Consider the following 196,705-nt stretch of genomic DNA (forward strand, 5'->3'; position numbering starts at 1 on the left):
CCACCTGGTCGACGACAAGATCCACGCTCGTTCGACCGGCCCGTACTCCATGATCACCCAGCAGCCGCTCGGCGGTAAGGCCCAGTTCGGCGGCCAGCGCTTCGGTGAGATGGAGGTCTGGGCACTGGAGGCCTACGGCGCCGCCTACGCCCTCCAGGAGCTGCTGACCATCAAGTCCGACGACGTCCTCGGCCGCGTGAAGGTCTACGAGGCCATCGTCAAGGGCGAGAACATCCCCGAGCCCGGCATTCCCGAGTCCTTCAAGGTGCTCATCAAGGAGATGCAGTCGCTGTGCCTCAACGTCGAGGTGCTCTCCAGCGACGGCATGTCCATCGAGATGCGCGACACCGACGAGGACGTCTTCCGCGCCGCGGAGGAGCTCGGCATCGACCTCTCCCGCCGCCCGAACGAGGGCGCGATGAGCGTCGACGAGGTCTGAGAACTCAAGGGGAAAACAGTTGCTTGACGTCAACTTCTTCGACGAGCTTCGCATCGGTCTGGCGACCGCCGACGACATCCGCCAGTGGTCGCACGGCGAGGTGAAGAAGCCGGAGACGATCAACTACCGGACCCTCAAGCCGGAGAAGGACGGGCTCTTCTGCGAGAAGATCTTCGGTCCTACCCGCGACTGGGAGTGCTACTGCGGTAAGTACAAGCGCGTCCGGTTCAAGGGCATCATCTGCGAGCGCTGCGGCGTCGAGGTGACCCGCGCCAAGGTGCGCCGTGAGCGGATGGGCCACATCGAGCTGGCCGCGCCCGTCACGCACATCTGGTACTTCAAGGGCGTCCCGTCCCGGCTCGGCTACCTGCTGGACCTGGCCCCGAAGGATCTCGAGAAGATCATCTACTTCGCGGCCTACATGATCACCAGCGTGGACGCCGAGCGGCGCGACCGCGACCTGCCGACGCTGGAGGCCCACATCTCCGTGGAGCGCCAGCAGATCGAGCAGGCCCGCGACGCGCAGGTCGAGGCCCGCCAGCAGAAGCTGGAGGGCGACCTGGCGGAGCTGGAGGAGGCCGGCGCGAAGGCCGACCAGAAGCGCAAGGTGCGCGACGGCGCCGAGCGGGAGATGAAGCAGCTGCGCGACCGCGCGCAGCGCGAACTCGACCGCCTCGACGAGGTCTGGAGCCGCTTCAAGAACCTCAAGGTCCAGGACCTCGAGGGCGACGAGCTGCTCTACCGCGAGATGCGCGACCGGTTCGGCAAGTACTTCGAGGGCGGCATGGGCGCCGCGGCCATCCAGGCGCGGCTGCAGAACTTCGACCTCGACGCCGAGGCCGAGAAGCTGCGCGACATCATCCGCACCGGCAAGGGCCAGAAGAAGGCCCGCGCCCTCAAGCGGCTGAAGGTCGTCTCGGCGTTCCTCAACACCCGCAACAGCCCGCTCGGCATGGTGCTGGACTGCATCCCGGTCATCCCGCCGGACCTGCGTCCCATGGTCCAGCTGGACGGCGGCCGGTTCGCCACGTCCGACCTGAACGACCTGTACCGCCGGGTGATCAACCGCAACAACCGGCTCAAGCGCCTGCTCGACCTCGGCGCTCCCGAGATCATCGTCAACAACGAGAAGCGGATGCTGCAGGAGGCCGTCGACGCGCTGTTCGACAACGGCCGCCGCGGCCGCCCGGTCACCGGGCCCGGCAACCGTCCGCTGAAGTCGCTGTCCGACATGCTCAAGGGCAAGCAGGGCCGGTTCCGGCAGAACCTGCTGGGCAAGCGCGTCGACTACTCCGGCCGTTCGGTCATCGTCGTCGGCCCGCAGCTGAAGCTGCACCAGTGCGGCCTGCCCAAGCAGATGGCGCTGGAGCTGTTCAAGCCGTTCGTCATGAAGCGGCTGGTCGACCTCAACCACGCGCAGAACATCAAGTCCGCCAAGCGGATGGTCGAGCGGGCCCGCCCGGTCGTGTGGGACGTGCTGGAAGAGGTCATCACCGAGCACCCGGTGCTGCTGAACCGGGCGCCGACCCTGCACCGGCTCGGCATCCAGGCGTTCGAGCCGCAGCTGGTCGAGGGCAAGGCCATCCAGATCCACCCGCTCGTCTGCACCGCGTTCAACGCGGACTTCGACGGCGACCAGATGGCGGTGCACCTGCCGCTGTCCGCCGAGGCGCAGGCCGAGGCGCGGATCCTGATGCTGTCGACCAACAACATCCTGAAGCCGTCGGACGGCAAGCCCGTCACCATGCCCACCCAGGACATGGTCATCGGCCTGTACTGGCTGACGACGCAGAAGGACGGGGCGGTGGGCGAGGGCCGTGCGTTCGGCTCGATCGGCGAGGCCATCATGGCCTACGACCGGCACGAGCTGGACCTGCAGGCCCGGATCCAGATCCGGCTCAAGGACGTCCCGCCGCCGCGCGGCTGGAAGGCGCCCGAGGGCTACGAGCCCGGCCGGCCCTACCGGCTGGAGACGACGCTCGGCCGCGCGATGTTCAACGAGACGCTGCCGGACGACTTCCCGTTCGTGGACGACGAGATCGGCAAGAAGCAGCTCTCGGCGATCGTCAACGAGCTGGCGGAGACCTACCCGAAGGTGGCCGTCGCCAACGCGCTGGACGCGCTGAAGAGCACCGGGTTCCACTGGGCGACCAGGTCCGGCGTCACGATCGCGATCGACGACGTCATCACGCCGCCCAACAAGGCGGAGATCCTGGGCGGCTACGAGGCGCGCGCCGAGAAGGTGCAGCGGGAGTTCAACCGCGGCCTGATCACCGACGACGAGCGCAAGCAGGAGCTCATCGAGATCTGGAACAAGGCCACCGCGGACGTCGCGGTGGACATGGAGAAGGCGTTCCCGAAGGCCAACCCGATCTGGATGATGATCCAGTCGGGCGCCCGCGGCAACCCGCTGCAGCTCCGCCAGATCGCCGGTATGCGCGGCCTGGTCTCCAACCCCAAGGGCGAGACCATCCCGCGTCCGATCAAGTCGTCCTTCCGCGAGGGCCTGTCGGTCGTCGAGTACTTCATCTCGACGCACGGCGCCCGCAAGGGCCTGGCCGACACCGCGCTGCGCACCGCCGACTCGGGTTACCTGACCCGGCGCCTGGTGGACGTCGCGCAGGACGTCATCGTCCGCGAGGAGGACTGCGGCACCGACCGCACGATCCCCTTCGAGGTCGCCGACCGCCTGCAGGACGGCACCCTGGTCAAGCTCGCCACCTCGGAGACGAGCCTGGTCGGCCGCACCATCGCCGAGGACGTCGTCGTCGACGGGACGGTCATCTTCCCCGCCGACACCGACCTGTCCGACGCGGTCGTGTCGCGCCTGGTCGAGGCGGGCGTGGAGAAGGTCCGCACCCGCAGCGCCCTGGTCTGCGAGGCCAAGATCGGTGTCTGCGCCGCCTGCTACGGCCGCTCGCTGGCCACCGGCAAGCGGGTGGACGTCGGTGAGGCCGTCGGCATCATCGCCGCGCAGTCCATCGGCGAGCCCGGCACGCAGCTGACGATGCGCACCTTCCACACCGGTGGTGTGGCGGGCGGCGACATCACGCACGGTCTGCCGCGTGTCCAGGAGCTGTTCGAGGCCCGCATCCCCAAGGGTGTGGCCCCGATCAGCGAGGTCGCCGGCCGCGTCAAGATCGACGAGACGGAGAAGGCCCGCAAGGTCGTCATCGTCCCGGACGACGGCTCCGACGAGATCGCCTACCCGGTGCCGATGCGGTCCCGCCTCCTGGTCAAGGAGGGCGAGTCCGTGGGCGTCGGCCAGCAGCTCATCGCGGGTGCGATCAACCCGCACGAGGTGCTGCGCATCCTCGGCCCGCGCGCCGTGCAGCTCCACCTCGTCCAGGAGGTGCAGGAGGTGTACCGGTCGCAGGGCGTGTCGATCCACGACAAGCACATCGAGATCATCGTTCGCCAGATGCTGAAGCGGGTGAACATCCTGGAGTCGGGCGACACCGACCTGCTCCCGGGTGATCTGGTCGAGCGTCCGATCTTCGAGGAGACGAACCGGAACGTCGTGGCCGAGGGCGGGGTCCCCGCCGCCGGCCGTCCCGTCCTGATGGGCATCACCAAGGCCTCGCTCGCGACCGAGTCGTGGCTGTCGGCGGCGTCCTTCCAGGAGACGACCCGGGTGCTCACCGAGGCCGCGATGCACGCCAAGAGCGACCCGCTGCTCGGCCTCAAGGAGAACGTCATCATCGGCAAGCTCATCCCGGCCGGTACCGGCATGCCGCAGTACCGCAACGTCCGGGTCGAGCCGACCGAGGAGGCGAAGGCGGCGGTGTACTCCGTCGGCTCCTACGACGACGGCGCCGAGTACGCCTTCGGGCAGGGCTCCGGCGAGGCCGTCCCGCTGGAGGAGTACGACTTCGGTCAGTACAACCGCTGAGTCGGCCGACACGCACCGACGAGGCACAAGGCGAGGCCCCTTCCGGGTTCCGGAAGGGGCCTCGCCCTTTTCCGGTCCGGCAGGTCTTCGATGCCGCATGCCGCATGCCGCATGCCGCATGCCGCATGCCGCATGCCGCATGCCGCATGCCGCACCCGCGGGCCCGGCCTGATCGATGCGGTCCTGCCCGAACGGACCGCTTTCGCGGGTGGTGACGTGTGTGCGGGCAGGCGCCGACTGGCGTTCCCCTCTCCTTCCTGGACGGTCTCTGGTAAGCAGTCCCGCTTTCGGGACCCAATCGAAACACCAGAGGGAGAAAGTCTTGCCCCACACCCACATCGTGCGTATGAGCGGCGACCCCAGGGCGGCCGCGCGGCAGGCGCTGATCGAGGCCGCCACCCGCAGCCAATCGGTGGAGCTGTGCTTCACCGGCACCCTCGACGACGTCTTCGAAGGCGACCACCACCAGGACCTGACCGTCCGGGTCAACCTCCGCGAGTCGGTGGAAACGGTCGTGGCCAGGATGCGCGAGGAGGCCCAGAACCAGCAGCGGTGACCTGATCACCGTCTTTCGTGAAGCGGGTCCGGCCACGCCGGGCCCGCTTCCTCTGTGCCGGGGGACGAGAGCACGCCGCGCCGATGCCCGGGTCAGCGTCCCGCCGACCGCGTCCGGCACTCGAAAGGACGCTCCGCGCCCCCGCAGCGCCTGAGCGCGCTCAACTTCAAGTGGGCTCTATCACATATATCGGAAAGACCGAAATACGTGCCTCCCTGTCTCGATCGCGGACGGTCTCACCTGTCCCTGCTGATCAGGCGGCAGGGTCGACCACGGTCGCACAAAACCGAGCAACGGAGCTTACCTATGTCCGGAAACGGCAACGGCAACAACAACAGCGGCAACAACAACGGTGGCAACGACGGCAACGGCACCGGCGGATCCGCCGGGTCCGGGCCGTCCCTCCAGGAGACCCTGGAGACGACCACCGGGCTGCTGGAGGCCAACCTGCAGGCGGGCGTGCCCGCCACGGAGGCCCTGGAGAACTCGCGCCCGCGGAACTGGAACAGCTGACGGTTCCCGCGCTCGCAACACCTTTCGCCCCCCGCACTCTGTGCGGGGGGCACTTCTCTGTGCTGACGCCGCCCGCGCCGCACCGACCGGTGAAGACCGCCGACCACCTGGTCGGCGTCCAGTTCGCCCCGGAGCCGCTACCGGGGCCGGCGGTGTACGCGGACGGCGAGGGTGAGGCGGAGGGCGGCCAGCACGGTTCCGGCGCACGCGGTGGCGCATGCGGCGACGAAGGCGTCGGGTGCCCAGGTCAGCAGCGGACGCAGTTGGCCCACACCACCCAGGGCCACGAGGGCGAGCAGGGGAGACGCGCCGACCACCGTCCACGCGGCGGTCGCCGCGATGCGAGGCGGCGCCGAGGCGGGACGGCGCAGGAGCAGGACCGACCGGCCGGCCGCCACGACCAGCGCGAGGCCCACCGCGGTGAGGCCCCAGACGGCCAGGAGGTATCCGGACGCGGACGGGGCGTCGCCCGGCTCCGCGCCGGCGAGCATCCGCGCGGCACCGAACCCGACCTGCATGATCGCCGCGTCCTGCGTGAGCCCGTACAGGTTCTGCTGCAGGACGAGGGCGACGTTCTGCCGCGGCAGCAGGAACAGCATCGCCGAGTAGCCGGGAGTCGCCCCCGTGTGCCAGACGGCCGTGTCGAGCGGCGCGTCCAGCCCGCCGACCCGCCAGCCCAGCCCGTAGCCCGTCCCGGCGCCGCCTTGGACTCGGCCCTCCTGGCGCATGAGCCGCGCCGACTCGGCGGTCAGGACGGGCGAGCCCGCCCGGAGCTGGAGGGACGCGAAGGCGGCCAGGTCGTCGAGGTCTCCGCCCAGGTACCCGTAGCCGGCGCCGTGCTCGTCGAACCCGTCGGCGGTCGCCGCGGGGACGCCCCAGAAGAACTGGTGCCCCGGCGGCAGCTTCCGCCTCCCGACGGATTCCGCGTCGGCGACGGTGCCGTCCATGCCCGCCGGGCCGAACACGGCCTGCCTCAGGTGGTCGGCGAAGGGGCGCCCGGTGACCGACTCGACCACGGCGGTGAGGACCAGGTAGTTCGCGCTGGTGTAGGCGTACTTCGTGCCCGGAGGGCCCAGCGGTTCGACGCCGTCCAAAGCGCCGAGACGTCCGGCGGCCCCGGGGCAGCCGGAACCGTGGCAGTCGGTGACCCTGGACGTGGCCGACGCGGGGATCCCGGCGGTCTGCTCCAGTAGGTGGCGGATCGTCACCTTGGCGGCGTGAGCCGGGCCGCCGAACCGGAAACCGGGCAGACGGTCGGTGACGGGGTCGTCCAGGCGCAGCCGCCCGGACTGGACGAGCGTCATGACGGCGGTCGCCGTGACGGGCTTGGCGATGGAGCCCCACAGGAAGGGTGTGCGCGGGGTGACGCGCTCGCCGCGTCCGTCCGTCCCCCAGGTCCGTTGGTGAAGCGGCCCGTCGCGGCCGACCACCGCGTAGCTGAGACCGGGCGAGTGCGTGGCCCTCATGCGGTCACGGACATAGGCGTCGATCTCGGCATACGGGCCGGCCGTCGCGGAGGCGGGGACCGGGGGGACGCAGAGCAGGAGGGTGAGCAGCGCGAGCAGGACCGCGGATCGAGAGTGCATGCGACGTCCTCGGAGTGAATAACCGTATGGTCGTACGGTTTTACCGTACGGCGATATGGTTATCAAGTGCCGAGGACCGCCGACCACGAGCAGCGCCGCCGCCAGATCGCCCTGGCGGTCTGCGCGCTCGTCTCCGAGCAGGGGATCGACGCCGTCACCGTCGCCCGCACGGCCGCCGCCGCGGGTATCTCGGTCGGGCTCGTGCAGCACTACTTCCGCACCAAGGACGACATGCTGCTGCACGCGTTCGCCCACGTCAGCGCGTCCATTCGCGGCCGGGTCGACGCGCGGATCCGGGCCGGGACCGAGCACCGCAGGCCCATCGCCCGGATCCTCGCCGAGGCGATGGCCGAGTTCCTGCCCCTGGACGAGACGCGCCGGACCGAGTTCCGCGTCGCCACGGCGTTCGCCGGGCGGGCCCTCGACGCCCCGGCCCTCGCCGAGGTCGACGTCGCGACCGCCCGCGCCCTGCGGGCCGACATCGCCCAGGCCGTCCACAACGGCAAGGAGTGCGGGGAGGTCGAGCCCGGCCTGGACCCGGTGCCCGCCGCCGTCCGGCTCGCCGCCGTCACGGAAGGACTCGGGATGCAGGTCTACCGAGACCCGGAGGTGCTGAACGGCGTCCCCACCGCGGACCTCGCGACCTCGGTCATCGACGCCGAACTGGCCGCCGTCTTCACCGGCGAGTGCCGCCAGTACCTGGATCGCTGATCTGCGCGCCCGCCTTGGACCAGAGACTGCCCGCAGCGCTCGTCCCGCCCATCATCGGACCGCCGGTCCTAGGGAGAACGGTCCGTTACTAAGCCGCCGGAATCAAGGCAGGCTCATGGGGCGGCCATCGAGGGCCGGCCTTGACGAGGAAGAGCGGTGATCACGCGATGAAGGCGGTGCGGTTCCACGAGTACGGCGGGATCGATGTCCTGCGAGTGGAGGAGGTGGAGCGGCCGGTGCCCGGCCCCGGGCAGGTGCTGGTGGAGGTCCGCGCGGCGGGGATCCAGCCCGGCGAGGCGCACATCCGGGAGGGCGGGCTGCACAGGCGCTGGCCGGCGACGTTCCCCTCCGGGCAGGGCACCGACCTGGCCGGTGTCGTGGTCGAGCTCGGCCCGGAAGTGCGCGGCTTCGCGGTGGGGGACGAGGTCCTCGGCTTCACCCATGACAGGGCGAGCCACGCGGAGTTCGTCGCGGTCGACGACGTCCGGCTGACGCCGCGCCCGGCAGGGCTTTCCTGGGACGTGGCCGGGTCGCTGCAGGTGGCGGGCGCGACCGCCTGGGCCTGCGTGTTCGCGGTCGACCTCGGACCGTCCGACACGGTCGTGGTCTCCGGCGCCGCGGGCGGTGTCGGGTCCCTCGCCGTGCAGCTCGCGCGGCGGCACGGCGCCACGGTGATCGGGCTGGCGAGCGAACCGAACCATGCCTGGCTGAAGGAGCACGGCGTCATCCCGGTCGAGTACGGGGACGGCGTGGCCGACCGGATCAGGGAGGCGTCCGGCGGGACCGTCGACGCGTTCATCGACACGTTCGGCACCGGCTACGTCGATCTGGCGGTGGAGCTGGGAGTGCGGCCCCAGCGGATCAACACGATCCGCGACTGGGGGACCGCGGCCAAGGTCGGCGCCCAGACCGCCGGGGAGAGCACGGCGTCGTGCGCGGCCGTCCTCGGTGAGCTGGCCCGCCTCGTCGCGCGCGGGGAGCTGGAAGTGACGATCGCCCGCGCCTACCCGCTGGCCCAGGTGCAGGACGCCTTCCGTGAACTGGAACAGCGCCACACCCACGGCAAGATCGTCCTCCGGCCCTGACCTGGAGGTGGGCATGAGCGACGAAGCGCCCCGAACCGGTGGACCCGAGGAATTGTCGGAGCGGCTGTCCGGCGCGGAGCCCAAGGTTCGTGAGCTGGCGGCCGCACGGCTCGGGGATCTGCTCATCAGTGCGTGCAGGGGCGGCTTGGACACGTCCCCGATCGTGCGGCCCCTCGTGGAGGCGCTCGCGCGAGAGGCCGACCCGGTGGTCCAGGAGGAGATCGCCCACTCCCTGGGACATCTCGTCGAGTACGGCACCGTCCCCGAGTCCATCGTGGAGCCTCTCCGGGAGTGCATGCCGCGCCTGTACCCGGAGGCCGCCGCCCACGTCACCGACGTCCTCGAAGCCGCCCGCTGGGAAGCCTGACCCGAGCAGCCGACCTTGGCCACGGCATCAGCGTCACCGCATGCGTGCAGGTAGCCGCGGTGGCGGTCACATGAACTCGGGCGCGTGGTCTGCGGCCCAGCTCGCGAAGGTGTCGGGCGGGCGGCCGGTGAGGCGCTCAATGTGGTCGGTGGTGCGGTCCGACCCGGGGCGCCGCACCGAGGCGGCGATCAGCGCTTCCACCAGTGGCTCGGGGCGGCCGTCCGCGAGCATCTGTGATCGTGCGAGGTCGGCGGGGACCGGCTGGAAGCGCAGGCGGCGCCGGAGGGCGGCACCGAGAAGGGCGACCTGATCGGTGCGGCTGAGGACCTCGGGGCCCGTCAGCACGTGCAGCCGCTGGTCTGGTTCGTGATGCGCGAGGAGTACGGCTGCGGCCGCATCGGCGACGTCGCGCTCGTCCACGACGGCCGTGCGCGCTATGTCGAGGCCTGACACCACGTCACCCGTCCGCAGTTGCGGTGCCCAGCCTCGGGTGTTGGAGGCCAACGTGTCACTGCGCAGCACAACGGGGTGCAAACCGGCTGCGTGGAGCAGGGCTTCCATGTCCGCGTGCACTTGGGCGATGGGATCGGACTGGCGGGCGGCTTCGTCGTCTATGGCGGTCGTGGACAGGTAGACGACACGGGGTGCCGCCGCGCTCAGATCCTCAATCAGGTCGTGGGCGGCGGCGGAATCGAGCATCGGCCACAGGAGGAGAACAGCGTCGATGCCCGTGAGCGCCTCACGGACGGAAGCAGGATCTGTGAGGTCGCCGACCACCGACTCGACTCCGGCGCGTGGAGCGGACTGGCGGCGCACGAGGATGCGCACGCGTGCTCCATCCGCTTGGAGACGGGCGACGACCTCTCGGCCGAGGTTGCCGGTCGCGCCGGTGACCAGGATCGATGGACGGGGGCGCGGGCCCCCGGGACGGGTGTCATCAGGCATGATCGGGACGTTAGGGGTTCAGGTCGGCATGAAGGCAAGGCGCGCGTGGTGAAGACGATCGGAGAAGCGGCCGCGGAACTCGGGATCGAAGCCCACGTCCTCCGGCACTGGGAGGACGCCGGGGCGCTCACGGTGCGGCGCGATGGCAACGGTTACCGCGTCTACGACGACGGCGCTCTGGAGCAAGCACGCACCGTGCTGAAACTGCGGCGGGTCGGGCTCTCGCTGCCCGAGGTCGTGGCGGCCATGGCACCGACCAGGTCGGCGGCACAGGCGGTCGTGAGGGCGAAGATCGGCGCACTCGAAGGCGAGATCGTCCACCGGCAGCAGGCGATCACCTTCCTGCGGCACACGGTCGAGTGCCGGCACCGGTATCTCGACGACTGCCCGGACTGTGCGGCTTTTGCGCGTGAAGCCTGAGCCCGCCCCTGTTAGGGAGTTCCAGAGTGTTTGCCGGGGCCGCACCCGTTCGGTTATGGCCTAACATCCCCGGATGACCGAACGGCTCCTATGGCGCTGCTTGGGTGCTCTCGCACCCGTCCTCGTCGGACTCTGCGTCCTCGGGTTCTGGGGCATGTCCGCTCTCGAGGCACGCGCCGACCGGGCCCGGGAGTTCGCCTGCGTCCATGACCGGGCCGCCGCGCACTGGAGCCACGGGTACGGGGCCTGGCTCCCCGTCGGCGTTCTCGCCGCCGCCGTACTGGCCCTCGTCCTCGCCGTCGCCGTCCTCGCGGCCGGCGCCCGCTCCCCCCTCTGGGCCCGCCTCCTCTGCTTCCCGACGGCACTGATCGCCGCCTTCGCCCTCGTCCTGGCCGCCGTCGTGACCCACGACCACTTCGCGTTCCCCGGCGGCGACATCTCCACCGTCAACAGCGCACCCTGCGGTGTCGGCTGACCATCTCCGGCAGGTCCGTCCGCGCCCCATCGGCGATGGGGCAGCCGCCTGCTCCTGAGTCTGCGCAGGACCGGAGCGGAGCAGTGCTGGCGGCCGGCCCGAGCGATAGCGTCGTCGGATGACGAAGGACGAGGCCGGAACGGGTGCCGGAAGGCAGGGGCGTGACCGTGGCGCCGACGTACGGGACGTGGTGGCGTCCCACATGCCCGGCTACGGCATCGACTCCGTGGTGCTGCTGGGAGAGGGCGAGGACAACATCGCCTTCTCGGTCAACGACGAGCTGATCGTCCGTTTCGGTAAGGAGCCCGACCCCGAAAGCCGGGCGGCGCAGGTTCGCGGTGAGGCCCGCCTGCTCGCCGCCGTCGCCGACGTGTCACCGGTGGCCGTGCCCGAGCCGAGCTTCACGGTGGCGGAGCGGGGCTGCCTGGCCTACTTCAGAATCCCCGGTCTCCCGCTGATCGATGCCGATCCGGCGCAGCGGTCGGCCCATGGCGGTTCCGTCGCCGTCGCGCTCGGGGAGCTCCTCGGCGCGCTGCATGCCGTTCCCGGCGGCGAGATGGCGGGCCTGGTGGGGACCGATGACGAGCCGATGACCGTGTGGGCGGAGGAGTCCGCGCAGATCTACGGCACGATCATCGGGGCGGTGCCGCCGCCACACCGTCCCGCCGTGGAGGCGTTCCTCGGCGCCGCGCCGCCGGCGGACCCGCGCGACCTGGTGTTCTCGCACAACGATCTGGGGATCGAACACGTCCTCGTCGACCCGGACGCCTGGACCGTGACCGGGGTCATCGACTGGAGCGACGCCGCGATCACTGATCCGGCCCGGGACTTCGGCCTGCTCTACCGCGACCTCGGCCCCGACGCCCTCGACCTCGCCCTGAGCGCATACCGGGCCGACGCCGAAGATGTCAGAGCGCGCGCGGGCTTCTACGCCAGGTGCGGTGTCCTGGAGGACATGGCCTACGGGCTCGGAACCGGGCACCGCAAGTACCTCGACAAGTCTCTCGCCGCACTGGAATGGCTTTTCCCTGTGGACGGCGGCTAGAAGCGCGACGTCCAGGCGAGAACCGGGGCTCAGGCAAGCCACGGCCGTCGCGCATCAGTTCGCGGCCCTTCAGCTCGTTCTCCTCGCGCCATGCCTGGATGCGGCGCGGGGTGATACGGAACCAGCAGTACGGCGCGGCCAGGGGACGCGGGTCGAAATCGGCGCGGGCCTTCGGCCACGCTAGCCGCAGGGCCGTGACCTGTGCTTCTTGATTCCTGATCAGCCCGGCCGGAGGAGTGCGTCCGGCCTGGTGCGGGACAATGGGGGTGTGGGTCGGTGGGTCCTGCATGTGGACTTGGACCAGTTCATCGCCGCCGTCGAGGTGCTCCGGCATCCGGAGCTCCGCGGGCGGCCGGTCGTCGTGGGCGGGGACGGCGATCCGAGCAAGCGCGGCGTGGTGAGCACGGCCTCCTACGAGGCGCGCGAGTTCGGCGTCCATTCGGGCCTGCCGCTGCGGACGGCGCTGCGGCGATGCCCGGACGCCGTGTTCCTGCCCGTCGACAGGGAGCTGTACGAGTCCGTCTCGGAGCAGGTCATGGCCGCGCTGCGCAGCCTTGGCGTCGTGGTGGAGGTGCTCGGGTGGGACGAGGCGTTCCTGGCCGTGGACGGCGATGACCCGGAGGCGACGGCCCGGGAGATCCGTGACCGGGTGCGGGCGGCGACAGGGCTCGAATGCACCGTGGGCATCGGGGAGAACAAGCTCCAGGCGAAGCTGGCGACCGGGTTCGGCAAACCCGCCGGGGTCTTCCGGCTCACCGGGGAGACCTGGTTCGCGGTGCTCGGCGACCGGCCGACCGACGCGCTGTGGGGGATAGGGGCCAAGACGGCCAAGCGGCTGAGGGGGCTCGGCATCGCCACGGTGGGCGACCTCGCGGCCGCGGATCCCGGCGCCCTGGCGAGGGAGGTCGGTCCCATGACCGGTCCCTGGCTGGTGCGGCTCGCCCAGGGGCGGGACGGTTCCCCGGTGAGCGACGCGCCGTACGTCCCGCGCTCGTGCGGCCGGGAGACCACCTTCCAGCGCGACCTGGACGACTGGGAGGACGTGCGCCGCGAGGTCGTCCGGCTGGCGCGGCGGGTCGCCGAGGACGTGGCCGCGGACGATAGGGACGTCGTCCGCGTCGTCGTCAAGGTCAGGTACGTGCCGTTCACCACCCGCACCCACGGCCGGGCGCTGGAGGCGCCGTCGAGCGAGCCGGCCCGGATCGAGGAGGCCGCCCTCGCCGCGCTCGACCGGTTCACCGGGCGGCGTCCGGTGCGGCTGCTGGGCGTCCGCGCCGAGTTCGCTCGATGACCTGCGAAGATGCCCGGACGATAGCCGGGAGGTGGCCGTCGGTTTTTTGACTCTTTGGTGCGTTTTGGCGTTTTCGGCGGCGGGGATGATGGCGGTCGTTGCTCGACGTACGCGACGGGGGAGAGAGCAGATGAAGAGGGTCATGACCGGGGCACTGATCGCCGCCGTGGTCGGGATCGGCGGAGTGGGCGGCGCGGCCGCCGCCCAGGCGTCCGACCCCGGCGAGCAGCCCGCGCGCCAGGACTGCCGCACCTACTCCAGCGTCAAGGAGTGCGGCCAGCCCAAGCTGAACGACAAGCAGCGCGCGTGCGTGACCTCGTCGGTCCAGCAGGGCATGACCGAACGCCGCGCCACGGTGGAGTGCTCCGCCTTCGCGTAGGACGCTGCTTGCGAAAGGGGCCCGCTCCGGGGGAGCGGGCCCCTTCGCCGTGGCCGGGAGAGTCAGCGCGGCGGTTGCGCGTTGGTCCACTCGGTGATCTGGAAGGCCCGGTAGGAGGCGACCTCGCCGGGCTTGTGGAACCGGTCGGGCATGTCCTTCGCCCTCAGCGCGCGCGGCCGGCCGTTGTCACCGGGAGGTAGCGGCCGGCTTCCGTGCGGCGGCTTCGCCACGAGGTCGCGGATGGCCAGCAGAGATCCGGTGCCAGGGTCGACGATGAACTGGCGCCGGTAGGTGCCGAGCTGCTTGGGGGCGGTGAACATGCCGAGGGGCGTGGTGGTCTTCAGCGGCAGCGACACCACCGTTCCGACGCGGCCGAGCGGATCCGTCGTCCGGCCCTCGGGCTTGACGCCGGGCATGTCGGAGAGCATCCGGAAGACCGCCGCCCGCACCTTGGGCGGCGCCGGTTCGGTGGACAGCAGTTCCCCGGCGACATCGCTGAGAGCCCGTATACGCTCCTGCCCCCGCAAGGCGCGGATCGGCTCCTCCTTCTCACCGTCCGTTGAGACCGCGTGCCAGTGCCCCTTGAGGCCCAGCAGGACCTTCTTCAGCGCCTCCGGTTCCGTGGGCAGCGCGGCGATCTGTCCCGGTGTCATGCCGTAGAACCGTTCGACGTACGGCGGCCACGGGGCTCCCCTGCCCGTCTTCGGGGACATGTCCAGGTTCACCTGTCCGCCTCCCCCTTCGGGATTCGGGGCGTGGACCCAGGACGGCGACCCCGCCGCCTGCCACTTCTGCTTGTCCTGCGGGGTGACGGGGAGACCCTGGAGGTCGAAGTGGGTGCCGCGGCTCAGACCGGTCCGGTCCGTCCACGTCTCGATCGCCTGCCTCGAATCGACCTTGTAGTGGTTCTCGGCGCTCTTGCCGACCGCGTAGATCTCGCCCATGACGGTCTTGATGTGCCAGTACTTCCCCGCCGGCGCCTTCGCGGCATTGGCCGCGGCCACCAGGAGCACGTTCCCGTTCAGGGGGACGGTGTTCTCCGCGCGGGGCTTGCCGGCCGGGTCGCCGTCCCCCGTGGAGACCAAGACGGCCACGGTCCCGGCGGCGACCGCGGCCGTGGCGGCCACGCTCAGCAACTGGATCCGCATACGGCCCGGATGGCGGGGGCGGGGCCGGGGACGCGCTCCGCCGCCGTCCCGCCAGTCGATGCGCTGGGCGAGCCGCTCCGGAGGCTCCTCCACGGCGAGCCCCGTGCGCATCTGCCGCAGGGCTTCGATGTCGTCCATGCTTCACTCCTCGGAGAGGGCCTTGCGTAGCTTGGCCCGGCTTCTGTGGATCTTGGCCTTGACGGTGCCGACCGGCAGGCCGAGCGTCTCCGCGATCTCGGCGTAGGACATCTCGCCCCACGCCAGCAGCAGGACGGCGTTGCGGTCCTGCGCGCCCAGCGAGGCCAGCGCCCGCGCCAGACCGGGACCGCACGCCGCGGCGGAGGCGCGCTCGCTGGCCCTGTCGGCGACCCCGTCCTCGGCGGGGTCGGTGCCGGTGCGGGCGAACGCCCGGTACATGCGGGTCTCCTGGCGGTGGTGCTTGGCGATCAGGTTGCTGGCGATGCCCCACAACCAGGCGCCGAACTCGGCGCGTCCGTCGAACCTGTCGCGCCGCCGGAAAGCGGTCGCGAACGCCTCCGCGACCACGTCGTCGGCGAGAGAACCGCCGAGGCGCCGCTTGACGTAGGCGTGCAGCCGCGGCGCGTGCCTGCGGAACAGCTCGCCGAAGGCTTCGGGGTCGTCGAGGGAGGCGGCGACGATCCGCGAATCGTCCAGCTCGTCCCTGGCATGGCTCACCATGGCCATAGGCGTCTCTTCATGGAGTGCGGTCTCCGTGTCCGGGGGGAGTACTGACACTCCCTCTATCCCGAACCCCATGCCCCAGTTGCGACTATTCGTCGGCCGCCTGCCACCCGGTCGGGGACCGGGACAGCGCGTTCGAGGACGGCTAGGAGGTCAGCCGGATGTGGGCGAGCTGCGAAGAGTCCGCGCTGAGCAGGCAGAACCCCGACCCCACATGGGTATCGTCACCGTCCAGCGGAGCGAATCTGGCCACGGCGACACTCCTCTCGCCAGCTCTCGCTGGCGACGTTACGCCCGCCGAAGGCGATCGAGAATGCCTGCCCCACACCGATGGCTTCAATGGGGCATCAGGAGAGGACCGCGCGGGACCGGTCGGCCGCGGCGTGGTGGCCGCCATCGGGAGGGTGCTCGCCGCTCGACCCGCGGCGTCTCGGAGCACCGCGCGGAAGCTGAGGCGTGCACTCCGGCTTGCCGGGACGGAGGGCGTGAGGACTGTCCCCACTGCGAGAAGCAAACAAGATCGGGCGGCGCCGTCTCGACGGCCGCGTCGCCCCTGCCCATAGGAGCTCCCATGAGCTACCCGCAACCCGCCCTTACGATTCCCCGCGTCACCGGCGACAACGCAGCCGAGCTCGACGCGGAGATCGAACGTTACGCGCGCGCGTTCTTCGGCACGGACGCCGAGCTGGCGTTCCCCGACCGGTACCACGCGAAGCTGACGAACGAGAATTTCAGCGACTCGAAGCTGTACGCGGTCGAGGGAGTGACCGTTCGGCGTGACTGGCCCAACCGGCGGAACACCGTGGAACGCCGGGTCGACCTTCCGACCGTCCGCGGCGGCGGCATCGCCGAGATCGAGGCCGAGATCAAGCGCCTCACGACCGAGTTCTTCGGTTCGGAGACCCGCATCACGCCGCAGGACGGGGAGTGCAAGGTGGTGCTCGTACCGGACGCGGAGGACGACAAGAAGTACGAGGTGAAGGGCGTGAGCGTCAAGCAGTCGGGCAAGTGGCCGACGGCGGCGTGACGTCCGCGCCGTGAACCCCATCAGGCCGTCATCACTTCGGTGACGGCCCCCTACCAGTGGCCCCTCGCATGCGCGAGGGGCCACTCTGCCGTGAGTCCGGCTCCAGGACGGGGGTGGCGGGTCCTGGCCGCAGGAGGGTGTCAGGGCAGGGGCAGCGGGCGGCGGGGGACCGGGGACGACTGGAGGATGGACGTCGTCGTCTTCGCGTACGGGGTGAAGCGGTCGAGGATCGGTTCGAGTTCCTCGACGGCGCGCAGGTGCGCGATGAAGTAGAAGCAGTCGTCGCCCGTGATGCGGTGGCACTCGACGATCTGCGGGACCTCGTCGGCGATCTTGGGGATGCGGCTCAGCTCGCGCGGGCCCGGGCTCACCCGGACCAGGACGGCGATCGGGAAGCCGAGCGCGACCGGATCGACGGTGGCGTGGTAGCCGGTGATGACGCCGGTGTCCTCCAGGCGCTGGACGCGCTCGGCGACGGCCGGGGCGGACAGCCCGACGCGGCGGCCCAGCTCGGCGATGGACGCCCGGCCGTCCCGCTGGAGCTCGGTGAGGATCCGTAGGTCGATCGGGTCGAGCGGCTTGGGTTCGTAGGCGCGGCCCGGTCGGCCCCTGCGGTTCGCCATTCCCCCAACTTACGGACAGGCCGACCATACGACCATGTCGTTTCCGCCGTGGTCGTACTTTGTCGGAAGTGCGGTCTTCCACTACCTGGGGCCCTCGTTCGCCGTGCTGTTGTTCCCCCGTGTCGGGCCCCTGGGCGTGGCGGGGATACGTATCTGGAGCGCCGCCGCCGTCTTCGCGGTCTGGCGCAGGCTATGGCGGACGTCCAGAGGCAGGAACCGGCGGACGGTTCTGGTGTGGGGCGCCGTGCTCGCGGCGATGAACGTGTCCTTCTATATGGCGATCGCGCGATTGCCCCTGGCGACGGTGGCGGCGATCGAGTTCTTGCCCGTCATCCTCCTGGCCGCCCTAGGGGTCAGGACAGGACGCAACATCGTCGCGCTCGGTGCGGCCGTTGGGGGCGTGTACGTCCTGACGGAGGTACGGATCGGAGGAGAGCCGCTCGGGTTCGTCTTCGCGTTCGCCAACGCCGCACTGTTCGCGCTGTACATCGTCGTCGCCCACAAGGCCGCGCGGTCCGACGCCGGGGGCATCGACGGGCTGGCCATGGCGATGGCCGCCGCGAGCGTGTTCGTCCTTCCCGTCGGCGGCGTGCAGGCCGTGCCGGCGCTGGCCGATCCGGTCGCGCTCGTCGCGGGGATCGGCGTCGGGATCTCCTCGTCCGTCATCCCGTACGTGTGCGACCAGTTCGCCATGGCGCGCCTCGGCCGTGCCACCTACGCGCTGATGGTGTCGCTGCTCCCGGCGACCGCGACCGTGACCGGGCTCGTGGTGCTGCGGCAGGTGCCGACGCCGGCGGAGATCGCCGGCGTGGGGTTGGTGGTCGCCGGGGTGGCGGTGCACCGTGGAGAAGTTGAGAAACGCGGAGAACCCTGAGAGGAGAGGTCATGGAACAGGTGCGGCTCGGGAAGACCGGGATGAAGGTGTCGCGGATCTGCCTCGGCATGATGAGTTACGGCGACCCGGCGGTGCGGCCGTGGGCCTTGGACGAGGACGCGGCGGAGCCGATCGTCCGGCGGGCCGTGGAGGGCGGCGTCACGTTCTTCGACACCGCCGACGTGTACTCCGTGGGCGTCAGCGAGGAGATAACCGGACGTCTCCTGCCGAAGTTCTTCTCCCGCAGGGACGATTACGTGCTGGCGACCAAGGTGTGCCTCCCCATGGGAGACGGCCCGAACGACCAGGGCCTGTCGCGCAAGCACATCATGGCGGGCATCGACGCCTCCCTCAGGCGTCTCGGAGCCGACTACGTCGACCTGTACCAGATTCACCGCTGGGATTACGGGACGCCCATCGAGGAGACCATGGAGGCCCTGCACGACGTGGTGAAGTCGGGCAAGGCCAGGTACATCGGGGCGTCCAGCATGTACGCCTGGCAGTTCGCCAAGGCGCAGCACGTCGCCGACCGGCAAGGCTGGACGAAGTTCGTGGCGATGCAGAACCACTACAACCTTGTCTACCGAGAGGAGGAGCGGGAGATGATTCCGCTCTGCCTCGACCAGGGGGTGGGCGTCATTCCGTGGAGCCCGCTCGCGCGGGGGATGCTCGCGGGCAACAGGGAGAGGGGCGGCGAGCGCAAGACCGTCCGGTCCCAGAACGACTCTTTCGGCGACAGCCTCTACGGGGAAGCGGACTTCGACGTCGTGGACGCCGTGCGCGAGGTCGCGGCGGAGCGGGGCGTCCCGGCGGCGCAGGTGGCGCTCGCGTGGCTGCTCGCCAAGCCGGGGGTGACGGCGCCGATCGTGGGAGCGACGAAGCTCACTCACATGGACGACGCGGTCGCCGCCGCGGACCTCCAGCTGGAGGACAAGGAGATCGAGCGGATGCAGGCCCCGTACCGGCCCCACACGGTCATCGGGCATTCCTGACGGATCCGACGGAGGACGCCTCCGGGGCGGAACGCTCCGGAGGCGTCCCGCGTCTATCAGGGGTGGTGATTTGCGATACCACCGGCGATCGGGGCAGGCTGGTGGCGAGAACGCCCACGCATGGCAAGCCCGCCAGGTGGGGACATGGGTGACAAGGTTCGGAGGCCGCGTTATGCGCCGCGCGTCTCCGGACTTCCGGGAGCTGAGGAGCCCCGGGACGACGGCGCTGAAGGAGCCCGACGATGACCGAGAACGACGGCACGCAGGGACCGCAGCGGCCGATGCCGGAGGATGAGGGGCACCCCAGGCCGCCGGAGGGCCAGGAGCCCCCCGCCCGGCCGCTGGGTGACCGCACCGTGGTGTTCGGTGCTCCGCAGTTGGGCGGCCAGTCCCCGGCACCGCCGGCGCAGCCCCGCGACGAGGAGCGGCAGGCGCCGCCCCCGCCGCCCCCCACGATGGTCGAGCAGCCGATGCAGCAGTTCGGCGAGCAGCCCCCGCCCCCGCCCCCCTACGGCGCCCCGCAGGACCAGCAGCCCCAGTACGGGCAGCCGCCCGCCGGGCAGATGCCCTACGGCACGCCTCCCGGGCCGGGCGGATTCCCGCCCCCGCAGGAGCAGCAGCCGCCCCCGCAGTACGAGCCGCCCCAGCAGTACGGCCAGCAGCAGTACGGTCAGCAGCCGGAGCAGTCCCCGTACGGGCAGCAGCCTGAGCAGCCGTACGGGCAGCAGCCTCCGCAGCAGCAGTCCGGGTACCCGCAGCAGCCGATGCACGGCGCGCCCCGGGACCAGCGGCCGCAGTACGGCCAGCAGCAGTACGGCGAGCAGCCGCGGCCCGAGCAGCCGCAGGAGTCCGGCACCGACCGGACGCTGATCGTCCCGGGTCCGGCGGGAGCGCCGGAGCAGCCGCAGCGGCCCGTGGTGGACGACCAGGCGACGCTGCACTGGTCGCCCGGCACCGACATCCCGGTCGCCACCGGCCCCGAGCGCAGGCAGGAGCCCCCGGCCGAGCCGTGGCAGGCCCCGGCCCCGACCCCGCCGTCCACGCCAGAGCCGTGGTCGCCGGAGTCGTCCCAGCCCGGCGGTCAGCAGGGGCAGTCCGACCACGAGCGGACGATGATGGTCCCGCCGCCCGACTCCGGCTACGGCGCCGGGTCGCAGCAGACCGGCCCCTCGGTGGACGACCTGTACCGCCCGCCCGGCGAGGGCAACGTGGAGGACGCGCGCCCGACCGAGGCGTTCGACCCGTCCGCCGCCTCCCAGGGCAGGCACGCCGCCGACTCGTCCGGCATGGCCGAGCACACCCGGCTCGACATCGGCCAGCAGCAGTGGGGCCAGCAGCAGCCGCAGCAGCAGCAGCAGGGCTACGGCCAGCAGCAGTACGCCCAGGGCGGCGAGCAGCAGGGTTACGGTCAGCAGCAGTACGGCGAGCAGCAGTACGGCGGCCAGCAGGGCGAGCAGCAGCAACAGCAGTTCGGCCAGCAGGGCCAGTACGGCCAGCAGCAGGGCTACGGCGAGCAGCAGGGTTACGGTCAGCAGCAGTACGGCCCGCCCGGCGGCGAGCAGCAGCAGGGCCAGCAGTTCGGCCAGCAGCAGTACGGGCAGCAAGGCCAGCAAGGCCAGCAGCAGTACGGGCAGCAGGCTCAGTACGGCCAGCCGTCCACCTACGGTGGCGAAGAGGGCGGCAAGGGCAACAAGAACACGCTCCTGCTGGTCGGCGGCGGCGTCGCGGTCGTGGTGATCCTCGTCGTCCTGGTGGTCGCCTTCGTCCTGTAGGACGCGAAACTCCCAGAACGCGAGACGGCCGGGGACGCAAAAACTGCTCCACGACTTTCCCAAACACGGGAACGTGGGTAACAATGCAGCAGAGGCGACCCCGGCCGTCGACGACCCGGGCCCCGCGATCGCGTGCGAAGCCAGATTCGAGCTTGCGAGAACCTGATCGCGCAGCGAGCCGCAAGGCGAGACGGAGCGATGCCAGCGATCGCCCGCGTTTCTCGACGATGGAGGGCCGCCAGGCCCGAAGGAGGAGAGAGGCGCAGTAGGCACAGCCCCCTCGCTTTGCACTTTGGCTGAGTGGTCGGTAACCTCTTCACTTGTGCCCGCTGTGTGCGGGCCGCTATGCGTGCGCGTCGGCGAGGCCGGTTGGCCGGCCCCAGCGTGCCGCATCTACTCCCCGGCTTGATTCGGCCCAGTTAGGGCCGGGCGGTCTGTGTCGGTTTCGCGCGGTTGTATTTCCGTGGGGCGGCGACACGCCCGACCGCGTGGGTCGGAGAGGTCGGGAAACCGGCAGGTCACAGCCTCACCTGAGGTGGTGATTGCAGCAATAGGACTTACCGGCTCGGTACGAGGAAGACGGAGACGCGGTGCCCACGATCCAGCAGCTGGTCCGCAAGGGCCGCCAGGACAAGGTGACCAAGAACAAGACGCCCGCGCTCAAGGGCAGCCCCCAGCGCCGGGGCGTCTGCACGCGCGTCTACACCACGACGCCAAAGAAGCCGAACTCCGCGCTCCGGAAGGTCGCCCGTGTCCGGCTGACCAGCGGGATCGAGGTCACGGCCTACATCCCCGGCGTCGGCCACAACCTGCAGGAGCACTCGATCGTGCTCGTGCGCGGCGGCCGTGTGAAGGACCTCCCCGGCGTTCGGTACAAGATCATTCGCGGCTCCCTCGACACCCAGGGCGTCCGGAACCGCAAGCAAGGGCGCAGCCACTACGGCGCGAAGAAGGAGAAGAGCTGATGCCGCGCAAGGGCCCCGCTGGCAAGCGCCAGCTGATCGCTGACCCGGTGTACAACTCGCCGCTGGTCACCGCGCTCATCAACAAGGTTCTGCTGGACGGCAAGCGCTCCATCGCGCAGAGCATCGTGTACGACGCCCTGGAGGGCGCCCGCGAGAAGACCGGCAACGACCCGGTCGTCACGCTCAAGCGCGCGCTCGACAACGTCAAGCCCACCCTGGAGGTGCGCAGCCGCCGCGTCGGTGGCGCGACCTACCAGGTCCCCGTCGAGGTCCGGCCGGCTCGCAGCACCACCCTCGCGCTGCGCTGGCTGGTGCTCTACGCCCGGCAGCGGCGTGAGAAGACGATGATGGAGCGGCTGATGAACGAGCTGCTCGACGCGAGCAACGGTCTCGGCGCGTCTGTCAAGAAGCGCGAGGACACGCACAAGATGGCGGAGTCCAACAAGGCCTTCGCCCACTACCGCTGGTAATCCCGGCGGATCTGCAACGACGAGAGACGACGCGAGGACGGCAGTGGCTACCAAAACCGGTGTAGACCTGGCCAAGGTCCGCAACATCGGGATCATGGCCCATATCGACGCGGGCAAGACCACCACGACCGAGCGCATCCTGTACTACACGGGGATGAGCTACAAGATCGGTGAAGTGCACGACGGCGCCGCCACCATGGACTGGATGGAGCAGGAGCAGGAGCGGGGGATCACCATCACCTCCGCCGCCACCACCTGCGAGTGGCCCGTCGACGACGTCAAGCACACGATCAACATCATCGACACCCCCGGCCACGTCGACTTCACCATCGAGGTGGAGCGCAACCTGCGGGTGCTCGACGGCGCGGTCGCGGTGTTCGACGGGGTCGCCGGCGTGGAGCCCCAGTCCGAGACGGTGTGGCGCCAGGCCGACCGGTACGGCGTGCCGCGCATGTGCTTCGTCAACAAGCTCGACCGGGTCGGCGCGGAGTTCCACCGCTGCGTCGACATGATCGAGAACCGGCTGAGCGCGACGCCGCTGGTGCTGCAGCTGCCGATCGGCGCCGAGTCCGACTTCAAGGGCGTCGTCGACCTCGTCCGGATGAAGGCCCTCGTGTGGAACGAGGAGGCCAAGCTCGGCGAGATGTACGACACGATCGACATCCCCGAGTCGCACGCCGAGACGGCCCGCGAGTGGCACGACAAGCTCGTCGAGACCCTCGCGGAGAACGACGACGAGATCATGGAGCTGTACCTGGAGGGCAACGAGCCCACCGTGGAGCAGCTGCACGACGGCATCCGGCGCGCGACGATCGCCGCGAAGCTCACCCCGGTGACCTGCGGCACGGCCTTCAAGAACAAGGGCGTGCAGCCGCTGCTGGACGCGATCGTCCGCTACCTGCCCTCGCCGCTGGACGTGGAGGCCATCGAGGGCCACGCCGTCCGCGACGAGGAGAAGGTCCTCGTCCGCAAGCCGAGCGAGGACGAGCCGTTCTCCGCGCTGGCGTTCAAGATCGCGAGCGACCCGCACCTGGGCAAGCTCACCTTCGTGCGCGTCTACTCCGGCGTGCTGGAGTCCGGCGCGAACGTGATGAACTCCGTCAAGGAGCGCAAGGAGCGCATCGGCAAGATCTACCGGATGCACGCCAACAAGCGCACCGAGATCGAGCGCGCGGGCGCCGGCGACATCGTCGCGGTGATGGGTCTCAAGCAGACCACCACCGGCGAGACGCTGTCGGACGACAAGAACCCGATCGTGCTGGAGTCGATGAACTTCCCGGCGCCGGTCATCCACGTCGCGATCGAGCCGAAGACCAAGGCCGACCAGCAGAAGCTGGGCACCGCGATCCAGCGGCTGGCCGAGGAGGACCCCTCCTTCCAGGTCCGGACGGAGGAGGACACCGGCCAGACCGTCATCTCGGGCATGGGCGAGCTCCACCTGGAGATCCTCGTCGACCGGATGAAGCGGGAGTTCAAGGTCGACGCCAACGTCGGCAAGCCGCAGGTCGCCTACCGCGAGACGATCACTCGCAAGGTCGAGAAGGTCGAGTACACCCACAAGAAGCAGACGGGTGGCTCCGGCCAGTTCGGCCGCGTGATCATCGACCTGGAGCCGCTCGGCGGCGGGTCCGACGGTTACGAGTTCGAGAACAAGGTCACCGGCGGCCGCATCCCGCGGGAGTACATCCCGTCGGTCGACACGGGCTGCCAGGAGGCCGCGGAGTTCGGGGTCCTCGCCGGCTACCCGATGGTGGGCGTCAAGGTCACCCTGCGGGACGGCGCCTACCACGAGGTCGACTCCTCGGAGATGGCGTTCAAGGTCGCCGGTTCCATGGCGTTCAAGGAGGCCGCCCGCAAGGCGTCCCCCACGCTGCTGGAGCCGATGATGTCCGTCGAGGTCACCACGCCCGAGGACAACATGGGCGATGTGATCGGCGACCTCAACAGCCGTCGAGGTCAGGTCCAGTCCATGGACGAGCGGCACGGCATGCGCGTCATCAAGGCGCTCGTGCCTCTGTCCGAGATGTTCGGCTACGTGGGTGATCTGCGCAGCAAGACCCAGGGCCGGGCTGTCTTCACCATGCAGTTCGACTCCTACGCCGAGGTTCCCGGGAACGTCGCGCAGGAGATCATCGCCAAGGCGCGGGGCGAGTAAGCACCCGGGCCTGCCCACAGATCACCAAGACGTAAACGAAGCGGTCGTCTAGGCGGCCGAGGATCGCAACAAGGAGCAACCAGTGGCGAAGGCCAAGTTCGAGCGGACGAAGCCGCACGTGAACATCGGCACCATTGGACACATCGACCACGGTAAGACCACGCTTACCGCGGCGATCACCAAGGTGCTCCACGACAAGTACCCGGACCTCAACCCCTTCACGCCGTTCGAGGACATCGACAAGGCGCCGGAGGAGCGCGAGCGCGGCATCACGATCTCGATCGCGCACGTCGAGTACCAGACCGAGGCGCGGCACTACGCGCACGTGGACTGCCCGGGTCACGCGGACTACATCAAGAACATGATCACCGGTGCGGCGCAGATGGACGGCGCCATCCTCGTGGTCGCCGCGACCGACGGCCCGATGCCGCAGACCAAGGAGCACGTGCTCCTGGCCCGCCAGGTCGGCGTCCCCTACATCGTCGTCGCCCTGAACAAGTGCGACATGGTGGACGACGAGGAGATCCTGGAGCTCGTCGAGCTCGAGGTCCGCGAGCTGCTGTCGGAGTACGAGTTCCCGGGCGACGACGTCCCGGTCGTGCGCGTCTCCGCCTTCCAGGCGCTGCAGGGCGACGAGAAGTGGTCCGCCTCGATCGTCGAGCTGATGGACGCGGTCGACGAGAACGTGCCGGAGCCGGTGCGTGACACCGAGAAGCCGTTCCTGATGCCGATCGAGGACGTCTTCTCGATCACCGGCCGCGGCACCGTCGTGACCGGCCGCATCGAGCGCGGTGTCGTCAACGTCAACGAGACCGTCGACATCATCGGCATCAAGCCGGAGTCCACCTCGACCACCGTCACCGGTGTCGAGATGTTCCGCAAGCTGCTCGACCAGGGCCAGGCGGGCGACAACGTCGGCCTGCTCCTGCGCGGCATCAAGCGCGAGGACGTCGAGCGCGGCCAGTGCGTCATCAAGCCGGGCACGAACACCCCGCACACCGAGTTCGAGGCGCAGGTCTACATCCTGTCCAAGGACGAGGGCGGCCGCCACACGCCGTTCTTCAACAACTACCGTCCGCAGTTCTACTTCCGGACCACGGACGTCACCGGCGTGGTGAACCTCCCCGAGGGCACCGAGATGGTCATGCCGGGCGACAACACCGAAATGCGCGTCGATCTGATCCAGCCCGTCGCCATGGAGGAGGGCCTGAAGTTCGCCATCCGTGAGGGTGGCCGGACGGTCGGCGCCGGTCGCGTCACCAAGGTCATCAAGTAACACCTCTCGTCACGCGGCGGCCCGGTCGTCGGGCTCCCTGCTTTGGCGGGGGTCCGGGGGTCGCCCCCCGGAAGCAGACACTGCCGGGCCGCCGCGTCACGACCAGTGAAGTAACCAGCGGCACTACAGCAAAGGACACCGAGGCCACCATGGCGGGACAGAAGATCCGCATCCGGCTCAAGGCCTACGACCACGAGGTCATCGACACCTCCGCGAAGAAGATCGTTGAGACGGTGACGCGGACGGGCGCCAAGGTCGCGGGCCCGGTGCCGCTGCCGACCGAGAAGAACGTGTACTGCGTCATCCGTTCGCCGCACAAGTACAAGGACAGCCGCGAGCACTTCGAGATGCGCACGCACAAGCGGTTGATCGACATCATCGACCCGACGCCCAAGACGGTCGACTCGCTGATGCGACTCGACCTTCCGGCCGGCGTTGACATCGAGATCAAGCTCTAAGGGACGCACCGAGAGATGAGTACGCAGAGGAAGGGCGTCCTGGGCGAGAAGCTCGGCATGACCCAGGTCTTCGACGATGAGGGCCGGATCGTTCCGGTGACCGTCGTCCAGGCCGGGCCGTGTGTCGTCACCCAGCTCAAGAGCCAGGAGAAGGACGGCTACACCGCCGTTCAGATCGGGTTCGGGCAGATCGACCCGCGCAAGGTGAACAAGCCGAGCACGGGTCACTTCGAGAAGGCCGGCGTCACGCCGCGCCGCTACCTCGTCGAACTGCGGGCAGACGACACCACCGAGTTCGAACTCGGCCAGGAGATCACCGCCAGCGTCTTCGAGGCCGGCCAGAAGATCGACGTTACCGGCACGAGCAAGGGCAAGGGCACCGCCGGTGTCATGAAGCGCCACGGCTTCAAGGGCCTCGGCGCCTCGCACGGCACCCAGCGCAAGCACCGCTCGCCGGGTTCGATCGGCGGCTGCGCGACCCCGGGTCGCGTCTTCAAGGGCCTCCGCATGGCGGGACGGCACGGCAACGCCCGTACCACCGTGCAGAACCTGACCGTCCACGCCATCGACGCGGAGAAGAACCTGCTGCTCATCAAGGGCGCGGTTCCCGGTCCCAACGGCGGCGTGGTGCTGGTCCGCGACGCAGTGAAGGGAGCGGGCAAGTGACTTCGAAGCTCGACATCGACCTGCCCGCCGAGGTCTTCGACGCGAAGACCAGCGTGCCGCTGATCCACCAGGTCGTGGTGGCGCAGCTGGCCGCGGCGCGCCAGGGCACGCACGCCACCAAGACCCGGGGCGAGGTCTCCGGCGGTGGCAAGAAGCCGTACCGGCAGAAGGGCACCGGTCGCGCCCGCCAGGGTTCGACCCGCGCGCCCCAGTTCGCCGGCGGCGGCGTCGTGCACGGCCCGCAGCCGCGGGACTACTCGCAGCGGACGCCCAAGAAGATGAAGGCCGCCGCGCTGCGCGGCGCGCTGTCCGACCGCGCCCGGTTCGGCCGGGTGCACGTGGTCGACAACCTCATCGAGGGCGACACCCCGAAGACGAAGACGGCGCTGAAGGCGCTGCGCGACGTCACCGGGGCCAAGCGCGTCCTGCTGGTCCTGGACCGCGAGGACGACGTGACCTGGAAGAGCCTGCGCAACGAGCCGAGCGTGCACGTGATCGTCTCCGACCAGCTCAACACGTATGACGTGCTGGTGAACGACGACGTCGTCTTCACGAAGGCGGCGTACGACGAGTTCGTCTCGCGCGCGAAGAAGAAGTGAGGAGGGTCGCACATGAACAAGATCGCTGACCCCCGCGACATCATCATCGCGCCGGTCGTCTCGGAGAAGAGCTACGGGCTGCTGGACGAGAACAAGTACACCTTCGTCGTCCGCCCGGACGCCAACAAGACGCAGATCAAGCAGGCCGTCGAGTCGGTGTTCGGTGTCAAGGTGACGAACGTGAACACGATCAACCGGCAGGGCAAGCGCAAGCGCACGCGGTTCGGCTACGGCAAGCGCAAGGACACCAAGCGCGCCATCGTCAGCCTGGCCGAGGGCGAGCGGATCGACATCTTCGGCGGTCCGGCCTAAGCAGGCCGGTCCGTCCCGAAGACAGACAAGGGATGAACGAAAAAGATGGGCATCCGTAATTACAAGCCGACGACTCCCGGTCGTCGCGGCTCCAGCGTGGCCGACTTCGTCGAGGTCACGCGCCGCGAGCCGGAGAAGTCGCTGCTGCGTCCGCTCCCCAAGAAGGGCGGCCGCAACAACCACGGCCGCATCACGACCCGGCACCAGGGCGGCGGTCACAAGCGCGCGTACCGCGTGATCGACTTCCGCCGGCACGACAAGGACGGCGTCCCGGCCAAGGTCGCGCACATCGAGTACGACCCGAACCGCACCGCGCGGATCGCGCTGCTGCACTACGCGGACGGCGAGAAGCGCTACATCCTCGCCCCGCGCGGCCTGCGCCAGAACGACCGGGTGGAGAACGGGCCGGGCGCGGACATCAAGCCGGGCAACTGCCTTCCGCTGCGCAACATCCCGACCGGTACGGTCGTGCACGCCATCGAGCTTCGCCCCGGCGGCGGCGCCAAGATCGCCCGCAGTGCGGGCGCCGGCGTCCAGCTGCTGGCCAAGGAGGGCAAGTACGCCACGCTGCGCATGCCCTCCGGCGAGATGCGGATGGTGGACGTGCGCTGCCGCGCGACGGTCGGCGAGGTCGGCAACGCCGAGCAGTCGAACATCAACTGGGGCAAGGCCGGCCGCATGCGGTGGAAGGGCAAGCGCCCGACCGTCCGCGGCGTGGCCATGAACCCGATCGACCACCCGCACGGTGGTGGTGAGGGCAAGACCTCCGGTGGCCGGCACCCGGTGAACCCGGCCGGTAAGAAGGAAGGCCGCACTCGCCAGGCGAACAAGTCGAGCGACCGGCTGATCGTCCGTCGTCGCAGCAAGAAGAAGCGGTAGGAGTCGCTCGTCATGCCACGTAGCCTGAAGAAGGGCCCGTTCGTGGACGACCACCTGATCAAGAAGGTGGACGTGCAGAACGAGAAGGGCACCAAGAACGTCATCAAGACGTGGTCGCGGCGCTCCATGATCGTGCCGGACATGATCGGTCACACGATCGCCGTGCACGACGGCCGCAAGCACGTCCCGGTGTTCATCACCGACTCGATGGTGGGACACAAGCTCGGCGAGTTCGCGCCGACGCGGACGTTCCGCAGCCACGTCAAGGAAGACCGCCGCAGCCGCCGAGGCTGAGCAGGCAGAGCAGTTAGCACGTAGGAGAGAGGGAACAGCGATGGAAGCCAGGGCCCAGGCGCGGTTCATCCGCGTCACGCCCAGGAAGGCCCGCCGCGTGGTGGACCTCATCCGCGGCCTGCCTGCCGCGGAGGCTCAGGCGGTGCTGCGGTTCGCCCCCCAGGCAGCGAGTGAGCCTGTGGGCAAGGTGCTGGCGAGTGCCATCGCCAACGCCGAGCACAACTTCAAGCTCGACTCGGGGACGCTCGTCGTCAGTCGCGCGTGGGTGGACGAGGGGCCGACGCTCAAGCGTTTCCGCCCCCGCGCCCAGGGCCGGGCTTACCGCATCAACAAGCGCACGAGCCACATCACCGTGGTCGTGGAGTCGCGAGACGACGCTGTGGCCGCGTCCGGCGGCGGTAAGAAGACGAGGAGGGCCCGGTAGTGGGTCAGAAGATCAACCCGCACGGGTTCCGGCTCGGCATCACCACCGACCACAAGTCCGTGTGGTTCGCCGACAAGCTCTACAAGGACTACGTCAAGGAAGACGTCCAGATCCGGCGCATGCTGCAGAAGGGCATGGACCGGGCGGGCATCTCCAAGGTGGAGATCGAGCGGACCCGTGACCGCGTCGAGGTCAACATCCACACCGCCCGGCCGGGCATCGTCATCGGCCGCCGCGGCGCGGAGGCCGAGCGCCTGCGCGGCGACCTGGAGAAGCTGACCGGCAAGCAGGTCCGGCTGAACATCCTCGAGGTCAAGAACCCCGAGATCGACGCGCAGCTCGTCGCGCAGGGCGTGGCCGAGCAGCTGTCCAGCCGCGTCGCGTTCCGCCGCGCCATGCGCAAGGCGATCCAGTCCGCGATGAAGTCCGGCGCCAAGGGCATCAAGGTCCAGTGCGGCGGCCGTCTCGGCGGCGCCGAGATGTCGCGGTCGGAGTTCTACCGCGAGGGCCAGGTCCCGCTGCACACGCTGCGCGCCGACATCGACTACGGGTTCTACGAGGCCCGGACGACGTTCGGCCGCATCGGCGTCAAGGTGTGGATCTACAAGGGCGAGGCCGCGCAGACGCGCGCCGAGCGCGAGCAGCAGGCCGCGCAGCAGCGCGCCGCGGGCGGCGGCGGTGGCCGCGAGCGCCGCGGTGAGCGTCGCGGCGGCGGCCGTGGCGGCCGTGGCGGACGCGGCGGTGCCGGCGGTGCCGGTGGCGGCGGCGGCCGTGGCGGCGAGCAGAAGCAGCAGCAGGGTTCCGAGCAGCCGGCGCCGACCGCCGAGGCTGCTCCGCAGGGTGAGGGGAGCTGAGTAACCGATGCTGATCCCTCGCAAGGTCAAGCACCGCAAGCAGCACCACCCGAAGCGCCGCGGCATGGCCAAGGGCGGCACGAGGGTGACGTTCGGCGAGTACGGCATCCAGGCCGTCGAGAGCGCGTACGTGACCAACCGGCAGATCGAGGCCGCGCGTATCGCCATGACCCGCCACATCAAGCGCGGCGGCAAGGTCTGGATCAACATCTTCCCGGACCGTCCGCTGACCAAGAAGCCCGCCGAGACCCGCATGGGCTCCGGCAAGGGCTCCGTGGAGTGGTGGGTGGCCAACGTCAAGCCGGGTCGCGTCCTGTTCGAGATCTCCTACCCGAACGAGGACGTCGCCCGGGAGGCGCTCACCCGCGCGATCCACAAGCTCCCCATGAAGTGCAAGATCGTGAAGCGAGAGGTGGGTGAGTCCTGATGGCCAAGGGTCTTACCGCCGACGAGCTGCGGACCGAGCCCGAGGACGTCCTGGTCACCAAGCTCAAGGAGGCCAAGGAGGAGCTGTTCAACCTCCGCTTCCAGGCCGCCACCGGCCAGCTTGAGAGCCACGGGCGGCTGCGCACCGTCAAGCGCGAGATCGCCCGCATCTACACCGTGATGCGGGAGCGCGAGCTCGGCATCGTGACGGTCGAGGACGCCGCGGAGGGCAACGAATGACCGAGCAGACGACCGAGCAGCGGAGCAGCCGCAAGATCCTTGAGGGTCTCGTGGTCAGCGACAAGATGGACAAGACCGTGGTCGTGTCCGTCGAGGACCGTGTGAAGCACCCCAAGTACCACAAGGTGATCCGCCGCACGAAGAACTACAAGGCGCACGACGAGGCCAACGAGTGCGGCGTCGGCGACCGCGTCCGTCTCATGGAGACCCGCCCGCTGTCGGCCACCAAGCGGTGGCGCGTGGTGGAGATCCTCGAGAAGGCCAAGTAGGGCCGCAGGCCCGCGGGACCCCGTCCCGCTATTGACCACAGTCTGGTTCCACCAGGCTCGGCGCCCGCGAAGGGGGCGCCGAGAACCGGTGTGACGAACAGGAGTTAGACGTGATCCAGCAGGAGTCGCGACTCAAGGTCGCCGACAACACGGGTGCGAAGGAGATCCTTTGCATCCGCGTTCTCGGCGGCTCGGGTCGGCGCTACGCGGGAGTCGGCGACATCATCGTCGCGACGGTGAAGGACGCCCTTCCCGGCGCCGGCGTGAAGAAGGGTGACGTCGTCAAGGCGGTCGTCGTGCGCACCCGCAAGGAGCGCCGGCGCCCGGACGGCTCCTACATCCGCTTCGACGAGAACGCCGCCGTCCTCATCAAGGACGGCGGCGACCCCCGCGGCACCCGTATCTTCGGCCCGGTGGGCCGCGAACTGCGCGAGAAGAAGTTCATGCGCATCATCTCGCTCGCGCCGGAGGTGCTCTGATGAAGATCCGTAAGGGCGACGAGGTCATCGTCATCGCCGGCAAGGACAAGGGCGCGACGGGCAAGGTCCTGCGCGTCATCCCGCGCGAGGAGCGCGTCGTCGTCGAGGGCGTCAACCTCATCACCAAGAACATCAAGGCCGACCAGCAGCGTGCCGGCAAGGAGAGCGGTCGCGTCACGGTCGAGGCGCCGCTGCACGTCAGCAACGTCGCGATCGTCGAGGACGGCAAGCCGGCCCGGGTCGGTTACCGCACCAACGACGACGGCACGAAGGTCCGGATCTCGCGCCGTAGCGGTAAGGAGATCTGAGACCGATGACCGAGACCGTTACCGAGCGTCCCGTGCCGACGCCGAGGCTGAAGGTGCGCTACCGCGAGGAGATCGCGGGCCAGATGCGCGAGCAGTTCGGCTACGCCAACGTCATGCAGGTCCCCTCGCTGACCAAGATCGTGGTCAACATGGGGGTCGGCGACGCGGCCAAGGACGCCAAGCTGATCGAGGGCGCGATCCGCGACCTGGCGGCGATCACCGGGCAGAAGCCCGCGGTGAACCGGGCCCGCAAGTCCATCGCGCAGTTCAAGCTGCGCGAGGGCATGCCGATCGGCGCGCACGCCACGCTGCGCGGCGACCGGATGTGGGAGTTCCTGGACCGCCTGCTCGCCACGGCGCTGCCCCGTATCCGTGACTTCCGCGGGCTGTCGCCGAAGCAGTTCGACGGCAACGGCAACTACACCTTCGGGCTGACCGAGCAGGTCATGTTCCACGAGGTCGACCCCGACAAGATCGACCGCTCGCGGGGCATGGACATCACGGTCGTGACGTCCGCGAAGACCGACGACGAGGGCCGGGCGCTGCTCAAGCTCCTGGGCTTCCCCTTCAAGGAGAACTGAGCATGGCGAAGAAGTCGCTGATCGCCAAGGCGGGGCGGAAGCCGAAGTTCGGCGTGCGCTCCTACACTCGGTGCTCGCGCTGCGGGCGTCCGCGCTCCGTCTACCGGAAGTTCGGCCTGTGCCGAGTCTGCTTCCGGGAGATGGCCCACCGCGGCGAGCTGCCTGGCATCACGAAGTCCAGCTGGTGACCGCGTCCCCGGAGCGCGCTCCGGGGACGGCGGGAGCCGGCCTGTAATGACCAACCGGGCGCCTGAGAAGGCGCCCACGACCGCGCCAAAGGTCCACGGGCCGCATCAACCCGAGGAAACCGTGGCGAGGGAGGGCCAGTAGGCCATGACGATGACCGACCCGATCGCAGACATGCTGACGCGTCTGCGCAACGCGAATTCGGCGTACCACGACTCCGTGGCGATGCCGTACTCGAAGATCAAGGCGCACATCGCCGAGATCCTCCAGCAGGAGGGCTACATCTCGGGCTGGACCGTGGAGGACGCCGAGGTCGGCAAGAAGCTCCTGATCGAGCTGAAGTTCGGCCCGACCCGCGAGCGTTCGATCGCCGGCATCAAGCGCGTCTCGAAGCCGGGTCTGCGCGTGTACGCGAAGAAGGACAACCTGCCGAAGGTCCTGGGCGGGCTGGGCGTCGCGATCATCTCGACGTCCTCGGGCCTGATGACGGACCGTCAGGCCGGCAAGCGCGGAGTGGGCGGGGAAGTCCTCGCCTACGTTTGGTGAGGGGAGGGCACAACAAATGTCTCGTATCGGACGTCTCCCCATCAGCGTGCCGAGCGGCGTCGAGGTGAAGCTCGACGGCCGCAAGGTCACCGTCAAGGGCCCAAAGGGCACGCTCTCGCACACCGTCGCCGACCCCATCGAGGTCACGCAGGAGGACGGCCGCCTGGTCGTCTCCCGGCCGAACGACGTCAACAAGGTGCGCGGTCTGCACGGGCTCACCCGGACGCTGATCAACAACATGGTCGTCGGTGTCACCGACGGCTACAAGAAGACCCTGGTCATCCAGGGCGTCGGCTACCGGGTGGTGGCCAAGGGCAAGAACGTGGAGTTCTCGCTCGGCTACAGCCACCCGATCCCGTTCGAGGCGCCGGAGGGCATCACCTTCACGGTGGAGAGGCCGACGCAGCTCGTCGTCGAGGGCATCGACAAGCAGCTCGTCGGTGAGATCGCCGCCCGCATCCGCAAGCTGCGCAAGCCCGACCCGTACAAGGGCAAGGGCGTGCGCTACGAGGGCGAGCAGATCCGCCGCAAGGTCGGAAAGGCTGGTAAGTAGTCATGGCAGGCACCAAGACCCTGGCCGGCAAGGCCACGAGCGGTCGCCAGCTTGCTCGCAAGCGCCGGCACCTGCGGGTCCGCAAGAAGGTCGTGGGCACCGCCGCGCGGCCGCGCCTGGTCGTGACCCGCTCCAGCCGGCACGTGTTCGTCCAGGTCATCGACGACGACAAGGGCCACACGGTGGCCAGCGCGTCGACGATGGAGGCGGACCTGCGCGCCGACTCCGGCGACAAGACGGCCAAGTCCCGCAAGGTCGGCGAGCTCGTTGCCGAGCGGGCCAAGCAGGCCGGCGTCCACGCGGTCGTGTTCGACCGCGGCGGCAACAAGTACCACGGCCGCATCGCCGCTGTCGCGGACGGTGCCCGTGAGGGGGGCCTGGAGCTGTGAAGGCCCTTTACAAGGCGAACGAGAGGAACCACTGATGGCAGCGCAGAGGCGTGGTGGCGGTCAGGGTGGCGACCGTCGCGACCGCCGCGACGACCGCCGCGGTGGCGCCGACAAGGGCCAGTCGTACATCGAGAAGGTCGTGGCGATCAACCGTGTCGCCAAGGTCGTGAAGGGCGGTCGTCGCTTCAGCTTCACCGCCCTGGTGATCGTCGGTGACGGCAACGGCACCGTCGGCGTCGGCTACGGCAAGGCCAAGGAGGTGCCCGCGGCGATCGCCAAGGGCGTCGAGGAGGCCAAGAAGCACTTCTTCAAGGTGCCGCGGATCCAGGGCACGATCCCGCACCTGGTGCAGGCGCGCGACGCGGCGGGCGAGGTCCTGCTCCGTCCGGCCAGCCCCGGTACCGGCGTCATCGCCGGTGGCCCGGTGCGCGCGGTCCTGGAGTGCGCCGGCATCCACGACGTGCTGAGCAAGTCGCTGGGCAGCGACAACGCGATCAACATCGTGCACGCCACGATCGCGGGTCTGAAGTCGCTGAAGCGTCCCGAGGAGATCGCGGCCAAGCGCGGCCTGCCGATCGAGGACGTCGCCCCGGCGGCCATGCTGCGCGCGCGCGCCGCCGGCAGCGAGCCGAGGGCGGAGGTCGCGTCGTCGTGAGCAACCTGAAGATCACGCAGACCAAGTCCGTGATCAGCGAGAAGCAGAACCAGCGTGACACGCTGCGCACCCTGGGCCTGAAGAAGATCGGGCAGAGCGTGGTCCGCGAGGACCGCCCCGAGGTGCTCGGCATGATCCGGACGGTGGCGCACCTGGTCACCGTCGAGGAGGTCGACTGACATGGCGGCTGATCTCGGTAAGGACTCCGCCGCGGAGACCGAGGGCACCCCGCTCAAGGTGCACGACCTGCGTCCGGCCCCCGGCGCCAACAAGGCCAAGACCCGCAAGGGCCGCGGCGAGGCGTCCAAGGGCAAGACAGCCGGTCGCGGCACCAAGGGCACCAAGGCCCGCAACACCGTCCCCGTCGGTTTCGAGGGCGGCCAGATGCCCCTGATCCGCCGGCTGCCGAAGCTCAAGGGCTTCAAGAACCCGAACCGGGTCGAGTTCCAGGTCGTGAACCTGGACAAGCTCGCCGCGCTCTACCCCGAGGGCGGCGAGGTCACGGCAGAGGACCTGGCGACCAAGGGCGCGGTGCGCCGCGGCCGTCCGGTCAAGATCCTCGGCACGGGCGACATCTCCGTCGCGGTCCAGGTGAAGGCGCACGCCTTCTCCGGCGCCGCCAAGGAGAAGATCGCCGCCGCCGGCGGATCCGCCGACGAGCTGTAAGAAGGAACACCTTCGATGCCGGGGCCGTGCCCGCAGGAGGCCCGGGGCCGTGAGGCCACCGGGTCCGGCGGGGCGGCCCCGGTGTCATCTGCTGTTAGAGTCACACGAGCGAAGGTACTCGGCGTGAGATTGCGCACTCTGCCGTCACACGGGGTATTCTCCGCCCGAACTCATGGACCTGAAACCGCCCCCTCGGCGGCCATGAACCCGCCAGTCGCGCAGGAGGAATGGTGCTGACCGCGTTCGCTCGGGCTTTCCGTACGCCTGACCTGCGTAAGAAAATCCTCTTCACGTTGTTCATGATCGTGGTGTTCAGGATCGGTTCGATCCTGCCGACGCCCAACGTGAACGTGAAGGTGCTGAAGGAGACCGCGGACGCGGCCAAGGACAGCAACCAGCTCTACGGCCTGGTCGACCTGTTCAGCGGCGGCGCGCTGTTGAAGCTGTCGGTCTTCGCGCTCGGCATCATGCCGTACATCACGGCCAGCATCATCTTGCAGCTGCTGACGGTGGTGATCCCGCGGCTGGAGGCCCTCAAGAAGGAGGGCCAGGCCGGCACGACCAAGATCACCCAGTACACCCGGTACCTGACGGTCGGGCTGGCGATTTTGCAGGCGACCGGCATCGTCGCGATGGCGAGCACCGGTCAGTTGTTCCAGGGCATCTCCGGCAGCGGCGACATCCTGTACGACAAGGGCATCTTCCCGATCGTCACCATGGTGATCATCATGGTGTCCGGCACGACCGTCATCATGTGGCTGGGCGAGCTGGTCACCGACCGTGGCGTCGGCAACGGCATGTCGATCCTGATCTTCACCCAGGTGGTGGCGGTCTTCCCCGCCCAGTTCTGGAGCATCTACAAGACCAAGAACGGGTTCGTCTTCGCGATCGTGATCCTGGTGGGTCTGGCGATCATGGCCGGGGTGGTGTTCGTCGAGCAGGCGCAGCGGCGCATCCCCGTCCAGTACGCCAAGCGGATGGTGGGACGCCGCATGTACGGCGGCACCTCGACCTACATCCCGCTGAAGGTCAACCAGGCCGGCATCATCCCGATCATCTTCGCGTCCTCGCTGCTCTACCTGCCGGTTCTGGCCACCCAGTTGTGGCCCAACACCAAGTGGCTGCAGAAGGTGCAGCCCTATCTCCAGCAGGACAACGCCTGGCACATGGGGATCTTCTTCGTCTTCATCATCTTCTTCACGTACTTCTATGTGGCGATCACCTTCAACCCCACTGAAGTCGCCGACAACATGAAGAAGTATGGTGGATTCATCCCAGGTATCCGTCCTGGTCGGCCGACCGCCGAGTACCTCGACTTCGTGCTGACCCGGATCACCACACCCGGTGCGCTCTACCTGGGGCTCGTGTCCCTCATCCCGATGGTCGCCTTCGCACTCATGAAGGCGAGCTCGGACTTCCCGTTCGGCGGCACGAGCATCCTCATCGTCGTCGGCGTCGGACTGGATACCGTGAAGCAGATCGAGAGTCAGCTCCAGCAGCGCAACTACGAGGGCTTCCTCCGGTAGTGCGTATCGTCCTGGTGGGCCCCCCGGGTGCGGGCAAGGGGACGCAGGCCCAGTTCATCGCATCTCATCTGTCGGTCCCGAAGATCTCGACAGGTGACATCTTCCGCGCGAACGTCAGCGGCGGGACGCCGCTCGGCCGGCAGGCCAAGCAGTACATGGACCGCGGCGACCTCGTCCCCGACGAGGTCACGATCGCGATGGTCCGCGACCGGCTCGGCGAGGACGACGCCCGCGACGGGTTCCTGCTGGACGGGTTCCCGCGCAACGTCCCGCAGGCCGAGACGCTGAAGAAGATCCTCGCCGAGTGGGACACCCGCCTCGACATCGTGCTGGAGCTCGTCGTCGACGAGGACGAGGTCGTCCGGCGGCTGTCGGGGCGGCGCACCTGCGACAAGTGCGGCCGGATCTGGCACGTCGACTTCGACGACAAGCAGGACGACATCTGCGACGACTGCGGCGGTCACCTGTTCCAGCGGGACGACGACAAGGAAGAGGTCGTCATGCACCGCCTGGAGGTGTACCGGCACGACACGTCGCCGCTGGTGCAGTTCTACGCCGACGAGAACATCCTCGTCGGCATCGACGCCACGGGACCGGTCGAAGAGGTCACCAAGCGCGCCCTCACCGCGCTGCGCCCGCTGGAGAAGTGACGGGCCCGCAGGAGAAGTGACGGGCCCGTCGTGGAGCCGTCGGCGCGGACGCGGTGCTCCCGCGTCCGCGCGGCCGTTCCGGCGCGAGAACCGGGGCAAGGGGAGAGATGTTCAAACGGCGTAGGCTCATGATCCAGATGAAGACCCCGGAGCAGGTCGAGCTGATGCGCGCGGCGGGGCTGCTCGTCGGGCGGACGCTGGAGCTGCTGCGCGAGGCCGCCAAGCCCGGCATGAGCACCCTGGACCTGGACGCGCTCGCCGAGGAGCACATCCGCGACAACGGCGGCGTCCCGTCGTTCAAGGGCTACCACGGCTTCACCGGGACGATCTGCGCGTCGGTCAACGAGGAGATCGTGCACGGCATCCCGCGGAGCGACAAGATCCTGCGCGCGGGCGACGTGCTGTCCATCGACTGCGGCGCGATCGTCGAGGGCTGGCACGGCGACGCGGCGATCACGGTTCCGCTGGGCGAGGTCACCGACGAGCAGCGGCGGCTGCTGGAGGTCACGGAGGAGTCCCTGTGGCACGGCCTCGCGGCCGGACGCGCCGGCGCCCGCCTCACGGACATCTCTCATGCGATCGAGGCCCACATCCGCTCTCAGGGCCCCTACGGCATCGTGGAGGGCTACGGCGGTCACGGCATCGGGACCGAGATGCACATGGACCCGCTGATCCCCAACCACGGGGCGCCCGGGCACGGGCCCGTCCTGGAGCCGGGGATGTGCTTCGCGGTGGAGCCGATGGTGAACCTCGGCACGAAGGAGACCGCCGAGCTCGACGACGGCTGGACGGTCGTGACGACCGACGGGCGCACCTCGGCGCACTTCGAGCACACCTTCGCGGTCACGGCGGACGGCCCCCGCGTCCTGACGGCGCTCGACGAGGGCCGGGACCGGTTCGCGAACCTCGGATCCGCGCCGCAGAATGGATAGGGAAGGCAGGTCCTGAGGAGCGGAGGAACGATGGCGCCGAACCCTGACATCCGGGCGTCGGACGCCGACCGCGATCGGGTGGCGGCGAGTCTGCGCGAGCACTGCGCGGAGGGCCGGATCACGATGGACGAGCTGCAGGAGCGGCTCGACGCGGTCTACGGGGCGAAGACGGTCGGGCAGCTCCAGGAGGTCACCTCCGACCTGCCGGAAGAGGATCTGTACCAGCTCCCGGTCCCCGCGAAGCAGGCCAAGGGCACCGCGTCGCCGGCGCGGCGGCCGTCCGGCGACCTCGCGACGCAGCGGATGCTGGCTATGTGGGGCGCGTGGGCGACGGTCAGCGCGATCAACCTGACAGTGTGGCTGATCATCCTGGTGACGTCGGGCGCGGTCTACCCCTGGTGGATCTGGGTGGCCGGACCCTGGGGCGCCGTCCTGCTGATGCGCACGATCTTCGGCGGGCGCCAGGACGACCGCTGACGCGCCCGCCCGGCAGGGCCCCGGGCGGCGTGCCCGGCGCGGTTCACTCCACGTCCATCAGGGGCCGGTAGTTCCCGGTCGGGGCGAAGTGGGTGGTGGCGGTGCCGTCCTCGCCGACGAGGTGGAGGGCGAACCCGGCGGGCTCCCCGGTGACGGCCGCGCGGCCCCGCTGGGTGAGATCGAGGAACAGCTGCCGGTAGGTGCTCGGGCAGGTGGTGCAGACCCGTCCCGCCAGGGAGCCGACCGTCGCGCGGTGCGCGTGCCCGGAGATCACCCGCACGACCTGCGGATGCCGGGAGATCACGGCCGCGAAGCCGGCGGGGTCGACGAACCGCAGGTCGTCGATGAACCGCATCCCGATCGGATACGGCGGGTGGTGGGTGGCGATGACGGTCGGGACACCGGGCGCGGCGGCGAGCGTCTCCTCCAGCCAGGCGAGCCTCTCCTCGCTCATGTGGCCGTGGGGATGGCCGTCGACGGTGGTGTCGCAGCAGATCAGGCGCACGCCGGCCACGTCGACGGCGTACTGGACGGGCGCGCCGGGGCCGGTCCCCGTCGCGGCGACCGCCGGGTGGTCGGCGAACATGCGGCGCATCTCGTCGCGGTCGTCGTGGTTGCCGCACATCGGGTAGACCGCCATCGGCAGCGGCGACAGCAGCGCGTGCAGCCGGGCGTACTCGGAGGGCAGCCCGCGGTCGGCGAGGTCGCCGGTGAGGACGACGGCGTCGGGCCGCGCGGGCAGCGACAGCAGGCTCGACACCGCCGACCGCAGCGCGCGGACCGGTCCGGAGTCGTCGTCCATCCGGCCGTCGCGTCCGGCCGCCAGATGGATGTCGCTCAGCTGCGCGATGATCGCCATCGATCCCCTCCCCGTTGCCCCAAGCACATCACGGAACCCCACGCCCCGGGCAGCCCGGGCGAGCGGGCGCCGAGACGATCTTCGCGTCCGCGCGGCGGCACTGTCGACTCGCCCCCGGGTGCCGCGGGCTCAGGGAGCGCTCAGGTGGCGCTCAGTCGGGGCTCAGACGACGCTCAGGCAGACCTTTGGTGGGAGCCGACCCCCGCGCTCCGGCAGCCGGCCGGGCGGCGCTCAGGCGACGTGCGGGATCACCAGGGACAGGGCCGAGGTGACCTCTTCGGGAGCGGGGGCGATGTCGGGGACGACGTCGCGGAGGGCGAGCCAGCCGTTGATGGCCTGGACGGTCGGCTTGGCCTCGATGAGCTGGGGGTCGTCCAGCCCGTACCAGGCGGCGACCTTGGACCACCGCCACAGGCGGTGACCGGCGGTGGACATCTCCGAGGACGGGAAGCCGGTGGCGCCGCGCGCCCCGGTGATCGCGTGCCGGACCGAGTCCAGGGACCGGCCCACCCGCTCGGCGATGTCGCGGATGGTCAGCAGCGGGTCGGCCTCCACCCGCAGGACGTGCAGGCCGGGCGCGCTCTCCTCGACGTGCCCGACCACCTCCATGATCGCCGCGGCGAGGGTGGCGCCCGGCCAGCTGCACGAGGCGTTGCCAAGTCGATCTGCCGAGCGGAGCTCGTCGTTCGAATGGTGGCGGGCGGGGGCTGGAGGACGGGCTGCCGAGCGGAGCTCGTCGGTCGAATGGTGGCGGTCGGCGTGCTGCGGCTCGCTCATGATCGACACCGTGACGGCGCCGTACGTGCGGTCGAACAGCGGGTCGAGCTCGTCCTCGTAGAGGGGTCGGCTGAGGATCAGCGCGAAGTCATAGCTCGGCATGCTGACCCTCCTCGAACGTCGCTCTCCTGGAAAGGTACAACGCGCAGGCGATGTATGCTTGACTCGGGAGCAGTCTCCGGGCACGTATCATGCGTCGATTTCGCATTGCACGGCCGGTTGGCGTAGACTCCCTTGTCGGTCCGTCGACGGCCGCCCGATTCCCCTTCCTGGCGCATCCGCGCCGCGGTGCGGGTTGCGGCCGATTCTCCCCTGGAGAGCCGGGCCGCGTCCAATGAGCCGATCAGCGAAGCGCGGAGGACATGCCCAAGAAAGAAGGGGCCATCGAGATCGAGGGCACCGTCATCGAGTCGCTGCCGAACGCCATGTTCAGGGTGGAGCTCGACAACGGGCACAAGGTGCTCGCCCACATCAGCGGCAAGATGCGGATGCACTACATCCGGATCCTGCCGGACGACCGCGTTGTTGTGGAGCTGAGCCCCTACGACCTCACGCGCGGTCGGATCGTCTACCGCTACAAGTAAATCCCACTGGGGTTGCCTTCCCCGTGCGTGGCGGCGCGGGGGTGACCCTTATCTCTAGGAGACCCAGTGAAGGTCAAGCCGAGCGTCAAGAAGATCTGCAACAAGTGCCGCGTCATCCGCCGGCACGGCCGGGTCATGGTCATCTGCTCCGACCCGCGCCACAAGCAGCGTCAGGGCTGACGCTCACCACCAGCAAGCGCACCGCAGCCTTCACACGGCCGTACGTGCAGGTCCCGGAAACCCGGGGCCGAGCACGTACGGCAGTGGTGTGTGAAGGAGCACCCCCGGAACTTCGGAGGCCGGGGCCGCCACCCGGGCAGGGTGTTCGCGGAGGCGGTGCGTCCATACCTCCGGACGAATGAAGGGAACTGCCCACGATGGCACGCCTCCTCGGCGTCGACCTCCCGCGCGAAAAGCGCCTCGAGGTCGCTCTCACCTACATCTTCGGCATCGGCCGGACGCGGGCGCTGGAGACCCTCTCGGGCACCGGCGTCAGCGGCGACCTGCGCGTGCACCAGCTCGGCGACGACGAGCTGGTCAAGCTCCGCGACTGGATCGAGGCGAACTACAAGATCGAGGGTGATCTTCGCCGCGAGGTCCAGGCGGACATCCGCCGCAAGATCGAGATCGGGTGCTACCAGGGCATCCGGCACCGCCGCGGGCTTCCGGTGCACGGTCAGCGCACGCAGACCAACGCGCGCACCCGCAAGGGCAAGAAGAAGACCGTGGCCGGCAAGAAGAAGGCCGGCAAGAAGTAGTCCGGAGTCGGTCCTCCGGATCGATGACCTCAAGAGTAGAGAGAGCACATGCCTCCTAAGAGCCGTGTCGGCGCCAAGAAGGTGCGCCGCAAGGAAAAGAAGAACGTCGCTCACGGGCACGCCCACATCAAGAGCACGTTCAACAACACGATCGTTTCGATCACCGACCCCAACGGCAACGTGATCTCCTGGGCCTCCTCGGGCCACGTCGGGTTCAAGGGCTCGCGCAAGTCCACCCCGTTCGCCGCGCAGCAGGCCGCCGAGGCCGCCGCCCGGCGCGCGATGGAGCACGGCATGCGCAAGGTCGACGTCTTCGTGAAGGGCCCGGGCTCGGGCCGCGAGACCGCCATCCGGTCGCTGCAGGCGACCGGCCTCGAGGTGGGCTCGATCCAGGACGTCACGCCCGTTCCGCACAACGGCTGCCGCCCGCCGAAGCGTCGCCGGGTCTGAGGCAGGGGAGATCTAGAACAATGGCTCGTTACACCGGTGCGGACTGCAAGCTCTGCCGCCGCGAGAAGATGAAGCTGTTCCTCAAGGGCAGCAAGTGCGAGGGCCCGAAGTGCCCGATCGAGATCCGTCCCTACCCGCCGGGTGAGCACGGTCGCGGTCGGCCCAAGGAGACCGAGTACCTGCTGCAGCTTCGTGAGAAGCAGAAGGCGCGGCGCATCTACGGCGTGCTGGAGCGGCAGTTCCACAACTACTACGTCGAGGCGACCCGCCAGCAGGGCAAGACGGGTGACAACCTGCTCACGCTGCTGGAGCGCCGGCTCGACAACGTCGTCTACCGGGCCGGCTTCGCCAAGTCCCGCGACATGGCCCGCCAGCTCATCCGGCACGGCCACATCCGGGTCAACGGCAAGAAGGTCAACATCCCGTCGGCCCTCGTCGGCGAGGCCGACATCGTCGACGTCAAGGCCAAGTCGATGGAGATGACGCCGTTCCAGGTCGCCAAGGCCGAGGTCGGCGAGCGTCAGGTCCCGGCGTGGCTCGGGGTCGACGGCGAGAAGATGCGGATCCTCGTGCACTCGCTGCCCGTCCGGCAGCAGATCGACGCTCCCGTCCAGGAGCAGCTGATCGTCGAGCTCTACTCCAAGTAGCGGCTCAACGCCCGCCGGGGTCCCGGGTGGGACCCCGGCGGATCGGGGAAGAATCCAGAACGCGGTAGTCAAATAGCGGGCACCGCGGAAAGAAGGCACCACCATGCTCATCGCTCAGCGTCCGACTCTCACCGAAGAGCAGGTCGACGAGTTCCGGTCGCGGTTCACCATCGAGCCGCTGGAGCCGGGCTTCGGCTACACGATCGGCAACTCGCTCCGGCGTACCCTGCTCTCCTCCATTCCCGGTGCGGCCGTCACCAGCATCCGGATCGAGGGCGTCCTGCACGAGTTCTCGACCGTGCCCGGGGTGAAGGAGGACGTCACCGACATCATCCTGAACCTCAAGGAGCTCGTCGTCTCCTCCGAGCACGACGAGCCCGTGGTCATGTACCTGCGCAAGCAGGGCCCGGGCGAGGTGACCGCGGCCGACATCGCGCCGCCGGCGGGCGTCGAGGTCCACAACCCGGACCTGCACATCGCCACGCTGAACAACAAGGCCAAGCTGGAGATGGAGCTGACGGTCGAGCGCGGCCGCGGCTACGTCTCGGCCGCACAGAACAAGCAGCCGGGCCAGGAGATCGGCCGGATTCCGATCGACTCCATCTACTCGCCCGTGCTCAAGGTCACCTACAAGGTCGAGGCCACCCGAGTCGAGCAGCGCACCGACTTCGACCGCCTCATCCTGGACGTGGAGACCAAGCAGGCGATGCTGCCGCGCGACGCGGTCGCCTCCGCCGGCAAGACCCTCGTCGAGCTGTTCGGGCTGGCCCGGGAGCTCAACGTCGAGGCCGAGGGCATCGACATGGGCCCGTCCCCGACGGACGCCGCGCTCGCCGCGGACCTGGCCCTGCCGATCGAGGAGCTGAACCTCACGGTCCGCTCCTACAACTGCCTGAAGCGCGAGGGCATCCACTCGGTGGGCGAGCTCGTCGCCCGCAGCGAGCAGGACCTGCTCGACATCCGCAACTTCGGCGCCAAGTCGATCGAAGAGGTCAAGCAGAAGCTCAACGACATGGGCCTGTCGCTGAAGGACTCCCCGCCCGGGTTCGACCCGAGCGCGGCGGCCGACAACTACGGCGACGACGACCAGGGCTACGCCGAGACCGAGCAGTACTAGGAACCCGAGTCCGGCGGCCGGGGACCCGCGGTCCCCGGCCGGTCCGGAACCAGCTGACACCGGTACCTGACACGGCCGGTGCAGGAAGGAAACGACATGCCCCAGCCCACCAAGGGCGCCCGCCTCGGCGGCGGTGCCGCGCACCAGCGCCTGATCCTGGCGAACCTGGCCACGGCGCTGTTCGAGCACGGCCGCATCACCACCACCGAGGCCAAGGCCCGGCGGGTGCGTCCGCTGGCGGAGAAGCTGATCACCAAGGCGAAGAAGGGCGACCTGCACAACCGTCGCCTGGTCGCCAAGACGATCCGCGACAAGGGCGTGCTGCACGAGCTCTTCACCGAGATCGCGCCGCGCTTCGAGACCCGTCCCGGCGGCTACACCCGCATCACCAAGATCGGGCCGCGCAAGGGCGACAACGCCCCGATGGCCGTGATCGAGCTGGTGCAGGAGCAGCTGGCGGCGTCCGGCGGCACGGCCGCTCCGGCCGCCCCGGCGCCGAAGGCGGAGGAGCCCGAGGCCAAGACGGAGGCCGACGACACGGCCGCCGTGGACGCCAAGGACGAGGCCGCCGGCGACGCCGAAGCCAAGGACGAGGGCGAGAAGGAGTAATCCGCCGCTTGAACTGGGCGAGCGTTTGCTCGAAGTTCGTGAGGGCCCGCCGTTTCCATCGGGACGGCGGGCCCGAACTTTGCCAGACTTGATCGCATGGTCATGGCAGGAGGGCGACGGTTTTCCGGGGAGCGCGTCAGGGGGGTGCCCGACGAACGCGGGCTGCCCGGAGGGAAGAACGGACGTTGGAGAAGGACGACTCGGCTGACATGACCGCACTGGTACGACTCCGGCTCGACATCTCCTACGACGGGTCGGACTTCGCGGGCTGGGCGAGGCAGCCGAACCAGCGGACCGTCCAGGGCGTCATCGAGGACGCGCTGGCCCGGATGCTGCGCCTGGACCCGCCGCCCATGCTCACCGTCGCCGGCCGCACCGACGCCGGCGTCCACGCCCGCGGGCAGGTCGCCCACCTCGTCGTCCCGGTCGCGGCCTACTCGGCGATCAACGGGACGATGCCGCGGCGCCTCGCCGGGCTGCTGCCCCCGGACGTGCGGGTGTGGCGCGTGTCGATCGCCCCGGAGGGGTTCGACGCGCGGTTCTCCGCGCTGTCGCGCCGCTACGTGTACCGGGTGTGCGACAACTCCTTCGGGGTGGAGCCGCTGCGCCGCCACGACGTGCTGTGGCATCCCCGTCCCCTGAACCTCGGCCGGATGAACGAGGCCGCCCGCAGGCTGGTCGGCGAGAACGACTTCGCCGCGTACTGCCGCAAGCGGGAGGGTGCGACGACGATCCGCGAACTGCTGCGCTACGAGTGGGCGCGCGACGACCGCGACCCGCACCTGGCGCTCGCCACCGTGGAGGCCGACGCGTTCTGCCACTCGATGGTCCGCGCGCTCGTCGGCGCGCTGCTGATGGTGGGGGACGGGCGGCGCGAGGTCGAGTGGCCCGGGCAGGTGCTCGCGGCGCGCGTCCGCGACTCCGGCGTGAACGTGGCGCCCGCGCACGGCCTGTCGCTGGAGGAGATCCGCTACCCCGAGGACGAGAGCCTGGCCAGGCGCGCTCAGGAGACCCGCCGCGTCCGGACGCTGAACGCGACGGCCGCCGCGGCCGCCGACCAGCCCGCCCCGCCCGGCGGCGCGCCCCGGCAGGGCGGCTGACCCGGCGGTCCGGGGGGCGGGCCCCAGGGCCTCAGCCCCGGGAGCGGGCGATGACCGGGCGCAGGTCGTAGTCCAGGAACAGCTGCGCGGCCTTCTTGATCGTCGGGTCGCCGGGCTTGGCCTTCTTGCCGTTCGCCCACTGGACGTAGGCGTAGGCGACGTACCGGCCGCGGACGGTCGCGGCCGCGTACCCGCCGGCCCGGTCGATGTCGGGGGACCGCTTGCCCGCCATGCCGCGGAACCACTCGTAGCGGGCGGGGTCGCCCGCCTTGCTCACGGCGATCGCGGCCGCCTTCGTCGGCAGCACCGCGATCCCGGAGGTGACGGCGAGCTTGCTCTCCGGGTCGATGTAGGTCGCGCGGACGATCTTGCGGCACTGCTGCTTGCGCAGCGCGGCGAGCATGGAGCCGCGGGCCGCGTAGGTGACGTCCCGGTTGAGCGACCAGCGGTCACGGAGGTAGGTCCGGTCGCCGAACCGGATGTTCTCGGTCGGGAAGACGTCGCGGAACGACAGGTCGGCGGTGTCGGTCTTCTCGTTGGTGATGTCGACGGGAGCCGCGGGCGTGGCGGACGGGGTGACCGCGGGCGTCGTCCGCGCCGCCGCGGGGGCCTCGGGGGTCTTTCCGGACTTGTCGTCCTTGCTGTCCGATCCCGTTCCGCCGATGAGGAACAGGGCGCCGACCGCGGCGAGGATGACCGCGGCGACGCCGCCGATCAGCACCGAGCGCCCCTTGGCGCCGCCCCGGCCGGTGGCGGGCATGCCCTGCGGCGGACGTCCGGGCGGCGGGCCGCCGGCCGGGGGCCCGCCCTCGCCGTGGTAGGTCGGCGCGCCCGCCGGGGGCTGTTCGGCGCCCGCCGCGCCCACCGCTGCCGGATCGGCGTGCGGGAACGGGCCGCTTCCGGTGGGCGGGACGACGCCGGGCGGGAGGATGGCGTCCGGGACGAGCACGGGCGCGAGGGACGCGGCGTCCTCCGCCTCCTTGGCCTTCTCGAACGCCGAGAGCGACGCGGGGATGTCCGTCGCGGTGTCGGTCACGGCGGGGTTGTCCACGGTGGCCTCGGTCTCTGGTGTGACGGCCCCCGCGCCCTCGCCTCGCGGCGCCGCGTCCCGGGATCCGCCCTGCGCGGGCGGGACGGGCGGGAAGCCTTCGGGGTCGGTGTCGTCGGGGGAGATCGGGGGCTTGACGATCGGCTCGGCGGGGACGGCGCCGCGGGAGTCGACGCGCGGGACGCCCTTCCCGGCGACGAGCGTCCCGGGCGCTGCCGGGGCGGCCCCGAACGCGGCGGGGGGCTCGGGGAGGAGGGGGGTCTCGGAGGCGGAGACGTCCGCCTCGTCCTCGACCTCCTCGACCACGGGCGCCGACAGCATCTCCGGCGCCGCGGGCGCCTGCCCGGCCGGCGGGGCGGCGGCGTCCGCGGACTCCGCCGCCCACCAGGGGGCCTCCAGCCCGAAGGCGGGGAGCTTGAGGGGAGCGGCCTCGCCGGCCGGCTCGCCGTGCTCCCGTGCGTCTCTAGGTCCAGACATAAGCAGTGAGGGTATTCATGGGGGTCACTTCTGGAGGGGCTTGCCTTCGGTCTCCCGGTAGTGCAGCGCCAGTGCCAGGTTGCTGCCCTTGACCAGCTGGGTGCCGAAGACTTGGACGGCGGCATGGTACTTGCTCGAGATCTTCTTGCCGTCCGGCCTCTGCACCCACGTCATGATGACGTAGTGGCCGCGCGCCTGCGAGGTGCCGAGCGCCTCGCCCTTGCCGTTGTTCTTGGTGACGCCCTTGCCGGGCAGCGCCACCAGGAACGCGTCCTTGGCGGCGGCGGCCTTGACGGCCTTCTTGGCCGCGGCCTCGGTCTGGAGGTTGAACACGCCGACCGTGCCGATGAGAGAGCCGTTGCTGAGCGCGTAGGTGGCCCGGAGCGACTGCGTGCAGCGCCCCTTCTTGAGGGCCTTCGCCAGGGACACGCCGCCGACGACGCCGGTGCAGCCCTTCTTCCCTGTGACGGCCGTCCGCACGTACTTGTGGCTGCCCGCCTTGAAAGTCGCCTTGCCGAAGACCTCCTTGAGGGTCAGCGGCGCGGGGTCGGTCGTACGGCTCTGCAGCTTCACCGGGGTGAGGACGGGCTGCGTGGGGCTCGGCGTGGCCTGCGGCTGCTGGGACGCGGCCTGCTTCGGCTTCGGCTTCGGCTTGGAGTCGCCCTTGAGCATGGACGACAGCCCGACGCCGCCGCCGATGAGGAGGATCCCGGCGACCGCGGCGCCGCCGATGATCAGCGGCAGGTTGCGGCGCTTCTCGGGGCGCTCGGGCGCGGCGGACGGCCCGGGCGGCATGCCCTCGTAGGAGCCGAAGCCGCCCTCGCCCGGGGGGTTCTCGCCGTAGGCGCCGCCGGCGACGGGTTCGTCGCCCCACGCGGGCGGCTGGTCGGACCAGGCCGCGGTCTGCTCGCCGGGCGCCTCGCCCTTGGGCGCGCCGCCGGGGGCGCCGCCGGGGGCACCGCCGCCGTAGGGGGCGCCGCCGAACCCGTCGTTGCCGAACCTGTCTTGGCCGAAGCTGTCACTGCCGAACGGCGGCGTGCCGGACCCCTCTTCACGTGGTGCGAAAGGGGATTCGTCGTTGTCGTGGCCGTACGGCGGCGCTTCGGCTCCGGGTCCGTACGGCGCGTGCGGCGACTGCCGGGGAGGCCAGTCGCCGGGTTTGCCTTGATCGCCCGGATAACCCATGGGTTGGACCTTACCGTTCCTCATTCAGGGCTCTGGACCTTCGCGACACCCACCATGACATGGGGGCGAACCGGACGCCGGTGATTTGCCGAAGGTCATGTCCCCGCCGATGGGGGGCGGTCATTTCCAGCCGAAGTCCTGCGTCCACAGGGGCCCGCCGGACCCCGAGGCCATGCCGACGCCGATGGCGCGCAGTCCGCAGTTCAGGATGTTGGCCCGGTGGCCGGGGCTGTCCATCCAGCCCTTCACGACGGCCGAGGCGGTCGGGTAGCCCTTGGCGATGTTCTCCGCGCCGGGGCTGCTGTATCCGGCGTCCTCCATCCGCTTCCAGGGGCTGTCGCCGTTGCGCGACGTGTGGTCGAAGTAGTTGTTGGCCGCCATGTCCGCCGAGTGCTTGCGCGCCGCGGTGGCGAGCCGCGCGTCGTTGCGCAGCGCCGGGCATCCGTGCTTGGCGCGTTCGGCGTTGGTGAGCGACACCACGCTCGCCTCGGGACCGGACGAGCCGCCGGAACCGCCGCCCGGGGTCGTGCTCCCGCCCGGTGTCGAGGGGGCGTCGGGCACGGCGGACCTCTTGGGCGTGGAGGGCTTGGCCGACGTGCTCTTCTTCGGCGGGTGGATCGCCTTCAGCGGCGGCGTCTGCTCCTCGGCGGCCGGCGCGGGGGAGGCGCTGGTCCGGCCGCCGCCCGCGCCCGTCCCGGAACCGGAGCCCGAGCCGGAGCCCTTGCCGGTCGCGGCGAGCGGGTCGCTCTGCGGTCCGGCCGGGACCTCGACGGACGGGCTGCGCTCCGCCCCGGAGGCGGACGTGTTCTCCGACCGGAACTGGGGCAGGACGAGCCGGTCGATCACGACTCCGGTGCCGATGGCGAGGGCGGACGCGGTGGCGGCCACGACGATCCCCCTCGCGCCCTTCCTCCCGGAGCGCTTCCCGCGCGGCGGGCGGCTGTTCCAGAACGCGTCGCCGTCGCTCGGCGACCGCTCCGCGCGCGGGGGTTCCCGGCGGGCGCGCCGCGGACCGCTGGCGACGAGTTCGTCCCGGTAGGGAGGGGCGGGCCGCGACGGGACGTCGCGCGGCGCGGAGGCGCCGTGCCGCGCGGGGCCGGGGCGCCCGGCGTCGCCGGGCCGGCGGCCTCCGGCGGGATCGGCTGGTCTGCGGGGAGTAGTCAGCGGGGGCTCCCGGGTGCGGGCCGGCGTGAGCCGGCGTGGACCGGTCGCCCGGCACCATATCCCGATATGGACCCTCTGTTACCAAAATGAATCCAGAAAGGGCCAAAACGCTACAAGGTGTGATCGTCACGGTGCTGAACGTCCACTCCCGGGCATCGCGGGGCGTACGGCATACTGGAGGCGCGGCCGGAAGCGCCACGGCGCCTCGTTTTGACCCGTGTGCGCGCGGCCGAGTATCCTGCGTGTTTGTTGTGTGCGTCGGCGCCTGCTCGTTGCAGGCGAGAGGCGCGACGACCTGTCGGTGCGTCCCCATCATGTGCGTCCTCGTGGCCGCGTGCGGGCCCCCGGCATCCCGGAGCGCCGGGTCGGATGATCCTCTGATCGGCGCGAGCAGGATTCCGCTGCCAGGTGGCACCCGTCCACGCGGACGGGTGGAGGATCGAAACCGCTGAGAGTCGACGAGAAACGAAGGCTTACGACCGTGCGCACGTACACCCCTAAGCCCGCTGACGTCCAGCGTCAGTGGTACGTCATCGACGCGACCGATGTCGTGCTGGGCCGTCTCGCCAGTCAGGTCGCACAGCTGCTCCGGGGTAAGCACAAGCCGATCTACGCCCCGCACCTCGACACCGGTGACTTCGTCGTCATCGTGAACGCCGACAAGGTGGCGCTGTCGGGCAACAAGCTGGAGCAGAAGCGGGCCTACCGGCACTCCGGCTACCCGGGCGGTCTGCGCTCGGTGAGCTACGGTGACCTGCTGGCCAAGCACCCCGAGCGGGCCGTCGAGAAGGCGATCAAGGGCATGCTGCCCAAGAACTCCCTCGGCCGGAAGATGTTCGGCAAGGTGAAGGTCTACGCCGGGCCGGACCACCCGCACCAGGCGCAGAAGCCGGTCCCGTTCGAGATCACCCAGATCAGCCAGATCAAGAAGTGACGCCCGCGCACGAGCCGATCGTGCGCGACCCGGAAGCAGAGGCCGCCGGGGCACCCGCCTGACGGGCCAGCCGCCCTGGCTAGAACATCCCGAGGAGAACCGTGGACGACACCACCGGCGCCGAGCAGGCCGCCGAGCTCGACTCGTACGAGGAAACGCCCTCCGAGTACAGCACCGAGACCCCCGAGGCCGCCGGCGAGGGCTTCCTCGGCCAGCCGGTCGCGACCGGCCCCGCGGCCGGCACCGGCCGCCGCAAGCAGGCCATCGCGCGGGTCCGCATCGTTCCCGGCAGCGGCCAGTGGAAGATCAACGGCCGCACCCTGGACCAGTACTTCCCGAACAAGGTGCACCAGCAGATCGTGAACGAGCCGTTCGTGCTGCTGGGCCTGGAGGGCCAGTTCGACGTGCTCGCGCGCGTGAACGGCGGCGGCACCACCGGCCAGGCCGGCGCGCTGCGCCTCGGCATCTCCCGCGCGCTGCAGTTCGCCAACATCGAGCACCGCCCGGCGCTGAAGAAGGCCGGCTTCCTCACCCGCGACGCGCGGGTGCCCGAGCGGAAGAAGGCCGGTCTCAAGAAGGCCCGCAAGGCTCCGCAGTACAGCAAGCGTTGATCGACGGCACGAGCCGTCGCACCCCGTGGCTTCTCCGCAGCCGGCCCGCAGGGCCGGCGCACCCGGGTGCGGCGGCTCGTCCGCTTTTCCGGGTGGCCTCTCCCTCTTTTCCGGAATCCTCTCTCTGATCGGGAGTTGAACTGTGGCTCGTCTGTTCGGGACCGACGGCGTGCGCGGACTCGCCAACCGCGATCTGACCGCCCCGCTCGCCATGGATCTGTCCGTCGCGGCGGCGCGGGTGCTGGGGGAGCAGGGCGCGTTCAAGGGACACCGCCCGGTCGCGGTGGTCGGCCGCGACCCCCGCGCCTCGGGAGAGTTCCTGGAGGCCGCCGTCGTGGCGGGCCTCGCGAGCGCCGGGGTGGACGTGCTGCGTCTCGGTGTCCTGCCGACGCCCGCGGTGGCGCACCTGACCCACGCGCTGGACGCCGACCTCGGCGTGATGCTGTCGGCCTCGCACAACCCGGCCCCCGACAACGGGATCAAGTTCTTCGACCGCAGCGGCTACAAGCTCCCCGACGACCTGGAGGACCGCGTCGAGGCGCGGCTCGGCGATGCGTGGGAGCCGCCGACCGGCGCGGGCGTCGGCCGCGTCCGGGAGGCGCACGGCGCGGTCGAGCAGTACGTCGCGCACCTGCTGACCACGGTCCCGGTGTCGCTGGACGGCCTGCGCGTCGTCATCGACTGCGCCAACGGCGCCTCCAGCGACGTCGCCCCTGAGGCGCTGCGCCGCGCGGGCGCCGAGGTCATCACGATCGGCACGGCTCCCGACGGGCTCAACATCAACTCGGGCTGCGGCTCCACGCACCTGGAGGCGCTGCAGAAGGCCGTCCGCGAGCACGGCGCGGACGCCGGCATCGCCAACGACGGCGACGCCGACCGGTGCCTGGCGGTGACCGCGGGCGGCGAGGTCGTCGACGGCGACCAGATCATGGCGATCCTGGCCCTGGACCTGCGGGAGGCCGGCGCGCTCGCCGCCGACACCGTCGTCGCGACCGTGATGTCGAACCTCGGCTTCAAGCTGGCCATGCGGGAGGCGGGCATCACCGTCGTGGAGACCGCGGTCGGCGACCGGTACGTCCTGGAGGCGATGAAGGAGGGCGGCTTCGGCTTCGGCGGCGAGCAGTCCGGTCACGTCATCATGCTGGACCACGCGACGACCGGGGACGGCGTCCTCACCGGCCTGCACCTGCTCGCCGCGATGGTCCGCCGCGGGCGGCCGCTGGACGAGCTGGCCAAGGTGATGACGCGGCTGCCGCAGGTCCTCATCAACGTCAAGGACGTCGACAAGGACCGCGCCAAGACGTCCCCCGAACTCGCCGCGGCCGTCTCCGTCGCCGAGGAGGGCCTCGGCGAGACCGGCCGCGTCCTGATCCGCCCGAGCGGCACCGAGCCGATGGTGCGCGTGATGGTGGAGGCGGCGTCCGAGGCGCAGGCCCAGTCGGTGGCCGAGCACCTCGCCGGCGTGGTCCGCACGACCCTCGGCTAGCCGGCGGGCGCGGCCGGGCGGGCGCCGCCCGCCCGCCCGGCTAGCGCTCGTCGATCTCCAGCCGGCCGACCTTCAGATGCGCGATCTCGACGGTCCCGGCCTGGAGGTGGCCGACGACCGCCCGCTTCACGACGAGCTTGCCGATCGCGACCGCGCCGACCGCGACCGCGCCGAGGGCCATGGCCCCGAGCGCCAGCGACCCGAGCCCGTTCCCGGCCCGCAGCGTCAGCCCGGTCGCGGACGCGCCGGTCACCTCCGCGCCGGTCGCCCGGGCCCCCACGCCCCGCTCCGTCCGCACCCGCGGCCGTTCCCGCTCGGTGCTCTCCATGTCCTTGCCGGCGTCCTCGCCGCGGGATTCGCTCATGGGGACGAGCCTACGGCGGGTCAGCAGCGGGCGAGGAAGTCCTGCAGCGCGTCGTGGTCGGAGCGCGTCACCGGGAGCGAGTACTCCTTCGCGACCGCGACGTACTTGACCGCGTAGACGCACTGGAATCCCTTTTGGGGCTTCCACTCGCCGGGGCCCGAGTCGCTCTTCTCCCGGTTGGGCACGCCCCAGACGGCGAGCAGGTTGTCGTGGTCGTTGGCGAACTGCTCGCGCCTGTCCTCGCTCCAGCGGGAGGCGCCCATCCGCCAGGCGAGGGCGAGCGGGTAGACGTGGTCGATCTGCACCTCGGCGGCGTCCTTCTTCTCGAAGGTGATCTGCTTGCCGCTGTAGGGGTCGTCCAGCCTTCCGGCGAGCACGATGCAGCGGCCCTTCTTCTCGACCTTCGTCAGGTCGCGGGCGAGGACGTCGTTGCGCTGGTCGCAGCCGTTGTGGTCGGTGTCCTTCCAGCGGGTGCCGAACTTGTCGCGCCGGTAGCCGCCGTCCGTAGCCGACGCGATCCGCAGCCCCGACAGGTTCTTGCGCGCCTTGGCCTCGTCGCCGGAGGCGGGCTTGGTCGAGCCGGACGAGGGCGATCCCGTCTGCGAGAGGCCCACGTCGCCCTCGCAGCCCGCCGTCGCCAGCGGGACGGCGAGCGCGAGGCCCGCCGCGGCCGTCCGCGCGGCCTTCAGTAGCACCGGAGGCTGTGTCATGACTTCACCGTCCTGGGGGGAGTTTCTTGGCGTTTTTGCCATCTTTCAGGCAAATAATCGATCAAACATTGTGGCCTGGTCTTCCTCCGGACGCGCTCGTGACACAGCACCGCGACGCATACGGCACGATTGGCCCGTGTTGCATCTCAGAGCGATCGTTCCGGCCGAGCGCACGGAAGCGGTCTGCAAGGAGCTCGCGGCCTGCGCGGGCGCCACCAACGTCGTCGTGATCGAGGGCGCCGCCCGCGCCCCGCGCGGCGACCTCGTCACCGCCGACATCGCGCGCGAGTCGGCCAACGAGGTGCTGGACGCGCTGCGCGCCCTCGACGTCGACCGGGACGGGTCGATCGCCCTCGACAAGGTCGACCTGACGCTGTCGGACCGCGCCGAAACGGCCAAGGATCTGGCTCCGGGGCACGGCGACGACGCCGTCGTCTGGGAGGAACTGGACCGGCAGGTCAGCGAGGGCACCGCGCTGACCTGGTCGTTCGTGGCGTTCCTCGTGCTGGCCACGCAGCTCGCCGCGATCGCGGCGCTGATCGACTCACCGGTGCTGGTGGTCGGCGCCATGGTCCTCGGACCGGAGTTCGCGGCCATCGCGGCGATCTGCTACGGGCTGGTCCGGCTCCAGCCCGGACGCATCGTGCAGGCGGTGCGGGCGCTGGCCGTCGGGTTCGCCGTGGCGATCGCGGTCACCTACGTGTGCGCGCTGGCCGCCCGGTGGACCGGCGTGATCGAGCTGGACCGCCTGCCGGACGACCGCCCCCTCACCGCGTTCATCTACAGCCCGGACCGCTGGTCGTTCATCGTCGCGCTGCTCGCCGGCGCCGCGGGCGTCCTGTCGCTCACCGCGGGCAAGTCGTCGGCGCTGGTCGGGGTCTTCATCTCGGTCACCACCGTGCCCGCGGCCGGCAACCTCGCGGTCGCGATGGCGCTCAAGCACGGCAGCGAGATCAACGGATCGCTGCTCCAGCTGGGCGTCAACGTCGCCGGGATGATCATCGCGGGCACGCTGACGCTGCTCCTCCAGCGGGCCGTGTGGGCCGTCGTGCTGCGCCAGCGCGGCCGAAGGAACGCGATGCGGGGAACTTAGGTCGCTTCGGCATCGGACCAAAGGCTCCCCCTGATCGCCCTTCAGGGTGACGTGCCACGCCGGGCCAGCCGCTAGGTTCGACGGTATGCCCATCATCGCCACCCAGGGCCTGACGATGAGGTTCCCCCGGGTGACCGCCTTGGACGACCTCTCCGTGGCCGTCGAGCCCGGAGTCGTCGGCCTGGTCGGCGCCAACGGCGCCGGCAAGTCGACGCTCATCAAGATCCTCCTCGGGCTGCTGCCGCCCACCTCCGGGACCGCGACCGTGCTCGGCCTCGACATCGCGCGCGAAGGCCTGCGGATCCGGGAGAGCGTCGGCTTCATGCCCGAGTACGACTGCCTGCCGCCGGACGTGTCCGCGACCGAGTTCGTCGTGCACATGGCGCGGATGTGCGGGCTGCCGCCGACCGCGGCCCGCGAGCGCGCCGCCGACACCCTGCGGCACGTCGGCCTGTACGAGGAGCGCTACCGTCCCATCGGCGGCTACTCGACGGGGATGCGCCAGCGGGTGAAGCTCGCGCAGGCCCTCGTCCACGACCCGAAGCTCGTCTTCCTGGACGAGCCCACCAACGGCCTCGACCCGGCCGGACGCGACGAGATGCTCGACCTGATCCGCCGGATCGGCACCGAGTTCGGGATCAGCGTCCTCGTCACCTCGCACCTGCTGGGCGAGCTGGAGCGGGTCTGCGAGCACGTCGTCATCGTCGACGGCGGGAAGCTGCTGCGCTCCCAGGCGGTCGAGGCGTACACGGCCGAGAGCGGCGTCCTCACCGTCGAGGTGGACGAGGAGCGTGACGCGCTCGGACGGCACCTGTACGACCAGGGCGTGGCCGTCCGTCCGGAGGGCCGGTTCCTCGTCGTCGACATCGCCGGCGAGCAGACCTACGACCTGGTCCGCGACGGCGTCGCCGAGCTCGGGCTCCGGCTGATCCGGATGGAGCAGCGCCGGCACCACATCGAAGAGGTCTTCCAGACGCCGCCCGCGCCGCCGCCCCCGGCCGGAGGCGTGCGGCCCGGCGACGTGCAGGAGGGGGCGCCGCGATGAGCACCAGCACCATCCACGACATCGGCTACCGGCACTACGAGGGGCGCCGCAACGGCCGGGCGTACGTGCTGCGGTCGCTGTACGTGCACAACCTGCGCGCCGCCTACGGCCTCGGCCGCCCCGCGCGGGCGAAGGTGATGCCGTTCCTGCTCGCGGCGATCATGCTGCTGCCGGCGGCCGGGTCGGTCGCGGCGTTCGCGTTCACCAAGCAGGAGGACGCGCTGTTCCGCTACGCCTCCTACGCCAACATCATGCAGGTCATCGTGGCGATCTTCCTGGCCACGCAGGCGCCGGTGCTGGCCTCGCGGGAGGTGCGCTTCCACGTCATCCCGCTGTACTTCTCGCGCCCGGTCGGCCATCTCGACTTCGTGCTGGCGAAGGCCGCCGCGATGGCGACCGCCCTGTTCGCGCTGATGGCGGTGCCCGTCACCGTCCTGTACGTCGGCGGCCTGATCTCCAAGATGCCGGACTCGGGCGAGCAGCTGCTGAAGTACCTCGGCGCGCTCGTCGGCTGCGTCCTGTTCGCGCTCGTCCTGGCCGCCATCGGGATGGTGGTCGCGGCGTTCACCCCGCGGCGCGGGTTCGGGGTCGCGGCGGTGATCGCCGTCTACATGATCAGCGCGGCGTTCGTCGGCGCCGTGCAGGGGATCGCGGAGGCGCAGACGAACTTCACGCTCCAGGGCTGGGCGGGGCTGTTCACGCCGTTCAACCTGGTCGACATCGTCCAGGTGCGGCTGCTCGGCGCCCAGTCGTCGTCGGCCGGGGTGCCGTCCGGCGTCGCGGGCGGCGTGGTCGCGCTCGCGGTGTGCGCCCTGATCGTCGTCGGTTCGGTCGCGGTGCTGTATCGCAGGTTCCGGAAGGCGGGCCTCTCCTGATGAGCGAAGCGAACCGGGGGGTGTGGGGGGTCGCCCCCCCACTTGGGAGGAAGATATGAGCGAGCTCATCTTGGAGAACGTGTCCCGGTGGTACGGGAACGTCGTCGCCGTCAACGGCGTGACGATGAAGGTCGGGCCGGGCGTCACCGGGCTCCTCGGCCCGAACGGGGCGGGCAAGTCGACGCTCATCCACATGATGGGCGGGTTCCTCGCGCCGTCGTCCGGGTCCGTCACGCTGGACGGGACGCCGATCTGGCGGAACCCGGGCGTCTACCGCAGCCTCGGGCTCGTGCCCGAGCGGGAGTCGGCGTACGACTTCCTCACCGGCGAGCAGTTCATCCTCGCGATGGCCAAGCTGCACAAGCTGCCCGATCCGCGGGCCGCCGCCCGCCGCGCCATCGGCCTGGTGGAGATGGACTACGCGGCCGGGCGCCCCATCGGCAACTACTCCAAGGGCATGAAGCAGCGCATCAAGATGGCGTCGGCGCTGGTGCACGACCCGCCGGTGCTGCTGCTGGACGAGCCGTTCAACGGCATGGACCCGCGGCAGCGGCTCCAGCTGATGGACCTCATCCAGCGGATGGCCGCCGAGGGACGCACGATCCTGTTCTCCTCGCACATCCTGGAGGAGGTGGAGCGGCTCGCCAGCCACATCGAGGTGATCGTGGCGGGGCGGCACGCGGCGTCCGGCGACTTCCGCAAGATCCGGCGGCTGATGACCGACCGGCCGCACATCTTCCTCGTCCGCTCGTCCGACGACCGGCGCCTGGCCGCCGCCGTCATCGCCGACGGGTCGGCCCGCAGCGTCCAGCTCACCGACAAGGGCCTGCAGGTCGAGGCGGTCGACTTCCAGCGCTTCACCTGGCTGCTCCCGCAGGTCTCCCGGGACGCCGGCGTGCGCCTGTGGGAGGTCTCCCCGGCCGACGAGTCCCTCGAAAGCGTCTTCTCCTACCTGGTGGCCCGATGAATGGCACGATCGCGATGATCACGTTCCGGGCGATGCTCGGACGCAAGCGCGCGCTGCTCCTGCTGGGGCTGCCGCTGCTCCTGCTGGTGCTGGCGGCGGCGCTGAAGGTGACCGGCAACGACGACCTGGACGTGTCGGCGAACGTCCTGCAGAAGTTCGGCCTGGCGACGCTGCTGCCGCTGCTCGCGCTGATCGCCGGGACGGGCGTGATCGGCCCGGAGATCGACGACGGCCAGATCATGTACGTGCTGACCAAGCCGATCCCGCGCGAGGTGATCGTGCTGACGAAGCTGGTCGTGGCGATCGTCCTGGTGACGGCGTTCGCCGCGGTGCCGACGCTGCTGGCGGGGCTGATCCTCACGGGGACGACCGCGCAGCTGACGCCGGCGTTCGCGATCGGCGTGCTGATCGGCGGCGTCGTCTACAGCGCGGTGTTCGTCGCTCTGGCCGTCGCCAGCCGCAACGCGGTCACGATCGGCCTGCTGTACGCGCTGGTGTGGGAGTCGCTGCTCGGCAACTTCGCGCCGGGCGCCAAGTCGGCGTCCATCCAGCAGTGGTGCCTGTCGGTGACGGACGCGCTCACCGGCGCCTCGCCGGTGAGGTCGACCGTGGACCTTCCCGTGGCGATCGGGCTGCTGGTCGCGGTGACGCTCGTCGGGGCCTTCCTCGCCACCTTCCGGCTCCGCTCCCTGCCGGTCGCCAGCGCCGACTAGCGGGCGAGGAGGCCGCGGTCCATGGCGACGACGACGGCGTGCGTGCGGTCGCCGACGTCCAGTTTCGCGAAGACGCGGAGCAGGTGGGTCTTGACGGTCGCCTCCGTGATGACGAGCCGCCGCCCGATCTCGGCGTTGGACAGGCCGTCGGCGACCGCCCGGAGCACCTCGATCTCCCGGGCGGTCAGCGCGGCCGGTTCGGGGCGGCGCATCCGGGCGACGAGCTTCTCGGCCACCCGGGGCGCGAGGACGGTTTCGCCGCGCGCCGCCGCGCGCACGGCGTCGACCAGCTGGTCGCGGGTGGTGTCCTTGAGCAGGTAGCCGATGGCCCCGGCCTCGATCGCGCGCTCGATCTCGGCGTCGGTGTCGTAGGTGGTGAGGACGAGGACGCGGGTGCCGAGCCGGCCGAGCTCGGCGGTGGCCGCGACGCCGTCCAGCACGGGCATCCGCAGGTCGAGCAGCGCGACGTCGGGACGGAGCCGCTCGGCCAGGGCGATCGCCTCGCGGCCGTCGCCGGCCTCGCCGACGATCTCGATGCCGGGCTCGGCGGCCAGCAGCGCGACGACGCCCGCGCGCATGACCGTGTGGTCGTCCACCACGATGATCCTGAGTTTCGCGGTCATCTCACGCCCTCGCGGGGATCATGGCGAGGATCCGGGTGCCCTCGCCGGGGGAGCTGGTCACGGTGAGCTCGCCGCCCAGTTCGGCGAGGCGGCGGCGCATGCCGTCGAGGCCGAAGCCGCGCGAGGCGGCCACCGCGAACCCGCGCCCGTCGTCGGTGATCTCCAGCTCGACGCCGTGCGGGTGCCGTTCGAGGACGACGCCGACCGTCGACGCGGCGGCGTGCTTGCGGACGTTGGCGAGCGACTCCTGCGTGCAGCGCAGCAGCGCGATCCGGGTCGTCTGGTCGCATTCGACGTCGGGCAGTTCGGCGTGCACGGTGAGCCCGGTGTCCTCGGCGAACCGGTCGAGGGTGCGGCGCAGCGTCCGGGCGACCGACGCGGGGGCGACGCTGCCCTGCGACGCCGCTCCGACGAGGACGCGCGCCTCCGCGAGGTTCTCCCGCGCCGTCTGCTCGATCGACACGAGCTGGCGGCCGCTGCGGTCCGGGTCGGAGCGCAGGCCGTCGCGGGCCGCCTCCGCCAGGACGACGATGGACGCGAACCCCTGCGCGAGCGTGTCGTGGATCTCGCGGGCGATCCGCTCGCGCTCGTCGGCGGCGCCCTGCCGGCGCTGCGCCTCGGCGAGGCGGCGCTCGGCGTCGGCCAGGTCGGCTTCGAGGCCCCGGGCGCGCTCGTCGTACTGCCGCACCACCCGGTGCATCCACAGCCCGAACAGGACGCCCGTCGCGTACCCGATGAGCGCGGCGATCGAGTTGCCGGTGAGCGGCTCCCCGTCCGGGGCGTTGTGGAGGGCGCCGCCGGCGACGGCGGCCGCGGTGGCGGCGCCGCTGAGCAGCACCGCGCGCCGCGGGCTCCCCGCGAGGATCCAGAAGTGCGGGAGGGACGTGATGAGCAGGGACGCGGCGCCGCCCATGAGGAAGGAGACGGCGCCGATCCCCGCGATCAGCGTGCCCAGGAACGTGTTCCGGCGCAGGGCGGGGTTCCCGGGGAACGTCTCCGTGATCGGGTAGCAGAGCCCGAGCACGGAGAGCAGCGCCAGCGTCGGGGCCCTGGTGGAGTCCGGCTGGTCCGCCACCGCCAGGGCGGGCGGGATCAGCCCGAACAGGACCCAGGCGGCCGCGTACCACCTGCGGAGCGCCCGCACCTGAGGACGTTCACCGGGCTGCACCATGCCGGTCAGCCTATGTTCTGCGGCACGGACCCGGTCGCGCGGGCAGCCGCCTGTCGGGGGCCGCGCCGATGCGGCCGTCCGGGCCACCAGCACCGGTCGCCGAGCAGCAGCATCAGCGCGGGCAGGACCGTGATGCGGATGACGGCGGCGTCCAGGAGCACCGCCACCGCCAGCGCGAAGCCCATCTGCTTCAGCTCCATGATGTGGACGGTGGCGAACCCGGCGAACACCGTGACCATGACGAACGCGGCGCTGGTCACCACGCTCGCCGAGCCGCCGACCCCGTCCAGGACCGCCTGCCGGGTCGGGACGCCGCGCAGCGCCGCCTCCCGGATCCGGCTGATCACGAACACCTGGTAGTCCATCGACAGCCCGAACAGGATCACCAGGAGGAACAGCGGGACGCGGGAGCCGACCGAGCCGGTGGAGGTGAAGCCGAGGAGCCCCTCCGCCCACGTCCCCTGGAACACCAGGGTGAGCAGGCCGAGCGAGGCGCCGGCCGACAGCAGGTTCAGCACCACGCCGATCAGCCCGAGGACCACCGAGCGGAACGCCCACACGGTCATCGCGAACGTCACCAGCAGCAGCGCCCCGATGACGAACGGCAGCTTGCCCTCCTGGTGCGCGGGGTAGTCGGCGTAGCGTGCCACGTCCCCGGTCACGGCGGTCTCCACGCCGAGCCTCCCGACGGTCTCCGGGACGTACTCGCCGCGGACCCGCTCCAGGGAGCGCCGCGCGGCGCCGGTGCTCACGTGGTGGGGCACCGCGAGTTCGAGCAGGCTGATCCGCCCGTCCGGCGAGGTCCGCAGCTCGGACGTCCCGGCGAGCAGGGGGTCGCCCTCGGCTCGCTCCGCCAGGGCGCGCAGGGACGCGGTCACCTCGTCCGCGCGTCCGGCGTCGGCCCTGACGACGATCTGGTGCATGGCCTTCAGCTCGGGGAACGCCGCGTTCAACCGGTCGTAGGTCCGCATCGCCGGGATCTCGCGCGGGTGGCTGTCGCGGCCCATGTCGGTGAGGTCGATGCTCAGCAGCGGCGCGGTCAGGGCCAGCATCGCGGTCACGGTCACGGCGAGCGTCGCGGCGGGGTGCCTTCCGGTCGGACGCAGCATCGCCCGGGTGATCCGGCCGCCGCCCGTCCGCGGCGGCTTCGGCGTCCGGCCGCGCCGGACGGCCCGCCGCTCCGCCCACCCGCCGAGCTTCGCCAGGACCGCCGGGAGGACGGTCAGCGAGCTGACGACCGCGATCAGCGTGACGACGATCGCCGCGGTCGCGATCGAGGAGAAGATCACGTCGTCGGCCAGGTAGAGGGTCGCGCTGGACGCGGCGACCGCCAGCCCGGACACCACCACCGAGCGCCCCGACGTCGCCGCGGCGGTCTCCACGGCCGCCCGCGCGTCCAGCCTGCCGCCCGAGCGGGCCCGCTCCTCCCGTTCCCGCTTGAGGTAGGAGAGGGTGTAGTCGACGCCGACCGCCATGCCGATCAGCAGGATCACGCTGGCGCCGACCCCGGCGTCCGGGAAGACGTGCGAGGCGAGCATCGACAGGCCGATCGCCGCCGCGATCGAGGTGAGTGCGAGCACCACCGGCACGACCGCCACCGCGAACGACCCGAACACCAGCAGCAGCGTGACCAGCGTGATCGGCAACGCGATCATCTCGGTGCGGGCGAGGTCGTCGTCGCGCAGCTCCCCGACGCCCTTGCTGATCGACGGGGCGCCCGTCTCCTCCACCCGCACGCCCGGGTGCGCGGCCTGGACGGCGGCGGTCTGGGCCCGCAAAGGCTCGACGTGCTCCTTGCCCTGGAGTTCGGAGCCCTTCAGCGTCACGTCGACGCGGACCGCCGAGCCGTCCTTCGACCGCACGGGCGCGGACACCGACGCGACCTCGGGCAGCCGCCCCATCCGCGCGGCGGCGTCCCGCGCCGCCGCGTCGGCGGCCGCGCCCCTGCCGGTGACCAGGACGTGCTCGACGGGCCGCTGCTGGAGCCCGCCCTCGGCCGCGATGGCCTCCCCCCGGCCGGCCTCGCCGATCCGGAAGTCCTCGGTCGTGGCGGCGTGCCCGCCGGCCGCGACGCCGATCCCGAGGCACAGCACCACGAACAGCAGCCAGGCCGCCATGCCGCGCCAGGGGTGCCCGGCGCTCCACCGGGCCATGCGTACGAGTAGATCCGTCATACCGGAAATGCTGGCCGGGGCACCCCTGCGCGCATGAGCCTCGACCGGTGGAACCCGCCGTCCACCGATCGGTGGACGGCGGGTCCCCGTCAGGCGGTCAGGCGGGCCAGCTCGGCGAGCATCTCGGACGCGGTGACCGGGTCGAGCGCGCCGAACGGATGCGCCTTTCCGGAGTAGCGGCCGGTCATCAGCATGACGCGCTCGATCGTCTGCTCCGCGAACTCCTCCGGGTTCAGGACGCGGATGCCGGGCTCGAACGCGACCATCACGTGCCGCTCGTCCGGGGTGATCAGGTTGACCTGGCGGCGGAATCCGCCGGTCTCCTTGTCGCCCAGCTCCCAGCCCCGAGACGTCATGCCCATGAACCTGCCGAAATGGGCGGTGGCGCCTTCGAAGCGGGTCAGCCGGGTGGCCTCGCGCTCGCCGTCCTCCAGCTCGTGGACGGGACGCCCGAGCTGCGGGAACGGCTGGAGGATCTCGTAGTCCCCGAAGACCGAGGCCCAGGCCGCCACGGTGTCCGCCCCGAGAAGGACCGGGTGCGGGAGCGTCACGCGGGCGTCCTGGGGGAGGACGAACTCGTCGTCGTGGACGTCGGCGAGCGTGCCGTCCTCGGCGACCCGGAACGCGGTCCCGCCCGCCGACCACACCAGCCGGCGCGCGATGTGGCGCATCAGCGGGTGCCCCGCGAAGACCGAGCGGAACTCCTCGGGCGTCCAGGAGCGCCCGGCGACCATCGCCTTCTCCAGCCGCTTGATCTGGTCGGCGGCGACCGCGCGGGCCTCCTTCTTGAGGTCGGCGAACCGCTGGTGGGCGAGCGGCGCGAGCTGATCGTCGTCCTTGACGCCCGGCTTCGGCAGCGTCTTGCGGGGCTTGCCGTCCCCGTCGGTCACGAAGGGCTTGAGCTGCTCGTCGAAGCCGACGACGAACCGGCGCGGGCCGTAGTCGAGCGTCATCGAGCCCTCGGCGTCCAGGCCGAGGTCGGGGACGAGCAGGTCCGCCAGCTGCTCGGAGGTCAGGCCGCGCTTCCGCGCGGCGGTGTTCAGCAGGCCCTGTGCGCGGGGGCGCAGGTGCTTGGTGTCGGCCCCGCGGCGGACGATGCGGTCCAGATGGCGCAGCCTGTCGTCGGCGGGCATGTCGATCGCCATGAGGACGTCGAGCGCCGTCCACCCCTTGAACGTCCAGGTGTAGTAGTTGTCCCAGCGCACCATCCGGTCGGCCAGCCGGGCGGCAGCGGCGGCGTCGCCGAAGCGTCGCAGGGCGTACTGCACGCCCTGCGACGCCCACAGCCCGCTGCCACGGTCGTGGACGCTGAGAGCCCATGCGAATTCGGCCAGGGAGGCCGGGTCGCACAGCTCGATGACCTGCTCGCAGCCCGGGTACGGGTCCTCCGGTGTGGAGATCAGCAGCATCGTCACGAAGTGCTGGACCGCCTTCACCGGCAGCGCCTGCTCGCGGCCGCGCAGCAGGAGCCGCGGGAGCTTGCCGACGGTCTCGGCGTCCCATTCCGGCAGTTCGTCGGGGAACTGGTCCAGCGGGTCGGTGCGCAGCGCCTCGATCGCCGCGACCGCCTCCTCGCCGTACCCCCGCGCCGCGTCCACGAGGCAGCCGCTGCCGTGCTCGCGGGCGATCAGCATGAGGCCCTGCTCGGCCTTCGTGCGCTTGGGGCCGGGCTTGCGCAGCGCGTCCGGGACGACGAACGGGGCCGCGCCGGCGCCGTGCCAGGTGAACCAGAGCCGCGCGGCCTCGTCGACCTGGTGGCGGCCGAGCGCGCCGATCACGATCTGCGCGGTGGCGTCGTCCAGGAACGGGACGAGCGCCGCCGCGCAGGAGATGTGCCCCTTCGCCGCGTGGAGCAGCAGCCGGTGGGCGGCGAGGCCGCGACGCGCGGCGAAGTGCTTCAGCGGGACCACGTTCACGTAGCTGTCCCAGTCGCCGTAGTAGCGCTCGTCGGCGAGAAGCTCGTCGGCGAGGTCGTCAGGACCTTGCATCAACAGCCAGTAGTAGCCGCGGCGCCGGTCCCCGCCCCGCGGGTCCTTCAGCATCTCGCCGCTGCGGAACCGCTCGGCCAGCGCCTTCCAGTCGGGCTCCTCGGGGAAGGGTTCGTGCGCCTTCGGGAACATGTGGGGGGTCTTCAGCCACTCGTCCCGCACCCCGGGCGGCCAGGACTCCACAGCGGGCGTCTTCGAACGTTTCAGGCCCTTCAGGACGATCGGCTCGGCATTCGCGCGCCTCCGGCGCGTCCACGGCGGATCGACGAGCAGGCGGGGCAGGGCGCTCTCGGGGGCGTCCTCGACGGCGGGAATGTCGGTCATCGCTCCAGTTTCACGACAGGCACGGACAGTATCGACCGTCAGACGCACGCCCGCGACGCGCGGTTCGGCCGGTTCACGGGCCGGGCCGGTTCACAATCAATGTGACGCGTGTTACAACGGGCGAGGGGATCTTGTAACGATCCATCAGGGAGTGTGCTCATGACAGTTACGCGCCGCCAGCTCCTCGCCAGGACGGGTGCGGTGGGGGCCGGGATCGCCTTCACCGGAGCCGTGGAGCAGTTGTTCGCAGGAAGCGCGTCCGCCGCCCCGACCGGCGGCCACGACGGGTACGGGCCCCTCGTGCCCGACCCGAAGGGCCTGCTGGACCTGCCGCGCGGCTTCCGCTACACCGTCCTGTCCCGCGAGGGCGACCCGCTGCGCTCGGGGGAGGGGGCGGTGCCGAGCCACTGCGACGGGATGTCGGCCTTCCCCGGGCGCCGGGGCCGGACGTGGCTCGTCCGCAACCACGAGAACCGGCCGGACGCCGCGCACCGGGTCCCGGCGGTCGACGGCGTCACCTACGATCCGGGCGGCCTCGGCGGCTGCACCTCGCTGGAGGTCGACGCGGCCGGGCGCGTGCACACCGAGCGCGTCGCGATCGCCGGGACGGCCGTCAACTGCGCGGGCGGACCCACCCCGTGGAACACGTGGCTGACCTGCGAGGAGACCGAGGACAAGGCGGGCACCGGGAACTACACCAAGGACCACGGGTTCATCTTCGAGGTCGACCCGTACGACCAGGGCCGCACCGTCCCCGAGCCGCTGACCGCGATGGGGCGGTTCCAGCACGAGGCGATCGCCGTCGACCCGCGTGACGGCACCGTCTACGAGACCGAAGACGCCTTCGACAAGCCGTTCGGGCTGTTCTACCGGTTCCAGCCGAAGCGGCCGCGCGGCGGGTTCGGCAGCCTGCGGGCCGGCGGCCGGCTGGAGGCGCTGTGCGTCCCCGGCGTCCCGGACCTGTCGGTCGTGCAGGAGCCCGGCACCGTGTTCGAGCACGCCGAGTGGAAGAAGGTGCCGGACCCGCTCGCGGCGCAGACCCCGATCCGGTTCCAGGACTTCGGGTCCGGCGGCATCACCCACGCCCAGAAGCTGGAGGGCTGCTACTGGGGCGGCGACCGCGTCTACTTCGTGTCGAGCTTCGCGAAGAAGAAGGACGGCTCCCAGGCCGACCACTTCGGGCAGGTGTGGTCCTACGAGCCGCGCCACCGCCGGCTCACCCTCGTCATCGTGTTCGGCCCGGACACCGACGTCGAGAAGCCCGGCGAGTCGCCCGACAACATCTGCCTGGCGCCGCAGGGCGGCCTGATGGTGTGCGAGGACGGCAACGGGGCCCAGCACGTCTTCGGCGTCTCCCGCCGCCGCACGGTCTACCCCATGGCCCGCAACCGCCAGAACATCGGCACCGAGACCGAACCCGAGTGGGGCGAGTTCGCGGGAGTCACGTTCTCCCCCGACAACCGCACGATGTACGTCAACGCCTACACCCCGGGCACGACCTTCGCCGTAACAGGCCCCTGGACCCGCTGACCCGGTTCAGATCCGGCGCAGTCTGACTCGCTGTACCGAGTGGTTGCGGTCTTTGTGGAGGACGAGGGTGGCGCGGGCGCGGGTGGGGAGGATGTTGGAGACGAGGTTGATCTCGTTGACGTCCCGCCACACGCGCTGGGCGAACGCGGCGGTCTCGTCCTCGTCCAGTTCGCGGGCGTACTTGTGGAAGTAGGAGCGCGGGTCGGTGAACGCGGTGCGGCGCAGCGCGAAGAGCCGGTCGATGTACCACTGCCGGATGTCCTCGACCCGCGCATCCACATAGATGGAGAAGTCGAAGAAGTCGGATACGCCCAGGGCGCCGGGCGGGGGCGCCTGCAGCACGTTCAGGCCCTCGACGATCAGGATGTCGGGGCGGCGGACGGTCTGCGCCGCGTTCGGGACGATGTCGTACTCCAGGTGCGAGTACACCGGGATCGACGCCTCCGCCGCGCCCGACTTGATCGCCGACACGAACCGGACGAGGGCGCGGCGGTCGTAGGACTCGGGGAACCCCTTGCGGTCCATGATCCCGCGTTCGGCCAGGACGGCGTTCGGGTGCAGGAAGCTGTCGGTCGTGACCAGTTCCACGCTCGGGTGCTCCGGCCACCGCGCGAGGAGCGTACGCAGCAGCCGGGACGTGGTGGACTTGCCGACCGCGACGCTCCCCGCCACGCCGACGATGAACGGGGTGGGCCGCACCTCGCCGCCGAGGAAGTCGCTGACGGTGTCGCGCAGCCGCCCGTCCGACAGGAAGAACAGGTTGAGCAGCCGGGACAGCGGCAGGTACACCTCCTCGACCTCGGTGATGTCGATCGGGTCGCGCAGGCCCCGCAGGGCGTCCAGCTCACCGGGGGTGAGCGGGAGCGGGGTGTTCTCGCGCAGGCCGCGCCAGGCCTCACGGGAGAGTTCCACGTAGGGGCTCGGCACGGTGTCCCATCCGCTCGTCATGGCTGAACAGTAACCGGGCTGGGTTCCGGTCACCGGGTTTCCACCGGTCGTCCACGCTAGCGTCATGCTTGGGAGGCCCTCGCAGGTAGGTCCGGTGCGCGGCACCGAATAGAGTTGCCGCCATGTGCGGAATCGTGGGGTACGTAGGCGGCCGGTCCGCCCTCGACGTGGTCGTCGACGGCCTGGCGCGGCTGGAGTACCGCGGCTACGACTCGGCCGGAGTGGCCGTGCTGGCCGACGGGAAGCTGGCGACGGCCAAGCGCGCGGGCAAGCTGGTGAACCTGCGCGGCGCCCTGGAGGAGGAGCCCCCGCCCGCCGGGACGCTCGGCATGGGGCACACCCGGTGGGCGACGCACGGCGCGCCGAACGACCGCAACGCCCACCCGCACGTCGACTGCACCGGCTCCGTCGCGGTGATCCACAACGGGATCATCGAGAACTTCGCGGAGCTGCGGGCCGAACTGGAGGAGGGCGGTCACGGGCTCGGGTCCGACACCGACACCGAGGCCGTCGCCCACCTGCTGGAGGACGAGCTGAAGGGCGGCGGCGACCTCGCCGACGCCATGCGCCGCGTCTGCGGCCGGCTGGAGGGCGCGTTCACGCTGGTCGCGACGCACACCGGGTCGCCGGGCCTGGTCGTCGGGGCGCGCCGCAACTCCCCGCTGGTCGTCGGCGTCGGGGACGGCGAGAACTTCCTGGCCAGCGACGTGGCCGCGTTCATCGAGCACACCCGCGACGCGATCGAGCTGGGCCAGGACCAGATCGTCGAGCTGCGCGCCGAGGGCGTGCGGGTCACCGACTTCGACGGGCGTCCCGCCGAGGTGAAGGAGTACCACGTCGACTGGGACGTGTCCGCCGCGGAAAAAGGCGGCTACGACTACTTCATGCTCAAGGAGATCGCCGAGCAGCCGCGCGCCGTCGCCGACACGCTGCTCGGCCGGATCGGCGCCGACGGGCGCCTGCACCTGGACGAGATGCGCATCCCGGACCAGGAGCTGCGCGAGGTCGACAAGATCATCATCGTGGCGTGCGGGACGTCTTACCACGCCGGTCTGATCGCCAAGTACGCGATCGAGCACTGGGCGGGGCTGCCCTGCGAGGTCGAGCTGGCCAGCGAGTTCCGCTACCGCGACCCGATCCTGTCCCCGACGACGCTGGTCATCGCGATCTCCCAGTCGGGCGAGACGATGGACGCGCTGATGGCCGTCCGGCACGCCCGCGAGCAGAAGGCCAAGCTGCTCGGCATCTGCAACGTCAACGGCTCCACGCTGCCCCGCGAGTGCGACGGCGTCCTCTACACGCACGCCGGGCCCGAGATCGCGGTCGCGTCCACCAAGGCGTTCCTCACCCAGCTCGTCGCCGTCTACCTCATCGCCCTCTACATCGCGCAGGTGCGCGGCACCAAGTGGGGCGACGAGGTCTTCGCCATGGTCCAGCTCCTCGAACGGATGCCGGAGAAGGTGGAGAAGGTCCTGGAGACCATGGAGCCGGTGCGGGAGCTGGCCCGCTCGCTGGCCGGCGAGCGGTGCGTGCTGTTCCTCGGCCGCCACGTGGGCTTCCCGGTCGCGCTGGAGGGCGCGCTCAAGCTCAAGGAACTGGCGTACATGCACGCCGAGGGCTTCGCCGCCGGCGAGCTGAAGCACGGCCCGATCGCGCTGATCGAGAAGGACCTGCCCGTCGTGGTCGTCGTGCCGCCGCGGGCGCGGGACGTCCTGCACGACAAGATCGTGTCGAACATCCAGGAGATCAGGGCCCGCGGCGCCCGGACGATCGTGATCGCCGAGGAGGGCGACGCGTCGGTCGAGCCGTACGCGGACACGCTGATCAGCGTCCCGGCCGTCCCGACGCTGCTGCAGCCGCTGGTCACGACCGTCCCGCTGCAGGTCTTCGCGTGCGAGCTGGCCACCGCCAAGGGCCACGACGTCGACCAGCCGCGCAACCTCGCCAAGTCCGTCACCGTCGAATAGCGGGCGGTTCGGGCGGGCAGCCCGAAATCGACTGAACCCTCCGGCGCCGGGCCGCGTCCCATCGACATCGGGACCGGCCCGGCGTCGGAGGTGACGGGTGGCAGGAGACGGTGGCCTCGCGATCGAGGCGCGCGGGGTGGTGCGGCGCTTCGGGCCGGTGGAGGCGCTGCGCGGCCTCGACATCACCGTCCCGTACGGGCAGGTCACGGCGCTCGTCGGGGCCAACGGCGCGGGCAAGACGACGCTGCTGCTGATCCTGGCGACCCTCCTCGCGCCCGACGCGGGCACGGTGCGGATCGCGGGCCACGACGCGCTCGCCCGGCCCGTGCGGGCGCGCGAGGCGCTCGGCTGGATGCCGGACACGTTCGGCGTGTACGACCAGCTCACGGTGGACGAGTACCTGGCGTTCTTCGCGGACGCCTACGGGCTGTCCAAGCAGGAGCGCCCGCGCCGGATCAGGGCGCTGCTCAGCCTCGTCCACCTGGAGGACCGTCTCGGGCAGCCCGTCCACGCCCTCTCGCGCGGGCAGAAGCAGCGCCTCGGGATGGCGCGGGCCCTCGTGCACCGGCCGCGCGTGCTGCTGCTGGACGAGCCCGCGTCCGGCCTCGACCCGCGCTCCCGCATCGAACTGCGCGACCTGCTGCGCTCCCTCGCGGCGGACGGGGTCGCGGTGCTCGTGTCGAGCCACATCCTCAGCGAGCTGGAGGAGATCGCCGACCGGGTCGTCCTGGTCGACCACGGACGCACGGCCGGGGACCACGCGATGACGGAGATCGCCGGTGCGGCGGCCCGGGTCCGGTGGCGGATCCGTTCGCTCGACCTGGAGCCGCTGGCGGCGGCGCTGGACCGCGAGCCCGGCCTGGCGTGGAAGGCGGCGGGCGACGCGGCGGGGGGCGCCGAGGTCGGGCCGCTGACCGAGGACGAGGCGGCCGGGCTGCTGGCCAGGCTCGTCACCGCAGGCGTGCCCGTCAGCGGCCTGGCGCCCGCCGGCAGCGCGCTCGAATCGGCCTACCTGGCGATGACCGAGGACCGGAGGTGAGTGCCGTGACCGCGCGCGGAATCGGCCTGGTGGCGCGGCAGGAGATCAGGACGCGGCTGCGGACCGGCCGCTGGAAGATCCTGCTCGCGGCCTGGTTCCTGACCGTCAACGGGCTCGGGCTGCTGTTCCGGGTGGCGCTGGAGTACGGCGACAGCTCCTCCTACGGCGAGCCCGGCGTGCCCATGTTCGGCGGGGTCCTGCTCGGGGTGCTGGTGCTGACGCTGCTCGTCACCCCGGCGCTCGGCGGGCAGTCGGTCAACGGCGACCGGGAGCGCGGGACGCTCGCGACGCTGCAGGTCACCCGGCTCACCCCGGGCGAGATCGCGCTCGGCAAGCTCGCCGCCGCCTGGGGGACCGGCCTGGTCGCGCTGCTGCTGACGCTGCCGAGCCTGCTGCTGCCGGTCGCCGAGGGCGCCATCGGCGCGGGCCGGGCCCTCGTCGTCCTGCTCGTGACGGCGGTGATGATCGGCGTGGTCTGCGCGATCTCGCAGGCCTGGTCGGCGGTCCTTGCCCGCAGCGTCACCTCGATCCTGCTGTCGTACCTGACCGTGTTCGGCCTGCTCGTCGGGACGCCGCTGCTGTTCACGCTGGCGGTGCCGCTCACGTCCGAGCACGTCGACGGCGCCTACGGCGAGTACGACCGGGAGCACACCGAGCGGATCTGGTGGCTGCTGGCCCCGAACCCGGTCGTCGCGCTCGCGGACGCGGCGCCGCGCCTGCCCGAGCGCCGGATCCTCGTCGGCGACCAGGTGATCACACGCTCGGCGTCGTCCGACCCGCTGGGGCAGATCAGCCGAAGCGTGCGCGAGGTCCGGGCGGGAGACGACCGGTACGGGTCGTCCCGCGAGGGTGGAGCCGCGGTGTGGCCGTGGGGGCTGGCCTTCGATCTCGCCCTCGCGGGAGGCGCGGTGGTGATCACGGCCTCTCGCCTGCGCACGCCTCTCCACCGGGTTCCCCGGGGCGTTCGCGTGGCGTGAGCGCGCCCCCAATGGGATCAACTTCTGGGAAATGCGGTCAGCGGGAGCGAGGGGCCGCGGAAAAACATGTGGCATATCCTGCGCTGGCGCGCATCCGCTCCCGCTGATCGCAATTCTCCGGCCGGTTGGAAATCTCTCCGGCGATGCAAGTTGCAGTGACTATTTCAGCGGGTGGTCGAAACGGCCGCCTTTGGCCTCCTCCGTGAACCTGCGCCATTCGTCGGGCCGGAACGACAGGATCGTCGCGGTGTCCTCGGTGTCGCGTACGGATATGGCGTCCCCGCCGCGCCGTGCGACCTCGACGCAGCCGTTGCTGGCGCCGCATCGAGCGCTCTTTCTCCATCGGGCGGGCGGTGTCCCCTGGAAACTCATTCCGGCTCCCTGCATTGAAAGTTGCATTGCCCGCGGCCGCGCTGCCGGTGCTCAAGCACACGGTAACAAGATCGCAAAAAACGCCTGATCACGTCCGGGTGGCGCGGTACCCGTGTGACAGGCGTGGCGAGGTAGTTGCAGAGTGCCGGGTGGGAGGGCGACGAGCCGGGTCAGCGGTGGACCCGGCCCCTGCGTCGTGGCCCCGCGCCGCCCTGTGCGGACGGGGCCGGACGGCGCGTCGGCGCCGGGTCAGCAACCCAGGTCGAAATCACCCTTCTTTGCCCGCTTGAGAAATTCCCGCCATTCCGACTGGGAGAAGGACAGGACCGGGCTCTGCGTGCCGTACTTCGCGTCTCGCGCCCCGATAAAACGGGATGAATCGACCAGTGTGGCGATCTCGACGCAGGTGTTGCTCGCCCCGCAGTAGGCGCTTTTCCTCCATTGAGGTACAGGAGTGACAAAAGAGGACACTCGGTGCCTTTCACAAGGATTGAGCCCCTTGGCGGACCGTCACCACGCCTCTTTGACCTCGGCTATGCGCCGCCGCGATTCCGCGGCGTCCAGCGCCTGCCGGGACAGACTCGAATAGGCGAGCCGGTACATATAGGTGACGGCTTCATCCGCGAAGTGGCTGATCGTCAGGGATTCCGTGTGAACGATATCAGGAAAGGTGATGTCGTGCACCGAAGAGAATTCTAGAAGGATAAACGATTCAGCCAACACCGAGTGTGCTATGTCCAACGGCAAGATCTGTACGTTCACGTTCGGCCGCTCGGTCATCTGGTACAGATGTTCGAGCTGCTCGCGCATCACCTTGTGATCGCCGATGCGGCGCCGCAGAACCGCCTCGTCGATAATCGCCGACAGTTCCAGCGGAGTGGGCCCGTCCAGCAGTTCGCGCCGCCGCATTCGCACGTCCAGCCGGCGTTCGAGTTCCTGCGGAGGCAGGGTGGCCAGGTCACTCCAGCCACCGATCACATTTCGGGCGTAGCTCTCCGACTGCAGGAGCCCGGGAATGACCGTGCTGCCCCATTCCCGGGCGGCGGTGGCCTCGGACTCCAGCGCGATGAAGTTCGCGAGTGGGCTCGGGAGGTCGCGGTAGTCCTCCCACCAGCCCCGCTGGGCGGCGTCGTGCGCCAGGGCGATCAGGTCGTCGTGCCGCGCGCCGTCGATCTCGTACAGATCGAGCAGCCGCCGCACATCGCCGATCTTCGCGCCGGTCCGCGCGTTCTCGATCCGGCTGACCTTGGCTGTGGACCAGGCGAGCCGTTCGGCGACCTCGTCTCCGGTCAGGCCTCTGCGCTCGCGCAGTCTCCGGAGCTCGGCGGCCAGCCGCCGCTGCCGGACGGAGGGACCTCGGGAAGTGCTCATTGCTCGGGCCTCTCCAGTCCCGGCGGACTGATCTGGGCGCATTCTGCCGCACCGGGGGGTCGCGGCGCGAATACATCGGACCGGTGGACCAAGATTCTACGGCTGATGATTCTTTTACGCACATGACACCGAAACTTGCGGTGCAACTTGTGATCACCTCCGCCGGAGGTTGCGGACGGTCCCCACGTGGCACTCTAAGTGTGTGATCGACTTGGGGAGCGGCGGATGAGGTACGCGCACGAGGTCGGCAAGGTCCGGGCGGCCGAGCGGGCCCTCATGGCCCGGCTCCCGGACGGCGCCCTGATGCAGCGCGCCGCCGCCGGGCTGGCCTCGGTCTGCGCGCACCTCCTGCCCGCCGTGTACGGCGCCCGCGTCGTCCTGCTGGTCGGCGGTGGCGACAACGGCGGGGACGCCCTGTACGCCGGGGCCCGCCTCGCCCGGCGCGGCGCCCGCGTCCGGGCCGTCCAGGCCGGGTCCACGATCCATCCGGGCGGGCTGGCCGACCTGCGCGCCGCCGGCGGCCGCCTGCTGGACTCCGGCGCCGAGGCCGCGATCGCCGGCGCCGACCTGATCATCGACGGCCTGACCGGCATCGGCGGCACCGGCGGCCTCCGCGAGCCGCACGCCCGGTACGCCGCGCTCGCCTCCGAGTCCGCCGGGCTCGTGGTCGCCTGCGACGTCCCGAGCGGGGTGGACGCGAGCACGGGGCGCGTCGAGGGCGCGGCCGTGCACGCCGACGTCACCGTCACCTTCGGCACGCACAAGCCGGGCCTGCTCATCGACCCGGGCGCGGCCCGCTGCGGCGTGGTCGAGCTGGTCGACATCGGGCTCGGCCCCGACCTGCCCGACCCCGACGTCGTCGCGGCCCGGCCCGCCGACATCGCCCCGCCCGAGCCCCGCCCCGAGTCCGACAAGTACCGCCGCGGAGTCGTCGGCATCCTCGCCGGAGGCGACCAGTTCACCGGCGCCGCCGTCCTCAGCGCCGGCGGCGCCGTCCGCGGCGGCGCCGGAATGGTCCGCTTCGCCTCGGTGGCCCGCCCGGTCGAGCTCGTCCGGCAGCGCTGGCCCGAAGTGGTCACCACCGTCATCGAGCCGGGTCGCCACGACGCGCGGGTCCTGGAGCGCATCGGACGCGTCCAGGCCTGGGTCGCCGGCCCCGGCCTCGGCACCGGCGACGCCGCCGAGGCGCTGCTGGAGGCCGTCCTCACCACCGACCTGCCCGTGCTGGTGGACGCCGACGGCCTCACCGTCCTGGCCCGCCGCCGCGATCTGCTGCGCCGCGCCGCCCCGACCGTCCTCACCCCGCACGCGGGCGAGCTGTCCCGCCTCGTCGCCGCCGCCCGCGAGGACATCGAGGCCGCCCGCCTCGACCACGTCCGCCGCGCCGCCGCCGAACTCTCCGCGACCGTCCTGCTCAAGGGCTCCACGACCCTGGTCGCCGAGCAGGACCGCCCCGTCCGCGTGAACCCGACCGGCACCCCCCGCCTGGCCGCCGCCGGCACGGGCGACGTCCTGTCCGGCCTGATCGGCGCCCTCCTCGCCGGCGGTATGCCCGCCCTCGACGCGGCCGCCGCCGGCGCCTACCTCCACGGCCTCGCCGCCCGCCTGGCCTCGGCCCCGGCCCCCGGCCCCGAGGCCCCCATCAGCGCCCAGGACGTGATCGAAGCCCTTCCCGCCGCCTTCAGGGCGGTGTCCGCCCAGGGCTAGCGCCCCCTGCGACCCGTGCGGTCGAACCTGGGATCGGGCATTTGCGTCTTATAGGACACAGGGGCGCCCGGGGGCGCTCTTGAGGGGGCGTTCTGGCCGTGACCTGGGGGATGAGGCGCGGGCAGGGCGTCGGGGACGGCAGACTGGGTGACCATGAGGGTTCCTGCGGAGGCACGGGTCGATCTCGGTGCCATCGGCCACAACGTCTCGGTGCTGCGCGAGCGCGCGGGGGGCGCCGAGGTGATGGCCATGGTGAAGGCCGAGGCTTACGGGCACGGGCTGGTGGAGGCCGCCCGGGCCGCGCTCGCCGGCGGGGCGTCCTGGCTGGGCGTCGCGAAGCTGGCCGAGGCGCTGCGTCTGCGGGACGAGGGCGTCTCCGTTCGGACGCTGGTCTGCCTGGGGGTTCCCGGGGAGCCCTACGAGGAGGCCGTCGCGCGGAACGTGGACCTGACCGTCGGGGCGGTCTGGCTGCTGGACGAGGTCGTCCGGGCGGCGGAGCGGGCCGGGCGCGAGGCGCGGATCCACCTCAAGGCAGACACGGGCATGTCGCGCGGGGGCGCGCGGGGCGACGACTGGGAGGCGCTGGTCGAGGCGGCGCTCAAGGCGGAGGCCACGGGGCACGTGCGGGTGGCGGGGGTCATGTCGCACTTCGCCTGCGCGGACGAGCCCGGCCATCCCTCGATCGCGGCGCAGCTCGGCGCGTTCACCGAGATGGTCGCGCACGCGGAGAAGGCGGGGGCGCGGTTCGAGGTGCGGCACATCGCGAACTCGGCGGCGGCGCTGACGCTGCCGGAGGCGCGGTTCGACCTCGTCCGGCCCGGCATCGCGACGTACGGGCTGACCCCCGTGCCGGCGCTCGGCGGGTTCGGCCTGCGGCCCGCTATGACGCTCGTGGCGGACGCGGCGCTGGTCAAGCGGGTTCCGGCCGGTAGCGGAGTGTCGTACGGTCACACCTACCGCACCGAGCGGGAGACCACCCTGGCCGTGGTGCCCGTGGGGTACGGGGACGGGATCCCGCGGCACGGGTCCAACGTGCTGGAGGTCCTCGCGGGCGGGCGCCGCAGGACGATCGCCGGGCGGGTCTGCATGGACCAGTTCGTCGTCGACCTCGGCGACGACCCGCTCGCGGCGGGAGACGAGATCATCCTGTTCGGCCCGGGCGACCGGGGCGAGCCGACCGCGCAGGAGTGGGCGGACGCGCTGGGGACGATCTCGTATGAGATCGTCACCCGCATCGGAGCCCGGGTACCGAGGGCGTACCCGGGAGGGGGGCTGTAGGGGGCGCGGTCATGGACAGCAGGAACAGGCGCAGGATCGGTGTCGCCGGCGTCGTCGCGGGCGTGGGCGCCGCGGGGGTGGGCGCGGCGGTCGGGCTGCGGCGCTTCGCCGTCGGCCGGGTGCGGCTGCGCCCGGACCCCGACGCGGCCGAGCCCTTCGGGGAGCTGCGCGGGCGGGAGATGTCCGTCCGGGCGGACGACGGCGTCCCGCTGCACGTGGAGGTCGACGGGCCCGACGACGCCGCCCTCACCGTCGTGTTCTGCCACGGCTACACCCTGAACCAGGACTCCTGGCACTACCAGCGCCGCGACCTGCGGGGTTCGCTGCGGCTGGTGTTCTGGGACCAGCGCGCCCACGGCCGTTCGGGACGCGGCGGGCCCGGGGACGCGACGATCGAGCAGACCGGCGACGACCTGCGCGCGGTGCTGGAGGCGGCCGTCCCGCCGGATCGTCCGGTCGTCCTCGTGGGGCACTCCATGGGCGGCATGTCGATCATGGCGCTGGCGGACCGGCATCCCGAGCTGTTCGGGTCGCGGGTCGTGGGCGTGGCGCTGGTGAACACCTCCTGCGGCGACATGGGGGAGATGACGCTGGGGCTGCCCCTGGTGCTGGCCAAGGCCGTCCGGCCGCTCGCCCCGGGGACGCTGCGCGGCCTCGGCCGCCGCGCGGAGCTGGTCGAGAAGGCCCGCGGGCTGGGCGCCGACCTGGCGTTCGTCGTCACGCGGAAGATGGCGTTCGCCGACAAGTACGTCAGCCCGTCCGTGGTGGGCTTCCTGGAGCAGATGATCAGGGAGACGCCGATCGACGTGATCGCGGAGTACTACCCGGCGCTGATGGCGCACGACAAGATCGGGTGCCTGGACGTGCTCGGCGGGGTGCCGATGCTCGTCCTGGCGGGCGGCCGCGACCGGCTGACCCCCGCGGAGCACGCCCGCCGGATCGCCGCGGCGCTGCCGGACGCGGAACTGGTCGAGGTGGAGGAGGCCGGGCACGTGCTGCCTCTGGAGTACCCGGGCGTGGTGACCGGGGGGCTGCGCCGGTTGGTCGAGCGGGTCCGTCCCGCCTACGAGGAAGAGGAAGAGGAGCGCACCGCGTGAACGCCGTCACCGTCACCGTCCCGACCGCCGAGGACATGCGCGAGCTCGGGCTGCGCCTGGCCGGGCTGCTGCGGGCGGGCGACCTGCTCGTGATGACGGGCCACCTCGGCGCGGGCAAGACGACCCTCACGCAGGGCATCGGCGAGGGGCTGAAGGTGCGGGGCCCGATCACCTCGCCCACGTTCGTCATCGCGCGGGTGCATCCGTCGCTGGCGGGCGGCCCGTCGCTGGTGCACGTGGACGCCTACCGGCTGGGCGGTTTCGCGGAGCTCGACGATCTCGATCTGGACGCGTCGATCGCGGAATCGGTGACGATCGTGGAATGGGGAGAAGGGCTCGCCGAAGGCCTCGCCGAGGACCGGCTGGAAGTGATCATTTCTCGCGGGGACGGGCCGGGAGAGGGGCGCGAGGTAAGGATCGTCGGGGTCGGTGATCGCTGGTCCGACCTGGCGCTCGGCCCTGAATGATCTTGGACTGGCAACTTCTACGGTTTTTGCCTGGCTGGTTGGTCCATTTTACGGCTTGATGTCGTACTCTTTGCCGGAACGAACCTCACCTTCGCGACATATCAATCCGAACGGGAGTGGGGCCGGTGAGTGGCAGCCATCGCAGCGGGAATTACCGCGACAGCTATCGCGCGTCGGGCGGTGGCCAGGGATCAGGCGGCGGTTACCGGCCGGACGGCGGTGGATACGGCGCGGGCGAGGACCCGTACGGGCGCTACTCGTCGGGCCGGCCGGGCAGCGGCCCGTACCAGCGGGAGACCGGCCCGTACGAGACCGGTACCGGCCAGGGGGCCGGCAGCGCCGACTACCGCACCGAGAGCGGCGGATACCGGACGGGGAGCGGCACCCACCGCGGCGGCGCCGGCTACCGCAGCGGCAGCCACCGGGTGGCGCGCGAGCGCCGCACCGGGCGGCGCTGGGCCGTCGTCCTCGGCGGCGCGGTCGTCGGCGTCGCCGTCTGCGGGCTCGCGGCGTTCGCCGTCCTGACCGGCGTCGGCGCGAGCGGCGACAAGAGCGCCGGCCAGGTCGTCGGCAGCGGCGCCACGGACAACGCCCCGGCGGCCAAGGGCGAGCGCACCGCCGTCCCCGACTCCTGCACGATCGTCGGCGACGACCTGATCGGCCGGCTGGCGCCCGAGTCCGAGCGCACCGACGCCGACAACTACCAGGGCGACGACCAGCAGAACCAGTGCGTGTGGGGCGCCTACGCGGGCGAGAAGAGGCGGCAGCTCACGATCGAGCTGCGCGCGATCGCGGCCGGGGCCGCGGCCTCCCCGACGGACGCCGCCCGCAAGACGTTCGCGACCGAGCGGACCGCCGACGAGTCCGGCAAGGCGCTGCTGGCCGGGCAGAAGCTCACCGACAAGATCCGGCTGACCGGCGTCGGCGACGAGGGCTACATCGTCTACAGCGTCGACGACAACCAGGGCTCCGGCGAGGCCGTCGGCAACGTCCGGGTCGCCAACGTCCTGGTCACCGTGCACTACTCGGGCTCGGACAAGGGCGATCCGCTGTCGTCGGACGCCGCCACCGGCGGCGCCACCGATGTCACCAAGGCCGTCGTCACCGCCCTGAGCCGCTCCTGAGCCGGCCGAGCCGCTCCTGAGCCGGGGCGAGCCCGCCTGGGCGAGAGCCGGACCAGTCCGCGCCCGTGGCCGGTAGGCTTACAACCCGTGCTGGTCTTGGCTTTCGATACCGCGACCGCCGCGATCACCGTGGCGCTGTACGAGTGGACCCCGGGAGAGGGCGCGGTGCCGCGCGGCCTGGCGGAGGCCGTCGACCGGCGGCGCCACACCGAGCTGCTCACCCCGTCCATCGCGGAAGTGATGGCGGAGGCGGGGGCGGCCCCCGACGATCTCAGTGCGATCGCCGTCGGCGTCGGGCCGGGGCCCTACACGGGCCTGCGGGTCGGGCTGGTCACCGCCCGCGCGATGGGCGAGGCCCTCAGCGTTCCCGTGCACGGCGTCTGCACGCTCGACATCATGGCCTGGGCCACGAAGCGCGAAGGGCCGTTCGCCGTCGCCACCGATGCCCGCCGCAAGGAGGTCTACTGGGCGCGTTACGACTCGGCGCGGTTCCGCGCCACCGAGCCCGCCGTGGGCCCGGCGGCGGACGTGCTGAAGGGCGCGCCCGAGGGGCTGCCCGTCGTGGGCGAGGGCGCGGCCCTGTACCCGGAGGTCCTCGGAGGCTCCGGGCACGAGCCGCTGCTGCCCACCGCGAGCGCCCTGGCGGAGCTCGCCGTCGCTCGGCTGTCGGGCCTGAAGGGGCCCGAGCTGCTGCCGCCGGAGCCCCTCTACCTGCGCCGGCCCGACGCGAAGGAGCCGGGCCCCCGCAAGAAGGTGACGCCGGCGTGAGCGACGTCGTCCTGCGGCCCATGACCGGTGCGGACCTTCCGGCCGTCCACCGCCTCGACCGGGTGCTGTTCCCGGAGGACACCTGGAGCGAGGAGATGCTCGCCGGCGAGCTCGCCGACCAGCCGCGCACCCGGTACTACGTCGTCGCGGAGACGCCCGGCGGCGAGATCGTCGGCTACGCGGGGCTGGCCGCGGCGGGCGGGCAGGCCGACGTGCAGACCATCGGTGTGCGCGCGGACCGCCGCAAGGGCGGCATCGGCGCGGTGCTGCTCACCGCCCTGCTGGAGGAGGCCGTCCGGCGCGGCAGCGAGTCGGTGTTCCTGGAGGTCCGGGCCGACAACGACGCCGCCCACCGCCTCTACGAGCGGTTCGGTTTCGAGCGGGTCGGCATCCGCAAGCGCTACTACCAGCCCTCGGACGTGGACGCGATCGTCATGTGCCGCAAGCTCCGCGAACGTCCGCCCATGGGCTTCACCAGGCCCGACTGAGCCGGAGCGGAACAAGGAGCCCTGGGGACGGACGGGAAGACAGGGCGAACGGGGAGACAGGGAGACTCACGTGATTCGGGACGAGCCACTGGTGCTCGGCATCGAGACGTCCTGCGACGAGACCGGGGTCGGGATCGTGCGCGGGCACACGCTGCTGGCGGACGCGATCGCCTCCAGCGTGGACCAGCACGCCCGGTTCGGCGGCGTCGTGCCGGAGGTCGCGTCGCGCGCGCACCTGGAGGCGATGGGGCCGACCGTCGAACGCGCGCTCGCGGACGCCGGGGTGGCGTTCACCGACGTGGACGCGTTCGCGGTGACCGCGGGCCCGGGGCTGCCGGGCGCGCTGATGGTCGGCGTCGCCGCCGCCAAGGCGTACGCGCTGTCGCTCGGCAAGCCGCTCTACGGCGTCAACCACCTGGCCGCGCACGTGTGCGTCGACCAGCTCGAACACGGCCCGCTGCCGAAGCCGTGCGTGGCGATGCTGGTCTCGGGCGGCCACTCGTCCCTGCTGCTGGTCCCGGACGTGGCGGGCGACGTCCGGCCCCTGGGCAGCACGGTGGACGACGCGGCGGGCGAGGCGTTCGACAAGGTCGCCCGGGTCCTCGACCTCGGGTTCCCGGGCGGGCCCGTCATCGATCGCATGGCCCGCGAGGGCGACCCGGCCGCGATCGCGTTCCCGCGCGGCAAGTACAACGACGGCACCTACGACTTCTCGTTCTCCGGCCTGAAGACGGCCGTGGCGCGCTGGGTCGAGGCGAAGGAGCGCGCGGGCGAGCCCGTCCCGGTCGCCGACGTCGCCGCGTCCTTCCAGGAGGCCGTCGTGGACGTCCTGACGCAGAAGGCGCTGAAGGTCTGCAAGGACAACGGCGTCGACCACCTGCTGATCGGCGGCGGCGTCGCGGCCAACTCGCGGCTGCGCGCCCTCGCCGCGGAACGGTGCGCGGCGGCCGGGGTCCACCTGCGGGTCCCGCGGCCGAAGCTGTGCACCGACAACGGCGCCATGGTCGCCGCCCTGGGCTCGGAGCTGGTGGCCTCCGGGATCGGCCCGTCCGACCTGGAACTGCCCGCCGACTCCAGCCTCCCGATCGAGGCCGTCCTCGTGCCCTGAACGCGCGCGCCGCCGCGCCTCAGCACTGGGCGAGGAGCCTGTCGAGGTAGTCCTCGTAGAGGGGGACCTGGGGCTCGTCGACCAGGCGGGCGTCGTCTTCGGGGAGCAGGTCGAGGAGCGCGCGGACGTCCCAGTACGGGTCGTGCGCGTGGCCGCCGGAGACCTGGTCGAACGAGCACAGGAAGCGGTCGGCGACGGACGCGCCGTAGCGCAGCGCCAGGCCGCGGCGCATGCAGGCGATGTCGACGGAGATGGGGCCGGACGAGGCGTCCGACCAGTCGACGATGCCGGTGAGCCCGCCGTAGGACCACAGCGTGTTGTCGGCGTCGTAGTCGCGGTGGATGAACCGGGCGGGCGCCTCCGGGGCGGGCCGGGCGGCGACCTCGAAGGCGCGTTCCCACAGGTCGGGGCGGAGCGCGTGCTTGGGCGGGAGCCGCACGTCGAGGCGGTTGTGCGGGACGTACGGCGGCATCGTGGACGCGCCGTTCAGCTCGTGCACCGACAGCAGCGCGGCGGCCAGCTGGATCAGGTACTCGGGCAGGTCGTCGGGGGACGGGCGCGGCGGATGGCCCCGGAGCCGGGTGATGAGCAGGGCGGGAACGTCGCAGTAGGCGCCCGACGGGTCGGCGGCGACCAGGGACGGTGCGGGGACCTCGCAGCCGGCGAGCAGCGCGAGCGCCGCGATCTCCCGCTCGGGGGAGAACTCGGCGTCGCCGTAGCAGTGGCGGGGGGCGGCCTCTCGGGTGGTCCAGCGGCGCAGGACGAGGTGATGGGCCTCGCCGGAGCGGCTCTCGACGAGGAGGGCGTGGTTGGCGTGGGCGGAGCCGCCGGCGAGGGGCCGCACCATGCGGACCTCGGCGCCCTTGCCGAGGCACTCCTCCACCCATCGCAGGGTGGTGTGCCCGGGCGGGACGCCGGTCGGCAGGCAGGGAGCCGGAAGGTGGGTCACCTGATCCATGAAAACGGATTCCGAAGGGTATTGGGAGTGATTTTGCGAAGACGGAAAGTAACAAAACGCACGTCATCGGGGTGACATGAAGGAAGCATCTTCGGTCGTCCCGGCGGTTCGCGGGACGAATGCCGCGGATACCGGGAGGGATCTGGATGCCGGGTGGGGCCCGCGCCGGCCCCACCCGGACGCTCGTCAGTCCTTGGCCTCGCGGCGGGGACGCAGCAGCGCCTCGGCGAGCGCGAGCATCGTCTCCTCCAGGGTGGACAGCCGCTTCAGCACGTCCTCGTGCACCGCGTTGACCTGCTTGGACACATCGTCGTGGACACCGTCCATCTTCCGGCCGACCTCGTCCTCGACGTGGGAGAAGCGCTTGACGAAGTCGGCCGCCGCCGCGTCGGCGCGGCGCGCGGCCTCGTCCTGCATGGTCTCCACCTTCCGCGCGAATTCGGCCTGGACGCCGCCGACCTGGCGCGCGACGTCCTCCTGCATGGTCCCGACCTGCTTGGCGACGTCGTCGTGGATGCTGCCGACCTGGCGCGTGACGTCCTCGTGGATGTCGCCGATCCGCTTGCCGAAGTCGTGGTGGACGCCGCTGACCTGCCGCGACACCTCGCTGTGCACGGACTCCACCTGCTTGGCGACGTCGGCGTGCACCGACTCGACCCGGCGGGAGACGATGTCGACCTGGGTGGTGAACTCCTCCAGCGCTCCGTCGACCCGCTTGGTGACCTCCTCGTGGATGGTCTCGATGCGCTTGCGGACGTCGTCGTGCACGTCCTCGAACCTGCGGGAGAACTCGTCCATGCGCTTGGCGACGTCGCTGTAGGCGGTCTCGGCGATCTGCGACATGGTGGCCTTGACCTCGTCGCGGTCCGGCCGGGCGCGCAGCTCCTCGATCAGCGGGTCGACGGCCTCGGCCAGGTGCTTCTCCAGCGCGTCGAACCGGTCGCCGTACTCGGCCGCCGGGCGCTGCGCGAGCTCGGCCAGCAGCCGGTGCACCTCGGCGATCTCCAGGGTGGCGGGCAGCCGGTTGATCCGCTCGCCGAGCCCGTCGAGGCGTCCGTCGACGCTCTCGAACCGGCCGTCCAGCCCGCCGAGCTTGCCCGACACCCCTTCGAGGCGGCCGTCGACGCCGTCCAGCCGCCCGTCGAGGCCGTCGAGGCGGCCGCCGACGCCCTCGACCCGGCCGTTGACCGCCTCGAGGCCCTGCTCCATCCGCTCGGCCATCTCGCCGAGCGCCTGGTCGACCCGTGACGTGACCCCGTTGACCGAGTGTTCGAGCCGCTCGGACCGGTGACCGAGCTCGGCGAGCGACTTGTCGAGCCGGTTGAAGCGGACGGACGCGGCCTCCATGCTGCCCTGGAGCTTGTCCAGCCGCTTGGTCATCTCGTCCATGCGCTGCGACGCCTGCTGCGTGGCGTCGGTGATCTGCTGCGCGGAGTCGAGGACGGCCTGGATGCGGGTCAGGCCCTCGTCGACGTTCTCGGCCACCACGCCGACGTCGGCCCACAGCGCGGGCAGTTCGGCGACGGGCTTGACCCGCTCGCCGAACGCCTCGATGTGCTCGGCCAGGCCCTCGGCCCATTCAGGGGGCTTGCCGGACAGGTCGTCGACCTGACCTCGGACGCTCTCGATCTGTCCGGTCAGCCCGGTGAGCTCCCGCTCCCGGACCTCGCGGAGAAGCCACTCCATGCCTTCAAGGCGCTGGCGGATCTCGTCCAGGACCTGCCCCTGTGAGCGCTGTTCGTAGACGTGGTCCTGCGCCGCACGGGCGAGCAACTCCCGCATCCGATCCGAGACCGGTTGACCCCCCGTCTGCAGGAAGTTGTGATTCGTTTCCACCCGATGCTCCTTCGTGTGCCGGCGCGACGAAATGACGCACGGCAAATGAATCTCTGGAGTGGCCACTGTAGTGCGTGTAGAGCGCGGCTAAAACGGGTAGCAGAGAAGATTGCGAGTTCTGCGGAATGCGCCTGTTATCCGACTAGGTGGAATAGTGAGATACCGCCGAATGCATGGCGAGTTACGCGCTTTGCGGTCATTGCCCTTCTTGGGGGGATAGAGGGGGTGGACGCCGGCGGGCGGTGCGGGACGGGTCCGGCGTTCCGGGTGCCGTTCTGTCCGTACATCTCGTCCAACATCGGCAGTTCCCGAACCGCGCGGGCGGCTACGGCGGCCCGACGCGTGTGCGGCGGACGTCATGCGGCGGGGCGCGTTCCCGGCCTTTTCGGGAGGGCTTTTGGGGAGCCGGTGGCCCGCCCGGTGAACCTGTCTTGGTGTTCTCGCGCCGGTTGATCTCGCCGCGCCGATTTTCGCGCCGCGCCGCGCCCTTGCCGGGCGGCCGCAATCCCTGGTGCGCGCAATGCCGGAATGCGGCGATGATTTGCACCGCCGTGGCGCGTCGCCCCCTCCCGCTTGGCGTTGCGGCGCCGAGTGGAAGATCTTTGGGCAGGGTTGCCGGACGGCGCCCGTTCCGGGCGGGTCAGGCCCCGCCGGCCGGCCGGTCAGCTCCCGGGGACGGCGTGCGTCAGAAGGGCGACGGGGTCCCGTCCCACGCGCGTCACCACGAGGGTCAGCTCCCGGGCGCCGCGTCCCGCGCGGCGCCCCCCGAAGCCGAGGTCGCGGCGGAGCCGGTCGACGTCGACGGCGGAGCCGCGCTTCTTGACGGTCAGCACGCCGATCTCGCGGCGGCGCAGCTCGGCGCGCAGCCGCTTCACGGAGAACGGCATCACGTCTTCCACCTCGTAGGCGGAGGCGAAGGGCGTCGGGCGCAGCTCGTCGGACGTGACGTAGGCGATGTGGGGGTCGGCCAGGCCGCCGTCGACCAAATCCGCGACTTCGCCGACCAAGTGGGCCCGGATCACGGCGCCGTCAGGCTCGTACAGGTAACGGCCCCACGCCCGTACGTCTGGGACGTCCGGCCCCTGAGGAGTCAGGGTCCACACCTGGGGCCCTCTATCCGAGAGGTGGGTGTCGGACGAGAGGAGGGTGGCTCGCCGCCGCACGTCGCCGGCCAGCCCGCCCAGCCAGAGGGCCGCCTCCTTGACGTCACCCCCGACCGAGACCCACTCGGCCTCTGCGTCGTCCGGGACGGCCTCATGCGGGATGCCCGGCGCGACCTTCACGCAGGCCGCGGGCGCCTGGCCGGCCATGGCCAGGACGACGTCGAACGGCGGCTCATAAGAGCGGGGATCGAAGACGCGGCCCCGTGTGGTGCGACGTCCAGGGTCGGCGAAAACCGCGTCGAATCCGGACGGATCCTCCTTGGTGGCGTCCCCGACCCGTACGGAGGCCAGGCCGTCCAGCCCGAAGACCGCCACGTTGGCGCGGGCCACCTCAGCGGTCAACGGGTCCAGTTCCACGCCCACTCCGGCCAGGCCCGCGCGCGCTCGGGCGATGAGGTCGGCGCCTATCCCGCATCCCAGCTCCAGCACGCGCCCGGCGGGCAGCCGGTCGGCGAACCGTCCGGCGCGGTAGGCCGCCACGCTCGCGCGGGTCGACTGCTCAAGCCCCGCCTGCGTGAAGTACATGCGGTCGGCCTCGGCGCCGAACTTGGCCCGGGCCCTTCTCCGCAACCGGACCTGCGTCAGCGCGGCGGCCACGAGCGGCGGATCGTGCCGCTCGCGCAGCCGCGACGCCGTGGCGAGCAGGCCGTCCTCGCTCACGTCCGCCTCGGCCGCCTCCTGGAGGAGCGCCTGGCCGGAGGGAGTGTGCAGGGCCCGGAACGCCGCGATGTCCATAGGGTGGAAGTTAGCGGCAGGGCCGGTGGCCGGCCGCCGGTGAACGTCCGGAGACGGCCGCGGGGCGGGCTCGTGTCCGTGTTGACGGGCCAACGGGCACGGAATAGTCTCGCGGTTGGCACTCTCAAGGGTAGAGTGCCAACTACAGCGACGAAGGTCGGTCTGGCACCCGCGACGGCAGGCCGGTCCAGGGTCGCCTCTTCTGTCACATGTGCTGGTCGGTCATCCATGGCCGGCCGAGGACCAATCGAAGGGGAGGTCAGATCGTGACGACCGCCACCAAGGTTGTTCTCAAGCCGCTTGAGGACCGCATCGTCGTCCAGCCGCTTGAGGCCGAGACCACCACCGCGTCGGGCCTGGTGATCCCGGACACCGCCAAGGAGAAGCCCCAGGAGGGCACCGTCCTTGCCGTTGGTCCGGGTCGCGTCGACGACAAGGGCGAGCGCGTCCCCGTCGACGTCAAGGTCGGCGAGGTCGTGCTCTACAGCAAGTACGGCGGCACCGAGGTCAAGTACAACGGCGAGGAGTACCTCGTCCTCTCGGCCCGCGACGTGCTCGCGGTCATCGAGAAGTAATCACCGAGACGTGATGCACCCGCCCCGGTCGGCGCCGCCTTCGGGCGGCCCGCCGGGGCGGATCGCGTGAAAGAGGAGTATCCGCATGGCGAAGATCCTGGAGTTCGAGGAGGACGCTCGCCGGGCTCTTGAGCGCGGCGTCAACGCTCTCGCGGACGCCGTCAAGGTGACGATCGGCCCGCGCGGCCGCAACGTCGTCATCGACAAGAAGTTCGGCGCGCCGACGATCACCAACGACGGCGTCACCATCGCCCGCGAGGTGGAGCTGGAGGACCCCTACGAGAACCTCGGGGCCCAGCTCGCCAAGGAAGTGGCGACCAAGACCAACGACATCGCGGGCGACGGCACCACCACGGCGACCGTCCTCGCGCAGGCGCTGGTCCGCGAAGGGACCCGCAACGTGGCGGCCGGCGCCTCGCCGCTCGCCCTCAAGCGCGGCATCGACGCGGCCGCCCAGTACGTCTCCGACCAGCTGCTGAAGACGGCGCGCGAGGTCGAGGAGAAGGGCGAGATCGCGCACGTCGCGACCATCTCCGCGCAGGACCCGCAGATCGGCGAGCTGATCGCCGAGGCGTTCGAGAAGGTCGGCAAGGACGGCGTCATCACCGTCGAGGAGGCCCACACGATGGGCCTCGAGCTGGAGTTCACCGAGGGCCTCCAGTTCGACAAGGGCTACCTGTCGCCGCACATGGTGACCGACCACGAGCGCATGGAGGCCGTCCTGGAGGACGCCTACGTGCTGATCGTGGACGGCAAGATCTCCAACGTGCAGGAGTTCCTGCCGCTGGCCGAGAAGGTCGCCCAGACCAAGAAGCCGCTGCTCGTGGTGGCCGAGGACGTCGAGGGCGAGGCCCTGGCGCTGCTGGTGGCCAACAAGATCCGCGGCACCTTCCTGTCCGTCGCGGTGAAGGCCCCCGGCTTCGGCGACCGCCGCAAGGCGATGCTCGGCGACATGGCCACCCTGACCGGCGGCCAGGTCGTCAGCGAGGCCATCGGCCTCAAGCTCGACTCGATCGGGCTGGAGGACCTCGGCCGCGCCCGCCGGATCACCGTCACCAAGGACGCCACCACCGTCGTCGACGGCGAGGGTGCGGCGGACGAGGTCTCCGCCCGGATCAACCAGATCAAGGTGGAGATCGAGAACAGCGACTCCGACTGGGACCGCGAGAAGCTGCAGGAGCGCCTGGCCAAGCTGGCCGGCGGCGTCTGCGTGCTGCGCGTCGGCGCCGCCACCGAGGTGGAGCTGAAGGAGAAGAAGCACCGCCTGGAGGACGCCATCTCGGCGACCCGCGCGGCCATCGAGGAGGGCATCGTCTCCGGCGGCGGCAGCGCCCTGGTGCACGTCGCCAAGGAGGGCTTCGGCGCCCTCGGCCTGTCCGGCGACGAGGCCACCGGCGCCGAGGCGGTCCGCCGCGCGCTGCCCGAGCCGCTGCGCTGGATCTCCGAGAACGCCGGCCAGGAGGGCTACGTCGTCGTCTCCAAGGTGGAGGAGCTGCAGGCCGGGCACGGCTACAACGCCGCCACCGGCGAGTACGGCGACCTGATCGCCCAGGGCGTCATCGACCCGGTGAAGGTCACCCGCTCGGCGGTCACCAACGCCGCCTCCATCGCGGGCATGCTGCTCACCACCGAGGCGCTCGTCGTCGACAAGCCGGAGGAGGCCGAGGAGGCCGCCGGCGGCGGTCACGGCCACGGCCACGGTCACGGCCACTGAGATCGGCCGACCCGGCGGGCCCGTCCCGCCGGGAGAGCGTAGGCGAGACCCCCGTCCGTCCGGGCGGGGGTCTCGCCGCGTCCGGGGTCCCGCCATGGAAAAGTCCGCCACGCCCGGCAGCGCGATGACCACGACGCGTAGTAACTCCAGGTTCGCTCCCGCACTGTGACCATTCCGTTGTAGAGGACAGTGGAGACACGCCCGGGGGTGCTGGGCATCATGCTTGACGTGACCGAGGGATGCTTCGCCGGGACCGTGACCGCGCGCGCCGCCGCCCCCTCGAACGGGCCCGCCCCTCCCTCGCCTCGCGACCCCGCCCGTTCGGCGCGGGCGCTGCGTGCCGCGGACTCCGGCGACGGCGACCTCAGGGAGCTGACCCATCTCGCCGTGCAGGGCGATCCGGGCGCCATCGAGGTCCTCATCGCCGAGGTGCGCCCCATGATCGTGCGGTACTGCCGGGCCCGGCTCGGCCGGGTCTCCGGGCAGTACCACATCGCCGACGACGTGGCGCAGGAGGTCTGCATCGCCGTCCTGTCGGCCCTTCCCCGCTACCGGGACATGGGCCGGCCGTTCGCGTCCTTCGTCTTCGGCATCGCCGCGCACAAGATCGCGGACGCGCTGCGCAGCGCGGTCCGCGCCGCCGTGCCCACCGAGGACCTGCCGGACGGTCCGGACGACCGCCCGGGCCCCGAGGAGACGGTGGTCCGCTACATCGAGGCGCAGCGCGCCCGCGACCTGCTCACCCGGCTTCCCGAGCACCAGCGCGAGCTGGTGCTGCTGCGGGTCGTCGCGGGCCTGTCGGCGGAGGAGACCGGTAATGTGCTGGGCATGTCCGCGGGGGCGGTACGGGTCGCGCAGCACCGGGCCCTGGCCCGGCTCCGTGCGATGGCCAGAGAGGAGTCGATCGCTTGACGGAGCGCGGCCCCCTCACCGGCCTGCGGGGCGCCCCGGATCCGGACGAGCCCGCCCGCTCCGGCGACGCTCCGGCGCAGGCTCCGCCGTCCCGCCCGCCCGCCGTCCCGCCCGTGGACCTGTCCGCCGTGCGCCGTACCGACGCGCTCTTCGAGGCGCTGGCGGCGCGGGACGCTGCCGGTTCCGCGGGCCCCGCTGAAGGTCCCGCCGCCGGCCCCGCGGAGGCGCCCGCCGGGGCCCGCCCCGCCGCCCCGCCGGACGACGACCGCGACCCCGCGGTGCGGCTCCTGCGCGCCCTGATCGTCGACGTCGACGAGCAGGCCTGCGACGCCCCCGGCCCGCCCGCCCCCTCGGGCCCCGGCCCGCGCCGCCGCGGGCCGCGCACCATCGTGGCCCTGGGCGTGGCCGGCGCCGTCCTCGCCAGCAGCGGCGTCGCGGCCGCGGGAGGCGGCGTCACCGAACGCACCACCGCCTCCCCGGCGCCGAGCGCCTCCGGCGTGGTGGAGGAGGCGGACCGCGCGGCCGACACGGCCGCCGGCATCCGCCGGAGGCCGCGGCCGCCCGCGCGCCCGGCCCCGGAGGCGGGACGTCCCGCGGCGCGCACGCCGTCCGGCGACCCTGAGCGCGGGGAGAACCGGCAGCTCAGGCGGCGCCCGGAGGGGCCCTCCCCCCGGCACCTGCCGCGCCGTCCTCCCCTCAGGCAGGAGGCCCCGACGATGTTCGCGGAGCCGGTGGAGAGTCCCGAGGCGCGGCCGACGGCCGACCCGAGGCCCCGCCTCGACGACCTGCGCCGGATCGCCCGCAAGCGCGCCCTCGAGTACCAGAACCGTCCGACCGGCGACTGACGGCCGCGGCGTGCGCGCCCGCCGCGTCAGGCCGGGTGCGCGCCCGCGCGGTCAGTTCTCGTCGCGGCCCTCTTCGCTGTCGATCACGCCGTCAACGTAGCCGCGGGCGTACTCCCAGCTGACGTAGTCGACCGGATCGGGGGACAGCGCGGGCTCGTGCACGCGGGGGAGGCCCTCGTCCAGCAGGTGGCGCAGGTTGCCGTGCAGCAGCTCCCAGTCGATGTAGTGCATCTTGCCGCAGTCGCCGCAGTCGACCGTGAGGCCCCGCACCCCGAGCGGCTCCAGCAGGGCCCGGAAGACCTCCAGGTCGGCGAGGTCGGCCAGCACGTCCTCCCGCTCCGTCACACTGAGCGGAGCGGTCTCGTCGCCCGGGTCGCCGAGCGCCGCCGCCGGATCCTCCGGATCTCCGGCGAACGGGTCGAGCGGAGCATCGTCGTGCACGTACCCACGCTACTGCGCGAGGCCCCGGGAGGTGCACCCCCCGGCCTCCTCCGTGCGCGAACGGGCGCGAAGCGTGCGGGCACGGAGGGGAACGCGGAGGGGAATGCGGAGGACCGCCCGGCGTGTTGGCAGATGTCATCAACACCACGTGACCGCCGCCAGCAAAGCCCGCCCGGCCGCGGGCTCAGCCCCTACCATGGGGACAGGGTCGCTCGTGACCTGGCCCGATGCCGCCACCACCACGGGAAGGTTGTCATGAACCCCGCCGCCGAGCCCGACAAGTTCCTCCCGCAGGGCCTGACCTTCGACGACGTGCTCCTGCTGCCGGGCTACTCCGACCTGCAGCCCGGCGAGGCCGACACCACGACCCGGCTGACCCGCGAGATCTCGCTGCGGATCCCGCTCGTCTCGGCGGCGATGGACACCGTGACCGAGGCCCGCACCGCGGTCGCGATGGCGCGCCAGGGCGGCATCGGCGTGCTGCACCGCAACATGTCGATCGAGGAGCAGGCCGCTGAGGCCGACCGGGTGAAGCGCTCCGAGGCCGGGATGATCACCAATCCGGTGACCTGCCTGCCGGACGCCACGCTCGCCGACGTCGAGGCGCTGTGCGCCCGCTACCGGATCTCCGGGGTGCCGGTCACCGACGTGCGCGGCGTGCTGGTCGGCATCGTGACCAACCGCGACATGCGCTTCGAGACCGACCTGTCGCGCTCCGTCCGCGAGGTCATGACGGCGATGCCGCTCATCACCGCCCCGGTGGACGTCTCGCGCGAGGAGGCGTTCCGCCTGCTCGCGGGCAACAAGGTGGAGAAGCTCCCGCTCGTCGACGGCGAGGGCCGGCTCAAGGGCCTGATCACCACCAAGGACTTCACCAAGAGCGAGCAGTACCCCGACTCCACCAAGGACGCCGACGGCCGCCTGCTCGTCGCCGCGGCCGTGGGCGTCGGCGAGGACGCCCTGCGCCGCGCCCGCGCCCTCATCGAGGCCGGCACCGACGTGATCATCGTGGACACGGCGCACGGCCACTCCAAGGGCGTCGCCGACACGATCGCCGCGATCAAGGGCAACTCGTCCGTCCAGGTCGTCGGCGGGAACGTCGCCACCGAGGCGGGCGCCCAGGTGCTGGTGGACGCGGGCGCCGACGCGATCAAGGTCGGCGTGGGCCCCGGCTCCATCTGCACCACCCGCATCGTCGCCGGGGTCGGCGTGCCGCAGATCACCGCGATCTTCGAGGCGGCCCGCGCGGCGAAGGCGGCGGGCGTCCCGGTGATCGGGGACGGCGGCCTGCAGTACTCCGGCGACATCGCCAAGGCCCTCGTCGCGGGCGCCGACACCGTGATGCTCGGCAGCCTGCTCGCGGGCGTCGAGGAGTCCCCGGGCGAGCTGATCTTCGTCCACGGCAAGCAGTACAAGTCCTACCGGGGCATGGGCTCGCTCGGCGCGATGCGCAACCGCGAGCGCGGCGCCTCCTACTCCAAGGACCGCTACGCCCAGGCCGACGTCAACGCCGAGGAGAAGCTGATCCCCGAGGGCGTCGAGGGCCAGGTCCCCTACCGGGGGCCCCTCGCCAACGTCGCGCACCAGCTCGTCGGCGGGCTCCACCAGTCGATGTGGTACGCGGGCACCCGCACCGTCCCCGAGCTCCAGGAGCGCGGCAAGCTCATGCGCATCAGCGTCGCGGGCCTGCGCGAGAGCCACCCGCACGACATCCAGATGACGGTGGAGGCCCCCAACTACCAGGGCCGCTGACTGACGTAAGCTCTTCCGGGGCTCGATCCCGCGCCCGCGGGAAGACCGGATCACGTGGAGGAAGCGCGCAGTGGCTGCTGAGGTGGAGATCGGCCGTGGCAAGAGCGGCCGCCGGGCGTACGCCTTCGACGACATCGGCATCGTGCCGTCCCGCCGGACGCGTGATCCCGAGGAGGTCAGCGTCGCCTGGCAGATCGACGCCTACCGGTTCGAGATGCCCCTGGTCGTGGCGCCGATGGACAGCGTCGTCAGCCCCGCGATCGCGATCGCGGTCGGGCGGCTCGGCGGGCTGGCCGTGCTCGACCTCGAAGGGCTCTGGACGCGCTACGACGACCCCGGGCCGCTGCTCGCCGAGATCGCCTCGCTGGACGACGTCCGCGCCACCCAGCGGCTCCAGGAGATCTACTCCGAGCCGATCAAGGAGGAGCTGATCGGCCGCCGGATCCAGGAGGTCCGCGAGGCGGGCGTCACCGTCGCGGCGCGGCTGTCGCCGCAGCGCACCGCCCAGTTCCACAAGGCCGTGATCGACGCCGGCGTCGACCTGTTCGTGATCCGCGGCACCACCGTGTCCGCCGAGCACGTGTCGGGGCGCGCCGAGCCGCTGAACCTCAAGCAGTTCATCTACGACCTCGACGTCCCCGTGATCGTCGGCGGCTGCTCCACCTACACCGCGGCGCTGCACCTGATGCGCACCGGCGCGGCCGGCGTGCTGGTCGGGTTCGGCGGCGGCTCCGGGCACACGACGCGCACGGTCCTCGGCGTCGCCGTCCCGATGGCGACCGCGGTCGCCGACGTGGCCGCGGCCCGCCGCGACTACATGGACGAGTCCGGCGGCCGCTACGTGCACGTGATCGCCGACGGCGGCATGGTCAACAGCGGCGACCTCGCGAAGGCGTTCGCCTGCGGCTCCGACGCGGTGATGGTCGGCTCCCCGTTCGCCCGCTCCACCGAGGCGCCGGGGCGCGGCTACCACTGGGGCAGCGAGGCCCACCACGGCGACGTCCCCCGCGGCACCCGCATCGAGATCGGGACGATCGGGACGATGGAGCAGATCCTGCACGGCCCGTCCCATGTCGCGGACGGCTCCATGAACCTCATCGGGGCGCTGCGCCGCTCGATGGCCACCGCGGGGTACACGGAGCTGAAGGAGTTCCAGCGGGTCCAGGTCGTCGTGGCCCCCGGCCAGTCCACCGACTGAGAGCCACCCCACGTCCGTTCATTCGCATCTCGGTGTGAACCGGTCCTTACTCTTGGGTAAGAACCGTTCGGAAACCGAACCGCTGTGGGGGGATGCGCGATGACGGGATCACCGGTGACCGGCCTTGGGAGCTCGCGGCTCGGCCCGGCCGAGCGCGCCGCAGCGCTCGACCGCATGGCCCGCGAGGAGTTCGACGTGGTCGTGGTCGGCGGCGGCATCGTCGGCGCGGGCGCGGCGCTGGACGCGGCCACCCGGGGCCTGTCGGTGGCGGTGGTCGAGGCCCGCGACTTCGCGTCCGGCACGTCGTCGCGGTCGTCCAAGCTGATCCACGGCGGCCTGCGGTACCTGGAGCAGTACAACTTCGACCTGGTCCGGGAGGCGCTGACCGAGCGCGCGCTGCTGCTCCAGCAGATCGCGCCGCACCTGGTGCAGCCCGTCCCCTTCATGCTGCCGACCACGCACCGCGTGTGGGAACGCGCGTACTTCGGGGCGGGCGTGGCCCTCTACGACCTCCTCGCCTTCCAGATGGGCAGCACCCGCGGCGTCCCGCACCACCGGCACCTGACGCGCCGCGGGGCGCTGCGCCTCGCGCCGTCCCTGCGCAAGGACGCCTTCACCGGCGCGATCCAGTACTGGGACGCGATGGTCGACGACGCCCGCTACGTGATGACCGCGCTGCGGACGGCCGCGGAGTACGGCGCCCAGATCGCCTCGCGCACCCAGTGCCTGGGTTTCCTGCGCGAGGGGGAGCGCGTCACCGGCCTGCGCATCCGCGACCTCGAGGGCAACACGACCAGCGAGGTCCGCGCCAAGCAGGTCGTCAACGCCACCGGCGTGTGGTCGGACGACATCCAGGAGCTCGTCGGCGGCCGCGGCCAGATCCACGTGAAGGCGTCCAAGGGCATCCACCTGGTCGTGCCGAAGGACCGCATCCACTCCGCCACGGGGATCATCCTGCGCACCGAGAAGTCGGTGCTCTTCGTGATCCCCTGGGGCCGCCACTGGATCATCGGCACCACCGACACCGCCTGGGACCTCGACAGGGCCCACCCAGCCGCGTCCAAGGCCGACATCGACTACGTCCTGGACCACGTCAACTCCGTCCTCGCCACCCCGCTCACCCATGACGACGTGGAGGGCGTCTACGCGGGCCTGCGCCCCCTCCTCACCGGCGAGACCGAGGAGACGTCGAAGCTCTCCCGCGAGCACGTGGTCGCGCACCCCGTCCCGGGCCTCGTCCTGGTGGCGGGCGGCAAGTACACCACCTACCGCGTCATGGCCAAGGACGCCATCGACGCCGTCGCGCACGGCCTCGACGGCAAGGTCGCCGAGTCCTGCACCGACCGCATCCCGCTCGTCGGGGGCGACGGGTTCCAGGCCATGTGGAACGCCCGGCACCGCCTCGCCTCGCGCTCGGGGCTGCACGTCGCCCGGATCGAGCACCTCCTGCGCCGCTACGGGACGCTCCTGGACGACCTGCTCGAACTGATCGCCGACAAGCCCGACCTCGCCAAGCCGCTGAGCGGCGCCGACGACTACCTGCGCGCCGAGGTCGTCTACGCCGCCACCCACGAGGGCGCCCGCCACCTCAACGACGTCCTCGCCCGCCGCACCCGCATCTCCATCGAGACCTGGGACCGGGGCGTCGGCGTCGCCCAGGAGGCCGCCGACCTCCTCGCGCCCGTCCTCGGCTGGTCCAAGAAGCAGCGCGACCGCGAGATCGAGTACTACCGCAAGCGCGTCGAGGCCGAGCGCGCCTCGCAGACCCAGGAGGACGACCAGGAGGCCGACGCCCACCGCAGGGGCGCCCCCGACATCGTCCCCATCGCCACCCCCTGACCGGTACGCCGGTGGTTCAGGGCCGGGGGCGGCCCTGAACCAGGGTCTTGCCGGTGCTGTACAGGTCGGCGGGGACCCGGACGGGGTCGAGGAGGTGCTGGAAGGCCAGGCCGAAGTCGAGGGCCATGGTCAGGGTGGCGCGGTCGCACGCGGCGAGCCCGCCGGGCGCGGGACCGTCGGCCGGCTCCAGTTCCCGGGCCAGCTGGGCGCGGCGCTCGGCGTACCAGTCGGCGATGCGCCAGCCGGCGGCGTAGTCGCGCATGCCGTAGAGCCAGAACTCGACCAGGAGCAGGGCCAGGCGGCGGGGGGCCTCGTCGGTGTCGCGGCGGGACGGGCGGCCCGTGGGGTCGGCGTCCTCGGCGGCGGCGCGGAGCTCGTCGCAGACGTCGGTCCGGGTGCGGGCGCTGGTGATGCGCTCCATCAGGGCGAGCAGCAGGTCGGTCTTGCCGGCGAAGTTGGAGTAGACGGCGCCCTTGGTGAGGCCCGCGGCCGCCGCTATGTCGTCGAGCGAGGCGCCGTGGATGCCGCGTTCGGCCCACAGGCGCTCGGCGGCGGCGAGCAGGGCGGCGCGGGTCTGCTCGCGCCGGTCCCGGCGCGCCGCGGGCCGGCCGGCGCCGTTCTCGGGCCCGTGGCCGCGGGCGTCCGTCATCGCTGTCCCCTCCCCTGGGCAGCGCCGCCCCCCGACGGCGCTGAGATTCTCCTCCTGCTTTCGGGATACACCGGGCGGGGGCGGTCAGTCTTCGACTTGCACAACTCCACCTGGCTTGGAACGGTCCGTTCGGCGGGGTTTGTCAGTCGCAGGCGAAGAGGGCGCGAGCGCGGCGGAGATACCAGCCCCCAGTGGGGCATATCACTGCAAGTAGCGCGTTACTTGCGGGTAGCCAAAATGGGCGGGTGGTCATACCCTGCCTGCATGGCATCCCCGACGGTTCCGGCCGAAGGCGCGGCAGACCCGGCCGACGGCGCGACGAGCACAGCCGAAGACGCGGCGAGCACTGCCGAGGGCGCGGCAGGGCACACGCTTCCCCAGACCCTGATCGACCGGCTGGTCTCGCACGTCGCCACGGACGGCGCCGGGACCGCGACGATCGCGAGCCCCTTCACCGGTGAGCCCCTCGCGACCGTTCCGCTGTCGAGCCCCGAGGATGTCCGGGCCGCCTACGAGCGGGCGCGCGAGGCGCAGCGGGCCTGGGCGGCGCTGCCGGCGGGGGAGCGGGCCAAACCCTTCCTGCGGCTCGCGGACGCCCTGGTCGACCGGCGCGCGGAGATCCTCGACATCATCCAGCTGGAGACCGGCAAGGCGCGCCGCCACGCGATGGAGGAGTTCCTCGACGTCGCGCTGTGCTCGCTCTACTACGCCCGGCGGGCCCCGCGGCTGCTGAAGCCCCGCCGCCGCAAGGGCATGATGCCGGGACTGACCCGCGTCCAGGAACTGCGGCACCCGAAGGGCGTCGTGGCGCTCATCGCGCCGTGGAACTACCCGTTCGCGCTCGGCGCCAGCGACATCGCGCCCGCGCTGATGGCGGGCAACGCGGTGATCCACAAGCCCGACACGCAGACGTGCCTGTCCAGCCTGTGGGTGCTGGACCTGCTGGTCTCGCTCGGGCTGCCCCGGGACCTCTGGCAGATCGTCGTCGGGGAGCCGGCCGAGATCGGCGACCCGCTGGTAGAGAACGCCGACTACGTCTCGTTCACCGGCTCGACGCGCGGGGGCAGGGCGATCGCGGAGAAGGTCGCGCCGCGGCTGGTCGCCTACTCGCTGGAGCTCGGCGGCAAGAACCCGATGATCGTCATGCCGGACGCCGATGTCGAGCGCGCCGCGCGCGGCGCCGTCCGCGCTTGCTTCACCAACGCCGGGCAGCTGTGCATCTCGATCGAGCGGATGTACGTGCACGAGGACGTCTACGACCGGTTCGTGCCGCGGTTCGTCGAGCTCGTCAAGGGCATGCGGCTCGGCGCCGGCCTGGACTTCGACGCCGAGATGGGCTCGCTGACCCACAGGCGCCAGCTGGACGCGGTGACGGCGCACGTCGACCAGGCCGTCGAGAAGGGCGCGACCGTCCTGGCCGGCGGGAAGGCCCGTCCCGACGTCGGTCCGCTGTTCTACGAGCCGACGGTCCTCGCGGACGTGGACGGCGACATGGACCTGTGCGCGAACGAGACGTTCGGCCCCGTCGTCGCGGTCTACAAGTACCGGGACGAGGACGAGGTCGTCGCCCGCGCCAACGACACGCCCTACGGGCTGAACGCGTCGGTGTGGACGAAGAACCCCGCGCGGGGCCGCCGCCTCGCCGCCCGCATCCAGGCGGGGACGGTCAACATCAACGACGGCTACGGGGCCGCCTACGCCTCCTACGACTCCCCGATGGGCGGGATGAAGCAGTCCGGTGTGGGACGCCGCCACGGGTCCGAGGGGCTGCTGAAGTTCACCGAGGTCCAGACCGTCGCGAGCCAGCACATCATGGACCTGGAGCCGCCCGGCGCCATCGGCTACGACACGTTCGCCGACTACATGGCCACGGGCATCAAGCTCATGAAGAAGCTGCGGATCAAGTAGGGATCGCCTGTGAAGCATGACTTCGACGTGCTCGTCGTCGGGTCGGGGTTCGGCGGCAGCGTCTCGGCGCTGCGGCTGACCGAGAAGGGCTACCGGGTCGGCGTCATCGAGGCCGGGCGCCGCTTCGACACCGATCCGGGCGGCGCACCGGGGTCCCGGTATCCGGAGCTGCCGAAGACGAACTGGCGCATCGCCCGCTACCTGTGGGCGCCCGCGCTCGGCCTGACCGGCATGCAGCGGATGCACCTCGTCCGCGGCGCGAAGTCGAGCCGCGTGATGGTGCTGGCGGGCGCGGGCGTCGGCGGCGGCTCCCTCAACTACGCCAACACGCTGTACGTGCCGCCGGAGCCGTTCTTCAAGGACCGGCAGTGGGCGCACATCACCGACTGGCGGGACGAGCTGGCGCCCTACTACGAGCAGGCGAAGCGCATGCTCGGCGTCGTCCAGAACCCGACGACGACCGCGGCCGACAAGGTCCTGAAGCGGGTCGCCGACCGGATGGGCAAGGGCGAGACGTTCGTCAGGACGCCGGTCGGCGTCTACTTCGGGAAGGGAGCGGGGGTCGAGAGCGCCGACCCCTACTTCGGCGGGGCGGGCCCGCGCCGGCGGGGCTGCCTGGAGTGCGGCGAGTGCATGGTGGGCTGCCGCCACGGTGCGAAGAACATGCTGACGGAGAACTACCTGTACCTGGCCGAGAAGGCGGGCGCCCGGGTGATGCCGCTCAGCCGCGTCACCTCGGTGCGGCCGCGCGCGGGGGGCGGGTACGAGGTCGAGATCGTCCGTACCGGCTCGTTCGGCCGCAACCGCAAGACGCTCACCGCCGAGCAGGTCGTCTTCGCCGCCGGCACCTACGGGACGCAGAAGCTTCTGCACAAGCTCAAGTCGACCGGGCTGCTGCCGCGCCTGTCCGACCGGCTCGGCGCGCTGACCCGCACCAACTCCGAGGCGATCCTCGGCGGCGGGCGGCGGGCCGGCAGGCCGGGCCCGGACTTCTCCGAGGGCGTCGCGATCACGTCGTCGTTCCATCCGACGCCGGACACCCACGTCGAGCCCGTCCGGTACGGCCGGGGCTCGAACCTGCTCGCCTCCCTGCAGACCCTCCTGGTGGACGGCGACCGGCCGGGCGAGCCGCACACGCCCCGGATCCGCAAGTTCGCCCGCGAGGTGCTGCGCCGGCCGGGCGACCTCCTCCAGCTCCTCGACGTCCGGCACTGGTCGGAGCGGACGGTCATCGCCCTGGTCATGCAGACCCGCGACAACTCGATCACGCTGAGCCCGAAGAAGGGCCCGTTCGGCTGGGACGTCCGCGCGGGCGCCGGGCACGGTGAGCCGAACCCGACCTGGATCCCCGAGGGGCACGAGGCGACCCGCCGGATCGCCGAGGAGATCGGCGGCATCCCGGGCGGCGCCTGGGGCGACCTGTTCGACATCCCGATGACCGCGCACTTCCTCGGCGGCTGCGCCATCGGCGACTCCGCCGAGACCGGGGTGATCGACCCCTACCACCGCGTCTACGGCCACCCCGGCCTGCACGTCGTGGACGGCTCCGCCGTCTCGGCCAACCTGGGCGTCAACCCGTCCCTGACCATCACGGCGCAGGCCGAGCGCGCCATGGCGTTCTGGCCGAACCGCTCGGAGGAGGACCGGCGGCCCGCCCTCGGCGACGCCTACCGCCGCCTGGCCCCCGTCGCCCCGGAGAACCCGGTCGTCCCGGCCGGTGCCCCCGCGGCCCTGAAGCTCCCGATCGTCGACATCACCTGACGGCGCGCGAGCCCGGCGCGGAGCGGTGATCCGCCCCGGCGCCGGGCGTCGGGCTCAGGCGAAGGGTGCCGGTGTCAGGCGCGGTAGGCGGCCCACTGGTTCTGCATGCGCGTGGACTGGCCCGGCGTGAACTCGTACATGCACGAGTCGTAGCTGTAGTCCATGAAGTTGTGGATGGGGTCGGCGCCGGCCGTGGAGCAGGTGTCGCGGCCGGTCGGGCAGCCCGAGGCCGGGCTCTGCTCGGCGGGCGTGTCGGAGACGCTGTCGCCGGTGCCGCCGCACCCGCCCTGGAACGTGTGGTAGAGCCCCATCCAGTGGCCCACCTCGTGGGTTCCGGTGTCGCCCTCGTTGTAGTTGCCGAGCGAGCCGCCCGGCAGGCTCTGGTAGTGGATGACGACGCCGTCCATCTTCGGCTGGGAGCGGTAGCCGCTCGGGAACGTCGCCCAGCCGAGGAGGCTGCTGCCGAGGTCGGCGGTGTAGAAGTTGAGGTCCTGCGCGTTGCCGGTGTGCAGGGCCGACTTCATCTGGGACTCGTAGCCCTCGGGGTCGGAGAACCAGGAGGCGTTCTTGGTCCGCCTGATCTCGGCCAGGGTGAACGTGACGCCGCTGCCGGCGTAGGCGTTGTTGAGGACGGTGAGCTGCTTGTTCAGGACCGAGTCGGACACGTTGCCCGCGCTGCCGTAGACGACCTGGAAGTGCACGCGGACGGTGATGGCCGCCGCCGTGCTCGCCTTCCTCAGCTTGCCGAGGCGGTTCTGGAAGTCCTTCTCCATGGCGGCGACCTTGGCCGCTCCGGGCTGGTTCCGCTCGGTGGCGTGGGCCCCGGCCCGGACGCGGGCCTGGGCGGGCTGGTCGGCGCACACCGTGGGCGAGGCGGTCGGGGCGGCCAGCGTGGCGGGGGCGGCGGGGGCGTAGGCGGTGAAGGCGGCGGCCATGCCGAGGACGGCGGCGATTCCGGCGCGTTTCATGGAACTCCTTGGGGGTGCGGCGCGGGCGGGGGAGCGCGCGCGTGGGGAGCGGAGTCATCGCTGGAACCAGGGTGGATGCGAATAAACAGAACGTCTTTAGCAAAGGTGGACGAACAGGGGTGAGTAAGACTGAATACGGCACCGTAGCGCGGCGGCGTAGCGTGTCCCCCGTGGATGTGGAGGGCGAGGCGGCGCGGATCCTGGCCGAGCTGAGGGCGCAGGCGGACCCGGTGCGCGCCGAAGGAGAGAAACGCTATCTGAAGAGCGATTTCGTCCATATCGGCGTGCCTGTCCCCGCGGTGCGCAAGGTCGCGGTGGCGGCGGTCAGGACCAGGCCGGAACGGGAGGAACTCGTCGCACTGGCCGGGACGCTCTGGGACGTCACCGACGAAGGCCGCCCGGTGCACGAGGCCCGCATGGCCGCCATCGAGGTCCTCATGAAGCGGGCGGCGCTGCTGGAGCCGCGCGACGTGGGCCTCGCCGAGCGGCTCGTCCGCGACTCGGCGAGCTGGGTGTACGTCGACCAGCTCGCGGAGAAGGTCGTCGGCGCGCTGGTCGTCCGCCACCCGGACCTGGCGACGGTACTGGACGCGTGGGTCGCCGACCCCTACATGTGGGTGAGGCGCACGGCCATGCTGGCGCTCCTGGCAGGCGTGCGGGCCGGTGACCCCGATCTCGACCGCATCGACCGCTACGGGGACGCGCTCATAGGCGAGCGCGAGTTCTTCATCCGCAAGGCCCTCGGATGGGTGCTTCGCGAGCTGTCCAAGAAAGACCCCGAGTGGGTGGTCGCCTGGGTCGAGCCCCGCATGGACACCATCTCGGGCGTGACGCTACGCGAGGCCCTCCGCCGCCTCCCACCCGAAGACGCCGCCCGCCTCAAGGCCGCTTCCCAGCGAAAGCCCGTGGGCGGGAGGAGCCGCTAGGCGCGGTAGGCCGTCCACACGTTGTGGATACGGGCGCCCTGGCCGGGGGTGAAGGACGTCATGCAGGTGTCGTAGCTGTAGTCCATGTAGTTGTGCACCGGGTCTTCCCCGGAAGCGGGGCAGGTGTCCTTGTAGGGCGGGCAGCCGTTCGTGGGGTCGCGCTCGGCGGGGGTGTCGGCGACACGGTCGCCCTGGCCGCTGCAACCGTCCTGAAACGTGTGGTACAGCCCCAGCCAGTGCCCGACCTCATGGGTCGCGCTGAACCCCTTGTTGAAGTTCTCGATGGATCCGCCCGGGATGCTGGCGTAGTGGATGGTCACACCGTCCATCTGGGGGTCGGACTTGTACTTCCAGGGGAACGTCGACCAGCCGAGCAGGTCGCCGCCGATGTAGGTGCTGTAGAGGTTCAGCGTGGACTTGCCGCCCTTGTGCAGCCGCGGCTTGTAGGTGCCCTCGTAGCGTTCCGGATCGCCGAACCATGCCGCGTTGTCGGTGCGGCTCACGGCCTTGAGCGTGAAGGAGACGTGCGCGTCCGCGCCTCCGTTGCCCCCGCCGTAGGACGTGTTCAGCGTGCTGATCTGGCGCTGGATCATCGCGTTGGACAGGTTGCCCTTCGCGCCGGCGTGGATCACGTGGAAGTAGACCGGGATGGTGATCGGTGCGGCCCTGCGCAGGTTCGCGCTTTTCGAGGCACCGTGCCCGCCCTGGAGGAGACCGTCCAGGATCCGGTTCAGGCGCGCCTCCACGAGGGCGGCCTCGGCGGGGCTCAGGTCCATGCGGTCCCGGGCATGGCCGTCTGTCCGGTGGCGCGCCTCGGGGGCCGCAGCGGGGTGCGCGCAGTCGTCGCCCCGGCGTTCGGGCCCCTTGCCCGTGGACGGTTCTGTGCTCGCGGACTGCCCGTGTGGCGCGGCGGGGACGAGGGCGGCGAGCAGAGCGGCGGCGGCGAGCAGCTTCACGGCACTCCTAGGGACGGCGTTCCGGCGAGCACGGCGTCCCGAGAAACGACGCTTCGCCGAATACAGGGCGTGATCAACTGATATCAGACCGCAGTCATCCTGCACGTGTGATCAAGGTAAATGGAAGCTGACCGTTATCGGCCAGTCGCGGACTGTAACGATCACGTCCGGGGTGCGGCGCATCGGCGCAGGCAGCGGCCCGTAGACTGGGAGACCCTTCCGGCCGTGCGAAAGGCGTAGTTGGTGGCCGCAGACCAATCCTTTGACACCGTCCTCGTCGTGGACTTCGGCGCGCAGTACGCGCAGCTGATCGCGCGGCGGGTCCGCGAGTGCCATGTGTTCAGCGAGATCGTCCCCTCCACCATGCCGGCGGCGGAGATGCTCGCCCGGCGGCCGAAGGCGATCATCCTGTCGGGCGGCCCGGCGTCGGTGTACGCCGAGGGCGCCCCGGTCGCACCGGAGGGCCTGTTCGACATCGGCGTCCCCACGCTCGGCATCTGCTATGGCCACCAGGTCATGGCGCAGGCCCTCGGCGGGACGGTCGAGAACTCCGACGTCGCCGAGTACGGCGGCGCGACCGTCGCCGTCGCCTCTCCCGGCATGCTGTTCGCGGGCCTGCCGCACGAGCAGGCGGTGTGGATGTCCCACCGCGACTTCGTGAGCAGCGCCCCGTCGGGCTTCACCGTGACCGCCAGTACGGACGTCACCCCGGTCGCGGGCATGGAGGATCTGGAGCGCGGCTTCTTCGGCGTCCAGTTCCACCCCGAGGTCCTGCACACCGAGCACGGCATGGAGATCCTGCGGCGCTTCCTCTACGAGGGCGCCGGGTGCCGGCCGAACTGGACGATGGTGAACATCGCGGACGAGTCGATCGAGGCCGTCCGGGAGCAGGTCGGGGAGAAGCGGGTGATCTGCGCGCTGTCGGGCGGCGTGGACTCCGCCGTCGCCGCCGCGCTCGTCCAGCGCGCCATCGGCGACCAGCTGACCTGCGTGTTCGTCGACCACGGCCTGCTGCGCAAGGGCGAGCCCGAGCAGGTCGAGAAGGACTTCGTCGCCGCCACCGGGGTGAACCTGCACGTCGTGGACGCCCAGGAGCGCTTCCTGTCCGCCCTCGACGGCGTCACCGACCCGGAGCGGAAGCGGAAGATCATCGGCCGCGAGTTCATCCGGGTGTTCGAGGAGGCGGCCCGCGAGATCGTGCACGGCGGGGCGGCGGCCGGAGACCCGGCCGAACCCGTCGAGTTCCTCGTCCAGGGAACCCTCTACCCGGACGTGGTCGAATCGGGCGGCGGCACCGGCGCGGCCAACATCAAGTCGCACCACAACGTCGGCGGCCTCCCCGAAGACCTCCAGTTCGAGCTGGTCGAGCCGCTGCGGACGCTGTTCAAGGACGAGGTCCGCGCGCTCGGCGAGCAGCTCGGCCTGCCGGCCGAGATCGTCTGGCGGCAGCCGTTCCCCGGCCCCGGCCTCGGCATCCGCATCATCGGCGCCGTCACGCGCGACCGCCTGGACATCCTCCGCGACGCCGACGCCATCGCCCGCGAGGAGCTGACCCGCGCCGGCCTCGACCGCGACATCTGGCAGTTCCCGGTCGTCCTGCTGGCGGACGTGCGGTCGGTGGGCGTGCAGGGCGACAGCCGCACCTACGGCCACCCGATCGTCCTGCGCCCGGTGACCAGCGAGGACGCGATGACGGCCGACTGGGCGAAGCTGCCCTACGACGTCCTGCAGCGCATCTCCACCCGCATCACCAACGAGGTCCGCGAGATCAACCGCGTCACCGTCGACATCACCTCCAAGCCCCCGGGCACCATCGAGTGGGAGTAGGGGGCCGGTAGGCACGGCGAAGGCCCGGACGGATCTCCGTCCGGGCCTTCGCCGTGCCCGCCGTCAGACCGTGGCGGGGGCCAGCGCGGCCTCCGCGTCCAGGGTCGCGGCGGTCGCGTTCACCACGGCGGCGATCCGCAGCACCTCCTGGACGAGCTCGCGCGACAGGCCGGCCTCGCGGACGACCTTCTCGTGCGACTCCAGGCAGCGCCCGCAGCCGTTGATCGCCGACACGGCGAGGCACCACAGCTCGAAGTCGGCCTTCTCCACGCCGGGCCTGCCGATGATCGACATCCGCAGCCGGGCCGGGAGGGTCGCGTACGCCTCGTCCCCGATGAGGTGGGTGGCGCGGTAGTACACGTTGTTCATCGCCATGATCGACGCGGCGCCCTTGGCCGCCTCGAACGCCTCGGCGGACAGGTTGTCGCCCGCCTCCTCGGCCAGCTCCCGGATGACGACGGCGCTCCGCGTGGCGAGGGCGCAGGCCAGGACCGTCCCCCACAGCTGCTGGTCGGTGAGCTGGGAGGTCGAGGTCAGCGAGCCCAGGTTGAGCTTGGTGTCCTTGGCGTAGCCCGGGAGGGCGCCCTTCAGCGCGTCAACGCTCATGATCATGCGTCCTTTCGTGCGGACGGCCGGCCGCGGGTCGCGCGGCCGGCCGCCTTCGGTCCGTGCCCGTCCTCCGCCGGGTCCGTGCCCGGCGGGAGGCTCAGGCCCCGGCGAGCAGCTTGGCCGCGTCGAGCGTGTCCTCGCCCTTGTTCCAGTTGCAGGGGCACAGCTCGTCGCTCTGCAGGGCGTCCAGGACCCGCAGGACCTCCTTGACGTTCCGGCCGACGGAACCGGCGGTCACCATGGCGAACTGGATCTCGTTGTTCGGGTCGACGATGAACGTCGCGCGCTGCGCGACGCCGTCCTCGGTGAGGATGCCGAGCGACTCCGAGAGCTCGCGCCTGAGGTCGGACAGCATCGGGAACGGGATCTCCCGCAGGTCCGGGTGGTCCTTGCGCCACGCGTAGTGGACGAACTCGTTGTCGACGGACGCGCCGAGCACCTGCGCGTCGCGGTCGGCGAAGTCCTCGTTGAGGCGGCCGAACTCCGCGATCTCGGTCGGACAGACGAACGTGAAGTCCTTGGGCCAGAAGAACACCACGCGCCACTTGCCCTCGTAGGACTTGTGGTTGATCGTCTCGAACGCGTTGTCGGCGTCCAGCGAGACGCAGGCGGTGAGCTCGTACTCGGGGAACTTGTCACCGACAGTAAGCACGCATGCTCCTTCATCATGAGAAAGGGGTCGCCTCCGCACGGGGAGGCGCGAGAGGGCCGCGGGCTCTTCGCCTCGGCGGCCGATGTCACTCACAGTGCCCCGACTCGATCAAAAAGAGAAATCGATGGATCCCTCAAGCCTGATAGGCACGTCTTATCAATGGGCTGGACGGCGCGCTGACCGGCGGAGAGAGAGTGGCCGGCCCGCCGTCCGGCCGCCCGGTAGACATAGATCACACAGATAGGCCCCATATCGGGTCTAACTCTGCGTAGCGCGCAAGTGTAGGGCGCTGCGCTCTCTCCGGACAACAGGTGACATCGGTGACAGGCGTCGCTCCCTCACCGCCGGCTGTCCCAGGTCCCGCTACTGTCCGTCATGGCCGGGTCGGTGCGGTTCCGGGGTCGAGGGCCGCCGTGAGGACGTCCCGGAGCGGCGTCGGAGGGCGGTTCAGCAGGCGGCCGAGGGCGGGATCGACGTGCGAGAACTCGCTTCGGCGAGCCGCGGCGAACATGGCCGTGAGGATGTCCGCCCCATGCTCGGGCACGCCGTGCGCGACCAGGCCGGACCGGTAGTCGGCGTCCGGCACGACCACGTGCCTGATCGGCCGTCCGGTGATGTCGGAGGCGAGGGCCGCCACCCCGGCCATGTCGACCGCCTCGCCGCCCGTCAGGGCCGGGGTGGCGCCGTCGAACACCTCCTCGGCCAGCGTGGCCGCGGCGGCTTCGGCGAGATCGTCGTGGGAGGTCCAGGAGACCGGCCCGTCCTCCGGCACCGCCAGCTCGCCGGTCCGCAGGGCGGCGTCGAGGAGCACCGCCGTCGTGGACGCGTAGAAGCCATTGCGCAGTGACGTGAAGGGGACGCCCGAGGCCCGCAGCGCCTCCTCGGTGGCGGCGTGGTCCCGCATCGGCGGGAAGAGGGAAGACGGGCTCGTGCCCATGTGGCCGGTGTAGACGATCCTGCCGGTGCCCGCCTTCACGGCCGCGTCGATCGCGGTGCGGTGCAGGCGCAGCGCCGCCTCGCCGGTCGTGTCGGCGGACACGATCAGGACCTGCGACGCGCCCTCGAACGCGTGGGCGAGGCTCGCGGGATCGGCGAAATGGCCCCGGCGGACGCGGACGCCGCGGGCCCGGAGGTCTCCCGCCTTCTCCGGATCCCGGACGCTGACCCCGATCCGCCCGGCGGGGACGCGTCCGAGCAGGCGCTCGACGGTCGTCCGGCCGAGCCTCCCGGTGGCTCCGGTGATGATGATCATTAAGTTCCACTCCTTCGATATCAGCGCTAACACGTTCACGGTAACACTGATATTTAAACAGTGCTAACCAGTTTCTGTTATCGTCGTTAGCATGCAGGGAGGACGAGCGGGCGACGGACCGCGGGAGCGGATCCTCGCCGCCACCGCCGAGCTCCTCGCCGAGGGCGGGCGCGAGGCCGTCTCGACGCGCGCGGTGGGGGTCGCGGCCGGGGTGCAGGCGCCGACCATCTACCGGCTCTTCGGGGACAAGCGCGGCCTGCTCGACGCGGTCGCCGCCGAGGGCTTCGCGGCCTACCTGGACGCCAAGGCCGACCCGCGGCCCGACGCCGACCCGGTGGACGACCTGCGCGCCGGATGGGACGAGCACGTCGAGTTCGGCCTGGCCAATCCGGCCCTCTACATGCTCATGTGCGAGCCCCGTCCCGGGACGGCGCCGGCGCCGGCGGCGGTCGCCGGGATCGAGATCCTCTCCGCCCGCATCCGGCGGATCGCCGAGGCCGGGCGGCTGCGCGTCGCCGAGGAGCGCGCCGTCCGGCTCGTCCACGCGGCCGGCTCCGGCACGACCATCGCACTGATCGCCATGCCCGAGGAGGGCCGCGACCCGGGGCTGTCCGCCATGGCGCGCGAGGCGGTCATCGCGGCGATCGCGACCGACGCTCCCGCGCCGGCGACGCCCGGCCCGGTCGGCGCCGCCATCGCCCTGCGCGCCGCTCTTCCCCAGGTCGCGGCCCTGACCGAACCGGAGCGGGGCCTGATGCGGGAATGGCTCGACCGCATCGCCGGCCGATCCCGCTGACGCTCGCCGCCGACGGCCGGCCTTGCCTGAGAGCGGCCGTCGACCGGGGCGGGGGACGGCTCAGCGGGGGCGGGCGGCGGCGTGCGTGGCGAGGGCTTCGGCGGCGTCGGCGAACATGTCGGCCAGACCGGACAGGGTGGTCTGGAGCTCCCCGTCCAGCCAGGCGATGAGGTTCTCGTTCCATCCGGCGACCAGCATCGTGGCGACGAAGTGCACGCGCGCGTCGGCGTCCGGCGGGATGTCGGAGAACGTGCGGGCGTACTCGATGACCCGGCGCGTGTAGTCGCGGCGGGCGGCGTGCTGGCGCGCCCGCAGGACGGGGCTGGCGGTCGCCTCGACCAGCATCACGCGGATCTTGCGGGGATCGGCGCGGCCCGTGTCCAGGGCGGCCATGGCGGCGGAGCGGACGGTCGCGCGCAGGCCGGCGTCCGGCCCGGCGGCGGCGACGCCCCGGGCGGCGGCCTCGGCGATCTCCGCGACGATCCGGTCGTGGACCTCGGTGAGCAGGGCGTCCAGGTCGGTGAAGCTCTCGTAGAAGTAGCGCGGGTTGAGGCCGGCGCGCGCGCAGACCGCGCGCAGGGACGTCCCCCGGACGCCGTCCTCCGCGAGCAGGTCGAGGGCCGCGTCCAGGAGCGCGGCGCGGCGGTCGGCGCGGCGGCGGTCGGCGGTGACGCCGCCGTACGGGCGAGGGCTCACCGCACAATCTTGACACAGCCGTTGCCAGAATCTACCTTTCTGGCAACAGGCGTAGCCAGATGGGGAGGCCCCCGTGCCCCGTTCCAGCGACACCGAGCCCCGGTCCGGCGCGACCGCGGCCTCCACGGACATGGCGCGCGTGTTCGCGCCGCTCATGCGCGAGCACGACTACGCCGTCGACCAGATCGACGGGGAGCTCCCGCCCGGCCTCACCGGCACGCTGTACCGGATCGGCCCGGGCAAGTGGGAGGTCGGGCGCACGCTGATGCACCACCTCTTCGACGGCGACGGGATGGTCTCGCAGTTCGCCTTCGACGGGCGGTCCGTGCGGTTCCGCAACCGGTACGTGCGGACGCCGCAGTTCAGGCACGGCCTGGTCTCCGGCGGTCCCGTCCGCCCGGGCGTCGGGACGCCGCTCCCCGGCGGCTTCTGGGCCAACTTCGTGAAGGGGAAGGGCCCGGCCAATCCCGCCAACACCGGCATCGCGCTGCACGCCGACCGGCTGCTGGCCCTGTGGGAGGGCGGCCCGCCGCACCGCCTCGACCCCGACACCCTGGAGACGCTCGGCACGTACGACTTCGGCGGACGGCTGCGCGGCGCGCTCAAGGCGTTCTCCGCCCACCCGAAGTGGGATCCGGTCACGGGCGAGATGTTCAACTTCGGTCAGGACTTCAGCCCGCTGCCCGCCCTGAACTGCTGGAAGGTCGACCGGCGCGGCCGGCTGCGGCGGCTCGCCCGGGTCCGGATGGCGAACATGCCGTGGAACCACGACGTGGCGCTGACGACCGACCACATGGTGTTCGTCCTGGACCCGTACATGTTCGACCTGCGCACGATGTTCGGCGGCGGCGCGTCGGTGTTCGACGCGATACGGCACCGTCCCGAGAAGGGGACGCGGTTCGTGCTGGTGCCGCGCGACGGCGGTCCGGCCCGGGTCGTGGAGCACGAGGCGCTCGTGCACGTCCACGTGGCGAACGCCTTCGAGGACGGTTCCGACACCGTCGTCGACCTGGTGCTCTTCGACGACTTCGAAGCGATCAGGCGCGACCTGTCCGACTTCCGCACGCGCTTCACCGACCTGCCGTCCAGCAGGCTCACGCGCTACCGGATCACCCCGGCGGGCCGTGTGATCGAGACGCCGCTGTCGGACCGGCCCGGCGAGTTCCCCCAGTACGACTGGCGCCGTTCCACGCGCAGGCACCGCTACACCTACATGACGGGACGGACTGGCCCGAGCGGCGAGTACGACACCGTCCTGAAAGTCGACAACGACACCGGCCACACGCAGGCGCACGAGGCGGGCCCGCACACCTACGTGGGCGAGCCCATCTTCGTGCCCCGCGCGCCGGATTCCGCCGAGGACGACGGGTGGCTCCTAGCCGTGGTGTATCTCGCCGCAGAGCACCGCTCGCGGCTCACCATCCTGGACGCACGTGACCTCGCCCCGGTCGCGGACCTTCACCTCCCGCACCACATCCCGTTCGGCTTCCACGGCACGTTCACCACCCGCGTCGCCGATCCCGGCGCACCGATCCCGCACCCCGACCGCCTCCCCGTCCGCTGACCGGCCGCCGCGCCGCCGGCTGTGGTGAATCCCACCCCGCCGCGACCTGGGACTGGTCACGTTGCGTGACCGTCCTTGGGTAATGTCTGCGTCAGGATGGGGATCAGCAGACCGACGGTGGCCCAGTTGCGGGCGTTCCTGGCATTGGCGGAGTACCTGCATTTCCGTGACGCCGCCGCCGCTCTGCGCATGAGCCAGCCCGCCTTGTCCGGGGCTGTGGCGGCGCTCGAGGAGGGCCTCGGAACGCGGCTCGTCGAGCGGACGACGCGCAGGGTCCTGCTGACGCCGGCGGGGGAGCGGGTCGCGCGGCGGGCCGAGACCGTCCTCGCGGAACTCGACCGGCTGGTCGAGGAGGTCCAGGCCGTCCGGGGGATGCTCGTGGGGCCGCTCCGGGTGGGGGTCATCCCGACCGTCGCGCCGTACCTGCTGCCCATCGTCCTGCCGAGGCTCGCCAAGGAGTTCCCCGACCTGGAACTGTCCGTCCACGAGGAGCAGACCGGCCACATCGTCGCTGAACTGCTCGCCGGGCGCCTGGACGTGGTGCTGCTGGCGCTTCCCGCGCCGGCGACGGGCGTGACGGAACTGCCGCTGTACGACGAGGACTTCGTGCTCGTCGCGCCCGCCGGGTTCGACCTGGGCGCCACCGGGGTCGCGCGGGAGGCGCTGAACGACCTCGACGTCATCCTGCTGAACGAGGGTCACTGCCTGCGCGACCAGGCACTGGACGTCTGCCGGGAGGTGGGGGCGCGCGCGGCCGCGGCCACGTACGCCACTAGCCTGGCGACGCTGGTCCAGCTGGTGTCGGGCGGGCTGGGGGTGACGCTCGTCCCCGAGACGGCGCTGCCCGTGGAGACCCGCCGGGCACCGAACCTCGGCTGCCACCGGTTCGCGGCACCGGCGCCCTTCCGCCGCATCGGCCTCGGCTTCCGGTCGACGTCCCCGCGCGCGGACGAGTTCGAGGCGCTCGCGGCGAGCGTCCGCGCCGCACTCTCCGAATCGGGCATCGCGGAGTCGGGCGTGACCCCCGGGGTCCGCACCGCCTGATCTGCGGGATTCCTGGCCCCGTGGGTTAACGCCCAGGTCAAGTGGCGGCCAGGCGGGGTCAAGTCTGCGTCAGGGGACGGCCTCGCAATCGCGATGCGCGTTCGTGCGGTGGCTTAGGGTGACCATGCTCGTGGGGCGAGGAGGAGGCCCCATGTCCCCGAAGCTCAGCGTGGTCGTGCCGTTCCACAACACCGAGGAGTATCTCCAGGAGTGCCTGGAATCGCTGGCGGGCCAGACGCTGGGCGACCTGGAAGTGATCATGGTGGACGACGGGTCCACCGACAACGGCGCCGTGATCGCCAAGGACATGTGCGGCCGCGATCCGCGGTTCCGCCTCCTCACACGGGAGAACGAGGGGCCCGGGCCCGCCCGCAACGCGGGCGTGCGGCAGGCGCGGGGCGAGTACCTGGCGTTCGCCGACGCCGACGACGTCGTGGAGCGCGAGGCGTACGCGCGGCTGGTCGCGTCCCTTGAACGGACCGGGTCGGACCTGGCCTGCGGGAACGTCCAGCGGATGGACGACGACCGCACCTGGCAGTCGCACCTGCACGACGGCGTCTTCACCGATCCCCGTTCGAAGACGCATGTGTCGTCCATGCCGATGCTCATGCGCGACCGGACGCCGTGGAACAAGGTGTACCGGCGCGCGTTCTGGACTCGGACCGGTCTGGAGTTCCCTACCGGCTACTACGAGGACCCGCCTGTCACGGCGCGCGCGCACGCCCTGGCCCGTTCCGTGGACGTCCTGAGCGACACGGTCTACTTCTGGCGCAGGCGCCCTGGGTCCATCACAGAGGACCGCTACGACTGGGACAACTTCAGGCAGCGCATGCGTTCCGCGCGGTCCGTACGGGACGGTCTGGCCGACTACGCGCCGCAGCTCCTGAACGCCTACGACGAGCACGTCCTGATCCCCATCGAGCTTCGCGTCCTGTTCGAGGCCCTTCCCAGGACGCAGGACGAGAACCGCGGAGAACTCGTCGCCATGGGGGCGGCCCTGGCCCGGCAGGTGAGCGCTCGCGTCGTGAAGCGGCAGCCCGCGATGACGCGCCTGCAACTGCACCTGCTGTGCCGGCGGATGCTGCCGGAACTGCTGGAGGTGCTGCGCTTCGCCCAGCTGCGCATGGCGGCGGACGCGCCGCGCGTGCGCCGCGGCCTGCGCCACCGCTGGTACGCCGAGTACCCGTTCTTCGAGGACGAGGACCGGGGCGTCCCGGCGCACGTGTACGACGTGACCGACGAACTCAGACCGGTCGCCGCGATCGACCGGGCCACCTGGTCGGACGGCCGGCTCCGCCTGGAGGGCCACGCCTACGTCCGGCATCTGGACGCCTCCAGCGAGGACGGGTCCCGGATCCGGATCTGGCTGGTGGCGGCCAACAGGCGGGGCCTCATGCGCGTCCCGGTCAGGCGGGTCCGCAGGCCGGACGTGACCGCCGGGTCGCGGCAGTCGAACGTCTCCTACGACTGGTCCGGGTTCGTCGCGGAGATCGACCCGTCCGCGCTGCGGATGTTCGGGCGCTGGCGGGACGTCGACTGGGTGCCGTGCGTCGAGATCGTCAACCGGGGGCTGCGGCGCCGGTCGACGTTCATGGGGCCGCGCCTCACCGGGCGGCAGTGGCCGCGGGACCGGGAGTGCGCGCCGGGCGTGCTCGTCCAGGGAGTCACGGGCCGGAACCGGTTCGTGATCCAGGTGCGCCGCACGCCGGCGGCCGTCGTCGGCTGCCACCTGGAGGGCGGCGAGCTGTGGCTGGACGGCTGGAGCCGCGTCCCGTTCGGGGACGAGCCGCGCGTCACGGCCGTCCCGAGGGTGGGGCGTGCGACGGTGCTCGGGCCGGTCGAGCCGGTCGGCGCCGACGGGTTCCGGGCGCGGCTGCCGGTCGCCGGGCTGGCCCGGCGGCAGGGCGACTGGGAGATCACCCTCTCGGAGGGGGTCCGCCCGTACCTGGACGAGGACCCGGCGGGCGCGGCCTTCCCCATCCCCGGCGGGGAACTGGAGATCGCCAGGACGCGGCGCGGCACCCTGCGGATCGTCTCCCGCGGCCTCGTCCTCGCCGTCGACGAGGTGTCGTGGTCGTCCGAGGGCGCCCTCCGCCTGGCGGGCACGTGCTCGGACCGGATCGGGCGGCCGGACTCGCTGGTCCTGAGGCGGCGGCGGTCGAGCGAGGAACACGCCGTCAGGCTGCACTGGGAGGACGACCGGTTCACGGCGGTGTTCTCGCCCGCGCGCATGCCGGTGCTCGGTCTGTCGCGCCCGCTGGTCTCGGGCCGCTGGGACGTCCTCGCCACGGTCGGAGGGCAGGAGCAGCCGGTGGTCGTCCGCCGCCATACGCTCCGCGACCTGCCCGAGCCGTTCGAGGCGGGCCTGCACCGGATCACCGTCCGGGCCCAGAAGACCGACCACTTGCAGCTGCGCGTCGAGACGGCCTTGGACGACGACGAGCGCGGCGCCTACGCGCAGAGCCGCATACGGTCCGGGCACTACCGGCGCCACCTGAACCTGCCCGTCCGTGAACTCGCCGTGTTCGACGCGTACAAGGGGCGCCAGTACTCGTGCAACCCGCGCGGCATCTACGACGAGCTGCGGCGCCGCGAAACCGACCTGGAATGCGTGTGGGTCACCGAGAACGGGCAGTTCGGCAAGCCTTCTGGTGCCCGCACCGTCCTCGCCGGGACGCGGGAGCACTACGAGGCGCTCGCCCGCGCGCGCTACATCTTCGGCAACTGGTCGCAGCAGGAATGGTTCACCAAGCGCGAGGACCAGACCTACGTCCAGTGCTGGCACGGGACGCCGCTCAAGAAGCTCGGATACGACGTCAAGCAGATGCCCTTCAAGCGCACCGAGGGCGTGGACTGGATGGAGTACGACGTCCCCCAATGGGACCTCCTGCTCGCCCAGAACGCGTTCTCCGTGCCGCTGTTCCGGCGCGCGTTCGGCTACTCCGGGGACGTCCTCGAAAGCGGCTACCCCCGCAACGACGTGCTGAGCAGCCCGCACCGCGACGAGATCGCCGCGGCGGTGCGGCGGCGCCTCGGCATCCCTGAGGGCAAGCGGGTCGTGCTGTACGCGCCGACGTGGCGGGACGACTTCCACCACGCGATCGGCAAGCGCGCTTTCCGCCTCGAATTCGAGATCGACAGGTTCCGGGCCGCGCTGGGCCGCGACCACGTCCTGCTCCTGCGGACGCACTACCTCGTCACCGACCGTCCGAGGCTGCGGCCGGGCGACTGCGTCATGGACGTCTCGGTCTACCCCGACATCTCGGAGCTCTTCCTCATCAGCGACGTGCTCGTCACCGACTACTCGTCGTCCATGTTCGACTTCGCCGTCACCGGCCGGCCGATGGTGTTCTTCACCTACGACCTGGAGCGGTACCGCGACCACGTGCGCGGCTTCTACTTCGACTTCGACGCCGAGGCGCCGGGGCCGCTGCTCGCCACCACGCAGGACGTCGTCGAGGCGCTGCGCGAGCCCGCCGCGCTGGAGACCGGGTTCCGGGATGCGCGCGCCGCGTTCGCCGCCCGGTACTGCCCGCACGACGACGGCCACGCCGGCGCGCGCGTGCTCGACCGGGTCCTGCGCTGAGCCGCCCGACCTGCTGAAGACCACCCGACCCGCCGAAACCCACGAATCCCCGAAAGCCCAGTACGGAGCCGCTCGTGTCCCCGCAGATCAGCATCGTCGTCCCCATCCGCAACACCGGCGGCCGCCTGGCGGAGTGCCTGGAGTCGATCGCCGGGCAGACGCTGCGCGACATCCAGGTGCTCATGGTGGAGGACGGCCTGGCCGCCGGCGGTGCCGCCAGGGACGCAACCGTCGCCAAGGAGTTCGCAGGCCGCGACGACCGTTTCGCCCTCGTGCAGCCCGCCCCCGGAACGACGGCGGCCGACGCGGGCGTCGAGCAGGCCAAGGGCCGCTACCTCGCCTTCGCCGACGGCGAGGACGCGGTGCCGCCCTACGCCTACGAACTGCTGGTCGGGACGCTGGACGACACCGGTTCGGACCTCGCGGGCGGGAACGTCATGTGCCTGGACGAGGAACAGGCGTGGCAGTCGCCGCTCCACAGCGACCCCTACGCGGAGACCATGCTGTCGACGCACGTGACCCGCCACCCCGCCCTCCTGCAAGACAGGACGGTGTGGAACAAGGTCTACCGGCGCTCGTTCTGGGACGCGTACGGCCTGGAGTTCGGGACCGGTGGCGACCTCCTCATCGCTGTGCGGAGCCACGTGCTGGCCTCCGCCGTGGACGTGTTGGATGCGACCGTCTACTTCTGGCGGGACCGTCCCGGATCGGCCTTGCGCACACGCCCCGACCCGGCCGACATCACCGAACGCATGACGACCCTCGCGAGGACGCGGGAGTTCGTCCGCAAGCAGGCGCCGGACCTTCTGGCCTTCCACGACATGTACGCGCTCGACCTGGACGTGCGCGAACTGATGCTCGCCCTGCCCACGGCCACCTGGGAGGAGCGCGAACACCTCGTCGAGCTCGGCGCGGAGGTCGTCGCCGGCGCCGGGCGCCGGGCCGCCGCCGGCCTTGAGGCGATCAGGCGGCTGGAGACGTACCTGCTCGGCGAGTGCATGCTGCCCGAACTGCTGGAGGTGCTGCGCTTCGAGGAGGGCGGCCTGCGGGACGTGCCGCTGGTGCCGCGCGGCCGTCTCCGGCAGCGCTGGTACGCCCGCTACCCCTTCTTCGACGACTCCGGCCGGGGCGTCCCGGAGGACGTGTACGACGTCACCGACGAGCTGGCGCTGTGGGCGGACGTCGACCGCGTGGAGTGGGACGTCGACACCCTCATCGTCGAGGGGCACGCCTACTTCGACCGGTTCGCGGTGGCGGCGGTGGCCGATTCCCGGATCCGCGTCTGGATGCGCGACGTGCGGACCGGCAAGGAGATCCGGCTCCCGGTGGAGCGCCGCTACGTCCCGGAGGTCACGGTGCGCTCCGGGCACGCGAACGTCTCCCTCGACTGGTCGGGCTTCACGGTGCGGGTGGAGCCGGAGTACCTGCTGGACAACGACGAGTGGCGGACGGCCACCTACGAGCTGTTCGCCGAGGTGTCGACGGCCGGGCGCAGGGCGGTGCAGCGGCTGACCGCGATGGCTCCGGCCGTCCGGTGGACGTCGCCGCGGCAGGTGGACGAGCACGTGGCCGTCCAGCCGGCGGCAGGCGACGACGACGTGTTCGTCGTCCACGTCAAGCGGGCCAAGGCCGTGCTGACCAGGATCAGCCTCGACGGCGACGTGCTGGTGCTGTCCGGCTGGACGCGGCGCGCGCTCGGCGCCGGAGCCGCGATGGTCGCGGTTCGCAGGTACGGGGGAGACGAGGTCCGCGGCGAGGTGACGCTGCGGCAGGCGGCCGTCCTGCGGATGGCGGAGGGCACCGGGTTCGACTTCACGGCGAGGCTGCCGCTGAAGTTCCTGGCGTCCGTGCCGGACGGCGGACCGAACGGAGCGCAGTACGGTGCGCACCTGCGCGACGCCATCGACTGGGACATCCGGTTGACGGGTGAGGGCGGCCCTCTGCGGCTCACCGTCGCGAGCAACGTCAAGCCCGCCCGCTTCGCCCTGCCGGAGAGCGCGGGGCGCGGCCGGGAGTTCGCCGTCAGCCGCACCGCGTTCGGGAACCTGCGGGGGGTCGAGCGCAGCTGCCGTCCGGTCGTCACGGGCGCCGAGTGGGACGCCAACGGATTGCTCGCGCTGACGGGCGATCTCGCCGACCCGGACCACCGTCCCGACCATTTCGTCCTGCGGCGGCGCCGGTCCGGCGATGAGCACCGGGTCCCCGTCAGCTGGGAGGGGAGCCGGTTCACGGCCCCCTTCGCCCCCGCGACGATGTCGGTGTTCGGGACGGACCTGCCGCTGAGCAGCGGGACCTGGGACCTGCTGGCGCGCACGCGTGCAGGAGAGGTGGCCGTCGTCGTCGAACGCGAGGCCATCCCCAACCTGCCCGACCGGCACCGCGCGGGCACCCACGAGTTCGAGATCGGCGTCCACCAGATCGACGCGCTGATGCTGCACAGCCGTGTGTCCCTGGAGGACGACGAGCGCAGCGGGCATGCGCAGACCCTTCTCCAGCAGAGGGACTATTCCGTCTACCTGCGCAGCCCCCTGGCCGACATGGTGGTGTTCAGCAGCTACAACGGCTCCCAGTACAGCTGCAGCCCGAGGGCCGTCTATGAGGAACTCATCCGCCGCGACACCGACCTGGAATGCGTGTGGGTCTCCCAGGACGACCAGTTCGCGGTGGACGGAAAGGCCACGACCGTCTTGGCCGGCAGCCGCGAGCACTACCGCGCGCTCGCGCACGCTCGGTATCTCGTCGCCAACCACGCGCTGCCGCAATGGTTCTTCAAGCGGACAGGCCAGATCTACCTCCAGACCTGGCACGGCACCCCGTTGAAGCGCCTCGCCTACGACCTGCAAGACATGCCGTACCAGCGCACCGAGCGGCTGGACTGGATGGAGGAGGAGGTCCCCCGATGGGATCTCCTGCTGTCCTCCAGCCCGTACGCCACCCAGGTCATGCGGCGGGCCTTCCGGTACGAGGGCGAGGTCCTGGAGACCGGGTTCCCGCGCAACGACATCCTCAGCACGCCCGAGTGGGAACGCATCGGGACCCACATTCGCAAGCGCCTGGGGATACCGCAGGGCAAGAAAGTCGTCCTCTACGCGCCGACCTGGCGGGACGACCGGCATCACGCAGAAGGCAGGCAGGGCTTCTCACTGGAACTGGACCTGGAGACCATGCGCCAGGCCCTGGGGGACGACTACGTCCTCCTCCTGCGGACGCACCACCTCATCACCGACCGAGACCGGATCGCCGCGAACCAGCTCGCGGAGTACGACTCTGGCCCGTTCGTCATCGACGTGTCCCGGTACCCGGACATCGCCGAGCTGTACATGGCGGCCGACGTGCTCGTCACGGACTACTCGTCCGCCATGTTCGACTACGCGATCCTGGGCCGTCCCATCGTCCTGTTCACCTATGACCTGGACTGGTACCGCGACCACGTGCGCGGCTTCTACTTCGACCTGGAGGCCGAGGCGCCCGGTCCGGTCGTGCGGACGTCCGCGGAGGTCGCCGAAGCGGTCAGGGCGGCGCCCGCGGGCGAGCATCGCTACGCGGACGCCTACGACCGCTTCTTCGTGAAGTACTGCCCGCATGACGACGGCCAGGCCGCGTCCCGGGTGGTCGACCGCGTCTTCGGCAAGGCCTGAACGCCGGGCCTGAACGCGCGGGCCCGCCGTCAGCCTGGGCGGCGGGCCCGCGCGAACAGCCACACGCCAGGCCACGAGGCGACCGGCAGGCGCCGCTCCAGCGCGGCGGACATCCGCAGCGCCTCGTTGACGAGCGGATGCAGCGGAGCCAGATCCTCGCGCCGCACCGTCCGGTTCCTGAGCAGACGCAGGAGCGGACGATGCATGACGCCCCTGCTCCACACGCGCTCCAGCACCAGGCCCGCATCCTCCAGCAGTTCGACCAGCCTGCGGCGGGAGTAACGGCGGACGCGTCCGAGAGCCACGTCATGGGCCGACCACAGAGCCATGTCGCAAGGAACGGACACCAGCACCGTCCCACCTGGCCGCAACACCCGCGCGACCTCTGCGGCCGCTCGCTCGTCGTCCTCCACATGCTCAAGCACGTCCAACGCCAGCGCCAGGTCGTACTCGCATGCCGGAAGCGGCAGGTAACGCGCGTCGCCCTCGTAGGCCTCGACACCGTAGGCGCGGGCCAGCGCGACGGCGTCCGGGCTCAGGTCGATCGCCGTGGCGCTCCACCCGTGGCCGGCCAGCACGCGGCAGGACGCCCCGGACGCGGCGCCGATGTCGACGGCCGTCCCTGGCACGCTGAACCGCAGCAGTTCAGCGGACAGGATCTCGCGGCGTTCGCGGTACCACCAGTTGTCGTTCTCGATCCGCGCGATCCGCTGGAGCTCGATGGTGTCCACCGGGCAAGCCGACCGCACCGGACGCGGCGCGTTCCATCGACGCCGCCGCCCGCGCACGGATCGTTGACGCCGCCTTGACCCCGCCCCGGATGAGCGCGCCGTCAGCGCTGCCGACGGTCAGCGCCTCTTGCGGCGGCGCACGAGGAAGCGGACGGCCAGGAGGACGGCGACCAGGCCGCCGACCGCGGGAACGGCCCGCTTGGCGATCGACGGGCCCACGAACTCCAGCAGGTCGATCGCGTCGTCCTTCTCCTCCACGCGCCGCGCGTGCCCGCCTTCGTCGAGCCCGCCCGCGACGTGCAGCGACGGGCGTTCCCCGGGCTCCGCCTCGACGGGGCCGGGCTTGTCGGCGGGCTTCTCCGGTGCCGCGGGCGCCACGCCGGTCTCCGCCTCCGACTCCGGTTCCGCGGCCTTCTCCGGGCTCTCCGGGGCCGCGGCGGGCTCTTCCGCGGGCGCCACGGCGGCGGCCGCCGGCGTATCGGGAGCCGCCTCGGCGGGCTTGCCGGCCGGAGCGGCCGGGGCCTGCGCGGCGGCCTCGCCGGGCGCCTCCAGCTCGGCGGCCAGCTGCTTGGCGAACCTTGCGATGATCTTGGAGCCGACCTCGGACAGGATGTTGCGGCCGAACTGCGCCGGACGGCCCGTCACGTTCAGCTTGGTGTGGACGGACACGCGGGTGACGCCGTCCTCCTCGTGCAGTCTCGCCTGCACGGTCGCCGCCGCGGTCCCCGACCCGCGGGCCTCCTTGGCGGACGCCTCCATCGTGACGACGCGGGACGACTCGTCCGCCGAGACGATCCGCGCGGTGCCGCGGTAGGTGATGGTCATCGCGCCCACCTTCACCTTCATCCGGCCCGCGTACTCCCCGCCGTCGACCGAGTCGAGCGTCGCGCCCGGCATGCAGGCCGCGACGCGCTCCACGTCGAGCAGCACCGACCAGGCCTGATCCACCGGCACGGGGACGGTGAAATCGTGGTCGAGCTCCATGATCAGTGTCCTTATCGTCCGGAGACCTCGCCCCGACCCTACGGCGGCGGCCCGTCGCGTCGCCAGTGGGGCCCCGGGCACCTCGCCACACCTCACCCATTGCGCTACCCCGCCCCGCGGTGAACATGCGGAGCGGCGCGCACGCGGCCGGGCGCCGGGGCGACGGGACCCGGCCGCGTGTGCACGCCGTGCGGGTCAGCCCGCGGCGGCCGCCAGCGCGCGTGCCGTCAGCACCGTCGCCAGATGCGCCCGGTACTCCGACGACCCGTGCAGGTCCGTGGGCGGCTCCGTGCCCGCCGCGGCCTGCGCGGCGGCGGTCCGGAAGGCGTCCCGCGACGCCGGCCCCCCTCGGACGGCGGTCTCGACCGCGCTCGCCCTGACCGGGGCCGGGCCCATGTTGGTCAGCGCGACGCGCGCCTCCTCGACGCCGTCACCGTCGCGGTGGACGGCGCACGCCACCCCGACGATCGCCCAGGCCTGCGCCGTCCGGTGGAACTTCTCGTAGTGCACGCCCCAGCCCGCACCCAGTTTCGGCACGCGCACGCCCACGAGCAGCTCGTCCGGTTCCATCGCCGACGTCATCCAGTCGACGAAGAACTCCGACGCGGGGATCTCCCGCTCGCCGCGCGCGGACCGGACGAGGAGCACCGCGTCCAGCGCGAGCGCGACGGCGGGCAGGTCGCCCGCCGGGTCCGCGTGGGCGAGCGACCCGCCGAAGGTGCCGCGGTGCCGGACCGCCGGGTCGGCGACGGTCTCCGTGGCCTGCACGATCAGCGGGACGTGCTCGCGCACCAGCGGATCGCGCATCACCTGGTGGTGCGTGGCCATGGCGCCGATGAGCAGCGAGTCGCCCTCGTCGCGGATCTCCCGGAGCGCGCCGAGCCCGCCCAGGTCGATCAGCGCGTCCGGGTAGGCGAGCCGCAGCCGCAGCAGCGGCATCAGGCTCTGCCCTCCCGCCAGCACCTTGGCGTCCTCGCCCGCGTCGGCCAGCGCCCGGAGGGCGTCGTCCACCGAGGCGGGACGGACGTAGTCGAACGTCGCGGGGATCACTGGTCACCTCCGGCCGAACCGAGCCCGCCGCCCGCGCCCGGTTCCGCGGCCGCCGGCTTCTCCTCCGCGCGCATCGCGCGCCACACGCGTTCGGGCGTGCACGGCATCGGCACGTCGTGCACGCCATAGGGGCGCAGCGCGTCCACGATCGCGTTGACGACCGCCGGGGTCGAGGCGATCGTGCCGGCCTCGCCGACGCCCTTCACGCCCATCGGGTTGGACGTCGCGGGCGTCTCGGTGCGGTCGGTCGTGAACGTCGGCAGGTCCGCGGCCGACGGGACCAGGTAGTCGGCCATCGTCGTGGTCGTCAGGTTGCCGTCCGCGTCGTACACGGCCTCCTCGTAGAGGGCCTGCGCGATGCCCTGCGCGAGCCCGCCGTGGACCTGGCCCTCCACGATGAGCGGGTTGACGACCTTGCCCACGTCGTCCACCGCCACGTACTTGCGGAGCTTCACCATCCCGGTCTCGGTGTCGACCTCCGCCGCGCACAGGTGCGTGCCGTGCGGGAAGGAGAAGTTCTCCGGGTCGAACGTGGCGTCGGAGTCCAGGGACGGTTCGATGCCGTCCGGCAGGTCGTGCGCGGCGAACGCGGCCAGCGCGACCTCCTGGATCGTCTTGCCCTCCTCCTGGACGCCGCGGACGCTGAACCGTCCGCCGGAGAACTCCAGGTCCTGCTCGGACGCCTCCAGCAGATGAGCGGCCACCTTCCGGGCCTTGTCCACCACCTTCTCGCAGGCGGAGAACAGCGCGACGCCTCCCACGGCCAGGGAACGGGACCCGTAGGTGTCCATTCCCTTGGGCGAGATGGCGGTGTCGCCGTGCAGGACCTTCACGTCCTCGAACGGTACGCCGAGCCGGTCGGCGGCGATCTGCGCCCACGCCGTCGCGTGGCCCTGCCCGTGCGGGGACGAACCGGTGACCACCTCGACCTTGCCGGACGGCAGCACCCGCACCGACGCGTGCTCCCAGCCGCCGGCCCCGTACGACAGCGACCCGAGGACCCTTGACGGGGCGAGACCGCACATCTCCGTGAACGTGGACACCCCGATGCCCAGCTGCACGGGATCGCGCCGTTCCCGCCGGTCCGCCTGCTCCGCGCGGAGCTTGTCGTACTGGAAAAGCTCCAGCGCCTTGTCGGTCGCCGCCTCGTAGTTGCCGGTGTCGTAGGTGAGGCCAGCGATCGTCTCGTACGGGAACTCATCGTGCGCGATCCAGTTGCGGCGCCGTACCTCGATGGGGTCGACACCCAGCTCGTCGGCCAGCTCGTCCATCATCCGCTCGATGGCGTAGGTGGCCTCTGGGCGGCCCGCGCCCCGGTAGGCGTCCGTGGGCGTCTTGGTGGTGAAGACCCCCGTGCAGGTGAACGACAGCGCGTCCATCTTGTAGATGCCGTTGAACATGAACGCGCCCAGCAGCGGGATGCCGGGAGTGACCAGCATCAGGTACGCGCCCATGTCGGCCAGCAGTTCGACCTTCAGGCCGCGGATCCGGCCGTCGCGCTCGGCGGCGAGCGTGAGCCGCTGGATCTGGTCGCGGCCGTGGTGGACGGTCATGTTGCCCTCGCTGCGGGTCTCCGTCCACTTGACCGGACGGCCGAGCCTGCGGGCGAGCAGCAGCGCGAGCACCTCCTCCCCGTACACCTGGAGCTTGGAGCCGAACCCGCCGCCGACGTCCGGGGCGACGACCCGGATCCGGTGCTCGGGGATCTCGGTGACCGTGGCCAGCATCAACCGCAGGATGTGCGGGATCTGCGTGGCCGAGTACAGCGTGAACTCGTCCCCCTCGGGGACGCACAGCACCGACCGGGGCTCCATGGCCGTCGGGATGAGCCTCTGCTGGACGTAGCGGCGCTCCAGCACGACCGGCGCGTCCCGCATCGCGGCGTCGAGATCCCCGTTCTCGAACACCCACGTGTAGGACTTGTTCGTGCCGAGGTCCTCGTGCACCAGATCGGCGCCGTCGGCTATGGCCGCCTCCATGTCCACCACGGCGGACAGCGGCTCGTAGTCGACGTCAATCTCTTCCAAGGCGTCGATGGCCGCGGCCTTGTCGCGGGCCACGACGCATGCGACGGGCTCGCCGACGTAGCGGACCTCGTCCACCGCCATGGGCGGATGGGCCGGATGCTTCATGTCCTCGGTCACGACCCACGCGCAGGGCAGCGAACCCTGTTCCGCGGCGAAGTCCTGGCCGCTGAACACGGCGACGACTCCGGGACGCTCCTTCGCCGGCGCCGTGTCGACGCCGGTGATCCGGGCGTGCGCGAACGGGCTGCGCAGGAACGCCACGTGCAGCGTCCCCGCCGGCGTCATGTTGTCGGTCCACCGCGTCCGGCCCGTGATGAGCCGCGCGTCCTCCGACCGCTTGCGCGGGGTTCCTACCTCCTGCACGGTCACGGCGTCACCTCCTGGCGACCGGGCTCGCGCATGTCGCTCGCCGCCCGCCGCACGGCCTTGACGATGTTCTGGTAACCGGTGCACCTGCACAGGTTCCCTTCCAGCCCCTCCCGGACCTCGTCCTCGGACGGGTCGGGGTTCTCCCTCAGCAGGTCGAGCGACGCCATGATCATGCCGGGTGTGCAGTAACCGCACTGCAGCGCGTGCTCCTCGTGGAAGGCCCGCTGCATCGGGTGCGTGTCGCCGTCGACGCCGAGCCCCTCGACGGTCGTCACGTCTAGGCCGTCAGCCTGGACGGCGAGCACGGAGCAGCTCTTCACGCTCATCCCGTCCATCAGGACGGTGCAGGCTCCGCAGTTGCTGGTGTCGCACCCGACCGGGGTCCCGACCTTTCCCAGCCGTTCGCGCAGATAGTGGACGAGAAGGAGGCGCGGCTCGACGTCGTCTTCGTACGTCGCTCCGTCGACCTCCACACGGATACGTGGCATGCGGTTTCTCCCAGGGACGTCTCGGGTGGACTGTGCGAGGCGTCCCTGGGAGGAGCGCGCTGATCCGGCCACGTCATCGGGGCCACCTCCGTGGAAGGCGACCCTCCGAACCTATGCCGGGGTTGAATGCCGTACTAGTCCTCAGAGTCGCTTATTTACCGACGTCTGGGGGACTGATGGCCGCTAGTGCACGCGGAGCAGAACCGGCCAGGTCTTCGGCCCGACGATCCCGTCGTCGTCGACGCCGCCCCACCGCTGCATGGCCTTCACGGCCGTCTCGGTCGTGTCGTCGAACTTCCCGGTCATGCTCACCTCGGGGTGGCTGCGCGCCAGGAGCAGTCCCTGCAGGGTCTCCACGTGCTCCCCGGAGTCGCCCTTGTTCAGCTCGGGCAGCTTCTTCACCATGTCCTCCGTCCAGTTGCCCCCGCCGTAGGCGGGCCGTCCGTAACCAGCGATGACACTGGAGTTCCTCACGCGGCGCCTGACCGAGTCGCTCGTGTTGCCCTCGATCGTCTGCAGCCGCCCGCCGCCGAGGACCTTCTCGACGACGCCGACGTGGTCGATCGCGCCGATGCTGTTGGTGGCGCCCCAGTCGAAGAACACGATGTCGCCGGGCTTCGCGGCGTTGACGCTCGCGGTCGTCCCGCTGTGCCAGCGTCCGGCCTTCTGGAAGTCCTGCGCGTGCCACACGGTGTAGGCGCGGTCCCCGCCTGGCAGGACGGCGCTCGCGTTGCCGCTGTGCCGCGCCCAGTAGGTGATGGCCATGTCGCACCAGGACGCGCTGAGGAACTCGTCTCCGTGCCTGGAGGCGTACTCCCGGGTGATGGTGTTCGGGCGCCCCGCCATTCCGAGCGACTTGCGGGCCTCGGCGATCATCCCCGCGGCGCTCATGCCGGGCCCTCCTGCCCGGTGCCGTCCTGCTCGGTGCCGTCCAGGAGGGTCTCGCCCTGCCCGCGGAAGATCCCGTCGGTGCCGGGCTCGCCGTACAGCTCCCGCAGGACCTGCTCCTCGTCGGGTTCGGTGGCCCGGTGGACGCCGGGGTTCACGTCCACCTCGTCCATGTGATCCGCTTCCGCGATGTCTGTTTCGGTCTGGGGGGTCACGTTGCTTCTCCGCAGCGTCGGACTGTCCGATCGGTCGGGAGCCTCCTGCCGTTCCGTGCGCGGCTCCGGGCCGACCGTAATGGGAACAACCCCACTTTCTCCGGATTTTGCGCTAAAACACTTGTTTGCTGGTTTTCTGCCGTTCACCAGCGGAGACGGCCGATCGGCCGAGGCGTGCCTCCGGCGCCCGATCCCCCGGCGGGGGAGGCCGTGGCGCCTCCCGATGCCTGTCGGAAACGTTCCAAGTCGGGGGGCGAGAGCGCGGAGCGGGTCAGGGGAAAAGGGGGTTCCCGGGGGCGGCCCATGGCGCTCTGAGCAGGGGATTTCTGCCGTTTCCGGGGTAGGGGCCGCCTATGTTCTTCTTCGCCTCTTCCCGGCTGGGTTGCCTGGGGTCATTGCTCGTGACCCTGGTGCTCACCTGGGTCGTCTACGTGTTCCTCAGCCGCTGAGCCCGCCGCGCGGGGCGAGGGCCCGCCGGGGGTGGCCGCATCCCCGCCGGGGGGATTCCGGTCGACTCTGGGTGATCGGCTTGACAAGGTTCGGTTACCGAGTGTCTCCTTGTGTGCGTGACGAACCGCGCGCAGACCGACTGCCCCGTGGCCCTGGGCCGCGTGGCCAGCGCGCTGTGTCCTTCGTGTTGTCGCTGATCCCCGTATCGGGCGATCGCCGCTCTCGCTGACGATCCCCTTCCAGCCGGCACACGTACGAAGGACTTCCCGTGGACCTCTCCGTGGTTCCCGATCTCACCATGCGCGGCCAGGACGACCCGCACGGCCGCGCGGCCGCCGCCCGTCCCGCGACCGTCGGGCAGCTCGCCGCCCGGGTCGGCGACCTCGCCGGACGCCCCGCCGAGTGGTGGCGGCTCGTCCGGTTCGACGCCACCGGGCCGGTGCACGTCCCGCTGGGCGGCCCGACCTGGCTGACCACCTGGCCGCCCGGCCACGGCGGGACCATCCGCGCCCAGGTCAGCACCCTGATCGCGGGCGAGCTGGCGGAGGTGGTGATCACCTCGCGCGGCGTCACCGAGCGTCCGCTGCGGGCCAACCGGGTCCGGGTGCACGGCGGCGCGCCCGCCCTCCCGCAGGGCGGCCCCCGCGACGGGACGCACGCGCTGACGAACCCGGGTCCGGCCTTCGCGGTCAGCCTGCACGCCGCCGAAGGACGTCCTTGGGACCTCCCGTCCACGTGACCACCAGCTTCCCCGAGCGCAGGGCGGCCCGTCCGTCGGTCCGGTCGCGGGAGCCGTTCGCGCAGCTCAGCTTGATCCGGCCCTGCGCGTCCACGGTGCCGGTGCAGAACCCCGGAGCGTTCAGGGCGGCGGCGCCCCGGTAGAGGAAGAGGGCCACGCGCCGCGAGCCGGAGCCCGCCGTCCATGTGCCGTCCAGCTGGGACTTCTTCTCCGCGCCGGGCCGCACCCCGTTCAGCACCGGCGGCGCCGTCCGCGCCGCCGGCGCGGACGGCGACGGCTCGGACCCGGGCTCGCCCGAACCGCTGCAGCCGGCCAGCGAGGCGGCGAGCAGCACGGCAAGCGGCAGGTGCGGCGCGGTGAGGGACGGGCGCAGGGCGGGCACGGCCGGCCGCATGGTTCCTCCAGGGAAAGAGAGCGCGCGGCGGGCCCCGGGGGATTAGGCCCGCCGCGCGCGCACCGGGGGTCGGCGCGGGACGGACGGGGCGGCCCGGACGACCCACGCAAGATCCACACCAATAGAAACCCGTGCGTTTTTCACGTCAAGGGAGACGGCGCCGACCGGCCGCATCCGGTCAGCCGGGGTCGCCGGCCAGGTAGGGGGAGGCGGCCTCGCGGCCGACGAGGGGGAGCAGCGCGAAATAGGTGAGGGACGGCAGCAGCGACGGCAGCTCCTCCGCCTCGCCCGTCTCCATCTGGACGTGGATCGCGCTGTAGATCCCGCCCACGATCGCGTCCACCACCGAGACCGGGACGGGCGGCAGGGACGGGTCGGCGAAGAAGACGCGGAACCGCAGGAGGTTGTCGATGCGCGCCTGCCTGACCTGCTGCCCGGCCGCGTTCACCTCCACCAGCGACGCCCGCGCGAACCGCGGTTCCCGAGCGAGGGCGGCCAGCAGCGTGCGCAGCCCCGCGTGGATCCCGTCCGGCCAGGACGGCGCGGCCTCGTAGGCCTCCGTCATACGGCGGAGCAGGATGTCCATGCCGCGCTGGTAGGCGGCGAGGAAGCATTCGTCCAGGTCGGAGAAGTGCGCGTAGAACGTCTTCTTCGTGACGCCCGCGCCCTCGGTGACCCCGCTGATCGTCGTGTGCGCGAAGCCCCGCTCCGAGACGACCTGGACGAACGCGTCGATCAGCCGCTCGCGCTGGATCCCGGCGACGGTCTCCGGGGAGAGCCCGTGCCGGCCCGGTTTGATGGCGCGGTTCGGGTCGAGCGCGGACCGCGAGCCGGGCAGCGCGTCCGCGCACCCCGTCTCCGGTGTCCCGGTCTTCCCCGCCATCGGCCCTCGATCCGTCACCTGCCGTCGAGGTCACATTACTTGGCGTTCCCCGCGCGGAGGGAAGCCCCGGGCCGTGCGGCGCGGGTCACAGCGGGCCCGCGGGGACCGCTGCGTCAGCGCAGGTTGCGGCGTCGCGAGCGGGTCAGGACCCGGACGGTCCCGACGAGCCCGAGACCGATCAGCACGACCGGGACCATCGCCGCGACGGGCAGGACGTCCCCGTCCGTCAGGCCGTCGGCGAGGAACAGGCCGGCCAGGAGGAGGAAGAACAGCCCCGTCACGGGCCCCGCCGGATCGAACCGGAACCGCTTCTCGCCCGCCGCCTTCTTACCGGCCATCTTCCCGCCCGCCCTCACTCGCTCGAACCGTCTCGTCGCGTTCCGTCCCACGGGCCTGCCCACGCTCAGACACGGTGCACGTCCACGTCTCCGAGCTTCCCGCGGATCCGCAGGACGATCACCGGCGGGTTCGCGGCGGCCGCGCCCTCCGGCTCCAGGGTCCGCACGACCCTGGCGGCGGGCCCGCTCGTCGTCCGGTGGTCGACGCGCACGTCGCCGAGCCCGATCCGCGCGTCCACCAGCACGCGGGCGGTGGGCGGCACCGTGACCTGCAGCCCCCCGACGCCGACCTCGGCGTTGATCGTGACCCGCTGTCCGGCCGCGATCGGCAGGGCGGTGAGGTCGAGGTCGCCCTGGCCGACGCCCACCTTGAACACCCGGCCGATCTGCGAGGTGTCGGTGGGCCGCCAGTCGATCTCCCCGTACTCGGCGTTGCGCGGGACGTCGCCCGCGACCGCGGTGGTCAGCATGGCGAGGGTGAGCAGGGTCCCGGCCGCCGCGAGGCCGCGCGTCCGGAACCAGCCGCCGACGACGAGGCCGAGCCCGAGGACGGCGAGCGCGGGCGCCATGACGATCAGCCAGGAGTCCGGGGCGGGGTAGGACCGGGCCACCGGGATCAGCGCCGCGCCGGCGCCCATGGCCGCGAGCAGCGTGATCGCCGCCACCGGCGACGTCCCGCCGCCGCACCCCTCCCGGGCGGGCGCCGCGGACGCGGTGCCCGAGGGCGCCGCGGCGCCGGGCGCGTCCGTCCAGGCGGCCGAGTACGCGGCGAGATCGATCATGCCTTCGGGCAGCCCGCCCGCCCCCGGCCGGGACGGGCCGCCGTCGTCGAGGGGCCCGCCGGCGCGCGCGTCCTTGCCGAGGGAGACGCCCGCGGTGGACGCGGTCTCCGCCGACGTCCACGTCGCGGCGGGCTCCGGGGCGTGCCCGGTGATCCGTTCGGGGACGGTCCGCGCCACGGACACGAGGTCCACGCCCCGCGAGTGCGCGACCGCCAGCACCAGACCGAACACCACCAGCGGCGCGACGGCGTCGGTGGGGACCCCGCCGAACAGGCTGAACGCGACGCCCACGCACAGCAGCGCGCCGAGGATCGTCAGGACGGCCTGCCCGTCGAACCACCGCTTGAGCCACTGCTCGGCGAGCGAGGACTCTCCCGGGCTCGCCGGCATCAGCAGCGCCGCCACGATGTAGAGGAAGATCCCCTGCCCGTGCGCGAGGGCGAGGACCGCGAACCCGACGCGGAACACGACCGGGTCGATGCCGGTGTAGCGGGCGAGGCCCGTGCACACGCCGGCGAGCACCTTCCGCTCGGAATCCCGCGCGAGCCGCCGGTAGCCGCCCGCCGCCCGCTCGCCGGGGCCGTGCCCGCCGAGGTCGTGCTCGCCGGCGGCGGGCCCGTCGCCGGTGCTCCCGCGCAGGTCCTCGTTCCGGTCCTCTTTCTCGCCCATGCCAGCCATGGTCGCCTGTCGCGCGTGGCGCGCGGTATAGGGGACGTCCCTGATTCCGACCCTGAGACCGGTCCGGGGTGGGTCCCTGATGCGAATCATGTCCGGGCGTGTGACGATCGATGACGTGGGAGAACCTAGGGAAGGGCGGCGGTGAGCCAGGAGACGGCGGGACGGGCCGCGCCGCCACCGGGACCGGTGGGCGCGACGTCCCTCGGGCCCGCCCGGCTGGAACGGGCCGCCGAGGGGCGGCTGGTCGCCGGGGTGTGCCGGGGCCTCGCCGTGCACCTCGGCGTGGACGTGTTCCTCGTGCGAGGCGCATGCGTCCTGCTCACGATGGCGAGCGGGCTCGGCGTCGCCGCCTATGCCGCGTTCTGGATCCTCGTCCCCGCCCGGGAGAGGACCCCGGCCGAGAAGGCCGGGCGGCGGCGCGGCCGGGACTGGGGCCAGCTTCTCGCCTACGCGACCGTCGCGTTCGGGCTCGCGACACTGCCGTGGGGCGCGGCGGGGGTCGTCCGGTGGGCGCTGTGGCCGTTCGTCGTCGGCGGCGTCGGCGCCGCGATCCTGTGGCAGCAGGCCGACCGTGACCAGCGGCAGCGCTGGACGCTGCCGCTGCGCGAGCGGTGGCTGCGCAGCCTGCTCGGCCTGCTCCTCGTCGTCGGCGGCATCGGCGGTTTCGTGGCGCAGAAGGTGGAGGCCGACCAGGCGCGCTCCGTCGTGATCGCCATGCTGATCATCCTCACCGGCGTCGCGGTGATCGTGACGCCGTGGGTCGTGCGGCTCTGGCAGGACCTCGACGCCGAGCGGCACGAGCGCATCCGGTCCCAGGAGCGCGCCGAGCTGGCCGCGCACATCCACGACTCGGTGCTGCACACGCTGACCCTCATCCAGCGGAACGCGCACGACACCCGCGAGGTGCAGCGGCTCGCCCGCTCCCAGGAGCGGACGCTGCGGTCCTGGCTCTACCAGCCGCGCGCCGATCCCGACCAGACGTTCGCCGCCGCGATCAGGGAGGCGGCCGGCGAGGTCGAGGACGACCACAACGTCCCGATCGAGGTCGTCTGCGTGGGCGACACGGCGCTGGACGAGCGGCTCGGCTCCGCGCTGCAGGCCGCGCGGGAGGCGATGGTGAACGCCGCCAAGTACGCCGAGGCGCCGTCGGTGTCGGTGTACGCGGAGGTGGAGGGCGACGAGATCGCGATCTTCGTCCGCGACCGGGGCAAGGGATTCGTTCTCGACCAGGTCCCGGAGGACCGGATGGGCGTGCGAGGGTCCATCATCGGACGTATGGAGCGCAACGGCGGCAAGGCCACCGTCCGCACCGCGCCGGGCGAGGGCACCGAAGTCCGCCTGGAGATCAAGAAGTCGTAGCGCGGCTTCCCGGGGGACGACCCGGGGGGCGGGACATGGGCGGGACGTTGACATGAGCGAGGCGTTGAAGAGGGTCGTGCTGGTCGACGACCACCAGATGTTCCGGACCGGCGTGAAGGCGGAGCTGGGCGGCGGCGTCGAGATCGTCGGGGAGGCCGGCGACGTCGACGAGGCGGTCGCGGTGATCCGCGGGACGGCGCCGGACGTGGTGCTGCTGGACGTCCACCTGCCCGGCGGCGGCGGGATCGAGGTGCTGCGGCGGCTGCACGGCGCCGTCTCGTCCAAGTTCCTCGCGCTGTCGGTGTCGGACGCGGCGGAGGACGTGATCGGCGTGGTCCGGGGCGGGGCGCGCGGCTACGTCACCAAGACGATCTCCGGGCCCGAGCTGACGGACGCGATCGGCCGGGTCGCCGACGGGGACGCGGTGTTCTCGCCGCGCCTCGCCGGGTTCGTCCTGGACGCGTTCGCCGCCACGGACGCCCCGGCGGTCGACCCGGAGCTGGACCAGATCACCCAGCGGGAGCGCGACGTGCTGCGGCTGATCGCGCGCGGCTACGCCTACAAGGAGATCGCCAAGGAGCTGTTCATCTCGGTGAAGACGGTGGAGACGCACGTGAGCAGCGTCCTGCGGAAACTCCAGCTGTCGAACCGGCACGAGCTGTCGCGCTGGGCCGCCGCCCGCCGCCTCGTCTAGCGAGCGATCTTCTTTCCCTGGCGGGGCCTGGAGTAAACGTTTTCACTACAGTCGTGAGCGAATCGTAATCCGCGGTGGCCGTGCCTCATGATCACGGCCGCCCTCCGGTGTGGAACAGTCGCTCGTCATGACCTATCCCCCACCCGGGCCCGGGCAGCCGGGCCCCCAGGCCCCCTATCCGCCCCCGCCCCCGCCGATGCCGGGCGACCACGGTCCCGGCTCCCCGTACGGATCCGGCGCCGAGAAGACCAACGGGCTGGCGATCGCCGCGTTCGTGACCGGCCTCCTCGGATGCCTCGGTGTCGTCGGCCTCGTCCTCGGAGCCGTCGCCCTCAGCCAGATCTCCAAGAAGGGCGGCAAGGGCCGCGGCCTCGCGATCGCCGGGATCGTGCTGTCCTGCCTGTGGATCGTGGGCGGCATCGCCGCCTTCGCGCTGAGCGGTGACGGCTCGTCCGGCGGCGCCGGGGCGACCCCCAAGGTCACCCAGACCAAGCCCAAGGAGGTGGACGCCAAGAAGATGAAGGTCGGTGACTGCATCAACGACAACTCGGGCGCCACCAGCACCGCGACCGAGGAGCCGGTCGAGGTGGAGAGCGTCAAGATCGTCCCCTGTGCGGGGCCGCACGACGGCGAGGTGACGGCCGTCTTCCGGCTGAAGGGGTTCGTGATACCGCCCGAGGCGCGGCTCCAGCAGCTCGCCTCGAACGGCTGCAAGCTCCGCACGCAGGCCCGGATCAACCGCGACCCGGCCGCGCGGGGCATCGCGAACTCCTACTACTACCCGACGGCCGACTCGTGGAAGTCCGGCGACCGCGTCGTGACCTGCGTCGCCGTGGCCGCCGCCGACGGCAAGAAGCTCACCCGGCCCCTGCACCGCTGACGTTCCCGGCGTACGCTGGGCGGCCGGCCCGCCGCCCGGTCCGGAGCCACGGCTCCCCGGTCCTCCCGATTTCTTGCGCCCGCCTCTTCGCGCACCGGTTTCTCCGAGCCAGAGGCCCTCTCCAGGCGCCCTTCCCGAACCCGCTCGCGGCCGTCACGCGCGCAATCCGTCGACGACCATGTCGGCGACGTGTTCGACGGTGGACACCCCGGTCTCCATCGTCGGGTTGCCTGCGCTGCACACCGCGATGAGGAAGTCGTGGTCGTGCCCGCTGACGCGGCCGATGCTGTTGATCGACCAGCCGTGCCCCTGGAAGCGGAGCGGCACCCACCCGTTCTTCAGCGCCACCCTCTCTCCCGGACGCGCCGCCGCGCTGACGCCCCACGCCTGCTCGTCCAGCACGGAACCCATCAGGCCGAGGACGTACCGGCGGCCGCGCGCCTTCAACGGGCCGCCGTCCGACACCAGGTTCGTCAGCAGGCGCACCTGGTCGCTCGGGCTCGTGAGGGACGACCCCCACGAGGTGGGGAACGGCTTGGTGTGCCTCAACCCGAAGGCCCTGTTCGCCTCGGCGACACCGGGGCCGTACCCGGCCCTGGAGTACAGGGCGCTCGCCGCCGCGTTGTCGCTTTCCCGGATCATCGTCCCGGCCAGCGCCCGCTCCGCGCCGGTCAGCCCCCGGCCGTCGCGCTGCCGCTGCAGAAGGAGGCTCGCCAGGATGTCGACCTTCATGATGCTGGCGGTGACGAACCGGCCGTCCGCGTTCTCGCCGAACGACCTCCCCGTCCGCAGGTCCGTCACCATCACCCCCGCCCTCCCCGGACGTTTCCCGAGATAGGTGCGCACGGAGCGGCGCAGCGCCCCGGAGTCGAACGGGCGGAGCGCCAGCCGGACCGTGGACACCTCCCGCCCCGCCGCCGCGGACTCTCCGGCTCTCGCGACGACCACGCCCGCGCGCGGCTCCCCGTCCGCCTTGAACCAGTAGGCGGCCGAACCCGCCCCGGTGCCCGCCACGAGAGCGAGCACGATGAGATGACGCCGCATCGATTCCCCCGAATGTCATGCGACCGAAACCAACGTCCAAATCGACATAAAGCGCCTAAAACAGCACAATGGCCACCCGGGTCATGCAGGCCGTCGCCCACCACCCGGCCGGCGTTCACCACCGGGCGGGCGTCCGATGAGCCGAAGGCCCCGCGTGACCTACTGGCCGTGCATGACCCGTTGGTCGTGCATGTGCACTGCCTTGTGGGCGTACGCGTCCCCCTGGGCGGCGTGGATGCCCAGGTACGGGCGGGGCACTAGAGCCCGTCTCGAAGCGGCCTTGGCCACGCACGCGAACGCGTGACCTGCCCGGTGGAGCGAAGCCGGAGGCGAGCGGAACCGGGCAGATCGCGAAGCGATGCCGCGTTCGCCCAGGCCTGGTCACGTAGCGAGCCGCTAGGCGAGCGAAGTGGGCCGGGACGTGGAAACACAGCCGCTAGGCGAGCTACGTGGGCCGGGACTTCGAAAACACCGCCTAGAGGGCGCCCGGCAGGCGGGCCGGGCAGCCCGGCTCGCAGCGCTCGGAGTGCCGCGCCACGCGGTGCGCGTAGGCGTCGAGACGGCGGCGCAGGACGGCGCTCGTGAGCGGACCGGTGCCAGGGAAGCCGTCCACCTCGCCGCGCCAGCGGATCAGCGTGCCCGCGAAGTGCGGCTCCAGCGTGATGTCCGCGCGAAGGCGCCGCTCAGGATGGCCGGCCAGCGCGATGTACCCGTAGTGCCGCGGCGGATCCCAGGCCACGACCTCCTCGCGCCACGACCGGACGTACCGGACGGCGCCGAGCCCGTTCGGGTGCTCCTGACCGGCGGACTCCCGCCGCACCCTGGTCCAGAAACCGCCCCACTCGTCCCAGGCCTCAGGCACGCACAGGTGCTTGAAGATCACCTCAGGCGCGGCGGCGGATGTGGCGGTGGCCTCGATCTCACGCGGCATGACGACCCCCCGAGTTCTGTCACAAGGGGTACATGCCCGCTCGGAGGCTGATTACGGCTTGTAAGAGGTTGTATTTGCTAAGTGACCGAGACTTGAGCGGCCTGACCGCTTCGGTGAGCCTTTGGGAGGGCGCCGCATTGCCCGGCGCGGCGGGCCTTCGCGCGGGTCGAGGCTCAGGCGGTGTCGATGACCTGGAACGACTCGGCAAGGTGTCCTTCGGGCAGCCCCGCGGCGGCGGCGTTGCTTCCGAGCCAGCCGCGCAGCATCTCCGGCAGGCCGTCCCCCATGTGCCCGGTCTGGCTGGCGTGCGCCCGCAGCGCGTTCACCTTCCGGTCGAACTGGTCGGTGATGTCCACGTAGTGGTCGGCGACGGGGCCGCCGGACAGCCACACCTCGCGCGCCGTCCACGCCTCCAGCCCCTCGTCGGAGAGCAGCTCCGGGAACGCGTAGGGGTTGCGGGCGTCGGGGTAGACGGCGTCGAGCGCGGCCGCCCCGACCGCGCGGTGGTCGGGGTGGCTCGGGTAGATCCGCTCGTAGTTGCGCTCCGGGCTCGGCATCAGCACCCGGTCCGGGCGCACCTGCCGGATCACGCGGGAGATGTCGCGGCGCAGGTCGAAGCTCACCTCGACCCGCCCGTCCGGGTAGCCGAGGAACCGGACGTCGCTCACCCCGACGCACTTGGCCGCCGCGCGCTGCTCCTCGCGGCGCAGCGCGGCCATCTCCTCGCGGGTGACGCCGTCGTCGAAGCCGCCCGCGTCGCCGTCGGTGACCATGAGGTAGACGACCTCGATGCCGCGGTCCGTCCAGCCCGCGACCGTCCCCGCCGCGCCGAAGTCGACGTCGTCGGGGTGCGCCATCACGGCGAGGATCCGCTGCAGCTCGCTGTCGTCCAGAACGTTGGTCACATCTTCAACAATAAGGTCGGCCAACGGTTCCGGCATACCCGGATATCGCTGCTTTCAGCGAACGTTCCGGGTGCGCCGGGTGGCCCGCGCGTCGGCACCGGAAGGCCGGCGGGACGTACGCCCTGCTCAGAACGCCATGAGGGCCGACAGCAGGCGCTCCTGGAACTTCGCCACGTTGCTGCTCACGGCCACCTTCACCGGACGGCGGGCGTCGTCGGCGGGCAGCGAGCGGGCGTCCCACACGGTCGTGCCCCGCGTCAGCTCGCCCCGCAGCTCCACCCGTACCGGACGATGGGCGTACTTTCCGAGCTCCGGGTCGACGATCAGCATCGCGGCGAGGGCGTCGTGGATGACGGCGCCCCGGCGCTTCAGGGTGGGCGTGTAGGCGTCCGCGTAGAACTCCAGGATGTCCGCGGCGAACCGGGAGACCGGGGTGCCGTGCGCGGCCAGCCGGTCCAGCCAGTCGTCGTGGACGGCGGTCGGGTGGGTGGCGTCCAGCGGCACCAGGACGATCGGCCAGTCCGCCGCGAACACCAGGTCGGCGGCCTCGGGGTCGTGCCAGATGTTCGCCTCGGCGTGCGTGGTGATGTTGCCGGGGTGGTCGAACGCGCCGCCCATCACCACGACCTCGCGGATCAGCGACGGCAGCTCGCCGTCCAGCAGCAGCGCCGCGCCGAGGTTGGTCAGCGGGCCGGTCGCGAGCAGGGTCAGCTCGCCGGGCGTCGCGCGGGCCAGCCGGACGATCTGCGCGGCGGCGGGCTCGGCGGTCGGGCGTCCCGCGGGCTCGGGGAGACGGGTGTCGCCGAGACCGTCGGTGCCGTGCCAGTCCACCGCGTAGTGCACGTCCTGCGCCATCGGGCGGGCGGCGCCGACCGCGACCGGCACCACCGGGCCGCCCGCGGCCTCCAGGACGCGCAGCGTGTTCAGCGCCCCGGTCATCGGGTCGATGTTGCCGTGGACGGTGCCGACCGCCGCCAGCTCGGCCTCGCCCGCCTGGACCAGCGAGGCCAGGTAGAGCAGCGTCATCGCGTCGTCGATGCCGGTGTCGCAGTCGTAGAGGATCTTCGGTGGCTTCGTCACGGAGGCAACCTACGCGCACGCGGACCGTCCGGGCACCCCCCGGAATCTCATGATCGGCGATTGGGCCTGGGACGGGGCTCCTCGCCGGGGTAGAGCTGAGACATGCGCAAACTCATCAACGCCCCGGCGGACGTGGTGTCCGACGCCCTGCGCGGAATGGCCGCCGCGCACCCGTCGCTGAAGGTCGACCCCGCGAACGGGACCGTCATACGGGGGGACGCCCCCCGTACCGGCAAGGTCGCCCTGGTCTCGGGCGGCGGATCCGGCCACGAGCCGCTGCACGCCGGATTCGTCGGCCACGGGATGCTGGACGCGGCCTGCTGCGGCGAGGTCTTCACCTCGCCCGTCCCCGACCAGATCATCGCCGCGACGATGGCGGTGGACGGCGGAGCCGGTGTCCTGCACCTGGTGAAGAACTACACCGGCGACGTCATGAACTTCCAGATGGCCGCCGAGCTCGCCGAGGACGAGGACATCGAGGTCGTGTCCGTCGTCGTCGACGACGACGTCGCGGTGGAGGACAGCACGTTCACCGCCGGGCGGCGCGGCACCGGCGCCACGCTGTTCGCCGAGAAGATCGCCGGGGCGCTCGCCGAGGAGGGCGCGCCCCTCGCGGACGTGGCGGCCGCGGCCCGGGAGGTGAACGAGCGCAGCCGCTCGTTCGGCGTGGCGCTGTCGTCCTGCACGGTCCCGGCGGCGGGGACGCCGACGTTCGAGCTGGGCGAGGACGAGATGGAGCTCGGCATCGGCATCCACGGCGAGCCCGGCCGCGAACGCGTCCGGGTCGGCACCGCCGAGCAGATCGTGGACGCCGCGCTCAGCGCGATCGACGCGGACATGCCACTGTCGGGTTCGGAGGTGCTCGTGCTGGTCAACGGCATGGGCGGCACCCCGCTGATCGAGCAGTACGTCGCCTACGCGGCGGCGGCGCGGTGGCTGGAGGGGCACGGCGCGACCGTCGTCCGCAGCCTGGTCGGGCCGTACGTGACCAGCCTGGAGATGGCGGGCTGCATGATCAGCGTGTGCCGGGTGACGCCCGAGCTGACCCGCCTGTGGGACGCGCCCGTCGAGACGCCGGGGCTGCGGTGGGGCCGATGAGCGCGGGTTCGACGGACACCGGTTCGACGGGTACCGGTTCGATGGACGCGGGGGACTTCGCGGCCTGGATCAGGAGGACGGCCGGGCGGGTGTCCGCCGACGCCGAGCGGCTGACCCGGCTGGACGCGGCGATCGGCGACGGCGACCACGGCCTCAACCTCGACCGGGGTTTCCGCGCGGCCGTGGAGGCGCTCCCCGAGGACGTCCCGCCGGGCAAGGTGCTGATCGCCGCCGGCCGGGCCATCGTGTCGAAGACCGGCGGCGCGTCCGGCCCCCTCTACGGGACGGTGCTGCGCAGAGCGGGCAAGTCCTTCGGCGACGCCGCCGGCGTGGACGCCGCCGCGCTCGGCGCCGCGCTCAGGGCCGCCCTTGAGGGCGTCCAGGATCTCGGGAAGGCCGCCGAGGGCGACAAGACGATGGTCGACGCGCTGGCTCCGGCCGTCGCGGCGTACGAGGCGGCCCTGGCGGGCGGCTCCGACCTCGCCGGATGCGCGCGCGCCGCCGCCGAGGCGGCTTCGAAGGGCGCCGACGGCACCGTTCCGATGCGGGCGCGCAAGGGCCGGGCGAGCTACCTGGGCGAGCGCAGCGAGGGGCACATGGACCCCGGCGCCTCGTCCACCGCCCTGCTGCTCGAAGCCCTCGCCGACACCGCGGGGGAGGGGTGACATGGTCGGGATCGTCATCATCTCCCACAGCCGGACGCTCGCCGAAGGCGTCGCCGAGGTCGCCCGCGCGATGGGCGTCGGCAAGGCCGTCGTCGAACCCGCCGGCGGCGACTCCGAGGGCCGCCTCGGGACGAGCATCGACCTCGTCGAGCAGGCGGTGGCCGCGGCGGACGGCGGCGACGGGGTCGTGCTGCTCGCCGACCTCGGCAGCTCCGTGCTGACCGCCAAGATGCTCATCGAGGACGCCGAAGGAGACGACGTGGTGCTCGCGGACGCCCCGCTGGTCGAGGGCGCGGTCGCCGCCGCGTCCATGGCGGCGACCGGCGCGGACCTCGCCGCCGTCCACGCCGCGGCCGAATCCGCCCGCGACCACCGCAAGACGAGCTGATCCCCGGGGTGCGGTCAGGGGGTGGCGTCGGGGCCTTCGAGGAGGGTGCCCAGGACGGACGCGACCCCCGCGGTCGGGTCGCCGCGTATCTCGTAGACGCGCGGCTCGCCGGCCGCCCCGTACTCCTCCGCCCCGTCCCCGGACACCGTGATCCGGTACGCGGGCAGGTCGGCGCCGATCTCGCCGGGCTCGCCGCGGGCGTGCGCGGCGGCGAGCGCGTCCACCGCCTCGCGGACGCGTCCCGCCTGCCCGGCGGGGAGGGCCGCGGTGTCGTACCGCGCGACGACCGTGCTGTGGCCGCTGAAACCGCCGGTGCTCTCGATCGTCACGCGCATGCCCGCGCACCTCCCCGTCGACTCGCCTGCTCCCTGCTCGTTACCCGCTCGCCGCGGGTCGCCACCTCCCGAACGGTGTCACTTGCCGAACGGTGTCACTTGCCGAACGGGTGCTACTTGCCGAACGCGCTGCGCAGCTCGTCCAGCTGGGCGCGGAGGATGTCGTCGTCCTCCAGCGACCCGCCCTGGGCCAGCTTCTCCGCGGGGACGGCCTGGTACTCGGGCATCTGCATCGTCCCGCAGCAGCGCGACCTGTCCTGGGCGGCCAGCAGGCTCGCCGAGTTCTCGTCGTGCGCCTCGACCTCGGTGACGTCCTGCCCGTCCCCGGTGTACGCGGCCTCGGTCATCGCCATCTGCCCGCTCATGAGGTCGCGCAGCGGCGTCGCCGCCGTCGTGATCTCCCGGACGGCGAACCGGTTGCGGATGAACGTCCGGTAGACGGCCGGGTCGCCGCGGTTCGCCGAGGCCTGCAGCATCTTGTTCGCCACGTCCACGTAGCGGGCGTTCGTCGCGGGGGACGCGACGATCGCGTCGAACACGAGCCCGCACAGCGCGGACGCCGTCTCGATCAGCACGATCGCCGCGTCCTTCGTGCGCTGCTGCCGGCTCAGCTCGAAGGTGTACACGTCGGCGAGGATGTCGTAGATCGCGCCGGTGAACACCTGCGAGATCGCGTGCACCTCGTTGCCGACCTCGCTGAGCTTGAGGTCGTTGTCGGCGTTGCGGAGCCCGGACGGCATGCCGAGCGCCTTGCCGAACTGCTCGGCCAGGTCCGCCAGGAACGACCTGTCGTGCAGGTTCGCCTTGGTGAGCGAGACGAGGGCGTCCGCCTGGTCCGGTTGCGCCAGGGCCAGGAAGATCGCCGTGATGTCGCCGAACGACTCGTGCAGCCCGCCGGTCTGCGGCGGGGCGTCCGCCGCCAGCCAGCCGGGCTTGAGGCCGTCCAGGACGGCGTGGCCCGTCTCGTGCGCGACGATGTCAAGGGACTGGCACGTGAACAGCACGTTCGACGGTGGCTGCCCCTTCGGCGTGAAGAACAGGAATTTCAACGCCTTGGCCGTCCGCGTGTAGAACGCGTTCGCGCCCTCGCCGGCGTGCGGGAACACGGTGATGCGTTCGGTGTTGCCCCCGACGTTCCAGGCGAACGGGATCGGAACGCCGCCGTTGTGCCGCTCGTACATGGCCATCGTCTCCCGGACGACGGCGAACGCGTGCGCGCAGTCGAACTGCGGGGTTCCGGGGGTGAACACGAAGTCGCCGTTGATGTTGCGCGCGACCGGGGTGACGCCCTGCAACTCGGTCTGGACGCGCACGTCCATGGGGCCGTTCAGCACCACGGTCGGGATGAAGGTCAGACGCGCGCCCAGTTCGGTGACCGACGGGTCCTGCTTGTAGATCAGGAACCTGTGGCCGGGCTGCGCCGGAACCGGTACCGGCACCGGCCGCGGGACGGCGCGCGCGAGCGGCGGTGCCGCCGCCTGGGTCGCCCTTCCCGACCACTGCGCGGGTACCACGATCTCGGTGTCGAGCTGTGTCTGGAGTTCCTGTTGGTGGGTCATCAAAGCCACCTCCCCTGTGACAGTGCGCGAGTCCCTGATGACTCTGCGCCGCTGTGCGCGGACATGCGGGGATGCAATACGGGTCTTGCACTCCGGGTCCGGGCCGGGGGCCCGGCCGGTGTCCGCTCCATCTCCAACGTCTGCCGGGACGTGAGATCGAGTCAACCCACCGTGTCCAAATGGCGCCCCATCTGTCCACATGCTGCCGCCGGGCCCCTGATCAAGGTCACCGGGGGTATCGGCCGGGCGGAGGCGGGGGCGTCCGGGGCGCGGGCGGAGCGGGGCCGGGACACCCCGGCTCGGCCGGACGCGCCGAAAACGTCCGCGCGGCGCCGTAGACTCGCACGTGATGTCGAAGACCGAAGCTCACCCCTTGCTTGACGGCCTCAACCCGCAGCAGCGCGCCGCCGTCGTGCACTCCGGCAGCCCCCTGCTGATCGTCGCCGGCGCCGGCTCGGGCAAGACCCGGGTGCTCACCCACCGCATCGCCCACCTGCTCGGCGAGCGGGAGGTGCACCCCGGCCAGATCCTCGCGATCACCTTCACCAACAAGGCCGCCGCCGAGATGAAGGAGCGGGTGGACGCCCTCGTCGGGCCGCGCTCGCGGGCCATGTGGGTGATGACGTTCCACTCCGCGTGCGTCCGGATCCTGCGCCGCGAGGCCAGGCGCCTCGGCTTCCCCACGAGCTTCTCGATCTACGACCAGGCCGACGCGAACCGGCTGATGGCGCTCGTCTGCCGCGAGCTCGACCTCGACCCCAAGCGCTACCCGCCGAAGTCGTTCAGCGCCCAGGTCTCCAACCTGAAGAACGAGCTGATCGACTACGAGACGTTCAAGGCGCGGGCGTCCACGCACATGGAGCAGACGCTCGCCGAGGCCTACGAGATGTACCAGGCGCGGCTCCAGCAGGCCGGCGCCATGGACTTCGACGACCTGATCATGATGACGGTCAACCTGCTGCAGGTGTTCCCGGAGGCCGCCGAGCACTACCGGCGCCGCTTCCGGCACGTCCTGGTCGACGAGTACCAGGACACCAACCACGCGCAGTACGAGCTCGTCCGCGAGCTGACCGCGCCCGTGGAGGGGGTCGGGGCCGCCGAGCTGTGCGTCGTCGGCGACGCCGACCAGTCGATCTACGCGTTCCGCGGCGCGACCATCCGCAACATCCTGGAGTTCGAGCGCGACTACACCGACGCGACCACGATCCTGCTGGAGCAGAACTACCGCTCCACGCAGACGATCCTGTCCGCGGCCAACGCCGTCATCGAGCGCAACGCCGACCGCAAGCCCAAGAAGCTCTGGTCCGACCAGGGCGAGGGCCACAAGATCATCGGCTATGTGGCCGACAACGAGCACGACGAGGCCGCGTTCGTCGCCCGCGAGGTCGACCGGCTCACCGACGACGGCGAGGCCCGCCCCGGCGACGTCGCCATCTTCTACCGCACCAACGCGCAGTCCCGTGTCTTCGAAGAGGTCTTCATCCGGGTCGGGCTGCCGTACAAGGTCGTCGGCGGCGTCCGGTTCTACGAGCGCAAGGAGATCCGCGACGCGCTCGCCTACCTGCGCTGCCTCGCCAACCCCGAGGACACCGTCTCCCTGCGCCGCATCCTGAACGTCCCCAAGCGGGGCATCGGAGACCGCGCCGAGGCCTGCGTCGAGGCGTACGCGTCCCGCGAGCGCATCTCGTTCTGGCAGGCCCTCCGGACGCCCGAGGACGTCCCCGGCATGGCGACCCGCTCGCTCAACGCCGTCCGCGACTTCGTCGCCCTGCTGGACGAGCTGCGCGCCGCCGCCGAGTCGCTCGCCCCCGCCGACCTGGTCGCCGAGGTGCTGAAGGCCAGCGGCTACCTCGCCGAGCTCCAGGCGTCCAAGGACCCGCAGGACGAGACCCGCATCGAGAACCTCCAGGAGCTCGAAGCCGTCGCCCGCGAGTTCGAGGAGCGCCTCGACGGCGAGCCCGCCGAGGGTCGCCTCCCCGAGTTCCTGGAACAGGTCGCCCTGGTCGCCGACGCCGACTCCATCCCCGGGGGCGCGAAGGGCGGGCCCGTCCCGCCGGGAGAGCAGCCCGAGGAGAGCGACCACGGTGTCGTCACCCTGATGACGCTGCACACCGCGAAGGGCCTCGAATTCCCCGTCGTGTTCCTCACCGGCATGGAGGACGGCGTCTTCCCGCACCTGCGCGCCATGAGCAACCCCAAGGAGCTCGAAGAGGAGCGCCGCCTCGCCTACGTCGGCATCACGCGCGCCCGGCAGCGCCTCTACGTCTCCCGGGCCACGATGCGCAGCTCGTGGGGAGCGCCGCAGGTCAATCCGCCGTCCCGTTTCCTCGGCGAGGTTCCGAAATCCCTCGTCGAGTGGGAACGCGAGGCGTCCTCCACGTCCGGCTCCGCCATGTCGCGGATGGCGGAGCGCCCGGGGACCCGCTCGCCGGGCAACCGCCCCGTCCCGTCCCTGTCTCCAGGCGACAAGGTCACCCACGACGCCTTCGGGCTGGGCACCGTCGTCTCCGTCTACGACAAGGGCGAGAAGGCCAGCGTCGACTTCGGCGGCGACTACGGCGTCCGCACCCTGGTCCTCCGCTTCGCCACCATCGAGAAGCTCTGACCCCTCACCGCCAGCGCGGGCTTGGACGCATCGCTTCAGGGGGGGCAGTCCGACCGAGCCGTGAGGACGTCTACGGGCGGGCATCGGTCGCGCGGGTGTACCGGGCGGCGAGGATGCGCAGGCGGTCGGCGAGTTCGGGGTTCGCGGTCTCGTCGATCTGGAAGTCGGCGTCCAGCATGCCGAGGTAGACGGTGAGCATGGACGGGTCGTCGGAGCCGACCTCCACGACGCAGGTGTCGTCCCCGGCGGGTTCCACGGTGATGCCGGCGGGCACCCGAGCCGCGATCTCGGCGGCCGGCGCGTTCACCACCACCCGCGCCCTGTAGGCCCACATCGCCTGGGCGAGGCCGGAGGAGATGCGGGCCGCGACGTCCTCGTCCGGCATGTCCCGAGGCGTGAACCGGGGCCCGGCGGGCGGGCGCGGGACGATGCGGTCGACGCGGAAGGTCCGCCAGTCGTCCCGCTCCAGGTCCCAGGCCAGGAGGTACCAGCGGCGGCCGGAGGCGACGAGGCGGTGGGGTTCGGTCACGCGGTGCCCCTCCGCGCCGCCGTGCGTGCGGTAGCCGAAGCGCAGGCGTTCGTGATCGCGGCAGGCGGCGGCGAGCATGGTCAGCACGGACGCGTCCACGGACGGCCCGGAGCCGGGCAGCGCGACCGTCGTCGACGCGAGCGTGCCGATCCGGTGGCGCAGCCGCGACGGCAGGAGGCGCTCCAGCTTCGCGAGCGCGCGGACCGAGGCCTCCTCGATGCCGGAGACCGCGCCGGTCGCAGCCGTGCGGAGCCCGATCGCCACCGCGACCGCCTCCTCGTCGTCGAACAGGAGAGGCGGCAGCACGGCGGCCGTGCCGAGGCTGTAGCCACCGCCGACGCCCGGGGCCGCGTCCACCGGATATCCGAGCTCGCGCAGTCGCTCGACGTCGTTGCGGACGGTCCGGGTGGTGACGTCGAGGCGCTCCGCCAGCTCGGGCCCGGTCCAGTCGCGCCTGGCCTGGAGGAGGGACAGCAGCCGGAGCAGCCGGACCGAGGTTCGCATCATTCCTCCATGATGCCGCGAATCGCGGAACGATCTGTTCCGCATTGCCCTCTAGTGTTCACGTCATGACGAACGAGATCCGTCCCTTCCGCATCGACGTCCCGGCGGCCGAGATCGAGGGCCTGCGCGCCCGCGTCTCCGCGACGCGCTGGCCGGCGACCGCGGGACCGGACGACTGGAGCCGCGGCGTTCCCGCCGGATACCTGAGAGAACTCGCCGCGTACTGGGCCGACGGTTTCGACTGGCGTGCCGAGGAGGCGGCCCTGAACGAGATCCCGCAGTTCCGGACGGAGATCGACGGTCAGACGGTCCACTTCTTCCACGCGCGGTCGCCGGAGCCGGATGCGCTGCCGATCGTCCTCACGCACGGCTGGCCCAGCTCGCCGGTCGAGTTCATGAAGGTCGTCGGGCCGCTGACCGATCCCCGTTCCCACGGCGGCGATCCCGCCGACGCCTTCCACGTCGTCCTGCCCTCGCTGCCGGGCTACGGATTCTCCAACCCGATCGGCGAGGCGGGCTTCAACCTGTTCGGCGTCGCGCGGATGTGGGCGGAGCTGATGCGCCGCCTCGGATACGAGCGGTACGTCGCCCAGGGGACCGACGTCGGGTCGGGGGTGGCGGGCATGCTGCCCATGGTCGCCCCGGAGCGTGTCGCCGGCGTCCACCTTTCGGGGACGGGCGCGGCCCCGCCGTTCGGGCCCGCCCTTGAGCCGGATCTGTTCACCGGAGCCGATCGGGACCGGGCGCGGAAGTTCAACAGGTTCAGGGAGGAGGGGACCGGCTACCTGGCTCTCCAGTCGACCCGCCCGCAGACCCTGGCGTACTCCCTCAACGACTCGCCGGTCGGCCAGCTGGCCTGGATCGTGGAGAAGATCCACGAGTGGACGGACCCGGCGGTCGGCCTCCCCGACGCGGCGGTGGACCGGGACCAGCTCCTCGCCAACGTGAGCCTCTACTGGTTCACGGGCTCCGGGGCGTCCTCGGCGCACGCCGTCTACGAGGGCATGCAGGCGTGGAAGGCCTTCGCGGCGCAGCAGAGCGGGCCCTCGCCGAAGCCGGCTGCGCCGGTGGGGGTCGCCGTCTTCGCCGCGGACACCACGATCCGCTCTCTCATGGACCCGGACGGCGCCATCGAGCACTGGTCGGAGTACGCGCGGGGCGGCCATTTCGCCGCCATGGAGGTGCCGGAGCTTCTGGTGGAGGACGTCCGGCTCTTCAGCCGTTCCCTGCGGCGCCGATGAGTTCCGGTGGCGGCGCCGGTCTCCATTCGTGAGCACCATGGCCGACACGCTGTTCAAGGAGCCCCAGCATGCGGAAGATCACCGCAGGGTTGTTCATCTCGCTCGACGGAGTCGTCGAGGACCCGCAGGACTGGCATTTCCCGTACTTCAACGAGGAGATGGGCCAGGCCGTCGACGCCCAGATGGGGTCGGCCGACACCCTCCTGCTCGGCCGCAGGACCTACGACAGCTTCGCGGGGGCGTGGCCGGACCGCGAGAAGGCCGGCGGTGAGGACGCCGACTTCGCCAGGAAGCTCGGGGACGCCCGCAAGATCGTGGTGACCGGCCAGGACCTCGACTTCACCTGGCGCAACTCCGAACGGCTCCGGGGCGACCTCGTCGAGGCCGTGACCGCGCTGAAGAAGGAGCCGTCCACGTCGGACATCGCGATGAGCGGTTCGGTCTCGGTCGTCCGGCGGCTTCTGGAGGCGGGCCTCCTCGACGAGCTGCACCTGCTCGTCCACCCGATCGCCGTGCGCAAGGGGATGCGGCTGTTCGAGGACGCCGACGCGCCGCTGCCGTTGAAGCTCGTCTCCTCGGAGACGTTCAGAACCGGTGTGGTCCACCTCGTCTACCGCCTGGACGACGCGCCTCCGACCGGTGACTACGAGACGGCCAGGGCCGACCTTCCCCAGTCCGGCGACGCTTAGGGCGAGTCGAGCCGGCGGGGCGCGGCGCGGAAGGTGCGGCGGTAGGCGCCCGGCGTCGTGCCCAGGGTGTTGAGGAAACGCCTGCGGAGGTTGGTGGCCGAGGAGAGGCCGACGCGCCGGGCGATGGCGTCCAGGGGGAGGTCGGAGGACTCCAGCAGGTCCCGCGCCGCGGTGATCCTCCGGGTGAGCAGCCATTGCCCCGGGCTGGTGCCGAGCTGCCCGGCGAACCGGCGGGCGAGGGTGCGCGTGGAGACGCCCGCGTGCGCGGCCATGCCCTCGACGGTCACCGGTTCGCCGAGCCGCCCGGCGATCCAGTCCAGCAGCGGCGCCAGCGTGCCGTCGATCTGGACGGGGTGCGGCGGCGCCGAGTACTGCAGCTGACCGCCCTCGCGGTGGGGCGGCATGACCATGGTCCGCGCGACGTGGGCGGCGTACCGGGCGCCCTGGTCGGTGCGGAGCAGGTGCATGCACAGGTCGATGCCGGCCCCGGCTCCGGCGCTGGTGGCCACGTCGCCGTGGTCCACGTACAGCACGTCCGGGTCGACCTCGACGCGCGGGAAGGTCGCCGCGAGCTCGTCCGCCAGGGCCCAGTGGGTGGTCGCCGTGCGTCCGTCCAGCAGGCCGGCGTGGGCCAGGGCGAAGGCGCCCGAGCAGATGCTGACGACCCGGGCGCCGCGAGCGTGCGCGCGGGTCAGAGCGTGGACGACCGCGGGGGACGGCGGCCTCCCGGCGGGCAGCCAGCCCGGGACGACCACGGTGTCGGCCTCGTCGAGCGCGTCCAGCCCCTCGGACACGAGCATGTCGTACCCGGCCAGCGTCGCGACGGGGCCGGGGCTCTCCGTGCACACGCGGAAGGCGTACCTGCCCGGGAGCCCGGCCCGCTCGATCCCGAACACCTGGGCCGTGAAGCCGAGTTCGAAGGCCGATTGCGGTGGCCGCACGAGCGCCGCGACGCGATGCATGGCATGAAAGTACCGCATCATGTCATTCCTGACACTCGGCCGGACAGGGCCCGGTCGCCAGGCTTGTCCCATGACGACTGAACAGAGCGCGCCTGGCTATACGTGGTCCGCCCTTGAGGACGCCCCGGTCCGTGAACTCTTCCCGGGCATCCATCTGCGGCCGCTGTGGGAGGGGGACCACGGCGCGAAGGCCTGCGTCCTGCAGATGGACCCGAACACGTGCTGGGAAGGGATTGACGTTCACGCACCGGGGCCTGAAGAGGTGTTCGTGGTCTCCGGAACCTTCAACGACGGCGAACGGGACTACCCGGCCGGTTCGTTCCTTCACGCCCCCGCAGGGTCCTGGCACGTCCCGCAGACGACGACCGGCTGCACGCTCTTCCTCTTCTATCCGGAAGGCTGACCACGCCACGAAGTCAGGGACGGATGGCGCTCACCAGCCACACGGAGCCGCGGATGCGGACACCGTCCGGAGTCTCGTAGGCCGTGAGGGCCGCCTGGAGCTCTTGGCGGACGCCGGTGATGGCGGACTGGTCCACGTCCTGGAGGTTGTAGCAGACAGGCCCCTGGCTGAGGACGAAGTCCGCGGCGTCGGCGGCGTCGGTGCCGTAGTCCATCGGCGCCTGGACCGGACTCGCGGTCACGTCCGTCAGGCCTGCTTCATGGAGCACCTGGCGGATGCGGTCGGGGTCGGACAGCGAGCCCATGCCGCGGGCCGCGGGCGAGGGGCGGCGCATCAGCGGCGCGAGAGCGGCGGTCGCCTTGGCGTACTCGCTGTCGGGGCCACCGGCCTGCGGGACGATGAACACCATCCGGCCGCCGGGCCGCAGCGCGCGGGCGATGTTGGCGAACGCCGCGGCGGGATCGGAGAAGAACATGACGCCGCCGCGGCTGACGACGACATCGAAGCCGCCCTCCTCGAAGGGATGGGCCTGCGCGTCGGCCTGATCGAACCGCGCGTTCCCGATGCCCTGCTCGGCCGCGTCGGCGCGGGCGCGGGCGAGCATGGGGTCGGAGATGTCGACGCCGACCGCCCGCGCCGCCCGGCGTGCGGCCAGCAGGGTGAGCTGTCCGGTGCCGCAGCCGATGTCCAGGACGGTCTCGTCCTCGCCGATCGCGGCGAGTTCCAGGAGCGGCTGATTGAAACCGCCCATCATCGCGTCGTACCGAGGGGCGTTGTCGGCCCAGGCCGTCCCCTCCCAGCCGTTCCATGCCTCGGCCTGCTGGACGTTGATGACCGTGTGCATCTCATTCCTTTCCTGTGGTGTGGCCGTGCCGGTGCGCCTGAGCGTGAACCAGAAGGTGGGCACCGGGTTCGTTCCGGGTGTGGCGTCGACGAGCTCCCAGCCGGGGAACCTGGCGCGCAGCTCGTCCGCGGTGACGCCGGAGATCGGGTCGTCGAACGCCTCGGGGCCGTAGCCGAACATCAGCAGTAGTGCGCCGGGAGCGGCGCGGTCGGTCAGGCCGGCGGCGTAGGCGTCGCGGCGGTGCGGTGGGATCCCGCAGAAGCAGCTCAGGTCGAAGAACAGGTCGTACGGACCGGGCGCGTCCAGCTCATCGAGCCGGGTGGCGTCTCCGTGCAGTAGCCGGACCGCCGTCCCCGCCGCGGTGGCCTTGGCCCGGGCCTGGTCGACCGCCCGGCCGATCAGATCGACGGCCGTGACGTCCCAGCCGTGCCGGGCCAGGTAGACGGCGTTGGTACCGGTGCCGCAGCCGAGCTCCAGCGCGCGGCCGGGCGGCAGCGCATCGCCGCCTTCCACCAGGGTGACGAGCTCCGGCGGGGTCACGCCGCTGTCCCACGGCGGCCTGCCCGAGCGGTAGTAGGTCTCCAGCTCCCGGCGGACGGCCTCCTCCTGGTCGCGTTCGGCGCCGACCCCGTGTGCCTCCGCCCCCTGAACGGCGTGGTCCATGGCCCCTCCAAAGTTTTTAGATGTGAACTCTAGTGACGGACTCTAGAGATATACTCCCGCCATGGACACCGTCAAGCGGCCGGACAAGAGGGCCGAGCGCTCACGCCGGACCCGGGGGAAGGTCGTCGAGGCGGCCCGGGAGTTGTTCGTCGCGCAGGGCTACGGGGCGACGAGCCTGCAGGAGGTCGCCGACCGGGCGGGGGTGGCCGTCCAGACGGTGTATTTCGTCTTCGGCAACAAGCGCGCGCTGTTCAAGGACGTCGTGGACACGTCCATCGCCGGGGACGCCGAGCCGGTCGCCACGATGGAGCGGGAGTGGTTCCGCGCCGCGTGCGCCGCGCCCACCGCGGCCGGCCAGTTGCGGGCGCACGTGCGCGGCACCGCGGAGATCCTCGGGCGGGTCGCCCCGATCATGTCGATGATCGCGGCCGCCGGTGCCGCCGACCCGCAGATCGCCGCGCAGTGGCCCGACGACCCCGACCCGCGCTACAGCGTGCAGCACGCCGCTGCCGAGGCGCTGGTCGCCAAGCCCGACGCACGCCCCGGCGTCTCCGCCGCGATGGCCGCGGACCTGCTGTTCGGCCTGCTCAGCCCGCAGCTGTACCTGCTCTTCGTGCAAGACCGCGGCTGGGCGCCCGACGCGTGGGAAGAGTGGGCCTACGCCACTCTGGCCGCCCAATTGTGCGGCTGAGAACCGGTGGGAACGATGAAGCGGTCGGCGAAGACGCCGCTCGCCACGCGTGCGGGCCGAGGTCCGTGTTCGTGGTGGAAGGCCAGGTAAAGACAGTTCGACCGGTCATTGGTCGTTTCGGGCGGTAGTCGGGGTATCGGTGCGGCTGGTTGCTGGACGGCCGTTTTGTCGCTGGGGCGCGGGCCGTCCGGGCCATCGTGTCCACAGGAGCGCTACGGGGGTTCGAACATGGGATTCGTCACCACTCGCGACGGCAACGAGATCTTCTACAAGGACTGGGGCGGCGGGCACACCGTGGTCTTCATCCACGGCTGGCCGCTCAACGCCGACGCGTGGGAGGACCAGATGAAGATGGTGGCCGACAACGGCTACCGCGGCATCGCCCACGACCGCCGGGGGCACGGACGCTCCAGCCAGCCCTTCAACGGCTACGACTTCGACACCTTCGCCGACGACCTCAACGACCTGATCAACAAGCTCGACCTGCGGGACGTCACGCTGGTCGCGCACTCGATGGGCGGCGGTGAACTGGCCCGCTACATCGGCCGGCACGGCACCGGACGGGTCCGCAAGGTCGTCCTGCTGTCGGCGATCACGCCGCTCATGCTCCAGGGCGAGGACAACCCCGAGGGCGTGCCCGCGGAGGCCTTCGAGGAGATCAAGAAGGGCATCCTGCGCGAACGCTCGCAGTACTGGAAGGACGCATCGGAGGCGTTCTTCTCCGCGAACCGTCCGGGCACCAAGGCCACCCAGGGCAACCGCGACGCGTTCTGGTTCATGGGCATGCAGGAGAGCATCCAGGCCGGCGTGAAGTGCGTCGACGCCTTCGCCCGCACCGACTTCCACGAGGACCTGCGCAAGTTCGACATCCCCACGCTGATCGTGCACGGCGACGACGACCAGATCGTGCCGATCGACGCGACCGCCCGCAAGGCCGCCAAGATCATTCCGAATGCCGTCCTGAAGGTGTACCAGGGGTCCTCGCACGGGATCGCGCTCGTGCCGGGCGACAAGGAGAGGTTCAACGCCGACCTGCTGGACTTCCTGAAGAACTGAGCCCGCGGAGGGCCGGCGGCCCGCTCACGCGGGGTGGTGGGCGCCGGGGGTGTGGCCGAAGGCTCGGCGGAAGACGTCGATGAAGCCGCTCGCGGACGACCAGCCGCACTGGTGGGCCACGGCGGTCACCGGCGTGTTCTCGGCCAGCAGGATCAGGGCGTGGTAGAGGCGCAGCTGGGTGCGCCACTGCGGGAACGTCATCCCGAGGTCGCTCCTGAAGAGCCGGGACAGGGTGCGGTCGCTCGCGCCGACCTCCCTGCCCAGCTCGGCGAGGGTGCGGGCGTCGGCGGGGTCGGCGTGCAGGATGTCGCACAGCGCCTTGAGGAGCGGGACGGCCGGGGCGGGCAGATGCAGCGGCTGCTGGGACGAGACGCGCAACTGGTCCAGCAGGACGGCGCGCAGCCGGGCCCGGGCGGGGGTGGCGTCGTCCGGGTCGCGGGTGTAGGCGAGGATCAGTTCGCGCAGCAGGGGGCTGACGCCGAGCACCGCCGGCTCGTCCAGCCCGAGCGGGTTGTCGGACGCGGGCAGGCCGACAAGGTGCAGTTCGAGCTCGCCGTGGGCCTGGTGGGCGTGGACGGCACCGGCCGGTATCCAGATGGCGCGGTCGGCGGGCGCCACCCAGGAGCCCGCGCCGGTGGTGACGGCCACCACGCCCCGTCCGGCGTAGGCGATCTGGTGGTCGTCGTGGCGGTGCGCGTCGATGGCGGCGCCCGGCGCCAGCGAGCGCGCCCGGGTCGGGGCGATCGGTTGATGGCGGGTTTCCTGCATCGGTTGGCAGAATATCGGAAGTCCGACACGGTCTCCCGGCGCGAGCATGAGGGACGTGTCACCGAGTTCCCGAGAAGCGGCGCGTTCACGAGAAGCAAGGCCGATCTTCCTGCTGTCCGCCGGGCATGCGTGCGTGGACGTCTACCAGGGGTCCGTGACGGCGCTCGTCCCGTTCTTCGTGGCCGAGCGCGCCTACACCTACGCCGCCGCGTCGGGCATCGTGCTCGCCGCGTCGTTGCTGTCCTCGGTGGCGCAGCCGCTGTTCGGCGCGCTCACCGACCGGTGGGCGATGCCCTGGCTGCTCCCGCTGAGCACGCTTCTGGGGGGAGTGGGGATCGCCCTGAGCGGTCTCAGCGGCGACTACGCCCTCACCCTGGCGTTCGTGGCGGTCTCCGGCATCGGGGTCGCGGCCTACCACCCCGAGTCCGCCCGCGTCGCGCGGAGGGCGAGCAGGGGCAGCCACACCGCGATGAGCTGGTTCTCCGTCGGCGGCAACATCGGGTTCGCGCTCGCGCCGCTCCTGGTCGCGGCGGTCGTCGCGACCGGCGGCCTGCGGTGCACGCCGTTCCTCGTGGTGCCGGCGCTCGCGGGCGCCGTGGTGTGCCTCCCCGTCCTGCGCGCCCTTGGGGGGACGGCCTCCGGCGGGCGCGCAGGGGCGGCGGCCGGGGTCGACGACGCACGCTCCTTCGTCAAGCTGTCGCTCGCCGTGGTCTGCCGGTCGATCGTGTTCGTGGGGCTGAGCACGTTCATCTCGTTCTACGCGCGGCAGCGCACGGGAGGGGGAGTGGCGGCGGGCACGGCGGCGCTGTTCGTCCTGTACGTCGGCGGAGCGGTGGGCACGGTGGCGGGCGGCTCCCTGGCCGCCCGCTGGGACCGGGTCACCGTCGTGCGCCGGTCGTACCTGCTGACCGTCCTCGCCGTCGCGGGCATCGTGTTCGTGCCCGGCCCCGCGTTCTACCTGTTCGTCGCGCTGACCTCCGCCGGGCTCTACGTCCCGTTCTCGCTTCAGGTCACCCTCGGGCAGGACTACCTGCCCACGCGCGTCGGCACCGCCGCCGGCGTCACCCTCGGCCTGACGGTCAGCGTCGGCGGGCTCGCGAGCCCCGTCCTCGGCGCCGTCGCCGACGCCGCGTCGCTGCGCGTCGCCCTCGCCCCGCTGATCGCGCTGCCCGCGCTGGCCTGGCTGCTGTTCCGGACGCTGCCCGAGCCCGCCGTCCCGGCGCCGGCCGCCGAGCCCCGGCCGGTGCGGGAGGGCGCCCCCTGATCCGGCGCCGCTCAGGCCGTGCGGCGGCGCAGGAGGTTCGCCGGCAGCGTGTGCAGGACGATCTGGTCGTCCTGGTTGAGGAGTTCGGCGCGGGTGGCGACGATGCCGCGGTCCGGCTTGGAGCGCGACGGGCGGGCCTCCAGGACGGCGACGCGCAGGCGCAGGGTGTCGCCGGGACGGACGGGGGCGGGCCAGCGCAGCTCGTCCACGCCGGGGGAGGCGAGGCTGGCGACCCGGGACAGGAAGTGGTCGGCGAACAGCCGCATCATGATCGAGCCGGTGTGCCAGCCGCTGGCGATGATGCCCTTGAACGGGCCGGACGCGGCGAAGTCCGGGTCCACGTGGATGGGCTGCGGGTCGAAGCGGCGGGCGAACTCGATGATCTCCGCCTCGTCCACCGTGACGTGGCCGTACTCGTAGGTCGTGCCGGCGGTGTAGTCCTCGAAGTAGCGGTCGTCGATGGGGGCGGCGAAGTCGTCACCGAGGGCGCGCGTCCTGGTCGTCATGGGACCAGGATGGCTCAGCGGCACCGGGCTCGGTGTTGCGTCGCCATTCCTCCCAGAGCCCGGCGTGCAGCCGGTAGAGGCCGTAGGGGGTGTCGCCGGACGGCTCGCTGAAGCGGGTGCCCTGGTCCACCGGCATCGACGCCAGCCTGACGGGGAAGAACGCGGCCTGGCGCTCGCGCTCCTCGGAGCGCACCTGGAGCAGCCAGTAGGAGTGGTGGGCGTCCGCGCTGATCTCGATGATCTCCGTCCACGCGAACCGGCGGCGGCCGTACCCCGAGACGAGGGTGAGGCCCTCCGCGTCCAGGATCATGCGCGTCCGCAGCTGGGGGACGACTCCGAGCGCGAGGGCGAAGCACGCGATCCCGGCGGCGAGCGCCGGGGCGCCCGCGCCGTCGCTCGCCTTCTGGATCGCCACGACGCCGAAGAGGGCGGCGATGGCGACCCCGGCGAGGATCATGCCGAGGTGGCGGGGGCAGCGCAGCGTGCGCGGCTTGGTCATCGGGGCATTATTCCTCGTCGCCGGGCGCCAGGGGGAGGGGGGAAGCCGTCGTCAGGGCGGCCAGGAAGGCGTCCAGCAGCGCGGTCTGGCGGTCTGGCGGGTAGGCGTCCGGGTCGAACAGGGCGTGCACGACGAGGCCGTGCGCGAACGCGGCGGCGGCCGCGACGGTGCCGTCCACGCCGGCCCCGGCGGGCAGTTCGCCGCGTTCGACGGCGGCCGCGGCGTGCGGCCGGAGCCGCGCGCGCCAGTTCTCGTAGCGGCGCCGCTGGCGCTCCCCGAGTTCGGGGTCGGCGAGCGCGACGTCCCACGAGCTCACCCAGATGCGGTTCATGCCGGCCGCGGCGGGGGTCAGCGGCAGGACGTCCAGGAGCGCCGCGCGCAGGGACGCCAGGCCTGGCGGTGCCTCGCGGAGCGCGCGGTTCGCGGTGCGCTCCTCGGCGAGGTCGAGGGCGTACGCGACGAGGGCCCTCTTGTTCGGGAAGTAGTGCGTGAGCAGTCCGGTGGACGCGTCCATCTCCGCCGCGACCGCGCGCAGGGTCAGGCCGCCGAAACCGCGGCCGGCCAGGACGCGCCAGACGGCCTCGGACACGTCCCGGCGGCGGGCGTCGTGATCACCTCGGGCGGGCACTCCCGTAGAGTACATAACAAACGTTCGGTACGTACCCTCCCGGGAGGCCCCCATGTTCGCTCGCACGCTCGCCGAGGGCGCTGAGCTGCGCCCGTTGGAGCCCTGGCAGGCGGCCGAGTTCGCCGCGCACGCCGACCGGGTCCGGGCGGACATCGACCGGTACATCCCCTGGGCCCGGACCGTGGTGGACGAGAAGACGGCCCGCGAGCTGCTCCAGGCCTACGCCCACAGGCAGGCCAGGGACGAGGGGCGCCTCTACGGCATCTGGGTGGACGGCGTCCTCCAGGGCGGCACGGTCTTCCGGACGTTCGACGCCGCGCAGGGCGTCTGCGAGGCGGGCGTCTGGCTCGCGGCCGAGGCCCGGGGGCGCGGGCTGGTCACCGCGGCCGTCCGCATCATGATCGACTGGGCGGTCGGCGCCAGGGGGATGCGCCGGGTGGAGTGGCTGTGCGACCCGCGCAACACCGCGAGCGCGGCCGTTGCCGAACGGCTCGGGATGACGTGCGAGGGCGTCCTGCGGCAGGCGTTCGTGCTCGACGGCGAGCGGCGGGACGTCCAGGTATGGGCGATCCTCGCCGACGAGTGGCGGGCCGCCTGAGGGAGCGGGGGCCTGGCCGGAGGCGGCGGCCGACCGGCCGCTAGGGTAATCGGTGATCTGACTTTCACTCCTTACCTCCCGGGAGCCCCCGTGCACGCCGAGCAGGTCGTCTTGCTGCTGGCCGCCGCCGTCGCGGCGGGATGGGTCGACGCCGTGGTGGGAGGCGGCGGGCTGATCCAGCTGCCCGCGCTGCTGCTGCTCAACCCGGGGCAGCCGGTCGCGACCGCGCTCGCCACCAACAAGCTGGGCTCGATCGCGGGCACCACGTCCGCCGCCGTCGCCTACGCGCGCAAGGCCAAGCCGGACGTGCGGGTGGCCCTCCCGGCGGGCCTGCTCGCGGTGTGCTGCGCCGCCGGCGGCGCCCTCTGCGCGGCGGCGATCTCCTCGGACGTGCTGAAGCCCGTCATCATGGTCGTGCTGCTGGCGGTGGCCGCGATCGTGGTGCTCAGGCCCGACCTCGGCCGGACCCCGCGGCTGGTGCTGCGGACGCGCCGCCGGGTCGCCGCCGCCGTCCTCGTCCCGGGCGTCGCGATCGCGTTCTACGACGGGCTGGTCGGGCCGGGCACCGGGACGTTCCTGGTGATCGCGTTCACCACGCTGCTCGGCATGGACTTCGTCGACGCCTCCGCCACCTCGAAGATCATCAACACGGGCACCAATCTGGGCGCGCTCGCCGTGTTCGCGGCGCAGGGGCACGTGCTGTGGGCCATCGGGCTGGCGATGGCGGTCTGCAACATCGTCGGCGCGCAGCTCGGCGCCCACATGGCGATCAGCCGCGGTGCCGGTTTCGTTCGGGTCGTCCTGCTCTGTGTCGTCGGCGCCCTCGTGCTGAAGCTCGGTTACGAGCAGTTCGGCTAGAACCCCGTCACGGGACGGGGAGAGGCCGGTCCAGCGCGGAGAGGCTCAGCAGGACCAGCGACGCCGTCCAGCCCAGGGGCGCCGGGCCCGCGGGCCTGCCCGTCACGCCGACCTTCTCCGGCAGGACGCCCAGCGACGTGCGGTGCGCGGAGAGCCAGTCGAGCCGGTCCAGCGCCTCGCCCTCGCGGCCCGACGCGGCCGCGTTCAACCCGAACAGCGCGGTCTCCGGCGTCCAGGCGACGTCGGGGTCGCCCGACCAGCGCTCGCCCGGCAGGACGCCGCCGTTCGGCAGCGCCTGCTTGCCCGCGGCGTCCGCGATCGCGGCGGTCACCCCCGGATCGGCCGGCGCGAACGGCGGGGCGAGGAACGTCACCGAGGTGTCCATCAGCCCGCCGGGGATGGGGGAGCGCGGGTAGCCGTAGGGGGCGAACTGCCTGGCCAGCGCGTCCGAGACCCGCTGCGCCGCGTGCCGCCACTGCGCCGCCTTCGCATCTTCGCCGCGCATCCGCGCGAGGTCGGCCGCCGCGCGCAGCCCCGCCAGCGCGGGGCCGACCACGCCGAGCGTCGGGCGCCGCGGGTCCTGCTCGCGCCGGTGGTCGCGTTCCCAGTAGTCGGACGAGGCGGGCGGCAGCCCCTCGGCGTCCAGGGAGCGCGCCAGATGGTCGGCGGCGCGCCGCACCATCGGCCACAGCGTGGGCAGCTCGTCCTGGTCGGTGGCCCTGACTGCGTAGAACCACGTCGACCACAGCACCCAGCCGAGCGAGTCCAGTTGCGGGGCCCGGCCGTCGGCGACGGCCGTCCCGTCGGCGTTGTACCGCGCGGCCCACATGCCGTCGTCGTGCTGCGCCCGGGCGAGGAAGTACAGGATGCGGCGCGCCTCGGCCGGATGCCCGGTCACGGTGAACGCGGCCACGGCGAACGCGGAGTCGCGGGGCCAGCAGTACCGCCACTTCGAGTACCAGGACGCGAGGGACGCGCCGTTCGGGCGGGTGAGGAGCCGGAGGTCGAGCAGGGCGCGCGTCGCCATGTCGCGGTAGGCGCCGTCCGTCGCGGTACCCGGGACGGTGCCCTGCGCCAGCCACGCGCTGTCGGACCGGACCGCCCGCTCCACCCGCGGGTCCGAGGCGTCCACGGTGATCGGCGTCTCGCCGCCGGACGGAACGAGCCGGACCTGCCCGTCCGGGAGCCTGACGACCGAGCTGCCCGGCAGGTAGGAGGCCCCCTCGGCCTGGTCGGGGGCCAGCGGGACGCCCGCGAACGGCCATCCGCCGCCGCCGACGAGCCCGGGGCTCGCCCAGCCGGGGGCGGGCGGCTCGGGGACGGTGGCGCCGCCGGTCGCGACGAGCGCCGCCACGATGAGCAGGCCGGCGGTGCGCCGCACCTTGCGGGCGCCCGACCGGCCGCGCGGCGCGGCGCGGCGGCGCGGGGTGGTGGGCCCGCCCGCGGGCGGCGGGACGGATATGACGGGCGCGACGGGGACGGGTGCCGCGACGGATGTGTCGCGTCTCTCAGCCATCGCCATGCGTTCGCCCCCTGTCCGCCTGGCCGTCTCGCCGAATTAGTACATCAAACTATGTCAATCGGTTCATCCTCCTCACGAGCCACTCGTGCCCTCCCCTGAGGATGAGCACACCTACCGCCCGGCGCGCTCCCCTTCAAGGGAAGTCCGCGTGACATACGGACCCGGCGGCCTCACCATGAGGATGGGTTGACTAGGCTGCATCGACGGAGCGGACCGCCGAGTGCCGGCCGCACGGACACCCGTGTAACCCCCACTCGTGTGGTCACATTTGGCAGTCGATCCGTAAAAGGACGCCCTCGTGGACCTGTTCGAACATCAGGCGAAGGAACTCTTCGCCGAGTACGGGGTACCGGTGCCGACCGGCAAGGTCGCCCATACTCCCCAGGAAGCCCGAGACATCGCGGCGGAGCTGTTCGCCGCGGGGAGCTCGAAGGTCGTGGTCAAGGCCCAGGTGAAGACCGGGGGCCGCGGCAAGGCCGGCGGCGTGAAGCTGGCCGACTCCGCCGACGAGGCCGAGCAGCTCGCCGGCCGGATCCTCGGCATGGACATCAAGGGCCACACGGTCCACAAGGTCCTGGTCGAGGAGGGCAGCGCGATCGCGCAGGAGTACTACTTCTCCTTCCTGCTCGACCGCGCCAACCGGACCTTCCTGTCCATCTGCTCCGTCGAGGGCGGCGTGGAGATCGAGGAGGTGCCGCACGACCGGCTGGCGATGGTGCCGGTCTCGCCGCTGGAGGGCGTCGACCGCGCCCGGGCCCGCGAGATCGCCGAGAAGGGCCGCCTCCCGCAGGAGGCCCTCGACGGCGCCGCCGAGCTGATCGAGCGGCTGTGGGCCGTGTTCACCGACGAGGACGCCTCCCTCGTCGAGGTGAACCCGATGATCCTCACCGCCGACGGCCAGGTGAAGGCCCTCGACGGCAAGGTCTCCCTGGACGACAACGCCTCGTTCCGCCAGGACGACCACGAGAGGCTCGAGGACAAGGCCGCGGCCGACCCCCTGGAGGCGGCGGCGAAGGCCAAGGACCTCAACTACGTCAAGCTGGACGGCAGCGTCGGCATCATCGGCAACGGCGCCGGGCTCGTCATGTCCACCCTCGACGTGGTCGCCTACGCGGGCGAGCAGTTCAACGGCCAGAAGCCCGCGAACTTCCTCGACATCGGCGGCGGCGCGTCCGCCGAGGTGATGGCGAACGGGCTGGAGATCGTCCTGTCCGACGCCGACGTCAAGTCCGTCTTCGTCAACGTCTTCGGCGGCATCACCGCCTGCGACGCCGTCGCCAACGGCATCGTGTCGGCCTACAAGCTCCTGGCCGACCGCGGCGAGACCGTCAACCGCCCGCTCGTCGTCCGGCTGGACGGCAACAACGCCGAACTCGGGCGCAAGATCCTCAACGACGCGGCGCTGCCCGGCGTCCAGCAGGTCGACACCATGGACGACGCGGCCAGGCGCGCCGCCGAACTCGCAGCGGCAGGTGCATGACAATGGCCATCTGGCTCACCGAGAACAGCAAGATCATCGTCCAGGGCATCACGGGCTCCGAGGGCACCAAGCACGGCCGCCGGATGCTCGCCTCCGGCGCCCAGGTCGTCGGCGGCGTGAACGCCCGCAAGGCCGGGCAGACGGTCGACTTCGACGGCACGACCCTCCCGGTGTTCGGCACCGTCAAGGAGGCCATGCAGGAGACCGGCGCCGACGTCTCCGTCGTGTTCGTCCCGCCGAAGTTCACCAAGGACGCCGTGGTCGAGGCGATCGACGCCGGGATCCCGCTCTGCGTCGTCATCACCGAGGGCATCCCGGTGCACGACACCGCCTTCTTCTGGGCGTACGCGGAGTCCAAGGGGAACAAGACGCGGATCATCGGGCCGAACTGCCCCGGCATCGCGTCCCCCGGCAAGTCGAACGCCGGCATCATCCCGGCCGACATCACGACGCCCGGCCGCATCGGCCTGGTGTCCAAGTCGGGCACGCTGACCTACCAGATGATGTACGAGCTGCGCGACATCGGCTTCTCCACCTGCGTCGGCATCGGCGGCGACCCCGTCATCGGGACCACCCACATCGACGCGCTCCAGGCGTTCCAGGACGACCCGGAGACCGACGCCATCGTGATGATCGGTGAGATCGGGGGCGACGCCGAGGAGCGCGCCGCCGCCTACATCGAGCAGCACGTGACCAAGCCGGTCGTCGGCTACGTCGCCGGGTTCACCGCCCCCGAGGGCAAGACCATGGGCCACGCCGGCGCCATCGTGTCCGGCTCCGCCGGCACCGCGCAGGCGAAGAAGGAGGCCCTGGAGAAGGTCGGCGTCCGGGTCGGCAAGACCCCGAGCGAGACCGCCGTCCTCATGCGGGAGATCATGCAGAACCGCTGATCCCCCCGGACCATCCGAAAGACGCCCGAGCCGCCCCGCGGTCCGGGCGTCTTTCGCGTCCCGGCCGCCGCCGCGGGGCGTGATCACAAAGGCGACACGCCGGGCGGGCGGGCCTTGCGGGGGCGGGCGCGGTGCCAGCATGGACCGGTGAGCGACAAGACCCCCGGGCAGCGCGCGAAGCGGGAGCCGTCGAAGGCCGCACCGGCGAAGGGTGCGGGGCCGAAGGGCGCGCCCTCCAAGCCCGCGCCCTCCAAGCCCGCGCCGCCGCCGGCCGAGGCGGGCCGGGCCGCCGCGCCGCCGGGCGCCGACTCCGCGCGCGGCCGCAAGCCGGCCGCCCCCGCCAGGCCGCTGTACGTCACGGGGCTCGTCGCGGCGCTGTGGTGCATCGGCATCGGGCTCGCGGTGCTCACCACGATCACGCTGATCGGCTGGATCGCCGCGCCGAAGACCGCGCTCGGCCACGGCATGGCCGGGGTGTTCCGGACGGCCGTGAACTTCTGGCTGGTCTCGCACCACGCGGGCTTCTCCTACGGGCAGGGGCGGTTCGGGCTCCTCCCGCTCGGCGTGCTCGTCCTGCCCGGGGTCCTGCTGTACCGGGGCGGCGGGTGGATGATCCGGGTGGCGGGCCTGCCGCACCGGCAGCGCACCGCCGTCCTGCACGTGGCCGTCGCGCTGGCCGTCCCGTACGCGGCGCTGGCCGGGCTGCTCGCGCTCGCGGCGTCGTCGAAGGAGGTCCGGCCGTCGGCGTGGCAGGCGCTCGTCGGGTGCTTCCTCGTCGCCGCCGTCGCGGGCGGGCTCGGCGCGGCGCGGGCGATCGTGGTGGCGGAGGCCCGGGGGCGGCGCGTCCGGTCCGGGCTGGGCGCGCTGCTGCGGCTGCTGCCCGAGCGGCCGCGCTCCCTGGTGATCGGCGTGGCGGGGTCGCTGAGCGTGCTGCTCGCCTCGGGCGCGCTGCTCGTCGGCGGGTCCCTCGCCACGCACCTGTCGGACGCCGGCGACCTCTACGACATGCTCGCCCCCGGAGCCGTCGGCGGCGTCCTCCTGCTGCTGGTCGAGCTGGCGTTCCTGCCGAACGCGGCGATCTGGGGCATGGCCTACGCGGTCGGCCCCGGCTTCTCCGTCGGCGCCGGGACGAGCGTCTCCCCGACCGGGGTGTTCCTGGACGCCGTGCCCGCGTTCCCGCCGCTCGCGGCCCTTCCCCAGCCGGGCCCGGCGCCCGCGATCTCGCTGCTGGCGCTGGCGGCGCCGTTCGTCGCGGGCGCGGTGGGCGGCGTCCTGACGATCCGGTCGCTGCCGAGCCCGGTGTCGGAGGGCGCACCGCTGTGGGGCTTCGTGTCGGGCGCCCTGACCGGGGCCGTCGCGGCGCTGCTGAGCGCGCTGGCCGGAGGGCCGCTCGGCGGCGGGCGGATGGCGACCGTGGGCCCGTCGGCGTGGCAGGTGGGGCTGCTGGCCGCCCTCGAGGTGGGGATCTCGGCGGCGATCGCGGCGTGGGTGGCGAACTGGATGGTGCTGCGGCGTCCGGAGGGCGCCCCGTCCAGGAGATCGGGTCCCCGGAAGCGGGCGGCGAAGAAGGCCTCCGCCGCGAAGGCGCCTTCCAAGAAGAGGGCGGCGAAGAAGGCCGCCGAGCCGAAGAAGCAGGTGCGACCGGCTCCGGAGCCCGCCATGCCGCTGTCGGCGCCCGTCCCCGAGGACTACGACCTGCGCCTGGAGGGCCCGCCCAAGCCGGCGCCGAAGGCCCCGCACGCTCCGGACCCGCTGGAGTTCGAGGAGGCCGAGCCCGTCCTCGCGCCCCGGCGGCCCCGCCGCCGGGCGGACCCGGTGCCGGGCCCCGTCGAGGACGAGCCCCCGCCGCCGGGCGACGGCACGATCGTCGTCGAGGGCCACCTGGAGCCCGAGGAGCCCGCCGGGCACGAGCCCGCCGAGGAGCGGCGCCCCGTCCCGCCGCCCCGCGAGGACTCGGGACGCACCGAGAACCGGGGCGGCGCCATCTACGTCCTGCGCGACGACCCCGACCAGGACCTCTAGCCGCGATCAGGGCGGGTCAGAGCAGGTCAGAGCAGGTCGCCGTACTTGTCCATGCTGCCGGCGGGAAGGTCGAGCTTCTTCTCGATCTTCGGGTAGTACTTCGCGCGGCACGCCTGCTTGTCGGTGGTGGTGTTGGACGTGCTGACGCAGCTCTGGTAGCCGCTCAGCTCCGTCCAGAGGAACGCCGTCAGGGAGACCGACAGCAGCGAGAACACCAGCCCGATCGAGCCGAGCACGATGCCGGGGACGGCGCCGGGGGCGGCGTCGTGCGTGCGGCGCGCGCTCCGGCGGGCCCTGACGCCGACGACCAGCGCGGCGATGCCGAGCACCAGGCCGAGCGGGTAGAAGAAGAACGCGGTCAGCAGGGCGATGCCGCCGAGCCACAGGGCCCGCCAGCCGGTGCGCCGCCCGCCCTGGCGCGGCCCCGCGGGCGGCTCTCCCGCGGGCCGCGCGTCCGGGCGGTCTTCGGGCTGGGCCGGACGGTCCGGCTGGTCGCTCACGTTCTTCTCCTCCATGCGGGGTGTTCGTACGGTCTGGGGTGAGGCGGCGCCGGGGCCGCCCGATAGGCTTCGTGTCGTCCCAGTAACGTCCACCGGGGAGTCATGGTGTCCGCCCGGCTCGTCGTCCTCGTCTCCGGCGCGGGGACCAACCTACAAGCGCTGCTCGACGCGTGCGCGGATCCAGCCTACGGTGCGAAAGTGGTGGCCGTGGGGGCGGACCGCCCCGATATCGGCGGAACCGAGCGTGCCGAACGGGCGGGTTTGCCGACTTTCACCCTCTGCATACCTGATTTCCCGTCCCGGGACGACTGGGACGCGGCGCTCGCCGGGACGGTCGCCGAGTACGAGCCCGACCTCGTGGTGTCCGCCGGCTTCATGAAGATCCTCGGCCCGCGGTTCCTGGCGCGCTTCGGCGGCCGGACGGTCAACACCCACCCCGCGCTGCTGCCGTCCTTCCCCGGCGCGCACGCCGTACGGGACGCCCTGGCGTACGGGGTGAAGGTCACGGGCTGTACGGTTCACTTCGTCGACGAAGGCGTGGACACCGGACCCGTCATCGCCCAGGAGAGCGTCCCCGTGGGCCGGCATGACGACGAGGACTCCCTGCACGAGCGGATCAAGCAGGTGGAGCGCCGGCTCCTCGTCGACGTCGTCGGACGGCTGGCCCGCGACGGATGGACCGCGAGCGGCAGGCGGGTCTCGATGAAGTGCCGGACCGGCGCGGACGCGCCCGGCGGTGAGGGCTCCGCCACGGGTTCGTCCGGCAGCGGTTCGTCTGACAGGGGTTCGTCCGAATCAAGAGGGGAGCTCGGCCGGTGAGTCGGGTGGCGATTGAGCGCGCGCTGATCAGTGTGTACGACAAGTCCGGACTGGAGGAGCTGGCCCGCGGCCTGCACGAGGCGGGAGTGGAGATCGTCTCGACCGGGTCGACGGCGGGCCGGATCTCGGCCGCCGGGGTCCCGGTGATGAAGGTGGAGAAGCTCACCGGGTTCCCCGAGTGCCTGGACGGACGGGTCAAGACCCTGCACCCGAAGGTGCACGCGGGCCTGCTCGCCGACCGGCGCAAGGAGGACCACCTCCAGCAGCTCGACGACCTGGCCGTCGAGCCGTTCGACCTCGTCGTCGCGAACCTGTACCCGTTCGCCGACACGGTGGACTCGGGCGCGGCGCCGGACGAGTGCGTCGAGCAGATCGACATCGGCGGCCCCACGATGGTCCGCGCCGCCGCGAAGAACCACGCGAGCGTGTCCGTCGTGGTGGACCCGTCCGCCTACGGGACGGTCCTGGACGCCGTGCGGGCCGGCGGGTTCACCCTGGAGGAGCGCCGCCGCCTGGCCGCGCGGGCGTTCGCGCACACCGCGTCCTACGACGTGGCCGTGGCCTCCTGGTTCGCGGGCGACTACGCGCCCGACGAGACCGCCGCCGAGACGCGGTGGCCCGACTTCCTCGGCGCCACGTGGGAGCGCTCGAACACCCTGCGGTACGGCGAGAACCCGCACCAGCGGGCCGCCCTGTACCGCTCGCCGGGCGAGAAGGGCCTGGCCGGGGCCGAGCAGCTCTACGGCAAGGAGATGTCCTACAACAACTACGTCGACACCGACGCCGCGCGCCGCGCCGCCTACGACTTCACCGAGCCGTGCGTCGCGATCATCAAGCACGCCAACCCGTGCGGCATCGCGGTCGGCGCCGACATCGCCGAGGCGCACCGCAAGGCGCACGCCTGCGACCCGGTGTCGGCGTACGGCGGCGTGATCGCGGCGAACCGGCCGGTCACCGCGGACCTGGCCCGCCAGGTCACCGAGAGCTTCGCCGAGGTGCTGGTCGCCCCGTCCTTCGAGGACGAGGCCGTGACCGTTTTGAAGGACCGCTTCAAGAACATCCGCCTGCTGGTCTGCCCGGACGCCCCGGCGGGCGGCGCCGAGTACCGGCGCGTCGACGGCGGCGTGCTGCTGCAGGAAGTGGACCGCGTGGACGCCGGCGGCGACGACCCGTCCGCCTGGGAGCTGAAGACCGGCGCCGCCGCGGACGAGGCGACCCTGCGCGATCTGGCGTTCGCGTGGCGGGCGATCCGCTCGGTGAAGTCCAACGCGATCCTGCTGGCCGCGGACGGCGCGACCGTCGGCGTCGGCATGGGCCAGGTCAACCGGGTCGACTCCGCCAAGCTCGCCGTCGCGCGGGCCGGGCAGGAGCGCGCCGCGGCGTCGGTGGGCGCGTCCGACGCGTTCTTCCCGTTCCCGGACGGCCTGGAGGTGCTGGCCGAGGCGGGCGTCCGCGCGATCGTCGAGCCTGGCGGGTCCGTCAACGACGACAAGGTGATCGCCGCGGCGGAGAAGGCCGGCGTCACCCTCTACTTCACCGGCGTCCGGCACTTCTTCCACTAGGAGGCCGCGGGCACGCCGTCCTGCCGGGCGCGCCGGCGGGGTCCGCCCCGCCGGCGCGCCCGCGTACGGAAAGGATCAGTCCCCGGTCAAGAACGCGTCGACCAGGGGGTCCTCCTTCGGCGGCTCCTCTACCGTGAGTCCTGACGAGGGCGGTTCCCGCGCTGCGGGAGACACGGCGGGGAGGTGCCATGAGTCTCCAGGTGCTCCCGCTGGCCATCACGATGATGGCCGGGCCCCAGATCATGTCCGCGATCATCCTGGTGACGACGCCGCGGCCGGTGCGGGCCTCGCTGGCGTTCCTGGCGGGCGTGGCCGTCTCGGCGAGCGCGGGGGTCGCCGTCGCGCGGGGCATCTTCGCGCTGGTGGGCAGCGGCGTGGACATCGGCAAGCCCTCCGACGACAGCTCGGTGGGAAAGATCGTCCAGTACGTGCTGATCGCGCTGCTGCTGCTGGCCATCCTGCGCAACTACGTGAAGCGGGCCACGATCGAGCCGCCCAAATGGCTCGGGTCGCTGATGAGCGCCGGACCCGGCCGGGCCTTCAAGACCGGGCTGCTGCTGATCATCCTGATGCCCTCCGACATCCTCGTGATGCTCACCGTGGGCGCCAACCTCGCACAGCACCACGAGGGCGTGGCGGCGGCGGCCGTCTTCGTCGGCGCGACGCTGCTGGTCGCGGCGCTGCCGCTGCTCGCCCTGCTGCTGTTCCACCGGCGTGCCGAACGCGCCATGCCCCGCGCGCGGGAGTGGATGACGAACAACAGCTGGATGGTCAACATCATCTGCTGCCTGATCTTCATCGCGATCATCCACTGAGGGACGGCCCCGCTCGCCCTCGCGTCCTCCGCGACCCGCGCTTTCGTGACCGGTTTCCCGCCGCGGGACCGCGCACGGCCGTCGCACAGGTAGCCTCGGGGCTGCCGCGCCCCCCTGACCCTCCCTTGACCTCGGCGCGGGCGTTCCGTGGTGGAGGCGGGATGAATCTGCTGATGTCCCTCATGCTCGGCGTCGTCTACCAGGCCGACTTGCTGCTGATGGAATCCCGGCAGGTGATCGGGCTGATCGCCGCCTTCCTGGCCGCGATGCTCGCCGCCCAGTTCGGCTGGCACGGCACCGACCGCCTCATCGGCCGGCGCCAGCGCTCCGAGGACTGAGGGGCCGTTCAGCGCAGTCTCGCGCGCAGGGCGCGTTCGGCGGCGGGCCAGTCGTCGTCCGTCATCGCGTAGGCGGCGGTGTCGCGGATCGAGCCGTCCGCGCGGATCCGGTGCTTGCGGTGGACGCCCTCGAACGCCGCCCCGAGCCGCTCGATCGCCGCGCGCGACCGCTCGTTGCGGACGTGCGTGTGCCAGCCGACCCTGATCGCCCCCAGGTCGCCGAACGCGCGGCCCATGAGGAGCAGCTTCGCCTCGGTGTTGAGCCCCGTCCGCTGCCACCGCGACCCGATCCAGGTGTGGCCGATGCACAGGCCACGGTCGGACGGGGAGATCTCGTAGTAGGACGTCGTCCCGGCGACCTCGCCGGTCGCCGCGTCGATCTGGACCCAGGGCAGGCGCAGCCCGCGCTCGCAGGCCGCCAGCGCCTGGTCGACCTGCGCGCGCATGTCCCCGGCGTTCCGCGGCTGCCGCTGGCTCATCCAGGTCCACAGCTCCGGGTCCTTGCACGCCTCGAACAGGCCCGCCGCGTGCTCGGCGGAAAGCGGCTCCAGCCGCACGTATCGCCCGGTCAGGACGGGCCGCTCGAACCATTCGTCGTTCATGCGGAGCACGCTAGGAGCCAGGGACGGCATCCGGCAGAGCCACTCGGCGTCCTTTTTCGCAAGCCACTCCCGCGTCCGCCCTCTGCGCGAGGCCGCGGAGCCCTCGGATCCAGGCGGCCGGTTAGCATGGGGGCCTACGCGACTGGCGCGGTCAAGGTGGATCACCACCGGGGAGCGAACGACAGTCCGGACACCGCGCGCCTGGGTGACCGGGACCCCTCAGGCCGGGCTCCGCGCCCGGGGCCGGTCCCGGCCGAGATCACCCGGAGGAACGCATGACGGCACAGATTCTGGACGGCAAGGCCACGGCCGCCGAGATCCGCTCGAACCTCAAGGTCCGCGTCGAGGCGCTCCGCGAGCGCGGCGTCTCCGTCGGGCTCGGCACCGTCCTGGTCGGCGACGACCCCGGCAGCCACTCGTACGTGAACATGAAGCACCGCGACTGCGCCGAGGTCGGCATCGAGAGCATCCGCCGCGACCTGCCCGCCACCGCCTCGCAGGGCGAGGTGGAGCGCGCCGTCGCCGAGCTGAACGCCGACTCCGCCTGCACCGGCTACATCGTCCAGCTGCCGCTCCCGAAGGGCCTGGACGAGCAGCGCGTGCTGGAGCGCATCGACCCGGCCAAGGACGCCGACGGCCTGCACCCGACCAACCTCGGCCGGCTCGTCCTGATGCAGCCGGGCCCGCTGCCGTGCACGCCGAAGGGCATCGTCGAGCTGCTGCGCCGGTTCGACGTCCCGCTGAAGGGCGCCGAGGTCACCGTCGTCGGCCGCGGCATCACCGTCGGCCGCTCCCTCGGCCTGCTGCTGACCCGCCGCAGCGAGAACGCGACCGTCACGCTCTGCCACACCGCCACCCGCGACCTCGCCGAGCACACCCGCAAGGCCGACATCGTCGTGGCCGCGGCCGGGGTCCCCGGCCTCATCACCGCCGGCATGGTCAAGCCCGGCGCCGCCGTCCTGGACGTGGGCGTGTCCCGCGTGGACGGCAAGCTCGCCGGCGACGTCGCCGCCGACGTCCGCGACGTCGCCGGCTGGGTCGCGCCCAACCCCGGCGGCGTCGGCCCGATGACCCGCGCCATGCTCCTGGCGAACGTCGTCGAGGCCGCCGAGCAGGCCACCGGACCGGCGGCCTGACCAGGCGCAGTACCGGCACCGACCGCGGACGGGCACGCCGCGGGGGCCGCCACCAGCACCCGGGTGGCGGCCCCCGCCCGCATGGCCCTGGGCCGCGCCGTCACTTGCGCGGCCGCATCGGGGGCTGAGCGATCGCCCTCCGGGTTGCGCTGCCGGGGGAGGGCGACCGCGGGTCTCACATCAGCTTGCCCTCCGTCCCGCGGCCGTGCTGTGCGCCGGGCGGCCCGGGGCGTGAGCATGGCCGGTCGTGCCCGGCCGGCGCGTCTCGGTGGTGCCGCGCACCCCGGGGACGCGCCCGTCCATCGGCGGACGGCCCTGCTGGGGCACGTGCACCGGCGGCAGCGGGCGGACGAGGCCCATCGCGATGACCTCGTTGGCGAGCCGAGTGCGCCGGTTGGCGCCCTCGGGGATCCGGAACTTCTGGTAGAGGCGCAGCAGGTGCTGCTTGACCGCGGCCTCCGTGACGACCAGCTCGCCGGCGATGTCGCGCGCCGTGGCCGGGGCCACGAACGCCTCGTCGGACAGGGCGGGCCGGCACAGCGAGGTCAGCACGTCGACCTCCCGGCGGGTGAGCTCGGGCGCGACGGCGCGCCGCAGTTCGACGTCCGGGTCGACCTCCTCACGGGGGATGCCCCCCAACCGGCAGCGCGCCGTGCCGAAGCTCACGACGTCACCGTCCTCCAGCACACGGCGGGCGATCGGCCGGCCGTTGACGCGCGTCCCGTTGCGGGACAGGCCCATGTCCACCACGTAGACGTACGGGCCGCGTCGAACGATCTCTGCGTGCAAACGGGACACAGACGGGTCGTCGAGGCGGATGTCCACTCCTCTCCCTCTCCCGACCGTCGTAACGTCGGGGCGCAGCGGCACCACCAGCCCGCTGTCCTCGATCCGCATGAACGGCCCCTCCACGGCAGTCCTCCCAGCTAGTTAGCGACCCCTGTCTGCCGGGTTACCCGGGTGCCATGCCGTCACACCCTCCTACTGGCGAGTAGGACCGATGGCGCAGGGGATTGCGGGCTCTCGGCCATCACCTTGGGCACATAGGTCCCATCCGCATTTCGGCGGCGGGTGACAAGCCGGACTCTTCCCCCGCCGCCTCCCTTGCCTCTCCGTCCCGACCCATTCGCGTCCCCTCGCGGCTCGCTCCCGCCGGCCGGGGGCGCGATGTCGTGCCGGGGCCCGATTGCCTATACCGTGAGGGCCATGAGCACCCAGGTGCACCGGCGCAGGCGCAAGGCGCCGCGTCGGAGGAGCGCCGCCCCGCACTGGCTCGCGCGGCTGCCGTACCTCCTCGTGCTCAGCGGCGTCGGCGCCGGGCTCGGGCTGTGCGCCTTCAACTACTTCCGCAAGGGCTCGGGCCTGATGGCCGCCGCGCTGCTCATCGGCGCGCTCGCCCGGCTGCTGCTGCCCGAGTCGCAGCTCGGTTCGCTCGCCGTCCGGAGCCGGTCGGTCGACTGCTGGACGCTCGTCATCCTCGGCGAGATGGTCGCGTTCGTGTCGCTGAGCGTCCCGCCGATGAACAAGACCGGGCTCGTCCTCGCCGGCGCGTTCGGCGTGGTGATCGCGCTCACGATGCTGGTGCGCGGTGTGCGGCTGGTCCTCGCCGGGCGCTCGGCCCGGGCGGGTGAGCCGCCGCCCGGCTAGCGCGTCGGCGCAGGTCAGGGCGGAGGCGGCGGGTCTCGGGGCCAGGGCAGGTCTAGACCTCATGACCGCCTCGGCTAGCCTAGCCAGTTGAGCCTTACAAGGACTGCTGGCCAGGTGTAGGAAAGGGACAGCAACAGCATGCCCAAGATCAAAGTAGCGGGCCCGGTCGTCGAACTCGACGGCGACGAAATGACGCGGATCATCTGGAAATTCATCAAGGACCAGTTGATCCTGCCTTACCTCGATGTGGACCTGAAGTACTACGACCTGGGGATCGAGCACCGTGACGCCACGGACGACCAGGTCACCGTCGACGCCGCCAAGGCCATCCTGGAGCACGGCGTCGGCGTGAAGTGCGCGACCATCACCCCCGACGAGGCGCGCGTCGAGGAGTTCGGCCTGAAGAAGATGTGGCGGTCCCCGAACGGGACGATCCGCAACATCCTGGGCGGTGTGATCTTCCGCGAGCCGATCGTCGTCTCCAACATCCCGCGCCTGGTCCCCGGCTGGACGAAGCCGATCATCATCGGCCGCCACGCCCACGGCGACCAGTACAAGGCCACCGACTTCGTCGTGCCGGGCCCCGGCAAGGTGACGATCACCTACACCCCCGAGAACGAGGGTGAGCCGATGGAGTTCGAGATCGCCTCGTTCCCCGGCGGCGGCGTGGCCATGGGCATGTACAACTACGACGACTCGATCCGCGACTTCGCCCGGACGAGCATGCGGTACGCGCTGAGCCGCGAGATGCCGCTGTACATGTCGACGAAGAACACGATCCTCAAGGCCTACGACGGCCGGTTCAAGGACCTCTTCCAGGAGATCTACGAGACCGAGTTCAAGGCCGAGTTCGAGTCCAAGGGCCTCACCTACGAGCACCGGCTGATCGACGACATGGTCGCGGCGGCGCTGAAGTGGGAGGGCGGGTTCGTCTGGGCCGCCAAGAACTACGACGGCGACGTCCAGTCCGACACCCTCGCGCAGGGCTTCGGCTCGCTCGGCCTGATGACCTCCGTCCTCATGACCCCCGACGGCAAGACCGTCGAGGCGGAGGCCGCGCACGGCACGGTGACCCGGCACTACCGGCAGCACCAGCAGGGCAAGCCGACGTCGACCAACCCGATCGCGTCGATCTTCGCCTGGACGCGCGGGCTGGAGCACCGCGGCAAGCTCGACGGCCAGCCCGAGGTCATCGACTTCGCCCGCAAGCTGGAGCAGGTCTGCATCGAGACCGTCGAGAGCGGCCAGATGACCAAGGACCTGGCGCTGCTCGTCGGCGGGGAGACCCCCTGGCTGACCACGCAGGGCTTCCTGGAGGCGCTCGACACCAACCTCCAGAAGAAGATCGGCGGCTAGTACGCGCCGGTCCCCCTCGCGCAGGCGGTGACGAAGGCCGTTCCGGATCCGTCCGGGACGGCTTTCCGCCTGTCCGGACGGGGGCCGCGCACCGGGAGGCGCACCTGCGCGGTGGCGGGCGGGACGTGCGCGATAGCCTGGCACCGCAACTATCTCGACGGCGAGAGAACCCGCGCCACGCAGGGCTGGCGGGCGGCCTCTCGGGCGGTCGGGTTCCCCAAGGATGGCCGCCTGAGCCCCGTCAGGTCACAGCAGGAGAAGGACGCATGACTCGCACCCCAGTCACCGTTACCGTTACCGGCGCCGCGGGCCAGATCGGCTACGCGCTGCTGTTCCGCATCGCGTCCGGGCACCTCCTCGGCGCGGACGTGCCCGTACGCCTGCGCCTGCTGGAGATCCCGCAGGCGGTCAAGGCCGCCGAGGGCACCGCGATGGAACTGGACGACTGCGCGTTCCCGCTGCTGTCCGGCATCGACATCTTCGACGACGCCGCGCGGGCGTTCGAGGGGACGAACGTCGCGCTGCTGGTCGGCGCCCGCCCGCGCACGAAGGGCATGGAGCGCGGCGACCTGCTGGAGGCCAACGGCGGCATCTTCAAGCCGCAGGGCGAGGCGATCAACGCCGGCGCGGCCGACGACGTCAGGATCCTGGTGGTCGGCAACCCGGCGAACACCAACGCGCTGATCGCGCAGCAGCACGCGCCGGACGTCCCGGCCGGGCGGTTCACCGCGATGACGCGCCTGGACCACAACCGCGCCCTCGCGCAGCTGGCCGCGAAGACGGGCGCCTCGGTCGCCGACATCCGGAAGATGACGATCTGGGGCAACCACTCCGCCACCCAGTACCCGGACCTGTTCCACGCCGAGATCGCCGGCAGGAACGCCGCCGAGACGGTGAACGACCAGAACTGGCTGGAGAACGACTTCATCCCGACCGTCGCCAAGCGCGGCGCCGCGATCATCGAGGCGCGGGGCGCGTCGTCGGCGGCGTCGGCCGCGTCCGCCGCGATCGACCACGTGCACACCTGGGTGAACGGCACCGCCGACGGCGACTGGACGTCCATGGCGGTCGTGTCGGACGGCTCCCACGGGGTGCCCGAGGGCCTGATCTCCTCCTTCCCGGTCACCACCCGGGACGGCGAGTGGGAGATCGTCCAGGGCCTGGAGATCGACGACTTCTCCCGCGCCCGGATCGACGCGTCCGTCGCGGAGCTGTCGGAGGAGCGCGAGGCCGTCCGCAAGCTCGGCCTCATCTGAGCCGCACCTGAGCCGCATCTGAGCGAGCCCTGAGCGGGCCTGCGTCACGAGCCCCGGACCGCGCCCCGGTCCGGGGCTCGTCCGCGTCCGGGCCCCGGCGGGCCACTGATCTGCGGACAAAAGATCTGAAGGCGTCGGTATCGGTCGCTAGGGTGTGATCGCTCGAAAAAGATCGGGGAGGGCGTGCCGGTGGCCGAACAGGCGTTCCAGGTGGACCTGCGGGGCGTGGTGGATCTGCTGAGCCGCCACCTCTACGCGAGTCCGCGTGTGTACCTGCGGGAACTGCTGCAGAACGCGGTGGACGCGATCACGGCGCGCGGGGCGGGCGGGCGCGTCGAGATCGAGACGGGCGGCGGCGTCCTGCGCGTCCACGACGACGGCGTCGGCCTGACCGAGGACGAGGTCCACACGCTGCTCGCGACGATCGGCCGGTCGTCCAAGCGGGACGAGCTCGGATTCGCGCGCCACGACTTCCTCGGCCAGTTCGGGATCGGGCTGCTGTCGGCGTTCCTCGTCGCGGACGAGATCGAGGTCGTGACGCGCTCCGCGCGCGGCGGCGGAGCCGTCCGGTGGACCGGCCGCTCCGAGGGCAGCTACCGGGTCGAGCCCGGCGAGCGGGACGAGCCGGGCACGACGGTGACGCTGCGGGCGCGGCCGGGCTCGGCGGAGCTGCTGAGCCCGCCGGTCGTCGCCGAGCTGGCCGCCACCTACGGGTCGCTCCTCCCGGTCGAGCTGGTCGTGGACGGCGTCGCCGTCACCGGCGGCGGGCCGCCGTGGCGGGCGTCCTACCGCGACCCCGCCGACCGCAGGCGGGCGCTGGAGCGGTACTGCGAGGAGGTCTGCGGGTTCACCCCGTTCGACGTCGTGGACCTCGACGTGCCGGAGGCCGGGCTGACGGGCGTCGCGTTCGTCCTGCCCGGGCCGGTGTCGCCGTCCGCGCGCGCCGCGCACCGCGTCTACCTGAAGCGGATGCTGCTGGCCGAGAGCGTCGAGGGACTCCTTCCCGACTGGGCGTTCTTCGCGCGCTGCGTCGTGGACGCGGGGGAGCTGCGGCCGACCGCGAGCCGCGAGGCCCTGTACGAGGACGAGCTGCTCGAATCGACGCGGCACGGCCTCGGCGAGGTGCTGCGGCAGTGGCTGGTGAAGCTCGCCGAGACCGATCCGGCGCGGCTGCGGGCGTTCCTGCGGCTGCACCAGCTCGGCGTCAAGGCGATGGCCCTGCACGACGACGACATGCTGCGGATCGTCGACCGGTGGCTGGAGTACGAGACGTCCTCCGGGCCGATGACCCTGCACGAGTTCCGCCGCCGCCACCCGGGCGGCCGGTTCACCTCGGACGTGGACGAGTTCCGGCGGCTCGCGGCGGTCGCGGGCGCCCAGGGCGTGGGCCTGGTCAACGGGGGCTACGTCCACGACACCGAGATCATCGAGCGGCTGCCGGACCTGGACCCCGACATCCGGCTCGCACGGCTGGACGCGGCGGAGCTGACCACCACGTTCGGCGTCGTCGACCCGGCGGCGGAGCTGGCGCTGCGGCCGTTCCTGGCGGCGGCGCAGAAGGCGGTGGAGCGGCTCGGCTGCGAGGTCGTCGTCCGCGACTTCGATCCCGCGTCGCTGCCCGCGCTGTACCTGACCAGCCGGGACGCGCAGTTCCGCGACGAGCTGGCCCGCGCGCGGGAGGAGGCGGGCGAGCTGTGGGCGGACGTGCTCGGCGCGGTCGGCGCCACCACCAGCGCCGACCGTCCCCAGCTGGTGCTGAACCACCGCAACCCGCTGGCGCGGCGCGTCACGTCCCTCGGTGACGGCGGACCGGTCGAGGCGGCCGTCCAGGCCCTCTACGGGCAGGCGCTGCTGCTCGGGCACCACCCGCTGCGTCCCGTCGACACGGCGGTCCTGAACCGCTCCTTCATCGGCCTGCTGGAGTGGGCCGTCCACTCCCCGGAGGGCCCTGATGAGCACGGATGACGTCTACGCGCTGATGGCGCGGTCGCAGGAGCTGCCCTACGGGGAGGCCCGCACCGTCCTGATCGAGGACGCGCTGCGCCGCGCGGAGGCGGCCGGTGACGAGGTGCTGGCGTTCCACGTGCGGGTGAGGCTGACCGACGCCTACCGGTACGGCGGCGAGCCCGTGAAGGCGTTCGCGACGTTCAGCCGCACGCTGGCCGACCACGACCGCGACCCCGTCCGGTTCGACGAGACGCACAGCCTGCTGTGGCAGATGAAGGCGGTGGTCAGCTCCCTGACCTCGTTCCCGCAGATCCCGCTGGACCGCGCCTACGCCGTCCTGGACGACATGGAGCGGCGTTACAAGGCGGGTGGGCACAGCCTCCAGGCGGTGTACCACTACCGCAACGTGGTGGCGCGGCACATCGGCGACGGTTCGGCGCACGAATGGTTCGTGAAGTGGCGCGCGGCCGAGCGGGACGAGCTGTCCGACTGCGAGGGCTGCGACCCGACCGGCATGGCCCGCCACCTCGTCGAGGCCGGACGGTACGAGGAGGCGTTCGAGATCGCCGCGCCCGTGCTGAGCGCGCGGCTGTCCTGCAACGAGCAGCCGCAGTCGATCCAGACGGCGCTGCTGCCGGTGTACCTGCGCACGGGCCGCCTGGAGGAGGCCGCCGGCGCGCACCGCCGCGCCTACCGGGTGCACCGGGCGCGCCTCGCCGACCTCGGTGACGTCGCCGAGCACCTGGAGTTCTGCGCGGCGACGGGCAACGGGGCGCGCGGGCTGGAGATCCTGCAGCGGCACCTCGGCTGGCTGGACCGGGCCCCGAGCGCGCACGCCGACATGGAGTTCTCCGCCGCGGCGGCCCTGCTGCTGCGGGTGGTGGAAGAGGCGGGCCACGGCGCGGCGACCGTCCGCCGCCCGGCGGGGGACGACCGTCCGGCGGCGGACGTGCCCCTGCCCGAACTCCGCGCCGAGCTGGCCGAGCGCGCGACGGAGCTGGCGGCCCGGTTCGACGCCCGCAACGGCACGTCCCACCAGGGCGACGAGGTGCGCGGCACGCTGGAGGCCGAGCCGGTCGTCGAGTTCCTGCCGCTGGCCGCCCACCACCGCCGCCCCGCGCCCGCCCCGCGGACCCCCTCCGCCGCCGCCCCGGCCGCCGCGGACGACCTCGCGTCCGTGGACGATCTCGGCGAGCTGCTCGACCTGGTCGAGCGGCGCCGCCAGGACGGCGACCTGCCCGGCATGCTGGCCGCCTTCCGGCGGTTCGACGCCGTCGCCGAGACCACCGAGCCGACGCCCTTCCAGAAGGCCCGCCGCCTCGACGGCCGCGGCGTCGAACTCGCCGTCGAGGGCGACGGGCAGGGCGCCGCGCGCTGCTGGGAGGAGGCGTCCCTGCTCTACGCGGAGCTGGGCGACGAGACCCGCCGGCACCGCGCGCTCGGCCGCCTCGGCGCGATGCGCGTCGACCTCGGCGACGAGGGCGGCATGGAGCAGCTGAACGCGTCCGCCGAGCACTTCTCCGCGCATCCCGGGGAGGACGGAGACGTCACGGCCGCGCTGCTCCGCCTCGCCACCGCGCATCTCTCCCTGGACCGTCCGGACGAGGCCCTCGCCGCGCTGGACCGGGCCGACACCGGCGACGCGCCCGACCGCGCCGGCGAGCTGTGGTTCCTGCGGGGGCAGGCGCTCCTGCGGACCGGCGACACCGGCGGCGCGGTGGCGGCGCTGCGCCGCTCCGCCGACGAGGCGCGCGCCTCCGGCGAGCCGGAGACCGTCGCCTCGCCCGGCCTCCTCCTCGCCCGCACCCTGGCCCGCCAGGAGAGCGGTCCGGACGAGGAGGTGTTCGCCCTGCTCGACGAGGTGATCGCCGTGCTGCCCCCGTCGCCGATGCGCGCGGCGGCGCACTGCGACCGCGGCCTGGCGCTCCTCGCCGCCGACCGGGCCGCGGACGCCGTCGCCGACCTCGCCGAGGCCATCGCGGCCTGGACGGCGGAGGGCATGCACGAGCAGGCCGTCCACCTGCGCGTGGACCTCGCCGCCGCGTACCTGGCCGCGGGCCGCCACCTGGAGGCCGCCGAGACCGCCGAGGAGGCGCTGCCCGGCCTGGACGACGACGCCGCCCGGCGCTGCCGCCTGATCCTCGCGCACGCGCAGAAGGAGATGGGCGAGGAGGACGCCGCCGCGACGTTCGCCGCCCTCGCCGGGGACGCCGCGCGGGACGGCCGGCACGACGCCGTCGCGCACTTCCTGGAGGAGGCCGGGGGCGTCCTGACCGCCCTCGACAGGGACGCCCAGGCCGCGGCCCGGTTCGCCGAGGCGGCCGAGGCCGGCGAGAAGGCGGGCGACCCCTACGCGGTGGTCCGCACCCGCCGCCGCGCCGCGATGTGCCTGCTGTGGAGCGGCGAGGCCGACGAGGCCGTCGCCGCCATGGACGCGGCCCGCGCGGCCCTGGCCGGGCTGCCCCCGGACAACGAGCCCGCCCGCGTCTGGGAGACCGCCCTCGTCTCCTACGACCAGGCCCGCGTCCTCGGCCAGGTCGGCCGCCTCCCCGAGGCCGCCGCCCACGCCGCGGCCGCCGCGGACGGCTTCAGCACCCTGGACGAGACCGACGCGGCCGAGGAGGCCGCCCGCCTCCACAAGGACCTCAAGGCGGCCCTCAACTGACGCGGTGGGCGCCCTCGGAGGGGGGCGCCTCAAGGAACTCCGGGGGCGTCCAGTCGCGCCTGGCGTAGGCGGCCGTGATCGCGTCCCGCACCGTGGCGGCGCGGGCGGCCGGGGTGAGGACGATGGCGGAGCCGCCGAAGCCGCCGCCCACCATGCGGCCGCCCCGGGCGCCCGCGCGCACCGCGGCGTCGACGGTGGCGTCGGCCTCGGGCCAGGAGACCTCGAACTGGTCGCGCAGTGACAGGTGCGAGGCGTTCAGCATGGCGCCGAGCTCGGGGAGGGCGCCGGCGCGCAGCAGCCCGACGGCGGCCTCGACGCGGTGGTTCTCGGTGACGACGTGCTGGACGCGGCGGCGCAGGACGGGGTCGCGCAGCGCCGCGAGGGCGGCGGCGAGGTCCTTCACGTCCCGCAGGGCGCTCACGCCGAGGAGGGACGCGGCCTCCTCGCACTCCGCGCGGCGGCGCCCGTAGTCCCCGCCCGTCAGGGCGTGCGAGGCCCGCGTGTCGACCACCAGCAGGACCATGCCCGAGGCCGCCGGGTCGAACGGGACCTGCGACGACAGCCCGCTGCGGCAGTCGAGCATCAGCGCGCGGCCGGGCGCGCACAGCAGGGACGCCGACTGGTCCATCAGGCCGCACGGCATGCCGACCTGCTCGTTCTCGGCGCGCTGCGCCAGCCGGGCCAGCGCGGGGCGGTCGATCTCCACGCCGTACAGGTCGCACAGCGCCAGCGCCGTCGCGCACTCCAGGGCGGCGGACGAGGACAGGCCCGCGCCCTGCGGGAGGTCGGAGTCGATCAGCAGGGACGCGCCGCCCGTGCCATGCTCGCGCAGCACGCGCGCGACGCCGACCGGATACGCGGCCCACTCCCGGTCGGCGGGCCAGTTCTCGGAGGCGACCGTCCCGCCGTCCACGGGCGCGGTGACGGCGGTGGCGGCCTGCAGCGAGCGGACCTCCACCACCCCGTCGTCGCGGCGGGCGGCGGCGACCGAGACGCCGAGCGGGAGCGCGAACGGCAGCACGAAGCCGTCGTTGTAGTCGGTGTGCTCGCCGATCAGGTTGACCCGGCCGGGCGCGTGCCACACGCCCTCCGGGGCCCGCCCGAACGCCTCGGCGAAGCCCTCGCTGAGCGCGCCGGTCATCGGGAGCGCAGGAAGGTCCACGCGTCGCCGACCATGGCGCGCAGGTCGCGCTCGGGCTTCCAGCCGAGCCGCGCCTGGATCTTCTCCGAGGAGGCGACCAGCACGGCCGGGTCGCCGGCGCGGCGCGGCGCCACCTCGGCGGGGATGTCGCGGCCGGTGACCTCGCGGCAGACCTCGACGACCTCGCGGACGGAGTTGCCGGTGCCGCTGCCCAGGTTGAAGATCTCGTGGCGGCCGGGCTCGCAGGCGTCCAGCGCGAGCAGGTGGGCGCGGCCGAGGTCGGTCACGTGGATGTAGTCGCGGACGCAGGTGCCGTCCGGCGTCGGGTAGTCGTCGCCGAACATCTTCACGGCGTCGCCGCCGCCCTGCGCGATCCTCAGCACGTTCGGGATCAGGTGCGTCTCGACCGTGTGCCGCTCGCCGTGCCGCCCGTGCGCGCCGGCCACGTTGAAGTACCGCAGCGACACCCCGCCGATGCCGTGCAGCCGCGCGTACTCGGCGAGGGCCGTGTCGATCGCCAGCTTGGACGCCCCGTAGGGGTTGGTCGGACGGGTCGGGTCGGTCTCCAGGATCGGCGTCGACTCCGGCTCGCCGTAGGTCGCGGCGGTCGAGGAGAACACGATCCGGGGCACGCCCGCGACGCGCATCGCCTCCAGCAGGGCGAGGGACTCGCCGAGGTTCTTGTCCCAGTACAGGCCGGGCTTCTCGACGGACTCGCCGACGAGCGACCGGGCCGCGAAGTGCAGCACGGCGCCGAACCCGCCGCCGCCGAGCACCTCCGCCGCCGCGTCGCGCAGCGTGCCGCGCACCAGCCGGGCGCCCTCGGGCACCGCGTCCGCGTGCCCGGTGGACAGGTCGTCCAGCACGACGACCTCGTGCCCCGCCTCCACCAGCAGAGCGGAGACGACGCTGCCGACGTAGCCGGCGCCTCCGGTGACGAGCAGCTTCACTGACGTACCTCCACGACGAGACTCTGGGACGGCGGGGGCGCGTCCAGGCTAGGGGGTCCGCCCAGGCTATCCGGAACGCCGAACGGGGAAGGCTGAACCCATGGACCGGACGCCGTCCCGCCCGCCGGCGGGACCGGCGGGCGCGCTCGCCCGCCCCCTGGTGTGGCTGCTGTCGAGCTCGACCCACCTCGTCGTGCGGCTGTCGGGCGGCGACCCGGGCGCGCTGCGCGAGGAGATCACCGCCGAGCGGATGCGAGCGCTGGTCGCGCAGAACACGCAGCTCACCCCGGACGAGCGGGCACTGATCGGGGAGGTGTTCGCGGCGGGGGAGCGGCCGCTGCGCGAGGTCCTCGTCCCGCGCACCGAGGTGGAGTTCCTGGACGCCGCGCTCCCGCTGGCCGCCGCCGCGCGGATCGCCGCGGGCAGCCCGCACTCGCGCTTCCCCGTCTGCCGCGACTCCCACGACGAGGTGGTCGGCTTCGTGCACATCCGCGACCTGCTGGCGCCCGCCCCGCCGGACGCGCCCGCCCGCGGCGGCGGCGCGGTGGGCGATCTGGTGCGTCCGGTGAAGTTCCTGCCGTCCTCGAAGCGGGTGCTGCCGGCGCTGTCGGAGATGCGCCGCGAGGGCTGCCACCTGGCGATCGTCATGGACGAGTACGGCGGCGTCGCCGGGATCGTCACGCTGGAGGACCTCCTGGAGGAGCTCATCGGCGACATCCGCGACGAATATGATGTCCAGGACGCGCAGGCACGGCGCCTGCACGGCGGGGTGGTCGAGGTCGACGGCCTGCTCAACCTGGACGACTTCGCCGCCGAGACCGGCATCCGGCTGCCGGACGGGCCGTACGAGACGGTCGCCGGGCACATCATGGCGGCGCTGCGCCGCGTGCCCGCCGAGGGCGACTCGGTGGAGGCCGGCGGACGCCGGCTCGCGGTGGCCCGGATGGAGGGCCGGCGGGTGGCCCGCGTGCGCGTCATGCCGCGGGCGTCGCCGCAGGCCGCACCGGTGCCGCCCGGCACGCCGTCCGCGACCCCGCGGGCGGCGATCGGCGACGCCGCCGCCGGCCCCGGCACCCGGCAGGCCACCGGCGGCGAAGCCTCGAGCGACACCTGAGAGAATCGGTCCGTGCACATGCCCGAAGCGCCCAGCCCCGAAGCGTCCGCCGGAACGGCCGCGGCACCGCCGCGCGTGCTGTCTGGCATCCAGCCCACCGCCGACTCGTTCCACCTCGGCAACTACCTGGGGGCGCTCCGGCAGTGGGTCTCGATGCAGGACACCCATGACGCCTTCTACTGCGTGGTGGACCTGCACGCGATCACCGTCGAGCACGACCCCGCGCTGCTGCGCCGCCGGACCAAGGTCGCCGTCGCCCAGCTCCTCGCGATGGGCCTGGACCCCGAGCGCGCCACGGTGTTCGTGCAGAGCCACGTCCCCGAGCACGCCGAGCTGGCCTGGGTGCTCGGCTGCCTCACCGGCTTCGGCGAGGCCCAGCGGATGACCCAGTTCAAGGACAAGTCGTCCAAGCAGGGCACGGGCGGGACGACCGTCGGGCTGTTCACCTACCCGGTCCTGCAGGCCGCCGACATCCTGCTCTACTCGCCCGACCCCACCACCGAGGCCGGCCGGGCGATACGCGTCCCGGTCGGCGAGGACCAGCGGCAGCACCTGGAGCTGACCCGCACCCTCGCGCAGCGGTTCAACCACCGGTTCGGCGACACGTTCGTGCTGCCGGACGCGCACATCCCCGAGGGCGCCGCGAAGATCACCGACCTCCAGGAGCCGGAGGCCAAGATGAGCAAGTCGGCCTCCTCGCCGCAGGGGATCATCGACGTGCTGGAGGAGCCCGCACCGATGCGCAAGAAGATCATGCGCGCGGTCACCGACACCGGTTCCGAGGTCGTCTACGACGAGGAGAAGAAGGCCGGCGTCACCAACCTCCTGCGGATCTTCTCCGCGCTGGAGGGCACCTCCGTCCCCGACCTCGAGAGCCGGTACGCGGGCTCGGGGTACGGGCAGTTCAAGAAGGACCTCGCGCAGGTCGTCCTCGACACGTTCACGCCGATCAGGGAGCGCACCCTCACGCTGCTGGAGGACGAGGAGCGGCTCGACCGGGTGCTCGCCCTCGGCGCCGAGCGCGCTTCCAGGGTCGCCACCGCGACGATGGAGACGGTGCGCCAACGGGTGGGATTCGTGGGACGTGGTCGCTGACGGCCCCGCTCCCGACGCAGCGGAGGGCCCTCGGAAGGCGCCCTCCGCCGCCGGGGGCGCGACCCCTGGCGAGGGCGGCGGCGTGCGCACGATCGGCGTCGCCATCCCCATTCCCGACCCGTACGGCGCGTTCCTGCAGGCCCGGCGCGCCTCGTTCGGCGACCCGCTCGCCCACGCGATCCCGACGCACATCACGCTGCTGCCCCCGACCGAGGTCCCCGAGCCCGAGATCGACGCCATCGAGGCGCATCTGCGCGGCGTCGCGAGCACCGAGACCCCGTTCCCGATCAGGCTGCGCGGCAGCGGAACGTTCCGGCCGGTGTCGCCGGTCGTCTTCGTGGCCCTCGCCGAGGGGATCGGCGGCTGCGAGCGGGTCCAGGCGAAGGTGCTGACGGGTCCGCTGGCCCGCCCGCTGCCGTTCCCGTACCACCCGCACGTCACCATCGCCCACCACCTCCCCGAGAGCGTCATGGACCAGGCGTTCAAGGAGCTCGCCGGCTACAGCGCCGACTTCGAGGCGTGGGGCTTCTCCCTGTACGAGCACGGGCAGGACGGCGTGTGGCGCCCGCAGTGCGACTTCATCTTCGGGGACGGCGCGGTGCCCTCGCCGGGCGGCAACCGCGGCGGGCCCGCGCCCCGATGAACGGATCCGGGGTGAGCGGCGCCACAAGACGCTGCGTTGACCGGATGATTACCGTCTGCGGCATCGAGTGACGCGCGTTGGGTACGTTGCGTGCATGCGGCAGGTGATCGGCGGGGTCCAACGGCGGAGCGAGTCCCTGTTCGGCGACGGGAAGGCGCTGCTGCAACGTTCCCGGGAGCGGTCCCGGTGGTTCGACCACCAGGCGCGCGCGTTCGAGCGGTACCAGGAACGCCGCGGCGACCGGCTCGCGGCCGCCCTCACCAGCTACGCGTTCCTGTCGTTCTTCCCGCTGATGGCGCTGGCGTACGCGCTGCTCGGCTACCTCGTCGGGGTCAGCGACGAGGCCCGCGCCTACTTCGTCCGGGCGATCAACTCGCAGCTGCCGGGGCTCGCCGGCCAGCTCGACGTCGAGCAGATCGCCCAGTCCAAGACCGCCGTCGGCGTCCTCGGGCTGGTCGCGCTGCTGTTCACCGGGATCGGCTGGGTGCAGGTCCTGCGCGAGTCCCTGCGCGACATCTGGGGCAACGAGCCCGGCGGCGGCGGCAACTTCTTCCTGAAGCGGCTCTGGGACGCGTCCGTGCTGGCGTTCCTCGGCCTGATCCTGATCTGCGGCATGGCGGTCACGACGGTCGCGACCTCCGCCACCCACACCGTCCTCGGCTGGCTCGGCCTGGAGGACGTCCCCGGCGCCGGGACCGGGCTGCGGCTGCTGTCCCTCGCCTGCGCGATCTTCTTCGACACCGTGGTCTTCCTGGCCCTGTTCACCCGGCTGTCGGGCACCCGGGCGCCCTGGCGCCGGATCATCCGGGGCGCGCTGTTCGGCGCGGTCGGCTTCGAGATCCTCAAGCAGATCGCGGCGTTCCTGATCGGGCGGACGACGCAGAACCCCGTCTACGGCACGTTCGCGGTGCTGGTCGGGCTGATGGTGTGGATCAACATAGCGACCCGGTTCGCCCTGTTCGTCGCCGCCTGGACGGCGACCCGCCGCGTCGTGCTCACCGCGGACGCCGCCAACCCGGAGAACAGCGCCGACCGCGCGGAGGTCGAGGCGCTGCAGGAGCGGGCCGGCGAGAAGCCCGGCCGCCACGAGAAGCCGTCCTCGGGCGAGGACCCGCCCGAGGACGAGGCCCCGGATCGCCGGAGCGGGCCGGGCCGCCACGAGAGGCCGGCCGGGACCGGCGACGCGGTCAAGGACGGGAAGCCGCTGGAAACCGGGAAACCGGCCTGACCCCGAAGCCGGCCGAGCCGGGGAGGGCCGCTCAGGACCAGAAGGCGTCGTCGGCGTACTGGTCTTCGGCCAGCGTCCGGATCTCGGTGATCTTCCCGTCGCGGATGCGGAACAGGTCGACGGCGCGGGCGTCCAGGATCCGGCCGGCGCGCTCGGCGTAGGTCTGCACGAGGGCCGCGCCGTGCTCGTCGTTGGCCATGACCGAGTAGGGCTCGGTGTGGAACGTCCCGCCGGACAGCTCGAACAGCCGGACGTAGAAGCCCAGGACCTCCTCGGGCGTCCGGTACTCGCCGCAGACGGGCCCGCGCCCGGGGACGCGGTGGACGACGTCGTCGGCGAGCAGCCCGCGGATGAGGCCCATGTCGCCCTTGGCGAAGGCCGTGTAGCCGTCCTTCAGCAGCGTGACGTTCGGATGCTCGTACGCCGCCGGCGGCTCGGGTGCGAGGGCGGGTGCGCCGGGCATGGGGACGTACAAGTCGGACATGGCGCATTTCCTCCCCGCGGCGCCGTTCCGCCGTCCCCCGGCGGTGACGCGATCACCGGCGCCACCGCGAGCGTAAGCCCGCCGGAGGCGGGGGTGCCAGGCTCGTGGGAAGGGGTGGACGAAGCTTTACCGGCCCGCGCTCTACCGGCCGGCGCGGTAGCGGGCCGCCTCCAGGCGCCGCCTGCGGCGCAGCACCACGAACAGCGCCGTGATCGCGAGCAGGGCGCCCACCGCGCCGCCGCCGACGAGCAGCCACATGCGGGACGAGTCGTCGGAGGCGAGCGGCGCGTCGGGCAGCACGCCCGAGCGGCCGTCCTTGCGGGTCTGCTCGATGTCGCCGGGCGGCACGAGCGAGCCCACCGGCGCGACCTTGCCGCGGGCGGCGAAGCCCCAGTTCAGCAGCTTGGCCGCGTACGCCGACGGCGGCATGTCCGCGCGCATCAGCGAGATCACGATCGTGTGCCCGCCGCGGCGCGCCTGGGCGACGAACGTCTGCTGGGCGGCGATCGTGTAGCCGTTCTTGCCGCCGAGCATCCCGGGGTAGGCCAGCCGCTCGCCCGGGAGCATGTGGTTGTGCGTGTGGATCGGGTACCCGCCGACCTTCCTGCCCTTCTTGCGCTCCTTCTTCGTCGGGGGCGCCGGGAACTGGAAGTCGATCGCCTGCATGTAGGCGCGGTACTCGGGGTTCTTCATCCCCTCGCGCAGGATGAGCGCGAGGTCGTAGGCCGAGGTGTGCTGCGTCCGGACGTTCAGCCCGAGGTCCTTGTCCAGGCCGTTCGGCGACCCGGCGAGCGTGTCGCGCGCGTTGATCCGCCTGGCCTCGGCGTTCATGTCGGCGAGGGTCGTGCGCATCCCGCCGTCGGCCTCGGCCAGCGTCACCGCCGCGTCGTTGGCCGACATCATCAGCAGCGCGTGGAACAGGTCGGAGACCTTGTACTGCATCTTCGGGGTCAGCCCGACCTTGGTGCCCTCGGTGTCGCACGCCTTCTGGGACGGCCGGACGAGCCGGTTCGGGTCCAGCTTGGGAACGAGCGTCAGCGCGGTGAGGGTCTTGAGCGTGCTGGCGGGCAGGTAGTGCCCGTGCGGGTCCTTGGCGGCCAGGACCTGGCCGGTGTCGGCGTCCGCGATCAGGTACGAGGCCGCCTTGATCTTCGGCGGGGCCGGGACGCCCGGGGCGGTGCCCGCGACGACGCCGCGGCTCGCGAGCTGGGGCCCGCCCACGGTCTGCCCGGACGGCGGCGGCGCGCTGGGCGACGCCTCGAAGCGCACTCCCGCGCCGGAAGGGCCCGCGGCGCGGGCGGCGCCGGCCGGGGCGGCGGCGAACGCGGGGGCGGCCGCGAGCGAGGCGGCCGTGACCGGCAGGGTGATCAACGTCAGGGCGCGGCGGACGCCGGCCGGCCCTCGTCGCTGTCGTGGCAAGCTCCCGACGCTCCTCAATCCCGTGGGAGCGCGATCGCTCCCGGCGCGCAGGCGCCCAACGCCCATGACTCCCCCCGAAGACTAGGCGACCTATCCGGCGAAGAGGTACCCGATCGCGAATCCGGCATGCGCGGGACGGAGGCGACGGACGTGACGCACGGAGCACCGGTCATATCACGGTACGTATGGGGCGGGGCCGATCGGTTACCATCCGTCATGGACGGGATTTTGAGACGGGCTGACGGTATTTTGGACAGACTGACTAGTTCGATCTAGTGGTGCGCAGGCCGAGATCGATGACCGAAAAGTAGGACGTCCGCCCGCGTTCCGACGGCTCGCATGAGTCAATTGATCCGCAAAGGGCATGGACGCCCGGCAGGGGGCGGGCACGGACGCCATCATGGAACGAACACGTGACCTGGACCGGCGTTTGTCCAGGCTTAGGGACCCGCTGGCTGAATTGCGCCACGTGCCACGCAACGACCTGCAAGGATTGTGGACGGAGGTTGGCCGTGGCCATTGACTTCAACGCATCGCACGGGTCGACGCTGGGCGTCGAGTGGGAGATCCAGCTCGTCGATGCGGAGACCAGGCACCTGCGGCAGGACGCACGCGAGGTGCTCGCCGCCCTGCCTTCGCTCAGCGAGGACGGTGACAACCCCCGCGTCCGCCACGAGCTGATGGAGTCGACCATCGAGGTGGTGACCGGGATCAGCGACACCGTCGGCGAGGCCAAGGCCGACCTGTCCGGCACCCTCACCGCCCTGCGCACCGCGGCCGCCGACCGCGGCCTCGCCCTGGCCTGTACGGGCACCCACCCGATCAGCGACTGGCGGGAGGCGGTGATGGCGCCCATGGGGCGCTACGCCCAGCTGATCGAGGAGATGCAGTGGCTGGCCCGGCGCATCCAGACGTTCGGCGTTCACGTCCACGTCGGCATCTCCGACGCCGCCAAGGTGATCCCGATCGTCAACGCGCTCTCGTCCTACCTTCCGCACTTCCTCGCGCTCACCGCGTCCAGCCCGTTCTGGAGCGGCAGCGACACCGGCCTCGCGTCCTGCCGGGCGGTCGTGTTCGGCCAGATGCCCACGGCCGGACCGCCCCACTTGCTAGACGACTGGGCGGCCTTCGAGGATTACATGGACACGCTGATGCGTTCGGGAACCATAAGGAGCATCAAGGAGGTCTGGTGGGACATCCGGCCGCATCCTGACTTCGGCACCGTCGAGATCAGGATGTTCGACGGGATTCCCACCCTGCGTGAGGTGGGGATGGCCGCCGCGCTGTGCCAGAGCCTCGTCACGCTGTTCGAGCAGCAGCTGGACCGCGGGTACACGCTGCCGCGGCCGGCCGCCTGGGTGGTCCGCGACAACAAGTGGCGCGCCACGAGGTACGGTCTCGACGCCATCGTCATCACCGACGACACGGGGAACACCGCTCCGCTCCGCGACGACCTGTACGAGCTGATCAGGGAGCTGGAGCCGGTCGCCGACCGGCTCGGCTGCGCCGAGGAGCTCAAGGTCGCCGGCGAGGTGCTGGAGCACGGCGCCCCGTACGAGCGCCAGCGCGCAATCCGCGCCGGCGGCGGGACGCTGGAGAACATCGTCGACGCGGCGGTCACCGAGCTCGCGGAGGACAGGTTCGTCACACTGGGGGAGGTCGCACATGCCGGAGCCTGAGCAACCGGACCGCGCCGGGAACCCCGCGAACACCGAACCCGCGAGCACCGAACCCGCGAGCAGACCCGAGAACGACACGTCGTACGAGAACGATTCCGAGAACCTCACCGCTTCCACCAACGAGAACATCACCCGGCGGGCGCCGTTCGGCACCGCCATCGCGCAGGGGGCGCACATGACACATCCGGGACCCGGGGTGATGCCCGGCCTTGAACCACCCGCCGCCCCGGGACTTGAGGGTCCCGAGGGCCGGGAGGACCGGGGGGCCGCCTCCGGCCCCGCCGGAGCGAACCCGATGGCGCCCGGCGGGCCCGTCCCGGGCGACGCCGAGCGCGCCGCGCCGCGGCGGGACGCCTCCGCCGCGGCGGCCGGAGCCCCGGTCGTGGCCGGGATCCCGGCGGTGCTCGGCGGCGCCGTGCTGCAACCGCAGCTCGACGCGTTCCTCGCCGCGCACGAGACGGAGCTGATCGCGTTCCGCCGCGACCTGCACATGCACCCCGAGCTCGGCTACGCCGAGCACCGCACGACCCGCAGGCTCGCCGAGCGGCTCCGCGCGGCCGGGCTGGAGCCGGTGATCCTGCCGAAGGGCACCGGGCTGTTCTGCGACATCGGCCCCGCCGACGGCACCACCGTGGCGCTGCGGGCCGACATCGACGCGCTCCCGCTGCAGGACGAGAAGGAGGGCGTCGCCTACCGGTCGACCGTCCCCGGCGTCGCGCACGCGTGCGGCCACGACGTGCACACCGCGATGGTGCTGGGCGCGGGCCTGTTCCTGGCCCAGCAGGCGGAGGCGGGGCTGCTGCCCGGCCGCGTCCGGCTTCTGTTCCAGCCGGCCGAGGAGACGCCCGGCGGCGCGCTGGACGTCATGGCCGCCGGCGGCATCGCGGGCGTCGACCGCGCGTTCGCGCTGCACTGCGACCCCCGCATCGAGGTCGGCCAGCTCGGGCTGCGCACCGGCCCGATCACCGCGGCCTGCGACAAGGTCTACGTGAAGGTCACCGGGCCCGGCGGGCACACCGCCCGGCCGCACCTGACCGCCGACCTGGTCTACGCCCTCGCCAAGATCGTCACCGAGCTGCCGTCCGCGCTGTCGCGGCGCGTCGACCCGCGCTCCAGCCTGTCGCTGGTGTGGGGGCGCGTGTCGGCCGGGTCCGTCGCCAACGCCATCCCCGACGACGGGATCGCCGAGGGCACCGTCCGCTGCCTGGACGACGAGGCGTGGCACCGGGCGCCGGAGATGATGAAGGCGCTGCTGCAGTCGGTCGCCGCCGCCTACGACGTGGAGGCGTCGCTGGAGTACGTCCGGGGCGTCCCGCCGACCGTGAACGAGGCGGCCAGCGTGCAGATGTTCCGCGACGCCGCCGCCCAGGTCATGGACGAGGACGGCGTCGTGCCGACCCCGCAGAGCCTCGGCGGCGAGGACTTCGGCTGGTACCTGGAGTCGATCCCGGGCGCCCTCGCCCGGCTCGGCGTCCGCACTCCCGGCGCGCCCGGCGAGTACGACCTGCACCGGGGCGACTTCGACGTCGACGAGCGGTGCATCGCCGTCGGCACGAAGGTGCTGAGCGCCACCGCGCTGACCGCGCTGTGGGACGGCGGCCGTCCCGGCGACGCCGAAGCGATCGAGGGCGCCGCACTGGCCTAGCCGTGTTTCCACGAGACGGGCTCCGGCCTCCGCCCGCCGGCCGGGTCTGATCACCTGGAGTGATCGCCCGGCCGGACGTCGCGCACGAGGGCTCACGTGCCGGTCAGCGCGGTCCATGGCCGCGCTGACCTGTGGCGATATGCCTACGCATTGGTAACGGACCTGTTGCGAAACCGTGCAAGCGGGAAGTTTGCCCTCATTAGCGAGGTAGCGTCCCAACGATTTCGGTGACCGGATCGGTCACCGGACCGTGGGTGGGGAACGGAAGGAGCGCTACCTTGCGCCGTGGACTGAAGATTACGCTCGTCACCATGACGGGTGCGGCGCTGACGCTCAGCGCTTCCGCGTGCGGTGGCAAGAAGGCCGACAGCGGTGACGGCGGCGGCGACGGCAAGAAGACCCTCAAGATCGGTCTGGCCTTCGACATCGGCGGCCGCGGTGACCAGTCCTTCAACGACTCGGCCGCCGCGGGCCTCGACAAGGCCAAGAAGGACCTGGACGTCAAGACCGAGGAGATCTCCGCCAAGCCGGACGAGCCCGACTCCGACAAGGAGTCGCGCCTGCGGCTGCTGGCCAACAAGGGCTACAACCCGGTCATCGGCGTCGGCTTCGCCTACACGGCCTCGATCAACAAGGTCGCCAAGGACTTCCCGAACACCAAGTTCCTCGTCGTCGACGCCGACCAGTGCAAGGTCGAGGGCGCGAACGTCAGCGGCGCCTGCTTCTCCGAGGAGCAGGGCTCCTACCTGGTCGGCGCCGCGGCCGCGCTGAAGTCCAAGACCGGCACGATCGGGTTCATCGGCGGCGTCAACGTCCCGCTGATCAACAAGTTCTTCGCCGGGTACCAGGCGGGCGCGAAGAAGGCCAAGCCGGGCATCAAGGTGCTGCCCGCCAAGTACCTGACGCAGCCCCCAAACTTCAACGGCTTCAAGGACGCCGGCCTCGGCAACGAGGCGGCCAAGGGCCAGCTCGACGAGAACGCCGACGTGATCTACCACGCGGCGGGCGGCGCGGGCATCGGCGTCATCAAGACCGTCGGCGCGGCCAAGAAGTGGGCGATCGGCGTCGACTCCGACCAGTACAACCAGCCCGCGGTCGCCGGGGTGAAGGCCCAGATCCTGACGTCCATGGAGAAGCACGTGGACGTCGCGGTCTACGACTTCGTCGAGAGCGTCGCCAAGGGCACCTTCAAGGCCGGCACCACGCAGTACAACCTGAGCAACGACGGCATCGGGTACGCCACCTCCGGTGGCAACGTCGACGACATCAAGGCCAAGCTGGACGAGCTGAAGGCCGACATCGTCAGCGGCAAGATCACCGTTCCGACCAAGGCCTGACGCCGGGGCCGGGGCACGGGGCGCCACCGCGCGGTGGCGCCCCGTGCGGCACGTCTCCCGGTCCGCGTCCTCTCACGTTCTAGGCAGGAGGAGGGGCACCCGTGCCTGACCAGGTGCCGGCCGTGCGGCTGACATCGATCACCAAGCGGTTCCCCGGAGTGGTGGCCAACCGCGACATCAACCTCACCATCGAGCGCGGCGAGGTGCACGCGCTCTGCGGTGAGAACGGCGCCGGCAAGTCCACGCTGATGAAGATCCTGTACGGGATGCAGCGGCCGGACGAGGGCTCCGTCGAGGTCGACGGCGAGCAGGTCTCCTTCCGGACGCCGGCCGACGCGATCGCCCGCGGTGTCGGCATGGTGCACCAGCACTTCAAGCTGGCCGACAACCTCACCGTCCTGGAGAACGTGATCCTCGGCGCGGAGCCCCGCGCGAAGGGCCGGAGGCGCGGCCGCGTCGACTTCGACGCCGCCCGCGCCAAGATCAAGGAGATGTCGCAGGCGTACGGGCTGCGCGTCGACCCCGACGTGCTGGTCGAGACGCTCGGCGTCGGCGAGCGGCAGCGCGTGGAGATCCTCAAGGTCCTCTACCGCGGCGCCCGCGTGCTCATCCTGGACGAGCCGACCGCGGTGCTCGTCCCGCAGGAGGTCGAGGAGCTGTTCGGCAACCTGCGCGAGCTGCGCGCCGAGGGCCTGACCGTGCTGTTCATCTCCCACAAGCTGGACGAGGTGCTGACCGTCGCCGACACGATCTCGGTGATCCGGCGGGGCACGACGGTCGCGACCCGGCTCGACCCGCGGGAGGTGACGTCCCGGCGGCTGGCCGAGCTGATGGTCGGGTCCGAGCTGCCCACCCCGGAGCTGCGCGAGTCGACCGTGACCGAGGACGTCCAGCTGGACGTGGCCGGGCTCACCGTGCTGACCTCCGAGGGCCGTCCCGTGGTGGACGGGGTGTCGCTGCGGATCCGCCGCGGCGAGATCGTCGGGCTGGCCGGGGTCGAGGGCAACGGGCAGAGCGAGCTCATCGAAGCGATCATGGGGATCCGCGGCGCCGACGCCGGGACCATCGGCTACGGCGGCGAGGACATCACCTCGTGGGCGACGCGGCGGCGCCGCGAGGCCGGCATCGCCTACATTCCCGAGGACCGGCACCGGCACGGGCTCATCCTGGAGGGGACCCTCTGGGAGAACCGCATGCTGGGCCACCAGACCCGGCGCCCGAACGTGCGGGGCCCGTGGATCGACCGGCGCGGCGCCCGCCGCGACACCACCCGGATCGTCCAGGCCTACGACGTGCGCACGCCGGGGATCGACGTGCCCGCCGCCGCGCTGTCGGGCGGCAACCAGCAGAAGCTCATCGTCGGGCGGGAGATGTCCGGCGACCCGCGGCTGCTGATCGCGGCGCATCCGACGCGCGGCATCGACGTCGGCGCCCAGGCCGCGATCTGGGAGTACCTGCGGCAGGCCCGCGCGGACGGGCTGGCCGTGCTGCTGATCAGCGCCGATCTTGAGGAACTCATCGGTATGTCCGACACCCTGCACGTGATCCTGCGGGGACGGCTGGTCGCGGAGGTCGATCCGCGGACCGTCACCCCCGAGGAGCTCGGCTCCGCCATGACCGGCGCCGGAGCGCCCGCATGAGCGACGAGCGCAAGGACCTGAACCCGGCGGGCGAGGAGCCCGCGGGCGGCGAGCCGGACGGGGCGGCGCCGCCGGCCGGCGTCCCCGCCCCGCGCCCGGGGGACGCGCCCGAGGCCGGGCCGGAGCCCGCGAAGGCGTCCGGCCCGGTAGAGCCGGAGACGGTGCCGTCGTGGAAGGCGATGCTGCGGGGCCTCGGTCCGCGCGGCCTCGGTCTGAAGATCGGCGCGCCGGTGCTGGCGCTGCTGATCTCCCTCGGCATCACGATGATCCTGCTGCGGATCACCGGCGCCGACCCGGTCAGCTCGATCCAGAGCATGATCGATTACGGCACCACCGAGAACTCGATCGTCGACATCATCAACCGCGCCGCCCGCTACTACCTGTCGGCCGTGGCCGTGGCGATCGGGTTCCGGATGGCGCTGCTGAACATCGGCGTGGACGGCCAGTACCGGATGGCCGCGTTCCTCGCCGCCGCGCTCGGCGGCGCGCTGGCGCTGCCCGCCCCGTTCGGCCAGATGCTGACGATCATCGCGGCGATGGTGGTCGGCGGGCTGTGGGCGGCGATCGCGGGAGTGCTGAAGGTGACCCGCGGGGTCAGCGAGGTGCTGTCCACGATCATGCTGAACGCGATCGCGACCGGGCTGATCGCCTACCTGCTGAACGACAAGCGGCTCGCCGAGGTCCGGCCGGGCAGCAACAACGTCGCGACGCCGCAGATCCCCGAGTCGGGACGGGTCGGCGGCCTGAACGGCCTCCTGTCCTCGATCGGCATCGACCTGCCCGGCGACGTGTACGGGCTGCTGCCGCTGGCGATCCTGGTCGGCGTCGTGTTCTGGGTCGTCATCAACCACACGAGGTTCGGGTTCGACCTGAAGGTGTCGGGGCTGTCGCCGTCGGCGGCGCAGGCCAGCGGGGTCAACGCCCGCCGCATGATCGTCTACACGATGATCGCGTCCGGTGTGGTGGCGGGCCTGATCGGCATGCCGGAGCTGCTCGGCGCGTCCTACGCGTACTCGCTGAACTTCCCGGCCGGGCTCGGCTTCACCGGCATCACGGTCGCGCTGCTCGGCCGCAACCATCCGGCCGGCATCGCGCTCGCCGCGCTGCTGTTCGCGTTCCTCGACCAGACCTCCGACGTCCTGCAGGAGGTCGACGTTCCGAAGGAGATCGTCGGGGTCATGCAGGGCGTGGTCGTGCTGACCGTCGTCATCGTGTACGAGCTCGTCCGGCGCTGGGAGATCCGGCTGCAGCAGCGGGCCGTCGCCGCCGAGCTGGCCACCGGCCACGACCTGGCCCGCGAGGCCGCTGGGAGTGCCTCATGAGCACCGCGACCGAGACGGCCACCGCCGGGAAGGCCGTGAACGGCAAGCGCCGGCTGCGCTGGCCGCACTACCTGCTCATCGCGTCCGGCCTGCTGGTGCTGCTGTCGCTGGTCCGGGTGATCGACGACGCCGACCCGGTGACCTCCAGCGGGACGGTCAGCGCCGCGCTGCGCCTCGCCGTGCCGATCTTCCTGGCCGGGCTCGGCGGGCTGTGGTCCGAGCGGTCCGGTGTGATCAACATCGGCCTCGAGGGCATGATGATCCTCGGCACCTGGACGGGCGCGTGGGCCGGCTACCAGTGGGGCCCGTGGATCGGCGTCCTCGCCGGGATCATCGGCGGCGTGCTCGGCGGGCTGCTGCACGCCATCGCCACCGTGTCGTTCGGCGTCGACCACATCGTGTCCGGCGTCGCGATCAACATCCTCGGCCTGGGACTCACGCAGTTCCTCGCCGGTCTGATCTTCGACAAGGGGGAGGCGAAGGCGCTCGGCGGCGGCCCCCGGCAGTCGCCGCCCGTCGACCCGATCCAGACGCTGACGCTGCCGGTGCTGTCCGGCGGCAAGCTCGGCGGCTGGCAGAGCCCCGACTGGCTCGGCTCGCTGGAGAAGCACCACTGGTTCCTGGTGTCGGACCTCGCGGGCATCGTGCGCGGCCTGACCAGCGACATGTCGCTGCTGACGCTCGTGGCGCTGCTGCTCCTCCCGGCCAGTTTCTTCGTGCTGTGGCGCACGGCGTTCGGGCTGCGCATCCGCTCGTGCGGTGAGGACCCGTACGCGGCCGAGTCTCTCGGCGTGCAGGTCTACCGGATGAAGTACGCGGCCACCATGATCTCGGGCGGTTTCGCCGGCCTGGCGGGCGCGTTCCTCGTCACCGTCGCCGCGCCGATCTACCAGGACGGCCAGACCAACGGCCGCGGGTTCATCGGCCTCGCCGCGATGATCTTCGGCAACTGGCGTCCGGGAGGCCTCGCCGCCGGCTCGCTGCTGTTCGGCTACACCGACGCGATGAACGTGCGCGGCGGCGGCGAGTCGGTGCACGCGCTCCTGCTGTTCGTGGCCATCCTGCTGATCGGCGTGGCCGTCTGGCAGGGCGTCCGCGCGAACCGGCTGCTCCCGCAGGCGGCGCTGGACGTGGCGCACCGCCGCGACATGCGGGCCGCCGTCGTCGGCTCCGTGCTGTCCCTGGTCGCGGCCGCCGCGCTCCTCGCGTGGTTCCTGCTGAGCGACATCGTCCCGGGCGAGCTGGTCTCCTTCACCCCGCATCTGACGACGCTCCTCGTCCTGGCCCTGGCCAGCCAACGCCTCCGCATGCCCGCCGCCAACGGGCTCCGGTACCGGCGGGGTGAGGCACGCTGACCGGCGGCCGGAGCGAAGCGGAGGACGCCGGTCAGCCGCCTTTGTCGGGGGGTTTGGGGGGGCGTCCCCCCAGAAAGGTAGGTCCCATGGATATTGACTGGGCTGCTTTGCGTGTTGCGGCGCGGGAGGCGATGGGGCGTGCTTACTGTCCGTACTCCGGGTTTCCGGTCGGGGCCGCCGCGCTGGTGGACGACGGCCGGGTGATCACCGGGTGCAACGTGGAGAACGCCTCGTACGGCGTCGGCCTGTGCGCGGAGTGCGCCGTCGTCTCGGCGTTGCACGGGCCGGGGAAGTCGGAGCGGCCCAGGCTGGTCGCCATGGCGGTGGTGGACCGGCACGGGAACCCGCTGATGCCGTGCGGGCGCTGCCGGCAGTTGCTGTGGGAGCACGGCGGCGCCCCGATGCTGCTGGAGACGACGCGTGGCATCCTGCCCATGTCGGACGTCCTGCCGGACGCGTTCGGTCCCGACGATCTCGTGGACCGGGCCTGACCGACTCGTTCCGGCCGGCGCACTCCGACCGGCCCGGCTTCACCCCTGAGAGGATTTCGTGGACGCCACCGATGTCATCCGCGCCAAGCGCGACGGCGGGACGCTGACCCCCGAGCAGATCGACTGGGCGGTCGACGCCTACACGCGGGGCGTGATCGCCGAAGAGCAGATGTCGGCGCTGGCGATGGCGATCCTGCTGAACGGCATGTCGCGGGCCGAGGTGGCCCGGTGGACCGAGGCGATGATCCGGTCCGGCGAGCGGATGGACTGGTCGGGGCTGGACCGTCCGACCACCGACAAGCACTCCACCGGGGGCGTCGGCGACAAGATCACCCTGCCGCTGGCGCCGCTGGTGGCGGCGTGCGGCGCGGCCGTCCCGCAGCTGTCGGGACGCGGCCTCGGGCACACCGGCGGGACGCTCGACAAGCTGGAGTCGATCCCGGGCTGGCGGGCGTCGCTGTCGAACACCGAGATGCTGGACGTGCTGCGCGCGGCGGGCGCCGTCATCTGCGCGGCGGGCAGCGGTCTCGCGCCCGCCGACCGCAAGCTCTACGCGCTGCGCGACGTGACCGGCACGGTGGAGTCGATCCCGCTGATCGCCTCCTCGATCATGTCGAAGAAGATCGCCGAGGGCACGGGCGCGCTGGTGCTGGACGTCAAGGTCGGTTCGGGCGCGTTCATGAAGACGGTGGACACGGCCCGGGAGCTGGCCGAGACGATGGTCGCGATCGGCGGCGACCACGGGCTGCGCACGGTCGCGCTGCTGACCGCGATGGACCGTCCGCTCGGCAACGCGGTCGGCAACGCCGTGGAGGTGGCCGAGTCGGTGGAGGTGCTCGCCGGGGGCGGTCCGTCCGACGTGGTCGAGCTGACCCTGACGCTGGCGCGGGAGATGCTCGCGGCCGCCGGGGTCTCCGGGAAGGACCCGGCCGACGCGCTGAAGGACGGCTCCGCCATGGACGCCTGGCGCCGCATGATCATCGAGCAGGGCGGCGATCCGGACGCGCCGCTGCCGGCCGCCCGCGAGACCCATGTGGTCACCGCCCCGTCCTCGGGCGTGCTGACCAGGCTGGACGCCTACGGGGTGGGTGTCGCGGCCTGGCGTCTCGGCGCTGGCCGGGCCCGCAAGGAGGACCCGGTCTCGTTCGGCGCGGGCGTCATCTGCCACGCCAAGCCGGGCGACACGGTCGAGGCGGGACGGCCGCTGCTGACGCTGCACGCCGACGACGAGGCCAGGTTCGGCCGCGCGCTGGAGGCCCTGGACGGCGCCTTCGACGTCGAGGCAGGCGGCACCGTGTCCGCGCACCCCCTGGTCATCGACCGGATCGCGTGAACCGGCCGATTTGTAAATAATCACCGTTGACGGGCGTTGTGTCCGCTCTGGAAGCTGATCAGGTTTCTCTCAGCAGCCAAGGAGCGGACGTTGCGACTCACACTCCTGCCCGTCGCGGCGCTCGCGGGCACGGTCGGCCTCGTGGCCGGCACGGTGCCCGCGTTCGCCGACGCGGGACGTCCTCACATCGTGGTGAAGGACGGCAAGACGCAGCCCACGTTCTCGTTCAAGGACGCCATCCGCGAGAAGGTGTTCGTCGAGACGAACGTGGACAGCGACAGTGACGGCAAACGCGACCGCGTCTCCGTCTACATCACCCGTCCCAAGGAGACGACCGGCGGCCTCAAGGTCGCCTCGATCCTTGAGGGCAGCCCCTACTACGCCGGCCTCCAGGATCCGCCGTACCACCCGGCCGACGTCACCGACTACCCGCGCCTCGCGCCGTGGACGCCGCCGCCCGGCCCGCCCGCTCCGACGAGCTACTCGCGCGTCTACTACGACAACTACTTCGTCTCGCGCGGCTACGCCGTCCTCGCGGCCGACACCCTCGGCACGGGCGACTCCGACGGATGCCCGACCGCCGTCGGCCCGAACGAGGCGCAGGGCATGAAGTCGGTCATCCAGTGGCTCACCGGCAAGGCGACCGCCTACGACGCCCAGGGCAACAAGATCAGCGCGGGCTGGTCGACCGGGAACGTCGCGATGGCCGGCAAGTCCTACGACGGCACGCTGCCCCTGGCGGCCGCCGCGACGGGGGTGTCCGGCCTCAAGACGGTCGTGTCCATCTCCGGCGTCTCCAACTGGTACGACGAGTACCGCGCCAACGGCGGCGTGGTCGCGCCGGACGGCTGGGAGGGCGAGGACCTCGACCTGCACGCCAAGGCCGTGCTGTCCCGGCGCGACCCCGCGGTCTGCGCGCCCGTCATGCACGACCTCGAAAAGAAGATGGACCGGGTCACCGGCGACTACAACCGGACCTGGGACGAGCGGAACTTCGCCAAGTCCGCGCCCCACTTCAAGGCCAGCGTCTTCATGACCAGCGGCCTCGCCGACTGGAACGTCAAGCCGATCCAGATGTCCCTACTGTGGGACGGGCTGAAGAAGGCCGGCGTCGACCGCAAGCTCTGGATCCACCAGGCGGCGCACGACGAGCCGCTGGACGTCCGCCAGAGCGTGTGGCTCGAATCCCTGAACCTGTGGTTCGCGCATGAGCTCTACGGCGTCCGCAACGACATCATGCGCCAGCCCAAGGTCGACCTGGAGCGCACCCCCGGCAAGTGGGAGACGCACAAGGACTGGCCGGAGGCCTCGGCGCGTCCCGTGCCGCTCGGCCTGTCGGCCAAGGGCCTCGGCGGGCGCGGCCACGGCACCCAGCAGCTGGTGGACGACCCGTCCCGCAAGGCCGAGGAACTGGCCGCGAACCCGGACGCGGCGGACCCGAACCGCCTGGTCTACCTCACGCCGAAGCTGACCAGGGCCACCAGGCTCAGCGGCACGGCGCGGATCAAGTTGCGCGCCTCCGTGGACGGCCGCTCGCCGTACCTGTCGGCCGTCCTGGTCGACTACGGCTCCGACGAGCGCGTCTCCGGCTTCGTCCCGACGTCCGGCAGGTGGTGCTACGGCGACTCGATCCCCGGTGACGAGGGCTGCCGCACCGTCCGCGAGTACACGACCGCCGTCACCCCGTTCAAGATCGTGACGCGCGGCTGGACGGACGTCCGCAACCGCGAGTCGATCTGGCGCAGCACCCCGGTGAAGCCCGGCAAGGACTACACGTTCAGCTGGCCCATGCAGCCGTACGACTACGTCTTCAAGCCCGGTCACCGGATCGGCCTCATGGTGCTGGCCACCGACCACGCCTACACGCTCCGCTACCCGGCGGGCACGAAGGTCAAGGTCGACCTGGACAACAGCAGCCTGACCCTGCCCCTCACCAAGGGCTGACCCGTCGAAGGGCGTGCGGCCCCGACCCCCCGGGGGCCGGGGGCGCGCCCCCCCGCCGCGGCCCCCCCCCCCCCCCCGGAGGGGTGTAAGACCCC

Annotated in this window: 194 protein-coding genes, 1 pseudogene and 1 riboswitch; of the genes and pseudogenes, 132 read left to right on the plus strand and 63 right to left on the minus strand. The window is 71.9% G+C overall.

Annotated features, from left to right (window positions below):
* The 4 genes and pseudogenes from AB0C84_RS12690 to AB0C84_RS12705 all read left to right on the plus strand — a co-directional run.
* A pseudogene (locus tag AB0C84_RS12690) lies at positions 1-439 on the plus strand (DNA-directed RNA polymerase subunit beta); the annotation flags it as partial.
* A gap of 19 nt (positions 440-458) precedes the next feature.
* Positions 459-4,331 carry a DNA-directed RNA polymerase subunit beta' gene (locus AB0C84_RS12695; protein ID WP_179845917.1) on the plus strand — a complete coding sequence of 1,291 codons (3,873 nt, stop codon included), beginning with the start codon at positions 459-461 and terminating at the stop codon, positions 4,329-4,331.
* Between the two features lie 322 nt (positions 4,332-4,653).
* Positions 4,654-4,887 (plus strand): hypothetical protein, encoded by a 234-nt coding sequence (locus tag AB0C84_RS12700; RefSeq protein ID WP_361064768.1) that lies wholly within the window; start codon positions 4,654-4,656, stop codon positions 4,885-4,887.
* Between the two features lie 306 nt (positions 4,888-5,193).
* On the plus strand, positions 5,194-5,400 hold the full coding sequence (locus AB0C84_RS12705; RefSeq protein WP_361064771.1) for a hypothetical protein: 207 nt from the start codon (positions 5,194-5,196) through the stop codon (positions 5,398-5,400).
* Between the two features lie 137 nt (positions 5,401-5,537).
* Here AB0C84_RS12705 and AB0C84_RS12710 read toward each other — a convergent pair whose 3' ends face one another.
* Positions 5,538-6,986: a serine hydrolase domain-containing protein gene (locus tag AB0C84_RS12710; RefSeq protein WP_361064773.1), complete on the minus strand. Its 1,449-nt coding sequence runs from the start codon at positions 6,984-6,986 to the stop codon at positions 5,538-5,540.
* 66 nt (positions 6,987-7,052) lie between these two features.
* Here AB0C84_RS12710 and AB0C84_RS12715 point away from each other — a divergent pair, with 66 nt between their 5' ends.
* The 3 genes from AB0C84_RS12715 (at position 7,053) to AB0C84_RS12725 (ending at position 9,149) form a co-directional block, all read left to right on the plus strand.
* The gene (locus tag AB0C84_RS12715) at positions 7,053-7,697 is read left to right on the plus strand and encodes a TetR/AcrR family transcriptional regulator (protein WP_361064776.1); all 645 of its coding nucleotides are present in this window, start codon (positions 7,053-7,055) and stop codon (positions 7,695-7,697) included.
* A 140-nt stretch (positions 7,698-7,837) separates the two neighbouring features.
* Positions 7,838-8,782, plus strand: coding sequence for an NADP-dependent oxidoreductase (locus tag AB0C84_RS12720; RefSeq protein WP_361064779.1), 945 nt, complete (start codon positions 7,838-7,840; stop codon positions 8,780-8,782).
* Positions 8,783-8,795: 13 nt separating this feature from the next.
* Positions 8,796-9,149: a hypothetical protein gene (locus AB0C84_RS12725; RefSeq protein WP_361064782.1), complete on the plus strand. Its 354-nt coding sequence runs from the start codon at positions 8,796-8,798 to the stop codon at positions 9,147-9,149.
* A 66-nt stretch (positions 9,150-9,215) separates the two neighbouring features.
* Here the strand turns inward: AB0C84_RS12725 and AB0C84_RS12730 are convergent, their stop codons facing one another.
* Complete coding sequence (locus AB0C84_RS12730; RefSeq protein ID WP_361064784.1) at positions 9,216-10,094, minus strand: NAD(P)H-binding protein; 879 nt, start codon at positions 10,092-10,094, stop codon at positions 9,216-9,218.
* 45 nt (positions 10,095-10,139) lie between these two features.
* Between AB0C84_RS12730 and AB0C84_RS12735 the strand changes: the two genes are divergently transcribed.
* The 5 genes from AB0C84_RS12735 (at position 10,140) to AB0C84_RS12755 (ending at position 13,704) form a co-directional block, all read left to right on the plus strand.
* Entirely contained in the window at positions 10,140-10,514 is a 375-nt protein-coding gene (locus AB0C84_RS12735; protein ID WP_361064787.1) for a MerR family transcriptional regulator, read from the plus strand.
* A gap of 73 nt (positions 10,515-10,587) precedes the next feature.
* Positions 10,588-10,989 carry a hypothetical protein gene (locus AB0C84_RS12740; protein ID WP_361064790.1) on the plus strand — a complete coding sequence of 134 codons (402 nt, stop codon included), beginning with the start codon at positions 10,588-10,590 and terminating at the stop codon, positions 10,987-10,989.
* A 118-nt stretch (positions 10,990-11,107) separates the two neighbouring features.
* Positions 11,108-12,034, plus strand: coding sequence for a phosphotransferase (locus AB0C84_RS12745; protein WP_361064793.1), 927 nt, complete (start codon positions 11,108-11,110; stop codon positions 12,032-12,034).
* Positions 12,035-12,302: 268 nt separating this feature from the next.
* Positions 12,303-13,325: a DNA polymerase IV gene (locus AB0C84_RS12750; RefSeq protein WP_361064795.1), complete on the plus strand. Its 1,023-nt coding sequence runs from the start codon at positions 12,303-12,305 to the stop codon at positions 13,323-13,325.
* Between the two features lie 130 nt (positions 13,326-13,455).
* On the plus strand, positions 13,456-13,704 hold the full coding sequence (locus AB0C84_RS12755; RefSeq protein WP_179845932.1) for a hypothetical protein: 249 nt from the start codon (positions 13,456-13,458) through the stop codon (positions 13,702-13,704).
* Between the two features lie 62 nt (positions 13,705-13,766).
* Here the strand turns inward: AB0C84_RS12755 and AB0C84_RS12760 are convergent, their stop codons facing one another.
* Complete coding sequence (locus tag AB0C84_RS12760; RefSeq protein WP_361064797.1) at positions 13,767-14,990, minus strand: CU044_5270 family protein; 1,224 nt, start codon at positions 14,988-14,990, stop codon at positions 13,767-13,769.
* A 3-nt stretch (positions 14,991-14,993) separates the two neighbouring features.
* Positions 14,994-15,557 carry a sigma-70 family RNA polymerase sigma factor gene (locus AB0C84_RS12765; protein ID WP_258944742.1) on the minus strand — a complete coding sequence of 188 codons (564 nt, stop codon included), beginning with the start codon at positions 15,555-15,557 and terminating at the stop codon, positions 14,994-14,996.
* Positions 15,558-16,125: 568 nt separating this feature from the next.
* Between AB0C84_RS12765 and AB0C84_RS12770 the strand changes: the two genes are divergently transcribed.
* Complete coding sequence (locus AB0C84_RS12770; RefSeq protein ID WP_361064800.1) at positions 16,126-16,581, plus strand: hypothetical protein; 456 nt, start codon at positions 16,126-16,128, stop codon at positions 16,579-16,581.
* A gap of 140 nt (positions 16,582-16,721) precedes the next feature.
* On the opposite strand, the gene AB0C84_RS12775 is transcribed toward AB0C84_RS12770, so the two are convergent.
* The gene (locus tag AB0C84_RS12775) at positions 16,722-17,204 is read right to left on the minus strand and encodes an Lrp/AsnC family transcriptional regulator (RefSeq protein WP_179845935.1); all 483 of its coding nucleotides are present in this window, start codon (positions 17,202-17,204) and stop codon (positions 16,722-16,724) included.
* A gap of 34 nt (positions 17,205-17,238) precedes the next feature.
* On the opposite strand from AB0C84_RS12775, the gene AB0C84_RS12780 reads away from it, so the two are divergent.
* The 32 genes from AB0C84_RS12780 to AB0C84_RS12935 all read left to right on the plus strand — a co-directional run bounded on the left by AB0C84_RS12780 (position 17,239) and on the right by AB0C84_RS12935 (position 39,077).
* A complete protein-coding gene (locus tag AB0C84_RS12780) occupies positions 17,239-18,078 on the plus strand; it encodes an EamA family transporter (RefSeq protein WP_361064804.1) in 840 nt (279 codons plus the stop codon).
* An 11-nt stretch (positions 18,079-18,089) separates the two neighbouring features.
* Positions 18,090-19,070: an aldo/keto reductase gene (locus AB0C84_RS12785; RefSeq protein ID WP_361064807.1), complete on the plus strand. Its 981-nt coding sequence runs from the start codon at positions 18,090-18,092 to the stop codon at positions 19,068-19,070.
* Between the two features lie 242 nt (positions 19,071-19,312).
* Complete coding sequence (locus AB0C84_RS12790; protein ID WP_361064810.1) at positions 19,313-20,842, plus strand: hypothetical protein; 1,530 nt, start codon at positions 19,313-19,315, stop codon at positions 20,840-20,842.
* 590 nt (positions 20,843-21,432) lie between these two features.
* Entirely contained in the window at positions 21,433-21,807 is a 375-nt protein-coding gene (gene rpsL / locus AB0C84_RS12795) for a 30S ribosomal protein S12 (protein ID WP_021597495.1), read from the plus strand.
* Positions 21,807-22,277, plus strand: a complete 471-nt coding sequence (gene rpsG, locus AB0C84_RS12800) for a 30S ribosomal protein S7 (RefSeq protein ID WP_179845939.1) — start codon at positions 21,807-21,809, stop codon at positions 22,275-22,277. The genes rpsL and rpsG overlap by 1 nt, the downstream gene beginning before the upstream one ends.
* A gap of 43 nt (positions 22,278-22,320) precedes the next feature.
* Entirely contained in the window at positions 22,321-24,432 is a 2,112-nt protein-coding gene (fusA, locus tag AB0C84_RS12805; protein WP_179845940.1) for an elongation factor G, read from the plus strand.
* Positions 24,433-24,514: 82 nt separating this feature from the next.
* Entirely contained in the window at positions 24,515-25,708 is a 1,194-nt protein-coding gene (gene tuf / locus AB0C84_RS12810; protein ID WP_179837686.1) for an elongation factor Tu, read from the plus strand.
* Positions 25,709-25,857: 149 nt separating this feature from the next.
* Positions 25,858-26,166 (plus strand): 30S ribosomal protein S10, encoded by a 309-nt coding sequence (gene rpsJ, locus AB0C84_RS12815; protein ID WP_018657599.1) that lies wholly within the window; start codon positions 25,858-25,860, stop codon positions 26,164-26,166.
* Between the two features lie 15 nt (positions 26,167-26,181).
* Positions 26,182-26,832, plus strand: coding sequence for a 50S ribosomal protein L3 (gene rplC / locus AB0C84_RS12820; RefSeq protein ID WP_179845942.1), 651 nt, complete (start codon positions 26,182-26,184; stop codon positions 26,830-26,832).
* A complete protein-coding gene (gene rplD, locus AB0C84_RS12825) occupies positions 26,829-27,431 on the plus strand; it encodes a 50S ribosomal protein L4 (RefSeq protein ID WP_258944747.1) in 603 nt (200 codons plus the stop codon). The genes rplC and rplD overlap by 4 nt, the downstream gene beginning before the upstream one ends.
* 12 nt (positions 27,432-27,443) lie before the next feature.
* Entirely contained in the window at positions 27,444-27,743 is a 300-nt protein-coding gene (rplW, locus tag AB0C84_RS12830; RefSeq protein WP_339155479.1) for a 50S ribosomal protein L23, read from the plus strand.
* 45 nt (positions 27,744-27,788) lie between these two features.
* Positions 27,789-28,622, plus strand: a complete 834-nt coding sequence (gene rplB, locus AB0C84_RS12835; protein ID WP_141580631.1) for a 50S ribosomal protein L2 — start codon at positions 27,789-27,791, stop codon at positions 28,620-28,622.
* A gap of 12 nt (positions 28,623-28,634) precedes the next feature.
* Complete coding sequence (gene rpsS / locus AB0C84_RS12840) at positions 28,635-28,916, plus strand: 30S ribosomal protein S19 (RefSeq protein WP_089314946.1); 282 nt, start codon at positions 28,635-28,637, stop codon at positions 28,914-28,916.
* A gap of 40 nt (positions 28,917-28,956) precedes the next feature.
* On the plus strand, positions 28,957-29,340 hold the full coding sequence (gene rplV / locus AB0C84_RS12845; protein WP_179845945.1) for a 50S ribosomal protein L22: 384 nt from the start codon (positions 28,957-28,959) through the stop codon (positions 29,338-29,340).
* Positions 29,340-30,194: a 30S ribosomal protein S3 gene (rpsC, locus tag AB0C84_RS12850; protein ID WP_179837682.1), complete on the plus strand. Its 855-nt coding sequence runs from the start codon at positions 29,340-29,342 to the stop codon at positions 30,192-30,194. Before rplV ends, rpsC begins: the two co-directional genes overlap by 1 nt.
* A gap of 7 nt (positions 30,195-30,201) precedes the next feature.
* Positions 30,202-30,621, plus strand: a complete 420-nt coding sequence (gene rplP / locus AB0C84_RS12855) for a 50S ribosomal protein L16 (protein ID WP_179845946.1) — start codon at positions 30,202-30,204, stop codon at positions 30,619-30,621.
* Complete coding sequence (gene rpmC, locus AB0C84_RS12860) at positions 30,621-30,860, plus strand: 50S ribosomal protein L29 (RefSeq protein WP_149258921.1); 240 nt, start codon at positions 30,621-30,623, stop codon at positions 30,858-30,860. The genes rplP and rpmC overlap by 1 nt, the downstream gene beginning before the upstream one ends.
* Positions 30,857-31,129, plus strand: a complete 273-nt coding sequence (gene rpsQ / locus AB0C84_RS12865; protein ID WP_179845947.1) for a 30S ribosomal protein S17 — start codon at positions 30,857-30,859, stop codon at positions 31,127-31,129. The genes rpmC and rpsQ overlap by 4 nt, the downstream gene beginning before the upstream one ends.
* Before the next feature lie 110 nt (positions 31,130-31,239).
* Complete coding sequence (rplN, locus tag AB0C84_RS12870; RefSeq protein ID WP_021596728.1) at positions 31,240-31,608, plus strand: 50S ribosomal protein L14; 369 nt, start codon at positions 31,240-31,242, stop codon at positions 31,606-31,608.
* Positions 31,608-31,916, plus strand: a complete 309-nt coding sequence (rplX, locus tag AB0C84_RS12875; RefSeq protein WP_141580642.1) for a 50S ribosomal protein L24 — start codon at positions 31,608-31,610, stop codon at positions 31,914-31,916. The genes rplN and rplX overlap by 1 nt, the downstream gene beginning before the upstream one ends.
* 5 nt (positions 31,917-31,921) lie before the next feature.
* On the plus strand, positions 31,922-32,497 hold the full coding sequence (gene rplE / locus AB0C84_RS12880) for a 50S ribosomal protein L5 (protein ID WP_179845948.1): 576 nt from the start codon (positions 31,922-31,924) through the stop codon (positions 32,495-32,497).
* A 2-nt stretch (positions 32,498-32,499) separates the two neighbouring features.
* Complete coding sequence (locus AB0C84_RS12885) at positions 32,500-32,685, plus strand: type Z 30S ribosomal protein S14 (protein WP_141580646.1); 186 nt, start codon at positions 32,500-32,502, stop codon at positions 32,683-32,685.
* 145 nt (positions 32,686-32,830) lie between these two features.
* Complete coding sequence (gene rpsH, locus AB0C84_RS12890) at positions 32,831-33,229, plus strand: 30S ribosomal protein S8 (RefSeq protein ID WP_089314938.1); 399 nt, start codon at positions 32,831-32,833, stop codon at positions 33,227-33,229.
* 16 nt (positions 33,230-33,245) lie between these two features.
* Positions 33,246-33,782, plus strand: coding sequence for a 50S ribosomal protein L6 (rplF, locus tag AB0C84_RS12895; RefSeq protein ID WP_258944748.1), 537 nt, complete (start codon positions 33,246-33,248; stop codon positions 33,780-33,782).
* A gap of 2 nt (positions 33,783-33,784) precedes the next feature.
* Complete coding sequence (gene rplR / locus AB0C84_RS12900) at positions 33,785-34,171, plus strand: 50S ribosomal protein L18 (protein ID WP_179845950.1); 387 nt, start codon at positions 33,785-33,787, stop codon at positions 34,169-34,171.
* Positions 34,172-34,202: 31 nt separating this feature from the next.
* On the plus strand, positions 34,203-34,826 hold the full coding sequence (gene rpsE, locus AB0C84_RS12905) for a 30S ribosomal protein S5 (protein ID WP_149259522.1): 624 nt from the start codon (positions 34,203-34,205) through the stop codon (positions 34,824-34,826).
* A complete protein-coding gene (gene rpmD / locus AB0C84_RS12910) occupies positions 34,823-35,005 on the plus strand; it encodes a 50S ribosomal protein L30 (protein WP_021596720.1) in 183 nt (60 codons plus the stop codon). The genes rpsE and rpmD overlap by 4 nt, the downstream gene beginning before the upstream one ends.
* A 1-nt stretch (position 35,006) precedes the next feature.
* On the plus strand, positions 35,007-35,492 hold the full coding sequence (gene rplO, locus AB0C84_RS12915; RefSeq protein ID WP_258944749.1) for a 50S ribosomal protein L15: 486 nt from the start codon (positions 35,007-35,009) through the stop codon (positions 35,490-35,492).
* A 230-nt stretch (positions 35,493-35,722) separates the two neighbouring features.
* Positions 35,723-37,018, plus strand: coding sequence for a preprotein translocase subunit SecY (secY, locus tag AB0C84_RS12920; RefSeq protein ID WP_361065108.1), 1,296 nt, complete (start codon positions 35,723-35,725; stop codon positions 37,016-37,018).
* The gene (locus AB0C84_RS12925) at positions 37,018-37,668 is read left to right on the plus strand and encodes an adenylate kinase (RefSeq protein WP_179845952.1); all 651 of its coding nucleotides are present in this window, start codon (positions 37,018-37,020) and stop codon (positions 37,666-37,668) included. Before secY ends, AB0C84_RS12925 begins: the two co-directional genes overlap by 1 nt.
* A 107-nt stretch (positions 37,669-37,775) precedes the next feature.
* Positions 37,776-38,600: a type I methionyl aminopeptidase gene (map, locus tag AB0C84_RS12930; protein WP_361064821.1), complete on the plus strand. Its 825-nt coding sequence runs from the start codon at positions 37,776-37,778 to the stop codon at positions 38,598-38,600.
* Positions 38,601-38,630: 30 nt separating this feature from the next.
* Positions 38,631-39,077: a DUF1707 domain-containing protein gene (locus AB0C84_RS12935; protein WP_361064824.1), complete on the plus strand. Its 447-nt coding sequence runs from the start codon at positions 38,631-38,633 to the stop codon at positions 39,075-39,077.
* A gap of 43 nt (positions 39,078-39,120) precedes the next feature.
* On the opposite strand, the gene AB0C84_RS12940 is transcribed toward AB0C84_RS12935, so the two are convergent.
* Together AB0C84_RS12940 and AB0C84_RS12945 are read right to left on the minus strand one after the other, a co-directional pair.
* Entirely contained in the window at positions 39,121-39,936 is an 816-nt protein-coding gene (locus tag AB0C84_RS12940) for a phosphodiesterase (RefSeq protein WP_258944752.1), read from the minus strand.
* A gap of 231 nt (positions 39,937-40,167) precedes the next feature.
* Positions 40,168-40,815: a hypothetical protein gene (locus AB0C84_RS12945; RefSeq protein WP_361064828.1), complete on the minus strand. Its 648-nt coding sequence runs from the start codon at positions 40,813-40,815 to the stop codon at positions 40,168-40,170.
* 260 nt (positions 40,816-41,075) lie between these two features.
* Between AB0C84_RS12945 and infA the strand changes: the two genes are divergently transcribed.
* From infA to truA, 8 genes are all read left to right on the plus strand, one after another.
* Positions 41,076-41,297: a translation initiation factor IF-1 gene (gene infA / locus AB0C84_RS12950; RefSeq protein ID WP_018657567.1), complete on the plus strand. Its 222-nt coding sequence runs from the start codon at positions 41,076-41,078 to the stop codon at positions 41,295-41,297.
* A 66-nt stretch (positions 41,298-41,363) separates the two neighbouring features.
* Complete coding sequence (gene rpmJ / locus AB0C84_RS12955) at positions 41,364-41,477, plus strand: 50S ribosomal protein L36 (RefSeq protein WP_021596712.1); 114 nt, start codon at positions 41,364-41,366, stop codon at positions 41,475-41,477.
* A gap of 197 nt (positions 41,478-41,674) precedes the next feature.
* Positions 41,675-42,055: a 30S ribosomal protein S13 gene (gene rpsM / locus AB0C84_RS12960; RefSeq protein ID WP_179845957.1), complete on the plus strand. Its 381-nt coding sequence runs from the start codon at positions 41,675-41,677 to the stop codon at positions 42,053-42,055.
* A 48-nt stretch (positions 42,056-42,103) separates the two neighbouring features.
* Complete coding sequence (gene rpsK, locus AB0C84_RS12965; RefSeq protein WP_021596710.1) at positions 42,104-42,505, plus strand: 30S ribosomal protein S11; 402 nt, start codon at positions 42,104-42,106, stop codon at positions 42,503-42,505.
* 20 nt (positions 42,506-42,525) lie between these two features.
* Positions 42,526-43,152 carry a 30S ribosomal protein S4 gene (rpsD, locus tag AB0C84_RS12970; RefSeq protein ID WP_179845958.1) on the plus strand — a complete coding sequence of 209 codons (627 nt, stop codon included), beginning with the start codon at positions 42,526-42,528 and terminating at the stop codon, positions 43,150-43,152.
* A 103-nt stretch (positions 43,153-43,255) separates the two neighbouring features.
* Complete coding sequence (locus tag AB0C84_RS12975) at positions 43,256-44,269, plus strand: DNA-directed RNA polymerase subunit alpha (RefSeq protein WP_179845959.1); 1,014 nt, start codon at positions 43,256-43,258, stop codon at positions 44,267-44,269.
* Positions 44,270-44,365: 96 nt separating this feature from the next.
* Positions 44,366-44,878, plus strand: coding sequence for a 50S ribosomal protein L17 (gene rplQ, locus AB0C84_RS12980; RefSeq protein WP_179845960.1), 513 nt, complete (start codon positions 44,366-44,368; stop codon positions 44,876-44,878).
* Positions 44,879-45,087: 209 nt separating this feature from the next.
* Positions 45,088-45,978 (plus strand): tRNA pseudouridine(38-40) synthase TruA, encoded by an 891-nt coding sequence (gene truA, locus AB0C84_RS12985; protein WP_361064834.1) that lies wholly within the window; start codon positions 45,088-45,090, stop codon positions 45,976-45,978.
* Between the two features lie 31 nt (positions 45,979-46,009).
* Here the strand turns inward: truA and AB0C84_RS12990 are convergent, their stop codons facing one another.
* The 3 genes from AB0C84_RS12990 to AB0C84_RS13000 all read right to left on the minus strand — a co-directional run bounded on the left by AB0C84_RS12990 (position 46,010) and on the right by AB0C84_RS13000 (position 49,576).
* A complete protein-coding gene (locus tag AB0C84_RS12990; RefSeq protein WP_361064837.1) occupies positions 46,010-47,503 on the minus strand; it encodes a hypothetical protein in 1,494 nt (497 codons plus the stop codon).
* Between the two features lie 24 nt (positions 47,504-47,527).
* Positions 47,528-48,688 carry a hypothetical protein gene (locus tag AB0C84_RS12995; protein WP_361064839.1) on the minus strand — a complete coding sequence of 387 codons (1,161 nt, stop codon included), beginning with the start codon at positions 48,686-48,688 and terminating at the stop codon, positions 47,528-47,530.
* Between the two features lie 120 nt (positions 48,689-48,808).
* Positions 48,809-49,576: a CAP domain-containing protein gene (locus tag AB0C84_RS13000; RefSeq protein ID WP_361064842.1), complete on the minus strand. Its 768-nt coding sequence runs from the start codon at positions 49,574-49,576 to the stop codon at positions 48,809-48,811.
* Between AB0C84_RS13000 and AB0C84_RS13005 the strand changes: the two genes are divergently transcribed.
* From AB0C84_RS13005 to glmM, 4 genes are all read left to right on the plus strand, one after another.
* Positions 49,566-49,727, plus strand: coding sequence for a hypothetical protein (locus AB0C84_RS13005; protein WP_361064845.1), 162 nt, complete (start codon positions 49,566-49,568; stop codon positions 49,725-49,727). The two genes, AB0C84_RS13000 and AB0C84_RS13005, sit on opposite strands and share 11 nt — an antisense overlap.
* Before the next feature lie 606 nt (positions 49,728-50,333).
* Positions 50,334-50,786, plus strand: coding sequence for a 50S ribosomal protein L13 (rplM, locus tag AB0C84_RS13010; protein ID WP_141580685.1), 453 nt, complete (start codon positions 50,334-50,336; stop codon positions 50,784-50,786).
* 101 nt (positions 50,787-50,887) lie between these two features.
* Complete coding sequence (gene rpsI / locus AB0C84_RS13015; RefSeq protein WP_258944759.1) at positions 50,888-51,397, plus strand: 30S ribosomal protein S9; 510 nt, start codon at positions 50,888-50,890, stop codon at positions 51,395-51,397.
* A gap of 142 nt (positions 51,398-51,539) precedes the next feature.
* Positions 51,540-52,883, plus strand: coding sequence for a phosphoglucosamine mutase (gene glmM, locus AB0C84_RS13020; protein ID WP_361064850.1), 1,344 nt, complete (start codon positions 51,540-51,542; stop codon positions 52,881-52,883).
* 40 nt (positions 52,884-52,923) lie between these two features.
* Here glmM and AB0C84_RS13025 read toward each other — a convergent pair whose 3' ends face one another.
* Together AB0C84_RS13025 and AB0C84_RS13030 are read right to left on the minus strand one after the other, a co-directional pair.
* Complete coding sequence (locus tag AB0C84_RS13025) at positions 52,924-53,247, minus strand: hypothetical protein (RefSeq protein WP_246396093.1); 324 nt, start codon at positions 53,245-53,247, stop codon at positions 52,924-52,926.
* A 20-nt stretch (positions 53,248-53,267) separates the two neighbouring features.
* Entirely contained in the window at positions 53,268-53,957 is a 690-nt protein-coding gene (locus AB0C84_RS13030; RefSeq protein ID WP_361064853.1) for an HNH endonuclease family protein, read from the minus strand.
* Positions 53,958-54,093: 136 nt separating this feature from the next.
* Here AB0C84_RS13030 and AB0C84_RS13035 point away from each other — a divergent pair, with 136 nt between their 5' ends.
* The 5 genes from AB0C84_RS13035 (at position 54,094) to AB0C84_RS13055 (ending at position 58,650) form a co-directional block, all read left to right on the plus strand.
* The gene (locus AB0C84_RS13035; RefSeq protein WP_339155473.1) at positions 54,094-55,050 is read left to right on the plus strand and encodes a DUF389 domain-containing protein; all 957 of its coding nucleotides are present in this window, start codon (positions 54,094-54,096) and stop codon (positions 55,048-55,050) included.
* Between the two features lie 85 nt (positions 55,051-55,135).
* Entirely contained in the window at positions 55,136-56,095 is a 960-nt protein-coding gene (locus AB0C84_RS13040; protein ID WP_179845970.1) for an ABC transporter ATP-binding protein, read from the plus strand.
* Complete coding sequence (locus AB0C84_RS13045) at positions 56,092-56,970, plus strand: ABC transporter permease (protein ID WP_361064858.1); 879 nt, start codon at positions 56,092-56,094, stop codon at positions 56,968-56,970. Before AB0C84_RS13040 ends, AB0C84_RS13045 begins: the two co-directional genes overlap by 4 nt.
* Before the next feature lie 55 nt (positions 56,971-57,025).
* A complete protein-coding gene (locus AB0C84_RS13050; RefSeq protein WP_179845972.1) occupies positions 57,026-57,937 on the plus strand; it encodes an ABC transporter ATP-binding protein in 912 nt (303 codons plus the stop codon).
* Positions 57,934-58,650, plus strand: a complete 717-nt coding sequence (locus tag AB0C84_RS13055) for an ABC transporter permease (RefSeq protein WP_339155471.1) — start codon at positions 57,934-57,936, stop codon at positions 58,648-58,650. The genes AB0C84_RS13050 and AB0C84_RS13055 overlap by 4 nt, the downstream gene beginning before the upstream one ends.
* Here the strand turns inward: AB0C84_RS13055 and AB0C84_RS13060 are convergent.
* From AB0C84_RS13060 to AB0C84_RS13075, 4 genes are all read right to left on the minus strand, one after another.
* Positions 58,647-59,273, minus strand: coding sequence for a response regulator transcription factor (locus tag AB0C84_RS13060; protein ID WP_179845974.1), 627 nt, complete (start codon positions 59,271-59,273; stop codon positions 58,647-58,649). The two genes, AB0C84_RS13055 and AB0C84_RS13060, sit on opposite strands and share 4 nt — an antisense overlap.
* A gap of 1 nt (position 59,274) precedes the next feature.
* Positions 59,275-60,444 carry a sensor histidine kinase gene (locus AB0C84_RS13065; protein ID WP_361064862.1) on the minus strand — a complete coding sequence of 390 codons (1,170 nt, stop codon included), beginning with the start codon at positions 60,442-60,444 and terminating at the stop codon, positions 59,275-59,277.
* 5 nt (positions 60,445-60,449) lie between these two features.
* The gene (locus AB0C84_RS13070; RefSeq protein WP_361064865.1) at positions 60,450-62,618 is read right to left on the minus strand and encodes an MMPL family transporter; all 2,169 of its coding nucleotides are present in this window, start codon (positions 62,616-62,618) and stop codon (positions 60,450-60,452) included.
* Between the two features lie 89 nt (positions 62,619-62,707).
* Positions 62,708-64,930: a DUF4132 domain-containing protein gene (locus AB0C84_RS13075; RefSeq protein WP_361064868.1), complete on the minus strand. Its 2,223-nt coding sequence runs from the start codon at positions 64,928-64,930 to the stop codon at positions 62,708-62,710.
* 159 nt (positions 64,931-65,089) lie between these two features.
* Between AB0C84_RS13075 and AB0C84_RS13080 the strand changes: the two genes are divergently transcribed.
* Positions 65,090-66,460, plus strand: coding sequence for an alkaline phosphatase PhoX (locus AB0C84_RS13080; RefSeq protein WP_361064871.1), 1,371 nt, complete (start codon positions 65,090-65,092; stop codon positions 66,458-66,460).
* 6 nt (positions 66,461-66,466) lie between these two features.
* Here the strand turns inward: AB0C84_RS13080 and coaA are convergent, their stop codons facing one another.
* Positions 66,467-67,408 carry a type I pantothenate kinase gene (gene coaA, locus AB0C84_RS13085; RefSeq protein WP_361064874.1) on the minus strand — a complete coding sequence of 314 codons (942 nt, stop codon included), beginning with the start codon at positions 67,406-67,408 and terminating at the stop codon, positions 66,467-66,469.
* A gap of 122 nt (positions 67,409-67,530) precedes the next feature.
* Here coaA and glmS point away from each other — a divergent pair, with 122 nt between their 5' ends.
* The 3 genes from glmS to AB0C84_RS13100 all read left to right on the plus strand — a co-directional run bounded on the left by glmS (position 67,531) and on the right by AB0C84_RS13100 (position 71,391).
* Positions 67,531-69,375, plus strand: a complete 1,845-nt coding sequence (gene glmS, locus AB0C84_RS13090) for a glutamine--fructose-6-phosphate transaminase (isomerizing) (protein ID WP_361064877.1) — start codon at positions 67,531-67,533, stop codon at positions 69,373-69,375.
* Positions 69,376-69,472: 97 nt separating this feature from the next.
* Positions 69,473-70,414, plus strand: coding sequence for an ABC transporter ATP-binding protein (locus AB0C84_RS13095; protein WP_361064880.1), 942 nt, complete (start codon positions 69,473-69,475; stop codon positions 70,412-70,414).
* A 5-nt stretch (positions 70,415-70,419) separates the two neighbouring features.
* The gene (locus AB0C84_RS13100) at positions 70,420-71,391 is read left to right on the plus strand and encodes a hypothetical protein (protein ID WP_361064884.1); all 972 of its coding nucleotides are present in this window, start codon (positions 70,420-70,422) and stop codon (positions 71,389-71,391) included.
* 159 nt (positions 71,392-71,550) lie between these two features.
* Here AB0C84_RS13100 and AB0C84_RS13105 read toward each other — a convergent pair whose 3' ends face one another.
* The 3 genes from AB0C84_RS13105 to AB0C84_RS13115 all read right to left on the minus strand — a co-directional run bounded on the left by AB0C84_RS13105 (position 71,551) and on the right by AB0C84_RS13115 (position 73,134).
* Positions 71,551-71,763 carry a DUF397 domain-containing protein gene (locus AB0C84_RS13105; protein ID WP_361064887.1) on the minus strand — a complete coding sequence of 71 codons (213 nt, stop codon included), beginning with the start codon at positions 71,761-71,763 and terminating at the stop codon, positions 71,551-71,553.
* Positions 71,764-72,012: 249 nt separating this feature from the next.
* Positions 72,013-72,234: a DUF397 domain-containing protein gene (locus tag AB0C84_RS13110; RefSeq protein WP_258944776.1), complete on the minus strand. Its 222-nt coding sequence runs from the start codon at positions 72,232-72,234 to the stop codon at positions 72,013-72,015.
* A 39-nt stretch (positions 72,235-72,273) separates the two neighbouring features.
* Positions 72,274-73,134 carry a helix-turn-helix transcriptional regulator gene (locus tag AB0C84_RS13115; protein ID WP_361064890.1) on the minus strand — a complete coding sequence of 287 codons (861 nt, stop codon included), beginning with the start codon at positions 73,132-73,134 and terminating at the stop codon, positions 72,274-72,276.
* Positions 73,135-73,359: 225 nt separating this feature from the next.
* On the opposite strand from AB0C84_RS13115, the gene AB0C84_RS13120 reads away from it, so the two are divergent.
* From AB0C84_RS13120 to tsaD, 8 genes are all read left to right on the plus strand, one after another.
* Positions 73,360-74,841 (plus strand): NAD(P)H-hydrate dehydratase, encoded by a 1,482-nt coding sequence (locus AB0C84_RS13120; protein WP_361064893.1) that lies wholly within the window; start codon positions 73,360-73,362, stop codon positions 74,839-74,841.
* Positions 74,842-74,994: 153 nt separating this feature from the next.
* A complete protein-coding gene (gene alr, locus AB0C84_RS13125) occupies positions 74,995-76,119 on the plus strand; it encodes an alanine racemase (RefSeq protein ID WP_361064896.1) in 1,125 nt (374 codons plus the stop codon).
* Between the two features lie 11 nt (positions 76,120-76,130).
* Entirely contained in the window at positions 76,131-77,216 is a 1,086-nt protein-coding gene (locus AB0C84_RS13130) for an alpha/beta hydrolase (RefSeq protein WP_361064899.1), read from the plus strand.
* A 35-nt stretch (positions 77,217-77,251) separates the two neighbouring features.
* Positions 77,252-77,683 (plus strand): tRNA (adenosine(37)-N6)-threonylcarbamoyltransferase complex ATPase subunit type 1 TsaE, encoded by a 432-nt coding sequence (gene tsaE, locus AB0C84_RS13135; RefSeq protein WP_179849621.1) that lies wholly within the window; start codon positions 77,252-77,254, stop codon positions 77,681-77,683.
* Positions 77,684-77,808: 125 nt separating this feature from the next.
* The gene (locus tag AB0C84_RS13140; RefSeq protein ID WP_361064902.1) at positions 77,809-78,807 is read left to right on the plus strand and encodes a hypothetical protein; all 999 of its coding nucleotides are present in this window, start codon (positions 77,809-77,811) and stop codon (positions 78,805-78,807) included.
* Positions 78,808-78,894: 87 nt separating this feature from the next.
* The gene (gene tsaB, locus AB0C84_RS13145) at positions 78,895-79,575 is read left to right on the plus strand and encodes a tRNA (adenosine(37)-N6)-threonylcarbamoyltransferase complex dimerization subunit type 1 TsaB (protein ID WP_258943821.1); all 681 of its coding nucleotides are present in this window, start codon (positions 78,895-78,897) and stop codon (positions 79,573-79,575) included.
* Positions 79,572-80,063 carry a ribosomal protein S18-alanine N-acetyltransferase gene (rimI, locus tag AB0C84_RS13150; protein WP_361064906.1) on the plus strand — a complete coding sequence of 164 codons (492 nt, stop codon included), beginning with the start codon at positions 79,572-79,574 and terminating at the stop codon, positions 80,061-80,063. The genes tsaB and rimI overlap by 4 nt, the downstream gene beginning before the upstream one ends.
* A gap of 70 nt (positions 80,064-80,133) precedes the next feature.
* Positions 80,134-81,171 (plus strand): tRNA (adenosine(37)-N6)-threonylcarbamoyltransferase complex transferase subunit TsaD, encoded by a 1,038-nt coding sequence (gene tsaD, locus AB0C84_RS13155; protein ID WP_258943823.1) that lies wholly within the window; start codon positions 80,134-80,136, stop codon positions 81,169-81,171.
* Positions 81,172-81,190: 19 nt separating this feature from the next.
* Here the strand turns inward: tsaD and AB0C84_RS13160 are convergent, their stop codons facing one another.
* The 3 genes from AB0C84_RS13160 to AB0C84_RS13170 all read right to left on the minus strand — a co-directional run bounded on the left by AB0C84_RS13160 (position 81,191) and on the right by AB0C84_RS13170 (position 85,863).
* Positions 81,191-82,120 carry an aminoglycoside phosphotransferase family protein gene (locus AB0C84_RS13160; RefSeq protein ID WP_361064909.1) on the minus strand — a complete coding sequence of 310 codons (930 nt, stop codon included), beginning with the start codon at positions 82,118-82,120 and terminating at the stop codon, positions 81,191-81,193.
* A gap of 195 nt (positions 82,121-82,315) precedes the next feature.
* Positions 82,316-83,965: a hypothetical protein gene (locus AB0C84_RS13165; protein ID WP_258943825.1), complete on the minus strand. Its 1,650-nt coding sequence runs from the start codon at positions 83,963-83,965 to the stop codon at positions 82,316-82,318.
* 662 nt (positions 83,966-84,627) lie between these two features.
* Positions 84,628-85,863: an SAM-dependent methyltransferase gene (locus AB0C84_RS13170; protein ID WP_361064913.1), complete on the minus strand. Its 1,236-nt coding sequence runs from the start codon at positions 85,861-85,863 to the stop codon at positions 84,628-84,630.
* 263 nt (positions 85,864-86,126) lie between these two features.
* Between AB0C84_RS13170 and groES the strand changes: the two genes are divergently transcribed.
* The 4 genes from groES to AB0C84_RS13190 all read left to right on the plus strand — a co-directional run bounded on the left by groES (position 86,127) and on the right by AB0C84_RS13190 (position 89,909).
* Positions 86,127-86,438, plus strand: coding sequence for a co-chaperone GroES (gene groES, locus AB0C84_RS13175; RefSeq protein ID WP_200841863.1), 312 nt, complete (start codon positions 86,127-86,129; stop codon positions 86,436-86,438).
* An 85-nt stretch (positions 86,439-86,523) separates the two neighbouring features.
* Entirely contained in the window at positions 86,524-88,152 is a 1,629-nt protein-coding gene (gene groL, locus AB0C84_RS13180) for a chaperonin GroEL (protein ID WP_179845992.1), read from the plus strand.
* Between the two features lie 333 nt (positions 88,153-88,485).
* Positions 88,486-89,064: a sigma-70 family RNA polymerase sigma factor gene (locus tag AB0C84_RS13185; protein WP_179849625.1), complete on the plus strand. Its 579-nt coding sequence runs from the start codon at positions 88,486-88,488 to the stop codon at positions 89,062-89,064.
* A complete protein-coding gene (locus AB0C84_RS13190; RefSeq protein ID WP_361064916.1) occupies positions 89,061-89,909 on the plus strand; it encodes a hypothetical protein in 849 nt (282 codons plus the stop codon). Before AB0C84_RS13185 ends, AB0C84_RS13190 begins: the two co-directional genes overlap by 4 nt.
* Before the next feature lie 51 nt (positions 89,910-89,960).
* On the opposite strand, the gene AB0C84_RS13195 is transcribed toward AB0C84_RS13190, so the two are convergent.
* A complete protein-coding gene (locus AB0C84_RS13195; RefSeq protein WP_179845994.1) occupies positions 89,961-90,350 on the minus strand; it encodes a DUF5319 domain-containing protein in 390 nt (129 codons plus the stop codon).
* A gap of 255 nt (positions 90,351-90,605) precedes the next feature.
* Between AB0C84_RS13195 and guaB the strand changes: the two genes are divergently transcribed.
* The 3 genes from guaB to AB0C84_RS13210 all read left to right on the plus strand — a co-directional run bounded on the left by guaB (position 90,606) and on the right by AB0C84_RS13210 (position 95,139).
* Complete coding sequence (gene guaB / locus AB0C84_RS13200) at positions 90,606-92,102, plus strand: IMP dehydrogenase (protein ID WP_179845995.1); 1,497 nt, start codon at positions 90,606-90,608, stop codon at positions 92,100-92,102.
* 82 nt (positions 92,103-92,184) lie between these two features.
* The gene (locus AB0C84_RS13205) at positions 92,185-93,300 is read left to right on the plus strand and encodes a GuaB3 family IMP dehydrogenase-related protein (RefSeq protein WP_361065112.1); all 1,116 of its coding nucleotides are present in this window, start codon (positions 92,185-92,187) and stop codon (positions 93,298-93,300) included.
* Positions 93,301-93,399: 99 nt separating this feature from the next.
* Positions 93,400-95,139, plus strand: coding sequence for a glycerol-3-phosphate dehydrogenase/oxidase (locus AB0C84_RS13210; protein WP_179845996.1), 1,740 nt, complete (start codon positions 93,400-93,402; stop codon positions 95,137-95,139).
* 16 nt (positions 95,140-95,155) lie between these two features.
* On the opposite strand, the gene AB0C84_RS13215 is transcribed toward AB0C84_RS13210, so the two are convergent.
* A complete protein-coding gene (locus AB0C84_RS13215; protein ID WP_361064921.1) occupies positions 95,156-95,788 on the minus strand; it encodes a helix-turn-helix domain-containing protein in 633 nt (210 codons plus the stop codon).
* A gap of 264 nt (positions 95,789-96,052) precedes the next feature.
* Here AB0C84_RS13215 and AB0C84_RS13220 point away from each other — a divergent pair, with 264 nt between their 5' ends.
* Positions 96,053-97,696, plus strand: coding sequence for a succinic semialdehyde dehydrogenase (locus tag AB0C84_RS13220; RefSeq protein WP_361064923.1), 1,644 nt, complete (start codon positions 96,053-96,055; stop codon positions 97,694-97,696).
* Positions 97,697-97,705: 9 nt separating this feature from the next.
* The gene (locus AB0C84_RS13225) at positions 97,706-99,457 is read left to right on the plus strand and encodes a GMC family oxidoreductase (RefSeq protein ID WP_361064925.1); all 1,752 of its coding nucleotides are present in this window, start codon (positions 97,706-97,708) and stop codon (positions 99,455-99,457) included.
* A gap of 74 nt (positions 99,458-99,531) precedes the next feature.
* On the opposite strand, the gene AB0C84_RS13230 is transcribed toward AB0C84_RS13225, so the two are convergent.
* Positions 99,532-100,425: a zinc metalloprotease gene (locus AB0C84_RS13230; RefSeq protein WP_361064927.1), complete on the minus strand. Its 894-nt coding sequence runs from the start codon at positions 100,423-100,425 to the stop codon at positions 99,532-99,534.
* Positions 100,426-100,595: 170 nt separating this feature from the next.
* Here AB0C84_RS13230 and AB0C84_RS13235 point away from each other — a divergent pair, with 170 nt between their 5' ends.
* Complete coding sequence (locus AB0C84_RS13235; RefSeq protein ID WP_361064929.1) at positions 100,596-101,351, plus strand: DNA alkylation repair protein; 756 nt, start codon at positions 100,596-100,598, stop codon at positions 101,349-101,351.
* Here the strand turns inward: AB0C84_RS13235 and AB0C84_RS13240 are convergent.
* Positions 101,348-102,307 (minus strand): zinc metalloprotease, encoded by a 960-nt coding sequence (locus AB0C84_RS13240; protein ID WP_361064934.1) that lies wholly within the window; start codon positions 102,305-102,307, stop codon positions 101,348-101,350. The two genes, AB0C84_RS13235 and AB0C84_RS13240, sit on opposite strands and share 4 nt — an antisense overlap.
* Positions 102,308-102,550: 243 nt before the next feature.
* Between AB0C84_RS13240 and guaA the strand changes: the two genes are divergently transcribed.
* A complete protein-coding gene (guaA, locus tag AB0C84_RS13245; protein ID WP_361064937.1) occupies positions 102,551-104,134 on the plus strand; it encodes a glutamine-hydrolyzing GMP synthase in 1,584 nt (527 codons plus the stop codon).
* A gap of 63 nt (positions 104,135-104,197) precedes the next feature.
* Here the strand turns inward: guaA and AB0C84_RS13250 are convergent, their stop codons facing one another.
* From AB0C84_RS13250 to AB0C84_RS13260, 3 genes are all read right to left on the minus strand, one after another.
* Positions 104,198-104,740 carry a carboxymuconolactone decarboxylase family protein gene (locus tag AB0C84_RS13250; RefSeq protein ID WP_361064940.1) on the minus strand — a complete coding sequence of 181 codons (543 nt, stop codon included), beginning with the start codon at positions 104,738-104,740 and terminating at the stop codon, positions 104,198-104,200.
* A gap of 100 nt (positions 104,741-104,840) precedes the next feature.
* Positions 104,841-105,395, minus strand: a complete 555-nt coding sequence (locus AB0C84_RS13255) for a peroxiredoxin (protein WP_179846005.1) — start codon at positions 105,393-105,395, stop codon at positions 104,841-104,843.
* A 373-nt stretch (positions 105,396-105,768) separates the two neighbouring features.
* On the minus strand, positions 105,769-106,647 hold the full coding sequence (locus AB0C84_RS13260; RefSeq protein ID WP_361064943.1) for an NAD(P)H-binding protein: 879 nt from the start codon (positions 106,645-106,647) through the stop codon (positions 105,769-105,771).
* Between the two features lie 91 nt (positions 106,648-106,738).
* Between AB0C84_RS13260 and AB0C84_RS13265 the strand changes: the two genes are divergently transcribed.
* Positions 106,739-107,443 (plus strand): helix-turn-helix domain-containing protein, encoded by a 705-nt coding sequence (locus AB0C84_RS13265; RefSeq protein WP_361064945.1) that lies wholly within the window; start codon positions 106,739-106,741, stop codon positions 107,441-107,443.
* A 60-nt stretch (positions 107,444-107,503) separates the two neighbouring features.
* Here AB0C84_RS13265 and AB0C84_RS13270 read toward each other — a convergent pair whose 3' ends face one another.
* Entirely contained in the window at positions 107,504-108,139 is a 636-nt protein-coding gene (locus AB0C84_RS13270) for a TetR/AcrR family transcriptional regulator (RefSeq protein ID WP_361064948.1), read from the minus strand.
* Positions 108,140-108,212: 73 nt separating this feature from the next.
* Between AB0C84_RS13270 and AB0C84_RS13275 the strand changes: the two genes are divergently transcribed.
* From AB0C84_RS13275 to AB0C84_RS13290, 4 genes are all read left to right on the plus strand, one after another.
* Complete coding sequence (locus AB0C84_RS13275; RefSeq protein WP_361064951.1) at positions 108,213-109,703, plus strand: carotenoid oxygenase family protein; 1,491 nt, start codon at positions 108,213-108,215, stop codon at positions 109,701-109,703.
* Between the two features lie 96 nt (positions 109,704-109,799).
* Complete coding sequence (locus AB0C84_RS13280; protein WP_258943839.1) at positions 109,800-110,747, plus strand: LysR substrate-binding domain-containing protein; 948 nt, start codon at positions 109,800-109,802, stop codon at positions 110,745-110,747.
* A gap of 151 nt (positions 110,748-110,898) precedes the next feature.
* Entirely contained in the window at positions 110,899-114,333 is a 3,435-nt protein-coding gene (locus AB0C84_RS13285) for a CDP-glycerol glycerophosphotransferase family protein (RefSeq protein WP_361064954.1), read from the plus strand.
* 74 nt (positions 114,334-114,407) lie between these two features.
* Positions 114,408-117,971: a CDP-glycerol glycerophosphotransferase family protein gene (locus AB0C84_RS13290; protein ID WP_361064957.1), complete on the plus strand. Its 3,564-nt coding sequence runs from the start codon at positions 114,408-114,410 to the stop codon at positions 117,969-117,971.
* Between the two features lie 29 nt (positions 117,972-118,000).
* Here the strand turns inward: AB0C84_RS13290 and AB0C84_RS13295 are convergent, their stop codons facing one another.
* The 7 genes from AB0C84_RS13295 to AB0C84_RS13325 form a co-directional block, all read right to left on the minus strand.
* A complete protein-coding gene (locus tag AB0C84_RS13295; RefSeq protein ID WP_361064960.1) occupies positions 118,001-118,702 on the minus strand; it encodes a class I SAM-dependent methyltransferase in 702 nt (233 codons plus the stop codon).
* Positions 118,703-118,819: 117 nt separating this feature from the next.
* On the minus strand, positions 118,820-119,686 hold the full coding sequence (locus AB0C84_RS13300) for an SRPBCC family protein (RefSeq protein ID WP_361064963.1): 867 nt from the start codon (positions 119,684-119,686) through the stop codon (positions 118,820-118,822).
* Positions 119,687-119,881: 195 nt separating this feature from the next.
* Positions 119,882-120,736, minus strand: a complete 855-nt coding sequence (locus tag AB0C84_RS13305; RefSeq protein ID WP_361064966.1) for a xanthine dehydrogenase family protein subunit M — start codon at positions 120,734-120,736, stop codon at positions 119,882-119,884.
* Positions 120,733-123,132: a xanthine dehydrogenase family protein molybdopterin-binding subunit gene (locus AB0C84_RS13310; protein WP_361064969.1), complete on the minus strand. Its 2,400-nt coding sequence runs from the start codon at positions 123,130-123,132 to the stop codon at positions 120,733-120,735. The genes AB0C84_RS13305 and AB0C84_RS13310 overlap by 4 nt, the downstream gene beginning before the upstream one ends.
* Positions 123,129-123,620, minus strand: coding sequence for a (2Fe-2S)-binding protein (locus AB0C84_RS13315; protein WP_258943845.1), 492 nt, complete (start codon positions 123,618-123,620; stop codon positions 123,129-123,131). Before AB0C84_RS13315 ends, AB0C84_RS13310 begins: the two co-directional genes overlap by 4 nt.
* Before the next feature lie 183 nt (positions 123,621-123,803).
* The gene (locus tag AB0C84_RS13320) at positions 123,804-124,511 is read right to left on the minus strand and encodes a peptidoglycan-binding protein (protein WP_361064973.1); all 708 of its coding nucleotides are present in this window, start codon (positions 124,509-124,511) and stop codon (positions 123,804-123,806) included.
* Positions 124,508-124,723, minus strand: coding sequence for a hypothetical protein (locus AB0C84_RS13325; protein WP_361064976.1), 216 nt, complete (start codon positions 124,721-124,723; stop codon positions 124,508-124,510). Before AB0C84_RS13325 ends, AB0C84_RS13320 begins: the two co-directional genes overlap by 4 nt.
* Before the next feature lie 718 nt (positions 124,724-125,441).
* Between AB0C84_RS13325 and AB0C84_RS13330 the strand changes: the two genes are divergently transcribed.
* Positions 125,442-125,912 (plus strand): cysteine dioxygenase, encoded by a 471-nt coding sequence (locus tag AB0C84_RS13330; RefSeq protein ID WP_361064979.1) that lies wholly within the window; start codon positions 125,442-125,444, stop codon positions 125,910-125,912.
* Here AB0C84_RS13330 and AB0C84_RS13335 read toward each other — a convergent pair.
* The 4 genes from AB0C84_RS13335 to AB0C84_RS13350 all read right to left on the minus strand — a co-directional run bounded on the left by AB0C84_RS13335 (position 125,863) and on the right by AB0C84_RS13350 (position 128,978).
* A complete protein-coding gene (locus AB0C84_RS13335; RefSeq protein ID WP_361064982.1) occupies positions 125,863-126,306 on the minus strand; it encodes a hypothetical protein in 444 nt (147 codons plus the stop codon). The two genes, AB0C84_RS13330 and AB0C84_RS13335, sit on opposite strands and share 50 nt — an antisense overlap.
* Before the next feature lie 178 nt (positions 126,307-126,484).
* Positions 126,485-127,189, minus strand: a complete 705-nt coding sequence (locus AB0C84_RS13340; RefSeq protein ID WP_361064985.1) for a TetR/AcrR family transcriptional regulator — start codon at positions 127,187-127,189, stop codon at positions 126,485-126,487.
* Positions 127,190-127,302: 113 nt separating this feature from the next.
* Entirely contained in the window at positions 127,303-127,590 is a 288-nt protein-coding gene (locus AB0C84_RS13345; protein WP_361064988.1) for a hypothetical protein, read from the minus strand.
* Between the two features lie 2 nt (positions 127,591-127,592).
* Complete coding sequence (locus AB0C84_RS13350; RefSeq protein ID WP_361064991.1) at positions 127,593-128,978, minus strand: PspC domain-containing protein; 1,386 nt, start codon at positions 128,976-128,978, stop codon at positions 127,593-127,595.
* A 225-nt stretch (positions 128,979-129,203) separates the two neighbouring features.
* Between AB0C84_RS13350 and AB0C84_RS13355 the strand changes: the two genes are divergently transcribed.
* The 3 genes from AB0C84_RS13355 to AB0C84_RS13365 all read left to right on the plus strand — a co-directional run bounded on the left by AB0C84_RS13355 (position 129,204) and on the right by AB0C84_RS13365 (position 131,920).
* Entirely contained in the window at positions 129,204-130,346 is a 1,143-nt protein-coding gene (locus AB0C84_RS13355; RefSeq protein ID WP_361065115.1) for a PspC domain-containing protein, read from the plus strand.
* 52 nt (positions 130,347-130,398) lie between these two features.
* Positions 130,399-131,040: a response regulator transcription factor gene (locus AB0C84_RS13360; protein WP_179846021.1), complete on the plus strand. Its 642-nt coding sequence runs from the start codon at positions 130,399-130,401 to the stop codon at positions 131,038-131,040.
* A gap of 127 nt (positions 131,041-131,167) precedes the next feature.
* Positions 131,168-131,920 carry a DUF4190 domain-containing protein gene (locus tag AB0C84_RS13365; RefSeq protein ID WP_361064994.1) on the plus strand — a complete coding sequence of 251 codons (753 nt, stop codon included), beginning with the start codon at positions 131,168-131,170 and terminating at the stop codon, positions 131,918-131,920.
* Between the two features lie 153 nt (positions 131,921-132,073).
* Here AB0C84_RS13365 and AB0C84_RS13370 read toward each other — a convergent pair whose 3' ends face one another.
* From AB0C84_RS13370 to AB0C84_RS13385, 4 genes are all read right to left on the minus strand, one after another.
* Complete coding sequence (locus AB0C84_RS13370; protein ID WP_361064997.1) at positions 132,074-132,964, minus strand: serine hydrolase; 891 nt, start codon at positions 132,962-132,964, stop codon at positions 132,074-132,076.
* A gap of 475 nt (positions 132,965-133,439) precedes the next feature.
* Positions 133,440-133,895 carry an SRPBCC family protein gene (locus AB0C84_RS13375; RefSeq protein WP_179846024.1) on the minus strand — a complete coding sequence of 152 codons (456 nt, stop codon included), beginning with the start codon at positions 133,893-133,895 and terminating at the stop codon, positions 133,440-133,442.
* A gap of 173 nt (positions 133,896-134,068) precedes the next feature.
* The gene (locus AB0C84_RS13380; protein WP_246397189.1) at positions 134,069-134,752 is read right to left on the minus strand and encodes a PIG-L deacetylase family protein; all 684 of its coding nucleotides are present in this window, start codon (positions 134,750-134,752) and stop codon (positions 134,069-134,071) included.
* A gap of 174 nt (positions 134,753-134,926) precedes the next feature.
* Complete coding sequence (locus tag AB0C84_RS13385) at positions 134,927-135,880, minus strand: nucleoside hydrolase (protein ID WP_361065001.1); 954 nt, start codon at positions 135,878-135,880, stop codon at positions 134,927-134,929.
* A 102-nt stretch (positions 135,881-135,982) separates the two neighbouring features.
* On the opposite strand from AB0C84_RS13385, the gene dhaK reads away from it, so the two are divergent.
* The 3 genes from dhaK to dhaM are packed head-to-tail and all read left to right on the plus strand — an operon-like array spanning position 135,983 to position 138,031.
* Complete coding sequence (gene dhaK / locus AB0C84_RS13390) at positions 135,983-136,978, plus strand: dihydroxyacetone kinase subunit DhaK (protein ID WP_179846026.1); 996 nt, start codon at positions 135,983-135,985, stop codon at positions 136,976-136,978.
* Positions 136,975-137,643 (plus strand): dihydroxyacetone kinase subunit DhaL, encoded by a 669-nt coding sequence (gene dhaL, locus AB0C84_RS13395; RefSeq protein ID WP_361065004.1) that lies wholly within the window; start codon positions 136,975-136,977, stop codon positions 137,641-137,643. The genes dhaK and dhaL overlap by 4 nt, the downstream gene beginning before the upstream one ends.
* 1 nt (position 137,644) lies before the next feature.
* Positions 137,645-138,031 carry a dihydroxyacetone kinase phosphoryl donor subunit DhaM gene (gene dhaM / locus AB0C84_RS13400; protein WP_258943857.1) on the plus strand — a complete coding sequence of 129 codons (387 nt, stop codon included), beginning with the start codon at positions 137,645-137,647 and terminating at the stop codon, positions 138,029-138,031.
* 14 nt (positions 138,032-138,045) lie between these two features.
* Here the strand turns inward: dhaM and AB0C84_RS13405 are convergent, their stop codons facing one another.
* Both AB0C84_RS13405 and AB0C84_RS13410 read right to left on the minus strand, forming a co-directional pair.
* Positions 138,046-138,366 (minus strand): protealysin inhibitor emfourin, encoded by a 321-nt coding sequence (locus tag AB0C84_RS13405; protein WP_179846028.1) that lies wholly within the window; start codon positions 138,364-138,366, stop codon positions 138,046-138,048.
* A gap of 113 nt (positions 138,367-138,479) precedes the next feature.
* Complete coding sequence (locus AB0C84_RS13410) at positions 138,480-139,925, minus strand: hypothetical protein (protein WP_361065009.1); 1,446 nt, start codon at positions 139,923-139,925, stop codon at positions 138,480-138,482.
* A gap of 349 nt (positions 139,926-140,274) precedes the next feature.
* Between AB0C84_RS13410 and pcrA the strand changes: the two genes are divergently transcribed.
* Complete coding sequence (pcrA, locus tag AB0C84_RS13415; protein ID WP_361065012.1) at positions 140,275-142,530, plus strand: DNA helicase PcrA; 2,256 nt, start codon at positions 140,275-140,277, stop codon at positions 142,528-142,530.
* Positions 142,531-142,600: 70 nt separating this feature from the next.
* Here pcrA and AB0C84_RS13420 read toward each other — a convergent pair whose 3' ends face one another.
* Complete coding sequence (locus tag AB0C84_RS13420) at positions 142,601-143,566, minus strand: WYL domain-containing protein (protein WP_361065015.1); 966 nt, start codon at positions 143,564-143,566, stop codon at positions 142,601-142,603.
* Between the two features lie 62 nt (positions 143,567-143,628).
* On the opposite strand from AB0C84_RS13420, the gene AB0C84_RS13425 reads away from it, so the two are divergent.
* Entirely contained in the window at positions 143,629-144,804 is a 1,176-nt protein-coding gene (locus AB0C84_RS13425) for an epoxide hydrolase (RefSeq protein ID WP_361065018.1), read from the plus strand.
* A 68-nt stretch (positions 144,805-144,872) separates the two neighbouring features.
* Entirely contained in the window at positions 144,873-145,493 is a 621-nt protein-coding gene (locus AB0C84_RS13430) for a dihydrofolate reductase family protein (protein ID WP_339155444.1), read from the plus strand.
* Here AB0C84_RS13430 and AB0C84_RS13435 read toward each other — a convergent pair.
* Positions 145,490-146,455, minus strand: coding sequence for a helix-turn-helix domain-containing protein (locus AB0C84_RS13435; RefSeq protein ID WP_361065021.1), 966 nt, complete (start codon positions 146,453-146,455; stop codon positions 145,490-145,492). The two genes, AB0C84_RS13430 and AB0C84_RS13435, sit on opposite strands and share 4 nt — an antisense overlap.
* Positions 146,456-146,525: 70 nt before the next feature.
* On the opposite strand from AB0C84_RS13435, the gene AB0C84_RS13440 reads away from it, so the two are divergent.
* Positions 146,526-146,858 (plus strand): cupin domain-containing protein, encoded by a 333-nt coding sequence (locus tag AB0C84_RS13440; protein WP_361065024.1) that lies wholly within the window; start codon positions 146,526-146,528, stop codon positions 146,856-146,858.
* A 13-nt stretch (positions 146,859-146,871) separates the two neighbouring features.
* On the opposite strand, the gene AB0C84_RS13445 is transcribed toward AB0C84_RS13440, so the two are convergent.
* On the minus strand, positions 146,872-148,365 hold the full coding sequence (locus AB0C84_RS13445) for a class I SAM-dependent methyltransferase (RefSeq protein ID WP_361065027.1): 1,494 nt from the start codon (positions 148,363-148,365) through the stop codon (positions 146,872-146,874).
* Positions 148,366-148,426: 61 nt separating this feature from the next.
* Between AB0C84_RS13445 and AB0C84_RS13450 the strand changes: the two genes are divergently transcribed.
* The gene (locus AB0C84_RS13450; protein ID WP_361065030.1) at positions 148,427-149,056 is read left to right on the plus strand and encodes a helix-turn-helix domain-containing protein; all 630 of its coding nucleotides are present in this window, start codon (positions 148,427-148,429) and stop codon (positions 149,054-149,056) included.
* Positions 149,057-149,284: 228 nt separating this feature from the next.
* Positions 149,285-150,112 (plus strand): alpha/beta hydrolase, encoded by an 828-nt coding sequence (locus tag AB0C84_RS13455; RefSeq protein WP_258943867.1) that lies wholly within the window; start codon positions 149,285-149,287, stop codon positions 150,110-150,112.
* 24 nt (positions 150,113-150,136) lie between these two features.
* On the opposite strand, the gene AB0C84_RS13460 is transcribed toward AB0C84_RS13455, so the two are convergent.
* Positions 150,137-150,880 carry a helix-turn-helix transcriptional regulator gene (locus AB0C84_RS13460; RefSeq protein WP_258943868.1) on the minus strand — a complete coding sequence of 248 codons (744 nt, stop codon included), beginning with the start codon at positions 150,878-150,880 and terminating at the stop codon, positions 150,137-150,139.
* Positions 150,881-150,935: 55 nt separating this feature from the next.
* Between AB0C84_RS13460 and AB0C84_RS13465 the strand changes: the two genes are divergently transcribed.
* Positions 150,936-152,144, plus strand: a complete 1,209-nt coding sequence (locus AB0C84_RS13465; protein WP_361065034.1) for an MFS transporter — start codon at positions 150,936-150,938, stop codon at positions 152,142-152,144.
* A gap of 11 nt (positions 152,145-152,155) precedes the next feature.
* Here the strand turns inward: AB0C84_RS13465 and AB0C84_RS13470 are convergent, their stop codons facing one another.
* Genes AB0C84_RS13470 through AB0C84_RS13480 form a run of 3 tightly spaced genes read right to left on the minus strand, consistent with a single transcriptional unit; the run spans position 152,156 to position 153,777 of the window.
* Positions 152,156-152,650, minus strand: a complete 495-nt coding sequence (locus AB0C84_RS13470) for a MaoC family dehydratase (protein WP_258943870.1) — start codon at positions 152,648-152,650, stop codon at positions 152,156-152,158.
* On the minus strand, positions 152,622-153,149 hold the full coding sequence (locus AB0C84_RS13475; protein WP_258943871.1) for a PH domain-containing protein: 528 nt from the start codon (positions 153,147-153,149) through the stop codon (positions 152,622-152,624). Before AB0C84_RS13475 ends, AB0C84_RS13470 begins: the two co-directional genes overlap by 29 nt.
* A 7-nt stretch (positions 153,150-153,156) precedes the next feature.
* The gene (locus AB0C84_RS13480; RefSeq protein ID WP_361065038.1) at positions 153,157-153,777 is read right to left on the minus strand and encodes a TetR family transcriptional regulator C-terminal domain-containing protein; all 621 of its coding nucleotides are present in this window, start codon (positions 153,775-153,777) and stop codon (positions 153,157-153,159) included.
* A gap of 52 nt (positions 153,778-153,829) precedes the next feature.
* Here AB0C84_RS13480 and AB0C84_RS13485 point away from each other — a divergent pair, with 52 nt between their 5' ends.
* Positions 153,830-154,375 carry a GNAT family protein gene (locus AB0C84_RS13485; protein WP_361065041.1) on the plus strand — a complete coding sequence of 182 codons (546 nt, stop codon included), beginning with the start codon at positions 153,830-153,832 and terminating at the stop codon, positions 154,373-154,375.
* 90 nt (positions 154,376-154,465) lie between these two features.
* Complete coding sequence (locus AB0C84_RS13490; RefSeq protein WP_361065044.1) at positions 154,466-155,233, plus strand: TSUP family transporter; 768 nt, start codon at positions 154,466-154,468, stop codon at positions 155,231-155,233.
* A gap of 7 nt (positions 155,234-155,240) precedes the next feature.
* Here the strand turns inward: AB0C84_RS13490 and AB0C84_RS13495 are convergent, their stop codons facing one another.
* Positions 155,241-156,755 (minus strand): glycoside hydrolase family 15 protein, encoded by a 1,515-nt coding sequence (locus AB0C84_RS13495; RefSeq protein WP_361065047.1) that lies wholly within the window; start codon positions 156,753-156,755, stop codon positions 155,241-155,243.
* Between the two features lie 298 nt (positions 156,756-157,053).
* On the opposite strand from AB0C84_RS13495, the gene sucC reads away from it, so the two are divergent.
* The 3 genes from sucC (at position 157,054) to AB0C84_RS13510 (ending at position 161,147) form a co-directional block, all read left to right on the plus strand.
* Positions 157,054-158,235, plus strand: a complete 1,182-nt coding sequence (gene sucC, locus AB0C84_RS13500; RefSeq protein ID WP_361065050.1) for an ADP-forming succinate--CoA ligase subunit beta — start codon at positions 157,054-157,056, stop codon at positions 158,233-158,235.
* A gap of 2 nt (positions 158,236-158,237) precedes the next feature.
* Positions 158,238-159,125, plus strand: a complete 888-nt coding sequence (sucD, locus tag AB0C84_RS13505) for a succinate--CoA ligase subunit alpha (RefSeq protein WP_179846044.1) — start codon at positions 158,238-158,240, stop codon at positions 159,123-159,125.
* A gap of 147 nt (positions 159,126-159,272) precedes the next feature.
* Positions 159,273-161,147: a DUF6350 family protein gene (locus AB0C84_RS13510; RefSeq protein ID WP_361065053.1), complete on the plus strand. Its 1,875-nt coding sequence runs from the start codon at positions 159,273-159,275 to the stop codon at positions 161,145-161,147.
* Between the two features lie 26 nt (positions 161,148-161,173).
* Here the strand turns inward: AB0C84_RS13510 and AB0C84_RS13515 are convergent, their stop codons facing one another.
* On the minus strand, positions 161,174-161,647 hold the full coding sequence (locus tag AB0C84_RS13515; RefSeq protein WP_361065056.1) for a DUF4190 domain-containing protein: 474 nt from the start codon (positions 161,645-161,647) through the stop codon (positions 161,174-161,176).
* 102 nt (positions 161,648-161,749) lie between these two features.
* Between AB0C84_RS13515 and purN the strand changes: the two genes are divergently transcribed.
* The 4 genes from purN (at position 161,750) to AB0C84_RS13535 (ending at position 165,181) form a co-directional block, all read left to right on the plus strand.
* Positions 161,750-162,466, plus strand: a complete 717-nt coding sequence (gene purN / locus AB0C84_RS13520; RefSeq protein ID WP_179846046.1) for a phosphoribosylglycinamide formyltransferase — start codon at positions 161,750-161,752, stop codon at positions 162,464-162,466.
* Positions 162,463-164,028 (plus strand): bifunctional phosphoribosylaminoimidazolecarboxamide formyltransferase/IMP cyclohydrolase, encoded by a 1,566-nt coding sequence (purH, locus tag AB0C84_RS13525; RefSeq protein WP_258943880.1) that lies wholly within the window; start codon positions 162,463-162,465, stop codon positions 164,026-164,028. Before purN ends, purH begins: the two co-directional genes overlap by 4 nt.
* A 188-nt stretch (positions 164,029-164,216) precedes the next feature.
* Positions 164,217-164,843: a GAP family protein gene (locus tag AB0C84_RS13530; protein WP_361065061.1), complete on the plus strand. Its 627-nt coding sequence runs from the start codon at positions 164,217-164,219 to the stop codon at positions 164,841-164,843.
* 161 nt (positions 164,844-165,004) lie between these two features.
* Complete coding sequence (locus AB0C84_RS13535) at positions 165,005-165,181, plus strand: hypothetical protein (RefSeq protein WP_361065064.1); 177 nt, start codon at positions 165,005-165,007, stop codon at positions 165,179-165,181.
* An 8-nt stretch (positions 165,182-165,189) separates the two neighbouring features.
* Here AB0C84_RS13535 and AB0C84_RS13540 read toward each other — a convergent pair whose 3' ends face one another.
* Positions 165,190-165,783: a GNAT family N-acetyltransferase gene (locus tag AB0C84_RS13540; RefSeq protein ID WP_361065067.1), complete on the minus strand. Its 594-nt coding sequence runs from the start codon at positions 165,781-165,783 to the stop codon at positions 165,190-165,192.
* Between the two features lie 128 nt (positions 165,784-165,911).
* Positions 165,912-165,997, plus strand: a riboswitch (ZMP/ZTP riboswitch).
* 61 nt (positions 165,998-166,058) lie between these two features.
* Here AB0C84_RS13540 and AB0C84_RS13545 point away from each other — a divergent pair.
* Positions 166,059-166,919 (plus strand): bifunctional methylenetetrahydrofolate dehydrogenase/methenyltetrahydrofolate cyclohydrolase, encoded by an 861-nt coding sequence (locus tag AB0C84_RS13545; protein WP_361065069.1) that lies wholly within the window; start codon positions 166,059-166,061, stop codon positions 166,917-166,919.
* A gap of 180 nt (positions 166,920-167,099) precedes the next feature.
* On the opposite strand, the gene AB0C84_RS13550 is transcribed toward AB0C84_RS13545, so the two are convergent.
* On the minus strand, positions 167,100-167,831 hold the full coding sequence (locus tag AB0C84_RS13550; protein WP_179846052.1) for an FHA domain-containing protein: 732 nt from the start codon (positions 167,829-167,831) through the stop codon (positions 167,100-167,102).
* A gap of 294 nt (positions 167,832-168,125) precedes the next feature.
* Here AB0C84_RS13550 and AB0C84_RS13555 point away from each other — a divergent pair, with 294 nt between their 5' ends.
* The 5 genes from AB0C84_RS13555 (at position 168,126) to AB0C84_RS13575 (ending at position 175,790) form a co-directional block, all read left to right on the plus strand.
* Complete coding sequence (locus AB0C84_RS13555; RefSeq protein WP_258944410.1) at positions 168,126-168,566, plus strand: DUF3017 domain-containing protein; 441 nt, start codon at positions 168,126-168,128, stop codon at positions 168,564-168,566.
* Between the two features lie 138 nt (positions 168,567-168,704).
* Positions 168,705-169,922: an NADP-dependent isocitrate dehydrogenase gene (locus AB0C84_RS13560; RefSeq protein WP_361065074.1), complete on the plus strand. Its 1,218-nt coding sequence runs from the start codon at positions 168,705-168,707 to the stop codon at positions 169,920-169,922.
* A gap of 266 nt (positions 169,923-170,188) precedes the next feature.
* Positions 170,189-171,178 (plus strand): malate dehydrogenase, encoded by a 990-nt coding sequence (locus tag AB0C84_RS13565; protein WP_361065077.1) that lies wholly within the window; start codon positions 170,189-170,191, stop codon positions 171,176-171,178.
* Between the two features lie 189 nt (positions 171,179-171,367).
* Positions 171,368-173,143, plus strand: coding sequence for an HSP90 family protein (locus AB0C84_RS13570; protein WP_258944408.1), 1,776 nt, complete (start codon positions 171,368-171,370; stop codon positions 173,141-173,143).
* Positions 173,130-175,790: a hypothetical protein gene (locus AB0C84_RS13575; RefSeq protein WP_361065080.1), complete on the plus strand. Its 2,661-nt coding sequence runs from the start codon at positions 173,130-173,132 to the stop codon at positions 175,788-175,790. The genes AB0C84_RS13570 and AB0C84_RS13575 overlap by 14 nt, the downstream gene beginning before the upstream one ends.
* On the opposite strand, the gene galK is transcribed toward AB0C84_RS13575, so the two are convergent.
* A complete protein-coding gene (galK, locus tag AB0C84_RS13580) occupies positions 175,783-176,931 on the minus strand; it encodes a galactokinase (RefSeq protein ID WP_361065118.1) in 1,149 nt (382 codons plus the stop codon). The two genes, AB0C84_RS13575 and galK, sit on opposite strands and share 8 nt — an antisense overlap.
* Entirely contained in the window at positions 176,928-177,881 is a 954-nt protein-coding gene (galE, locus tag AB0C84_RS13585; RefSeq protein WP_361065083.1) for a UDP-glucose 4-epimerase GalE, read from the minus strand. Before galE ends, galK begins: the two co-directional genes overlap by 4 nt.
* A 100-nt stretch (positions 177,882-177,981) precedes the next feature.
* Here galE and AB0C84_RS13590 point away from each other — a divergent pair, with 100 nt between their 5' ends.
* The 4 genes from AB0C84_RS13590 to AB0C84_RS13605 all read left to right on the plus strand — a co-directional run bounded on the left by AB0C84_RS13590 (position 177,982) and on the right by AB0C84_RS13605 (position 181,961).
* A complete protein-coding gene (locus tag AB0C84_RS13590) occupies positions 177,982-178,995 on the plus strand; it encodes a hemolysin family protein (protein ID WP_361065086.1) in 1,014 nt (337 codons plus the stop codon).
* An 18-nt stretch (positions 178,996-179,013) separates the two neighbouring features.
* Positions 179,014-180,090, plus strand: a complete 1,077-nt coding sequence (gene trpS / locus AB0C84_RS13595) for a tryptophan--tRNA ligase (RefSeq protein ID WP_179849636.1) — start codon at positions 179,014-179,016, stop codon at positions 180,088-180,090.
* A gap of 82 nt (positions 180,091-180,172) precedes the next feature.
* On the plus strand, positions 180,173-180,733 hold the full coding sequence (locus AB0C84_RS13600; RefSeq protein ID WP_179846060.1) for a 2'-5' RNA ligase family protein: 561 nt from the start codon (positions 180,173-180,175) through the stop codon (positions 180,731-180,733).
* 94 nt (positions 180,734-180,827) lie between these two features.
* Positions 180,828-181,961 (plus strand): YihY/virulence factor BrkB family protein, encoded by a 1,134-nt coding sequence (locus AB0C84_RS13605; protein ID WP_361065090.1) that lies wholly within the window; start codon positions 180,828-180,830, stop codon positions 181,959-181,961.
* 31 nt (positions 181,962-181,992) lie between these two features.
* On the opposite strand, the gene AB0C84_RS13610 is transcribed toward AB0C84_RS13605, so the two are convergent.
* Positions 181,993-182,445 (minus strand): nuclear transport factor 2 family protein, encoded by a 453-nt coding sequence (locus AB0C84_RS13610; RefSeq protein ID WP_258944404.1) that lies wholly within the window; start codon positions 182,443-182,445, stop codon positions 181,993-181,995.
* 141 nt (positions 182,446-182,586) lie between these two features.
* Positions 182,587-183,864: a D-alanyl-D-alanine carboxypeptidase gene (locus AB0C84_RS13615; RefSeq protein ID WP_361065093.1), complete on the minus strand. Its 1,278-nt coding sequence runs from the start codon at positions 183,862-183,864 to the stop codon at positions 182,587-182,589.
* Positions 183,865-184,376: 512 nt separating this feature from the next.
* Here AB0C84_RS13615 and AB0C84_RS13620 point away from each other — a divergent pair.
* From AB0C84_RS13620 to AB0C84_RS13660, 9 genes are all read left to right on the plus strand, one after another.
* Complete coding sequence (locus AB0C84_RS13620) at positions 184,377-185,543, plus strand: glutamate--cysteine ligase (protein WP_179846063.1); 1,167 nt, start codon at positions 184,377-184,379, stop codon at positions 185,541-185,543.
* A 400-nt stretch (positions 185,544-185,943) separates the two neighbouring features.
* Positions 185,944-187,188 (plus strand): amidohydrolase, encoded by a 1,245-nt coding sequence (locus AB0C84_RS13625; RefSeq protein WP_361065121.1) that lies wholly within the window; start codon positions 185,944-185,946, stop codon positions 187,186-187,188.
* A 311-nt stretch (positions 187,189-187,499) separates the two neighbouring features.
* A complete protein-coding gene (locus AB0C84_RS13630) occupies positions 187,500-188,525 on the plus strand; it encodes a BMP family ABC transporter substrate-binding protein (RefSeq protein ID WP_258944402.1) in 1,026 nt (341 codons plus the stop codon).
* A gap of 101 nt (positions 188,526-188,626) precedes the next feature.
* The gene (locus AB0C84_RS13635) at positions 188,627-190,165 is read left to right on the plus strand and encodes an ABC transporter ATP-binding protein (protein WP_361065097.1); all 1,539 of its coding nucleotides are present in this window, start codon (positions 188,627-188,629) and stop codon (positions 190,163-190,165) included.
* On the plus strand, positions 190,162-191,487 hold the full coding sequence (locus AB0C84_RS13640; RefSeq protein ID WP_361065100.1) for an ABC transporter permease: 1,326 nt from the start codon (positions 190,162-190,164) through the stop codon (positions 191,485-191,487). Before AB0C84_RS13635 ends, AB0C84_RS13640 begins: the two co-directional genes overlap by 4 nt.
* Positions 191,484-192,842, plus strand: coding sequence for an ABC transporter permease (locus AB0C84_RS13645; RefSeq protein ID WP_258944399.1), 1,359 nt, complete (start codon positions 191,484-191,486; stop codon positions 192,840-192,842). The genes AB0C84_RS13640 and AB0C84_RS13645 overlap by 4 nt, the downstream gene beginning before the upstream one ends.
* Positions 192,843-192,928: 86 nt before the next feature.
* Complete coding sequence (locus AB0C84_RS13650) at positions 192,929-193,333, plus strand: cytidine deaminase (RefSeq protein ID WP_258944398.1); 405 nt, start codon at positions 192,929-192,931, stop codon at positions 193,331-193,333.
* Between the two features lie 58 nt (positions 193,334-193,391).
* Positions 193,392-194,666 (plus strand): thymidine phosphorylase, encoded by a 1,275-nt coding sequence (locus AB0C84_RS13655; RefSeq protein WP_179846068.1) that lies wholly within the window; start codon positions 193,392-193,394, stop codon positions 194,664-194,666.
* Positions 194,667-194,756: 90 nt separating this feature from the next.
* Complete coding sequence (locus AB0C84_RS13660) at positions 194,757-196,610, plus strand: Xaa-Pro dipeptidyl-peptidase (protein WP_361065105.1); 1,854 nt, start codon at positions 194,757-194,759, stop codon at positions 196,608-196,610.
* Positions 196,611-196,705 lie beyond the last annotated feature (95 nt).

This window comes from Actinomadura sp. NPDC048955, from assembly GCF_040649435.1.
Lineage (GTDB): Bacteria > Actinomycetota > Actinomycetes > Streptosporangiales > Streptosporangiaceae > Spirillospora > Spirillospora luteofluorescens.

What these genes read in the sequence shown, in the direction of transcription:
- AB0C84_RS12705 (WP_361064771.1), top strand. Translation starts at nt 5,194, where the DNA reads ATGTCCGGAAACGGCAACGGCAACAACAACAGCGGCAACAACAACGGT.
- AB0C84_RS12710 (WP_361064773.1), bottom strand. Translation starts at nt 6,986, where the DNA reads ATGCACTCTCGATCCGCGGTCCTGCTCGCGCTGCTCACCCTCCTGCTC.
- AB0C84_RS12725 (WP_361064782.1), top strand. Translation starts at nt 8,796, where the DNA reads ATGAGCGACGAAGCGCCCCGAACCGGTGGACCCGAGGAATTGTCGGAG.
- AB0C84_RS12730 (WP_361064784.1), bottom strand. Translation starts at nt 10,094, where the DNA reads ATGCCTGATGACACCCGTCCCGGGGGCCCGCGCCCCCGTCCATCGATC.
- AB0C84_RS12740 (WP_361064790.1), top strand. Translation starts at nt 10,588, where the DNA reads ATGACCGAACGGCTCCTATGGCGCTGCTTGGGTGCTCTCGCACCCGTC.
- AB0C84_RS12745 (WP_361064793.1), top strand. Translation starts at nt 11,108, where the DNA reads ATGACGAAGGACGAGGCCGGAACGGGTGCCGGAAGGCAGGGGCGTGAC.
- AB0C84_RS12755 (WP_179845932.1), top strand. Translation starts at nt 13,456, where the DNA reads ATGAAGAGGGTCATGACCGGGGCACTGATCGCCGCCGTGGTCGGGATC.
- AB0C84_RS12760 (WP_361064797.1), bottom strand. Translation starts at nt 14,990, where the DNA reads ATGGACGACATCGAAGCCCTGCGGCAGATGCGCACGGGGCTCGCCGTG.
- AB0C84_RS12765 (WP_258944742.1), bottom strand. Translation starts at nt 15,557, where the DNA reads ATGGCCATGGTGAGCCATGCCAGGGACGAGCTGGACGATTCGCGGATC.
- AB0C84_RS12770 (WP_361064800.1), top strand. Translation starts at nt 16,126, where the DNA reads ATGAGCTACCCGCAACCCGCCCTTACGATTCCCCGCGTCACCGGCGAC.
- AB0C84_RS12775 (WP_179845935.1), bottom strand. Translation starts at nt 17,204, where the DNA reads ATGGCGAACCGCAGGGGCCGACCGGGCCGCGCCTACGAACCCAAGCCG.
- AB0C84_RS12780 (WP_361064804.1), top strand. Translation starts at nt 17,239, where the DNA reads ATGTCGTTTCCGCCGTGGTCGTACTTTGTCGGAAGTGCGGTCTTCCAC.
- AB0C84_RS12785 (WP_361064807.1), top strand. Translation starts at nt 18,090, where the DNA reads ATGGAACAGGTGCGGCTCGGGAAGACCGGGATGAAGGTGTCGCGGATC.
- AB0C84_RS12790 (WP_361064810.1), top strand. Translation starts at nt 19,313, where the DNA reads ATGACCGAGAACGACGGCACGCAGGGACCGCAGCGGCCGATGCCGGAG.
- rpsG (WP_179845939.1), top strand. Translation starts at nt 21,807, where the DNA reads ATGCCGCGCAAGGGCCCCGCTGGCAAGCGCCAGCTGATCGCTGACCCG.
- rpsJ (WP_018657599.1), top strand. Translation starts at nt 25,858, where the DNA reads ATGGCGGGACAGAAGATCCGCATCCGGCTCAAGGCCTACGACCACGAG.
- rplC (WP_179845942.1), top strand. Translation starts at nt 26,182, where the DNA reads ATGAGTACGCAGAGGAAGGGCGTCCTGGGCGAGAAGCTCGGCATGACC.
- rplW (WP_339155479.1), top strand. Translation starts at nt 27,444, where the DNA reads ATGAACAAGATCGCTGACCCCCGCGACATCATCATCGCGCCGGTCGTC.
- rplB (WP_141580631.1), top strand. Translation starts at nt 27,789, where the DNA reads ATGGGCATCCGTAATTACAAGCCGACGACTCCCGGTCGTCGCGGCTCC.
- rpsS (WP_089314946.1), top strand. Translation starts at nt 28,635, where the DNA reads ATGCCACGTAGCCTGAAGAAGGGCCCGTTCGTGGACGACCACCTGATC.
- rplV (WP_179845945.1), top strand. Translation starts at nt 28,957, where the DNA reads ATGGAAGCCAGGGCCCAGGCGCGGTTCATCCGCGTCACGCCCAGGAAG.
- rplP (WP_179845946.1), top strand. Translation starts at nt 30,202, where the DNA reads ATGCTGATCCCTCGCAAGGTCAAGCACCGCAAGCAGCACCACCCGAAG.
- rpmC (WP_149258921.1), top strand. Translation starts at nt 30,621, where the DNA reads ATGGCCAAGGGTCTTACCGCCGACGAGCTGCGGACCGAGCCCGAGGAC.
- rpsQ (WP_179845947.1), top strand. Translation starts at nt 30,857, where the DNA reads ATGACCGAGCAGACGACCGAGCAGCGGAGCAGCCGCAAGATCCTTGAG.
- rplX (WP_141580642.1), top strand. Translation starts at nt 31,608, where the DNA reads ATGAAGATCCGTAAGGGCGACGAGGTCATCGTCATCGCCGGCAAGGAC.
- rplE (WP_179845948.1), top strand. Translation starts at nt 31,922, where the DNA reads ATGACCGAGACCGTTACCGAGCGTCCCGTGCCGACGCCGAGGCTGAAG.
- AB0C84_RS12885 (WP_141580646.1), top strand. Translation starts at nt 32,500, where the DNA reads ATGGCGAAGAAGTCGCTGATCGCCAAGGCGGGGCGGAAGCCGAAGTTC.
- rpsH (WP_089314938.1), top strand. Translation starts at nt 32,831, where the DNA reads ATGACGATGACCGACCCGATCGCAGACATGCTGACGCGTCTGCGCAAC.
- rplF (WP_258944748.1), top strand. Translation starts at nt 33,246, where the DNA reads ATGTCTCGTATCGGACGTCTCCCCATCAGCGTGCCGAGCGGCGTCGAG.
- rplR (WP_179845950.1), top strand. Translation starts at nt 33,785, where the DNA reads ATGGCAGGCACCAAGACCCTGGCCGGCAAGGCCACGAGCGGTCGCCAG.
- rplO (WP_258944749.1), top strand. Translation starts at nt 35,007, where the DNA reads ATGGCGGCTGATCTCGGTAAGGACTCCGCCGCGGAGACCGAGGGCACC.
- map (WP_361064821.1), top strand. Translation starts at nt 37,776, where the DNA reads ATGTTCAAACGGCGTAGGCTCATGATCCAGATGAAGACCCCGGAGCAG.
- AB0C84_RS12935 (WP_361064824.1), top strand. Translation starts at nt 38,631, where the DNA reads ATGGCGCCGAACCCTGACATCCGGGCGTCGGACGCCGACCGCGATCGG.
- AB0C84_RS12940 (WP_258944752.1), bottom strand. Translation starts at nt 39,936, where the DNA reads ATGGCGATCATCGCGCAGCTGAGCGACATCCATCTGGCGGCCGGACGC.
- AB0C84_RS12945 (WP_361064828.1), bottom strand. Translation starts at nt 40,815, where the DNA reads ATGCCGAGCTATGACTTCGCGCTGATCCTCAGCCGACCCCTCTACGAG.
- infA (WP_018657567.1), top strand. Translation starts at nt 41,076, where the DNA reads ATGCCCAAGAAAGAAGGGGCCATCGAGATCGAGGGCACCGTCATCGAG.
- rpsM (WP_179845957.1), top strand. Translation starts at nt 41,675, where the DNA reads ATGGCACGCCTCCTCGGCGTCGACCTCCCGCGCGAAAAGCGCCTCGAG.
- rpsK (WP_021596710.1), top strand. Translation starts at nt 42,104, where the DNA reads ATGCCTCCTAAGAGCCGTGTCGGCGCCAAGAAGGTGCGCCGCAAGGAA.
- rpsD (WP_179845958.1), top strand. Translation starts at nt 42,526, where the DNA reads ATGGCTCGTTACACCGGTGCGGACTGCAAGCTCTGCCGCCGCGAGAAG.
- AB0C84_RS12975 (WP_179845959.1), top strand. Translation starts at nt 43,256, where the DNA reads ATGCTCATCGCTCAGCGTCCGACTCTCACCGAAGAGCAGGTCGACGAG.
- rplQ (WP_179845960.1), top strand. Translation starts at nt 44,366, where the DNA reads ATGCCCCAGCCCACCAAGGGCGCCCGCCTCGGCGGCGGTGCCGCGCAC.
- truA (WP_361064834.1), top strand. Translation starts at nt 45,088, where the DNA reads ATGACCGCACTGGTACGACTCCGGCTCGACATCTCCTACGACGGGTCG.
- AB0C84_RS12990 (WP_361064837.1), bottom strand. Translation starts at nt 47,503, where the DNA reads ATGTCTGGACCTAGAGACGCACGGGAGCACGGCGAGCCGGCCGGCGAG.
- AB0C84_RS12995 (WP_361064839.1), bottom strand. Translation starts at nt 48,688, where the DNA reads ATGGGTTATCCGGGCGATCAAGGCAAACCCGGCGACTGGCCTCCCCGG.
- AB0C84_RS13025 (WP_246396093.1), bottom strand. Translation starts at nt 53,247, where the DNA reads ATGAGCGAATCCCGCGGCGAGGACGCCGGCAAGGACATGGAGAGCACC.
- AB0C84_RS13030 (WP_361064853.1), bottom strand. Translation starts at nt 53,957, where the DNA reads ATGACACAGCCTCCGGTGCTACTGAAGGCCGCGCGGACGGCCGCGGCG.
- AB0C84_RS13040 (WP_179845970.1), top strand. Translation starts at nt 55,136, where the DNA reads ATGCCCATCATCGCCACCCAGGGCCTGACGATGAGGTTCCCCCGGGTG.
- AB0C84_RS13045 (WP_361064858.1), top strand. Translation starts at nt 56,092, where the DNA reads ATGAGCACCAGCACCATCCACGACATCGGCTACCGGCACTACGAGGGG.
- AB0C84_RS13050 (WP_179845972.1), top strand. Translation starts at nt 57,026, where the DNA reads ATGAGCGAGCTCATCTTGGAGAACGTGTCCCGGTGGTACGGGAACGTC.
- AB0C84_RS13055 (WP_339155471.1), top strand. Translation starts at nt 57,934, where the DNA reads ATGAATGGCACGATCGCGATGATCACGTTCCGGGCGATGCTCGGACGC.
- AB0C84_RS13060 (WP_179845974.1), bottom strand. Translation starts at nt 59,273, where the DNA reads ATGACCGCGAAACTCAGGATCATCGTGGTGGACGACCACACGGTCATG.
- AB0C84_RS13065 (WP_361064862.1), bottom strand. Translation starts at nt 60,444, where the DNA reads ATGGTGCAGCCCGGTGAACGTCCTCAGGTGCGGGCGCTCCGCAGGTGG.
- AB0C84_RS13070 (WP_361064865.1), bottom strand. Translation starts at nt 62,618, where the DNA reads ATGACGGATCTACTCGTACGCATGGCCCGGTGGAGCGCCGGGCACCCC.
- AB0C84_RS13075 (WP_361064868.1), bottom strand. Translation starts at nt 64,930, where the DNA reads ATGACCGACATTCCCGCCGTCGAGGACGCCCCCGAGAGCGCCCTGCCC.
- AB0C84_RS13080 (WP_361064871.1), top strand. Translation starts at nt 65,090, where the DNA reads ATGACAGTTACGCGCCGCCAGCTCCTCGCCAGGACGGGTGCGGTGGGG.
- coaA (WP_361064874.1), bottom strand. Translation starts at nt 67,408, where the DNA reads ATGACGAGCGGATGGGACACCGTGCCGAGCCCCTACGTGGAACTCTCC.
- glmS (WP_361064877.1), top strand. Translation starts at nt 67,531, where the DNA reads ATGTGCGGAATCGTGGGGTACGTAGGCGGCCGGTCCGCCCTCGACGTG.
- AB0C84_RS13105 (WP_361064887.1), bottom strand. Translation starts at nt 71,763, where the DNA reads ATGAGTTTCCAGGGGACACCGCCCGCCCGATGGAGAAAGAGCGCTCGA.
- AB0C84_RS13115 (WP_361064890.1), bottom strand. Translation starts at nt 73,134, where the DNA reads ATGAGCACTTCCCGAGGTCCCTCCGTCCGGCAGCGGCGGCTGGCCGCC.
- AB0C84_RS13120 (WP_361064893.1), top strand. Translation starts at nt 73,360, where the DNA reads ATGAGGTACGCGCACGAGGTCGGCAAGGTCCGGGCGGCCGAGCGGGCC.
- alr (WP_361064896.1), top strand. Translation starts at nt 74,995, where the DNA reads ATGAGGGTTCCTGCGGAGGCACGGGTCGATCTCGGTGCCATCGGCCAC.
- AB0C84_RS13130 (WP_361064899.1), top strand. Translation starts at nt 76,131, where the DNA reads ATGGACAGCAGGAACAGGCGCAGGATCGGTGTCGCCGGCGTCGTCGCG.
- tsaE (WP_179849621.1), top strand. Translation starts at nt 77,252, where the DNA reads ATGCGCGAGCTCGGGCTGCGCCTGGCCGGGCTGCTGCGGGCGGGCGAC.
- AB0C84_RS13170 (WP_361064913.1), bottom strand. Translation starts at nt 85,863, where the DNA reads ATGGACATCGCGGCGTTCCGGGCCCTGCACACTCCCTCCGGCCAGGCG.
- groL (WP_179845992.1), top strand. Translation starts at nt 86,524, where the DNA reads ATGGCGAAGATCCTGGAGTTCGAGGAGGACGCTCGCCGGGCTCTTGAG.
- guaB (WP_179845995.1), top strand. Translation starts at nt 90,606, where the DNA reads ATGAACCCCGCCGCCGAGCCCGACAAGTTCCTCCCGCAGGGCCTGACC.
- AB0C84_RS13210 (WP_179845996.1), top strand. Translation starts at nt 93,400, where the DNA reads ATGACGGGATCACCGGTGACCGGCCTTGGGAGCTCGCGGCTCGGCCCG.
- AB0C84_RS13215 (WP_361064921.1), bottom strand. Translation starts at nt 95,788, where the DNA reads ATGACGGACGCCCGCGGCCACGGGCCCGAGAACGGCGCCGGCCGGCCC.
- AB0C84_RS13220 (WP_361064923.1), top strand. Translation starts at nt 96,053, where the DNA reads ATGGCATCCCCGACGGTTCCGGCCGAAGGCGCGGCAGACCCGGCCGAC.
- AB0C84_RS13230 (WP_361064927.1), bottom strand. Translation starts at nt 100,425, where the DNA reads ATGAAACGCGCCGGAATCGCCGCCGTCCTCGGCATGGCCGCCGCCTTC.
- AB0C84_RS13250 (WP_361064940.1), bottom strand. Translation starts at nt 104,740, where the DNA reads ATGAGCGTTGACGCGCTGAAGGGCGCCCTCCCGGGCTACGCCAAGGAC.
- AB0C84_RS13260 (WP_361064943.1), bottom strand. Translation starts at nt 106,647, where the DNA reads ATGATCATCATCACCGGAGCCACCGGGAGGCTCGGCCGGACGACCGTC.
- AB0C84_RS13265 (WP_361064945.1), top strand. Translation starts at nt 106,739, where the DNA reads ATGCAGGGAGGACGAGCGGGCGACGGACCGCGGGAGCGGATCCTCGCC.
- AB0C84_RS13280 (WP_258943839.1), top strand. Translation starts at nt 109,800, where the DNA reads ATGGGGATCAGCAGACCGACGGTGGCCCAGTTGCGGGCGTTCCTGGCA.
- AB0C84_RS13285 (WP_361064954.1), top strand. Translation starts at nt 110,899, where the DNA reads ATGTCCCCGAAGCTCAGCGTGGTCGTGCCGTTCCACAACACCGAGGAG.
- AB0C84_RS13300 (WP_361064963.1), bottom strand. Translation starts at nt 119,686, where the DNA reads ATGGAGCTCGACCACGATTTCACCGTCCCCGTGCCGGTGGATCAGGCC.
- AB0C84_RS13315 (WP_258943845.1), bottom strand. Translation starts at nt 123,620, where the DNA reads ATGCCACGTATCCGTGTGGAGGTCGACGGAGCGACGTACGAAGACGAC.
- AB0C84_RS13320 (WP_361064973.1), bottom strand. Translation starts at nt 124,511, where the DNA reads ATGAGCGCCGCGGGGATGATCGCCGAGGCCCGCAAGTCGCTCGGAATG.
- AB0C84_RS13335 (WP_361064982.1), bottom strand. Translation starts at nt 126,306, where the DNA reads ATGCGGCCGGCCGTGCCCGCCCTGCGCCCGTCCCTCACCGCGCCGCAC.
- AB0C84_RS13340 (WP_361064985.1), bottom strand. Translation starts at nt 127,189, where the DNA reads ATGGCGGGGAAGACCGGGACACCGGAGACGGGGTGCGCGGACGCGCTG.
- AB0C84_RS13350 (WP_361064991.1), bottom strand. Translation starts at nt 128,978, where the DNA reads ATGGGCGAGAAAGAGGACCGGAACGAGGACCTGCGCGGGAGCACCGGC.
- AB0C84_RS13360 (WP_179846021.1), top strand. Translation starts at nt 130,399, where the DNA reads ATGAGCGAGGCGTTGAAGAGGGTCGTGCTGGTCGACGACCACCAGATG.
- AB0C84_RS13365 (WP_361064994.1), top strand. Translation starts at nt 131,168, where the DNA reads ATGACCTATCCCCCACCCGGGCCCGGGCAGCCGGGCCCCCAGGCCCCC.
- AB0C84_RS13370 (WP_361064997.1), bottom strand. Translation starts at nt 132,964, where the DNA reads ATGCGGCGTCATCTCATCGTGCTCGCTCTCGTGGCGGGCACCGGGGCG.
- AB0C84_RS13375 (WP_179846024.1), bottom strand. Translation starts at nt 133,895, where the DNA reads ATGCCGCGTGAGATCGAGGCCACCGCCACATCCGCCGCCGCGCCTGAG.
- AB0C84_RS13380 (WP_246397189.1), bottom strand. Translation starts at nt 134,752, where the DNA reads ATGGCGCACCCCGACGACGTCGACTTCGGCGCGGCGGGGACGGTCGCG.
- dhaK (WP_179846026.1), top strand. Translation starts at nt 135,983, where the DNA reads ATGCGCAAACTCATCAACGCCCCGGCGGACGTGGTGTCCGACGCCCTG.
- dhaL (WP_361065004.1), top strand. Translation starts at nt 136,975, where the DNA reads ATGAGCGCGGGTTCGACGGACACCGGTTCGACGGGTACCGGTTCGATG.
- dhaM (WP_258943857.1), top strand. Translation starts at nt 137,645, where the DNA reads ATGGTCGGGATCGTCATCATCTCCCACAGCCGGACGCTCGCCGAAGGC.
- AB0C84_RS13405 (WP_179846028.1), bottom strand. Translation starts at nt 138,366, where the DNA reads ATGCGCGTGACGATCGAGAGCACCGGCGGTTTCAGCGGCCACAGCACG.
- AB0C84_RS13410 (WP_361065009.1), bottom strand. Translation starts at nt 139,925, where the DNA reads ATGACCCACCAACAGGAACTCCAGACACAGCTCGACACCGAGATCGTG.
- pcrA (WP_361065012.1), top strand. Translation starts at nt 140,275, where the DNA reads ATGTCGAAGACCGAAGCTCACCCCTTGCTTGACGGCCTCAACCCGCAG.
- AB0C84_RS13420 (WP_361065015.1), bottom strand. Translation starts at nt 143,566, where the DNA reads ATGATGCGAACCTCGGTCCGGCTGCTCCGGCTGCTGTCCCTCCTCCAG.
- AB0C84_RS13425 (WP_361065018.1), top strand. Translation starts at nt 143,629, where the DNA reads ATGACGAACGAGATCCGTCCCTTCCGCATCGACGTCCCGGCGGCCGAG.
- AB0C84_RS13430 (WP_339155444.1), top strand. Translation starts at nt 144,873, where the DNA reads ATGCGGAAGATCACCGCAGGGTTGTTCATCTCGCTCGACGGAGTCGTC.
- AB0C84_RS13435 (WP_361065021.1), bottom strand. Translation starts at nt 146,455, where the DNA reads ATGCATCGCGTCGCGGCGCTCGTGCGGCCACCGCAATCGGCCTTCGAA.
- AB0C84_RS13440 (WP_361065024.1), top strand. Translation starts at nt 146,526, where the DNA reads ATGACGACTGAACAGAGCGCGCCTGGCTATACGTGGTCCGCCCTTGAG.
- AB0C84_RS13445 (WP_361065027.1), bottom strand. Translation starts at nt 148,365, where the DNA reads ATGGACCACGCCGTTCAGGGGGCGGAGGCACACGGGGTCGGCGCCGAA.
- AB0C84_RS13450 (WP_361065030.1), top strand. Translation starts at nt 148,427, where the DNA reads ATGGACACCGTCAAGCGGCCGGACAAGAGGGCCGAGCGCTCACGCCGG.
- AB0C84_RS13455 (WP_258943867.1), top strand. Translation starts at nt 149,285, where the DNA reads ATGGGATTCGTCACCACTCGCGACGGCAACGAGATCTTCTACAAGGAC.
- AB0C84_RS13460 (WP_258943868.1), bottom strand. Translation starts at nt 150,880, where the DNA reads ATGCAGGAAACCCGCCATCAACCGATCGCCCCGACCCGGGCGCGCTCG.
- AB0C84_RS13470 (WP_258943870.1), bottom strand. Translation starts at nt 152,650, where the DNA reads ATGACGACCAGGACGCGCGCCCTCGGTGACGACTTCGCCGCCCCCATC.
- AB0C84_RS13475 (WP_258943871.1), bottom strand. Translation starts at nt 153,149, where the DNA reads ATGACCAAGCCGCGCACGCTGCGCTGCCCCCGCCACCTCGGCATGATC.
- AB0C84_RS13485 (WP_361065041.1), top strand. Translation starts at nt 153,830, where the DNA reads ATGTTCGCTCGCACGCTCGCCGAGGGCGCTGAGCTGCGCCCGTTGGAG.
- AB0C84_RS13495 (WP_361065047.1), bottom strand. Translation starts at nt 156,755, where the DNA reads ATGGCGATGGCTGAGAGACGCGACACATCCGTCGCGGCACCCGTCCCC.
- sucD (WP_179846044.1), top strand. Translation starts at nt 158,238, where the DNA reads ATGGCCATCTGGCTCACCGAGAACAGCAAGATCATCGTCCAGGGCATC.
- purN (WP_179846046.1), top strand. Translation starts at nt 161,750, where the DNA reads ATGGTGTCCGCCCGGCTCGTCGTCCTCGTCTCCGGCGCGGGGACCAAC.
- AB0C84_RS13530 (WP_361065061.1), top strand. Translation starts at nt 164,217, where the DNA reads ATGAGTCTCCAGGTGCTCCCGCTGGCCATCACGATGATGGCCGGGCCC.
- AB0C84_RS13535 (WP_361065064.1), top strand. Translation starts at nt 165,005, where the DNA reads ATGAATCTGCTGATGTCCCTCATGCTCGGCGTCGTCTACCAGGCCGAC.
- AB0C84_RS13540 (WP_361065067.1), bottom strand. Translation starts at nt 165,783, where the DNA reads ATGAACGACGAATGGTTCGAGCGGCCCGTCCTGACCGGGCGATACGTG.
- AB0C84_RS13545 (WP_361065069.1), top strand. Translation starts at nt 166,059, where the DNA reads ATGACGGCACAGATTCTGGACGGCAAGGCCACGGCCGCCGAGATCCGC.
- AB0C84_RS13555 (WP_258944410.1), top strand. Translation starts at nt 168,126, where the DNA reads ATGAGCACCCAGGTGCACCGGCGCAGGCGCAAGGCGCCGCGTCGGAGG.
- AB0C84_RS13560 (WP_361065074.1), top strand. Translation starts at nt 168,705, where the DNA reads ATGCCCAAGATCAAAGTAGCGGGCCCGGTCGTCGAACTCGACGGCGAC.
- AB0C84_RS13565 (WP_361065077.1), top strand. Translation starts at nt 170,189, where the DNA reads ATGACTCGCACCCCAGTCACCGTTACCGTTACCGGCGCCGCGGGCCAG.
- AB0C84_RS13575 (WP_361065080.1), top strand. Translation starts at nt 173,130, where the DNA reads ATGAGCACGGATGACGTCTACGCGCTGATGGCGCGGTCGCAGGAGCTG.
- galK (WP_361065118.1), bottom strand. Translation starts at nt 176,931, where the DNA reads ATGACCGGCGCGCTCAGCGAGGGCTTCGCCGAGGCGTTCGGGCGGGCC.
- AB0C84_RS13590 (WP_361065086.1), top strand. Translation starts at nt 177,982, where the DNA reads ATGGACCGGACGCCGTCCCGCCCGCCGGCGGGACCGGCGGGCGCGCTC.
- trpS (WP_179849636.1), top strand. Translation starts at nt 179,014, where the DNA reads ATGCCCGAAGCGCCCAGCCCCGAAGCGTCCGCCGGAACGGCCGCGGCA.
- AB0C84_RS13605 (WP_361065090.1), top strand. Translation starts at nt 180,828, where the DNA reads ATGCGGCAGGTGATCGGCGGGGTCCAACGGCGGAGCGAGTCCCTGTTC.
- AB0C84_RS13610 (WP_258944404.1), bottom strand. Translation starts at nt 182,445, where the DNA reads ATGTCCGACTTGTACGTCCCCATGCCCGGCGCACCCGCCCTCGCACCC.
- AB0C84_RS13630 (WP_258944402.1), top strand. Translation starts at nt 187,500, where the DNA reads ATGACGGGTGCGGCGCTGACGCTCAGCGCTTCCGCGTGCGGTGGCAAG.
- AB0C84_RS13640 (WP_361065100.1), top strand. Translation starts at nt 190,162, where the DNA reads ATGAGCGACGAGCGCAAGGACCTGAACCCGGCGGGCGAGGAGCCCGCG.
- AB0C84_RS13645 (WP_258944399.1), top strand. Translation starts at nt 191,484, where the DNA reads ATGAGCACCGCGACCGAGACGGCCACCGCCGGGAAGGCCGTGAACGGC.
- AB0C84_RS13650 (WP_258944398.1), top strand. Translation starts at nt 192,929, where the DNA reads ATGGATATTGACTGGGCTGCTTTGCGTGTTGCGGCGCGGGAGGCGATG.